Source organism: Streptomyces sp. NPDC046759, from assembly GCF_040645475.1.
GTDB lineage: Bacteria > Actinomycetota > Actinomycetes > Streptomycetales > Streptomycetaceae > Streptomyces.
On the sequence record NZ_JBEYYJ010000005.1, the window covers coordinates 1 to 229,436 of the forward strand.

The following is a 229,436-nucleotide window of genomic DNA, read 5'->3' on the forward strand; positions in this document are numbered from 1 at the left end:
ACCACGTACTGGATCGCGGGCTTGTCCACGACCGGCAGCATCTCCTTGGGAGTGGCCTTCGTCGCCGGAAGGAACCGGGTCCCGAGGCCTGCCGCCGGGATGACGGCCTTGGAAATGGCGGGGCGGGAAACCATGCGGTGCTCGTCTCTCTCGTTCTGCACGTCAGGCGCCGATGAGGCCACGCTCACCGGTCGGCTGCAGCGGAATGTGCGCCTTGGTGAGGGCGGCCGGTGCGGGTGCCGGAGTCCGCTCGTCCAGGGGTACGACGGCGGGGGCGGCCTCCTGGCCGAGGAACAGCCGGCGCACCACGCGCTCCGCCGCCTTCCCGTCGTCGAACTGCACGAACCGCGCGCGGAACGCAGCCCGCAGCTCGGCGGACTTGCTGCTGTTCCAGGCGCCGGATCGGAACGCCTCGATCAGCTCGTCCTCCGTGGTCGCGGTCGCGCCGGGAGTCTCGCCCGGATTCCCGGAGAGGACGTCGAAGTAGACGCCGCGGGCCTTGCGGTAGACCTCCCAGTCGTCCGCGTAGGTGACGATCGGGCGGTCGAGGCACGCGTAGTCGAACATGATCGAGGAGTAGTCCGTGATCAGCGCGTCGGCGGCCAGGCAGAGGTCCTCCACCACCGGGTACCTCGACACGTCCTTGATCAGGCCGCGCTCCTGCAGTGCCTCCAGGCGGGGGTCGCCGCCGTAGAAGTAGTGCGTACGCACGAGGACGACGTAGTCGGGGCCCAGCTCGCGGCAGAACCGCTCCAGGTCGATGCGGGGCACGTAGCCCTTCTGGTAGTCGCGCACCGTCGGGCAGTAGAGGATGGCGGTCTTGCCCGGCTCGATGCCGAGTTCACGGCGGATCCGCAGGACGTCGTCGCCGGTGGCCCGGAAGTAGACGTCGTTGCGCGGGTATCCGTACTCGACCGCCTCGAACGCGCAGGGGTAGACCCGCTCCCAGATCTCCGTGGAGTGCTGGTTGGAGGTGAGGCTGAGGTCCCACTTGTCGGCCCGCTCCAGCATCTTGGCGAAGCTCATGTTCTTGGCGGCCGCCGGGAACTTCTGCTGGTCGATCCCCATCTGCTTGAGAGGGGTGCCGTGGTGGGTCTGCAGGTGGACCTGCTCCGGGCGCTTCACGAAGTTGTTCGGGAAGTTGACGTTGTTGACGAGGTACTTGGCGCGTGCCATGACCTCCCAGTAGCGGGGCGAGTTCGCCACCACGTAGTCCACGCCCGCGGGCACGCTGTCCACCGCATCGCGCTTCACGATCCAGACGCCGTGGACGTTCGGGGCGAGTTCCTTCGCCTTCTGGTAGATGGCGGCCGGGTTGCAGGCGACGCCGCGGTTCCAGTAGGCCGCGTAGACCGCGAGGTTCTCGTCGACGGGGCGGCGCAGGTGCAGCTGGTACAGCCGGTTGTAGGCGGTCTTGCCGAGCTTGGTCTTGACCTTGACGGCCCGCTGGATCACCTGGCGGCGGGTGTTGCCGGCGGCCGTCACCGCCGCGTACGCCGTGTACGAACCCCGCTCCAGCAGCTGGAACCGGACGCCCTGCGAGCCCTCCGGCACGACGAAGCCCTTGGGCTTGAAGCGCTTGTAGTTGGCGGCCGAGAGCTTGAAGAACTCCGCGCGGTCCTTGGGGACGATGCGGTCCTCACGGGCCAGGGTGAACAGGTAGTGGCTGGCCGCGCGCTCGAACAGCAGCGCCCGGACCGGCTCCAGGTGGGGGCGCTCGTCGAGGAACTCGAAGAGGCGCGCGTACTGCTCGAAGATCCCGAAGTGCTTGCGGCCGGGCGTGCGCATGGAGTTGCCCTGGCGGCGCTGCCGGTACTCGACGCAGACGTGGTCGGTGGCGGCGATGCGCTCCGCGGTCAGCATGGTCTTGTAGACCATGAGGGCATCCTCGTAGATGCCGTCGGTGAAGGTGAAGTTGTGGTCGTCGACGTAGAACTGGCGGCGGTAGGCGCGGTTCCACACCACGGCGAACATGTTGAGGTACTCGGGCCGCTCCAGCGCCGTGAACACGTCCGTGCCGGCCTCGGCGAGCATCTCGCCGGCCGCGCTCGCCTGCACCCGGTTGTTCCAGTAGGTGCGGACGTGATTGAGGAGCAGAATGTCTGGATTGCCCGTGACCTCGAGGCGGTCGGCTATCGCCTGCAGGGCGCCTTCGGCGAGGGTGTCGTCGCTGTCGAGGAACAGGATGTACTCGCCGCGGGCCTTCAGCGCACCGGCGTCCCGCGCCTTTCCGATGCCCCGGTTCTCCTCGAAATGCACCGGTATCACGCGGTCGTCGAGGGCGGCGTACTCATCGAGTATGCGGCCGCAGGAGTCCGGCGAGTGGTCGTCGATGGCGACGATCTCGAAGTCCTCGAAGGACTGGGACAGAATGGAGTCCAAGCACGCGCGAAGATATCCCTGAACTTTATAAACGGGGACGACCACGCTTATTTTCGGCGAAGCGCTTCCATTCGCGAGGGGCATGCTTGGAGCTCCTGGGCTGTCGGTCAGAGTCAAGCGCCTCCCGCTGCTGACCTGCGGCGGGAGGCGAGAGGCACAAGGGGTGCTAGGTTAAGGCTCGTTTAAGCCTACCCTAACGCGACTCCGGAGCCGTTCTTACTGCGGCTGCTCCGCCCCTGGTCAACCGGGTTGTGGCAAGACTCACCCAAGTCTCAACTGTCCTTTTCAGGCCAGAACGTCCTTGTAGTAGATACTCGCCCTCTTGCTCTGGTCCGTGTCGGACGTGTAGGAGGCGAAGCCGCTGCAGAGGCGGACCGCTTGGGGGTTGCCCGGGTCGGGGATCTGGATGGCCATGCCCTCGGGCTCCCGGTAGAGCAGGGTGTAGGCGGCCTTGGTGAGCTTCTGCTCCACGAGGGAGCCCGTGTTCCAGTCCACAGTCGTGATGTAAGTGTTGCCGTTCGGCGACACCGAGCCGTCGCTGCCGTACGCCGAGCCGGCCAGGAGGTAGAGGTAACTGCCGTAGCTCGCGAAGCCCTGGAAGGTGTCGGTGTAGCCGGGCTGAAGGTCGGCGGGCTGGGCCACGTCGGCGAGGGTGGTGCGGCCTCCTGCCTTGAAGGCGGCGAGGTCGTACAGACGGAAACGGAAGGCGCCGCCGACACGGCAGCGGACCGCGAGCCGGTTGTTGACCGGGTCGACGGTGCAGGTGGTGCGGTCGACGCCGCTTTCCAGGGTGTACTGGGTGAGCGCGGGGGAGCCCGCGGTGAGCACGGTTCCGTTGGCGAATTCGAACCGGGCGATCCGGTCGCCCCATCCGGTGTAGGTGCCGTCGGAGTTCGCGGTGCGAACGTTGTGCGTCTCGGTCCACAGGTAAGTGCCGGAAGTGGTGGATTCGACACCGATCTGCACGCCGTGCCCGAATCCACGGAGATACATGGTGCCGAGAATGCGCCCGGAGGTGTCCAGGCGCGTCAGGCACAGGTCGCCGTTGGCCTCACGGTCGGCGCCCGAGTAGGTCTGCGTCTCTCCCGGGAGCTGGAGCCCGCCGTCGACCAGCTGCACGGTGAAGAGGTGCCCGCGGGTGTTGTCGAAGGCGAAGGACTGCAGGACGCGGGTGCCGGTCAGGTCCACCTCGCGCAGGAGCGAGGTGGAGGCGGCGGTCAGATCGAACCGCTTGCTCGCGGTGACCGAGCCGGGAGTGGTGTCGTTCTGCGGCGTACGGCGGGAGCGCGTGACGCCCTCCGCCACGCCGACGGCCACGGCCGGAACGGCTGCAGCGCCGATGACGGCGCCTCCGGCACGCAGAAAGCGTCTGCGGTCGAGCATGGTGATGGAGCCCCCCAAGAGCCGAAAAGAGAAAAGGCCAATGTCCGCGCCTTTGGCGCGCAAATGGGACATGCGGGGCCAAGGGGGAGCTGGCTGGATTGCTGGCCGGTAATTAAAGCAGGTGTTAATCGATCACGGTAGCGAGGTGGGAATCATCCATTCCGTTGGTCATGGCACCGCAAAGCTTCCCCCAAGGCGATGATGATCTTTGGTGGGGCGTAAGCCGGTTTGGTGAGTTATGACCTAGTTAAGCAACTGGTTAATCTCCGGCCTGCGTGTGTTCGCCATGTGTTGGCCTTGTGCTGCCTCCGTACCGCGGACCCGCTCTTTTTGACCGTTTGTGGTCGATATTCGGCCAGAGGGGTGGGGGTTCGTGATGCGTGCGTCGTACAGACGCGGCTTCGTCGTAACGGTCTCCGGTGCGTTGTTGTCGGCTCTCCTGTCGGCCCCGGCGTTCGCCGCGTCCGTCGCCGTGGCCAAACCGAAGGACAGGACCGTCAGCGTGCCGGCGCGCAAGGGCGAGAAGGTGCCCGCGCAGCAGGCGGAGCCGACCATGAGCAAGGCGCCGAAGGTCGCCTGGCCGAAGGGGGTGACCGCCAGGGTCGACCTCGCGAAGGCCAAGGCGGGGCATGCTCAGGCCGTGTCGCCGTCGGGCGCCGTCGTCGATGCTCAGGTCGGCACCGCCGCGGCCAAGTCGGCCGTGGTGTCGGTCCAGACCCCGACGGCGGTGCAGATCCGCACCGCCGGTCTGGCCCCGCAGTCCGCGTTCGCGCTCGGCCAGAAGGCCGCCAAGGACGCCGTAACCGCGGGCAAGGGCCTCGGTTTCACCCCGTCCGGGGCCGCTCCCGGCGACGTCGACGTGCAGGTTCTGGACCGCACGAAGATCAAGTCGATCGGCGGCGTGGGCATGGCCGTGCGCCTGACCCGCAAGGACAAGAAGCCCGCTCCCGGGCCGGTCGGTGTCACCATCGACTACAACGCCTTCAAGAACGCCTACGGCGGTGACTTCGCCTCCCGGCTGCGCCTGGTGCAGATGCCGGCGTGCGCGCTCACCACACCGAAGAAGCGCGGCTGTTCCCCGGACACCCGCCGCTACCTCCCGGTCCACAACGACGTGAAGTCGGGCAAGCTGACGGCGACGGTGTACGCCGACGCGGACCCCACCGCGACGGCCGCCGCCCCGAAGACCGGCATGGCGATGATGTCGGCGGCCACCACGTCGACGGTGACGGCGGTCACGACGAGCTCCTCGTCGGACGACGGTGACTACCGGGCCTCGACATTGAGCCCGAGCGGCAAGTGGGACGTGTCGACCGGTTCCGGGGCGTTCACCTATGACCTGCCGGTCACCCTGCCCAAGGCGCCCTTCGGCGCGACGCCCGACCTGGCCCTGTCCTACAACTCCCAGTCTGTCGACGGTCGCACCTCCGCGACCAACAACCAGGCGTCCTGGGCAGGCATGGGCTGGGACCTGAACGTTGGCTACATCGAGCGCAAATACAAGAACTGCTCGCAGGACGTCAACAACACCGTGGGCGACATGTGCTGGCAGTCGCCGAACCACAGCCTGGAGCCGGACGGCGCCGAGTACACCATCAGTCTCAACGGCGTCGACTCGGCGCTCGTCCAGGACGGCAACGGCACCGGCTCCTACCACGTGCAGGACGACCCGGGCTGGCGCGTGCAGCACCTCACCGGCGGTCACGGCGCGGACGACGAGTACTGGGTGATCTCCTCCCAGGACGGCATGCGCTACTACTTCGGCTGGGGCCGCGCCGAGCGCACCGGCGACGCCACCCACTCCGTGCTCACCGTCCCGGTGGCCGGTGACGACACCGGCGAGCCGTGCCACTCCCAGTTCCCGGAACCCTGCACGCAGGCCTGGCGCTGGAACCTGGACCGCGTGGTCGACCCCAACGAGGTCGAGAACGCCTACTTCTACGACAAGCAGACGAACTACTACCGCTCGGTCATCAACACCGACAAGGCGCGCCAGTACGACGCAGCCGGCTACCTGACCCGCATCGAGTACGGCTGGGCCTCCCAGATCCCCGGCGCGAAGCTCCCCGCCAAGGTCGAGCTGTCGCACGTGGGCCGGTGTGTGGAGCGGATGAGCTACGACGACCCGCTGGGCAAGGAGCCGCCGGCCTGCCCGGGCATCTCCTCCAACGCCAGCTCCTACCCCGACGTGCCCACCGACCTGATGTGCGACGGCACCTCGGCGGACAACTACTGCGCGGGCAAGACGTACTACCCCACGTTCTTCACCACCGACATGCTGTGGGACATCAAGACCTACGTCAGCGACGACGGCGGCACGACGTGGGACCCGGCCATGCAGTACCAGATGAAGTACGGCCTGCCCGATCCATCCGGCTCCGTGGGCAAGACCCTCTGGCTCGACTACGTCCAGCGCAAGGGCTACGGCGACGGCCTCGACCAGCGTCTGCCGGTCATCAACTTCAACGGTGAGTGGCTGGACAACCAGGTCGGCAAGTCCACCCTCAACTTCCGCCGTGTCACCAAGGTCTACGGTGACCTCGGTTCGGTCACCAGCGTCACCTACGGCCAGCCGGACGCCTGCGACATCAACAACCTGCCGAGCGAGTCGTCCAACACGGAGGACTGCTTCTGGCAGAAGTGGACGCCTGAGGGCGCCTCGAGCCCCTCGTCCGGCTGGTTCAAGAAGTACCTGGTCACCCAGGTCGACGAGGACCCTGGTGTCGGCAAGGGTGCGAACAGCGACGGCGACCCTGTCATGACCACCCGGTACGAGTACCACGGCGGCGGAGGCTGGCGGTTCACCAACGACCCGCTGACGCCGGACTCCGATGAGACCTGGTCCGACTGGCGCGGTTACCAGCAGGTCGAGGTCTTCACCGGTACCAAGAGCAACGCGGCCTCCACCTACCACTGGCTCTACCGGGGCCTGGACGGCGACCGCACCGACAAGAACGACTCCTCCAAGACCCGCAGCGTCTCGGTCACGGACGGATTCGGCGACTCCTGGACCGACTCCGCCTGGCTGGCCGGCAACACCCTGGAGACCTCCCAGAGGGACGGCGACGGCAACTCGCACGAACGCGTCCGCAAGGAGTACTGGGTCCACGACACCGCCCACTACGACGGCCTGCCCGACGCGCGCTTCGTCCGCGACAGCAAGACCACGACGGACACGCTGACCTCCCAGGGCTGGCGCGAGAGCGTGGTCAACGACGAATACGACGACACGTCGTCCACCAGCACCACCTACGGCCTGCCCCTGCGCACCAACGACTGGGGCCAGGTCAACACCGACGACAACCGTTGCACCACCTATGGCCGCGCGTACAACACGTCGAACTTCCCCAACTCCGACGTCAAGCGCTGGATGGTCTTCCAGGACGAGGAGCGCCACTACGCGGCCGACTGCGCTGACCGTTCCTCGGCCAACCAGGACTCGTACAAGGTGACCCTGTACGACGGGTCGGCCTCGGTCGCGGACAATGACACCGCGCTGGTCGACGGGAACGCCACCGAGCAGGACGTCTACACCGACGCCGACCCGGCGAACGCCCGCAAGACCTGGACGGACTACGACGGCGCCGGTCGCGTCGTCGCCACCTACGACGGCAAGCGACAGAAGATCACCACGACCTACTCGCCGACCACGACCTGGCCGACCGACGGCGTCACGGTGACCACACCCGACCCGGACGACAACAGTCCGGCGGCCAACGGCCCGGCCACGCCGCAGACCACCACCACCTGGTACTCGCGGCTTTGGGGAACGCCGTACCGCATCCTCGACCCCAACGGCCACACCACGCGGATCGTCCTCGACTCCGTGGGCCGCACCAGTCAGGTCTTCAAGGCCACGGAGATCGGCAACTACCCCAGCGGCCACCCGTCGATCCAGTTCAGCTACGACGTCCCGACCGGCCCCAACAGCGACGGCGTGCCCGACACGGTGACCGGTCCCGCCAAGGTGACCACCGGCGTCCTGCAGTCCGGCTCGACCTACGTCAATTCCTACGAGTACCTCGACGGGCTCGGCCGCACGCGCGAGACCCAGACGACGGCGCCGGGCGGCACCGGCCGTGACGTGGTCTCCACCCGCTACGACACGTCGGGCAACGTCACGGGCACCTCCGCGATGTTCTACAACTCCGGCAAGGCCGGCGTGGACGGCATGGTCCTGCCTACGGTGGCGGACCTGCCTTCCTACACCGACCCGGTCATCGACTGGGACGGCCGGACTACGGAGACCCGGACCCTGGTCCACGGCGTCCTCCAGGCGGCGGGCCACACCCGCACGTACTACTTCGGCGACTACACCACCACGGTCCCGCCCACCGGTGAGCGCACCGACACGTACACGGACGTCTTCGGACAGACCACGAAGATCGTCCAGCACGGTCCGATCGGAGGGATCACCACGTCGTACACATACACGCGCAGCGGCCAGCTGAAGACGATCACCGACACCAAGGGCAACGTCACCACGTACGGCTACAACTGGGCCGGTGACCGGACCTCGGTGGTCGACCCTGACGCCGGATCCTCCTCGACCAAGTACGACGAGAACGGCAAGGTGAGCAGCACCACCAGCAACGGCACGACGCTGACGTACGGTTACGACCACCTCCAGCGGCAGAAGACGGTCTCCGAGACGACCTCGGCGGGCAGCACCCTCCTGTCGGAGTGGAACTACGACTCCGCCACCGGCGGTGTGGGTCGACTGGCCGCGTCGACGGCATATGTGAAGGGCAAGGCCTACACCGAAGCCGTGACCAGCTACGACGCGCGTGGTCGTGCGGAGAACAAGACGTACACCATCCCCGACGACGGGTCCGGCCTCGCCGGCACCTATACGTTCGGCTACGGCTACGACCTCGCCGACCACGTGACGTCGGTCACCTATCCCAAGGTCGGTGACCTCGCGGTCGGGCAGCTCCCCCAGGAGACGGTCACCACCTCCTACACCGACCAGGGACAGCCGTCCAAGGTCTCCTCCGCACTGGCCACCTACCAGGCGAACATCGGCTTCGACCTCCTGGGCCGCCTCAACGGCCGCGCGTACGGCACGAGCGGCGGCACCGACACCACGGCGAACCGCGCCTACACCTACGACGACAGCAACGGCAGCGGCGCGCTGTCCAACATCAAGACCACCGAGACGACCGGCACCACGACCAAGACGGCGCAGGACGACACCTACACGCGCGATCTCGGCGGCCAGGTCACCGGCGTCACGGACGCCGTGGCCAAGCAGAGCGAGTGCTACACGTATGACGAGCTGAACCGGCTCACCCATGCGTGGACCACCGAGGCCACCGACGGTTGTTCGGGCGCGGCCACGCCGGACCTGAGCAGCAGCCTCGACCCCTACGACCAGTCGTACACGTACGACGACCTCGGCAACCTGATGTCCGTCAAGGACACCACGGCCGGCGGGTCGACGACCAAGTCGTACACCTACCCCGGCTACGGCTCCACGTACACTCCGGGCAAGGCCCATCCACACGCGGTGACCCAGGCGGGCTCCGACAGCTACACCTACAACGCGTCGGGTCAGATGGACACGCGCACGGTGAACGGCGTCAGTTCGAGCATCGACTGGAATCCGCAGAACCGGGTCAGCCAGATCACCCAGCACAAGTCGGGCGGCGACGAGGTGTCGACCTACGTGTACGACACGGACGGCAACGTGTTGCTGCGCACCTCGCACGACGAGAACGTCCTGTACCTGGACGGCCAGGAACTGCACAAGGCCAACGGCATCGGCGAAGGGGTCAAGGCGACGCGTCTGTACAGCGCCGCCGGCACCACCGTCGCCATGCGCGAGGGCGACGGCTCCGATCACGGCAAGCTGACCTGGCTCATGGACGACACACAGGCGTCCACGGTTCTGCTGATCGGCATGGGCGGGGCGATCACCCGACGGCGATACACCCCGTTCGGCAAGGAGCGCAACGTGGGCAGCGGAGACCTGCCGGCCGACCTCGACCGGGGCTTCCTCGGCAAGCCGGAGGACGACAGCACGTCCCTGTCCATCGTCGGTGCCCGCATGTACGACCCGTCTCTGGGCCGGTTCATCAGTCCCGACGAACTGAACGACCAGACCGATCCGCAGAACCTGTCGGCCTACAGCTACGCCGACAACAACCCGGTCCGCTACATGGACCCCTCGGGCCTGGGCCTGGCCTGCGGCGGCTCGGACCCGGCGTGCCCGAAGCACAACCATGACGGCACGATCAAGACGACCAAGAAGCACGGCTCGAAGGCCAGTCACGGCAGTCACAAGATCGGCGGGCTCGGAACGGTCGACAAGAAGACGTACCACTGGCTGACCGACTCCAAGAACGGGCTGGGCTACAAGCCGTCGTACGGCAGCTGGGACCACTTCCTGGCCGAGAAGATCGACCCTGCCAAGCTCCAGATGGCCCGGACCTTCAAGCGCTGCCTGGCAAAGGGAAGTTCCGACGCCTCCTGTGTCTCCAAGGCGCAGAGCTCCGGCGATGACGGAGGCGACGAAGGAACGATGAGCGACACGACCACCCAGTGGGTCCAGGGAACGGCCGCTGTCGCCGGCACCCTGTTCTTCGTCTGTGAGGCGACCACTCTGGGGGCGGGTACCCCGTTCTGCGGGGCCGGCGCCGTCGGCCTCTACGCGGGCGTGGTCCTGGCAGCAGGAGTTGCCACCACGGTGGACAGCTGTGCACAGAAGGACTGGGGTGACTGCGCGGCCGGAGTCGTGGGGCTGGTGGCCGGAGGAAAGGAATGGGTCTCGGCCGGGCAGGCCCGAGAAGCCTGGGGCACCGTCCAGCGAGGGGGAACGGCCGCCTGGAACCAGGTGAGTTCGGGCGCACGCTCTGCATGGAGTTCCGTCTCATCGCTATGGCAATGACGGTCGGCACGTAAGATGACCGGGGGCTTCTCGTTTACGGGAAGCCCCCGGTCATTGTGTGAAAAGGTTTTCCCTGTTCGAGGAGGTGTGGCAGGTTTGAAGGCGAATGCGACATTGCTGCCGGTGGTCGCGGCCGGTGTACGTGAGAATCTCGTCGGTGTTGCGGTGGGAGTTCTGATGGAGGCATTGATCCTCTCCACCTCGGACAGTCTCCGGCTCAGCGGGAATTCCGGGCGGGTGCAGCTCGTCGGTCTGGTTGCCGCGGCCGCCCTGTGGAGCTGCAACGTTCTGGCGGGACGCCGCAGCGAGGTGAAAGCACATGCTGCTGCCGTGGAAATAGAGGACGTCCATGTCCTCGTGGGTCAGGAGGCGGCCAGGCGTCGGACCATGCGGCGCAGTCAGGGGCGGGTGGCCGTCTTTGTCGCGCTGTTCTCCGTCGTCTGCGGATATCTCTTCCGCCTCCCCCTCCTGTCCCTGCTCGTCCCGGTCGTCCTGTTTATTTCCCTCGTGCATGCCTGGCGAATTTCCGTATGGGAGCGCCGCCATCGCGTGGTGCTGTGGAAGCCCTCACTGGCAGAGGTGGGGCGCGAAGAATGGCGGCGTTCGCCTTTTTATTCGACGCCGAAGTGACGCGCACCGGTCCGACCACCGCAGTCCGCGCCGGGAGCCACCGTCCACGTCGTGAGCGGACTGCGCGGGCGTCGTCGGTTCTCGCGTAGATTGGCCGCATGGACCAGCCCAAAAAGCGCGCTGGTCAGGCGGCCTGAGGTATGTGGGGAAGCGCGTGTCAGCGGCAGCGGAGTACGAAGCAGAGGCGGCCCAGGGCGCTCGGCCGGGGACTGCGGGGCCACAGGGGCGACAGCGTCGGGCCGTACATGAAGCCCGCAGGATCGTCGTCAAGGTCGGCTCCTCCTCCCTGACCACCGCCGCCGGAGGCCTCGACGCCGACCGTGTCGACGCACTCGTCGACGTGCTCGCCAAGAGCCGCAGCGGCGGGGAGAAGGAGATCGTCCTCGTCTCCTCCGGTGCCATCGCCGCCGGACTCGCCCCGCTGGGCCTGCGCCGCCGCCCGAAGGACCTCGCCCGGCAGCAGGCCGCCGCCAGCGTCGGCCAGGGGCTGCTCGTCGCCCGCTACACCGCCTCCTTCGCCCGCTACGGCGTCCGTGTCGGCCAGGTGCTGCTGACCAGCGACGACATGAGCCGCCGCGCCCATCACCGCAACGCCTCCCGCACCCTCGACAAGCTGCTCGCGATGGGCGCGTTCCCGATCGTCAACGAGAACGACACCGTCGCCACCGACGAGATCCGCTTCGGCGACAACGACCGCCTCGCCGCGCTCGTCGCCCACCTCGTCCACGCCGATCTCCTCGTCCTCCTCTCCGACGTCGACGGCGTCTACGACGGCGACCCCGGCAAGCCCGGTACGTCCCGGATAGCGGAGGTGAAGGGGCCGGAGGATCTCGCGGGCGTCGAGATCGGCAGCGCGGGCAAGGCCGGCGTCGGCACCGGCGGGATGGTGACCAAGGTCGAGGCCGCCCGGATCGCGGCCGCCGCCGGCATCCCCGTGGTCCTCACCAGCGCCGTGCACGCGGCGGAGGCGCTGAGCGGCGGCGACACCGGCACCTACTTCCACCCCGCCGGCAAACGCTCCGCCGACCGACTGCTGTGGCTCCAGCACGCCTCCACCCCCCAGGGCGCGCTGACCCTGGACGACGGCGCGGTGGACGCCGTCGTCACGCGGCGAAAGTCGCTGCTGCCCGCCGGAATCGCCGCCGTGGAGGGCGACTTCAGCGCCGGCGATCCCGTCGAGCTGCGCGACACGGCGGGCCGCGCGGTGGCCCGGGGACTCGTCAACTTCGACGCCAAGGAGATTCCCCGGCTGATCGGGCGCTCGACCCGTGAGCTGGCCCGGGAACTGGGCCCCGCGTACGAACGCGAGGTCGTACACAGGGACGACCTGGTGCTTCTGCACGCGTAACACTCGCAAAACCGCTCGTAAAACGGGGCGTAAGGACCGCCCCCGGTGGGGGACGTTCCGTAAAACCGCCCCGCGGTGCCGTAGGGCCTGCTCAACTTTGTGTCAGGACACGTTTCCGAGTGCTGGGTGAAGGAGGCCGTCGTGAGACGAGTGCGCCCTGGGGTGACAACCCGCGGTGCTCTGACGAGCGTCGCGGCCGGGGACGCCTACGAGGAGCCCAAGGACCTGCCCCGGCTGTGGCACGTCACGCTCAGCGTCTCCGGGGAGAACGTCCCCCTGCCGGACCTGCGCCGTGCCCTGGAGCAGCTGGCCCACGACCACCCCTTCCTCCTGACCAGCAGGTATGCCACCGACCACGCCGAGATCAGGTACTGGGAAGAGGCCCGCGACCTGCACGACGCCGCCGCCGTCGCCCTGCGCCTGTGGGGCGAGCACCGGCAGAGCGCCGGGCTGCCCGCCTGGGAGATCGTCGGCCTGGAGGTCATCGACCGTGAGACCTACCACCAGCGCATCGCCGAGGGCTACGGCCCCGCCCCCGCGACTCCCGTCGGTGTCCACCCCTTCTGAACCGCGCGCCTCGGAACCGCGCGCCTCGGAACCGCGCGCCTCGGAACCGCGCGCCTCGGAACCGCGCGCCTCGGAACCGCGCGCCTCGGAACCGCGCCCCGCGGTACCGCTGAACCGCGCCCTTCCGATTCCCGCCCCCCGGCTCCCGGTGCCGGTGCCGGGCCGCGCCCCGGCGCCCCGGGCCAGCCCGGTAGGTTCGGCGGGACGCATGTGGATCATGCGTCTCTGCTCACCAACCGCTACACAAGGGGGACCATGGGACAGCACACCATCGGCCGGCGAGGGATCCTGCGGGCCGCGGGCGGTCTGGGGATCGCCGCGTCGGGCATGGGGGCCGGGTCGGGCACGGCGTCCGCCGCGATCGCCGCCTCGCCGCGCTTCGACCTCACCGCGCCGTCGTACGACCTGTTCCGCGGCCGGCAACTGCACGACGACACCGTGCAGCAGGGCTTCGCCTTCGACAGCGTCAACAAGCGCCTCTTCGTCGCGCAGCGACGCAACGGCAGCGGTGAGACGTCCGGTGACCTCTGCATCACCGAGCTGGACTTCGCCGGCAACCGCGTCTCTGCCATGCACCTGACGGGCTTCGGCCACGGCGTCGCCTTCGGCGTCGAGCCGCGGGGCCGCGACAGCTGGCTGTGGACGGAGGTGGACGCCAACAACAACGGCTACGGCACCCGGCTCGGCCGCTTCAGGTTCGTGCGGGGCGGCTCCCTGTCCCACACCTCTTCCGCGATCCAGAAGTACCGGCCGGTGGCGAGCGGCGTGGAGTTCACCTGCTCCGTCGACCAGGTACACGGCATCATGGTCGTCCGCCACCAGAAGAACGGCGCGAAGTACATCGCCGCCTACCGGATGAGCCAGGCCTCCGCGGGCGACTTCCGCAGCCCGGTGGCGTACTTCAAGCAGCCCTCGATCCCGGGCACCGCGCAGGGGTACACCTCCTACGGGCGCTACCTGTACTACCTCACGGGCAACGCCTACTCCGCGAGCAACCCGCGGCCCGGGAACACCCGCATCACCTGCGTCGACCTCGATTCGGGGGCCGTCAAGCAGGGGCCGGTCCTCACCAAGGCGGGCGAGAGCCTCTCCTACCGCGAGCCGGAGGGGCTGGCCGTCCACCGCACCGACTCGGGTCAGGCCCGCCTCTTCCTGGGCTTCGCCTCCGGCACCGCGGGCGACCGCCGCTCGAACCTCTTCTACAAGAAGGCGCTGATCTGAGCCCTGTGACCGGGCCCCGTGCCGCCGGGCCCCGTGCCCCCGGGATGCCGGTGGCACGGAGCTCGCACGACCCTCGGTGACTCGCCGGCTCGGCCCGTCTCGGCCTCCGGGACGGTTGCCGTCCCCGTCTGCAGGCGCACTACCCTGCGTGTATGACCACGCTCTCGCCGTACGACTCGATGTCCCCGGTCACCCAGGCCGCCTACCGGGCCAAGGCCGCCGCCGCCGACCTCGCGCCGCTGCCGCGAGCCGTGAAGGACGACGCGCTGCTCGCCATCGCCGACGCCCTCGAGGTCCGGACGAGCGAGATCGTCGAGGCCAATGCCAAGGACGTCGCCAAGGCCCGGGAGAACGGCACCAGCGAGGCCATCGTCGACCGGCTCACCCTCACCCCGGAGCGGGTCCGCGCCATCGCCTCCGACGTCCGTGACGTGGCGAAGCTGCCCGACCCGGTCGGCGAGGTCGTCCGCGGCTCCACCCTTCCCAACGGCATCGACCTGCGTCAGGTCCGGGTCCCGCTGGGCGTCGTCGGCATCATCTACGAGGCCCGTCCGAACGTGACCGTGGACGCCGCCGCCCTCTGCCTGAAGTCCGGCAACGCCGTCCTGCTGCGCGGCTCCGCCTCCGCCTACGAGTCCAACACCGCCCTCGTCCGGGTCGTCCGGGACGCCGTCGGCGGCGCCGGGCTGCCCGCCGACGCCGTCCAGCTGGTGCCCGGCGAGAGCCGCGAGTCCGTCCGCGAGCTGATGCGCGCCCGCGGCCTGGTCGACGTCCTCATCCCGCGCGGCGGCGCCTCCCTGATCCAGACGGTCGTCAGCGAGTCGACCGTCCCGGTCATCGAGACCGGCACCGGCAACTGCCACGTCTACGTCGACGCGCACGCCGACATCGACATGGCCATCGACATCCTGATCAACTCCAAGGCCCAGCGGGTCAGCGTCTGCAACGCGGCCGAGACCCTGCTCGTCCACCAGAACATCGCCCCCGAGTTCCTGCCGCGCGCCCTCGACGCCCTCGCCGAGGCCGGCGTCACCGTGCACGCCGACGAACGCGTGATGGCCTACGCCGAGGACTCCAAGGCGACGGTCGTGGAGGCGACGGCCGAGGACTGGGAGACCGAGTTCCTCTCGTACGACATCGCCGCCGCGGTGGTGGATTCGCTCGACAAGGCCGTGGAGCACATCCGGCTGTGGACCTCCGGTCACACCGAGGCGATCGTCACCACCTCCCAGCAGGCCGCCCGCCGCTTCACCCAGCTGGTCGACTCCACCACCGTCGCCGTGAACGCCTCCACCCGTTTCACCGACGGCGGTCAGTTCGGTTTCGGCGCCGAGATCGGCATCTCCACCCAGAAGCTGCACGCCCGCGGCCCGATGGGTCTGCCGGAGCTGACCAGCACCAAGTACATCGTCACCGGTGACGGCCACGTGCGGCCCTGAGGTCCACGCGTCCGGCCGTACAGCGGGAAGCCGGCGGGTGGCCGGAACGGCGTCTCACCAGTCAGACGAATTTCCATACTGTCTGCCCAAATTGACCCCCCGGGACTACTCTGGACCCGTGCCGGAGGACGTGGGGGGCACGCCGTTCCCTGACGGCTGGGAGCCCGACGACGACCACGACCACGGGGTATCGGACGAAGAGTTCGCCTCCGTGGTCTTCGACGAGGCCTTCGTACGGGCGGCCACGGTCCACGAGCCGACCGCCGTCGAACGCCTCCTTGCCGCCGCCCAGGCCAGAGCCGAGGCGGCCTCCGAAGCGGAGGCCCGCCGCGCCCACGCCCGAGGTGAGCACTACGACGACGCCTACGGGCCCGAGGGCACCGATTTCGGCCAAGATCTGGACGAGGACGAGCTGGAGGACACCTACGTCCTCGGCGACCGGCACCTCCGGGGATACGGCAAGCAGGTCCGCTGGCACCGGCCGGTGGCCTGGGTGCTGGCCGTCGTGATGGGCATCGGCATGGTCGCGCTGGCCTTCGCCGCCGTCTACCGGGGCGGCTCCGCCGGCACCCGTGACGGGGTTCCCCCGCCCGCCCCTACGGGCCTGGAACAGGGCAGCGCCGCCGCGCCCTCCGTCTCCGCCGACACCTCCCAGCCGGCGGCCTCGGCCATCCCGCGCTCGCCCTGAACACCCGCTCCCATTCTTGGTGAGCACCTGTCAGAAGTTGTCGTGTAGCAGGGCGTTTACCTGAGGCCCACGCGACCTACTCTGAAAGTATGGGCGGGCCTGGAGACCCACCGGAGGGCACACCCGAGGGCGGCCCCGGAGGTGGAGAGGACGAGTACCGATCCGTCGTGTTCGACGAGTCGTTCGTTCGTGCTGCCCGCCTCCAGGAGTACTCCGCCGAGGAGCGGATGGCCGACCACGCGCCCGCCGTGCGCCGCCGCCCGCCCCTGCACCGCGGACTCACCCGGCAGGCCCTGATCCTCGTCGTGCTGATCGCCGTCGCCTTCGGCACGGCGGTCTACATGGGCGTCCGCCATCCCTACAGCTCCCTGCAGGCCCGGCGCCCCGTCGAGCCCCTGCGGATGACGGTCATCCCGCTCGCCCCGACCGGCAAGGTGCCCGGCACCACCGGCGCCACCGGTGCCACCCCGACCACCGCCGCCGAGAGCCTGTACGCGCACAGCCCCGCCGCACAGTACGAGGTCGGCGCGGAGGGCATACCGCTGCCGGCCGCCCGCAGCACCCCCCACTTCTCCGACAGCCAGGTCGTCGCCGCGCTCACCACCGCCAAGGACTACCTCGTCCGCTCCTCGCTCGACCCCGAGGTGCTCACCGGCCGCCAGGCCGGCCCCGCCCGGTCCCTCATCGACGCCGACCAGCTCGACCAGTTCGACCAGAGCTTCGACCATCCGGCGACGGACGGGCGGCACGCCCCCACCGGCTGGCTGGTGCGTCTCGACCCGTCCCGCGCCCAGCTCGCCGACGACCGGATCCGTGTCCAGGGCGACCTGCAGGCCACCGAGACCGACGCGGACACACTGGAGGTCGCGGCCGACCACACCTTCGTCTACGCCCTGCGCCCCACCGGTGCCGCGGCGAACGCGCAGGTGTCACTCTTCACGGTCCGCCGCGAGCTGACCTTCCGCTTCACCCGCGACGACCTGCGCACCCACCAGGTCCAGATGGTCACGTCCTACGTCCAGGCGGGCCCCCTCGCCTGCGCCGAGGACTCCGCCTCCTACTTCCGCCCCCTCCTGGCAGGCCAGACGGCCCGCTCAGGCGGGCCCGCGGGCACCAACCCCTACGAGACGGACAGCCCCACGGCCCTGTGCGGAACGCTGGCCACTGGGGCTGAGCCGAACGTGTGAGCGGGCGTCTTCAGCGCCCGCGGGGGTGAACGGGGGCCACGGCGGGCGTGCGGGGCCGTTTCGGGCGGCTGAGGTCACGGCGAGTGGGTTTCGGGTGGCCGGGGGAGTGGGTGGTGGTCTCCGGGCGGCCGGGGTGAGCACGGCCGGGCGGCCGGGCATCGCCACTACCGGAAGAACCGGCAACCCGCTCGCTACCGGAAGAACCGGCAACCCGCTCGCTACCGGAAGAACCGGCAACCCGCTCGCTGCCGGAAGAACCGGCAACCCGCTCCGCCGCAGGCACTCCGGTTCCCCGGACAGGACACCGGCCCGGCTTGTCCGAACACCGGCCCGTGCCCCCTCCGGCCACTCCGACGGCTCCGACTCCGCCCTTCGCCGTCCGCCCCGCTCCGGGTCCGTTACGACGAGAGGTGACGAGGCCGCCGTAGGCCGTGCCCTACCCCTCGCTCGCGGTGCCCGCCGGGCCCTCCTGCGCCGGGGGCGGGCTCCGGAAGCCGTCGAAGCCGCGGCGGACCCGGCCGCCCAGGTCGCCCGCACCGTCCGCCAGGTCCGTGACCAGCTTCATCAGCGGGTCCTTCGAGGTCTTCACATCGCTCGCGTAGCTGGCAGCCGACTCGCGGAAGGAGTCGCTGACCGACGCGTCCTTGTCCTCGTCGCGACGCGGGTAGTGGCCGTCCATGATCCGCTGGTAGTCCCGGGACTCGGCCCACTTCTTCAGCTCGGCGGCCCGCACGGTGGTGAACGGATGCGAGCGGGGCAGCACGTTCAGGATCTTCAGCACGGAGTCGCGCAGATCGCCCCCGGAGTCGTACTCCTCGGCCTGCTCCAGGAACGCGTCCACGTTCATCTCGTGCAGGTGGTTGCCGCCCGCGATCTTCATCAGTCCGCGCATCGAGGCCTGGAGGTCCTGACCCACGAGCAGCCCCGCCCGGTCCGCGGACAGCTCCGACTTGCGGAACCACTCCCTGAGCGCCGTGACGATCGCCATGATCGCGAGGCTGCCCAGCGGGATCCAGGCCACCTTCACCGCGAGGGTGGTCAGGAACAGCAGGATCGTGCGGTACACCGAGTGACCGGACAGCGCGTGGCCCACCTCGTGCCCGACGACGGCCCGCATCTCCTCCTCGTCGAGGAGCTCCACGAGCCCCGTGGTGACGACGATGATCGGCTCGTCCAGGCCGATGCACATCGCGTTCGGCTGCGGGTCCTGCGTGACGTACATCGGCGGGACCTTCTTCAGGTCCAGGATGTAACAGGCGTCCAGCAGCATGTCGTGCAGATGCTGGAACTGCCGCTCGGAGACGCGCACCGAATCGGACAGGAACAGCAGCCTCAGGCTCCGCTCGGGCAGCAGCCCGCTGAGCGCCTTGAAAACGGTGTCGAAGCCGCTCAGCTTGCGCAGCGCGACCAGGGCCGAGCGGTCGGCCGGATGTTCGTAGGCACGCGAGGAGATCCCCGGGAAGCGCCTGCGCTGCCTGCTCGGCACGCGCTCGTGCCCCGTCTGCTGCTGGCCGTCGTCGGACATGTCTTCCCCCAAGTGCGTGTGAGTGCCCACTGTGCCCCCGAGGCGGGACCCAGCCTAGGCGGAGATACCGTGGACGGGCAGTACAGCCGAAGGAGTCCATTCATGGAGCACCATCCCGCAGCCGCCCGGCTGACCGAGGCCGCCGCGAACGCCGTCCACCAGCACGGGTCGGGCAATCTGCTCCGCATCGTCCTCGTCGTGATGGTCCTGGGCTGTGCACTGACCGCCTGGTTCCTGATGAGCGGCTACAAGCGGAAGGACGACTGACAGCCGGCGAAAGTTCCGCGGAGGTCCCAACGGCGGAGTCGCCGTGATCGCCGTCGGGGCGCCCGCATACGATGAGCCGACATCTTTATCCCGCCCACACGCGTTAGGTCCTGCCGAAGATGAGCCTTCACAGCGCCGCAACCCAGCTGGTCACCCTCGCCGAAGCCGAAGGCGGCCACCACGACAGCCTCAACCCCGCGGTCACCGGCGGCAGCGCCCTCGCCATCCTGCTGCTCCTGCTGTGGATCACCACCCGCTTCAACCGCGACCGCTGAGCGGGGACGCCGTCCCCGGCCGGACGCCGGAAGCCGGGCCGGTAGGGTCTGCACGCATGGGAGAGCAGGACATGCCTACCGGCCCGGCGTACGAGAGCGCCGACGACACGGTGAAGCACCCGCAGTACCGGCAGCACCAGCCGGGCCACGGCCCTGCCCGCACGGGCAAGCGGCGCCTGGGCGTCATGGGCGGAACCTTCGACCCGATCCACCACGGGCACCTCGTGGCGGCCAGCGAGGTCGCCGCCCAGTTCCAGCTGAACGAGGTGGTGTTCGTGCCCACCGGCGAGCCGTGGCAGAAGTCCCACCGCAAGGTCTCCCCGGCCGAGGACCGCTATCTGATGACCGTCATCGCGACCGCCGAGAACCCGCAGTTCTCCGTGAGCCGCATCGACATCGACCGCGGCGGGCCCACCTACACCGTGGACACCCTGCGCGACCTGCGTGCCCTCAACCCCGACACCGACCTGTTCTTCATCACCGGCGCCGACGCCCTCGCCCAGTTGCTGACCTGGCGCGACAGCGAGGAGCTGTTCTCCCTCGCGCACTTCATCGGTGTCACCCGGCCCGGCCACCATCTGACCAACCCCGGCCTGCCGGAAGGCGGCGTCTCGCTCGTCGAGGTGCCGGCGCTCGCCATCTCCTCCACAGACTGCCGTGCGAGAGTCGCCAAGGGCGAACCCATCTGGTACATGGTGCCCGACGGAGTCGTGCGCTACATCGACAAGCGCGAGCTGTACCGCGGCGAGTGAGCCGAGAGGGGCACCGGTGAACGACCGATACGACGCGGGTGACGCCGGCCACGGCGCAGGCCCGTACGAACTCGTCGGCTACGACGAGTACGGCCAGCCCGTGTACCGGCAGATCCCGGCACAGCAGGCACCGCAGGCGCGGCAGGCCACCTACGACCCGTACGCACAGCGGCAGGGCTACGGCTACGACCCGTACGCCACCGGCCAGCAGCCGTCGGTGCCCTCCTACGACCCGGGCAGCCCCGCAGCGGGGTACGACCCCTACGGATCCCAGGCCCCGTACCACCCCTACGACACCGGCACGCAGTACACCGGGGGCTACGACCCCTACGGGCAGGCCGCGAGCACCGGGCAGCAGCCGCGGGCCGCCGAGCAGACCGCCCACATCCCGCAGCAGGCCGGCCCGTCGACGGGCCCGCACGCCCCGGCGGACACCGGGGAGGCGGACGACGAGGGTGAACAGGACCACCGCACGGGGCAGTTCGCGTTCGCCGAGGAGCCGGACGGCGACTCCGAGGACGTCATCGACTGGCTCAAGTTCACCGAGAACCGCACCGAGCGCCGCGAGGAGGCCCGCCGCCGCGCCCGCAGCCGGATCATCGCCCTCCTGGTCGTCCTCGCCCTCGTCGCCGTCGGCGGCGTCGGCTACCTGTGGTACGCCGGAAAACTCCCCGGCCTGTCCTCCCCGGGTCCCAAGCCCGGAGCGGCCACGCCGGTCAGCGCCCAGAAACGTGACGTGATCGTCGTCCACCTGCACAACACCGCCAAGGGCGGCACCTCCACGGCGCTGCTGGTCGACAACACCACCACCAAGCAGGGCAGCACCGTGCTGCTGCCCAACTCCCTCGCCCTCAGCGGCGACGACGGCTCCACCACGACCCTCGCCAAGTCGGTGGCGGACGACGGCTCCTCCGGCACCGTCGACCAGATCGACACCGTCCTCGGCACCGACATCCAGGGCACCTGGCGGCTCGACACCCCCTACCTGCAGAACCTCGTCGACCTGGTCGGCAACATCGACCTCGACACCAACACCGACGTGCCCGACCCGGACTCCAAGAAGAAGGGCGCCGAACCGATCGTCCACAAGGGCAGCGACCAGACCCTCAGCGGGAAGATGGCCGTCGCGTACGCCACCTACCGCGCCGCCGGTGAGCCCCAGAACGCCCAGCTGGAGCGGTTCGGCCAGGTCATACAGGGTGTGCTGCGCAAGATGTCCTCCGACCCGTCGTCGGCCACGACCACGGTGCAGACCCTCGCGCAGATCCTCGACCCGCCGCTCACCGACAAGGACCTCGGCACCTTCCTCGCCAAGCTCGCCGAACTCGCCAAGGGCGGCGCCTACAAGACCGCCCTGCTGCCCGTGCAGGCCGACGGCACCCTGAGCGCCCGGACCAGCGGCAGTGTGGTGAGGGACATCCTCGGTGGCACCGCCAAGAGCCCCGACGCCGGCTCCGCGCTACGGGTCTCCGTGCAGAACGCCACCGGCGTGAAGGACGACAGCGAGAAGGCCCGCGTGGTGCTGCTCAACGGCGGCTTCACCTTCCTGGAAGGCGGTACCGCCTCCGGTACCCGGGCCGCCTCCCAGGTGGTCTACTCGGACGCGTCCCACAAGTCGGACGCGGTCGAGGTCGCCAAGACGCTCGGCCTGCCCGCCGGCTCCGTGGCCAAGGGGACCGTCTCCTCCGGCGCCGACGTCTCGGTCGTCCTCGGCCAGGACTACAAGCCCGCCGGCTCCTGACCGGGCCCGCGCACCCCACGTGGCACCGTAATCACGTGGGGTGCGCCCGGCGGTCCGTGAGACCCTTGAGGTCCAGTGACCGCCGACGGAAAGCTTCGTAGTGACCGCCACCGACCGTTCCCTCGAGCTCATCAGCACCGCCGCCCAGGCGGCGGCCGACAAGCTCGCCCACGATGTCATCGCCTACGACGTCAGCGACGTGCTGTCGATCACCGATGCCTTCCTGCTGGCCTCCGCGCCGAACGACCGCCAGGTCAGGGCCATCGTCGACGAGATCGAGGAGCGCCTGCTGAAGGAACGCGGCGCCAAGCCGGTGCGCCGCGAGGGCGACCGCGAGTCCCGCTGGATCCTGCTCGACTACGTCGACATCGTCGTCCACGTCCAGCACAGCGAGGAGCGGGTCTTCTACGCCCTGGAGCGGCTGTGGAAGGACTGCCCCGAGCTGGAGCTGCCCGCCGACGCCAAGGCCACCCGCGGGAAGGCGGAGGAGCACACCAAGCTGCAGGCCGCCGAGGCCGAGCAGGAGCCGGGCGGGGAGTGGTGATGAGCGCCACAGGCGAGGTGACCGACCGCAGGAGCCGCGGCCGCCGCATCATCCTGTGGCGGCACGGCCAGACCGCCTGGAACGTGGAGCGCCGCTTCCAGGGCAGCACGGACGTCGCGCTGACCGAGACCGGCCTCGGCCAGGCCCGCCGCGCCGCCCGGCTGCTCGCCTCCCTGGGTCCGGACGCGATCGTCTCCTCGGACCTGCAGCGGGCAGCGGACACGGCCGCCGAGCTGGCCGCCCTCACCGGCCTCGACGTCATCCGCGAGGAGGGCCTGCGCGAGACCTACGCGGGCGTCTGGCAGGGGCTGACGCACGAGGAGATCATCGTCCGCCACGGCGAGGAGTACGCCGCCTGGAAGCGCGGCGAGGCGGTCCGCCGCGGCGGCGGCGAACTGGAGACCGAGGTCGCCGACCGTGCCGCCCCCGTCGTGCTGCGGCACGTCGAGAAGCTGCCCGAGGACGGCACGCTGGTCGTCGTCAGCCACGGTGGCACCATCCGCACCACCATCGGCCGGCTCCTCGGCCTGGAGGCCTGGCACTGGGAGAGCCTCGGCGGCCTCTCCAACTGCTGCTGGTCCGTGCTCGGTGAGGGCGCCCGTGGCTGGCGCCTGCTGGAGCACAACGCCGGGACCCTCCCGGAGCCCGTCCTGGGCGACGACGACTGAGCCGCGGACGGCTCGCGGACCCCGGATTTCACTTTCTGGCAGGTCACAGGCTAAAGTTCTTCTTGTTCGCCCCGCCGAGCGGGGCGGACAAGACATGCGGCTCCGCCGCGTGGCACGAGGGGCTATAGCTCAGTTGGTAGAGCGCCTGCATGGCATGCAGGAGGTCAGGAGTTCAATTCTCCTTAGCTCCACTGATCGACACTCTGTCGAGTGTCAAGGATCGGTGATGAAGGTCCCGCCCCCCAGGGGGCGGGATTTTCTGTTGTTGCAGGCCGACCGGCCACAGCTGCTCTCTCCGTTCTTCGTGGCCCTCTGGGACCGGCCCACGGCGGAGGCGGTGACGGTGGCACCTGCCGGCGAGGGGCGCCCGGCTCGGTCAGCTGATCGGTGTCGCGTCTTTCGGCACACTGTTCCTGGACCGGCTTGAGTCTCTCGGCGCCGTGCGCGCGTATACCTCTGCGGAGGCGTTCTCGGTGTGTGCGGGCGCAGGTCGCGACGGCGGCGGCGGACGCCGTGTCCGGACTGGTACTGAGGCGTCGCTGACCGTATTGCTCCGGCCGTGGCAGAATCAAACGGCCGGAAGGGGGCGCGGCCCGACGGGAGGGAGTAGCGATGCCTGCGAGCATCCTTGGGGAGGGCGGCCACCTCCTCGGTGCGGCGTTGATACGGGACACGACCACCCGGCTCAGCTGCCCTTCCTGCGGTTCCGCGCATGTGGCCCAGGTTCTCGGCGACAACGGCGGAATCTCCTACGTGTGCACGGCCTGCGGCCACAGCTGGAGCTGATCGATGGGTGCACACAGGCGAAAGTGCGACTGGTGTGGCAGCGGTACGCCGATCGTCCGTGACATGGAGCCGATCAATCCCGACTACCAGTACTGGTGCGAGGAATGCGCGCGGGCGCTGATCATAAAAGGCGACCCGATCGAGACGTACCGGGAACTGGAGGGCGAGCCGATCTACGGCCGCCTTCTGGAAGAGCACTGCACGCTCAAGCGGTTCTACTCCTTCGTGACGGCCTGACGCCGCTCGGACCCCCGTGGCGCCCCGGCAACGATGTCCGGGGCGGCACCAGGAGCGGCACGCCGGCTGCAGCGCGGAGTGCCGAAAGCGTCAATCCCGGGGCACTTCGGTGCAATTCGGGCCACCCTGCCCGATGTGGCGTCCACCACTGAGGGCCGCCGCGCAGGGCCTGCTCGGCAGTGCCCTCGGTGCGCCTTCCCGCCAGGTCCGCGGGCCGTGGACCTCGCGAGCACCGTCGCGGAAACGGACATCGGCCCCATACCGTGTCGAGCCTGAAACCGATTTGGTGCTGTGCCCCCGGGCCTGTAATGTTTACGTCGTCGCCGGGGGAACCGGGCGGGACAACAAAACAAGGGGCTATAGCTCAGTTGGTAGAGCGCCTGCATGGCATGCAGGAGGTCAGGAGTTCAATTCTCCTTAGCTCCACAGAAGTCGAAGGCGGACCATCCGATGGATGGTCCGCCTTCGGCGTGTTGCGGGAAAGCCGCAGCCGAACGGAGAGGGGGCGGGCCACCCGGCGTGGGTGACCCGCCCCCTTCGTGCTTCAGCGGCCGAGAGCGCGCCGGCCGCGGCCCTGCGAGACGACGGGCAGATTGCGAGACGGCGCCTGCCCGCGGGTGTCCTCCTCGAGGCGCAGGGCCAGCGCCGGGCAGCGGCGCACCGCGCGCAGCGCCTTCGCCTCCGCGTACCGCGGCACGTTCGCCTGGGCCACGGTCGGGAAACCGTCGGCACCGAGTTCGAACACCTCCGGGAGGATGTCGGCGCACAGCCCGTGGCCCCGGCACAGCGTCCAGTCGACGTAGATCTTCTGACGGCTGCCGCCCGTCTCCTCGGGCTCTGTACCGCCCGGGATGCCCGTAGGGGCCCTGCCCCCCTCGAAGAGCGGCAGAACGCCCTCCACGGGCCGTCCGCAGCCGTTTCCGAGGACGTGCGCGGCCAGGTCGTCGGTGAACGCCTTGATGGTCGACTCGAGGAACATCGCCGAGCCGTCCGGATGCGAACACGCCCCGCGCCGCTTGACGTTCTTCGCGACCTGCTTCAGGGCCTCCAGGGCCGCCGGACCGCCGCCGTTGAGGATGTCCTCCATGCCGCGCGCGGCAGCGGGCAGTCCGAGGTAGCAGGGGCCGCACTGGCCGGCGCTCTCCTCCGCCAGCCACTGCGCCACCCGCAGCGACTCGCCCAGCGGGCAGGTGTCCTGGCTGATCGGCAGGATCGCGCCCGCACCCAGCGAACCGCCCACCGCGTCGAGCGAGTTGCGGGAGACGATCGCCTCGTCGACGGTCGCCGCGTCGATCCACTTGCCGTGGTAACCGCCGGTCAGCACGCCCTGCGGCACCGGCGGGGCGCCCGCCAGCTGGAGCACGTAGCGCAGAGGCACGCCGGTGGGGACCTCGATCACCATCGGGCGGGCGACCGCGCCGGACACGGTGAGCATCACGGTGCCCGGCTCGTCGTACAGGCCGGTGTTGCCGTAGCGCTCGGGGCCGATGCGGGCGGCGATGGCCAGCTGCGCGAACGTCTCCGCGTTCGACAGCAGCGTGGGCGCGCCGCCGACGCCGCTCTGCGAGGCGCTGATCTTGCGGCCGGGCGGGATCGCCGGGCCGCCGTCGACCGAGCGGATCAGCGAGGCGGCGGCGCCGGTGACCATGCGGACCGGATTGCGCTGCACCCACGCGCGCAGCGCCGATCTGCGGCTGTTGCTCAGCCCGCGTTCGGCGAGTGCGGCCTCCATCGAGCGCTGCGTGGACTCGCGTGTGACCCCGATCACGAGCGTCCGCGCGCCGAGCGCCTCGGCGCACAACAGTGCGCCGTCCAGGATCAGATGCGGGGCGCGGTTGATCAGGACCGTGTCCTTGCGGCAGGCCGGTTCGTCCTCGCTGCCGTTGACCACGACGACCGGCCGCACGCCACGCTTGATGGCCGACTCGGCGACCGAGCGCAGCTTCTTGTGGAAGGGGAAGCCCGCGCCGCCGCGGCCCTTGAGGTTGATGCGTTCGGCCAGCTGCGCGAGCTGCTCGCCGCCGAGCGGGTCGAGCGGCCCGTGCACCTTCAGGTGCATGGGCAGATCCAGCCGCTCCACAAGGTCGAAGCCCGACGTGAGCTGAGGAAGACCGACCACGCGGACTTCGGGGACGTCGGGCAGGGCCTCGTTCACTTAAAGCCTCCGGACGGCGTGTTCCAGGGTTCGCCCGAACCCGGTGTGTCGTAGGACGCGCCGGGCAGCGTTTCGGTGGCGGGACCGCTGTCGTACGTGTCACCTGCGTTGTACGTGCCGTAGAAGCCGTTTGTCTCACGGGTGTCGTACATGTCACTGCCGCCGTAGCCGCCGATGCCTGAATTGCCATAGACCGGGATGGCCTGTCCGGTGTCCTGCAGCGGGTCGTACGCGGACGGCGGTGCCTCGCCGACCGGCGGCGGGGACGGGATCGGCCAGCTGCCCGAGGTGCCGGCCAGGCCGTCCACGCGGGGCATCGCCTCCGTGGCCTGCATGTCCAGCGGCAGGTCCATGCGGGACGTCTGCCCGGCCGCGTACGACTGCCGGGGACCGCCCGGCGTGGAGACGGCGCGGTAGGCGGCCGCGAAGCCGGACGCGGCCTCGGCGGCGGGAGCCGCGGGGGACTGGTACAGCGGTGCGGAGGGCGCGGCCGCCGCCCTGGGCTCGCGCCGGCCCTCGAAGCCCGTCGGCGCCGACTCGGCCACCCGGGAACGGCTCGCGTCCAGCTCCTCGAGACCCGGCCGCTCCGAACTGCCGAACAGGGTCACCAGCCGGTCGGCGATCCTGCGCTTGACCGGGCGCGGCGCGGCGCGCAGCGCGAGGGCGCCCATCACACCCAGCAGGGACAGGCTGTAGAGGATCACGAAGATCGGCTTGGCCGAGCGGCCCGCGTACAGGCCGTGGACCAGGGCCGCGCACCAGGCCGGGTAGGCCAGCATGTGCATGGCCCGCCACCGGGCGGCCACCGGGGCCGGGGTGGCGAAATTGCTGCGCAGCGCCCCGGTGACACCCACGAAGATCATCAACAGGCCCGCCAGTGAGCCCAGGCCGATCAGGCCGCCGAGTCCGGTGACGCCGAGCGAGAACGGAATGATCGCGGCGATCAGCTGCGTGTGGCCGAGCGCGACCTTGGTGGTGATGTGCAGCAGCAGGAACGCGATCGAGGCGACCGCGGTGGTCCGGTGCACCGCCTGGCCGACGATCCGCTGCCGGGTGTTCAGGAAGATCCGGTCCTGCGCGAACAGGCCCCAGATCACCGAGCAGCTGAGCGAGACCAGCGACAACACGCCCGCACCGAAGTTCAGGAAGTCGCGGAACTGGTTGCCTCCGACCAGTACCACCACGGGTATGAGCAGCAGGACGACAGCTGATGCCACCCCGTAGGCCGAGCGGCCCGGTTTGGGGAGGGAGCTGGTACTACGACGAGGGTTCATGGGGGCAACTCCGAGCAGTTTCGGGAAAGCGGTCCCGCTGCCGAACTCTAAGTGGCGCCATACCGATCAGTACGGGGTTTGAGTTATTGCGTTGTTATCTTCGGACAATGCGACTGTGGCGATGTCCCTTAGCGGACGGTACGCGAAGTAATCGTTGAACTTCGTTCAGCTCCCCCCCTCGGCTCCTGGCATGTCCACAAGGGATACGGAAGCGCGCCGCCGCTTGCTCAAGCGCGTCGCAGCTTGCTCGAGGCCTGCGGTACCCTAACGCCATGCGTGCTGTACGCCTTCTGCTTAGCGGGCCGCGCTGATCAGTACCGACCTCCGGTCGAGCCGTGAGGCCGGCATCGGCGCGGCGTCCCCTCCTGTGCGAGGGGTTTTTTCATTTCCGCAGGCAGAGACGATCGATGGAGCTTTGAGGATCATGAGCGAGACGAACCCCGCTGCCGCCGCTGCTACGTCGGCGGAGGCTGCGCCGCACCGCTACACGGCCGCCATGGCAGCCGAGATCGAGGCACGCTGGCAGGACTTCTGGGACGCGGACGGCACCTACGCGGCGCCGAACCCGAAGGGCGACCTGGCGGGCGACGCCGGGCTGGTCGCCAGGCCCAAGAAGTTCATCATGGACATGTTCCCGTACCCCTCCGGTGCGGGCCTGCACGTCGGCCACCCGCTGGGCTACATCGCCACCGACGTCTACGCCCGGTTCCAGCGCATGACCGGCCACAACGTCCTGCACACCCTGGGCTTCGACGCCTTCGGCCTGCCCGCCGAGCAGTACGCCGTGCAGACCGGCACGCACCCGCGCGTGTCCACCGAGGCCAACATCGAGAACATGAAGGCCCAGCTGCGCCGGCTGGGCCTGGGTCACGACAAGCGCCGGTCCTTCGCCACGATCGACCCGGACTACTACAAGTGGACCCAGTGGATCTTCCTGCAGATCTTCAACTCCTGGTACGACGAGGAAGCGGGCAAGGCCCGCCCGGTCTCCGAGCTGATCGCGCAGTTCGAGTCCGGTGAGCGCGCGATTGCGGGCACCACGCGCGCGTGGAGCGAACTGAGCGGCCCCGAGCGCGCCGACGTGCTGGGCGAGTACCGCCTGGCCTACGCCTCCGACGCGCCGGTCAACTGGTGCCCGGGCCTGGGCACCGTGCTGGCCAACGAGGAGGTCACCGCCGACGGCCGCTCCGAGCGCGGCAACTACCCTGTCTTCAAGGCCAAGCTGCGCCAGTGGAACATGCGCATCACCGCCTACGCCGACCGGCTGCTGGAGGACCTGGAGGAGCTGGACTGGCCCGAGGCCATCAAGCTGCAGCAGCGCAACTGGATCGGCCGCAGCGAGGGCGCCCGCGTCGACTTCCCGATCGCCGGCGAGCACATCACGATCTTCACCACCCGCCAGGACACCCTGTTCGGCGCGACCTACATGGTGCTGGCGCCCGAGCACCCGCTGGTGGAGAAGTTCACCCCGGAGGCCTGGCCCGAGGGCACGCACGAGGTGTGGACCGGCGGACACGCCACCCCGGCCGACGCCGTAGCCGCCTACCGCGCGCAGGCCGCCTCGAAGTCCGACGTGGAGCGCCAGGCCGAGGCCAAGGACAAGACCGGCGTCTTCACCGGCGCGTTCGCGACCAATCCGGTCAACGGCGAGCAGATCCCCGTCTTCATCGCCGACTACGTCCTGATGGGCTACGGCACCGGCGCGATCATGGCCGTCCCCGCGCACGACACGCGCGACTTCGCCTTCGCACGCGCCTTCGAGCTGCCGATCCGCTGCGTGGTCGAGCCGACCGACGGCCGCGGCACCGACACCGCGACGTGGGACGACGCGTTCGTGTCGTACGACGCGAAGATCGTCAACTCGCACGGCGAGGGCATCTCCCTGGACGGCCTGGGCGTCGTCGAGGCCAAGGCCCGCATCACGGAGTGGCTGCAGGACGGGGGCATCGGCGAGGGCACCGTCAACTTCCGCCTGCGCGACTGGCTGTTCAGCCGTCAGCGTTACTGGGGCGAGCCCTTCCCGATCGTCTACGACGAGGACGGCGTCGCCCACTCGCTGCCCGAGTCGATGCTGCCGCTGGAGCTGCCCGAGGTCGAGGACTACAGCCCGCGCACCTTCGACCCGGACGACGCCGACACCCAGCCCGAAACCCCGCTGTCGCGCAACGAGGAGTGGGTCAACGTCACCCTGGACCTGGGCGACGGGCCGAAGAAGTACCGCCGCGAGACCAACACCATGCCCAACTGGGCGGGTTCCTGCTGGTACGAGTTCCGCTACCTGGACCCGCACAACGAGGGGCAGCTGGTCGACCCCGAGATCGAGCAGTACTGGATGGGCCCGCGCGAGGGCCTGCCGCACGGCGGCGTCGACCTGTACGTCGGCGGCGCCGAGCACGCCGTGCTGCACCTGCTGTACGCGCGCTTCTGGTCCAAGGTCCTGTACGACCTGGGCCACGTGTCCTCGGCCGAACCGTTCCACAAGCTGTTCAACCAGGGCATGATCCAGGCCTACGTCTACCGCGACAGCCGGGGCATCGCGGTGCCCGCCGCCGAGGTGGAGGAGCGCGACGGCGCCTACTACTACCAGGGCGAGAAGGTCAGCCGCCTGCTGGGCAAGATGGGCAAGTCCCTGAAGAACGCGGTGACCCCGGACGAGATCTGCGCGGAGTACGGCGCCGACACCCTGCGCCTGTACGAGATGGCCATGGGTCCGCTGGACGTCTCCCGGCCGTGGGACACGCGCGCGGTGGTCGGCCAGTTCCGGCTGCTGCAGCGGCTGTGGCGCAACATCGTCGACGAGAGCACCGGCGAGGTCACCGTCACCGACGCCGAGCCCGACGAGGAGACCCTGCGCGCCCTGCACAAGGCGATCGACGGCGTCCGCCAGGACCTGGAGGGCCTGCGCTTCAACACCGCCATCGCCAAGGTCACCGAGCTGAACAACCACCTGACCAAGGCGGGCGGCGCGGTGCCGCGTCAGGTCGCCGAGCCGCTGGTGCTGATGGTGGCCCCGCTGGCCCCGCACATCGCCGAGGAGCTGTGGCACAAGCTGGGCCACACCGGCTCGGTCGTCCACCGGGACTTCCCGGTCGCCGACCCGAGTTACGTCGTCGACGAGACCGTGACCTGCGTCGTGCAGATCAAGGGCAAGGTCAAGGCCCGTCTGGAGGTACCGCCGGCCATCTCCGAGGAGGAGCTGGAGAAGGTGGCGCTGGCCGACGAGAAGGTCGTCGCGGCGCTGGACGGCGCGGGCATCCGCAAGGTGATCGTCCGGGCGCCGAAGCTGGTGAACATCGTTCCGGCGTGATGACCGGAGGCCGGATGCGACCGGCATCGGGGTAGTCCCCTACGGGCAGGTTCGGGGTTTTTCTGGAACTCCGGGCCTGCCCGCTGCGTTTACCGTGGAGAGCGCAGCGGCATGTGTCGCACCAGCCGGAGGAGGAGCGCCGTGGAAGCAGTGATCGCAGTATTCGCCCTGCTCTTCCTGCTCTGCATCGGCCTGGGCGCGTACGCCACGGTCAGGGCGGTCGGCGCGGCCAAGCGCGGGGTGGACCGCACGATCGAGCAGGCCCGCCGCACGGTCGAGGACCACACCCTGCGCGCGAAGTCCTTCGTCCAGATCGGGCCGGCCGCCGAGATCGCACACCTGCGGCTCGCGCTGCGCACCTCCATGCGCGCCACCCAGGACGCACTGCACGTGGGCGTGGCCGAGGACGAGTCGCTGAAGGAGTCCCTCGGCCTGTTCGAGCGGCTCAGCGCGCACGGGCGTGAGCTGGACGCCGACCTCAGGCGCCTGGAGTCGGAGCCGGACCGGGCCGAGCTCACCGCACGGCTGCCCGACCTGCGCAGCCGGACCGAGCGCATCACCAAGTCCGCCGACTCACTGCGCTGGGCCGTCCGCGACCGCGCGCGCCGCTTCGTCGACGACGACCTGGGTGCGCTCAGCGACCAGATAGACATCGAGGCCGACGCCCTGCGTCACTGGACTCCGGCGGGGCCCGCACCCGCGCCGGGGCATCCCGACGAGGAGCTGACGCGACAGGCGATCACCCCGCCTTCGCCGCGCCCGGCATACCCCTGGCAGAAGAAGCCGCGCCCCGAGAGCACCACCTGACCTGCTCGCCGAAGGCCGCCGCACGGGGGCCGGGCTGCCGCGCGAGCGCTACGCCAGGTAACCTCCAGCTCATGTCCCGCCATGTCGCGATCGTCACCGATTCAACGGCCTACCTGCCGCCACGGACGATGGAGCGTCACGGCATCACAGCGGTGCCCCTGACCGTGGTCCTCGGCGACCGGGCACTCGAAGAGGGATCCGAGATCTCCACCCGCTCCCTGGCCCAGGCGCTGCAGAAGCGGCGTTCCGTCACGACGTCGCGCCCGAGCCCCGAGGTGTTCGCGGAGACCTACCGCAGGGTCGCCGAATCCGGCGCGAGCGGCATCGTCTCCCTGCACCTGTCCGCGGAACTGTCCGGAACCTACGACGCCGCGGTTCTCGCGGCACGCGAGGCGCCGGTACCGGTACGGGTGGTGGACACGGGCATGGTCGCGATGGCCCTCGGCTTCTGCGCGCTGGCCGCAGCCGAGACCGCCGAAGGCGGCGGCACCGTGGACGAGGCCGTCACGTCCGCCGAGAAACGGGCCGCGGGCACCTCCGCCTACTTCTACGTCGACACCCTCGACTATCTGCGCCGCGGCGGCCGCATCGGTGCCGCACAGGCCCTGCTCGGCTCCGCCCTCGCCGTCAAACCCCTGCTGCAGCTGGACGGTGGCCGCATCGAACTGCTGGAGAAGGTGCGTACGGCCTCCAAGGCCATCGCGCGTCTGGAGGAGATCGCCACCGAGCGGGCCGGCGGCGCCGACGTCGACATCGCCGTCCATCACCTCGCAGCTCCCGACCGCGCCGCCGCGCTCGCCGACCGGCTGCGGGAACGGGTGCCGGGACTGGCCGACCTCCATGTCAGCGAGGTCGGGGCGGTGATCGGTGCACACACCGGCCCCGGTCTGCTGGGAGCGGTGGTCTCACCCCGCTGAGCCCTCACTCGTACGGGTGGCGGAGTTGTCCACAACGGGGCGGTCGTCCACGGGAATTGACCAAGATCATCGCGAATCGGCGGGATGCCCCACCCTCGTCGCATGGCTCTTCGATCACATTCACGCACCGCCAGTCCGACCAGCGGCCCCGGCCGTGGCCCCACCTCCGACGGCCGCATCCGCCATCGTCGCCGCCTCGGCGACGGCCGAGTCCGCCACCGCCCACCGGCACCGGCCGAGGAGCTGCGCCGCCGGGCGGAACTCCTCTTCGGGGAACGAGCGGCTCGAAGGAGGGAGTCGGGGAACGGACCGCCGGAGGCGGAACGCCCTGAGAGTGCGGCGAGCGTGACGGCGGCGGGGACGGCGAGCGTGACGGCGGCTGCGACACCGACGACTTCGGCAACGACTTCTGTGACGACTTCGTCCACGGGCCGGGCACCCGGACTGAGTCCGGCGAGGCGGGCGAAGACGACGGCCGCGCTTGCCCCCACCGGGCCACGGCACCCCCCGCGACCGCACTCCTCGCGACCGCGTTCCCTGCCCGACGAGCGGCCGTCGCCGATGCCGGCCTCGGCGCCCAGCACGGCCGAAGGCTGCGAAGCAGCCGAACCGGTGGAGCCCTTGGAGCTGTCCGGACCCCTCGGCCCCGGCCGGCGGGAGCGGGCCGCACTGGCCCTGCGGGAGCGGATGCCGGTGTGGTTGCAGACGCGCTGCGGGATGGAGCGGCGGGGCGTGGTGGCGCTCGCCGTGGTCCTCGTGGCCGCCGCCGTGTTCGCCGTGCACCACTTCTGGGCAGGGCGGACCGAGGCCCTGAGCGCCCCTCAAGTGGTGCGCGCGCAGGCGCCGTACCCGAAGAAGGAGGACGACGTGAAGCCCGGCGCGGGTGCGGCTGCCCCGTCGTCGCCCGGTGGGCAGATCGTCGTGGACGTCGGCGGCAAGGTCCGCCATCCGGGGGTCCGGCGGTTGCCGGCCGGTTCCCGGGTGGCCGACGCGTTGCGCGCGGCCGGCGGGGTCCGTCCGGGCGTCAGCACCGAGGGGCTCAACCGGGCGCGTTTCCTGGTCGACGGCGAACAGGTCGTCGTCGGTGCGCCCGCCGGAGCGGCGGCTCCGGCCGGCTCACCGGCGGGCGCACCGCCCGGGCCCGCCTCCGGACCGGCCGGGGCCGGGCCCGCGGCGCCCGTCTCCCTCAACACGGCCACGGCGGACCAGCTCGACACGCTGCCCGGAGTCGGCCCGGTACTCGCGCGGCACATCATCGACTACCGCACTCAGCACGGCGGTTTCCGCTCGGTGGACGAACTGCGTGAGGTCAACGGAATCGGCGATCGCCGCTTCGGCGACCTGCGGAACCTGGTACGGCCATGAACCGTGTGATCGACGAAAGGCGTCCGGACGGTCCGGGGCCCGGCGGCGCCGGCAGCCGTGCCCCCGACCCCGAGCAGGACGTGACCGCGCCGGATGACCGGGCGCGGCCCCTGGACCTGCGTATGGTGCCGCCCGCGTTCGCGGCCTGGGCCACGGCGGCCCTGACGCTGGACGTACCGGCGCCCTGGACGGCCGGCATCGCGGCCGTCTGTCTGGTGAGCGGGCTCGCTCTGTTGCCGGTGCGGAGCTCCGGACGGCCCGGACGCCCCGAACGGGCCGGGCGGGCCACCCGGAGGGTGCGGGCCGGATGGGCACGTGCCTCGGCCGCCGCGGTGCTGCTCTGCGTCGCCGCGGCGGCCGCCTCGGCCGGGCTGCACGGGGCGGACGTACGGCACGGGCCCGTACCGGAGCTGGCCCGTCGGTACGCGACCGTGACCGCAGAAGTGGAGGTGGACGGCGACCCCTGGCTGAGCCGGCCGCGGGTGCGCGGCGATCACGCCGCGCCGGTGGCGGTACTGGCCCGGGCGGAGGTGCGGCGGGTCGAACGGAGCGACGGTACGAGCCTGCGGACTCGGGCTCCGGTGCTGCTGGTCGTCGACGCGGACGTGCCGGCCCCGGAGAAGGGCACCGAGCGGTACGGCGGCCCGGTGGACGGGAGCGGCGGCCCTGGCGGCCGAACCGCGGCGCGGATCCAGGGCATGCCGGAAGGCGATGCGGCCCGCAGTGACGGCGCCGCACAACGGCGGGACGCTGGGCGGCGAGGCTCCGAGTCGGCGTCGGCGGGCATGGCCGAGCAGACGCGGCGTGCACGTGCCGCCTGGCTCGGACTGTTGCCGTCCACGCGGCTGCGGGTGGGTGCGCGGCTGGCGCCCGCGCTGACGGGTGGGGACCGGACCGCGGCCGTGCTGCGGGTGCGCGGCCGGCCGCGTCCGCGGATCGTGGCGGGGCCCAGCGGGTCGCAGCGGCTGGCGGGACGGCTCAGGGCCGGGTTGCGGGAGGCGACCGACGGTCTGCCGGGGGACGCGCGGGCGCTCCTTCCCGGGCTGGTCGTCGGCGACACCGCACGGATCACGCCCGAGCTGGACGACGCGTTCAAGGAGACGGATCTCGCGCACACGCTCGCCGTGTCCGGGAGCAACCTCACCATCCTGCTCGCGCTGCTCATCGGGCCGCCCGGACTGGCCCAACTCGTCGAGCGCCGCGGCCTGGCACCGCGCCTGGGGCTCTCGCTGCGCGGCACCGCACTGCTCGCCGGAGCGCTCACGCTGGGATTCGTGGTCGTGTGCCGACCCGACCCCAGTGTGCTGCGAGCCGCCGTCTGCGGCGCCGTCGCGCTGCTCGCCCTGGCCACCGGACGCCGCAGATCCCTGGTCCCCGCACTGGCCACGGCCGTCCTGCTGCTGGTGCTCTACGACCCGTGGCTGGCGCGCAGTTACGGCTTCCTGCTCTCCGTGCTGGCCACGGGCGCGCTGCTCGTACTGGCACCGGGCTGGAGCGAGGCGTTGCGCCGCCGACGTGTGCCGCCGAGGCTCGCGGAGGCACTGGCGGCGGCCGCGGCGGCGCAGGCGGTGTGCGCGCCGGTCACGGCGGTGCTGTCGGCGCGGGTGAGTCTGGTGGCGGTGCCGTGCAACCTGCTCGCGGAGATGGCGGTGGCACCGGCCACCGTGCTGGGCTTCGCGGCGCTGGTGACGGCTCCGCTGGCGATGGCGCCGGCCAAGGTGCTCGCCTGGTGCGCCAGTTGGCCCGCCCTGTGGATCGCCGGTGTGGCCAGGACGGGGGCGGCACTGCCCGGCGCGGGGCTGGCCTGGCCGGGGAGCTGGCTGGGAGCCCTGGCGCTCGCGGCGGTCACCCTGGCCGTCGTCCTGGCCGGCCGGCGGCTCACGCGGCATCCGTGGTGGTGCGCGCTGCTCGGCGCGCTGCTCCTGCTGGCGGTGGTGCGGCCGGTGCCGTTGACTCGGGTGATCACGGGCTGGCCGCCGCCGGGCTGGCGGTTCGCCATGTGCGACGTGGGGCAGGGCGACGCGACCGTACTGGCGACGGGCGAGGGGGCCGGAGTGGTCGTGGACGCCGGACCCGATCCGGCGTCGGTCGACCACTGTCTGCGGCAGCTGGGCATCACCCGCGTCCCGCTGCTCGTCCTGACCCACTTCCACGCCGACCACGTGGCGGGACTGCCCGGGGTGCTGCGTGGCCGCACGGTGGCCGCGATCGAGACCACGGGATTCGAGGAACCCGCAGACGAGGCCGAGTCCGTCAGAAGGGAGGCGGCGGCGCGGCACATCCCCGTCACCCGGGCCGCGGCCGGGGAGGAACGGCGCATCGGGCCGCTCTCCTGGCGGGTCCTGTGGCCTCCACCGGGCACCCCTTCGCCTTCGGATCCCCGCACCCCGGTCTGGCCGGGCCCGGTGCCCGGGCCGGACGGCCCGAACGATGCCAGCGTCGCGATGCTGGTGCGCTCGGGCGGGATGCGGCTGCTGTTGCTGGGCGACCTCGAACCGCCGGCCCAGCAGGCGCTGGCGCGGTCACCGGACGCGGCCGAGCTGGCCGGGGTGGACGTACTGAAGGTGGCCCACCACGGCTCGGCCTACCAGGATCCGGAGCTGATGCGGCTCGCCGCTCCCCGGCTGGCGCTCATCTCCTGTGGTGCCGGCAACCCCTATGGGCACCCGGCGCCGGCGACCGTGGCCGCGCTGCGGGCGGGCGGCGCGCTGGTGCTGCGCACCGACCGGGACGGGGAGCTCGCGGTCGGCGGGACGGGAGGGACGGGCGGGGAGATGCGGGTGGCGAGAGACTGAGCACCGGGTGTTCGCCCAGACTGGGTCCATGAACTCGAGCCAGGTCGACGCCTATCTGCACCGGATCGGGGCCGGCCGCCCGGAGGAACCCACCAGCCGGGTGCTGCGCGAGCTGCATCTGTGCCATCTGCGCACCGTTCCCTTCGAGAACCTGTCGATCCACCTCGGCGAGGAGATCGTGCTGGAGGAGGACCGGCTGCTGGACAAGTTGGTCGAACGCGGGAGGGGTGGTTTCTGCTACGAACTGAACGGCGCCTTCGGCACGTTGCTCGCCGCCCTCGGCTATGAGGTCGAGCTGCTGGCGGCACGCGTGTACGGCGACGAGGGGCGGCTGGGCATCCCGTACGACCATCTCGCCCTTCGCGTGCGGACGGTGGAGGGGGACGACTGGCTCGCGGACGTCGGGTTCGGCGCGCACAGTCACTACCCGCTGAGCTACGGCGAGCGCGCCGAGCAGGTGGACCCGGGCGGGGTGTACCGGGTGATGGAGGCGGGGCCGGACGCGGCGGGGATGGGCGGTGGCGGGCCGGCGGCGGCCGGGGACCTGGACGTCCTGCAGGACGGCAGGCCGCAGTACCGGCTGGAGCCCCGGCCCCGGGTGCTCGGGGACTTCGCGGCCGGTGCCTGGTGGCACAGCACCTCACCGTTGTCGCACTTCACCGCGTCGCTGGTCTGCTCACGGGTCACCGAGGACGGAGGGAGGATCACGCTCAGCGGGCGCGAGCTGAAGACGACGGCCGGCGACGGTACGCGCGGGACGCGGGAGTTGGGGACCGACGCGGAGGTGCTGACGGCGTACCGGGAGCGGTTCGGGATCGAGCTGGGCCGTGTGCCTGCTGTGCGCAACCGGAACGCGAACCCCTGACGCGTCCCGCTTCCGGCGCAGGCGGCTGGATTCCCGACGGTCTGACGATGCCCGCTCGCCCACCCGCTCGCCGCTCGGTCGCCGCCGCTCGCCCGCCCACCCGCTCGCCGCTCGCCCGCTCGGCCGCCGTCGCTCGCTGCCCGCCGGCCCCTCCGCTCGCGCGTTGCGCGGTGCCGGAGAATGGCCACGTGAGCGATGTGAGACACGTGCTGGTGCTGCCCGACCGGGATGCCGCCGAGGAGGCGGCCGAGGCCCTCGGGGAGCGGTTCGGCCTGGCCGAGGAGCCCCAACTGGTCCGGGACGCGCTGGCCGGTGAGGACGACGCCGAGGACGCGCAGTGGCTGGTGGTCCTCCGGGACGAGGAGAGGCGGCTGGATCCGGCGGAGCTGGACGAGTTCGCCGCGGAGTGGGAGGGCTGGCGCGAGGAACCGTGACCCCGAGGCCCGCTCGGGGTCCGTTCCGGGACCGCTCGGGGTACGCGGGCCGACTCGTTGTCAGTGCCGCGTGGGATGCTGTGAGCGATGGCCAGGAAGACTGCGAATGACGACCCTCTCGCCCCCGTGACGCTCGCCGTGGGCCAGGAGGACCTCCTGCTCGACCGTGCCGTGCAGGAGGTGGTGGCCGCTTGCAAGGCCGCCGACGCCGACACGGACGTACGCGACCTCACCCCGGACCAGTTGCAGCCCGGCACGCTCGCCGAGCTCACCAGTCCTTCGCTCTTCGCCGAGCGGAAAGTCGTGGTCGTACGCAATGCGCAGGACCTGTCCGCCGACACGGTCAAGGACGTGAAGGCGTATCTCGGCACACCCGCCGAGGAGATCACCCTCGTGCTGCTGCACGCGGGCGGGGCCAAGGGCAAGGGGCTGCTGGACGCCGCGCGCAAGGCGGGTGCCCGGGAGGTGGCCTGCCCGAAGATGACCAAGCCGGCGGACCGGCTGGCCTTCGTGCGGGGTGAGTTCCGCTCGTTCGGGCGCTCGGCGACGCCCGAAGCGTGCCAGACGCTCTGCGATGCCATCGGCAGTGATCTGCGGGAGCTGGCCTCGGCGGTCTCCCAGCTGGTCGCCGACGTGGAGGGGACGATCGACGAGGCGGTGGTCGGGCGGTACTACACCGGCCGGGCCGAGGCCTCCAGCTTCACGGTCGCCGACCGGGCCGTGGAGGGACGTACGGCGGAGGCGTTGGAGGCGCTCAGATGGTCGCTGGCGACGGGCGTGGCCCCGGTGATGATCACCAGTGCGCTGGCCCAGGGCGTGCGGGCGATCGGGAAGCTGTCCTCGGCGCGCGGGGGGCGGCCGGCCGATCTGGCGCGGGAGCTGGGGATGCCGCCGTGGAAGATCGACCGGGTGCGGCAGCAGATGCGGGGGTGGACGCCGGACGGGGTCGCGACGGCGATGCGGGCCGTCGCGGAGGCCGACGCGGGCGTGAAGGGCGGAGGGGACGATCCCGAGTACGCCCTGGAGAAGGCCGTTGTGGTGATCGCCCGGGCCGCCCGATCGCGCGGACGCGGGTAGGCGCCACCGGGGGCTCCGCCCCAGACCCCACCAAGGGCTCCGCCCGGGCTCGGCCGAGGGGAGGGTTCCAAGCCCCGTCAGAGCCCCAGCATCCGGGCTCCGTCAGAGCCTCAGCTCCCAGGCTCCGTCGGAGCCTCAGCCTCCGGGCTCCGTCAGAGCCTCAGCCCAGGCCAATCAGAGGCCCCATCAGAGGCTCCGCCAGGGGCCCCGCCAGGGGCCTTCGCCCCGGTCTCGGCCAGGGGGCCTGCGCCGCCGGGCCACTGCGCCGTGGGCTGCGCCGCCGGCCCACTGCACCGTGCCGCCCCATGACAACCGTGCCGCCCCATGACAAAAGCCCCGGTGCTCACCCTGGGGAAGGGGGAGCGCCGAGGCCCTTGGCTCAGGCTTGTGGACTCGCACCCGCGTGGCGAACGCAGGCCGCGTGCGAATCCGGGGGTGCCGGACGGGAGCGGATGAGAGAGGGCCCGCTCTGGGTCCTTCCGGCGGTCAGATCAGAAAGGGGTTCAGCCCTGGAGGGACGCGACCTTGGAAGCAAGCGCCGACTTCTTGTTGGCGGCCTGGTTCTTGTGGATGACGCCCTTCGAGACGGCCTTGTCGAGCGCACGCGCGGCAACGCGCTGCAGCTCGGTGGCCTTCTCGACGTCACCCGCGGCAGCGGCCTCACGGGCCTTGCGGATCGCGGTCTTCAGGGAGGACTTGACGGCCTTGTTGCGCAGCCGAGCCTTCTCGTTGGTCTTGATCCGCTTGATCTGGGACTTGATGTTCGCCACGAAGGAGCCTTTTCAGGTTCTGGTGCGGGGCCGCACGGGTCCCGTACCGATGATCCAAAATTTCTCTGACGTGCCTCGCGCTGAGAGGGCATGAGGCACAGCCATCTACAGTACCAGTGGCCCTGCGAGCGGCCCAAAACGGTGCCCGGTCCCTCCGCGTGGGACCATGGAGACTACGTATCGATCCGACCCGAGGCATAAGGCGCCTCAAGAGACAGGACCCTGCGTGCCCGCGACCCCTAACCATGTGCCCGAGCCGAGCCGTACCGCCCCGGCGCTGATCCGCAATTTCTGCATCATCGCGCACATCGACCACGGCAAGTCCACGCTCGCCGACCGGATGCTCCAGCTGACCGGTGTGGTCGAGCAGCGGCAGATGCGTGCTCAGTACCTCGACCGGATGGACATCGAGCGCGAGCGCGGCATCACGATCAAGTCCCAGGCGGTGCGTCTGCCCTGGGCCCCGACCGAGGGCCCCGACCAGGGCACGACCCACATCCTCAACATGATCGACACCCCGGGGCACGTCGACTTCACCTACGAGGTCTCGCGGTCGCTCGCCGCCTGTGAGGGGACCATCCTCCTCGTCGACGCCGCCCAGGGCATCGAGGCGCAGACCCTCGCCAACCTCTACCTGGCGATGGAGAACGACCTCACGATCATCCCCGTGCTCAACAAGATCGACCTGCCGGCGGCTCAGCCGGAGAAGTTCGCCGAGGAGCTGGCGAACCTGGTCGGCTGTGACCCGGACGACGTCCTCAAGGTCTCCGCGAAGACCGGTCTCGGCGTGGACGCGCTGCTGAACAAGGTCGTCAAGGAGATCCCGGCGCCGGTCGGGGTCGCCGACGCGCCCGCCCGCGCGATGATCTTCGACTCGGTCTACGACTCCTACCGCGGTGTCGTGACGTACGTCCGTGTCATCGACGGCCAGCTCAACAAGCGCGAGCGCATCCGGATGATGTCGACCGGCGCCACGCACGAGCTGCTGGAGATCGGCGTCAGCTCGCCCGAGATGCTCCCGGCCGACGGCCTCGGCGTAGGCGAGGTGGGCTATCTCATCACCGGTGTGAAGGACGTCCGGCAGTCCAAGGTCGGTGACACCGTCACCAGCCAGAGCAAGGGCGCCACGGAGGCCCTCGGCGGCTACAAGGACCCGAAGCCGATGGTCTTCTCCGGTCTGTATCCGCTGGACGGCTCCGACTACCCCGAGCTGCGCGAGGCCCTGGATAAGCTGCAGCTCAACGACGCCGCGCTGGTCTACGAGCCGGAGACCTCCGCCGCCCTCGGCTTCGGCTTCCGCGTCGGCTTCCTCGGCCTGCTGCACCTGGACGTGATCCGGGAGCGGCTGGAGCGCGAGTTCGGCCTCGACCTGATCGCCACCGCCCCCAACGTGGTCTACCGCGTGGTCATGGAGGACGGCAGCGAGCACACGGTCACCAACCCGAGCGAGTTCCCCGAGGGCAAGATCAACGAGGTCTACGAGCCGGTCGTGCGGGCCACCATCCTCGCGCCCACCGAGTTCATCGGCTCGATCATGGAGCTGTGCCAGACCCGGCGCGGCACCCTGCTCGGCATGGACTACCTCTCGGAGGACCGCGTCGAGATCCGCTACACGCTGCCGCTCGCGGAGATCGTCTTCGACTTCTTCGACCAGCTGAAGTCCAAGACCCGCGGCTACGCCTCGCTGGACTACGAGCCCACCGGCGAGCAGACCAGCTCCCTGGTCAAGGTCGACATCCTGCTGCACGGCGACAAGGTGGACGCGTTCTCCGCGATCACCCACAAGGACCAGGCGTACGCCTACGGCGTGCGGCTCGTCGCCAAGCTCAAGGAGCTGATCCCGCGGCAGGCCTTCGAGGTGCCGGTACAGGCCGCCATCGGCTCGAGGGTGATCGCCCGCGAGACCATCCGCGCCATCCGCAAGGACGTCCTCGCCAAGTGCTACGGCGGTGACATCTCCCGTAAGCGCAAGCTGCTGGAGAAGCAGAAGGAAGGCAAGAAGCGGATGAAGATGGTGGGTTCCGTGGAGGTTCCGCAGGAAGCCTTCATCGCCGTTCTGTCCAGCGATGACAGCGCGGGGTCGGCCAAGGGCAAGAAGTAACCGGCGGTAACAACGGGTTACGTCTTCAAACGGGACACAAGGGGGTCCGTCGTGTGAAAGCGCGGCGGGCCCCTACGCGTGCGTAACGTCGCTCAGCGTGGAAAGTGACAGGCCGAAGCCCCTTACGCAGCGGCCGGTCGCGGCTTACTCTGATCCCTGCTCGATAGTTACTCGCGAGTTAAACAAGTGCTCGAACCCCCACCGTGAGTTAACCCCAGCCGCACCGAGTCAGCCGCACCGTCGCGGGCCCCCGGAGGATGTCGTGAGCGACACACAGACCCTGATCGAGAACCGTCCGCCGTCCGTGGCGGCCCTCTTCCTGGAGCGCGTGGCGGCCACACCGGACGCCGAGGCCTACCGCTACCCGGTGGCTTCCGCGTCCGGCCAGGGCCCCGACGACTGGAAGTCGCTCAGCTGGGCGCAGGCGGCGGAGCGGGTGTACGCGATCGCGGCCGGCCTCATCGAGCTCGGCGTGCAGCCCGAGCAGCGGGTGGCGCTCGCCTCCTCCACGCGGGTCGAGTGGCTCCTCGCCGACCTCGGCATCATGTGCGCCGGCGGCGCGACGACCACGATCTACCCGCAGACCAACGCCGACGAGTCGGCCTTCATCCTCTCCGACTCCGAGAGCCGGGTGCTGATCGCCGAGGACGCCGCCCAGGTCGCCAAGGCGGTCGAGAAGCGCGCCGAGCTGCCCGACCTGACCAAGGTCGTCGCCATTGACCCCGCCGGGGTCGAGACGAGCGACTGGGTGATTACGCTCGCCGAGCTGGAGCTGCGGGGCGCCGCCTATCTGGAGAAGCACCCGCAGCTGATCAAGGAGCGGGTCGGCGCCATCACCAAGGAGCAGCTCGCCACCCTCATCTACACCTCCGGCACCACCGGCCGCCCCAAGGGGGTCAGGCTCCCGCACGACAACTGGTCGTACATGGCGAAGGCCATCGCCGCGACCGGCCTGGTCACCATGGACGACGTCCAGTACCTGTGGCTGCCCCTCGCGCACGTCTTCGGCAAGGTGCTCACCTCCGGCCAGATCGAGGTCGGGCACGTCACCGCCGTCGACGGCCGGGTCGACAAGATCATCGAGAACCTTCCGGTGGTGCAGCCGACGTACATGGCGGCCGTGCCGCGCATCTTCGAGAAGGTCTACAACGGCGTCGCGGCCAAGGCCCGCGAGGGCGGCCCGGCCAAGTACAAGATCTTCCAGTGGGCCGCCGAGGTCGCCCGCGAGTACGCCAAGGTGAGCCAGGACAACTTCCGGCGCACCGGCACCGCCGCGGTGCCCTTCAGCCTCGGCGCCAAGCACAAGGTCGCCGACACCCTCGTCTACGGCAAGCTCCGCGAGGCCTTCGGCGGCCGGCTGCGGGCCTGTGTCTCCGGCGCCTCCGCGCTCGCGCCCGAGATCGGCTACTTCTTCGCCGGCGCCGGCATCCACATCCTGGAGGGCTACGGCCTGACCGAGTCCTCCGCGGCCTCCTTCGTCAACCCCGGCGAGGCCTACCGCACCGGCACGGTGGGCAAGCCGCTGCCCGGCACGGAGGTCCGCATCGCCGACGACGGCGAGATCCTGCTGCGTGGCCCCGGCATCATGGAGGGCTACCACGGGCTGCCCGAGAAGACCGCCGAGGTGCTGGAGTCCGACGGCTGGTTCCACACCGGGGACATCGGTGAGCTGTCGCCCGACGGCTATCTGCGCATCACCGACCGCAAGAAGGACCTCATCAAGACCTCCGGCGGCAAGTACGTCGCCCCGGCCGAGGTCGAGGGTCAGTTCAAGGGGGTGTGTCCGTACGTCTCCAACATCCTGGTGCACGGCGCCGACCGGAACTACTGCACGGCGCTGATCGCTCTGGACGAGATCGCGATCCAGGAGTGGGCCAAGGAGAACGGGCTGGCGGGCAGGCCGTACGCCGAGATCGTCGCCGCGCCGCAGACCGTGGAGATGGTCGACGGGTACGTCCGGCAGCTCAACACCGGGCTGCAGAAGTGGCAGACCATCAAGAAGTTCCGGCTGCTGCCCAGGGATCTCGACGTGGAGCACGGCGAGATCACGCCGAGCCTGAAGCTGAAGCGGCCCGTCGTGGAGCGGGAGTACAAGCACCTCATCGACGAGATGTACGCAGGTACTCGCGAGGCGTAGCGCGCAGTGCGAGGGTGGCGGGGGGACTGACGGCGACCGCGGACCGTCCGGGGTGGCTCGCGCAGTTCCCCGCGCGCCTTGGGGAGTTTGTGCTCGCCGGCGCTCGAAAGGTGCCGTCTTCTGGCCACTTCGATGACTCACCGCTTATGCATGCCCCCGGTCTGTCACCCTGGCCGCATGGACATGGCGGCCATACCGACGCAGCGGGAGGGTGAGCCCCGGGCCAGGGAGGTGCGGGGGCGGACGACGCTGCCCGGAAGCCCTCTGGCGCCGGCCTCGGCCCGTGCGCTGGTGCGGGCCGCGCTGGCCGAGGCGCCCGGGGTCTCGGCGCGCCTGGCCGACGACGCCATGGCGGTCGTCAGCGAGCTGGTCACCAACGCCGTCGTGCACGCCGGCACGGACGTCGAGGTGGACTGGTGTCTGGAGGAGACCGGCGCGTTCGTGGTGGAGGTGAGTGACCGGCACCCCTCCCGCGCCCCGCGCGACGCGCTCGGCGGCCCGGGGGCGTACGACACCCCCGAGTACGGGCGCGGCCTCCGGCTGGTCACCACACTCGCCGAGTCCTGGGGCGTCACCTACCGCGCCGACGCGAAGACGGTGTGGGCGCGGCTGCCTCCGGGCGGCGTCGAGGACCCGGGCGCCCCCGCACCGGACGCAGCCCTGGAGGTCGCCGAGGATCTGGCGCCGCAGCCGCACCGCGCCGACGGCGACCGGGACTGGCTCGGCCGGGGCGCGCTCTCCTTCCTCGCCGAGGCCTCCGACCTGCTCGCAGGACAACTGGACGAGAACCTGGTAACCGCCCTGACCGGCCAGCTCATCGTGCCCCGGCTCGCCGACTGGTGCGCGGTGTGGCTGGAGGACGAGGCGACCGTGCGCGCCCGCGCCGGCGGCGGCCCCGACCGGGTCTGGCACGCCAGCGAGACCCACATCGAGGAACTGCGCTGCGCCCTGGAGAAGGAGCCGCCCTGCCCGCATGAGGGGCTGCGCTCCGGCCCCGAGCCCTACCCGTGGCCCGGACACGCGCTCGGCCTCCAGGGCGCCGACGGCACGGCGCTGGCGTACCGGCTGATCGCGGGAGGGCGGCCGCTCGGCACCCTGGTCATCGGCCGGTGCGGCCTCGCGCGCTTCCCCGACGAGGTCACCGGGCTGGTCGAGGACCTCGGCCGCCGGGTGGCCCTCGCCATCGGCGCGGCCCGTCAGTACGCCCGCCAGGCCACCATCAGCGCCGTCCTGCAGCGCGGGCTGCTGCCCGGCGCCGTCGCCCAGATCCCCGGTGTGAGCAGCGCGCTCGTCTACGAGCCCTGCGACAAGGGCGGCCCCAGCGGCGACTTCTACGACCTGTTCCCGGCGGGTGACGGCCGCTGGTGCTTCGCCGTCGGCGACGTCCAGGGCAAGGGCCCCGAGGCGGCCGTCGTGATCGGCCTCGCCCGGCCCTGGCTCCGCCTCCTCGCCCGCGAGGGCTACCGCGTCGCCGACGTCCTCGACCGGCTCAACCAGCTCCTCCTGGACGACGCCACGGAGGCCGCCGACGCCGCCGCCCGCGCACTCGTCGCCGCCGGAGGCCGGCCGGTGGCGGCCGGCGACGGCCCGCAGACCCGCTTCCTGTCCCTCCTCTACGGCGAGCTGACCCCCCACCCCGGCGGAGTCCGCTGCACGCTCGCCTCCGCCGGTCACCCCCTGCCGCTCGTCCTGAGCCCCGACGGCACCGTACGCACCGCCGCCCGACCGCAGACCCTGCTGGGCGTGGTCGAGGACGAGACGTACACCAGCGAGACCCTCGACCTGCGGCCCGGCGACAGTCTGCTGTGCGTCACCGACGGGGTGACCGAGCGGCGCTCCGGCTCCCGCCAGTTCGACGACGGCGACGGGCTCGCCCGCGCCCTGTCCGGCTGCGCCGGGCTCGGCGCCGAGCTGATCGCGGAAAGGATCCGCCGCCTGGTGCACGACTTCGGCGGCGGCCTGCCCGAGGACGATCTCGCGCTGCTGGTGCTCCAGGCGGAGTGAGCGCGGTCGTACGGGACAATGGAGTACATGCCTTCCGCACTCCCCGACGGCGTGCCCGTCCCCGACGACGGCGCGCTGCCCGCGCACGCGCTCGCCGGCGCCGCCGAGCGGCCCCTCGGGTTCTATCTCCACGTCCCGTACTGCGCGACCCGCTGCGGCTACTGCGACTTCAACACCTACACCGCGACCGAGCTGCGCGGCACGGGGGGCGTGCTGGCGTCCCGCGACAACTACGCGGACACGCTGACGGACGAGATCCGGCTCGGCCGCAAGGTGCTCGGCGACGACCCCCGTCAGGTCCGTACGGTGTTCGTCGGCGGCGGCACGCCCACGCTGCTGGCCGCCGGCGACCTCGTACGGATGCTGGGTGCCCTCCGGGACGAGTTCGGGCTGGCGCCGGACGCCGAGGTCACGACGGAGGCGAACCCCGAGTCGGTGGACCCGGCGTATCTCGCCACGCTCCGGGAGGGCGGCTTCAACCGCATCTCCTTCGGCATGCAGAGCGCCAGGCAGCACGTGCTGCGCGTGCTCGACCGGACCCACACCCCGGGCCGCCCCGAGGCGTGCGTGGCGGAGGCGAAGGCGGCCGGCTTCGAGCACGTCAACCTCGACCTGATCTACGGCACCCCGGGGGAGAGCGACGACGACTGGCGGGCCTCGCTGGACGCGGCGATCGGGGCGGGGCCGGACCATGTCAGCGCGTACGCGTTGATCGTGGAGGAGGGCACGCAGCTGGCCCGCCGGATCCGCCGGGGCGAGGTCCCGATGACCGACGACGACGTCCACGCCGACCGTTATCTGATCGCCGAGGAGACCCTGTCCGCGGCGGGCTTCGACTGGTACGAGGTCTCCAACTGGGCCACCTCCGAGGCGGGCCGCTGCCTGCACAACGAGCTGTACTGGCGCGGCGCCGACTGGTGGGGCGCGGGTCCCGGGGCGCACTCGCACGTGGGCGGGGTGCGCTGGTGGAACGTCAAGCATCCGGGGGCGTACGCGGCGGCGCTGGCGTCGGGGAAGTCGCCGGGGGCCGGGCGTGAGCTGCTGTCCGACGAGGACCGGCGCGTGGAGCGGATCCTGCTGGAACTGCGGCTGCGGGAGGGAGTGCCGCTGTCCTTGCTGAAGGAGGAGGGGCTGGCGGCGGCGCGGCGGGCGCTGGGAGACGGGCTGCTGGAGGCGGGGCCGTACGAGGAGGGGCGGGCCGTCCTGACGTTGCGGGGGCGGTTGCTGGCGGATGCGGTGGTGCGGGACCTGGTGGACTGATCAGTCCCGCGGGTGAATCCCTCCGGAACGCCGGTTCGGTCCCTAACCTGGTTCGTAGGCTGCCGCCAAAAGGTGAGCCCCCGGAGGGCGTCAAGGCCGAGCTTCTCCGGGGGGAAATCGTGATGATGGCCGCTCCGGATCTGGTGCAGCGTGATGTCGCCCCGGACTCGGGCCGTCTGCTGCCGTCGCAGTTGATCACGCTGGTGGTCGAGGTGGTCTCCAAGACAAGTGTCGACCGGGACTACGGCGTCAAGCGCTCCATCTGTGCAGCAGGTGAGATCCCCGCCTGAATTCGGCACCGACAAGGGTGTCAGGTCCCACCGCTACCCGTGACGAAGTCGATCAGCTCCTCCACCCGCCCCAGCAACTCCGGCTCCAGGTCCTTGTAGGACCCCACCCGCTTCAGGATCGCCTGCCACACCGCCCCGGTGTTCTCCGAGGGCCAGCCCAGCGCCCGGCACACCCCCGTCTTCCAGTCCTGCCCGCGCGGCACCTTCGGCCAGGCCTCGATCCCCAGCGACGACGGCTTCACGGCCTCCCAGATGTCGATGTACGGGTGTCCGACCACCAGCGCGTGCTCGCTGGTCACCGACTCCGCGATCCGCCACTCCTTCGTGCCCGGCACCAAGTGGTCCACCAGGACGCCCAGCCGCGCGTCCGGACCCGGTGCGAAGGACGACACGATCGACGGCAGGTCGTCGACGCCCTCCAGGTACTCCACCACCACGCCCTCGATGCGCAGGTCGTCGCCCCACACCTTCTCGACCAGCTCGGCGTCGTGCCGGCCCTCGACGTAGATGCGGCCGGCGCGGGCCACGCGGGCGCGGGCGCCGGGGACGGCGACCGAACCGGAGGCCGTACGGGTGGGCCGTACCGGGACCGAGGCCGAGGACGGCCGTACGAGCGTCACCACACGCCCCTCCAGCAGGAAGCCTCGCGGCTCCAGCGGGAACACCCGGTGCTTGCCGAAGCGGTCCTCCAGCGTCACCGTGCCGGCCTCGCAGCGGATCACCGCGCCGCAGAACCCGGTGCCGGGCTCCTCCACCACCAGGCCCGGCTCCGCCGGTACCTCCGGCGCGGGCTTGGGCTTCTTCCACGGTGGGGTCAGGTCGGGGGTGTACTGGCGCATTCGAGTGACGATAGGAGAAGCCGTACGGCCGTGCCTACGACACGCCGAAACGGACCGCCAGCTCGTCGCGTTGCCGTCGTACGAACGCCGCGTCCACCACCGCTCCGTGACCGGGCACGTACGCCGCGTCCTCACCGCCCAACGCGAGCAGCCGGTCGAGCGCGTCCGGCCAGCGGGCCCGGACCGCGTCCGGACCCGCCTGGGGTTCGCCGGACTCCTCGACCAGGTCGCCGCAGAAGACCACCTCCGGATCCCCCGGCACCAGCACGGCCAGATCGTGCGCGGTGTGGCCGGGGCCCACGTTCGCCAGCAACGCCTGCCGGCCGCCTCCGAGGTCCAGCGTCCACTCGCCGGACACCAGATGCCGGGGCGGGGCGAGCGTGTCCACCGCCTCGTCGGCGTCGGCCACCGGCAACCCGTTTCTGACCGCGTCCAGGCGCAGCTCCTCCCGCTCGTACGCGAAGACCGCGTCCAGGCCCACCGCCCCGTACACCTCCGCGCCCGCCATCGCCGCCGCCCCGAAGACGTGGTCGAAATGGGGGTGGGTCAGCGCGAGATGGGTCACACGGCCGCCGGCCAGCCGCTCGGCCTGCGTGCGCAGCCGCCCGCCCTCCGCCAGGCTGGAGCCGGCGTCCACCATCAGTGCCGTACCCTCCCCGAGGACCAGTCCTGCCGTGCAGTCCCAGCCGGGCAGCCGGCACCGGCCGACCCCGGCGGTCAGCCGCTCCCAGCCGAGCTCTTCCCAAGTCACCGTCATACCGCGACGCTAGCCGCAGGAGCCGCTGCGACCGCACCGACCTTGCCCCGGGTGTACCCGACAGCCGTACACTGGGCCGGGGAATCCTGGCACTCACATGCGAAGAGTGCCAGGCGGACGAACCGCAGGACCGAGCGGAACCGAGGGGACGACGTGCTGGAGGTGCGCGCGAATGCTGAGTGAACGCAGGCTTCAGGTACTGCGCGCCATCGTTCAGGACTACGTCGGCACCGAGGAACCCGTCGGGTCGAAGGCTCTGACCGAGCGGCACAGTCTCGGCGTGTCCCCGGCGACGGTCCGCAACGACATGGCGGCCCTGGAGGACGAGGGGTTCATCGCGCAGCCGCACACCAGCGCGGGGCGCATCCCCACCGACAAGGGCTACCGGCTCTTCGTGGACAAGCTGGCGGGCGTCAAGCCGATGACGGCGCCCGAGCGGCGGGCCATCCAGAACTTCCTGGAGGGCGCCGTCGACCTCGACGACGTCGTGGCGCGGACGGTGCGGCTGCTCGCGCAGCTGACCCGGCAGGTCGCCGTCGTGCAGTATCCGTCCCTGACCCGGTCCACCGTCCGGCACGTGGAACTGCTCTCGCTCGCCCCCGCGCGCGTGATGCTCGTGCTGATCACGGACACCGGCCGGGTCGAGCAGCGGATGGTCGACTGCCCGGCGCCGTTCGGCGAGGCCTCGCTGGCGGATCTGCGGGCCCGGCTGAACAGCCGGGTCGCGGGCCGCCGGTTCGCCGATGTGCCGAAGCTGGTCGAGGACCTGCCGGAGGCCTTCGACCTCGAGGACCGCGGTACGGTCTCCACGGTGCTCTCCACCCTGCTGGAGACACTGGTCGAGGAGAACGAGGAGCGGCTGATGATCGGCGGCACCGCCAATCTCACCCGCTTCGGACATGACTTTCCCCTCACGATCCGGCCCGTCCTGGAAGCCCTCGAGGAGCAGGTCGTGCTCCTCAAGCTCCTCGGCGAGGCGAAGGATCCGGGCGTGACGGTGCGCATCGGGCACGAGAACGCCCACGAGGGACTCAACTCCACCTCCGTGGTGTCGGTCGGCTACGGTTCGGGCGGCGAGGCAGTTGCCAAGCTCGGCGTGGTCGGACCGACCCGCATGGACTACCCGGGAACGATGGGAGCGGTACGCGCAGTGGCACGGTACGTCGGACAGATCCTGGCGGAGTCGTAAGTGGCCACGGACTACTACGCCGTTCTCGGCGTGCGCCGCGACGCGTCGCAGGATGAGATCAAGAAGGCGTTCCGTCGGCTCGCTCGCGAGCTGCACCCGGACGTCAACCCGGATCCGAAGACCCAGGAGCGGTTCAAGGAGATCAACGCCGCTTACGAGGTGCTGTCGGACCCGCAGAAGAAGCAGGTCTACGACCTCGGCGGCGACCCGCTCTCGCAGAGCGGCGGCGCCGGTGCGGGCGGCTTCGGGGCCGGTGGCTTCGGCAACTTCTCCGACATCATGGACGCGTTCTTCGGCACGGCGTCGCAGCGCGGCCCGCGCTCGCGCACCCGGCGCGGCCAGGACGCGATGATCCGCATCGAGGTCGAGCTGGACGAGGCGGCCTTCGGGACCACCAAGGACATCCAGGTCGACACCGCGGTCGTGTGCAACACCTGCAACGGTGAGGGCGCGGCGCCCGGCACCACCGCCCAGACGTGTGACATGTGCCGGGGCCGCGGTGAGGTATCCCAGGTCACCCGGTCCTTCCTGGGCCAGGTCATGACCTCGCGGCCGTGTCCGCAGTGCCAGGGCTTCGGGACCGTCGTGCCGACGCCCTGCCCGGAGTGCGCCGGTGACGGCCGCGTCCGCTCCCGCCGCACGCTGACGGTGAAGATCCCGGCCGGCGTCGACAACGGCACCCGCATCCAGCTCGCCGGCGAGGGCGAGGTCGGCCCCGGCGGCGGTCCGGCCGGCGACCTGTACGTCGAGATCCACGAGCTGCCGCACCCCACCTTCCAGCGGCGCGGTGACGACCTGCACTGCACGGTGACCATTCCGATGACGGCGGCGTCGCTCGGCACCAAGGTGCCGCTGGAGACCCTGGACGGCATGGAGGAGGTCGACATCCGGCCCGGCACCCAGTCCGGCCAGTCGATCCCGCTGCACAACCGGGGCGTCACGCATCTGCGCGGCGGCGGCCGGGGCGACCTGATCGTCCACGTCGAGGTGCAGACCCCGACCAAGCTCGACCCCGAGCAGGAACGCCTGCTGCGCGAGCTGGCCAAGCTGCGCGGCGAGGAGCGCCCGCAGGGCCAGTTCCAGCCGGGGCAGCAGGGGCTGTTCTCGCGGCTGAAGGACGCGTTCAACGGGCGCTGAGCATCACCCGGTGCAGGGGGCGCCGCCCCTTGCACCGGGCCCTTATGCCATCGGGTTATGCCATCGCACGCCCCGATTCGGCCATGTTCACAGGACGTGACAACATGCGGTCATGTCCTCCCCGCTGACCGATCTGTTCCCCCACCCGATCGTGCAGGCCCCCATGGCGGGCGGTGTCTCCGTCCCGCAGCTCGTCGCCGCCGTCTCCGAGGCCGGTGGCCTCGGGTTCCTCGCCGCCGGCTACAAGACCGCCGACGGCATGTACCAGGAGATCAAGCAGCTGCGGGGGCTCACGAGCCGTCCGTTCGGTGTGAACGTGTTCATGCCGCAGCCGGAGTACCCCGGTGCGGGCACCGGCTCCACCGCAGCGGCTGCCGCCGCGCCCCCCGATGCGGGCTCCGTCGAGGTCTACGCCCACCAGCTGGCCGGCGAGGCCGCCTGGTACGAGACCGAGCTGGGCGACCCGGACAGCGGCCGGGACGACGGCTACGACGCCAAGCTCGCCGTGCTCCTCGACAACCCGGTGCCGGTGGTCTCCTTCCACTTCGGTGTGCCGAGCCGGGAGGTGCTCGACGCCCTGCGCCGGGCCGGCACCTACACCCTGGTCACCGCCACCGGCCCCGAGGAGGCACGGGCGGTCGAGCGGGCGGGGGCGGACGCGGTGATCGCCCAGGGAGTGGAGGCCGGCGGGCATCAGGGCACCCATCGCGACCTCCCCGAGAACGACGGTGCCGGCATCGGGCTGCTGTCGCTGGTCGCACAGGTCCGCGAGGCCGTCGGCATCCCGGTCGTCGCCGCCGGGGGCATCATGCGGGGCAGCCAGATCGCCGCCGTCCTCGCGGCCGGGGCGAGCGCGGCCCAGCTCGGCACCGCCTTCCTCGCCACCCCGGAGTCCGGCGCCCAGGCCGTGCACAAGCAGGCGCTGACCAACCCCCTGTTCGCGCGCACCGAGTTGACCCGGGCCTTCACCGGCAGACCGGGCCGCAGCCTGGTCAACCGCTTCCTGCGCGAGCACGGCCCCTACGCCCCCGCCGCCTACCCGGAGGTCCACCACCTCACCTCGCCGCTGCGCAAGGCCGCCGCCAAGGCCGGGGACGCGCAGGGCATGGCGCTGTGGGCGGGCCAGGGCCACCGGATGGCCCGCGAACTGCCGGCCGGGCGGCTGGTGGAGGTGCTGGCCGAGGAACTGGACGCCGCTCGGGCAGCGTTGTCGGCCGAGGGAGGCCCGCGATGACCGCGCCGGTGTTCGTCGTCGACTCACTCGAGGGCGTGGGCCCGGGCTCACGCGTCGACGTCCAGGGCCCGGAAGGGCGGCACGCGGTCTCCGTACGGAGGCTGCAGCCCGGTGAGAACGTGGTGCTCACCGACGGCAGGGGCCGGGGCGCGGCCGGGGTCGTCGTCAGCGTGTCCGGCAAGGACCACCTGGTCGTCGAGCCGTTCGAGTTCCCGGTGGAGGCGGAGCCCAGCCCCCGGATCACCGTCGTCCAGGCCCTCCCGAAGGGCGACCGCGGCGAGCTGGCCGTGGAGACGATGACGGAGACCGGCGTGGACGCGATCGTGCCCTGGCAGGCCGCCCGGTGCATCACCCAGTGGAAGGGCGACCGGGGCCAGAAGGCGCTCGCCAAGTGGCGGGCCACCGCGCGCGAGGCCGGCAAGCAGTCCCGCCGGCTGCGCTTCCCCGACGTCGCGGACGCGGCGAGTACCAAGCAGGTCGCCGCACTTCTCGCCGGAGCCGACTTCGCCGCCGTGCTGCACTCCGACTTCGAGCATGTGCGTGAGTCGCTGGCGGCCGCCGAACTGCCCGGCGACGGCGAGATCGTGCTGGTCGTCGGCCCCGAGGGTGGCGTCGCCCGGGACGAGTTGGCGCTCTTCGAGGAGGCGGGGGCGAAGCCGTACGTGCTGGGTCCTACCGTGTTGCGTACGTCAACCGCCGGTACCGCCGCCGTGGCCCTGCTGCTGGGCCGCACCGGCCGCTGGTCCTGACATCTGGGGGGACACCGTGGAACTCGCCCAAGTCCGGCTCCTGGTCACCGACTTCGCCGCCTGCTACCGCTTCTACGCCGACGTGCTCGGCCTCAAGCCGCAGTCCGGGGCGAGCGAGGGGCCGTACGAGAAGTTCAGCCCGCACGCCGGCTCCGCCGGCATCGCGCTGCAGGACCGGGCGATGATGGCCCAGGTCCTGGGCGAGCTGGCAGACACCGCCACCGGTCACCGCTCCCTGGTCGTCCTGCGCGTCGACGACCTGGACGCCTACTGTGCGCAGATCACCTCCCGCGGCGCCACCCTGCTGCACGGCCCCGCCCCCATGACCGACCGCATGCGCGTGGCCCACCTCAAGGACCCGGAGGGCAACCTGGTGGAACTCCAGCAGTGGTTGCTGCTGCGCGGTTGACGGCGTCGCCGCGGCAGAGTGAGCCGCCCAACGGGTGAGTGACCGTATGCGGTCTTCCCCGGCGACCGTGGTGGTGGCAGTCTGCCCCGCATGGGGGTTTCGACACGGATGCGGTGGCGGCCGCGCGGGACGCGGGTCCTGGGCCTGGCGGGGCTGGTCCTCGTGGCCGGTACGGCGGCGGTGGCGTGCCGGCCCGACGATCTCAGCTCCGCCTCCGCCGCCTACACCACCGACGCCACCGCCACGGCGAGACTCGAGCGGCAGCACATCGACGTCAGTTGGCTCACCTGCACCGGGCAGTACGGCAACGCCGGCCGGGTGGCGGGCAGGACGCCCTCGCCGGGCCCGACCACCGTCGTCTCCGTCGACTGCCGGGGCGAGACCAAGGACGGCCGGAAGATCACCGTCACCGGCAGGGTGACCAGAGCCGTCGACGGCGCCTGTGTGCGCGGTGACCTGACGGCGAAGGTCGGCGGCAGACAGGTGTTCCACGTCTCCGGGCTCGGCGACTGCGACGCCACGCCCGGACCGACGTACCGGCCGCCCACCTATCGGCCGGGCGGTGGCAGGCCGACCGTGACGGTCACCATCACCCGGACCCTCTGGTGCAAGGGCGACCCCACCTGCTGGCCCGTCGAGGGAAAGTGACCGTCGGGACCGGGTGAGCCGGGCCAAGTGATCGGAAGGGGGAGCGGGGTGCGCCGGTCGCTGCGTACAGTGACGGAGTGACTCAGGGTGCTTCGACGGTGACCGCGACCTCCTCCGCCTATCTTCGATTCCCCCACGTACATGGCGATCTGGTGGCCTTCGTCGCCGAGGACGACGTATGGCTCGCGCCCCTCGACGGCGGCCGGGCCTGGCGGGTCAGCGCCGACAACGTGCCGGTGACCATGCCCCGGATATCGCCCGACGGACGCTTCCTCGCCTGGACCTCCACCCGCGACGGCGCGCCCGAGGTGCACGTCGCCCCGGCCGACGGCGGCCCCGCCGACCGGCTGACGTACTGGGGCAACCGCCGTACGGAGGTGCGCGGCTGGACGTCCGACGGGCGGGTGCTCGCGCTCGGTGCGCACGGCCGCCACAGCTTCCGGCACAGCTGGGCGCACGCCGTCCCGCTGGACGGCGGGCCCGCCGAGACCCTGCCGTACGGACCGGTCGGCGATGTGGCCCTCGGCCCGGCCACCGTGCTGCTGTCCGCGACGATGGGCCGCGAGGCCGCCCACTGGAAGCGCTACCGGGGCGGTACGGCGGGCAGGCTGTGGATCGACCGGGACGGCAGCGGGGAGTTCGTACGGCTGCACGAGGACGTCGACGGCAACATCGAGTGCCCGGTGTGGGCCGGGGACCGCATCGCCTTCCTCTCCGACCACGAGGGCACCGGGGCGCTGTACTCCTCCCTCGCCGACGGATCCGACCTGCGCCGCCACACCCCTTGCGACGGTTTCTACGCCCGCCACGCCTCCGGCGACGGCACCCGGGTCGTCTACGCCTCCGGCGGTGAGCTGTGGCTGCTGGACGACCTGGAGGGCGCCGAGCCGCGCCGGCTGGACGTACGGCTCGGCGGGCCACGGATCGATCTGCGCCCCCGCCCGGTGAACGCCGCCCGCTGGTTCGGCGAGGCGTCCCCCGACCACACCGCGCGCGGCAGCGCCGTCTGCGTGCGCGGCGGCATCCACTGGGTCACCCACCGCGCCGGACCCGCCCGCGCCCTCGCCGCCACGCCGGGCGTCCGCGCCCGGATGCCGCGCGCCTTCCGCGCCGAGGGCGAGGAGTGGGTGGTGTGGGTGACGGACGCGGAGGGCGACGACGCCCTGGAGTTCGCCCCGGCCACCGGCACCGTGCCCGGCGCGACCCCCCGCCGGCTCGCGGCCGGACAGCTCGGCCGGGTCCTGGAGCTGGCCGTGGCCCCCGACGGCGGCCGCGCCGCCGTCGCCGCGCACGACGGACGCCTGCTGCTGGTCGAGCGGGAGACCGGCGAGGTCCGCGAGGTCGACCGCAGCGACGACGGCGAGGTCTCCGGACTCGCCTTCTCGCCCGACTCCGCGTGGCTCGCCTGGGCCCACCCCGGCCCCCGCCCGCTCTCGCAACTGCGCATCGCCCACACCACCGACCTGTCGGTCACCGAGGCGACCCCGCTCCGCTTCCAGGACTACGCCCCGGCCTTCACCCTCGACGGCAAACACCTCGCCTTCCTCTCCAACCGCGCCTTCGACCCGGTCTACGACGAGCACGTCTTCGACCTCGCCTTCGTGGTCGGCGCCCGCCCGCACCTGATCACCCTGGCCGCCACCACGCCCTCGCCCTTCGGCCCGCAACGCCACGGCCGCCCCTCCGAGAGCACGGACAAGGACGAGACCCCGGACAGCGAGGGCACCCCCACCACCCGCATCGATCTCGAAGGCCTCGCCGACCGGATCGTCCCCTTCCCGGTGGAAGCCGGCCGCTACTCCGCCCTGCGCGCAGCCAAGGACGGCGTGCTCTGGCTGCGCCACCCCGTGCACGGCGTCCTCGGCGCCGCCCGCGCCCATCCCGAGGACCCCGACCCGCACACCGAGCTGGAGCGTTACGACCTCGCCCAGCGCCGCCTGGAGCACCTCGCCTCCGACGCCGATCACTACGAGGTCAGCGGCGACGGCAAACGGGTGCTGCTGTGGACCGACGGCCGGCTCCGGGTCGTGCCCAGCGACCGCCGTACCGGCAGCGACGACGACGGCGACACCAGCGTCACCGTCGACCTGGCCCGGATCCGGCAGACCCTCGACCCGGCCGCCGAGTGGCGGCAGATGTACGACGAGACCGGCCGCCTGATGCGCGACCACTTCTGGCGGCCCGATCTCGGCGGCGTCGACTGGCCCGGCGTCCTGGGCCGTTACCGTCCGCTGCTGTCCCGCCTCGCCACCCACAGCGACCTCGTCGACCTGCTGTGGGAGGTGCACGGCGAACTCGGCACCTCGCACGCCTATGTCATCCCCTCCGGCGGACGCCGCGGCGGCCCCCGGCACGGTCTGCTCGGGGCCGACATCTCCCGCCACCGGGACGGCAGTTGGCGCATCGACCGCATCCTGCCCGCGGAGACCTCCGACCCGGACGCCCGCTCCCCGCTCGCCGCGCCCGGCGTCGCCGTCCGCCCCGGAGACGCGATCATCGCCGTGGCCGGCCACACCGTCGACCCGGTCACCGGGCCCGGCCCCCTCCTCGTCGGCACGGCCGGCCACCCCGTCGAGCTGACCGTCTCCCCGGCGGGCGGCGGCGAACCCCGCCACACCGTCGTCATCCCCGTCGCCGACGAGGAACCCCTCCGCTACCACGCCTGGGTCGCGGACCGCCGCGCCCATGTGCACGCCGCCTCGGACGGCCGTCTCGGCTACCTCCACATCCCGGACATGCAGGCCCCCGGCTGGGCACAGATCCACCGGGACCTGCGCGTCGAGGTGGCCCGCGAGGGGCTCGTGGTCGACGTCCGCGAGAACCGCGGCGGCCACACCTCCCAGCTCGTCGTCGAGAAGCTGGCCCGCCGCATCATCGGCTGGGACCTCCCGCGCGGCATGCGCCCCACCAGCTACCCGCTGGACGCCCCGCGCGGCCCGGTCGTCGCCGTGGCCAACGAGTTCTCCGGTTCCGACGGCGACATCGTCAACGCGGCGATCAAGGCCCTCGGTATCGGCCCGGTCGTCGGCACCCGCACCTGGGGCGGCGTCATCGGCATCGACAGCCGCTACCACCTGGTCGACGGCACCCTGGTCACCCAGCCGAAGTACGCGATGTGGCTGGAGGGGGTGGGCTGGGACGTGGAGAACCACGGGGTGGACCCGGACGTGGAGGTCGTCCAGCGGCCGCAGGACTGGGCGGAGGGCAGGGACAGCCAGCTGGACGAGGCGGTGCGGCTGGCACTCGAGGCCCTGGAGACGGCCCCGGCCAAGACGCCTCCGGGGATGCCGACCTGAAGCCGGCCACGAACGACCCGCACCCCGACCGACTACGATGCCCACGGCATTGATCACAGGAGGCACACGCATGGCCGGAGAGCCGCAGGACGACTGCCTGTTCTGCAAGATCGTCGCGGGCGCGATCCCTGCGACGATCGTCCGTGAGACAGAGACGACCGTCGCCTTCCGGGACATAAACCCCCAGGCCCCGACCCACATCCTGGTGATCCCCAAGGCCCACTACGAGAACGCGGCGGCGCTCGGCGCGGGCGCACCGCAACTGGCCGCCGATGTCCTGGCCGAGACCCAGGCCGTCGCCGACGAGGAGAAGCTCGACAGCTACCGCGTCGTCTTCAACACCGGCAGCGGCGCCGGCCAGACCGTCTGGCACGCCCACGCCCACGTCCTCGGCGGTCGTGGCATGCAGTGGCCCCCCGGCTAAATCGCCGTGTCCGTACGTGAATTGGTGGTCCTCGGCACCGCCAGCCAGGTCCCGACCCGGCACCGCAACCACAACGGCTACCTGCTGAGGTGGGACGGCGAGGGCATCCTGTTCGACCCCGGCGAGGGCACGCAGCGGCAGATGGTGCGCGCCGGGGTCGCCGCCCACGACCTGAACCGGATCTGCGTCACGCACTTCCACGGCGACCACTCCCTCGGCCTCGCCGGTGTCGTCCAGCGGATCAACCTCGACCAGGTGCCGCACGAGGTCACCGCGCACTACCCGCGCTCCGGGCAGCGCTTCTTCGACCGCCTGAGGTATGCGACGGCGTACCGGGAGACGGTGGGCATCACCGAGGCACCCGTCGCCGCCGACGGCATCATCGCGGTGACCTCGTCGTACACCCTGGAGGCCCGCGGCCTGTCGCACCCGGTCGAGTCCTACGGCTACCGTCTGATCGAACCCGACGGCCGCCGCATGCTGCCCGGCCGGCTCGCCGCGCACGGGATCAAGGGCCCGGACGTCGGCCGGCTGCAGCGCGAGGGCAGGCTCGGGGACGTCAGGCTGGAGGACGTCAGCGAGGTGCGGCGCGGGCAGCGGTTCGCGTTCGTCATGGACACCAGGCTCTGCGACGGCGTGCACGCGCTCGCCGAGGACTGCGACCTGCTCGTGATCGAGTCCACCTTCCTGGACGAGGACGCCGAACTGGCCGTGGAACACGGCCACCTGACCGCCGGGCAGGCCGCCGCCGTCGCCCGGGACGCGGGCGTACGGCACCTCGTTCTCACCCACTTCAGCCAGCGCTACCCCGAACCGGAGGAGTTCGAGCGGCAGGCACGGGCGGCCGGCTTCGAGGGCGAGCTGACCGTGGCGCACGATCTGCAGCGGGTGGCGGTTCCGAAACGGCACCAGAAGATCCGTACCATGCTCTGATGCCCCTCCCGAAAGCAGAACTGCACCTCCACATCGAAGGCACCCTGGAGCCGGAGCTAGCGTTCGAGCTGGCCGCCCGCAACGGCGTCGAGCTGCCGTACCCGGACACGGACGCCCTCCGCAAGGCCTACCAGTTCGAGGACCTGCAGTCCTTCCTGGACCTGTACTACGAGCTGATGGCCGTCCTGCGCACCGAGCAGGACTTCGCCGACCTGGCGAACGCCTACCTGGCCCGGGCCGCCGCGCAGGGCGTCCGGCACGCGGAGATCTTCTTCGACCCGCAGGCCCACCTCGCGCGGGGCGTGCCCATGGGCACGGTCGTGGAGGGGCTGTGGCGGGCGCTGGGCAGCAGCGAGCACAACCACGGCATCTCCACCCGGCTGATCCTGTGCTTCCTGCGGGACGAGTCCGCCCAGTCGGCCCTCGAGACCCTCGAGGCGGCCCGGCCGTACCTGGACCGGATCACCGGGGTCGGCCTGGACTCCGCCGAGGTCGGGCACCCGCCGGTGAAGTTCCGGGAGGTGTTCGAGGCCGCCGCCGCGCTCGGGCTGCGCCGGGTCGCGCATGCCGGCGAGGAGGGGCCGCCGGCGTACATCACCGAGGCCCTGGACGTGCTCGGCGTCGAGCGCGTCGACCACGGGCTGCGCTGCGTGGAGGACCCGGCGCTGGTCGAGCGGCTGGTGCGGGAGCGGATCCCGCTCACCCTGTGCCCGCTGTCCAACGTCCGCCTGCGCACCGTCGACACGCTGGCCGACCACCCGCTGCCGGCGATGCTCGACGCCGGTCTGCTGTGCACGGTCAACTCCGACGACCCGGCGTACTTCGGCGGGTACGTGGGCGACAACTTCGCGGCCGTGCGGCAGACCCTGGGGCTGACCGAGGACCGGCTGCGCGAGCTGGCCCGCAACTCCTTCCTCGCCTCCTTCCTGGAGGACGACGAGGAGCGGCGGGCCCGCTACCTCGCCGAGGCCGACGCGTACGAGTTCGGCGACGCGGTGTCGTAGGCCGGCCGGGCGGGCACGGCGGGCGATTCCAGCGGCACTTCCACGACCGGCAGGGGGCGCCTGCCGGCCCGCAGCGCCACCGCCGTCATCGGCAGGGCGATCAGCAGCATCCCGGCGCCGAGCACCTTCCCCATCACCGGGAAGCCCGTCCCCGCCGCCAGCATGCTCCCCGTCAGCGGTCCCGCCGCCGTCCCCAGCGAGGACGCCGCACCGACCAGGACCGCCCAGCGGCCGCGCGGGTCGAGGGAGGCGGCGAGGCCGATGACGTACGACAGGACGACCGGGTAGACCAGGTTCCAGGAGATCTCGCCCGCGGCGAAGGCCGGCAGGTCGGTCGCCGACGCGCTGAGCGCGATGCAGCCCGCGATCAGGGCGGTGCCGGCGCCGATGGGCACGGCCCGGCCCAGCCGGGGGCCGAGCGCGCCCGCGCCGACGACTCCGACGAGTCCGGCGCCGAGCGCGATCGCGAACACCGCGCCGACGGTGACCTCGGTGAGGTGCGCCTGGTCGAGGCCGATTTGGCCGCTGACACCCCACAGGGCGTTCTGGGCGAGGGACCAGCAGGGCATGGCGGCGGCCAGCAGCAGCCCGGCCCGCAGGTGGGGGAGCCGGCGGCCGTGCGTGAGGGGTCTGCGGGCCGGAGCCGTACGTCCGGACAGGCGGTCGGTGAGCGGCCAGACGGCGAGGGCCGTGAGCGCGATGGCGGCCAGGGGCAGGCCGTGGCCGGGGCCGAGGTGGGGGATCGTCAGGTACAGGGCGCCGGCGAGGGCGGAGACCCCGAGCAGGCCGAGGGTGGTGGCCCGGTGCGGGTCCCGGTGTGCGGCGATGCCGCTCGCGGCGACCGCCGTGACCGTGCCGGATCCGAATCCCCCGACGACCGCGCCCACGACGACGGCCGGTACGAAGCCGGTGAGGGCGGCACCGCCGTAGCCGAGGACGGCGAGCGTGAGACCGGCGCGGGCGAGCGTACGGGGGCCGATCCGGTCGACCCGCGCGGCCAGCAGGAAGCCCGCCGTCGCCGAACTCAGCAGCAGGGCAGTGCCGACGGCCCCGGCCTGTGTGGCGGTGAGCGGCAGCCCGGAACCGAGCCGGCCGACGACGGTCGGCAGCAGGTAGGGCGCGAGGTACCCGGCCGTGAAAAGGGCGACGAGGGGCCAGGGCAGGGGGCGGGGGGCGGACACGGGCGTTCCCAGGGCAGGCGGAAGGAAGGGCTGGAGGGGGAGGGGCGACGACCGTCGACGGACAGGAACGCGCGAGGAAGTTGTATCAAGCACGCGGTTCCGGAAGAAGGACGGGGGGTGCGATCTGTGTCACTTTTCGGTTTGCCCACTGTGCGTCCGGGTAAGGATCGCTAGGCTGCGTTCTCATATGTGGACGGTATTCACAAGAGGAGATGATCAGGTGGGCGGCGACCCGAGTCCCGAGGGTGTGGCGCGGCGGCTGCGGGACGGGATGGCGCGCGGGGTGCTGTCCTTCCCGCTGACCGCGTTCCACGACGACGGCTCACTCGATCCGGACGGCTTCCGCGCCCATGTCGCCGCCCGGCTCGCCGCCGGACCCGGCGCCGTCTTCCCGGCCTGCGGCACCGGCGAGTTCTTCTCGCTGGACGAGGAGGAGTACCGGACGGTCGTCCGCATCACCGTCGAGGAGGCCGCGACGCAGGTTCCCCCGCGCGCGGGTGGTCCAGCGCGCGAGGGTGGTCCGGCGCGGGACGGCGTGCCGGTCGTGGCCGGGACCGGGTACGGCTGGGCGCAGGCCACCCGGTTCGCGCGCATCGCAGAGGAGGCCGGCGCCGACGCGCTGCTCGTGCTGCCGCACTATCTGGTCGACGCCCCCCAGGAGGGCCTGGCCGCCCAGCTGGAGCGGCTCGCCGAACGCACCCGGCTGCCGCTGATCGCCTACCAGCGCGGCCAAGTCGCCTACGGCGTCGAGACGTTGCGGCGCATCGCGCGCATCCCGAACGTCATCGGCCTCAAGGACGGCCACAGTGACCTCGACCGCCTCCAGCGCCTCACCCTCGCCGCCCCGGACGGCTTCCTCTTCTTCAACGGCGCCGCCACCGCCGAGATCCAGGCCCGCGCCTACGCCGCCGTCGGCGTCCCCGCCTACTCCTCCGCCGTGCACGCCTTCGCCCCCGAGATCGCCGGCGCCTTCTTCGCCGCGCTCCGGGACGGGCGGGAGGACACGGCCGACAAGCTGCTGCGGGAGTTCTACGTCCCGTTCGTCGAACTCCGCGACCGCGCGCCCGGGTACGCCGTGTCCCTGGTGAAGGCGGCGGCCCGGCTGCGGGGGCAGCGCGTCGGGCCCGTGCGCGCCCCGCTCGCCGACCCGGCGCCCGCCGACCTCGCCGAACTCAAGACGCTGCTCGCCGCCGGACTCGACCTCGTAGGAGCCTTGCTGTGACCCCCGACCCGACCATCGCCGAGGTGCGGCTGACCCCGATCCTGGTCGCCGACCCGCCGCTGCTCAACACCCAGGGCGTGCACCAGCCGTACACCCCGCGGCTGATCGTGGAGCTCGTCACCGCCGACGGGGTCACCGGGCTGGGCGAGACCTACGGCGACACCAAGTACCTCGAACTGGCCCGCCCGCTGGCCGAACACCTCACCGGACGCTCGGTCATGGACGTGAACGCCCTGTTCGCGATCGATCTCGGCGTCGACGCGTCGCGGGTGCGGGAAGAGGTCGACGCCGGCGGGCTGCGCGGCGTGCAGAGCGCCGACAAGCTGCGGCTGTCGGTGCTGTCCGCCTTCGAGGTCGCCTGCCTGGACGCCCAGGGCAAGGCGCTCGGGCTGCCGGTGCACGCGCTGCTCGGCGGCAGGCTCCGGGACGCCGTCGAGTACAGCGCCTACCTCTTCTACAAGTGGGCCGGCCACCCGGCAGGCGTCCCCGCCGAGCCGGACGACTGGGGCGCCGCGCTCGACCCGGCCGGGATCGTGGCACAGGCCCGGACGTTCAAGGAGCGGTACGGCTTCACGTCCTTCAAGCTCAAGGGCGGTGTCTTCCCGCCCGAGGAGGAGATCGCGGCCGTGCGGGCGCTCGCCGAGGCCTTCCCCGGGCACCCGCTGCGGCTCGACCCCAACGGCGCCTGGTCGGTCGAGACCTCGCTCAAGGTGGCGGAGGAACTCGGGGACGTCCTGGAGTACCTGGAGGACCCGACGCTGGGCACGCCCGCGATGGCCGAGGTGGCCGCCGGGACCGACGTGCCCCTTGCCACCAACATGTGCGTGACCACCTTCGGGGAGATCAAGGAGGCGTTCACGCGCGACGCCGTGCAGGTCGTGCTCTGCGACCACCACTACTGGGGCGGGCTGCGCAACACCCAGCAGCTCGCCGCGGTCTGCGCCGCGTTCGGGGTGGGGGTCTCGATGCACTCCAACACGCACCTGGGGATCAGCCTCGCCGCGATGACGCAGGTCGCGGCCACGGTTCCCGGGCTGCACCACGCGTGCGACTCCCACTACCCCTGGCAGTCCGAGGACGTCCTCACCGAGCGGCTCGCGTTCACCGGCGGACGGGTCGCCGTGTCGGACGCGCCCGGCCTCGGTGTCGGGCTCGACCGGGACGAACTGGCCCGGCTGCACCGGCGGTGGCTCGAGGACGACGGCTCGCTGCGCGACCGCGACGACGCGGCGGCGATGCGAGCGGGCGAACCGGGCTGGCGGCAACCGGTGGTGCCCCGCTGGTAACCCTGGCGCGGCGCGCGACGTGGTGCACACTGGCCAGATCCGCACCACGCCAGGGAGCGCACCGTGACCGCGTCGCACACGATCACCGGAGAGGAACCGGAACACCTCACCCAGGCCGCGCGCCGTCAGGCCCAGGTCGACCCGCTCGCCGCGCTGCGCGGGCCCGGCGACCCGCCCTGGGACGTCTATCTGACGGGCACGGTCTTCCTCGACATCATTTTCACCGGCCTGGACTCGGCGCCCGTGCGCGGCACCGAGTCCTGGGCCCGGGGCATGGGCTCCAGCCCCGGCGGCGTCGCCAACATGGCCACGGCCCTGGCCCGGCTCGGTCTGCGGACCTCCCTCGCGGCGGCATTCGGGGACGACCACTACGGCGAGTACTGCTGGGACGCGCTCGAACAGGGCGAGGGCATCGATCTGGCGGCGTCACGGACCGTGCCCGGCTGGCACTCGCCGGTGACGGTGTCCATGGCGTACGAGGGCGAGCGGACCATGGTGTCGCACGGGCACGAGCCGCCGCCGGACGCCGTGTTCCTGGACGAGGGGGCCGCCGGCCGGCCGTCCCGCGCCCGTGCGGCCGTGGCCTCGCTGACGCCCGGTGCGCGCGCGCCCTGGATCGCCCGGGCCGCGCGGGAGGGCACCCGTATCTTCGCCGACGTCGGCTGGGACGACACCGGGGCGTGGGATCTCGCCGGGCTCCCCGATCTGGAGCACTGCGAGGCGTTCCTGCCGAACGCGGAGGAGGCGAAGCGGTACACCGGGACCGACTGCCCGCGCGTGGCCGCGCACGCCCTGACCGAGTACGTGCCGGTGGCGGTGGTGACCCTGGGGCCGGAGGGGGCGTACGCGGTGGACCGGCGGACCGGTGAGGCGGCGGAGGTGCCGGCGATCGCCGTGGAGGCACTGGATCCGACGGGGGCCGGGGACGTGTTCGTCGCCGGGTTCGTGACGGGGTCCCTGGCGGGGTGGCCGCTGGCGGACCGGCTGGCGTTCGCCGGGCTCACCGCGGCCCTGTCGGTGCAGGAGTTCGGGGGATCGCTGTCGGCGCCGGGGTGGTCGGAGATCGGGGCGTGGTGGCGGCGGGTCCAGTCCGTGCCGGGGCAGTCGCCCGCGGCGCTGCGGCGGTACGAGTTCCTGGATCGGCTCGTCCCGGAGGAACTGGACCGGCCGTGGCCGTTGCGGCGGGCCGTGCCGACCATCGGGTTCCGTCGGTCCAGCTGACGTACCAGGGGGCTCCGCCGCCGGCCCCCGCCCCCGCCCCGCCCCCGTGCCCGCCCCCGCCTCCGAAAAGTCCTACGGCGTTGTCGGTGCCCCGTCGTACCCTGGAGACGCGAGGCCGCCCTCAGCTACGCGGCCGTGACGAGGAGGAAGCGCAGGCCTTCAGCGCCGGCCCATGACACAGACACCCACAGCTCACACCCCCGCGCAGGAGCAGGCGAGAGCGCAGTTCACCGTCCCCGCCCAGCACCCCATGGTGACCGTGCTGGGTTCCGGCGACTCCCTCCTGCGTGTGATCGAGAAGGCCTTCCCGGCGGCCGACATCCACGTCCGGGGCAATGAGATCAGCGCGGTCGGCGACCCGGCCGACGTCGCCCTGATCTCACGCGTGTTCGACGAGATGATGCTGGTGCTCCGCACCGGGCAACCGATGACGGAGGACGCAGTGGAACGCTCGATCGCCATGCTCAAGGCGAGTGAGAACGGGACGAGCGACGGCCCGGAGACCCCGGCACAGGTGCTGACGCAGAACATCCTGTCCTCGCGCGGGCGCACCATCCGCCCGAAGACCCTCAACCAGAAGCGGTACGTCGACGCGATCGACAAGCACACGATCGTCTTCGGCATAGGCCCCGCCGGTACCGGCAAGACCTACCTGGCCATGGCCAAGGCCGTACAGGCCCTGCAGTCCAAGCAGGTCAACCGGATCATCCTCACCCGCCCCGCCGTGGAGGCAGGCGAGCGGCTGGGTTTCCTGCCCGGCACGCTCTACGAGAAGATCGACCCCTACCTGCGGCCGCTGTACGACGCGCTGCACGACATGCTCGACCCCGACTCGATCCCCCGTCTGATGGCGGCCGGGACGATCGAGGTCGCGCCGCTCGCGTACATGCGTGGCCGCACGCTCAACGACGCCTTCATCATCCTGGACGAGGCCCAGAACACGAGCCCCGAGCAGATGAAGATGTTCCTGACCCGCCTCGGCTTCGACTCGAAGATCGTGATCACCGGTGACGTGACGCAGGTCGACCTGCCGAACGGCACGAAGAGCGGTCTGCGGCAGGTGCAGGAGATCCTGGAGGGCGTCGAGGACGTCCACTTCTCCCGGCTGTCGTCCCACGATGTCGTACGGCACAAGCTGGTGGGCCGTATCGTCGACGCGTACGAGCAGTACGACACCAAGCACGGCACCGAGAACGGCACCCACAAGGGCGGCCGGGGCAGGTCCGGGCACAAGGGGAAGTAGAGACACGGCACCACCATGTCGATCGACGTCAACAACGAGTCCGGCACCGAGGTCGACGAGCAGGCGATCCTCGACATCGCCCGCTACGCACTCGCGCGGATGCGCATCCACCCGCTCTCCGAGCTCTCGGTGATCGTCGTGGACGCCGACGCCATGGAGCAGCTGCACATCCAGTGGATGGACCTGCCCGGGCCGACCGATGTCATGTCGTTCCCGATGGACGAGCTGCGGCCGCCCACGAAGGACGACGACGAGCCCCCGCAGGGACTGCTCGGTGACATCGTGCTGTGCCCGGAGGTCGCCGCCAAGCAGGGGGCCGAGGCGCCCACGCAGCACTCCATGGACGAGGAGCTCCAGCTGCTCACCGTCCATGGGGTGCTGCACCTGCTCGGGTACGACCACGAGGAGCCCGACGAGAAGGCGGAGATGTTCGGGCTCCAGGCCGCCATCGTCGACGGATGGCGGGCCGAGCACGGGCTGACCGGGCCGTCCCCGGCGCCGACCGTCTCGTAAGCGGGCCGTATGTCTCCACAGATCGTGGTCGGCGCGATCGCGCTGGTCGTCGTCGCCTGGCTCGCCGCCTGCGCGGAGGCGGGCCTGGCCCGCATCTCCAGCTTCCGCGCCGAGGAGGCCGTCAAGTCCGGCCGGCGCGGCAGTGCCAGGCTCGCCCAGGTCGCCGCCGACCCCACCCGCTATCTGAACGTGGCCCTGCTGGTCCGCGTCGCCTGCGAGATGGCGGCCGCGGCCCTGGTGACGTACGCCTGCCTTCAGGAGTTCGCCGCCACCTGGCAGGCCCTGCTGGTCGCCATCGGGGTCATGGTGCTGGTGTCGTACGTCGCCGTCGGCGTCTCCCCGCGCACCATCGGCCGCCAGCACCCGCTGAACACGGCGACCGCGGCGGCGTACGTACTGCTGCCGCTGGCCCGGGTGATGGGCCCGATCCCGTCCCTGCTCATCCTCATCGGCAACGCGCTGACCCCCGGCAAGGGCTTCCGGCGCGGACCCTTCGCGTCCGAGGCCGAGCTGCGTGCGCTGGTCGACCTCGCCGAGAAGGAGTCGCTGATCGAGGACGAGGAGCGCCGCATGGTGCACTCGGTGTTCGAGCTGGGCGACACCCTGGTGCGCGAGGTGATGGTGCCGCGCACCGACCTGGTCACCATCGAGCGGTTCAAGACCATCCGCCAGGCCCTCACCCTCGCCCTGCGCTCGGGCTTCTCCCGGATCCCGGTGACCGGCGAGAGCGAGGACGACATCGTCGGGATCGTCTACCTGAAGGACCTGGTCCGCAAGACGCACATCAGCCGGGAGGCGGAGGGCGACCTGGTGTCGACCGCCATGCGGCCCGCCGTCTTCGTGCCGGACACCAAGAACGCCGGCGACCTGCTGCGCGAGATGCAGAAGGAACGCAACCACGTCGCCGTCGTCATCGACGAGTACGGCGGCACCGCCGGGATCGTCACCATCGAGGACATCCTGGAGGAGATCGTCGGCGAGATCACCGACGAGTACGACCGGGAACTCCCGCCCGTCGAGGACCTCGGCGACGACCGCTTCCGGGTCACCGCCCGCCTCGACATCACCGACCTCGGCGAGTTGTACGGCCTGGAAGAGTACGACGACGAGGACGTGGAGACCGTCGGCGGGCTGCTCGCGAAGGCCCTCGGCCGCGTGCCCATCGCGGGCGCGTCAGCGGAGGTGGAGCTGCCCGACGAGCGCCGGCTGAGACTGACCGCGGAGGCCGCGTCCGGACGCCGGAACAAGATCGTCACGGTCCTGGTGGAACCTGTCCCGGTGCCGGCCGCCGAGGAGGCGAGACCCGAGTGAGCCCCGAGGAGCTGCGCGCCCTCTGCCTGTCCTTCGACGCCGCCGAGGAGGACTTCCCGTTCGATCCGCAGACCTCGGTCTTCAAGGTGCTGGGCAAGATGTTCGCCCTGACGAACCTGGGCGCGCGGCCCCTGACGGTCAACCTCAAGTGCGATCCCGAGGACGCGGTCCGGCTGCGCGGGGAGCACGAGGGGCTGATCGTCCCCGGCTGGCACATGAACAAGCGGCACTGGAACACCGTGACCGTGGCCGGCGGGCTGCCGGACCGGCTGGTGAGAGAGCTGGTCGAGGACTCCTACGACCTCGTCGTCGCGGGGCTGCCGAGGGCGGAGCGGCTGCGGCTGGACCGGCCGTGAACCCGGCTGACGGGCTGACGGGCTGACTGTCCGGCAGGGGCGGCCGGTGGCGGCCCCTGCCGGTCCCGCGCTTCCTTCCCGCCGGGCAACGGCGCGCGCGGCCGTGTGGTGCACACGGCCGCGCGGCGCGGGCTCGTTCAGCTTCCCGACCGGCCCCGGCGCAGGCCCAGCCCGACCAGGACGGCGGCGGCCAGGACGATCGCCGCGTCCAGGGCGAGGACCGTGCGGACGCCTGCCAGCAGGTCGTGCGACGTGGTGGCCAGCACGCCCAGCAGCGGGATGCCGATCGTGATGCCGACCTGCTGGGTGGAGGTCACCAGACCGGTGGCCAGGCCCTGCTCCTCGTCCGGGACGCCCGAGGTGACGGTCAGGCCGTAGGAGATGATCGCGCCCAGGTGGCACATGCTGGCCAGGGACACCGCCGCCGTGGCCGGCCAGACCGACCAGGCGTGGGAGTCCAGCAGGACCAGCGTGGCGATCAGGGCGCCCTGGCCGGTCAGCGAGCCGACCAGGGTGCGGCGGGCGCCGAAGCGGCCGATCACCCTCGGGGCGAGGGTGCCGGCGAAGGCCGACAGCACGCCCTGGACGCCGAAGACCAGACCCGTCTCGAAGGCCGACAGGTGCAGGATCTCCTGGAGGTACAGGGTCAGCACGAAGATCACCGTCGACATCATCGAGAAGGTGACCAGACCGCCCACGTTGCCCCAGGCCACCGTGCGGCGGCGCAGCATCGGCAGGGAGACGAGCGGCGCTGCCGCACGGGCCTCGACGACCGTGAACGCGGCCAGCAGGAGCAGACCGGCGACCAGTGTGGTGAGGACGTCCACGCGGCCGAAGCCGTGGCCGGCGGCCGTGGACAGGGCGTAGATCAGCGACAGCAGACCGGCGGTGACGGTGACGGCGCCGGGCACGTCCAGGCGCGGACGCTCCGGAGTGCGCGACTCCGGCAGCAGGCCCGGGGCCAGGGGCAGCACGATCAGCGCGAACACCGACAGCAGGGCCATCGTGGAGCGCCAGCCGAGCGCGTCCGTCAGCCCACCGCCCGCGATCATGCCGACGGTGAAGCCCAGCGACAGCAGCGTGCCGGAGATGCCGAGAGCACGGTCGCGGGCCGGGCCCTCCGGGAAGGTGGTGGTCAGCAGGGACATGCCCGTCGGGACGATCGCCGCCGCGCCCAGGCCCTGCAGCGCGCGTCCGGTGAGGAAGGACGCCGGGTCCCAGGCCAGGGTCGCCAGCAGCGAGGCCGCGCCGAACAGGGCCAGGCCGGTCAGGAACAGCTTCCGGCGGCCGTACAGGTCGCCGATGCGGCCGAAGAGCAGCAGGAACCCGCCGGAGGGCAGCGCGAACGCGGTGACCGCCCACTGCAGCGCCGAGCGGCTCATGCCGAGGTCGGAGCCGAGTTCGGGCAGCGCCACGTTCAGGACGGAGAAGTCCAGCGCGACCATGAACTGGGCCGCGCACAGGACGAACAGGACGAGCTTGTCACGCGTCGACAACCGGGGCGGCCGGGGAGTGTCGAGCGGTGTACCCGTGGAGGTGGGGGACTGGGTGGTGGTGTCGATCGCCATGGCAAGAGCATCGGGCGAGCGAAATACTGGTGGGGAGTGGCAACTTATGGTGGTGGTGGCACCACCAGACACGACGGGGGAGGAGCGGTACGTGCCTGCTGCTGAGGCGACGAGGAGTCATCGGCGCGAAGAACTACGGGAGTTCCTGATGAGCCGGCGGGCCCGGGTCAGCCCCGAGGAGGCCGGACTGCCCGTCGGCGGCGGCCGGCGCCGTACGCCCGGACTGCGCCGGGAGGAGGTCGCCGTACTCGCCGGGGTGGGCGCCTCCTGGTACCAGTGGCTGGAGCAGGGGCGGGAGATCTCCGTCTCCCCGCAGGTGCTCGACGCCGTCGCCCGGGTGCTGCGGCTGAGCGACGCCGAGCGCCGGCATCTGTACCTGCTCGCCGGAATGAACCCGCCGGCGCCCCAGGTGGCCCCGGACAAGCGGGACATGTGCGACGGGCTGCGGCGGCTGATCGACACCTGGATGCCGTATCCGGCGCACATCATGGACCTGTACTACAACTGCGTGATGTACAACGACGCGGCCGCGATCGTGCTCGGCATGCGTCCCGACATCACGCAGAACTGTCTCGTCGACTTCTTCGTCGACCCGCTCTACCGCTCGCGCAGCCACAGCTGGGACCAGAACGCCCGGACGGTCGTGGCGCAGTTCCGGGCGGCGTGTGCGGCGCGGCCGGAGGACGAGGGGTTCCGGGCCGTGCTCGCCGCGGTGAGCGAGGCCAGCGCCGAGTTCCGGCAGATGTGGGCCGAGCGGGACATCGAGGAGCAGGGGCAGATCCGCAAGGAGCTGGAGCATCCGCTGGTCGGGCTGCTGGTGGTGGAGTCCACGGTGATGAAGGTGCCGGCCCGGCCCGATCTGATGATCGTGCTGCACACTCCGCTGGACGAGGCGAGCACCGCGGCGAAGCTGGAGTGGCTGGCCTCCCCGAAGGGGCGGCGGGGCGCGATGTACCCCGTGGCGGGATGACCGGGCCCGGGCTTCGTATGCTCTGGGCATGACCGAGAGCAGCGCGCTTGACTCCGAGGACCGCAAGATCGTGACCCTGGCCCGTTCCGTGCGGGCCCGCAACGGTGTGCCGGAGGGGGCGGCCGTACGGGACGGGACGGGGCGTACGTATGCCGCCGGGACGGTGTCGCTGCCGTCGCTGAAGCTGAGCGCGTTGCGGACCGCCGTCGCCATGGCGGTGGCCTCGGGGGCCACGGCGCTGGAGGCGGCGGCGGTGGTGTCGGAGACGGAGTCCGTGGGGGCCGAGGACCTGGCCGCGGTCGCCGACCTGGGAGGTGCGGGGACGCCGGTGCTGCTCGCCGGTCCTGACGGAGTCGTGCGGGTCACCGTCTGCGCCGGCTGACGGGACCTTGCGGGGAAGGTGCCGCATCGGCCGAACGAGAGGTCGGCCGGAATTCAACCTTGTCGGGCTCTTCCGCTCGCGCATCAATGGAGCCGTACGTTTCCGACGGCCCGTCAGATCCGCACCGCCGCACGCAGTGTGCCCGCACCCGCCTGCCCGGCCTCGCGCCCGTCGGTGTCCCCCCACACGGCACTCCCCACAGGGAAGGGAAGCGGATCCCCATGAGAGGCAAGCGCACGGCAATGGGTGCGGCGCTGGCCGCCGGGGCCCTCGCGGTCACCGGACTGGCCCTCGCACCCTCCGCGGCCGCCGTCACCCCACAGTCGGCGACCATCACCGCGAGCTGCGGCATCTTCGGCGGCGGTACGGCCACGCTCACCGCCACCCAGAGCGGCACCTCGGCCACCGTCACCCTCACCTCCTCGGCGATCACCGCGCCGGTCGCGGTCGCCCAGGACTCCATCTCCTCCACCCTCGCCCTGGCCAGGGCCGGCGGTGGCTCCGTGGTGTTCAGCGGGACGAAGAACCCCGCCATGAACCCCGGTGATCCCGTCAGCGTCGGCCCGCTCCCCGGCACCGTCGCCTCCGGCGACAGCCTGGACGCATACGGCGGCTCGCTGAAGATGGTGATCTTCGGGGTCACCGTGACCTGTACGGCGAGCGGTCCGCAGTCGCCCGGCCCCTTCGTCTTCGACTGACCCGTCCGTCCGGGCGGACCGCCCCGTCCGTCCGGGCGGACCGCCCCGTCCGTCCGGGCGGACCGCCCCGTCCGTCCGGACGGACCGAACTGAGCGATCTGTTCCGGTTCCGGCCGTAACCCCCCTGGATGCCGCAGAAACTGATAGTCCGTCAGATTTCTGCGGCATCTCCATTGACTTCTCACCCCCGCTCCACATCAATGCCCCCTGTCGGCGCAGATGAGCCGCTGCGCCCGCGACCCTCAGGAGGGGGCCCATGGGTTCGACACCCCCAAGTCCACGAAGATCCCGACGGTGGCGCTGGGCGTCACTGCTCGGGGTGACCGCGCTCGCGGTCACCGCGGGCGGCGCGCTGGCCTGTCCGGCCGGTGCCGCCGGTACGAACGTGGACTTCGCCACGCACTGCATCCCGCCCGCCGTCGCGGGCATCCCGCCCATCGACGGCACCACGACGGCCGGTGTCTCGGTGGACAACACCAGCCCGAAGGTCGGCGACACGGTCACCGTGACCTACACCGTGGTCACCGCCGCCGCGTCCAACCCCACGGACCTGGCCCTGCCCGCCGACATCATGACCCCGACCGGGAAGGTGACCCTCGGGGGCGCCCAGACCGGCGACGTCACCGTCGCCGGTCCGAAGAAGAACCCGCCGGTGCCGGGAAAGGCCGCCTTCCCGTCCTTCTCCATGACCGGCACGTTCACCGTCACCAAGGCCGGGCGGATCACCCTCTCGCCCGGCGACTACAACATCCACACCAGCTACATCCTGGAGCTGGACACCCCCTGCACGGTCACCAGCCCGCCCGCCCCGGCCTCGGAGACCATCACGGCCACCTCCGGGACACCGGCCAACACCCGCGCCATCACGCTCGGTTCGGCCTCCGGCGACCCCGGCGCCAGGGTCACGGTCAACGGTACGAACTTCACTCCGGGCGCCACCGTCACGCTGGCGGGGCGGGCCGGGGGCACCCAGACCGCGGACACCGCCACCGCGACCGCGAACGCGCAGGGCTCCTTCAGCGGTTCGCTGGTCGTCAACGACAAGTCGACGACCGGGATCGTGGCCTACGAGGGCGGCTCCTGGAGCGCGGACACGGGCGCGGGCCCCGCGGCCTACGTCGTCAACGACAACACGCCCGTCCCGGACGGCAGCCAGAAGCTGACGACCACAGTCAGGGCGGGCACGCTGTCCATGTCCCAGGCCGGGGACTCCGTCGCGCTGTCGGCTGTCGACTTCGGCAAGGGCGGGGCATCGACGGGCAAACTGCAGACGGTGACGGTCCAGGACTTCCGCGGCGGCCCCGCGGGCTGGTCCCTGACCGGCAAGGTCACCGACTTCACCGGCCCCGGCGCCAAGATCGACGCAGGCAGGCTCAGCTGGACCCCCGCCTGCGCGACCAAGCCCGGCAGCCCCAGCAGCTGCAAGGCCGGTTCGGCGGGCGCCCTGGGCTCCGCGGGAGCGACCCTCGCGTCGACCCCGGACGGCACGCTCACCGGCGGCGAGTTCACCGTCGACGCCGGACTCTCCCTGGACGTTCCGGCGTTCACGCCTCCGGGCTCGTACTCCGGTGTGCTCACGCTGACGCTCAGCTGAGCGTACGGGCGTCCGCACCCGCCCGTTCCCCTGTCCCTCGTCCGTGGGGGTCCGCACCCATGCGCAAGCTGTACGTCCTCCTCCTGGGCCTTGTGCTGGCATGGCAGGCCGCACCCGCCCGCGCCGCCGACAACGGCAGCTGGTCCGTCTACCCGGTCGCCTCGAAGATCGCCGCGCGGCCCTACTTCTACCTCTCCGCCGACCCCGGCCAGACCCTCACCGACGAGGTCGCCGTCCAGAACAAGACCGGCAAGCCGCTCACCTTCCGGCTCTACGCGGCCGACGCCTACAACACGCCACGGGACGGCGGGTTCGCCGTACGCACGATGGAGGAGCGCATGCTCGGGGTGGGCGCCTGGGCCGAGCCCGCGACATCCCGGATCACGGTGCCCGGGCACAGGACCGTCACCGTCCCGTTCACGCTGCACGTCCCCGAGGGCGCCGAGCCCGGCGACCACCCCGGCGCGATCGTCGCCCTGGACGAGCACGTCGACCCCGGCAGCGGCCGGCTCGCGCTCGGTGTGCAGCGGGCCGTCGGCGCCCGCGTCTACCTCAGGGTCAGCGGCCCCACCCTGCCCGCGCTCTCCGTCGGGCAGCTGCACATCAGCCACCACCAGCCCCTGATCCCGGGGACCGGCGCCGCCACCGCCACCGTCTCCTACACCCTGCGCAACACCGGGAACGTCACCCTCGACCCGAAGGTGGAGCTGAAGGCACGCGGGCTGTTCGGCCGTACGCTGCTCGACCGCGAGCTGACCCGGGTGCCGTCCCAGCTGCTGCCCGGACAGCGGGTCCGGCTCACCGAGACCTGGCGCGGGGCACCTCAACTCGACCGCGCGGACGTGACGTTGACCGCGAGCGCGCCCGGCACCCGGCAGTCGGCGAGCGCAGCCTTCCTCGCGCTGCCCTGGCTGGTCGCGGCGCTGGTGTCCGCCACGGGCGTGGTGAGCGGTGTGCTGCTGGTCAGAGCGCGTCGGGGCCGCGCTCGCCGGTCCGCACACGTACGACCGTCTCCACGGGCACGGCCCACACCTTCCCGTCCCCGATCTTCCCCGTCTGCGCGGCCCTGACGATCGCGTCGATCACGGGGTCGGCGTCCGCGTCCTCCACCACGACCTCGATGCGCACCTTCGGCACCAGGTCGACCCGGTACTCGGCGCCCCGGTACACCTCGGTGTGGCCGCGCTGCCGGCCGTAGCCGCTCGCCTCGGTCACGGTCAGACCGTGCACGCCCAGCTCCTGCAGGGCGGTCTTGACCTCGTCCAGACGATAGGGCTTGACGATCGCGGTGATGAGCTTCATGCCTGGGTCTTGACCTTCTGAGCGGAGGGGAGGACGGAGTGGGAGACCGGGGCGCCATGGCCCAGCACGCCGTGATCGTATGCCGTCTCCGCGTGCACCGTAAGGTCCAGGCCGGTGTGCTCCTGCTCCTCGCTCGCCCGGAAGCCCATCGCCTTGTCGAGCAGCTTGCCGAGGCCGTACGTCACCCCGAAGGTGTATCCGGCCACGACCACCACCGCCAGCAGCTGCTTGCCGAACGGCGCGAGCCCGCCGCCGTAGAACAGGCCCTCGGTGCCGCCGGTCATCGCCTTCTCGGCGAACAGGCCGATCAGCAGGGTGCCGATGACGCCGCCGACCAGGTGCACGCCGACGACGTCCAGGGAGTCGTCGTAGTTCAGCTTGAACTTCCAGCTCACCGCGTACGAGCAGACGACACCGGCGGCGAGGCCGACGATCAGCGCGCCGAGCAGCGAGACCGTGCCGCAGGACGGGGTGATCGCGACCAGGCCGGCCACCGCGCCGGACGCGGCGCCGAGGGTCGTGGGGTGTCCGTCCCGCTTCTGCTCGACGAAGAGCCAGCCGAGCAGACCGGTGCAGCCGGCGGCGAGGGTGTTGAGGAAGGCCGCCGCGGCGAGGCCGTTCGCGCCGAGCGCGGAGCCCGCGTTGAAACCGAACCAGCCGAACCAGAGCAGACCGGCGCCGAGGATCACCATGGGCAGGTTGTGCGGGCGCATGGCGTCCTTCTTGAAGCCCAGACGCGGGCCGAGGACCAGGCACAGGGCCAGACCGGAGGCGCCGGAGGTGATCTCGACGGGCAGGCCGCCCGCGAAGTCGAGCGCGCCGAGGCCGTGGGAGATCCAGCCGCCCGGGCCCCATACCCAGTGGGCGACGGGAACGTATACCAGGAGGGCCCAGACCGGCACGAAGACCAGCCACGCGGAGAAGTTCGCCCGGTCCGCCACCGCGCCGCTGATCAGCGCGGCCGTGATGATCGCGAAGGTGAGCTGGAAGGTGGCGAAGAGGAGGGTGGGGACGGTTCCGTGGACGCTGCCGGGGGTGAGGTGGGCCATGCCGGCGTGGTGGAGGCCGCCGATGAGCCCCGCGAACGCGTCGTCGCCGAAGGCGAGGGAGTAGCCGGCCGCCAGCCAGACCACGGTGACCAGGGCGATCGAGACGAAGCTCATCATCAGCATGTTGAGGACGCTCTTCGTGCGGACCATGCCGCCGTAGAACAGGGCCAGGCCGGGCGTCATCAGCAGCACGAGGGCGGTGGCGGCGAGCAGCCAGGCGGTGTCGCCGGTGTTCACATGAGCGGCGGCGAGGGTCACGGGCGTCTCCAACGGTGTGGGGGCTCGTCAGAGGGTCACCGGTGTCGGTTTCCGGTTGCCTACGGGTGTGTTTCCGTGACGTTTCGTTGCCTGCGGGTTACCGAAACCTCACGGTACGGGCGGGGGGTCCGGGGCCGGCGGCCGTACGGTACGGCGGGGTCCGTGGATCAGGGACAATGAACGGCATGAGCGTTCGTACCCAGTCACCCGAGCAGCCGGCCGAGACCGCCCACCGCGCCGGCTTCGCCTGCTTCGTGGGCCGCCCCAACGCGGGCAAGTCCACCCTCACGAACGCTCTGGTCGGGCAGAAGGTCGCGATCACCGCGAACCAGCCGCAGACCACGCGGCACACGGTACGGGGCATCGTGCACCGCCCCGACGCCCAGCTGATCCTGGTCGACACCCCTGGCCTGCACAAGCCGCGCACCCTGCTCGGCGAGCGCCTCAACGACGTCGTGCGCACCACCTGGGCCGAGGTCGACGTGATCGGCTTCTGCCTGCCGGCGAACGAGAAGATCGGTCCCGGTGACCGCTTCATCGCCAAGGAGCTGGCCGGGATCCGGAAGACCCCGAAGGTCGCCATCGTCACGAAGACCGACCTGGTCGACTCGAAGACCCTGGCCGAGCAGCTGATCGCCATCGACCAGCTGGGCAAGGACCTGGGCATCGAGTGGGCGGAGATCGTGCCCGTGTCGGCGGTCGGCTCCAAGCAGGTCGACCTCCTGGCCGACCTCCTGATCCCGCTGCTGCCCGAGGGTCCCGCGCTCTACCCCGAGGGCGACCTGACGGACGAACCCGAGCAAGTCATGATCGCGGAACTCATCCGCGAGGCCGCACTGGAGGGCGTCCGGGACGAGCTGCCGCACTCCATCGCGGTGGTCGTCGAGGAGATGCTCCCGCGCGAGGACCGGCCCGCCGACCGTCCGCTCCTCGACATCCACGCCAACGTCTACATCGAGCGCCCCAGCCAGAAGGGCATCATCATCGGCCCCAAGGGCAAGCGCCTGAAGGAGGTCGGCATCAAGTCCCGCAAGCAGATCGAAGCACTGCTGGGGACCCCGGTCTTCCTGGACCTGCACGTCAAGGTGGCCAAGGACTGGCAACGCGACCCGAAGCAGCTGCGCCGGCTGGGGTTCTAGTGCTGTGACCGGAAAGGTGTGCGAGCCGGTGAACCTTTCCGGTCGCAGCACTAGCCGACGGCGCCCTCTGGGGTCATGTCCTGCAACCCCACCACCCTGAGCAGCCGCAGCCGGTCGTACGACTCGGTGCCCGGGCGGGCCGTGTGCAGGACGAGCCGGTGGTGGTCGTCGCTCAGCAGGACCTCGCAGTCCAGTTCCAGCAGGCCCACCACCGGATGCCGGAAGCGTTTCGTCGAGCTGCGCCGCACGGCCACCTCGTGCTCGTCCCAGAGGCGGGCGAACTCCTCGCTGGCGGCGCGGAGTTCGGCCACCAGGGCGGCCGGCTGCGGGTCGTCGGGCCGGGCGGCGGCGACCGCGCGCAGGTTCGCCACGTGCCGGCGCGCGTGTTCCGGTACGTCCTCCGGCGGGAAGAGCGCGCGTCCCGCCGGGTCGAGGAAGAAGCGGCGGACGAGGTTGCGTTCGCTCGGCGGCCGGCTCAGCACGTCCCCGGACAGCGCCCGCGACATCGCGTTCTGCGCCAGCACCTCCCCGCAGTCCGACACCACGAGGGCCGGCGCGTCGTGCAGCCGGTCCAGGACCAGCAGCAGCCCGGGCCGGACATGCGCGCAGGAGGCCTCCCGGCGGGGCGGCTCCTCGCCCGTCAGATGGAAGAGGTGGTCGCGTTCGTCGTCGGTCAGACGCAGCGCACGGGCCAGTGCCGTGAGCATCTGACGGGACGGGCGCGGGCCACGGCACTGTTCCAGTCGCGTGTAGTAGTCCACCGACATGCCGGCCAGCGACGCCACCTCCTCCCGCCGCAGGCCGGGGGTACGGCGGCGGGCGCCGGGCGTGAGACCCACGTCCGAGGGGTCCAGCCGGGCGCGGCCCCGGCGCAGGAAATCGGCGAGTTCGGCTCGGTCCACCCCTTCAGGGTGAAGCACTTGCCGGGCCTTATCCAGGGACTGCCGGTCCCCTGATCGGAAGGTCTCTCCCGGCCCGCACGGCACCGTCCCAGAGTGGGGTCACCAGGTCGAGAGGAGCAGGACATGCTGACAGTGGTGACGGGCACGACGGGACAGGTCGGCCGGCGCTTCGTGCCGAGGCTGCTGGCCCAGCGGCGGCCGGGCGAGGAGGTACGGGTCCTGGTGCGGGACTTGGGGCGGGCCGAGACGTTCGCGGAACTCGGCGCCCAGGTCGTGGTCGGTGACCTGCGGGACGCGGAGGTGCTCGGCAAGGCGGTGGCCGGGGCGGACGCGGTGGTGAACGTCGCGGCGTCCTTCCGCGGGGTGCCGGACGAGGAGGCGTGGGCCGTCAACCGGGACGCGGCCGTCGCCCTCGGCCGGGCCGCGCTGGCCTCCGGCGTGCGGCGATTCGTGCAGGTCAGCACTGGCCTGGTGTACGGCGTCGGGCGGGGCCGTCCGCTGGACGAGGACGACGAGACCCGGCCCGGCGGCGCGATGTGGGGTGCCTACCCCGAGTCCAAGGCCGCGGCCGAGCGGGAACTGCTCGCGCTGGAGGGCATGGACGTACGCGTGGGCCGGCTGCCCTTCGTCTACGGCGAGGGCGACCCGCACCTGGCCCAGTCCCTGCGCTGGGCCGCCCACTGGGCGTCCACGCAGCGGCTGCACATGGGCCACCACGCCGACGTGGCCCAGGGGCTGCTGCGCCTGCTGTACGCACCGGCGGTCAGCGGCCCGGTCCACAACATCGCCGACGACGCACCCGTCACGGCGGTCGAGCTGCACGAACTCAACGGGGTCCAGGTGTCCGCCGACATGCACACGCGGACCGATCCCGACCCGTGGCTGGGGATCATGTCCACCCGGAAGATCCGCCGGGACCTGGGCTTCCGGCCCCTCTACCCGAGCGTCTGGGCCGCCCGCGACGCCGGCGCCCTCTGAGGACCCCGGCCAGGACCCGGGACCCGAAAGGGCATCACTCCACCCCCCGGATCCGGCCCACCAGCACCGCCCCGGCCAGCCCGATCACCGCCGCCACCAGGTACAGCACCCGGTAACCGCCCAGGTACGTCACGATCGGCGCGGCGAGCGCCGGGGCGGCCACCTGCGGCAGCGCGTTGGCCACGTTGATCACGCCGAGGTCCTTGCCCCGGTCCAGCGCCTTCGGCAGGACGTCCGTCATGAGCGCGAAGTCGACGGAGGTGAACACGCCGAAGCCGACGCCGAGGACGGCCGCCGCCACGATCGCGCCGGGCCAGGTCTGCCAGCCGGCCAGAGCCGCCGTGGCCACCGCCATCAAGACCCCGGACCAGACGACGAACGGCTTGCGCCGGCCGGCCCGGTCCGACCAGACGCCGCCCGCCACGACGGTCGCCACCAGCGTCAGGCTGTTGACGGCCGTCAGGATCAGCACGCCCTGGCCGGGGTCGGGGCGGTGCAGGCGGTCGCGGAGGTAGTACAGCAGGTACAACAGCACCAACGCGTTGCTGAGATTGATCAGGAAGCGCGTCAGCCACGCCCACCCGAGATCGGGGTGGCGGCGCGGGCTCAGCCAGAACCCTGCCAGGAAACCCCGCCAGGACCACTGCGGACGGTCCTCCACGGCGAGCCGCGGATCCTCCTGGCGCAGGACGTACGGGAGCACGCCCGCGGCCGTGCACACCGCGCACGCCGCGTACCCGGCGCCGGTCCCGCCCGACACGGTCGCCAGGCCGGTGCCGCCGACCACGCCCAGGATCTGCGCGGCTCCCAGCCAGCCGCCCACCGCGCCGCGCTGAAGCCTCGGCACCCGGTCCGGCACGGCCGCCGTCACCGCCGCGAACGCCGCGTTCAGCGTGAGCTGCACCAGGCACCAGCCCAGCGCCATGGACCACATCCCGCCCGCCCGGGCGAGCAGCAGCAGGGCGAGCGAGCCGCCCGCCGACCCGGCCACGATCCACGGCGTACGGCGGCCGGCGCGGGCCGTCGTACGGTCGGACAGGGCGCCGAAGAGCGGGTTGGCGAGCAGGGAGACCACGGCACCGGCGCCGGTCACCCAGGCCAGCACGGTCTCCTTGGACATCCCGGAGCCGGGCGCGAAGTCCTTGGCCTGGGAGGCGAGGAGGATCTGCAGCGGGCCGAACCAGCCGACCCAGATCGCCCCGTTGGCCAGCGAGAGGGCGGCCGTCCAGCCCCGGCCGACCGGTTCGAGGGGTTCGGCCAGGGCGCCCGAGGCGCGGACGGTGGTCATCCGCGTGCCGTCAGCCCTGCGCCCGGAGCACGTCCCGGAACCAGTGGTAGGAGGCCTTCGGGGTGCGTTTCAGCGTGTCGTAGTCCACGTGCACCAGACCGAAGCGGCGCTGGTAGCCCTCGGCCCACTCGAAGTTGTCCATCAGGGACCACACGAAGTACCCGCGTACGTCCACGCCGGCCTCCAGCGCGGTGTGCAGGGCGCGGATGTGGGCGTCCAGGTAGGCGATGCGGTCCTGGTCGTCGAGCCCCTCGTAGGAGCAGCCGTTCTCGGTGATGACGACCGGCGGCAGCTGGTCGCCGTAGGTCTCGCGGAAGCCGCACAGCAACTCGGTCAGGCCTTCCGGGACGATCGGCCAGCCGAAGTCGGTCACCGGGCGGCCCTCGATCTCCCGTACCGAGAAGGGGAGTTCGGCGGGCAGGGTCAGACCGCCGAACTCGGTGGCGGTGCCCTGCGGGGCGCCGACGAGCGTCGGCGCGTAGTAGTTGACGCCGTACCAGTCGACGGGCCCGGCGATGACCTCCAGGTCGGCGGCCACGTCCCCCGGCATCAACTCGCCCATGCCCTCGGGGTACCGGCCGAGGACGACCGGCTCGGCGAAGAGGCGGTTGAGCAGGAGGTCGTAGAAGCCGGCCGCCTCCACGTCCGCCGGTTCGGCGGAGGCGGCCCAGGTGGGGCCGTGGGAGTTGGCGATGCCGATGTCCGTCGCCCCGGCGGCGCGCAGGGCCCGTACCGCGAGACCGTGGGCGAGGAGCTGGTGGTGGGCGACCGGGAGGGCGTCGAAGAGGAGCTGTCTGCCGGGGGCGTGGGCGCCGACGGCGTGGCCCAGGAGGGTGTGCTCGGCGGGCTCGTTGAGGGTGATCCACTTGGTCACGCGGTCGCCCAGCCGGTCGGCCACCACACTCACGTGGTCGGCGAACCGGGCCGCCGTGTCCCGCTCCAGCCAGTCCAGACGGGCGGGCAGGTCCCAGTGGAAGAGCGTGGGGACGGGCCGTACGCCGGCCGCGCACAGCTCGTCCACCAGGCGGTCGTAGAAGTCCAGGCCGCCCGGGGAGCCGACGCGGGGCCAGGAGACGGAGAAGCGGTAGGCGTCGACGCCGAGGCCGGCGAGCAGGTCCACGTCCTCGCGGTGGCGGTGGTAGTGGTCGCAGGCCACCGCCGCCGTCGAACCGTCCTTCACCCGCCCCGGTTCGGCCGTGAACACGTCCCACACGGACGGCCCGCGTTCCTCGGCCGCGCCCTCGATCTGATGGGCCGAGGTCGACACGCCCCACAGGAAGCCGTCCGGGAAGCGGGGTATCGGGGGTTTCCGGTCGCCTGAGTCAGTCGCCATGGCCGGATCATCCTTACCCCCGGTAACCCACGTCAATGCCCGGGTGGGGGAAGGTTCGTCCGGCGACCGGGCCGCCGCTTCCAGAGCGACCGCGGCCCGGCCCCCGGTATGTCCCGGCCGGTCGCCCCTGCCGTCGCTACGCCCCCTCCTTCAGCACGCGCGACACCAGATCCCGCTGTTCCTCGGTGAGCCGGGGATCCGCCGCGTACACCGTGCGGCCGTCCACGGTGATCTCGTACCGGAAGCCGTCCGGGACGCCTGGGGGCGGGGTGTCCTGGCCGGACGCGAGGACGCGTTCGGCCAGGGCGTGCCACTCGGGGGCGTCGGGCCGGGCCGAGGTGTCCACCTCGGCCCGGCGCTCGATTCCGGCGAACCCGCCCGTGCGCCTCACCTGAATACGCATGGGCCCAGTGTCGCAGGACTACAGCGTCCGCACCCCGACCTGTTCCCACGCCTTCTGCACGGCCTGGAGTTCGTCCCCGGCGCCGTACCGCTCGCGCGCCGCCTTCACCGTCAGCGTGGCGAAGTCGGCGAACAGGGCGGACTTCTTCAAGTGGCCGCCGGTGAGCACGTCGTACCAGATCTGCCCGGCCTTCTCCCAGGCGTGGCCGCCGATGGCGGTGGCGACCAGGTAGAAGGCGTGGTTCGGGATGCCCGAGTTGATGTGCACGCCGCCGTTGTCCTGGCCGGTGCGGACGTAGTGCTCCATGGTCGCCGGCTGCGGGTCCTTTCCGAGGTCCGGGTCGTCGTACGCCGTGCCCGGGGCCCTCATCGAGCGCAGCGCGGTGCCGTGGACGCCCGGCGCGAGCAGTCCGGCGCCGATCAGCCAGTCGGCCTCGGCCGCCGTCTGGCCGAGTGTGTACTGCTTGATCAGCGAGCCGAAGACGTCCGAGACCGATTCGTTGAGCGCGCCGGACTGCGCGAAGTACTCCAGGTTCGCGGTGTGCTGGGTGACGCCGTGGGTGAGCTCGTGGCCGATGACGTCGACCGGGATGGTGAAGTCGAGGAAGACCCGGCCGTCGCCGTCGCCGAAGACCATCTGCTCGCCGTTCCAGAAGGCGTTGTCGTAGTCCTCGCCGAAGTGCACGGTGGCGTCCAGCGGCAGCCCGTCGCCGTCGATCGAGTGCCGGCCGTACGCCTTCAGGTACAGCTCGAAGGTGGCGCCGAGGCCCGCGTAGGCGCGGTTGACCGTGGCGTCCGGGCCCGGGTCGGAACCCTCCGCGCGGACCTCGGTGCCGGGCAGGTCCTGGGTGTGGTGGGCGTCGTAGATCGTGCGGTGCGGCTGGTCGGCGGCGGCTCCCGCGGGCGCGGCGACGGAGGGCGCGCCGATCACCGTGGTCAGGCGGCGCTTGGTGCGCTGGTAGGCGTCGTGCTCCAGGGAGCGGCGGGCCGGGCCGGAGAGCGCGGGATCCTCGGCCCGCGCGAGCTTGTCGAGGAGGTGCGGCGGCACGATCGTGCAGAAGACGGGCTCGAAGCCCCCGTTGGTCGTCATGCTGCGCACCATTGCACTGTGTGATGTCGATGTCACTACTGGCCACCATGATTGGTGAAATACCGGGACAGGGAGGGCCACGCTCCGTGACGATGTGGTACGGCGCACTTTTTGTCCCATTTGCTACCCCGGTCCCGCATACTGGAACACGCGCCCACGACCGGGGCGGCTCGGCTACGCTTCGGGGCATCATGCGTTTCGGGCTGCTTCTTCTTAGCTGCCGCGGCGAGGGCCTGTAGACAAGGCCGACTCCCTCCCCGCGGAGCTTGGTGTTGCGTTCGTCGGCCGTCCACCGGACCCGCGCTTGCGCGGAACCCTCGAGGAGCCCACGCGATCATGGCCAACCGCCAGCAGCCCAGTTCCATGCCGACCCACAAGTACGGCCGCTACGAGCAGGTGGACATCCCGGACCGCACCTGGCCGGACAGGCGGATCACCGTCGCCCCGCGGTGGCTCTCCACCGACCTGCGCGACGGCAACCAGGCCCTGATCGACCCGATGTCGCCCGAGCGCAAGCGCCGGATGTTCGACCAGCTGGTGAAGATGGGCTACAAGGAGATCGAGGTCGGCTTCCCCGCCTCCGGCCAGACCGACTTCGACTTCGTGCGCTCCATCATCGAGGAAGAGGGCGCGATCCCGGACGACGTCACGATCTCCGTGCTGACCCAGGCCCGCGAGGACCTGATCGAGCGGACCGTGGAGTCCCTGAAGGGCGCCAAGCGGGCCACGGTCCACCTGTACAACGCCACCGCGCCCGTCTTCCGCCGCGTGGTCTTCCGCGGCTCCAGGGACGACATCAAGCAGATCGCCGTCGACGGCACCCGCCTGGTGATGGAGTACGCCGAGAAACTGCTGGGCCCGGAGACCGAGTTCGGCTACCAGTACAGCCCCGAGATCTTCACCGACACCGAGCTGGACTTCGCCCTGGAGGTCTGCGAGGCGGTGATGGACGTCTACCAGCCGGGTCCGGGCCGCGAGATCATCCTCAACCTGCCCGCCACCGTGGAGCGTTCGACGCCGTCCACGCACGCCGACCGCTTCGAGTGGATGCACCGCAACCTCTCCCGCCGCGAGTACGTCTGCCTGTCCGTCCACCCGCACAACGACCGCGGTACGGCCGTGGCGGCGGCCGAGCTGGCCCTGATGGCCGGCGCCGACCGAGTGGAGGGCTGCCTGTTCGGGCAGGGCGAGCGCACCGGCAACGTCGACCTGGTCACCCTGGGCATGAACCTGTTCTCGCAGGGCGTCGACCCGCAGATCGACTTCTCCGACATCGACGAGATCCGTCGTACGTGGGAGTACTGCAACCAGATGGAGGTCCACCCGCGCCACCCGTACGTGGGCGACCTGGTCTACACGTCCTTCTCCGGCTCCCACCAGGACGCCATCAAGAAGGGCTTCGACGCCATGGAGGCCGATGCCAAGGCCAAGGGTGTCACCGTCGACGACATCGAGTGGGCGGTGCCGTACCTGCCGATCGACCCCAAGGACGTCGGCCGCTCCTACGAGGCCGTCATCCGCGTCAACTCGCAGTCCGGCAAGGGCGGTGTCTCCTACGTCCTGAAGAACGACCACAAGCTGGACCTGCCGCGCCGGATGCAGATCGAGTTCTCCAAGCTCATCCAGGCCAAGACCGACGCCGAGGGCGGCGAGATCACGCCGAAGGAGATCTGGGCGGTCTTCCAGGACGAGTACCTGCCGAACCCGGACAACCCCTGGGGCCGCATCCAGGTCAGGACAGGCCAGTCGACCACCGACACCGACGGCGTGGACACGCTGACGGTCGAGGCGACGGTGGACGGCGAGGACACCGTCCTGACCGGCTCCGGCAACGGTCCGATCTCGGCCTTCTTCGACGCTCTGGAGTCCATCGGCATCGACGTACGCCTGCTGGACTACCAGGAGCACACGATGAGCGAGGGCGCCTCCGCGCAGGCCGCCTCCTACATCGAATGCGCGATCGACGGCAAGGTTCTGTGGGGCATCGGCATCGACGCGAACACGACGCGTGCGTCGCTGAAGGCGGTCGTCTCGGCCGTCAACCGCGCCGCCCGCTGACCGCTCTGACCGGGAGTTTCGGCGCCCCGACCGCTGTGCACGGCGGTCGGGGCGCCGTCGTTTCCCGGCCAGCCGGCCCCCGAGGTCACGGAAAGGTCTCCTACGGGGTACTGACTCAGCCTCGGTGATGTGGCTAACATCACGCCAGCGCGGCGATGTTGCCGTGCGGTTACGGAGGTGCGACGTGCTGCCAGTACGGGGACGAGACGGCCGTGCCGACAAGGCTGTGCACATCCTGCGCATCCGCACCGCGTGGACACCCGTCGGAGACGGCGAGTTCTACTGCCCCGGCTGCGGAGGCGACCGCAACTACCAGCGGCTGACCGGGCGCCGCCGGCTCACGCTCCTGGGCGTGCCCCTGCTGCCGCGCGGCACGGCCGGACCGGTCGTGGAGTGCGCCGCCTGCCGGCACCACTACGGCACCGACGTCCTCGACCACCCCACCACCCGCCGCTTCTCCGCGATGCTCCGCGACGCCGTGCACACCGTCGCCCTCGCCGTGCTCGCCGCGGGCGGCACCTCCTCCCGCACGGTCCTGGAGACGGCCGCCGGTGCCGTGCGCGCCGCCGGCTTCGACGGCTGCACCGAGGAACAGCTGGCCGCGCTGGTCGACGCCCTCGCCGCCGACACCGGCCGGGTCCTCGGCGCGGAGTGCGGCACCAGCCTGACCATAGAGCTGCACGAGGCCCTGGACCCGCTCGCCCCGCACCTCGCCCCCGCCGGCCGCGAGTCCCTCCTCCTCCAGGCCGCCCGCATCGCCCTCGCCGACGGCCCGTACACCCCCGCCGAACGCGACGCCCTCACCACGGTGGGCGCGGCCCTCACCATCTGCGCCGACGACGTGACCCGCCTGCTGGCAGCGGCCCGTACGCCCTCGTGACCCGCGGGGCAGCGCCGATTCACCCGCGGCGTACTGACGGCACACGCCCGCGTCGCGTGCCCCACCGCGTCCCCTGATCGCGGGCCCGGACATCCCTGGTACGTCTGGCCCGTTACTCCCCGGGGAGTAACGGCGCCCCGCGGCCACCCCCGGCAGTACCCCCGAACTCGCCCCCGCGTCCGACGAATGCAGGCTCTCTCGCCGGAAGTCTGGAAGCCGTATCCAGACGTCCGCAGCGGAGGGGAGGCCCGATTCCATGGGGGCCGCGAAGAAGCGCAGGACCAGGGGGCTGCCCTGGCTGGTGGTCGGACTGTGGGCGGTGCTGCTGGCCGTGGCCGGGCCGTTCGCCGCGAAGCTGGGCGACGTCCAGCACGACCGGGCCACCGACTATCTGCCGGCGTCCGCCGACTCCACCCAGGTCGCCGAACTGCAGGACCGGCTGCCCGGCGGCGAGACCACCGAGCTGGTCCTCGTCTACCACCGGGCGACCGGTCTCACCGCGGCCGACCGGGTCACGGCACAAACCCAGGTCACCGGGATCGCCCACCGGCACCGGCTGGCCGGGGGCGCCCCGCACGGCATCCCGTCCGCCGACGGCACCACCCTGATGTACCCGGTCGTCAGCGACGAGCCCGGCACGGACGAGAAGAAGCAGCAGACCTTCGTCGAGGACATCCGGCACGTCGCCCGCAGCCAGGGGGAGTTGAACGTGCGGGTCGGCGGACCCGGCGCCCTCGCCACCGATGCCCAAGCGGTGTACTCCTCGCTCGGCGGCCCCCTGCTCTACACCACGGTGGCCGTCGTCGCGATCCTGCTCATCCTGATCTACCGCAGCCCCCTGCTCTGGATGGTCCCGCTGGTCGTCGCCGGCCTCGCCGACTTCCTCGCCCGCGCCGCGGCCTACGGCCTCAACCAGGCCTTCGGCACCACCATCTCCGGCCAGAGCGCCGGCATCATGACCATCCTCGTCTTCGGCGCCGGCACCGACTACGCCCTGCTCCTCGTCTCCCGCTACCGCGAGGAGCTGCGGCGCCAGGAGCGCCCGTACGACGCGATGCGCGCCGCCCTGCGCGGCTGCGGGCCCGCCGTCCTCGCCTCCTCGGGCACGGTCTCCGCCGGACTGCTCTGCCTGCTCGCCGCCGGCCTCAACTCCAGCCGGGGCATGGGCCCGCTCGGCACGGTCGGCGTGCTGTGCGCGCTCGCCGCGATGCTGACCCTGCTCCCGGCCGTTCTCGTCCTGCTCGGCCGCCGCGTCTTCTGGCCGCTCGTACCCGCCCACGGCAGCGAACCCAGGGTCCGCCGGTCCCTGTTCGCGGCGATGGGCTCCTCGGCCGGGCGCCGTCCGCTCACCGTCCTCGCCTGCGGTGCCGCACTGCTCGGTGCGCTCGCGCTGGGCGCCCTGAACCTGCCCGGCGCACTCGAGCAGCTGGACAGCTTCGTGGACCCGCCCGAGTCCGTGACCGCCATGGAGACCGTGGCCAGGGCCTACCCGGATCAGTCCGCGCAGCCCATCGAGATCATGACCCCGTCCCGGCGGTCCGACGCCGCCCTCGCCACCGCCGAGGCCACCAGGGGAGTGGCGGACGCCCGCGAGGGCCGTACCGGCGCGGGCTGGACCGAGATCACGGTGACCGCGTCCGCCCCGCCCCAGTCCGCCGCCGAGACCGCCACCATCGAGGCGCTCCGGCACCGGCTGCCCGGCTCCCACGTCGGCGGGCCCAGCGCCCAGCAGCTGGACCTGGAGGACACGAACGCCCGCGACCGCCTGGTCGTCGTCCCGATCGTCCTCGTCTCCGTGCTGCTGATCCTCGTCGTCCTGCTGCGCTCCCTGGTCGCCCCGCTGCTGCTGGTGGCCGCCGTGGTCACCGTGTGGGGCGCCGCCCTGGGCATCGGCGGGCTCGTCTTCGGGCCGCTGTTCGGCTTTCACGGCACCGACCCCGGCCTCGCCCTGCTGTCCTTCGTCTTCCTGGTCGCCCTCGGGGTCGACTACGGCATCTTCCTGGTGCACCGGATGCGCGAGGAGGCACTCCACGGCGCCGAGCCCGTCGAAGCCGCCCTCACCGCCCTGCGCACCACCGGTGGGGTCATCGCCTCCGCCGGACTGGTGCTCGCGGCCACCTTCGCGGTGCTGACGAACATGGGCCTGGTGCCGCTGGTCGAGCTGGGCCTCGTCATCGCCGTCGGCGTGCTGCTGGACACCTTCCTCGTCCGCACCTACCTCGTGACCAGCGCGAGCGTGGCGCTCGGGCGCAGGGTGTGGTGGCCGGGGCCGCTGTCCCGCCCGGTGCCGGGCGCCGACCGCACGCCGGAGCCGGTGAGCGCGTAGCGGAGGATGAACCCGTGCAGGCAACCATCACCGCTTCCCGGCCCGGCCGCCGACTCGCGTCCCTGGATCCGCTGCGGCAGGACGCGTGCCTGGCCGCCGCGCTCGCCGCGCTCGCCTCCGTCATCGCCGTCACCGTCGGCAGCGGCCGGCAGCCGGACGCCCTCGGCTGGGCCCTGCTGGTCGGCCTGCACGTGCCGCTGGTGTGGCGCCGGCGGGCCCCGCTCGCCGTCCTGGCGGTCATGATCACACTGATCGCGACCTACCACCAGCAGGACTACAACCACTCGGCGCCCACGGCCGCCTCCATGGTCGTCCTCTACACCGTGGCGGTGACCAGCGGCCCCGGCCGCACGGCTGTGATCGGCGGTGCCGTCGTCCTGCTGATGCTGCTGCTGAAGATCGGCGACGGCATGGCCGGGCTCACGGTGAGCTTCCAGATCACCGGCTGGGTGGTGTCCATGCTGGTCCTCGGCGGCTACATCCGCGTCCACCGGGAGAACGCCGCCGCGGCCGTGGAACGCGCCGAACGCGCCGAGCGCACCCGCGAGGAGGAGGCCCGCCGCCGGGTCGCCGAGGAACGCCTGCGCATCGCCCGTGACCTGCACGACCTGCTCGCCCACAGCATCACCCTGATCGGCGTGCAGACCTCGGTCGCCGCGCACGTCCTGGAGGCCGACCCCGGGCGCCTGGACCGCACGGCCGTCTCGAAGGCCCTCGGCGACATCGCCGAGACCTGCCGCACCGCGCGCGGCGAACTCCGTACGACCCTGGAGGTGCTGCGCGACCCCGGCACCCCGGACGCCCGCGGCCCGCTGCCGGGCCTCGAGGGCCTCGCCGAGCTGGCGCAGTCGGCGGGAAACCGGGTGGAGCTGACGGTGCGGGCCGGGGCGGTGCCGCCGGCCGTCGGGGCCGCCGCCTACCGGATCGTGCAGGAGGCGCTCACCAACGCGGTACGGCACGGCGGCCGGGCCGACCTGACCGTGCGGGTGGGCGTGTACGAGGAGGACGGCGGCCTGCGCGTCCACGTCACCGACGACGGCGTCGGCGGCGCCGGTGACGGCCCGCCCGGCTTCGGGCTCGTCGGGATGCGGGAGCGGGCCCGCAGCGTCGGCGGCACGGCCGACGCCGGTCCGCGCGCCGGCGGCCGGGGCTTCCAGGTCAGTGCCGTACTGCCGTTGGGGGAGAGATGACGATCAGAGTGCTGCTCGCCGACGACCAGACCCTGGTGCGGGCCGCGTTCGCGATGCTCGTGGAGTCGGCGCCGGACATGGAGGTCGTCGGGCAGGCCGGCACCGGCCGCGAGGCCGCCGACCTGGCCCGGGCCGAGCGCGCCGACGTGGTGCTGATGGACATCCGCATGCCCGGCCTGGACGGTATCGAGGCGACCCGGCTCATCGCCGCCGACGAGGACCTCGCCGGGGTCAGGGTCCTGGTGCTCACCACCTACGACACCGACGAGCACGTGGTGGAGGCGCTGCGGGCCGGCGCCTCCGGCTTCCTGGTCAAGGACACCCGTCCGGCCGACCTCCTCGACGCGATCCGTACCGTAGCCGGGGGCGAGGCACTGCTCTCGCCAGGCCCCACGGCACGCCTGATCGAGCGGTTCCTGCGCAGCCCCTCGGCGCCCGTGACGGGCGGCCCCGAGTGCCTGTCGGACCGTGAGCGGGAAGTGCTGACGCTGGTCGGGCGCGGCCTCAACAACGCAGAGATCGCCGAGGTGTTGGGCCTGAGCCCGCTCACCGCCAAGACCCACGTCAGCCGGATCATGGGCAAGCTCGGCGCCCGGGACCGGGCCCAGCTGGTGATCGTGGCCTACGAGTCCGGGCTCGTGATTCCGGGGACCATGGGCGGGTGACACCGAAGAGCCGCACCCTGCTCACCGCCCTCGCGCTGCTCACCTCGCTCACCACCTGTCTGCCCGCCCACGCCGCATCGGCACCGGTGCGGGGGAAGCCCGGCTGCTCCTCCTCCCTCCCGTACGTCTCCGGGCAGGGCGGCTACGCCACCTACCGCATCCCCGCCGTGGTGAGGACCCGGCGCGGCACCGTCCTGGCGTTCGCCGAGGGCCGGCGCGACGGCGCGGGTGACACCGGTGACATCGACGTGGTGCTGCGCCGCTCCACCGACGGCGGCTGCACCTGGGGCCCGCTGACGGTGGTGGCCGCCGGAGACGGGGACACCCGGGGCAACCCGGCGCCGGTCGTGGACCCGCGCACCGGTGACGTCGTCCTGGTGACCTGCGGCAACGCCGGCACGGTGACGGAGGCGCAGATCATGCGCGGTGAGGTCCCGGCCGGGCGGGGCCGCCGGGTGTTCGTGCAGCGCAGCCGGGACGACGGCCGCCGCTTCACGCCACCCGTGGACATCACGGCCCAGGTGAAGCGGCCCGGCTGGCGCTGGTACGCGACCGGCCCCGGCCACGCCGTCGCACTCACCCGTGGCCCGCACTCCCCCAAAGGGGGCGCCCCCAGCCGCCTGCTCGTGCCCGCCGACCACTCCTCAGCCCCGCCCGCCAATTCCTCCGACAGCGGCCAGGAACCGAAGTACTACGCCGGTCACGCCCTCTACAGCGACGACGGCGGCGCCACCTGGCACCTCGGCTCCATCGACGCCGGCCACGACGGCCGGACCAACACCAACGAGACGAGCGCCGCCCAACTCCCGGACGGCCGCGTCTACTTCAGTGCCCGTGACCAGAAGGGCACCGCCCCCGGCAACCGCCTCGACACCTACTCCTCCGACGGCGGCACCACCCTGGACCGCCCCTACGCGGTCCAGCCCACCCTGAACGACGTCCCCGTGGTCCAGGGCAGCGTCCTCCAGGTCCACTGTCCCGGAGCCCCGTTGCTGTTCTCCGCCCCCTCCGTGCCGACCGCCCGCCGCGCCCTGGCGATCTGGTCCAGTACGGACGCCGGCCGCACCTTCAGCAAGCTGTTCACCCTCTCCGACCGGCCGGCCGCCTACTCCGACCTCGTCCAGCTCGGACACGACACGATCGGCGTCCTGTACGAGACCGGCACCACCGGCAGCTACGACACCCTGGAGTTCCACAGGCTGCGCCTGCCCGGTGCGCCGGTCAGCGCACGGGCGCCGCGGGTCCGCGGTCGCTGACGTCGAACACCAGCCCCTCGCGCTCCAGGACGGTGCGTGTGCCGAACACCGGCGTGCGGTCCGGCTCGGGAGCAAGCCGGTAGCGGGAGACGGCCGTCGCGGTGGCGAGGACCATCGCGACCGTCCCGAAGTGCGCGCCCAGGCACATGCGCGGCCCCCTGCCGAACGGGACGGCCTCCAGCTCCTGCCCCGCCCGCCGCAGGCGCCGCCTGCGCAGGACCGACTCCCGTCCGGCCCATGGAACGGCCGCGGGCGCCCGTGCGTCCTGCAGCCGTGCCACCAGTTCGGGCACCCGGCCGCAGTCCGGCCCCAGACAGAACCCGGCGATCGGACGGGCGGTGAGTTCCTCCAGAGCCCCGATCGCCTCGAAATGTCGTGGCCTGACGGACTGCGGCCCATGGTGCAAGGGGTGGGTGTGCCCCCGGCAGGAAGTCGGCCTAGAGCAGTCCGGCCGCCGCGAGGAACTTGGCGACCTTCTCGGTCTCCTCGCCCGCCAGCGGCACCTGCGGCTCCGCCGTCACCGGGCAGTCGATGATCCCGCGCAGATGCAGCGCGGCCTTGAACGCGCCCAGCGCCGATGAACTGCCGCCCATCCGCGCCGGATCCCCCGCCGCGACCATCCCGAACAGTGCGCACAGCCGCTCCTGCTCGGTCCGCGCACCCTCCCAGTCCCCGGCGCGGCCCATCCGGTAGAGCCGGACGTACCCGTGCGGGTCGACGTTGGCCAGCCCGGGCACGGCCCCGTCGGCGCCCAGCGCCAGCGCGGCGTCCACGACCAGCTCGGAGCCGGTCAGCACGCTGAACCCGGGGTGCGCGCGGGCCCCGGTGACGATCTCCCGGAAGGCGCCCAGGTCCCCGCTGGAGTCCTTGATCCCGGCCAGCACCTCGTCGGCGGCCAGTCCCAGCACCACGTCGGCGGGAAGCTTGGTGTGCACCGCGACGGGGATGTCGTAGGCGATCACCGGCACCGGGGACGCGGCGGCGATCCGGCGGTAGTGGTGGACGATCTCGGAGCGGTGGGTGCGGGCGTAGAACGGGGCGGTGACGACGACGGCCTGCGCGCCGGCCGCCGCCACGGCCGCCACCTGGTCCAGGACGCGCGGCGTGGTCATGTCGATGGCACCGGCGAGGACCGGCAACTGGCCGCCCACATGGCCGACGACCGCCTCCACGACCTGCCTGCGCTGCCGGTCCGTCAGGAACGCGGCCTCCGAGGTGGACCCGAGCAGGAACAGCCCGTGCACCCCGCCCTCCGCCAGGTGGTCGACCAGCCTGAGCAGCGAGCGGACGTCCACCTCCCGTTCCGGTGTCAGGGGCGTGCAGACGGGCGGGACGACACCGGTGAGGGGGGTGGGGAAGGGCATGTCAGGGCTCCTGGCGCGCTAGGTCTCGGGTCGATTCCTCCTCCTGCACAGGATGGTGGCACCGGTAGCGGTGTCCGGGCCGTGACGCGGCCGAGAAGTCCGGCATCGTCTCGGCGCACAGGTGATCCGCCTTCCAGCAGCGGGTGCGGAACGGGCAGCCGCTCGGCGGCCGGGTAGCCGAGGGCACCGGCCCGGTCAGCGGGATCGGGTCGATGGGGTCCAGCAGCCCGGGCGTGGCGGAGAACAGGGCGCGGGTGTACGGGTGCCGGGCGGCGTCGGTGACCCGGTCGGCCGGGGTCTCCTCCACGATCCGTCCCAGGTACATGGTGATCACCCGGTCGCTCATCCGCCGTACCGTCTGGATGTCGTGCGAGACGAACACCAGGGCCAGGCCCAGGCGTTCCCTCAGGTCCAGCAGCAGGTTGAGGATCTGCGCGCGGACCGACACGTCCAGGGCGCTGGTCGGCTCGTCGGCGACGACGAGCGCCGGGTCCAGGGCGAGCGCGCGGGCGATGGCGACGCGCTGCCGCTGGCCGCCGGAGAGCTGTCCGGGCAGCGCGTCGGCCAGGGCCCGGGGCAGGCCGACCAGGGTCATCAACTCCCGTACCCGGTCCTCCCGTTCGGCTCGGGTGCCGCGGCCGTGGACGTCCAGCGGGTCGCGCAGGACCCGGCGTACGGTCAGCCTCCGGTTCAGCGCGGTCGACGGGTCCTGGAAGACCATCCCGACGCCCGCGCCGACCGTGGCCCGGCGCTCGGCGGACGGCATCGCCCACAGGTCACGGCCCCGGAACGTCACCGACCCCGACACCGGCCGCTGGATGCCCACCAGCACCCGGGCCAGCGTCGACTTCCCGCACCCCGACTCGCCGACCACGCCCACCGTCTCCCCGGCGGCCACGGTGAGATCGGCGCCGGTCAGGGCGTACACCCGGTCACGGCTCAGCAGTCCGCCGCTGCGGGCCCGGTGCACCACATGAGCGTCCCGTACCTCGACGACAGCGGTCACTGCAGCGCCTCCTCGCTCTCGGCCGACGCGAGCCGCACCGCCGGGTGATGGCAGGCGGCCGTGTGCGTGGCCGTACCGGCGAGGACGGGCGCGCTGTCGTGGCACACCTCGGTCGCCAGCGGGCAGCGGTCGGCGAAACGGCAGCCGGCCGGGAAGCCGGCGGGGGACGGTACGACCCCCTCGATCTGCGTCATGCGGTCCTCGGCGGACTCCAGCGACAGCACGCTGCCGAGCAGCCCACGCGTGTAGTGGTGGGCCGGTGCCGCCACCAGGTCGGCCGTCACCCCGCTCTCCACGATCTGCCCGCCGTACATCACCACCACCCGGTCGGTGACGTCGGCGACCAGCGCGAGATCGTGCGAGACCAGGATCAGTGCGAAGCCCAGCTCCGCACGCAGCCGCAGCAGCAGTTCCATCACCTGGGCCTGCACGGTGACGTCCAGGGCGGTCGTCGGCTCGTCGGCGACGATCAGCAGCGGGTCGCGGGAGAGCGCCATGGCGATGAGCACGCGCTGGCGCTGGCCGCCGGAGAGTTCGTGCGGATAACTGCGCAGGGTGCGCTCCGGGTCGAGCCCCACCAGCGCCAGCAACTCCTGCGGGCTGCGCCGCCCGCCGCGCCGGACGAGCTGTTTCAGCTGGGCGCGGATGGTCATCGCCGGGTTCAGCGAGGACAGGGCGTCCTGGTAGACCATCGCCATCTCGTGCCCGAGCAGCTTTCGCCGGGCCCGCACCGGCTCGGCGAGCAGCTCCCGCTGCCGGAAGCGCACCTGGCCGCCGACGCGCGCGTCCCTCGGCTGGAGCCCCATGACGGTGAGCGCCGTCAGCGACTTCCCGCAGCCCGACTCGCCCACCAGGCCGAGGACTTCACCCGGGTACACCTCGAAGCCGACCCCGGCGACGATGTCCACGCCCCGGTGCCGGTCCGGGAAGCCGATGGTGAGGTTCTCCACGGCGAGCACCGGCTGCCCGCTCCGGTCGGGCAGCGGACGGGCCCGGGACCGCAGCCGCCGGGCGGCGTCCGCCAGCCCGGGCAGCGGCAGCACCTCACCACTGCCGGGCTGCGGCGCCTGAAGCCGGTCCTCGGGCGCGTCGACCTCCCGCGCGGCCGGTGCCGCCCACGCGTCGGACACGCCCTCGGAGAGGATGTTCAGCGACAGCACGGTCAGCAGGATCAGCAGCCCGGGGCAGACGGTCGCCCACCAGCCGCCGGTCAGCACCATGTTCTTGCCGTCGGCGATGACACTGCCCCAGGACGGGTCCGGCGGCCGTACACCGGCGCCGATGAAGGACAGCGACGCCTCGAACACGATCGCCTCGGCCACCTGCACCGTGCAGAACACGAGCACCGGGGCGGCGCAGTTGACGGCCACGTGCCGCGCCACGATGTGCGCCGTGCGGGCGCCGATCACCCGTTCCGCGGTGACGTAGTCCTCGCCGTACTGGTCGAGGACGTTGGCCCGCACCACCCGCGCCACCGGAGGAGTGAACAGGAAGGCGATGGCGCAGATCAGCACCCCGATGCCACCGCCGAACACGGCGACCAGCACGGCCGCGAGCGCGATCCCGGGGAACGCCATCACCACGTCCAGGCAGCGCATCAGCGTCTCGTCGGCCGCCTTGCGGGAGGTGGCCGCGAGGGCGCCGAGCAGCGCGCCGGCCACCAGGGCGAGCGCGGTCGCCCCCAGCCCGATGGCCAGCGACCACCGGGCGCCGTACATCAGCCGGCTCAGGACGTCCCGGCCGAGGCTGTCCTGTCCGAGCCAGTGCGCGGCGGACGGATGCCCGCTGCCGCCGGCCGGGTCCTGCTGGTCGAGCGGATCGTCGGGGGCGAGGAGGGGGGCGAGTACGGCGACGAGGATGACCAGGGCCAGGAAGCAGAAGGCGGCCTTCGACAGCGGGGGCAGCCGGCGCCGGCCGCGCAGCCGGACGCCGCCGGGCCGGGTGAGCCGCTCGGTGAGCCTCGCGCGCGTGACCATCAGCCCGTCCTCAGACGTGGGTTGACCAGCAGGTACAGGATGTCGATGACGAGGTTGACCACGACGAACCCGGTGGCGGTGGTGAGCACCACTCCCTGCACCACCGCCGGATCCCCGTTCTGCACGGCGTCGATCATCAGCTTGCCCATCCCGGGCAGTGAGAAGATCGTCTCGATGACGACGGCGCCGCCCAGCAGATAGCCGACCCGCAGTCCCAGCACGGTCAGCGGATTGACCAGGGCGTTCCTCAGCACGTTCCGCCCGACGACCACCCGCGGCGGCAGCCCGCTGCCGATCGCGGTCCGCACGTAGTCCTTGTCCAGCTCCTCCACCACCGAGGTCCGCACGATCCGGGTGAGCTGGGCGGCGACCGGCAGGGACAGGGCGAGGGCGGGCAGCGCCATGGTCTTCAGCCAGCCGGTGACGGAGTCGGCCGGGTTGATGTAGCCGCCCGTCGGGAACCAGCCCCGGTCCACCGCCAGGTACTGGATCATCAGCAGCGCCAGCCAGAAGCCGGGGGCGGCCACCCCGACGAGCGAGAGCACCCGGATGATCTGATCGGGCGGCCGGTCCCGGTACACGGCCGCCGTGACGCCGCCCGCCAGCGCCAGCACCACCGCGAGGGCGAGTCCGAGGAAGGTCAGCTGGAGGGTGAGCGGCAGCGCGGTGGTGACCTGGTCGACGACCGGGGCCCGGGTCAGCGCGCTGGTGCCGAGGTCGCCGTGGAGCAGATCGCCGACGAAGTGGACGTAGCGCACCGGGAGCGGGTCGAGCAGCCCGTTGCGCTCCCGGAAGTCGTGCAGCTGCTGCGGGGTCGGGTTGGCGCCCTGGAAGAACGCGGACGCCGGGTCGACGTCGGAGAACCGCATCACCAGGAACACGAACAGCACGATCCCGAGCAGCAGCGGCACGAGCAGCGCGATACGGCGGAGCAGGATCCGTACGACGGCTGTCATGCGGTCAGACCCACTTCGCCTGCAGCAGGTTGATGCCCGGGTACGGCTGTGCCCTTATCCCGGTGAGCCTGCGCGGGTCCCAGGCGGTCATCAGCTCGTTGTGCACCACCGGATACAGCACGGCCTGCTCGGCGACGACGTCGATGTAGTCCTGGATCATCGCCTTCTTCTTCCCCGGGTCCGGCTCCCGGGTCGCCCGGTCCATGTCCTTGAAGAGCTGCTCGGCGACGGGGTTGCCGGCCCACCGGGTGTAGCCCATCCACAGGTTCTGCGGGCCGTAGTTGTAATGCATGATCAGATCGGCGTCGAGCCCGAACTGGTTGGGGTTCGAGGCGGCGGCGACGACCTGGTAGTCCTGCTTCTGGTCCATCTTGGTGAACACGGCCGTGGTCTCCTGCGGCGCCAGGGTCGTCTGCACGCCGATCGCGTCCCAGGAGGACTTGATGGTCGGCAGACAGTCCACGATCCAACTGACGTTGACGGCGAGGATGTCGACCTTGAGGTTCTGTACGCCGGCCGCCCTCAGCAGTGCCTTCGCCTTGGCGGGGTCGTAGTCGTAGACGGTCTTGGCCCGCCGGTGACTGGGGTTGTCCTCGTTCAGGAACGAGGAGGCGGGCTTCCCGTGTCCCTTGAGGGCGACCTGCACCATCTTCTCGGTGTCGATGGCGTAGTGCAGCGCCTGCCGCACCCGCACGTCGTCGAACGGCCTGTGCTGGGTGTTGAACATCAGGAACAGGTTGTTCATCCCGGCCCCGCCCGCGACCTTCAGGCCGCCCTGCTCCAGCCGCGGGATGTTGGCGTAGGGGATGTTGTCGGCGATCTGCGCCCCCGCGTCCCTCCCGGAGATCTTCGCGACACGCGGAGCGGCATCCACGATGGTCAGCCAGTTCATCCGCTTGAAGGCGGGCGGGCGGGGGCCGTTGTAGGCGGCGTAGGCCTCGAACGTGGTGTTGGACTTCGGATGGTGCGCGGTCTGCCGGTACGGCCCCGAGCCCATGGCCAGCCCCTTGACGGCGTCGTCCCAGGCGCCCGGCCTGGAGAAGACGTGCTTCGGCATGATCTTGGCCAGGGTCAGCCGGGACAGCCCGTCCGGGAAGGGGAACTTGAGCACCAGCTGGACGGTGCGGGCGTCGACCTTCTCGACGCCGTCCAGCCAGCTCGCGAAGAATCCTTTGGCGAGCGTCTGGGTCTTCGGGTCGAGGATGCGGTCGAAGACGAACACCACGTCGTCGGCGGTGACGGGCTTGCCGTCGTGGAAGGTCGCCCCCGGGCGCAGGGTGAACCGCCAGGTGGTGGCGCTCGCGTCCTCGGGCACCGCGGTGGCGAGCGCCGGATACGGCACCCGGGTGATCGGGTCGGTGTCCAGCAGCCCCTCGTAGACGTGGTTGTTGGCGGCCATGCAGAACGCCGACGCCGTCTGCGTCGGATCCCAGCTGCCGTCGTTGCCGTAGCCGATCACGGCGGTCAGCGTCCGGTCCTTGCCGGTGCCGCCGCTCCCGGTGTCGTTCGTGGACTCCGGTCCCGCGGAGCAGCCGGCCAGCGCGGGCGGCAGGACGGCGGCCGCGCCCCATGCGCCCGTGTACTTCAGGAGCGACCGGCGCCGCAGTGCCGGTACGTCGGGGGTCACGTCGTCGCGCACGGGTCCTCCAGCAAGTAGGTGGGGGGAGGGGGTGGGAGATACGACGTCCTACGTCCTACGTCCGGTCGGTAGCGCGACCATAGGAGGGGGCGTGGGGGTGGTCAAGACGGCGCACACGAATGGGTTAGCCGCCGGAGGCCACACCTTTGGCGGCCGGGCCGCGGCCCGGAATGCGCGGGCGCGACCGACGCGCACGGACGCGCGAGCCCCCGCCTGCCCCGGGCCTGCGGCCATGGGCAATGCCCCTGCCCTGCCCGGCACTTGCGGGGCGCAGACACCTGCGGAGTGTAGAGGCGGAGCGTGACGTCGGCTGCACGAAGAGTGAAACCCGGGAAGAACGGGGAGCGAGATGGCGGAGCGGAAGAGGCGGAGGAGACGTTGAGGGAAGTGGTGGCGCGGTGAAGCCTCCCATCGGCACCTGTGCCGTGGACACCCGTACCGGGCGGATCGGCATCGTCATGGGGCACGTGGGCCCGTACCTGCAGCTGAGACCGTACGGAGGAGGCAGGGAGTGGGACGCGGACCCGGCAGCCGTGCGGCCGGCGACGTCCGCCGAGCGGCTGAGCGCGGCGACCGCCCACGCCAACGCCCGCAGCCGTGGGGAGGTGCCCTGACCGTCCTGGACGCGGCCTTCCACGACGAGGTTGCCCTCCGGCGTCAGCCGGGCGAGGTTGCCGGTGCGCCAGAAGCCGTCGGGGGTGAAGCGGGCGTCACCGACGTGACCGTCACCCCGTGCCGCGCGATCGCCCGGAGGGCGGCTTCCGGCGCCGGGTCGTCGAGCAGCACGACGGTCCCGCCCGTGGCCAGGGTGCCGAGGACGCCGGGAGAACCGAGGGCGAGATCGCACTGCGCGGGCAGTGCGGCGAGACGGACGTCGTCGGGGGCGAGGCCGAGCGTCCCGGCGGCGGCATGCAGCTGGTGCGCGTAGTCGTCGTGGGTGCGGCCGATGAGCCTCGGCGGTGCCGCCGTGCCGCCCGACGGCAGGAAGAACGCCGCGTCGCAGGCGTCCGGACGGCTCTCCGGTACGGGCGCCTCGTCCACGGTGTGCAGCGGGAAGGCCAGACAGCCTCCGGGCAGCAGCGAGAAGCCGCCCGTCCGTTCGCCGGGCGCGGCGAGGGTGAAGATCCGCCGCAGCGACGTCGAGCCGGCGGCGATCCGGGCGGCCATCTCCGTGTGGTCGAAACCGCGGTGCACCGCCGGGCCGATGTAGCCGACGTCCTCGGTCGCGGCGACGAGGCGGGCGATCTCCGTCGCCCGGTGGGCCGGTCGGCGCGACCACGGGGATCGCCCCGGCCCGCATCAGCGCGAACAGCGCGACGACGAACTCCGGGGTGCCGGGCAGCTGCAGCACGACCCGCCTGCCGGGCTCGGTGCCGCGCAGCCGCAGCCCCGCCGCCGTCCGGCTCACCCGCCGGTCCAGCTGGAAGTACGTCAGGCCGGTCGTGCCGTGCACGAGCGCGGTGCGCGGGCCGTGCTCCCGCACCCAGTCGTGCAGCAGCCCGGGCAGAGGGAGGCCCCGCCAGTGGCCGGCGCGGCGGTAGGCGAGGGCGGTGTCCCCGGGCCAGGGGGTGAAGCCGTCGAGCGGCACGAGCTGTACCTTCTTCCCGCATCGCGACCGCTACCCGCCTTCAACATATTGTTTAACGCACGAGCAGGGGAGCGCTTGGGCGAGAATGGTGCCCATGAGTCTGTTCCGCGACGACGGCATCGTGCTGCGCACCCAGAAGCTGGGTGAGGCGGACCGGATCATCACGCTGCTCACCCGCGGTCACGGGCGGGTGCGGGCGGTGGCCCGGGGCGTGCGGCGCACGAAGTCGAAGTTCGGGGCCCGGCTGGAACCCTTCTCCCATGTCGACGTGCAGTTCTTCGCGCGCGGCAGCGAACTGGTCGGGCGTGGGCTCCCGCTGTGCACGCAGAGCGAGACCATCGCGCCGTACGGCGGCGGAATCGTCACGGACTACGCCCGTTACACCGCCGGGACGGCGATGCTGGAGACGGCCGAGCGGTTCACCGACCACGAGGGCGAGCCGGCCGTCCAGCAGTACCTGCTGCTGGTGGGCGCGCTGCGGACGCTCGCCCGGGGCGAGCACGCGCCGCATCTCGTCCTCGACGCGTTCCTGCTCCGCTCCCTCGCCGTCAACGGGTACGCGCCCAGTTTCAGCGACTGCGCGAAGTGCGGCATGTCCGGCCCGAACCGGTTCTTCTCCGTGGGCTCCGGCGGATCGGTGTGCGCCGACTGCCGGGTGCCGGGGAGCGTCGTACCCTCGCCGCAGACCCTGGTACTCCTCGGCGCGCTGCTTACGGGAGACTGGGAGACGGCGGACGCGTGCGAGGCGCGGTACGTCCGCGAGGGCAGCGGGCTGGTCTCGGCCTACCTGCACTGGCATCTGGAGCGCGGGCTGCGCTCCCTTCGGTACGTAGAGAAGTAGTCACGGTCGAGGAGACGAGAAGCACATGGTCGTACGCGGGATCCTGGGGCGTCAGCGGCGCGAGTACAAGGCGCCGGAGCCGCACCCGTCGGGCGCCCGTGCGCCGAAGCTGCCCGGTGAACTCGTCCCCAGCCATGTGGCGATCGTCATGGACGGCAACGGGCGGTGGGCCAAGGAGCGCGGGCTGCCGCGCACCGAGGGGCACAAGGTCGGCGCGGAACGCGTGCTCGACGTGCTGCAGGGCTCGATCGAGATCGGCGTCCGCAACATCTCCCTCTACGCCTTCTCCACCGAGAACTGGAAGCGGTCGCCCGACGAGGTCCGCTTCCTGATGAACTTCAACCGCGACTTCATCCGCAAGACCCGCGACCAGCTCGACGAACTCGGGATCCGGGTGCGCTGGGTGGGCCGTATGCCCAGGCTGTGGAAGTCGGTCGCCAAGGAGCTGCAGGTGGCCCAGGAGCAGACCAAGGGCAACGACCTGCTCACCCTGTACTTCTGCATGAACTACGGCGGCCGGGCCGAGCTCGCCGACGCGGCGAAGGCCATGGCCGAGGACGTGGCGGCGGGCCGCCTCGACCCGTCGAAGGTCAGCGAGAAGACCATCCAGAAGTACCTGTACTACCCGGACATGCCGGACGTGGACCTCTTCCTGCGGCCCAGCGGCGAGCAGCGCACCTCCAACTACCTGCTCTGGCAGAGCGCGTACGCCGAGATGGTCTTCCAGGACGTCCTGTGGCCCGACTTCGACCGGCGTGACCTGTGGCGGGCCTGCGTCGAATTCGCCTCCCGCGACCGGCGGTTCGGCGGTGCCGTCCCGAACGAGGAGCTCCTCGCCATGGAGGCGGCCATGAAGGGCGAGTCCACCTCGTAGCCACCGGCGGTTCATCGGGGCCGCCGAGGATGCGGGACCCATGAGACGTCTCACGCCTGTCCTCGCCCTCGGCGCCCTGCTGCTCACCGCGCTGCCCGCGCAAGCCGCCGACGGCCCCGCGCACCGCGAGAGCTACGGGACCAAGGCCCCGTACCAGCCCCGGCAGAACGCGCAGACCTATGAGCGGCCGCCGGCCGGCTTCGCACCCGTCCTCACCGAGAACGTCTCCCGGCACGGCTCCCGCGCGGCGACCGACGGCGAGGACGGCGACCTGGTCCTGGCGCTGTGGGACAAGGCGCAGGCGGCAGGCCGACTCACCGCAGAGGGTGAGGAGTTCGGGCCCACCGTGCGGGCGCTGACGGCCGCCATGGAGAAGACCGGATACGGGAACCTCAGCGGGCGTGGCCGACAGGAGATGCGGGACACGGCCACGCGGCTGGAGCGGCGGCTGCCCACGCTGTTCGCGCAGATCGCCGACCGGGGCGAGAGGATCGACGTGGTCAGCTCCGGACAGGGGCGGGCCGTCGACAGCGCGGGCGAGTTCACCGGTGCCCTCGCCGCCGCCGACCCGGCGCTGAAGCCGCTGATCGGGCCGACCCGCACCGACAAGGACCTGCTCTACTTCCACAAGGCGGCGGGCGGCGCGGCGTACCGCGACTACATCGCGAACGACCAGCGCCTGAAGGACACCCTGAACTCGATCGAGGACCAGCCCCGCACGCACGAGGCCGCGCACGGCGTCCTGCGGCGGATCTTCAGGGAACCGTTCGTCGACACGATCACCGACCAGGTCGGCGCCGCGCAGGCCGTCTACGACCTGTACGCCATCGCGCCCGCGATGATCCAGGAGAGCCCGGACGGCAGGGGCTGGGGCATGGACCGCTACATCTCCCGCACCGACGCCGCCTGGTTCGGCTACCTCGGCGACGCGGAGGACTTCTACGAGAAGGGCCCCGGCTTCTCCGACAGCGACATCACGTACAAGATGGCGGACGTCCTTCTCGACGACTTCTTCAAGCAGGTCGAGGCCAAGCGCGCCGGCACCAGCGACCTCGGCGCGGAGCTGCGCTTCACCCACGCCGAGGAGATCATCCCGCTGGCCGCGCTGATGGGCCTGCCGGGCAGCACCGAGCCGGCGACCCCGGGGGTGCCGTACACGTACGGCGACGACTCCTGGCGGGGCGCGTCGGTGGCGCCGCTCGGCGCGAACATCCAGTGGGACGTGTACGAGAGGGACGGCCGCTACCTCGTCCGCATGCTCTACAACGAGAAGGAGACGCCGTTCAGGGCGGGCTGCCACCCGATCGCCAAGGGCAGCACCTTCTACGACTTCGACGAACTGGAGCGCTGCTTCAACAGAGGCTGAGGTCCGGCGACGGTCCGCACCCCCTGGGGAGGCTGGTGCTGCGACCGGAAAGGTTCACCGGCTCGCGACGCCCGGCACGGCAGCACTAGCCCTCGGCGCAGTCCGCGCACGTGCCGAAGATCTCCACGGTGTGCGCCACGTTGACGTAACCGTGCTCCGCCGCGATCGCCTCGGCCCACTTCTCCACTGCCGGTCCCTCCACCTCCACCGCCTTGCCGCAGGTGCGGCAGACCAGGTGGTGGTGGTGTTCGCCGGTGGAGCAGCGGCGGTAGACGGATTCGCCGTCGGACGTGCGCAGGACGTCGACCTCACCGGCCTCGGCGAGGGACTGGAGGGTGCGATAGACCGTGGTCAGGCCGACCGAGTCGCCCTTGTGCTTGAGCATGTCGTGCAGTTCCTGCGCGCTGCGGAACTCCTCGACCTCGTCCAGGGCCGCCGCCACGGCTGCACGCTGGCGGGTCGCGCGGCCCTTCACCGGCGGTCCAGCGGTCGTCACCGTTGTCTCCTCACGTCACGCTTCTGCCCGGGCGGCCATTGTGCCAGCCCGGGCTGTCAGAGGTCAGACGCCGGCCTCGTCGCGGGCCCCTCTCGTGGCCGGAATCGCGCACTGCGCCGGTTCCCCGGCGGGCCGGCCGGCGGCCGCCGCGCGGGCGCGCCGGCGGGCCAGCGGTGTGGCCAGGGCCGTCAGCGCGACGAACGCGGCGATGGTCAGCAGGACGATCGTCGCGCCGGGCGGAACGTCCTGGTAGAAGGACGTGACGGTGCCGGTGACCGTCACGGTCACGCCGATGGCGACGGCGATCGCGAAGGTCATGGCGAAGCTGCGGGTGAGCTGCTGCGCGGCCGCCACCGGTACGACCATGAGCGCGGACACCAGGATCAGGCCGACCACCCGCATGGCCACGGTGACCGTGACGGCAGCGGTGACCGCGACGAGCAGGTTCAGCGCCCGCACGGGCAGCCCGGTGACCCGGGCGAACTCCTCGTCCTGACTGACGGCGAACAGCTGGCGGCGCAGGCCGAGGGTCACCGCCACGACGAACGCGGCGAGCACCATGATCGCGGTCACGTCCGAGGGGGCCACCGTCGACAGCGAACCGAACAGGTACGACATCAGGTTCGCGTTGGAGCCGCCCGGCGCGATGTTGACGAACATCACGCCCCCCGCCATACCGCCGTAGAAGAGCATCGCGAGGGCGATGTCGCCGCGCGTCCTGCCGTACCAGCGGATCAGCTCCATGAGGACCGAGCCCAGCGCGGAGACGGCCGTGGCCATCCACACCGGTGAGGCGTGCAGCAGGAAGCCCAGGCCCACGCCGGTCATCGCCACATGGCCGATGCCGTCGCCCATCAGGGGCTGCCGGCGCTGGACGAGATAGATGCCGATCGCGGGCGCGGTGACGCCGACCAGGACGGCGGCGAGCAGCGCCCGCTGCATGAAGGCGTAGTTCAGGAAGTCCATCAGCTCAGCAGTCCCGTCCGCAGGGGTTCGGATCCCGCCGGTGCGTGCGGGTGTACGTGGTCGTGGCCGGGCTGGGGGTACCGCGCCTGCGGGGGCGGGCCATCGTGGAGCACGCGGCCCTCGCGCAGGACGACCGCCCGGTCGATCAGGGGCTCCAGGGGACCCAGCTCGTGCAGGACGAGCAGGACCGTCGCACCGGCCTCGACCTGCCGGCTCAGTGTGCGGGCGAGCACCTCCTGGCTGGCCAGGTCGACGCCCGCCATCGGCTCGTCCATGATGAGCAGTTCGGGTTCGGCGACGAGCGCGCGGGCGATCAGGACGCGCTGGTGCTGGCCGCCGGAGAGGGCGTTCACGGAGTCCTTGGCCCGGTCGGCCATGCCGACGAGCTCCAGGGCGCGGTGCACGGCAGCCCGGTCGGCCTTGCGGAAGACGCCGAAGCGGGTGCGGGAGAGCCGCCCGGACGCGACGATCTCGGTCACCGTCGCGGGGACTCCGCCCGCAGCCGTCGTCCGCTGGGGTACGTACCCCACCCGCGCCCAGTCGCGGAAGGCGGGGCGCGGGGTGCCGAACAGCCCGATCGTGCCGCCGCTGAGCGGCACCTGGCCGATGATCGTACGGATCGCCGTGGACTTGCCGGAGCCGTTGGCGCCGAGCAGCGCGACGACCTCGCCGCGCCCGACGGTGAGGTCGATGCCGCGCAGCACGGGACGCGCGCCGAGTTCGGCGCTCACCGCGCGCAGCGCTATGACGGGTTCGCTGGTCATCTGGTCTCCCGTACCGGTCATTTGGCACCCAGCGCCTGGCGGAGCGCCTCGAGGTTGGCCTCCTGGACGGAGAAGTAGTCCTTGCCGCGGGACTTGGCGGTGATGCCCTCGACCGGGTCGAGGACGTCCGTCTTCAGCCCGGCGTCGCTCGCGATGGTCTTCGCGGTCTTGTCGCTGACGAGCGTCTCGTAGAAGACGGTGGAGACACCGTCGGCCGCGGCCATCTTCTCCAGGTCCCTGACCCGGGCGGCGCTCGGCTCGGACTCGGGGTCGAGGCCGTTGACGGCCTCCTCGGTCAGGCCGTAGCGCTCGGCGAGGTAGCCGAAGGCGGCGTGGGTGGTGATGAAGACCTTGGTCCTGGTGCGGGCCAGGCCGTCCCTGAACCGCTTGTCCAGCTCGTTCAGCCGCTCGACCAGGGCCGCGGTGTTCTTCCTGTAGTCGGCGGCGTGCTTCGGGTCGGCCTTCTCGAAGGCCTTGCCGACGCCCTCGGCGACCTGGGCGTAGCGCACCGGGTCGACCCAGAGGTGCGGGTCCTTGCCCGCCGGCTCCTCCCCCTTGTGGCCGTCGTGCGCGGCGGCGTGGCCGCCGACCTCGTTGCCGTGCGCCTCCAGAGTGGTCAGGGAAGCCGCGTCGATCTTCGTCCGCACCGGGGACTGGGCCACCGCGTCGTCCACCGAGGGCTGGAGGTTCTTCAGGTACAGGACCGCGTCGGAGTCCTGCAGCATCGCGATCTGCCGGGGGCTGATCTCCAGGTCGTGCGGCTCCTGGCCGGGGGAGGTGAGACTGGTGACGTGGACGTGGTCCCCGCCGATCCGCTCGGCGAGGAAAGCCATCGGATAGAAGGAGGCGACGACGTCGAACTTGTCTGTGCCGGCCACGGCCGCCGTGGCGCCGGAACAGGCGGTGAGGGTGCCGAGGCCGAGGGCGGTCGCGGCGGAGATCGCCGCGACGGGTACGAGGCGTCGTCCTATGTTCATGACAGTCATTTTCAACAGAAATGGAAACCGTTGTCAACAAAGCCTCGTGAGGTGCCGATGAAGCGCCGGTGAGGGACCGGTGGGGGGCCGTCGTAGCGGGGGGCCGATTTGGCCGTGGGGGAGCCTGCGCCGGTAACCTGAATCATTCGCTCGAAGCATCTCGCTTCAACGCCCGTCGTCGTAATGAAGAGAGCACCGTGGCCGCCGACAAGATCGACACCATCGTCAGCCTGAGCAAGCGCCGTGGCTTCGTTTTCCCCTGCAGTGAGATCTACGGCGGACAGCGTGCCGCCTGGGACTACGGACCGCTGGGTGTCGAGCTCAAGGAGAACATCAAGCGCCAGTGGTGGCGCTACATGGTGACGTCGCGCGAGGACGTGGTCGGTATCGACTCGTCCGTCATCCTGGCCTCCGAGGTCTGGGTCGCGTCCGGCCACGTCGCCACCTTCACGGACCCGCTGACCGAGTGCACCGCGTGCCACAAGCGGTTCCGCGCCGACCACCTGGAAGAGGCGTACGAGGAGAAGAAGGGCCACGCCCCGGCGAACGGCCTCGCCGACATCAACTGCCCGAACTGCGGCAACAAGGGCCAGTTCACCGAGCCCAAGCAGTTCTCCGGTCTGCTGTCGACGCACCTCGGCCCGACGCAGGACTCCGGCTCGGTCGCCTACCTGCGCCCCGAGACCGCCCAGGGCATCTTCACCAACTTCGCCCAGGTGCAGACCACCTCGCGCCGCAAGCCGCCGTTCGGCATCGCCCAGATGGGCAAGTCGTTCCGCAACGAGATCACGCCGGGCAACTTCATCTTCCGCACCCGCGAGTTCGAGCAGATGGAGATGGAGTTCTTCGTCAAGCCGGGCGAGGACGAGAAGTGGCAGGAGTACTGGATGGAGCAGCGCTGGAACTGGTACACGGGCCTCGGCCTGCGTACCGAGAACATGCGCTGGTACGAGCACCCGAAGGAGAAGCTCTCCCACTACTCCAAGCGCACCGCCGACATCGAGTACCGCTTCCAGTTCGGCGGCAGCGAGTGGGGCGAGCTGGAGGGTGTCGCCAACCGCACCGACTACGACCTCGGCGCCCACTCCAAGGCCTCCGGCCAGGACCTGTCCTACTTCGACCAGGAGGCCGGCGAGCGCTGGACGCCGTACGTCATCGAGCCCGCGGCGGGTGTCGGCCGGACCATGCTGGCCTTCCTCCTCGACGCCTACGTCGAGGACGAGGCGCCGAACGCCAAGGGCAAGATGGAGAAGCGCACGGTGCTGCGCCTGGACCACCGCCTCGCCCCGGTGAAGGTGGCCGTCCTGCCGCTGTCCCGCAACCCCGAGTTGTCCCCGAAGGCCAAGGGCCTCGCCCAGGCGCTGCGGCAGAACTGGAATATCGAGTTCGACGACGCGGGTGCCATCGGCCGCCGCTACCGCCGCCAGGACGAGATCGGTACGCCGTACTGCGTGACCGTCGACTTCGACACGCTCGAGGACAACGCGGTGACCGTGCGTGAGCGTGACTCGATGAAGCAGGAGCGGGTGTCCCTCGACCAGATCGAGGGGTACCTGGCCGGCCGCCTCCTGGGCTGCTGACCTCCGCTTCGGTCCTCTCGCCCACCCACCGGCCCGGCTCGCCCGGCCGGTGGGTGGGCCTTTTCACGCCGTGCGCGGCCCCGCGCCCGCGCCCCGCGCTCACGGTCTGGCCGCCGCCACTCCCGCGCTGTCCATGCAGTCGCGGACCCGCGTGAGCGGTCCGTCCCGGACGTGGAGTCTCAGCAGGCCAGGGACGCCGAAGGTGGTGTCACCGCCCGGCACCGCTCCCACCACCACCTGCTCGGCGACGATCACTCCCGGCTCGGTGGTCTCGTAGGCGGCGACCCTCCTGATCTCCGCCGCCCGCGCCGGACTCGCATCCCAGGCGGCCCGGTGTCCCGCGCGCACCGCCTCGCGCCCCTCGAAGCGCACGGGAAAGCCGGGGGAGGTGAACGGAAACTCGTGCACCGCGTCGAGCGCGTACAGATCGGCGAGGTCGTCCGCGGACTTGTCCAGCATGGCCTGGTAGTAGCGGTCCAGCACGTCGCGCGGCGTGCGCGCAGCGGGTGACCGAAGGTCCGGCACGGCGAGTCCCTTCCATTCGCTCAACAGTTGTTGAGTGGAACGTCGGACGCGCGGCGAGGTTCGGTCAACGGCTGTAGAGTGAACGGGTGTCCGCCTCCTCCGGGTCCCGTGCCGACCGCCGCCGAGCCACCGAGGCGCGCATCCTCGACCGGGCCCGGGAGCTGTTCGCCGAGAAGGGGTTCGACCGCACCACCATCCGGGCCGTGGCCACCGCGGCGGGCGTCGACCCGGCCCTGGTCATGCAGTACTTCGGCTCCAAGCGGGAGCTGTTCACCCGGGCCGTGCAGGTGGCACCCGCGCCGCCGACGGCCGTCGACTCCGGTGCGGTCGTCGATCAGCTGCTCGCCTCGCTCGGCCTCGAGCTCGGCAGCCTTCCCGAGGGCACTGTGGCGATGCTGCGCTCCATGCTCACCGACCCGGCGGCCGCCGAGCGCGTCCGCGACCTCCTGGGCCGGCAGATCGAGGGTGTCTGCGCCGCACTGCCCGCGGACGAGGACCGCGAGCTGCGCGCCGCGTTGATGGTCACCGCCCTGCTGGGCGTCACCGTCGGCCACCACCTGCTCGGCCTGGCCCCGCTGCGTGACGCCCCGGCCGACCGGGTCGCCGCCCTGCTCCGGCCGGCGATCAGGGCCCTGGCGGAGGAACCGCAGAGCTGAACCCGGCCGGGCTCAACGGCCCTGCAACGCCTTGACGTTGTCGCCGAACGTCCAGTTCTTCGCGCCGTCCCAGTTGATCGACCAGGTCATCAGGCCCTTGAGCGAGCCGCTGTAGTGCTTCCACGCCTGGGAGACCAGGGACGGCGGCATGTAGCCGCCGCCCGCGCCGGGCTGGGCCGGCAGGCCGGGGACCTGCTTGTCGTAGGGGACCCTGATCGTCGTGCCCTGGACGACCAGGCCCTTGTTCAGGCAGTCGGTCTGGGCGGTGAAGCCCGCGACGGTGCCGGCCTGGTAGGAGTCGCCGGAGCAGCCGTACATGCTGCCGTTGTAGTACTGCATGTTCAGCCACCACAGCCGGCCGTTGTCGGCGTACTTCTTGATGATGGGCAGGTAGGCGCCCCAGATCGAGCCGTAGGTGATGCTGCCGCCGGTGACGTACGCGGTCTCGGGCGCCATCGTCAGGCCGAAGTTCGGCGGCATCTGCGCCAGGACACCGTCGATGATGCGGACCAGGTTGGCCTGGGAGACGGAGAGCCGGCTGATGCTGCCGCTGCCGACCAGGCCGGTCTCGATGTCGATGTCGATGCCGTCGAAGTTGTACTTCTTCAGGATCGGGACGACGGTCGCCACGAAACGGTCGGCCACGGCGGAGGAATCGAGGTCGATGCCGGCCGCCGCGCCGCCGATGGAGAGCAGGACCGTCCGGCCGGACGCCTTCGCCGCGCACATCTCCGCGGGCGTCGCCACCTTCACGCCCGTGTCCATGCCGTCCTCCCACAGCGCCGTGCCGTCGGAGCGGATGACCGGGAAGGCGGCGTCGATCACGTCGTAGCCGTGCGCGGGGATACGGGAGTCGGTGATCGGGGTCCAGCCGAAGGGCGGGTGGACGCCGTTGGCGGAGCCGTCCCAGTTCTCCCAGTAGCCCTGGAGCACTTTGCCGGCGGGCCGGGACTTCACCGCGCAGCTGTCGGCGGCATGGGCGGTGGGGGCGGCCGGGAGCTGGGTGAGGCCGGCGGTCGCGAGGGCGGCGGCGAGCAGGGACAGCGAGCGGCGGAGCATACGGGCCTCCCGGTGGGGGTGCGGTGAGGTGTCGTAGGCATGACAGTGAAGTGGTCCAGACCGGTCGTCAATAGGTCTGGACCTATCTGACATCTATGGAATGACAGATATTGAAATCTGTCATTCGTCATGCCATCCTGAGGGCATGACGATGCGAACCCGAACCCTCGGAACCACCGGCCCCCAGGTCTCCGCCCTCGGCCTCGGCTGCATGGGCATGTCCGCGCTCTACGGCGACGCCGACCGCGCGGAGTCCATCGCGACCGTCCATGCCGCCCTGGAGGCGGGCGTGACCTTGCTGGACACCGGCGACTTCTACGCCATGGGGCACAACGAGATGCTGATCGGCGAGGCCCTGCGCACCGCCCCGGCCGCCCTGCGTGAACAGGCCCTGACCAGCGTGAAGTTCGGCGCCCTGCGCGACCCGGAGGGCAACTGGAGCGGTTACGACGGCCGCCCCGCCGCCGTGAAGAACTTCGCCGCCTACTCCCTGCAGCGCCTCGGCGTCGACCACATCGACGTCTACCGGATCGCCCGGCTCGACCCCGACGTGCCGATCGAGGAGACCGTCGGCGCGATCGCCGACCTCATCGAGAAGGGGTACGTCCGGCACATCGGCCTGAGCGAGGTCGGCGCCGAGACCATCCGCCGGGCCGCCGCCACCGCCCCGGTCGCCGACCTGCAGATCGAGTACTCACTGATCAGCCGGGGCATCGAGCAGGACATCCTGCCGGCCACCCGCGAGCTGGGCATCGGCGTCACCGCGTACGGCGTGCTCTCCCGCGGACTGATCTCCGGTCACTTCTCCCGCGACCGGCAGCTGGCCGCGACCGACTTCCGCGCCCACTCGCCCCGCTTCCAGGGCGAGAACCTCCAGCACAACCTGAACCTGGTCGAGGCCCTGCGCAAGATCGCCGAGCAGAAGGGCGCCACGGTCGCGCAGACCGCCATCGCCTGGGTGCTCTCCCGCGGGGACGACATCGTTCCGCTGGTGGGCGCCCGCACCCGGGAGCGGCTCGCCGAGTCGCTGGGTGCCCTGGACGTCACCCTGGACGCGGCCGACCTCGCGGCGATCGAGGAGGCCGTACCGGCGGACGCGGCGGCCGGCGACCGCTACCCGACCGCGCAGATGGCACACCTCGACAGCGAACGCTGACCAGGGCTCCGGGTACGGTCTAAGGCATGGCACCGCCCACCGAGACCCTGACCGCCGAGCGCATCCTCGAAGCGACCGAGGAGGTGCTGCGCCGCCACGGCCCGGCGAAGGCCACCGTGGTGGACGTCGCCCGTGCGCTCGGCGTCAGTCACGGGAGCGTCTACCGGCACTTCCGTACCAAGGCGGCCCTGCGCGAGGCGGTCACCAAGCGCTGGCTGGACCGGACGGCGGAGAAACTGGCCGTCATCGTCGCGGAGGACGGCGCGCCCGAGGAGCGGCTGCGAGCCTGGCTGGCCGCCCTGTTCGAGGCCAAGCGGCACAAGGCGGGCGACGATCCCGAACTCTTCGCCACCTACACCGTTCTGGCCGACGAGAACGGCACGGCGGTCGGCGAGCACATCGCCGACCTGACCGCACAGCTGGCCCGGATCATCACGGCAGGAGCCGGGTCGGGCACCTTCGCGGTGCCCGACCCGGCTGCCGCGGCCAGGGCCGTCTTCCAGGCCACCGGCCGCTTCCACGACCCCTGTTACGCCCGGGAGTGGACCGCCCCCGGCGTCGACCAGGAGTTCAGGGCCGTCGTGGACCTGCTGATCCGAGGGCTCAGCTCACCCGCACGGTGACCGGCGAGGAGTACAGCGTCCCGGACCTGGTCGCCACCCGCACCTGCTCGGTGCCCTTGGTGGTGAAGGTCCGCTTGATCGTGTAGGTGCCGTTCCTGTGGACGACCGCCGTCGTCCTGAGCGACGTCCAGGCGCCGTTGTGCCGGTGCTGGAGCACCAGCATGGAGCCGGACTTGACGCCCCTGACCCGGCCGGTGAACACCACGGTCTCGCCGACCTTGACGGCCTTCGTGCCGGTCCCGAGGGTGATCGAGCCCATGCCGTCGGGCATCCGCGTCCGCGTCGGCATCATGGTGGGCATGCCGGTGCGGGTCATCGAGGGCCTGGAGGTCGGTGTCCGCGTCGGCATCATGGTGGGCATGCCGGTGCGGGTCATCGAGGGTCTGGCCGTCGGTGTGCCGGTCGGCATGCTGGTCGGGGTGCTCGTCGACGCAGGGCTCGACGCGGGGGTCGACGCAGGGGTCGGGGTGCTGGTCGCGGCGAAGGCTCCGGCCGTACCGCCGGAGAGCAGCGCCACGGAGAGGACGCCGGCGCCCAGCGCGTGGCCGTAGCGGTGGTGGCGGTCAACGGAGGTCATGGTTCATCTCCTGTCGCTCGATCGGACGTCTCCCAGGCTGGCCCCACTTCGCTCCGTCGGCCACTCGAGACGCTGCGTAACCGGAGATCCGATCAAGCAACTCCGCAGGTCAGTGCGCGATATGCGGGTTTCGTCGGCAGCCGTGTGCTCAACGGGACGGCTGCCGGGCCGCCGACGGATCCACCGTCGCCTGATGGACCTCGGCCAGATGCTCCTCCGCCTTCAGCCACGGCAGGAACTGGGCGCCTCTGCGCCAGCCGCACGTATCGCATCTGATCGTGCGCTGCACCCCCGTGCGCTGGACCCGGACCACGTGCTCCCGGCCGTGCCCGTCCCAGCGGCTGACCTTGCTCGTGCTGTTGCCCTGCGGCATGAACCCCACGCCTCCTCGACGAGTCCTCAAAGCCCGGCCGGGACAGGAGTGTGCAGCAAGACGAACATCAACAGGGGGAGCTTCACATGGAGTTGTCCGAGCCGTGGCCCGGCTCAGCCGATCTCACGTGGCAGCCGCAGGCTGAGCAGGCCGGTCAGCACGACTCCGGCCAACTGCACCAGCAGCGTGGTGACCAGTGCGTCCCGCATGCCCAGGCGCGGCACCAGGGTGAGGAACAGGGTGCCGAGCGTGGCCACGCCCAGGGCGAGCGCGGACTGCTGGGTCGTGACCATCACACCGCTGCCCACACCGGCCCGGGCGGGCGGCACCTCGGACATCACGATCCGGAAGACATTGGGCAGTTGGAGCGCCTGCCCGGCACCTGCCACGGCGGCACCCGGCAGCAGCGCGCCGAAGTCCAGGTGCGGCCAGTCCCGCCACGCCGCCAGCACGATCAGCAGCACGCCGACGCCCTGGACCACCGATCCGGCGGCGACGACCCGGGTGCCGTACCGGGCAGTCAGCCGGGGGCCGGCGAGGGAGGTGAACAGGAACACCACGGCCATCGGGGCGAGCGCGAGCCCGGCCGGCACCGGGCCGAGTCCCGCGCCCTTCTGCAGCGCCAGCGCGATGACGAACATGAACCCGCTGAAGCCGATGGAGAACGGCAGGATCAGCGCCAGACCGCGCCGCAGCGAGGCGAGCGCCAGCAGGCTCGGCGGCACCAGCGGGGTCCGCCCCGCCCGGTCGGCCCGCCGCTCCACGGCCCAGAACGCCCCGGCGGCGAACGGGAACGCGGCCAGCGACAGCCACGTCCACAGCGGCCAGCCCGCGGCCCGGCCCTCGGTGAGCGGGGCGAGCAGCGTCAGCAGGGACACCGCGAGCAGGACGGTGCCCGGCCCGTCGGCGGGCTCGGGGTGCTGCGACCGGGTCTCCGGCACGACGCGCACGGCGAGGACCAGGCCCAGGGCGACCACGGGCACGTTGACGAGGAACACCGCCCGCCATCCGGTACCCGCCACATCGGCGGCGACGAGAACCCCACCGAGGATCTGCCCGGCCACCATGGACAGCCCGGCGGTGGCGCCGTACAGGCTCATGGCCTTCGCGCGGCGCGCGCCGCGGGTCGTGGCCTGGATGGTGGCGAGCACCTGCGGAAGCATCGCGGCGGCCGCGGCGCCCTGCGCGACCCGCGCCGCGACCAGGGTCCAGGCGCCCGGCGCCAGCCCGCAGGCCAGCGAGGTCAGCCCGAACGCGGCCATGCCGCCGAGGAACAGCCGGCGCCGCCCGAACAGGTCCCCGAGCCGCCCGCCGAGCACCAGCAGCACGGCGTACGCGACCCCGTACCCGGCCACGACCAGTTCCAGCACGGCCTCGCTCGCGGCGAGATCGGCGCCGATGGCCGGCAGGGCGACGTTGACGATGAAGAAGTCGATCAGCGGCAGCGCCGCGGCCAGCAGGACGGTGAACAGCCCGAGCCCGCCGAGCGCGGGCGGCGCGGCCGTCGTACGGACGACCGGTTCGGTGGTGACGGTTTCCCTCATGCCCCCGAGCCTGCGCCACCCTTCAGAGGGGTACCAGAGTGTCCTGATCCTGGTACAAGAACCACCTGGCAACAGGATGGCGGACGGGGCACGCTGGGACCATGACGACCATGGCCACGGACCGGGGGACCGCCGCGCAGCCGGCCCGGGGGTCGGAGATCCGGCGGAACGAGCTGGCCGCGTTCCTGCGCAGCCGCCGCGAGCGCATCAGCCCCGAGCAGGTGGGGCTGCCGCGCGGCGTCCGCCGCCGTACGCCGGGACTGCGCCGGGAGGAGGTGGCGCAGCTCTCCGCGGTCGGCGTCACCTGGTACACGTGGCTCGAACAGGCCCGCAACATCCAGGTCTCCGTCCAGGTCCTGGACGCCCTGGCCCGCACCCTGATGCTGGACGCCGGCGAACGCGCCCACCTCTTCCAGCTGGCCGGCGCGACCGATCCGACCCCCGCCGCGAGCTGCCCGAGCGTCACCCCGGCCCTGCGCGAGATGCTGCGCCAGCTGGAACCGATCCCGGCCTGCATCCAGAACAGCCGGTACGACATCCTCGCCTACAACCGCACCTACGGCCGCCTCCTGTGCGACCTGGACGCGATCCCGCCCGAGGACCGCAACTGCATGATCCTCGTGTACACGAACCAGGAGTGGCAGGAGTCGGTCGTGCACCTGGAGGAGACCCAGCGCCTGATGGCCGCCCGTCTGCGGGCGTCCATGGCCGGCCACCTCGGCGAGCCCGCCTGGAAGATGCTGCTGAAGCGACTGGAGACGGAGTCCCCCACGTTCCGCGAGAACTGGGAGCGCTACGAGGTCGTCGGCAACCGCAACAAAACCAAGGAGTTCCTCCACCCCCGCGTCGGACACCTCAAGCTGGAGCACACGGACCTGTGGCTGGGCCCCGAGGCGGGCGCCCGCATGGTGACGTACACCCCGTTCGACGAGCAGTCCCGCGAGCGGCTGCAGAAGCTGTACGACTTCGCCCTCGGCCGGGCCTGACACCGTCCCGTCCGCTACGCCCGCCCCGAGGCCCCCACCGGCTGGCGGATCTCCGCCGTGCGCAGCTTCTCGGCCGTCCGTTCCGCGGTCCCGCGGGCCCAGCGGCCGCTGGTGAGGAGGCCGAGGACAAGGACGGCCAGGCCACAGGCGGTGAGGATCCACCAGCCGGGACGAGCCGCCGAGACGAACGCGTCCGTGTACGGCGACGAGCCGATTCCGGAGACCAGGACCGCGCCGACCACCGCGACGCCGAGCGTCTGCCCCAGCTGCCGGCTCGTGGAGGCGACCGCCGCGGCGACCCCGGCCTGGGCGCGCGGCATGCCGGAGACGGCCGTGTTGGTGATCGGCGCGTTCACGAAGCCGAAGCCGATGCCGAAGAGGACGTAGCCGACGAGAAGGGTGGCGTTCGACGTCTCCGCCTCGAAGGCCGCGAAGAGGACGCCGCTCGCCGTCATCGCCGTACCGGCGACCACGAGCGGGAGGCGGGGGCCGCGGCTGCCCACCAGCCGGCCGGACAGGGGCGCGCAGAGAAAGGTCGGCGCGGCCATCGGCAGCATCCACAGACCCGCGTGCAGGGCGTTCAGGCCACGGACGTTCTGCAGGTAGAGCGTGGACAGGAAGAGGAATCCGCCCAGTGCCGCGAAGGCGCTGACCGCGATCACCGTGGCGCCGCTGAACGGGGCCGAGTGGAAGAAGCGCAGGTCGATGAGGGGTTCGGTGCGCCGGGGCTCGTACCAGAGCAGGCAGAGGAGGGCCACGAGGGCGATCGCGGCGAACGGGGCCACCGCGCCCGGGCCCGCGTCCGGGGCCTCGATGATCGCGTAGGTCAGCGAGCCGAACAGGGCGATGACCAGGAGCTGGCCGACCGGATCGGGCCGGCGGGCCTTCGGCGCGCGGGACTCGGGGACGAAGCGGAGGGTGAGCAGGAGCGCGGCGAGGCCGACCGGGAGGTTGATCCAGAAGATGGAGCGCCAGCTCACCGACTGCACGAGCAGGCCGCCGACCAGCGGGCCGGCCGCCATGGATATGCCGACCACCGCGCCCCAGACGCCGATCGCGCGGGCCCGCTCCCGGGCGTCGGTGAAGGTGTTGGTGATGATCGACATGGCGACCGGGTTGAGCATCGAGCCGCCGATCGCCTGCACCATGCGGAAGATCACCAGCAGGGTCAGGTTCGGGGCGAGCGAGCACAGCAGGGAGCCGATGGAGAACACCACCAGGCCGGCCATGAAGACGCGCTTGCGGCCGATCCGGTCGGCCGTCGAGCCGGCGAGCATCAGGAGCGAGGCGAGCACCAGCGTGTAGGCGTCGATCGTCCATTGCAGGCCGGAGGTGGAGGCGTGCAGGTCGCGCTGCATGGACGGCAGCGCCACATTGAGGACGGTGTTGTCCAGGCTCACGATGAGCAGGCTCATGCAGCAGATCGCGAGCACGAGCAGGCGGCGGCGATGGCTCAACTCGGGCATGGTTGCATCGTACGCGGATTTCAATAGTGCGTCTAACTAATGACCGTTACATGATCTTGGTGATCACCTGACTCCCGTCGGCCCCGGCTCACTCCAGTACCCGGCGCGGCCGGAAGCCAGGCCCTCCCGGCCGGCGGAACCGCCGCACGAGCGACCGGCGGGTTGAGGGACAATGGGTGCTTGTCCCGAGTCCGGTCCCCTCGTGTGGCCGCCTCCTCCGCCGTACGCCCGTCCCGGAGCCGTCTGATGTCCCACCCGCTCTCCATCGGCCCGCACGCCGTCGCGCCGCCCGTCGTGCTCGCACCCATGGCGGGGATCACCAACGCCCCCTTCCGGACCCTGTGCCGGGGGTTCAGCGGCGGCAAGGGACTGTTCGTCAGCGAGATGATCACGACCCGGGCGCTGGTCGAGCGCAACGAGAAGACCATGCAGCTGATCAGGTTCGACGCGAGCGAAAAGCCGCGTTCGATCCAGCTGTACGGCGTCGACCCGGCGACCGTCGGCAAGGCCGTGCGCATGATCGCCGAGGAGGACCTCGCCGACCACATCGACCTGAACTTCGGCTGCCCGGTCCCGAAGGTGACCAGGAAGGGCGGCGGATCGGCCCTGCCCTACAAGCGGAACCTGCTGCGGGCGATCCTGCGCGAAGCCGTCTCCGGCGCCGGTGACCTCCCCGTCACCATGAAGATGCGCAAGGGCATCGACGACGACCACATCACCTACCTCGACGCCGGCCGCATCGCCGTCGAGGAGGGCGTCACGGCCATCGCCCTGCACGGCCGCACGGCCGCCCAGCACTACGGCGGCACCGCCGACTGGGAGGCCATCGCCCGGCTGAAGGAGCACGTCCCGGAGATTCCCGTGCTCGGCAACGGTGACATCTGGTCCGCCGAGGACGCGCTGCGGATGGTGCGGGAGACGGGGTGCGACGGGGTGGTCGTGGGACGCGGTTGCCTGGGGCGGCCGTGGCTGTTCGCGGACCTGGTCGCGGCGTTCGAGGGGCGCCTGGAGGACCTGGCCCGTCCGGCACTCCGCGAGGTGGCCGACGTCATGGTCCGGCACGCCACCCTGCTCGGCGAGTGGACCGGCGACGAGTCCAAGGGCGTGGTGGACTTCCGCAAGCACGTCGCCTGGTACCTGAAGGGCTTCGCGGTCGGCTCCGAGATGCGCAAGCGCCTGGCGATCACGTCGTCCCTGGAAGCGCTGCGGGCCGGTCTCGACGAGCTGGACCTCGACCAGCCGTGGCCGGCCGGGGCGGACGGCCCTCGCGGCCGCACGTCCGGCAACAACCGGGTGGTGCTGCCGGACGGCTGGCTGAAGGACCCCTACGACTGCGCCGGCGTGACCGAGGACGCGGAACTGGACACTTCGGGCGGCTGAGCCGCTCTCGCCGCGCGGGCCGTGCCGGACGCGGCACGCGGGGCGGGAGCGGTGGTGGCCGGGATCCCCCCGCGGCGATCCGGAGGCACGCGCACACCCTGAACGGCGGCCGGTCACCCCTTCTTCGGATGCGGCGTCGAGCCGTACGCCGTGAGGAAGCGGTCCCGGAACGCGCTCATCTTCCACACCGGCGCGTTGTGCGCGGGCCGCAGCCCGTCCGTCCAGCCCCACCCGGCGATCTTGTCCAGGACCTTCGGGTCCTTGGCGACGATCGAGACCGGAACGTCACGGCTGGCGTGGTTGCCGCTGACCCGGGCGATCGGCTGGTGGTCGCCCAGGAAGACCAGGACGGTGTCCTCGCTGCCGTAGCGCTCCAGCCACTGGGTCAGCGCGGTCACCGAGTACTGGATCGACTTGCCGTACTCCTGGCGGGACTTGGTGGTGTCGGCGATGACGTCGGCCGGCTTGTTGCCCGCCGCCTGGATGCCCTTGAAGACCGAGCCGTCGCCCAGCTGGTCCCAGCCGACCATCTTCGGGATCGGCGCCCAGGGCTGGTGGCTGGAGGTGAGGATCAGCAGCGACATCCGCGCCTTGCCGTCGGCGGGCCTCTTGCTGTGCACCCGGTCCTGGTACTGCTGCAGCGCGTACTGGTCCGGCATGGTCGACCAGCTGAACTTCGGGCCCCTGTAGCCGAGTTCGAAGGCGTTGTAGACCTTGTCCAGGCCGTACCACTTCTGCTCCGGCCAGGCCTTCTGCACGCCTGGCATGACCCCGACCGTGTCGAAGGCGCCGGTCTTCTTGAACGCGTCCGTCAGGCTGAGGTGGTCACTCGCCATCACCGTCCGGTAGCGCTGCTGGTTGCTGATCCACAGACCCGACATGGTGGTCGAGTGGCCGAGCCAGCTGCTGCCGCCGTAGGTCGCCGAGGTCAGCCAGCCGCTCTTGGCGTGGAAACCGGCCTTGGCCAGGGCCTTGGTGCGGGCGTCGAGGGTCGCGTCGACACCGGGTGCCATGATCGGGTCCTCGATCGCGCTGCGGCCGTAGCTCTCGATGAACGTGAAGACCATGTCCTTGCCGCGCAGATCCGGGACCAGCTGGCTGCCCGGCGTGTTCCCGAAGGCGTCGACCCTGGCGACCTTCTCGAACTCCGCCTCGTCCTTGAGCGTGGCCGAGATCAGGTGGGCCTGGGCCTTCAGCGCGGTGGCCGTGTTGTCGGAGGCGAGCGGCACACCGAACATCTGCAGGCCGAGGGAGGAGCAGGTGATCCAGGCGACGCCGGCGACCAGCGTGCCCCGGGTCGCGATGCCGCTGTGGCGGGCGAGCAGATTGCTCAGCCGGACCATGGACAGCGCCAGCAGCACGAACAGCAGCAGCACGAGGACGATCAGACCCGCCACGGCGGCCAGGGTCTCCGTGCGGCCGAGAGAGTCCTCCAGATACGACTCCGCGTCGCCGAACAGGCTCCAGTCGAGAACGACGTTGAAGCCGCGTCCGAGGTACTGATTGAAGCCCATGTCGAGCGCGTTCAGCACGGTCATCGCGGCCAGCGCTGCCCCGGACACGGCGGCCAGCGCCACCCGCGGCCGGCGCGGCAGCGCGATCATCACGGCCGCCCCGATCACGGCTTCCGCCGGTATCCGCAGGAACTTCGAAGGCCCCAGCCCCACCACGGAGTTCGGCATCACCAGCGCGGCGACCACGAGGGCGGCGGCGAGCACGGTGACGGTGACGGACAGCGCCCGGGCGCCGGCCGGATGCCCCTCGCGCCACCTTCCCGTCCACATGGACCACGCGGTCCAGGGACGCCGCAGCCAGGCGGCCCACGGCCGCCGGGAGGGCCGCGGGCCGGGTCGGGGCTCCGGGGACTCCTCCGGCTCGACCGCTTCGGCTTGCGCTGCGGCTGATTCGCGCGTGCTCATGTCCTGGGACAACCCGGCGTCCTTCCATGCGAGACCCGATCTGCCGTCCCGTACGGTCATCGGCCGGACCCTGTTCAGGGGCACCGAGCAAACACCGGGCAAATACAGCGCCCTGAAGGGGCGCGGGGGTGCGCCGGTATGCGGCTTTGCCGCATGGGCGCGACCAGCCACGACGACGCGCGGTCGACGACGGCGCTGGTGCGGCGACCGGAAAGGTTCACCGGCAAACCTTTCCGGTCACAGCACTAGGCACCCCCAACCGCTGTCAGCAGCGCGAGCGGCACCGCCGCCGACCGGGACTCCCGGACACACGCGTGCGGACAGGGAACCGGCTCCGGATGCGTGTCCCGCCCGTACCCCGCCAGCACCTCCGGCAGCCGGTGCCCGGCCGCCGTCGCCGCGTCCACCAGCGCATGCGCCACCGCACGGGCCTCGTCATGCAGCCCGTACCGGGCCAGCCCCAGCGTGATCAGCGCGTTGTCGTGCGGCCACACGGAACCGCGGTGGTACGACAGCGGGTGGTACGCCGCCTGCCCCGCGGCCAGCGTCCGCACCCCCCAGCCGGAGAAGAAGTCCGGCTCCAGCAGCCGTCGGCCCACCACCGCGCCGTACTCCTTGTCCAGCAGGCCGGACCACAGCAGATGCCCGGCGTCGGAGGCCAGCGCGTCGATCCGGCGGCCCCGGCCGTCCAGTGCGAGCGCCGGGAAGTGCTGCTCCGGCATCCAGAAGTCCCGCTGGAAACGGTCCCGGAGATCGGCGGCGGCCTGTTCCAGCAGCGCCGCGTACGTCTCGTCGTCCCACACCGCGCGCGCCAGCGACGCCGTGCGGCGCAGCGCGTCGTACGCGTAGCCCTGCGCGCCCGCCGCCATCACCGCGCCGGTGGGCCGGGTGCCGTCGGCGCAGCAGATCGCGCCGGGGGAGTCCTTCCAGTTCTGGTTGGCGAGGCCGCCCTCGTCGGCGCGGTAGACGAGGTAGCCGCGCGAGGTCAGCCCGCCGTGGTCCAGCATCCAGCCGATGGCGGCGCGCGCGTGCTGCTCCAGGCGCCGGGCCGGGCCGGTGTCCCCGGTCCGCTCGACGTACGCGCCGAGCAGGATCAGGAACAGCGGGGTCGCGTCGACCGAGCCGTAGTACCGCCCGAACGGCACCTGCCCGAAGTGCGCCAGCTCGCCGTGCCGTACCTCGTGCACGATCTTGCCGGGCTGGGCGACCGGGAACGGGCCGGTGCCGGTCGCCTGGGTGGCGGCGAGCGCGGGGAGCGTGGCGGCGGCCAGCTCCGGGCGGTACGGCAGCGCGAACAGGGAGGTGAGCAGGGCGTCCCGGCCCAGGAGGGTGAGGAACCAGGGCGCGCCGCCGGCCGGGACGCGCAGTTCCTCGCCGTCGGGCCCACACGCCGGCACCTGGAGCGCGGCCAGGTCGGCGAGACCGCGCGCGCAGGCCGCCGCCAGTTCCGGCCAGCCGGTCGGGAAGGCCACGCCCTCCACGAACTCGCCCTCCTGCGCCCGGAGTTGCTCGCACACGGCCGCCGGATCGCGGGGCACGCGCAGCGCGCGCGTCTCGCCGTGCGGGCGGGCGATCACGCGCAGCAGCAGTTCGGTCGTGCCGTGCGGTGCCAGGTCGAGGGTCCACACCAGGCGGCGGGCGCCCGTGCCGGTCTCCTCCACCGCGTCGGGGGCGGGGTCGGCCGTGATCGTCGTACGGGACCGCCATTCGGCGCGCCGGTAGGTGAACTCGATGCCGTCGTCGAGGACCTCGCGGGAGCGTACGGCGCCCGGCTTGGCGTAGGTGCGGTGGTCGCAGCGGAGTTCGAACTGGTCGGTGAAGTCGGCGTCGGCGGTGATGGCGAGGCGGACGGTGGTGGGCACCGGGCGGTTGCTGGTCACCCGGAGCGATTCGACGAACGAGCTGTCGCCGACGGCCTGCCGGCGGAAGAGGGTGTGCGCCGGCGGCTCCTGCCTCCCGCCGCGCGGGACCAGCACACAGCGGGCCGCGTCGCCGTCGGCGACCGGGGTGAGCACCTCGGGCACGGCGCCGTCGACGGTGAGCTGCCAGCGGCTGAGGTGCCGGGCGTCCCGTACGAACAACCCGTCCGGGGAGCCGCTGCCCCGGACCCCGCTGATGTCGCCCCGGTCGCCCACGGCGGCGAACGTCGCCCCGCGCACGAGCAGATGATGCCGGTCGGTCATCCCCGGTCGCCTCCTTCGTCACTTCTGTCGAACGTGCCGGTGGCCGCCTCGGACACGCCCTCGCGGGCGCCCTTGAGAAGGTCTTGGTGCAGCTCGTGGTGGAGGTCGAGGGCGAGCGCGGCGGTCCAGCCGAAGCCGGCCGCGCCGCAGCCCTCGCCGGTGTACGGGTCGACGTACTCCGCGAAACCGGTGGCTTCGGCGAGGTGCAGCACGGCGGCGCGCAGCGCGTCGGCCCGCTCCCGCTCGCCGTGCACCCGCAGGCCGCGCTCCAGCAGCCAGCCGGTGTTGAACCAGGCCGGCCCCCGCCAGTACCGGTGGGGGTCGAAGGCCTCACCGAGGAGGTCGTAACTGGGCACGAGCCGGGTCCTTGCGCCGAGCCCGAAATGCGGCCCGCACAGGGTGCCGACGAGCGCGGTGACGACCGGTCGCGGCAGCCCGGGAAGCAGGAGCGGCACCAGACCCGAGACTCCCCGCTCCCGGATCCACCCGCCGCCGTGCAGGTCCCGGCACAGGAACGACCCGGCCGCCGGATCCCACAGCCGCTCCACCAGCGCCGCCGTCAGGCGTTCGGCACGCGCCTGCCGGGCGGTGCCGGCCGCGCCCAGCTCCTCGGCGATCCGGGCCAGCGCGTACTCGGAGGCGATGAGCAGGGCGTTGAAGGCGGGATCCTCGACGGCGAACTCCCCGCCCGTGCCGTCCCGCTGTCCGCCGTCCCGGTATCCGCCGTCCCGGTAGTCGACGGCCAGCCGTACGTACCGGCCGTAGTCCAGATCCGTGGGCCGGTCCTCGGGCGCGCCGTGGTCGAGGTCGGCGCGGCGGAAGGAGCGGGCCGGGGCCGGGGTGATCCGGGCGAGCGGGGCGTCCCAGCAGGGGCTGTTGTCCATGCCCTGCTCCCAGGGGTGCACGACCGACACCAGCCCGGCGCCGCCGAGGTCCCGGCGGTGCAGCAGATAGCGGTGCCAGGCGGCCAGCCGCGGGTGGACCCGGGCCAGGAAGCCGCGCGCCCGGGACAGTCCGGGGTCGGCACGGTGCACCAGCCACGCCGCCAGCGCGTGCACCGGTGGCTGCACGATGCCCGACGTCTGTACGGTGCGCGGAGCGCCCGCCGCGCGACCCGCGGTGGAGGAGCGCCAGAAGTCGGGGCTGGGGAAGTAGGCGTCGAGCGGTACGGAGGGGTTGAAGACGATGTGCGGCACGCGCCCGTCGGCCCACTGGGCGGCCAGCAGCGTCTCCAGCTCGGTCTGCGCCCGCAGCGGCGAGACGTGCCTCAGGCCGATCGCGATGAACGCCGAGTCCCAGGACCACTGGTGGGGGTACAGCTGCCGGGAGGGGACCGTCGAGCCGCCCGTCCAGTTGGCGTCGAGCACGCGGGCCGCCTTGCTGCGCAGGGACATGCCGGAAGCCGCGGGGTCGTATGCGGTCCGGTGCTGCGCGGGACGGGCGGTGAGCTGCGCGCTGCGTTCCACTCGGGGCTCCCCGAAGACGAAGACGCCCGGTCGGGCCGACCGGGTTTGGCGGTAACCGTCATAGAGTTACGTCTATTTAACACGCAAAACCCACTATGTAATGCAGACTTGGGAAACACAAGGGGGTGCGCATGACCGGACGTCCGGTACGGGCCGTCAGGAGCGGCGGCCAGGCGAGCGCCGGCGAGCTGCTCGAACTGGTCCGCAGCGGACGGGCGGTGACGCGCGGCGCGCTCCAGCAGGCGACCGGACTGTCCCGCGCGACCGTCGGTCAGCGCCTGGACCGGCTGTTCCGGGCCGGCTGGCTGCGCGAGGGCGCCGGCGGTCCGGTCGGCTCGCCGCTCGGCGGACGCCCCTCCATCACCCTGGAGTTCGACGACTCCCACGCGGTCGTCCTCGCCGCCGACCTCGACACCCGGCACGCCCGCGCGGCCGTCCTCTCCCTGACCGGCGACATCCTCGCCGAGCACGCGGGGACCCTGGTGGTCGAGGACGGACCGGATGCCGTACTGGGTGAACTCGGCCACTGGTTCGACCGGTTGCTGGAGAAGGCAGGACGCCCGGCGGCCGACGTCTGCGGCATCGGGCTCGCCGTGCCCGGCCCCGTGGACACCGAGACCGGCCGGGTGGTGCAGCCGCCGATGATGCCGGGCTGGGACGGCTACGACGTGACGGGCCGTCTCTCCCGTGCCTTCACCGAGCGCACCGGCGCCGGCGCGGTCCCGGTCCTGGTGGACAACGACGCCAACCTGATGGCCTACGGCGAACAGCGCGCCGGGCATCCCGACTGCGCGGCCTTCGTCCTGGTCAAGGTGTCCACGGGCATCGGCGCCGGGGTGGTCGTGGACGGCTCGGTCTACCGGGGGACAGACGGCGGGGCGGGCGACATCGGGCACATCCGGGTCGGTGCGGACGCGCTGTGCCGCTGCGGTTCGTACGGCTGTCTCGCCGCCGTCGCGAGCGGGGGTGCCGTGGCCCGGCGGCTGGCCGAGACAGGGGTGCCGGCCGCCTCCGGCTCCGACGTGCGGGACCTGCTGGCCGCAGGGCATCCCGGGGCGGCGTCGCTGGCCCGGGAGGCGGGGCGCCGGGTCGGGGACGTCCTGGCGACCGTCGTCACCCTGCTCAACCCGGGGGTGCTGATGATCGCGGGCGACCTGGCCGGAACGCCGTTCCTGACCGGCGTGCGGGAACTGCTCTACCAGCGGGCGCTGCCCCGCTCCACGGCCCACCTGGACGTCGTCACCTCGCGGCTGGGGGACCGGGCCGCGCTCATAGGAGCGGGAGCGCTGGTCGTGGAACACCTCTACGGGCCGGAGCACGCGGAGGAGCGGCTGCGGGCGCTGGGTGTGTGACGAGGTGTTTCCCCGTCCTGCCGGGGTCCGGCGGCGGTCCGCATGGTGAAATCCGGCGGGCTGTGAGAGCGTGATTCTCGCCACCCTTGATAAGGGTTGCGCTCAGATGAGCGGATCTTGGGCGACTGCACTTCTCCAAGGGGTGGCACTCGGTGCCACCTCTTGATCGTTCATCGATCGAAATCAGACGTGCAGGAACCGCGCTCATCTGAGCGAAAAGCCCGCCCTTGGGCGTGCTTGCATTCAAGAAGTGAAGACATCTGACCGCGTTGGCTTGCCAAGCTTTGACTTTCGATCCGCTGGCGGACGAGTGGTTACAGGCGCATGACGCGCAAGTGGACGTACCCATGCGCCTTCGATCTGGGTATGTTCCTGGCCGTCAGGGCAGCCACCGCGGCCTCAAGGAGTCGAGACCCGTGTCGGAAAACAAAGATCCTCAGGTAGCCGAGCAGGGCCAGAACGTTGAGGGCGTGAAGTTCGTTTACGACTTCACCGAGGGCAACAAGGACCTCAAGGACCTCCTGGGCGGCAAGGGCGCCAACCTCGCCGAGATGACCAACCTCGGTCTGCCGGTCCCGCCCGGCTTCACCATCACCACCGAGGCCTGCAAGGTCTACCTGGACAGCGGCGAGGAGCCGGCGGCACTGCGTGACGAGGTGAGTGCGCACCTCGACGCCCTCGAGTCCCGCATGGGCAAGAAGCTCGGCCAGCCCGACAACCCTCTGCTGGTCTCCGTCCGCTCCGGCGCCAAGTTCTCCATGCCCGGCATGATGGACACCGTCCTGAACATCGGCCTCTCCGACAAGTCGGTGCAGGGCCTGGCCAAGCAGTCCGGCGACGACCGGTTCGCCTGGGACTCCTACCGCCGCCTCATCCAGATGTTCGGCAAGACCGTCCTCGGCGTCGACGGCGACCTCTTCGAGGAGGCCCTCGAGGCGGCCAAGGAGGCCAAGAAGGTCACGGTCGACACCGACCTGCAGGCCGCCGACCTGAAGAAGCTCGTCACCACCTTCAAGAAGATCGTCAAGAAGGAGGCCGGCCGGGACTTCCCCCAGGACCCGCGCGAGCAGATGGACCTCGCCGTCAAGGCGGTCTTCGACTCGTGGAACGGCGACCGGGCGAAGCTGTACCGCCGGCAGGAGCGCATCCCGCACGACCTCGGCACGGCCGTCAACGTCTGCTCGATGGTCTTCGGCAACCTGGGCCCCGACTCCGGCACCGGCGTCGCCTTCACCCGCGACCCCGCCTCCGGCCACCAGGGCGTCTACGGCGACTACCTGCAGAACGCCCAGGGTGAGGACGTCGTCGCCGGCATCCGCAACACTGTCGCCCTCGCCGAGCTGGAACAGATCGACAAGAAGTCGTACGACCAGCTCATGCAGATCATGGAGACCCTGGAGAACCACTACAAGGACCTCTGCGACATCGAGTTCACGATCGAGCGCGGTCAGCTGTGGATGCTCCAGACGCGGGTGGGCAAGCGCACCGCGGGCGCCGCCTTCCGCATCGCCACGCAGCTCGTCGACCAGGGCCTGATCGACGAGACCGAAGCGCTCCAGCGCGTCACCGGCGCCCAGCTGGCCCAGCTGATGTTCCCGCGCTTCGACGAGCACGCGAAGGTCGAGCAGGTCGGGCGCGGCATCGCCGCGTCCCCCGGTGCGGCGGTGGGCAAGGCGGTCTTCGACTCCTACACGGCCGTCAAGTGGTCCCGCTCGGGCGAGAAGGTCATCCTGGTCCGCCGTGAGACCAACCCCGACGACCTGGACGGCATGATCGCGGCCGAGGGCATCCTCACGTCGCGGGGCGGCAAGACCTCCCACGCGGCCGTCGTCGCCCGCGGCATGGGCAAGACCTGTGTGTGCGGCGCGGAGGAGCTGGAGGTCGACACCAAGCGCCGCCGTATGACGGTGCCGGGCGGTCACGTCGTCGAGGAGGGCGACGTCATCTCCATCGACGGCTCCTCCGGCAAGGTCTACCTGGGCGAGGTCCCGGTCGTGCCGTCCCCCGTGGTCGAGTACTTCGAGGGCCGCATGCACCCCGGCGCCGACGACGCCGACGAACTGGTCGAGGCGGTCCACCGCATGATGGCCTTCGCCGACCGCAAGCGCCGCCTGCGGGTGCGCGCCAACGCCGACAACGCGGAAGACGCGCTGCGCGCCCGGCGCTTCGGCGCCCAGGGCATCGGCCTGTGCCGCACGGAGCACATGTTCCTCGGTGAGCGCCGCGAGATGGTCGAGAAGCTGATCCTCGCCGACACCGAGGGAGAGCGCGAGACCGCGCTGTCCCAGCTGCTGCCCCTCCAGAAGTCGGACTTCGTGGAGCTGTTCGAGGCGATGGACGGCCTCCCGGTCACCATCCGCCTCCTCGACCCCCCGCTGCACGAGTTCCTCCCCGACATCACGGAGCTGTCGGTCCGCGTGGCCCTGGCGGAGTCCCGTCAGGAGCCCCACGAGAACGAACTCCGCCTCCTGCAGGCCGTACACCGTCTGCACGAGCAGAACCCGATGCTGGGCCTGCGCGGTGTCCGCCTCGGCCTGGTCATCCCCGGTCTCTTCACCATGCAGGTCCGCGCGATCGCGGAAGCCGCGGCGGAGCGCAAGTCCGCGAAGGGCGACCCGCGCGCCGAGATCATGATCCCGCTGGTCGGCACGGTCCAGGAGCTGGAGATCGTCCGCGAGGAGGCCGACAAGGTCATCGCGGAGGTCGAGGCCGCGACCGGTACGCAGCTGAAGCTGGCGATCGGCACGATGATCGAGCTGCCGCGGGCCGCGCTGACCGCCGGTCAGATCGCCGAGGCCGCGCAGTTCTTCTCCTTCGGCACGAACGACCTGACGCAGACGGTGTGGGGCTTCAGCCGCGACGACGTCGAGGCCAGCTTCTTCACCGCGTACCTGGAGAAGGGCATCTTCGGCGTCTCCCCGTTCGAGACGATCGACAAGGACGGCGTCGGCTCCCTGGTGAAGTCGGCGGCGGAGGCGGGCCGGCGCACCCGCCCCGACCTGAAGCTCGGCGTCTGCGGCGAGCACGGCGGTGACCCCGAGTCCGTCCACTTCTTCCACGAGGTGGGTCTGGACTACGTCTCCTGCTCCCCCTTCCGCATCCCGGTGGCCCGCCTCGAGGCGGGACGCGCGGCGACCCAGTCGGCGGGCAGCGACCACCGCTAGGCCCGCGCGGGCCACATGACCCCGGAGCCGCCGCCGGTCCCCGACCCTCACCGATCGGCGACGGCTCCGGCGCACGAAGAAGAGAGGCGGCATCCTGTGCGGGGGTGCCGCCTCTCTGTGCATCACCTGGGGAGGCTGTCAAGCTGCGTCGGCGACCAGGCAAAATGGCGATTGCTGGCATGGGGTGCCGTGGAACCCTCTCGAAGCTGTTGTGCCCTCAGTGCGCCCTCCCACGTGAGGCTGTTCCGGCCACCTGCCGTCACCAAGAGACCCTGCCCTCATTCGGCACCATCCAGGGCGTTCCCTTCGTGTGCTCAGCTTGCCGAACTGACGCGGGCTCAGCCTGGTGAACGGGGCTGTCCAGGACGGCTCGGACGCCGTGATCACACCAGCCACCACGAGATCGTCTCAAAGATCGGAGGCACGGCGCGGGGAACGGCTGGCGCTGCTGGAGCGGTTCATCGACGTGTCGACAGAGGCCGAACGCTGCGCCTGCGCCCGGCCGTCCGAGCGGGATGACACCCATACTTGGTACCTCACGACCCGGGAAATCATGGCCAGGTTCTGGGTCGCGGATCGGCTCATCCGCATCCAATTCCCCCTCCCCGTGCACGACGCCGCACATGCGCACTTCCTCGACCTCGACCGAACGGTGGGGGAAGGCTTGCCCGACGGCGAGAGCGTGCGGGACTACCTGGAGGACAACCGGCCGGCGTCTCTGGACGCGGCTCGCGCGTCATGGGGTAGCGCACCCGGAGATCTTTTGCGGGACAGCCCTTGCGAGGTGGTGCGCGATTGAGGGCTGGGCGTGCCGGCCTGGCGGTTCGGCTGATGGGTGATCACCTCTCGGCGGCGCGGTCGGAGACCAGGCCGGCCACTCCCGAAGAACACCGAAGGCATCCGGTGCAAGCTGAAACGCCTGGTCACACGGTGCATCCTCACCGAACCCGAACCAGGCCTGTTCACTCAGCCCCGCACCTGACCATCAGCCCACCCCGCCGACCAGGGCCCCTTACCCAACCCCAAGACCGAAGCAGGCATTACGTCACGTGCCGCACTCTCAGAGGCGACCGAACCGGATCAACGCTGTTGCCGCATTGCTTCCTCGACCCTTGCCCTGGTCCGCCTTATCGCCCATGGGCCGGCTATCAGGACCGTAAGAGCAACCACACCCGAACTGACCAACGTTTCGGTCCACGGTGTTCCGCTTTGCCTCCACACCACGATCGCCGACGCAGTAGTCACAGCGTCGACCCCGAGCAGGACTGCCCATAGGCGGCCCGTAGACATCGATCTATCAGACATAGGCCGTACCTTACGACGTGGTGCGTGGTAGTGATCGAGGCACTGCCCAGGCATGAAGCAGGCCGTGCGGCTTGAGTGTTGTTGTGATGCAACACCTGGGCCGCACGGCCTTGTCCAAGCGCATCTTCACCGGCCTCCAGCCGCGGCGGCTCGGCAAACTCGTCCCGGCACTCCGCCTCACCGCCTCACCACCCGGCCCACCCCACTGCCCTCTTTCGTAATCGCCGTGCATGGTTGATCGTTGGGCCGTGCATCGATGACGAACGTCAGGGGGCACGGACGATGACGATGAGCCGTAGGGGACTGCTGGCCGCGGGAGCCGGGGCAGGGGTGGGGCTGCTCGCCGCCTGTGGGTCCGACACCGGGCGCGGCGGCGGGGGTTCCGGGGCGGAGTTGTCCCAGTGGTATCACCAGTACGGCGAGGCGGGTACCGAGCAGGCCGTCGAGCGGTATGCCGCCGCCTACAAGAAGGCGCGAGTCGCAGTGCAGTGGCGGCCCGGGAACTACGACCAGCAGACCGCCGCCGCCCTGCTCACCGACTCCGGTCCGGACGTCTTCGAGGTCAACGGCCCCACACTGGACCAGATCCAGGGCGGTCAGGTCGTCGACCTCACGGAGCTGGTCAAGGACGTCGAGGGCGACTTCGACCCGGCCGTGCTCGAGCCGAAGACGTACGACAGCAGGGTCTGGGGCATCCCGCAGGCCATCGACATGCAGATGCTCTACTACCGGAAGAGCCTGCTGAAGGACGCCGGGGTCGAGCCGCCTGCCACCCTCGACGCCCTCGTGGACGCGGCCCGGAAGCTCACCGGCAGCAAGGTCAAGGGACTGTTCCTGGGAAACGACGGGGGAGCCGGTGTGCTCGGTGGTACGCCCCTGTACGCCGCCGGGCTCCAGCTCGTCACCGGGGACGGCAAGGTCGGCTTCGACGACCCCGCCGCCGCCCGCACCCTCGGCAAGCTGCACCGGCTGTACGCCGACAAGTCCCTCCTGCTCGGCGCGCCCGCCGACTGGTCGGACCCCTCCGCCTTCGTCCAGGGGCTGACCGCGATGCAGTGGTGCGGGCTGTGGGCACTGCCGCAGGTGCAGAAGGAGCTGGGGGACGACTTCGGCGTCCTTCCGTTCCCGAAGGACGGCGGCGGCCGGCCGTCCGTGCCCGTCGGGGCGTACGGCGCCGCCGTGAGCGCGCGCAGCAGGCACAAGGAGGCCGCCAAGGAGTTCGTGCGCTGGTTGTGGGTCGAACGCGCCGACCTCCAGGAGGACTTCGCGCTGTCCTACGGCTTCCACATCCCGGCCCGCGTCTCCCTCGCGAAGAAGGCCGCCAAGTTGCGGTCCGGCCCCGCCGCGGACGCCGTCCGCTTCACCACCGAGCACGGGTACGCCCAGCCGCTGCTGTGGACGCCGGCCGGCCAGACCGCCTACCAGGACGCGCTCAGCCGGATCATCAGAGGCGGGGCGAGTCCGGAGAGCGAACTGCGGGCCGTCGTACGGAAGGTGGCCGGTGAGCTCGACCGGGTGAAGAAGGCGAAGAAGACGTCGTGAGGCGCCGCGGGACCCTCTGGTTCTGGGTGTTCGTCGGGCCGTTCGCGCTCGGCCTCGCGCTGTTCACCTATGTTCCGCTGCTGTGGAGCGTGGGTCTGAGCTTCTTCGACGCCCACAACACCGTCACGCCCACGCACTTCGTCGGGCTGGACAACTACGCGGCGATGCTGGGCGACGACGCGTTCGTCGACAGCCTGAGGACCTTTGCCGTCTTCACCGCCTTCATCGTGCCGGTCACGTACGCGTGCTCGCTCTCCCTCGCCCTGATGGTGAACCGTCTGAAGCGCGCTCGGGCGTTCTTCCGGTCGGTCTTCTTCCTTCCGGCCGCGTGCAGTTACGTCGTGGCCGCGCTGGTGTGGAAGATGTCGCTGTTCAACGGGGTGCGGTTCGGGCTCGCCAACACCGTGCTGGGGTGGTTCGGCGGCGATCCGGTCGCCTGGCTGTCCACGACGGATCCGCCCTGGTACTGGCTGGTCATCGTGACCGTACGGCTGTGGCTGCAGGCCGGGTTCTACATGATCCTCTTCCTGGCCGGGCTGCAGCGGATCGACCCGGTGCTGTACGAGGCGGCCGCCGTGGACGGTGCCCGGCCCGGCTGGACGGTGCTGCGGCACATCACCCTGCCGCAGCTGCGGACCACCTCGGTCGCGGTTCTGCTGCTGCTCGTCGTCAACGCCTTCCAGGCCTTCGACGAGTTCTACAACCTGCTGTCGGACGCGCGCGGGTATCCGCCGTACGCCCGGCCGCCGCTGGTCTACCTGTACTACACCGCCCTGGGGCAGGGGCAGGACCTCGGGCTGGGCAGTGCGGGCGCGGTGATCCTCGCGCTGGTCATCGTCGTCGTCACCGTGGGGCAGGCGCGGTGGCTGCGGCTGGGGAGGACGGACGCCGATGGATGACGCGCTGGTACGGGCCGGGCGGGCGCTGCGGGTGGTGCTGCTCGTCGTGCTGGCCCTGCTCTTCCTCGTCCCCTTCTATCTGCTGGTGCGCAACGGGCTGTCGAGCGAGCGGGACATCACCTCTCCGGAATGGACCTTCTTCCCCGCGGAGCTGCGGTGGGGCAACGTCCGGGAACTGTTCGACGATCCCTCCGTCCCCTTCGCCCGTTCACTGCTCAACTCCGCGCTGATCGCCGTCGCGACCACGCTGGGCACCCTCCTGCTCGCCTCCCTCGCCGGTTACGGCCTCGCCCGTGTTCCGTACCGGCACGCGAACAAGGTCTTCTACGGCATTCTCGGCACCCTGCTGGTCCCGGCCGCCGTCACCTTCGTACCGAGCTTCGTGCTGGTGTCGTCGCTGGGCTGGATCTCGACCCTGCGCGGGCTGATCGTCCCGACGCTGTTCTCCGCCTTCGCCTGCTTCGTCTTCCGCCAGTACTTCCTGGGCTTCCCCAGGGAGCTGGAGGACGCGGCGCAGGTCGACGGGCTCGGGTACTGGCGGACGTACTGGCTGGTCGTGGTGCCGAACGCGCGGCCGGTGTTCGCCGCCGTCGGGACGATCGTGTTCCTCGGCGCGTGGAACTCCTTCCTGTGGCCGCTGGTCATCGGGCAGGACCGGAGCGCCTGGACGGTGCAGGTGGCGCTGTCGTCCTTCACCACGTCCCAGGTCGTGCGGCTGCACGAGCTGTTCGTCGCCGCGGCTGTGTCGATCCTGCCGCTGCTGCTGGTGTTCCTCTGCTTCCAGCGGTGGATCGTGGCGGGGGTGGAGCGGTCCGGGATCGACTGAGCGTGGTCAGGCCGTGGAGCCGCCGTCCACCACCAGGTCGGTGCCGACCACCGAGGCCGCGTCGTCCGAGGCCAGGTAGAGCACGGCGGCGGCGACCTCCTCGACGGTGCAGACCCGGCCGAGCGGAACCTCGGCGCGCATCCGGGCGGCCCGGCCGGCCTCGGTCTCGCCGGGCTTGTAGGACATGTCCGTGGCGGTGGGGCCGGGGCTGACGGCGTTGATGCGCACACCGTCGGCGATGTGGTCCAGGGCGGCGCTGCGGCTGAGCACCGACACGGCCGCCTTGGTGACGGCGTAGCCGGTGGTGCCGGGCAGCCGGCTGTGCACGCCGATCCGGGAGGCGATGTTCACGACGGCGCCGCCGTCCGGCTGCGTCCGCATCTGGGCGACCTCGGCCTGGAGGGCGAGCAGGACGCCGGTGACGTTGATGTCCAGCATGCGGCGCCAGTCCTCCTCGGCCAGGTCGGCCGCGGCCTGCCCACGGCCCTCCAGGACGCCGGCGTTGTTCACCGCCACGTCGAGGGAGCCGAACCGGTCCACCGCGGCGGCCACCAGGGCCCGCAGGTCGTCGGCGCTGGTCACGTCCGCGGTGACGGCGAGCACCTTGCCGCCCGCCCGCTCGATGAACGCCGCCGTCTCCTCCAGCGGCTCCCTGCGGCGCCCGGCGACGACGACGTCGGCGCCTTCGCGGGCGAAGGCGAGCGCGATGCCGCGGCCGATGCCGGTGCCGGCCCCGGTGACGAGGGCCGTGCGGCCGGTGAAGCGATGCGTCATGGTGATCCCCCTTTTCCTCGACCGATCTTTCTTGACTGATCGGTTCAGTATGCGGTGCCAAAAAAGGCGCTGCCGACCGTGTGTCTCAGTCGAGCAGCGCCAGGGCCTGCTCCGCCGCGTCCCGCACCCTGGCCGGGTCCGCGGCGGCCTTGCCGACCACCCGCAGGCCCTGCATCAGGACGAGCAGCATACGGGCGAGGGCGAGCGGATCGCGGTCCCGGGACAGCTCGCCCTGCGCCTGGGCGCGGACCAGTGCGGAGTGCAGCAGGGTCTCCAGGCCGTCCCAGCTCTGCCGCACCCGGCCGGCCGAGGCGGCGTCGTGCGGGGCCAGTTCGACGGCCGTGTTGGTGACCAGGCAGCCCTGCTCCCGGGAGGCGTCCGCCGCGGCCTCGGCGGCGAACCGCCGGACCAGTCGGCGGACGGCCGGCAGCACCGGACCCGGCGGGGACAGCTCCCGGGTCAGCAGCGGGTTCTGGGCCTGCCCGTACCGGTCCAGCGCCTTCAGGTACAGCTCGTGCTTGCTGCCGAAGGTCGCGTACAGGCTCGCCCGGCCGATTCCCAGGTGCTCGACCAGATCGGCCACCGAGGTCGCCTCGTAGCCGCGCCGCCAGAACAGCTCGAGGGCGGACTGCAGCGCGGCGTCCGGATCGAACTCCCTGCTCCTGGCCACGTGCCGCAGACTAGATTTTCCGGAACGATCGGTCAAGTGAATCGGGGAGAATTCAGGCCGCGCGCACCTCGTACGCCGTCACCCGTACCTCCCCGTCGTCCAGGCACTCCCCGCTGACCAGGTCGAAGCGCTGCTTCAGCAGGGGCGAGGCGACGAACGGGCGGCCGACGTGGGTGCCGGTCAGGCCGCGGGAGAGGACGGCCGCGCCGGTGAACGGGTCGCGGTTGTCGATGGCGTACAGGCGGTCGGCGCGGTCCCGGAAGAGGGCCACCTGGCGGCCGTCCGGCAGCAGGGCGGCCACCCCGCGGCCCGGGGTGAGCACGCTGAGGTCGCAGGCGGTGAACCAGTCGTCCTCCAGCCGGAGCTGGACCTTCAGATCGGTGGTCTCCAGAGCCAGGGTCATCGCTGGGCGCTTCCTTCCAGGACGTCGTCGGCGGGCCGCAGGCCGATGGACAGCAGCGGCAGGTCGGGCTTGATCTGGTCGCGCTCGGGGACGAAGGCGACCACGGGGTCCGGGGTGTCCGGGGCGTTCACGAAGGACACGAACCGGGCGAGCTTCTCCGGGTCGTCGATGGTCTGCGCCCACTCGTCGCGGTAGTGGGCGACATGTGCCCGCATCAGCCGTTCCAGCTCGTCGCAGATGCCGAGCGAGTCGTGCACCACCACGTCCCGTACGTGGTCCAGGCCGCCGGGGATGCGCTCCAGCCACACGCTGGTGCGCTCCAGGCGGTCGGCGGTGCGGATGTAGAACATCAGGAACCGGTCGATCAGGCGGACCAGTTCCGCGTCGGACAGGTCCTGGGCGAGCAGGTCCGCGTGGCGTGGGGTGGCGCCGCCGTTGCCCCCGACGTACAGGTTCCAGCCGCCGGCCGTGGCGATCACGCCGAAGTCCTTCGACTGGGCCTCGGCGCACTCGCGCTGACAGCCGGACACCGCCGACTTCAGCTTGTGCGGCGACCTCAGGCCCCGGTAGCGCAGCTCCAGGTCGATCGCCATGCGGACCGAGTCCTGCACGCCGTAGCGGCACCAGGTGGAGCCGACGCAGGACTTCACCGTGCGCAGCGCCTTGCCGTAGGCGTGCCCGGACTCGAAGCCGGCGTCCACCAGCCGGGTCCAGATCAACGGCAGTTGCTCGACCCGGGCGCCGAACATGTCGATCCGCTGGCCGCCGGTGATCTTCGTGTAGAGGCCGAAGTCCCGCGCGATCTCACCGATCACGATCAGTTTCTCGGGCGCGATCTCGCCGCCGGGGATGCGCGGCACGACCGAGTACGAGCCGTTCTTCTGCAGGTTGGCCAGGAAGTGGTCGTTGGTGTCCTGAAGGGCCGCCTGCTCGCCGTCCAGGACATGGCCGCTCGCGCCGATCGCCGGGGCGAGGGAGGCGATGATCGAGCCGACCGCGGGCTTGCAGACCTCGCAGCCGTCCCCGCCCCGGGCGCCGTCACGGCCGTAGCGGTCCAGCAGGTCCTGGTACGACGTGATGCGCAGGGCGAGGACGATCTCGTACAGCTCCTCGCGGGTGCGGGCGAAACAGCCGCACAGGCCCTTGTCGACCTCGATGCCGGACGCCTCCAGCTCGGCGTCGACGAGCTGGCCGAGCACCTTGACGCAGGAGCCGCAGCCGGTGCCGGCCTTGGTGCACTTCTTCACCTCGGGCACGGTGGAGCACTTGTGCGCGGTCACCGCCGCGCGGATCGTGCCCTTGCTGACGTTGTGGCAGGAGCAGATGATCGCCTCGTCCGGCAGCGCGGACGGGCCGAGCCGGGCCCCCGAGTCGGCTCCGGCGGGCAGGACGAGCGACTCGGGGGAGACGGGGGGCACCGAGCCGGTCAGTGCGCGCAGGGTGCCGTAGGCCTCCGCGTCGCCGACCAGGATGCCGCCGAGGAGCGTGCCGTCCGGGCCGATGACCAGCTTCTTGTACAGGCCGGCGCGGGAGTCGGAGTAGACGACGTCGAGGCAGTCCTCGGTGGTGCCGTGCGCGTCACCGAAGGAGGCCACGTCCACGCCGAGCAGCTTCAGCTTGGTGGACAGGTCGGCGCCGGTGAAGGACGCCTCGTCGGCGGCGATGGTGGCCGCGGCCGTCTCCGCCTGCTCGTAGCCGGGCGCCACCAGGCCGTACACCCGGCCGTCCGCGGCCAGCGCGCACTCGCCGATCGCGAAGACGTGCGGGTCGCCGACCGTACGGCACTGCTCGTCGACCGTGATGCCGCCGCGCTCGCCGACCGCCAGGCCGCAGTCGCGGGCCAGCTGGTCGCGGGGGCGGACGCCGGCGCTGAACACCACCATGTCCGTGGCGAGTTCGGAACCGTCGGACAGTTTCATGCCGGTGACCGCGCCCGCCGCGTCCGTCACGATCTCCTGTGTGCCCACACCGGTGTGCACGGTCAGGCCCATGCCCTCGATGGTCCGCAGCAGCGTCGCGCCGCCGCCCTCGTCGACCTGCACCGGCATCAGGCGCGGCGCGAACTCCACGATGTGCGCGGCCAGTCCGAGGCCGTTCAGCGCCCCGGCCGCCTCCAGGCCGAGCAGTCCGCCGCCGACCACCGCGCCGGTCGTCGCCCGCGTCTTCGCGTACTCCTCGATGGCGAGCAGGTCCTCGATGGTGCGGTAGACGAAACAGCCGGTCGCGTCCTTGTTCGGCACCGGCGGCACGAACGGGTAGGAGCCGGTGGCCAGCACGAGCGTGTCGTACCCGAAGACCTGGCCGGACCTGGCCGTGACCGTCCTCGCCTCGCGGTCGATCGTCTCCGCCGGGTCGCCGACGTGGAGCTCGATGCCGTGGTCCTTGATGAACCCCATGTCGGTCAGGGAGAGTTCCTCGGCGGTCCTGCCCGAGAAGTACGAGGTGAGGGCGACGCGGTCGTAGGCCGGTCGCGGTTCCTCGCACAGCACGACCACGCGGTGCGTGGCGGTCAGGCCGCGCTCGGCCAGCGCTTCGAGGAAGCGCTGGCCGACCATGCCGTGGCCGACGAGCACGATCGTGGGGGTCGCCCCCGGGGCGGTGGTCATCAGGAGCCTCCGTCATTGGTGAGCAGGTGGAGCAGGGGGCCGCCGTCGGAGGGGAGCGGCTCCGCTCCCTCCCAGGCGCGGGCGAGCGCGCCGACGGTGCCGAGTTCGCCGACGAGGACCCCGCCGACCAGGCGGTCGTCGCGGACGACGACCTTGCGGTAGGTGCCGCGGGTGGCGTCGGCGAGCCGTACGACGTCGTCGCCGGGGCGCGCCTCGGTCTCGCCGAACGCGGCCAGGTCGAAGGGGGAGCCCGGGCCGGTGAGGGTCAGCCGGGTCAGGGAACGGGTGCCGCAGTAGCGGGCACCGGGGTTGCCCGCGAGCAGCTCGGCGAGTGCGTCGGCCTGTTCGACGGCGGGCGCGGCCAGGCCGTAGACCGTGCCGTCGTGCTGGACGCAGTCGCCCACGGCGTGGATGTGCGGGTCGGAGGTGCGCAGTGCGTCGTCGACGAGGATGCCCCGGTGGACGCCGAGTCCGGCCTGTTCGGCGAGTCCGGTGCGCGGGTGCACCCCGCAGGCGAGTACGACGAGGTCGGCGTCCAGGGCGTATCCGTCGGCCATCTCCACCGAGCGCACCGCGCCCGCGACGCAGCGCACGTCCCGCACCCGGCACTCGGTGTGCACCTCGACGCCCAGGTCGGTGAGGTGCCGCAGCACCAGCCGGGAGGCGTCCGGGTCGAGCTGGCGTTCCATGATCCGCTCGGCCTGCTGGGCGAGGACCACCTGGGCGCCGCGCACGGCGAGCGCGCGGGCGGCCGAGACGCCGAGCAGCCCGCCCCCGACGACGACCGCGCGCACACCCGGCCGGACCGCCTCGGCCAGTCCCAGGCAGTCGTCCATCGTGCGGAAGGCGTGGACGCCCTCGGGGAGTTGGTGGTCGGCGGTGAACAGGCCGCGCAGCGGCGGCAGCACCGGATTGGACCCGGTGGCCAGCACCAGCGTGTCGTACGCGATCGACGAGCCGTCGGCGCACCCGACGGTCCGGGCGGCCCGGTCGATGCCGGTGACCCGGGCCCGCAGCAGGCCCTCGGGGGCGGGCAGAGCGATCACCTCGGGGGCGTACCGGCCGGCCAGCACCTCGGCGAGCAGTACGCGGTTGTACGGCGGGTGCTCCTCCTCGCCGACGAGCAGCGCGGGCGTGCCCAGCTCGCCGAGCCGCCGGGCGAGCCGTACGCCCGCCAGGCCGGCGCCGATCACCACCACACGCGTATTCGAGGTCATGCCCTTGAGCGTGCGGTCCCGGCGTTACCCGGCCGCATCACGCCTGTTTCCCGTGGGGAACGCTGCCCTCAGCGGGGACGCACGCAGGGTGTGAGGGGTCCGTGCGGGCGCCGGGAGGGGCTGTGAGGGGCGCGGGGTGTCACCGGCCCCCGGTCAGGTGCGCGAACACCACGACGTTGCCCAGATAGCCCGCGGTCTTCGAGTAGCCGCCGCCGCAGGTGATGACGCGGAGTTCGGGGCGGGGTGCCGCGCCGTACACCTTGTGGTCGGGGAAGTTGTTCGCCGCGTACACCTCCACCGCGTCCACGGTGAACACGGCCACGCTGCCGTCCTTGCGGTCCACCTCGATGCGGGCGCCCCGCTTGAGTGCGCCGAGGTCGTAGAAGACGGCGGGACCCTCGGCGTTGTCGACATGGCCGGCGACGATCGCGGTGCCCGTCTCGCCGGGAATGGTGCCGGCCTCGTACCAGCCGGCCAGGTTCTTGTTCCGGGCGGGCGGCACGTCCAGGCTGCCGGAACGGGTGAGGGCCAGGCCCATCAGCGGTGCGTCGACGTGGATCGCGGGTATGCGGATGCGGGTCGGCAGGGACGGGGCGAGGGCGGGCGCCGCGAGCCGCTCGTCACCCGGATCCGGCCGGCCCTCGACGGCGGCCGGCTGCGGCGGCGCGTGCGTCCCGGCGCCGCAGCCGAGGAGCCACACCCCGGAGCCCAGGGCCACGACGGTGACCGCGGCTATCGCCGTGTCGCCGAGCCTGTCCCGGCTGGTTCTGCTGTGCATACGCACCCTCTCCCGGAGGCGGGCCCCCGACGACCGCGGGCGGCCCCTTTTCGGCCCCCGTCCCCCTCCGGGCCACGAGGGGCATCGGGCCCGGAGGGGGCGGGACGTGCGGTACCGGCGGACGGACAGCGGAGGGTGTCCGTCAGATCCCGTCGCCTCTCGCCCGGCGATGCAGGAGCCAGGTACCGCCCGCGGCGGCGACGGCCAGCGCCGCCACACCCGCCGCGGTCTGCACGGGGTCGGGACCGAGCGCGCCGCCGACCCCCGTCTTCATGCTTCCTCGCGGCTGCACTTCGTGCGTCGCGCTCAACGCCGTCGCGCTCAACGCCACCACCAGGTCGCCCGTCACCTGCCGGTCGCCCTCGGCGCACTTGGCGACGATCTCGTACGTCCCCGGCTGTGCGCTCTCCGGCACCTGGAACTGGCCGATCGCCTCGCCCTTGTGCGCGCTGGGCGCCAGGGTGAAGGTGCCGGCGCCGACCGCGGTCGCGTCCCCGGCCGCCGAGCCCTTGTCGCCGCACGCGGCGGTGTTCACCGTGACCTGGCCGCCGGGCGCCACGGTGGAGGGGTACACGTCGAGCCTGCCGGTGCCGGCCCAGGCGGGTGCCGCGGCCACCACGACGAGCGCGGTACCGGTCAGCAGACGGGCTGTGCGTCGCATGGTGCTCCCCAGGGCCTCACGTCTCTCGGTGCGTTCGTTACCGAGGAAAGCCGCAGTCCGGACGATCCGCTTGCCGAGAGCTCGTCAGGAATGCGGTGAACGGGTGGCGGCCCCTGGCCCCACACGGCCCAGCCTTCGGCGCATCGGGGCAGGTCAGCGGGTGGGCGCGGTACTCCGGAAGGGAACAGTATGAAAAGAACACGAATGGAGCGGCGCTCGGCGTCGCACGGGTGAGGGCACCTCGGTGCCCGCCGGGGCCGACGGTGTTCCTGCGCCGGTCCCTCGCCGCTGGGGGGCGAGGGACCGGCCGGGCCCCGGGACCGTCAGTTCACGTTGACGGCGCTCCAGGCCGCCGCCACCGCGTTGTACTCCGTGCTGCCCGCGCCGTAGAGGTCCTTGGCGGCGTTCAGGGTCGCCGTCCGGGCCCCCGCGTAGTTCGTCGAGGAGGTCATGTAGACCGTCAGTGCCCGGTACCAGATCTTGCCGACCTTGTCCCGGCCGATGCCGGTGACCGTGGAGCCGTTGTACGTGGGCGAGTCGTAGCTGACGCCGTTGATGGTCTTCGCGCCGCTGCCCTCCGCCAGCAGATAGGCGAAGTGGTTGGCGACGCCGGAGGAGTAGTGGACGTCCAGATTGCCGACCGAACTGCTCCAGTAGTCCGCCGAGTTGCCGTCCTTGGACGGCTTGTCCATGTAGCGCAGGGCGGTGTGGCCGAAGCCGGACTTCACGATCTTCTCGCCGATGAGGTAGTCACCGGGGTCGGACGGGTTGTTCGCGTACCACTCCACCATCGTGCCGAGGATGTCCGAGGTGGCCTCGTTGAGGCCCCCGGACTCGCCGGAGTAGGTCAGCGCGGCCGTCTTGGAGGTGACCCCGTGGGTCATCTCGTGCCCGGCGACATCGAGGGCGACCAGCGGCCCGAAGGTGGTGCCGTCACCGTCGCCGTAGGTCATGCAGAAGCAACTGTCGTCCCAGAAGGCGTTGTTGTAGTTGCTGCCGTAGTGGACGCGGTTGTACGAGCCCTTGCCGTCGCCCGCGATGCCGCTGCGCCCCTGGACGTTCTTGTAGTAGTCCCAGGTCATGTTGGTGCCGTACTGGGCGTCGACGGCGGCCGAGGCGCGGTCGGAGGTGGTGCCGGTGCCCCAGTGGTTGTCGGCGTCCGTGAACAGGTCCGCGGGGGCCCGGCTGAAGCAGATGCCGAAGAAGCACAGGTCGGTCTTGCCCTCGGCGTCACCGGTGTAGGTGTTCCCGCGCGTCGGGTCCTTGAGCTGGTACGACGAGCCCGACTGGGTCGTCTCCAGCGGCACCGTCCCGCTGTACAGGGACTTGCCGTCACCGGCGGCGGTCTCGATGCTGTCCCAGGCGTCGATCTGCCGGCCGGTCCGGGCGTCGGTCAGCACGGTGCGGGCGACCGGGTTGCCGAGCGAGTCCAGGCCGACCGCGTTGGTGCGCCAGGCGAGCTTCGGGGTGCCGTGCAGGGCGTCGACGATCAGCTCGGGCCTGGCCTTGACCTGCTTCAGCGCGTTGCCGAGGTTGACCGCGCGCAGGGCGTTCACGGCCAGGTCGGCGGCCTTGGCGGCCGGGACGTCCGGCAGGACCGCGCCGAGGGATATCGTCCCGCGGGTGGCCCGGTTGGCGCTGCGGTAGGCGCCGTCCGGGGCCAGGTGGACCACGAAGTCGCCGCCCAGCACGGGCAGGCCGTGGTAGGTGCGGTCGTAGCGGACGTGCTGGGTGCCGTTCCCGTCCACGATCACGTCGCGGACGCTGGTCTTCTCGGCGGAGGTGAGGCCCAGGCTCGCCGCGTGGGCCAGGAGCGCCGACGCGGCGTTCTGGACCGCGGTGGACCGGGTCGGTCTCGGGTCGGCGTGGGCGGCGGGGGAGAGGGCCACGGTCAGCAGGGTCGCGGTGGTCAGGGCGACGCCGGTGGTGGTGGTGAGACGACGGGATCCTCGGACGTGCTGGCGTATCCGGCTCATCGGTCTCCTCGGGGAAGCGCCCGTCTGGGTGTGGGGGCGGCGCTGATGTCCTCAGAGATTTAAGGGGCCATGACATGTCATGTCCATAGTCCCTTCATGGAGATGTGTGAGGAGCCGAAGGGGGTACAGAATCGTTTCCGTGATCGCTTCCGAGCCCGGGACCGCGCTGCCCTTCTTCGTCTACGGCACTCTCCGCCCCGGCGAGGTCAACCACGACCTGTTCCTGCGCGGGCGCACCGCGTCGGAGGAACCGGCCCGGCTGCCCGGCGCGGCGCTCTACGACGGCCCCGGCTACCCCTACGCCGTGGAGCGGCCGGGCGGCGGGATCCGCGGCGAACTGATCACCGCCCGGTCGGAGACGTACGCCGGGCTGCTCGCCACCCTGGACCGGCTGGAGGAGTACGCGCCGGGCGACCCCGGCAACCTCTACGAACGCGTCGTCCGCGACGTCGTACGCACCGCCGACGGCACCCCCGTGCGGGCCTGGGTCTATCTGGCCGCCCCACGGGTCGCCGCCGGCCTGCGGACGCGCGGGAACCCGATCGCGGACGGCGACTGGCTCTCCCGCCGCTGAGTCAGCCCAGCAGCGCCGGCCCCTCCGGCACGTCGATCCCGAACTCCTCCGTCACCACGCGCCGCGCCTCCGCCTCGTCCGTCAGCTCGCGCTCGGTCACCGTGCCGTCGGCGCGGGTCTCGGTCAACCGGGCACCGTCCAGGCCGAGATGACGCTCCGTGGTGGTGCGCTGCAGCAGGGGGCGGCGGGTGAACGGAGAACGCGGGCTGGTGCCGACGTACCAGTTGAACACCTCCAGGTCCGAGGCGGCGAACGGCTCCAGCGTGAAGGCGTACTGACCGGCCCACTCCCGCGCCCGGCGGTCGTACGCCTGCAACTCCCACAAGGGCAGCGGGCCTTCGTGCGGCAGCACCACCAGCCGGTGCCGCCGGCCGCCGCCCTCGAACCTGGTGCCGGTCACCAGCGGCACCGGCAGCAGCAGCGCGCCCGGCGCACCGAACCCGACGTCCGCGAGATACGGCTCCGGCTCGCCCGGCACCGCGACCCGCAGCATCGCATGGGTGCGCGGCCGGCTCTCGGGCGTCCGCGCACCCACCACCACCCGCCCGGCCAGCTGTGTCACCTCGAACCCCAGCGCCCCGAGCGCCAGGCCGAGCAGGGAGTTGTGCTCGTAGCAGTAACCGCCGCGCCGGCCGTGCACCATCTTGGCCACCAGATCCGCCGGGGCGAGCGACGGGACCCGGCCGGAGAGGGCGTCCAGATTCTCGAAGGGCAGGGACAGGGAGTGCGCCAGATGCACACCCCGCAGCGTCTCCAGGCCGGCCCGCCGGCCGCCCTGCCATCCGATGCGGTCCAGATAGGCGTCGAGGCCGATGTCCGCGAAGTCTGCCATTCCCCGAACCTACGCCCGCCTGCCGCTGCCCGCCGCGGTCCACGGACCGGTCCCCGCTACGGCCGTGGTCCTACGACCTCCACCCGCACCGCGCACGACTTGAACTCCGGCATCCGGGACGTCGGGTCGAGGGCCGGGTTGGTGAGGGTGTTGGCGCGGCCCTCGCCCGGCCAGTGGAACGGCATGAAGACGGTGTCGGGGCGGATGGCCGGGGTGATGCGGGCCGGCGCCACCGCGCGGCCGCGCCGGGAGACCACGCTGACCGGGTCGCCCTCGGCCGCGCCGATGCGGGCCGCGAGCCGTGGGTGCAGCTCCACGAACGGACCGGGTGCGGCGGCGTTCAGCTCGGCGACCCGTCGTGTCTGCGCCCCCGACTGGTACTGGGACACGACCCGGCCGGTGGTCAGCAGCAACGGGTACTCGGCGTCGGGCTCCTCCGCCGTCGGCCGGTGGGTCACGGCGACGAACCGGGCCCGCCCGTCCGGGGTGGCGAAACGGTCCAGGAAGAGGCGGGGGGTGCCGGGGTGCACGGGGGGTTTTGCGGCGGAGCGGGTGACCGCGTCCGCCTGGGGGTGTGCGGCGGTCATGGTCCCGGGAGTCTCGGTGGCCCCCGCCGCCGGGCGCGGGGCGGACCCGGCGCCGGGGCGTGGCGCCGCCTCCGCGTCGCGCGGCGCGGCAGGGCCGGTGCCGCCGGGCGAGCCGCCCGGGCCGGAGCCGGTCCCCCGGGAGCGGTCGGTGTCCGGGCACGGCCAGAACACCCCGTCCTCCTCCGCCAGCCGCCGGTACGTGATGCCGGAGTAGTCCGCCGGACCGCCGGCGCTCGCCCGGCGCAGTTCCTCGAAGACCTCCTCCGGGTCGGCCGGAAAGCCCTTCTCCACGCCGAGCCGCGCCGCCAGTTCGCGCAGCACGTACAGGTCGCTGCGGACACCGGGCGGCGGGGCGATCGCCCGGCGGCGCAGCAGGACCCTGCCCTCCAGGCTGGTCGTCGTACCCGTCTCCTCCGCCCACTGGGTGACCGGCAGCACGACGTCCGCCAGCTCCGCCGTCTCGGAGAGGACGACGTCGGCCACGGCCAGGAAGTCCAGCGAGCGCAGCCGTTCCTCGACGTGCGCCGCGCGCGGCGCCGACACCACCGGGTTGGAGCCCATCAGCAGCAGCGCCCGGACGTCCGTGCCGAGCGCGTCGAGGAGTTCGTACGCGCTGCGTCCGGGGCCGGGCAGGCTGTCCGGGTCCACGCCCCACACCGCGGCCACGTGCCGCCGCGCCTCGGGGTCGTCGAGCTTGCGGTAGCCGGGCAGCTGGTCCGCCTTCTGGCCGTGTTCGCGTCCACCCTGTCCGTTGCCCTGCCCGGTCAGACAGCCGTACCCCGACAGCGGGCGGCCCGCGCGGCCGGTCGCCAGGCACAGGTTGATCCATGCGCCCACCGTGTCCGTCCCCTTGGACTGCTGCTCCGGACCGCGCGCGGTGAGCACCATCGCCGCCTCCGGCTCGCAGAACAGCCGTACCGCCTCCCGGAGTCGGGGAACGGGCACCCCCGTGATCCGTTCCACCTGCTCCGGCCAGTGCGCCATCACCGCGGCCCGGGCCTCCTCCCAGCCCGTCGTGCGCTCCCGGATGTACTCCTCGTCCGTCCGCCCCTCGGCCACCACCAGGTGCAACAGGCCCAGCGCCAGCGCCAGATCGGTGCCCGGGCGCGGCGCCAGATGCAGGTCGGCCTGCTCGGCCGTCCGGGTCCGGCGCGGGTCCACCACGATCAATGTGCCGCCGTTCTCCCGCAGTTCGGTGAAGAAACGCAAGGACGGCGGCATGGTCTCGGCGAGGTTGGAGCCCACGAGGATCACACACCCGGTCCGCGGGATGTCCTGAAGCGGGAAAGGCAGGCCCCGGTCGAGACCGAACGCCTTCGTGCCGGCCGCCGCGGCCGACGACATGCAGAACCGGCCGTTGTAGTCGATCTGCGAGGTGCCGAGCGCCACCCGCGCGAACTTCCCCAGCGCGTACGCCTTCTCGTTGGTGAGCCCGCCCCCGCCGAACACACCTGTCGCGTCGGCGCCGTACTCCTGACGGGTGCGCCCGAGCCGCTCGGCGATCCGGTCCAGCGCCTCGGCCCAGCCCGCCTCGACCAGCCGGCCACCGGAGCGCACCAGCGGCGAGGACAGCCGCACCCCGGGCGCCAGCACCTGGGCGGCCGTACGGCCCTTGCCGCACAGCGCACCCCGGTTCACCGGGAAGTCCGCCCGTTCGGACACCTCGACGCCCCCCTCCGGCAGGGGCGTGATGTTCATCCCGCACTGCAGGGCGCAGTACGGGCAGTGGGTGGGCGTCGAGGTGTCCGTTTCCATGCCGCCAGCGTGCGGCGAGCGTGTTACGGCCCCGACCGCCTCCGGTTACGCGCCCGGCACGGCGACCTCCCCGCCGGACCGGAGGCGGCGTGAGGTGCCGGTCGCCCTTCCTACTGCCGGCTCAGCGAGCGGCTGACGCCCGCCGCGATCGTCGTCGCCAGCACCCAGCCGGTGACGATCAGCACGTACGACAGCCACTGGTACCACCCGTCCGGCGCGTACGCCCCCTCCTGGCCGAAGTCGATGATCGGCAGCAGCAGGTCGAGGGTGTAGAAGAGCGGGTTGAACGCGGGCGCCTCGGAGGGCTTGAGAGCGGGCGGACGGTGCAGGGCGAAGGCCAGCGTGCCGGTGCACAGCAGGAGCAGCAACCAGCCCGCGGCCCGCATCGGACGGAAGCCGTAGCCGACGGCCGCGTCCTGCAGGCAGCCCCACACCCGGGCGTAGGCGGGCAGGGTGCGGCGGTGCCGGCGGAGCTTGGCCAGCTGCACGGTGCGCGCGGCGGCGTCGTCGCCCACCGTGCGGTATGCCGTGGTCAACTGCTCGTACGGATAGGGGAGATAACTCTCCTGCTCGCGTTCCAGCAGCGCAAGACGCTGCTCGGCCGGCAGGTGCGGGGCCAGGACGCGGTAGCTGAGCCCGTCGATCTGCACCTGCTCGGGCCACACCTCGGGCGGCACGTGCAGCAGGTCGAGCTGGGCGCGGCGCAGATTCACGGAACCCTCGATCGGCGCGGCCTCCCGCAGCCACAGCTCGCCGATCACACTGCTGCTGGCACGCAGGGCCTGGCCGCCCGGGTTCGACAGACGGGCGTGGGCGAGGTTGAGCTGGCGGGGAATCCGGGCACCGCCCAGATTGACCCGGCCACGGGTGCGCAGCCGCATGGCGTGCAGGTCGGTGCCGACCGTCAGGACCTCTGCGTGCAGAGCCGTCTCTCCGGGGGCGTTCAGTTCCGCGTCGTTGAGGTTCACCTGGTTGCGGACGACCGCTCCGTTCAGGTGCACCTTGCCGTGCGCGACCAGCCCGGGGGCCCACACGTCCGTGGCCACCTCGGCGTGGTTGAGCTGGAGCACCGGCTCCTCGGGGACCTCGCCGGGCCTTCCGAGCCGCGCACCGTTCACGAAGAGCGCTCCGGACAGCCTCGCCCCCTGGAGCCGTACCGGACCCGTGATCCGGCAGCAGGTGAGCCGCACCACCCCTTCGGCGCGCAGATTCCCGGCCGTCAGGCCCGGCAGCACCGAGTCGCTCAGGACCAGGGCGACGACCTGTGCCGCGTACAGCCGGGGCGCCTGATCGAAGTGGCAGGAACGCAGCCGGACCGGATGGCCGACCGTGCCGTGATCGAGGTCCAGCCGCCCGGTGATCCGCGCGCCCGTCACCTTCAGACCGGCGATCCGGCCCTCCCCGACCGGGCCGTCCAGCAGCAGTTCCCGCAGCACCTGCGCCCGTAGCGTCCGCCGCGGACCCCATGAGGCGCCCTGCGCGGTGTCCTCGTCGTCGCTCTCCCGGAAGTCGACGCCCTCGCCGAGCGGGAAGGCCTCCCGGACGCGGCGCTCGGCGGGCGTCAGATCTGTGACGTCCATGCTCAGTCCCGCGCCTGAGCCAGGGCCTCGCTGACCCCGTGCTCCTTCGGCCCGAGGAACATCGGATCGGGGCGGAACACCGCGTCCAGCACCGCCTTGCCCGCCGCGAACACCTCGCGCGTCCCGCCGTAGTACCAGGTCGCGTCGTGCTCGGCGTCCACCCCGACGCCGTACGAGTCCACCCCCGCCGCCTCGCACAGCGCCACCGCCCGCCGGATGTGGAAGCCCTGGCTGATCAGCACGGCCCGGTCCACGCCGAAGATCTTCTTGGCCCGTACACAGGAGTCCCAGGTGTCGAACCCCGCGTAGTCGCTGACGATCCGCTTGCCCGGCACGCCGTGCCTGCTGAGATAGGCGCGCATGGCGTCGGGCTCGTCGTAGTCCTTGCGGCTGTTGTCCCCGGTGACCAGGACGACGTCGACCCGGCCCGCCCGGTACAGCTTCGCCGCCGCGTCCAGCCGGTGCGCGAGGTACGGCGACGGCTCCCCGTTCCACAGCCCCGCCCCGAACACCACGGCGACCTGCGCCCGCGGAGCGTTCGCCGTCGTGCGCAGCCGCTCCGCCGTGGACACGTACAGCCAGGTCATCGGCAGCAGCGCCAGCACACATCCGGCCATCACGGCCTGCACCAGCCGCCGCCGGCCCCTACGGGTGCGCGGCAGCCGCGGTCGACGGATCTTCATAAGGCCCCCCAGGGATCTGCTGTCGACCTTGGAGGACGCCACCGGCACCGATCCGGTTCGCCTCACATCGCGCATCCGTACGACGTGAAGCGGCGGAAAACGCTCGTGACGGACCGGCAACGGCCGCGCAACGTGACGCCGTCAGGATCCTTTCATGACGGCGTCGCACCTTCCCCCCTCCGAGTTCCCCGTCCACCTCGACAGCACGGCGCACCTCATGGACAGCATCAGCAGCCGGCTCGCCGGGCAGCTCCGGCTCGTCTCCCCGCTCCGGCACCGCCGCGCGGTACCGCCGGCCCTCGTCCTGGTCGCCCACGGCAGCCGCGACCCGCGCGCCCTGGAGACCGTACGGGCCCTGGCGGACCGGGTACGCGAACTGCGCCCCGCCGTCCCCGTCCGCCTGGGCCACATCGAGCTGAACGAGCCCCTGCTGCCGGACGCCCTCGCCGCCCTCGGCGGCGGTCCCGCCGTGCTGGTCCCGCTGCTCCTCTCCCGCGGCTACCACGTCCGGCAGGACATCCCCGGTGCGGCCGCCGCCGCACCGGCCCGCACCCGCGTGGCCGCCCCGCTCGGCCCGCACCCCCTGCTCGTGGAGACCCTGTACGACCGCCTGCTGGAGGCCGGCTGGCCGCCGGTCATGGACGGGTCGACGCGCCGCTCGAGCGCGGTCGTCCTGGCCGCGGCCGGCTCCCGCGACCCCGACTCGGCCACCGACACCCGCCGCACGGCCCGCCTCCTGGCGGACCGGCTCGGCGTGCCGGTCGTACCGGCCTATGCCTCCGCGGCGAACCCGACCGTCCCGACGGCGGTACGGGCTCTTGCCGCGAGGGGCCGGCACCGGGTGGCGATCGCGTCGTACTTCACGGCGCCGGGACGCTTCGCGGCCCAGTGCGCACAGGCGGCACCGTGGGTGGCAGCGGCACCCTTGGGGGCCCACCCGGCGATGGCCCGCCTGATCCTCCACCGGTACGACCAGGCACGGGTGACGGCGGGTGCGGAACTGGCGTCGGCCTGAGGTGAGGGGCGGCGAGAACTCCCCCAGGGGCGCACGGCTGTGCCGACGTGCGGCTCCGCCGCGTGGGCGCGACGAACCACGATGCACGCGCACCCGCCCGAAAGCCGATCTCGGCGGACGAGCGGGCATACTGTCGAAGAATGGAAGGCACCGCACTCAGCTATGACCCGGCTGCGATGGAGCGCTGGGCCGCGGAACCGGACAAACGTCCCGGCCGCACTGCCTTCCAGCGCGACCGCGCCCGCATCCTGCACTCCGCCGCCCTGCGACGCCTCGCCGGCAAGACACAGGTGGTCACCCCGGGCGCCCGCAGCCAGGCATGGGACGCCAGCCCCCGCACCCGGCTCACCCACTCCCTCGAATGCGCCCAGGTCGGCCGTGAACTCGGCGCGGCTCTGGGCTGTGACCCCGACCTGGTGGAAGCCGCCTGCCTCGCCCACGACCTCGGCCACCCGCCCTTCGGACACAACGGCGAACAGGCCCTGAACGCCTTCGCGGACGACTGCGGCGGCTTCGAGGGCAACGCCCAGTCCCTCAGGCTCCTCACCCGCATCGAGCCCAAACGGTTCACCGAGAAGGGTTCCGTCGGCCTCAACCTCACCCGGGCCACCCTCGACGCGGCGACCAAGTACCCCTGGCCGCGCGGCGCCCACCCCACCGACCCCGCGTCCCGTAAGTTCGGCGTCTACGACGACGACCGCCCGGTGTTCGACTGGGTCCGGGCGCACGCCCCCGGCACCCGCACCTGCTTCGAGGCGCAGGTCATGGACTGGTCGGACGACGTGGCGTACTCGGTGCACGACGTCGAGGACGGTCTGCACGCCGGGCACATCGACCCCAACTGCCTGCACGCGGAGCCCGAGCGGCAGGCGGTGTTCGAGGTCGCCGTCGGCCGGTACGTCCCGGCCGGCACCGACCCGGCCGAACTCTCCGCCGCCCTCGACCGCCTCCAGGACGAGGAGTGGTGGCCGCACGGCTACGACGGCACGGCGGTCGCCCAGGGCCGCCTGAAGGACGCCACCAGCCAGCTCATCGGCCGGTTCTGCCTGGCCGCCGAGGGCGCCACGCGCGCCGCGTACGGCGCCGGCCGGCTCACCCGCTACGGCGCCGAACTCGCCGTACCCCGCGAGACCCGTATGGAGTGCGCGGTGCTCAAGGCGGTCGCGGACCGGTATGTGATGCAGCGCGCGGAGCAGGAGCGGCTGCGCGCCGATCAGCGGGTCGTCGTGGCGGAGCTGGCGGAGGCGCTCACCTCCCGCGCGCCGGACGGGCTGGATCCGCAGTTTCGGGCACTGTTCGACGGGGCAGGCGACGACCACGCACGCAAGCGGGTGATCGTCGACCAGATCGCCTCCCTCACCGACGCCTCCGCGCGCTCCCTGCACGCGAGACTTACGGGGCATATGTGAGGGGAACATGACCGGCCGTGGCCTGATCGGGTCACTCCCTCTTCCCGCATCACGCCGCGTGCGGGACGCTCGCATGTGGCGGCACCCTTACGAGGAGGCATCAAGTGGTCGACGCGGATCAGACATTCGTCATCGTGGGGGGCGGTCTCGCCGGCGCGAAGGCGGCCGAGACGCTCCGGGCGGAGGGCTTCACCGGCCGGGTGATACTGATCAGTGACGAGCGCGACCACCCCTACGAGCGCCCGCCGCTGTCCAAGGGCTTCCTGCTCGGCAAGAAGGAGCGCGACAGCGTCTTCGTGCACGAGCCGGCCTGGTACGCGCAGAACGACATCGAGCTGCACCTCGGCCAGTTCGTCGACCGCATCGACCGTACGGCGAAGACCGTCCGCTTCGGCGACGACGGCACCCTCGTCCGCTACGACAAGCTGCTGCTCGTCACCGGCGCCGAACCCCGCCGCCTGGACGTCCCGGGCACCGATCTGGCGGGCGTGCACCATCTGCGCCGGCTCGCCCACGCCGAACGGCTCAAGGGCGTGCTGAGCTCGCTCGGCCGGGACAACGGGCACATCGTGATCGCGGGCGCCGGCTGGATCGGCCTGGAGGTCGCGGCCGCGGCCCGCGAGTACGGCGCCGAGGTCACGGTGGTCGAACCGGCGCCGACCCCGCTGCACGGCGTGCTCGGACCGGAGCTGGGCGGCGTCTTCGCGGAGCTGCACCGCGAGCACGGCGTCCGCTTCCACTTCGGGCGGCGGCTCACCGAGATCGTCGGCCAGGACGGTGTGGTCCTCGCGGCCCGCACCGACGACGGCGAGGAGCATCCGGCGCACGACGTCCTCGCGGCGATCGGCGCGGCACCCCGCGTCGGCCTCGCGGAGGCGGCGGGCCTGGAGATCGCGGACCGGGCGCAGGGCGGCGGCATCGTCGTCGACGAGCGGCTGCGCACCTCCGACCCGGACATCTACGCGGCCGGTGACGTGGCGAACCTCCCGCTCGGCCTGTTCGGGACCAGGCTCCGGATCGAGCACTGGGCCAACGCCCTGAACGGCGGACCCGCCGCCGCGCGGTCCATGCTGGGCCAGGAGGTCGTCCACGACCGCGTGCCCTACTTCTTCACCGACCAGTACGACCTGGGCATGGAGTACAGCGGCTGGGCGCCGGCCGGGTCGTACGACGAGGTGGTGATCCGGGGCGACGCCGGGAAGCGGGAGTTCATCGCGTTCTGGGTGAGGGAGCAGCGCGTGCTGGCCGGGATGAACGTGAACGTGTGGGATGTCACAGAGAAGATCCAGAAACTGATCCGTTCCCGGGCGCAGGTCGACACGGAGGCCCTGGCGAACCCGCACGTCCCCCTGGACGGCTTCGCCTCCTGACCACCGCGAGCCCCGGAGCTGTCGCACCACCCCCGTAGAATTCACGCGTGGCAGGACGGATCAACGACGAGGACGTGAAGGCGGTACGGGACGCGGTCCCGATCGACGCCGTGGTCTCCGAGTACCTCCAGCTGCGCAACGCGGGCGGCGGCAACCTCAAGGGCCTGTGCCCGTTCCACGACGAGAAGTCGCCGTCCTTCCAGGTCAGCCCGAGCAAGGGACTCTTCCACTGCTTCGGCTGCCAGGAGGGCGGCGACACCCTCACCTTCGTGATGAAGGTGGACCACCTGTCCTTCTCCGAGGCGGTCGAGCGCCTGGCCGCCCAGGCCGGCATCACGCTGCGCTACGAGGAGGGCGGGTACAACCCGGCCCACCAGCGCGGCGAGCGCATCCGCCTGGTCGAGGCGCACAAGATCGCCGCGCAGTGGTACGCCGAGCAGCTCGCCACCGGTCCCGAGGCCGAGACCGGCCGGGTCTTCCTCGCCGAGCGCGGCTTCGACCAGGCCGCCGCCGTGCACTTCGGCGTCGGCTACAGCCCCCAGGGCTGGGACCACCTCACCCGCTACCTGCGCGGCAAGGGCTTCACCGACAAGGAACTGATCCTCTCCGGCCTCTCCCAGGAGGGCCGCCGCGGCCCCATCGACCGCTTCCGCGGCCGCCTGATGTGGCCCATCCGGGACATCGGCGGCGAGGTCGTCGGCTTCGGCGCCCGCAAGCTGTACGAGGCGGACAACGGTCCCAAGTACCTGAACACGCCCGACACGGCGATCTACCGGAAGAGCCAGGTGCTGTACGGCATCGACCTGGCGAAGAAGGAGATCGCCAAGACCAGCCGGGCGGTCGTGGTCGAGGGCTACACCGACGTCATGGCCTGCCACCTCGCCGGGGTGACGACAGCCATCGCGACCTGCGGTACGGCCTTCGGCGGCGAGCACATCAAGATCCTGCGCCGGCTGCTGATGGACAACGGCTCGGCCCGTGTGATCTTCACCTTCGACGGCGACGCGGCTGGGCAGAAGGCCGCCCTGCGCGCCTTCGAGGACGACCAGAAGTTCGCCGCCGAGACGTACATCGCGATCGCGCCCGACGGGATGGACCCCTGCGAGCTGCGCCTGGCCAAGGGCGACGAGGCGGTCGCCGACCTGGCCGAACCGCGCACCCCGCTGTTCGAGTTCGCCCTCCGTCAGATCGTGAGCCGGTACGACCTGGACACCCCGGCCGGCCGCGCCGCCGCGCTGGACGAGGCGGCGCCCGTCGTGGCCCGCATCAAGAACAGCGGCGCCCAGCACGAGGTCGCCGTCGAACTCGCCGGCATGCTCGGCATCCTGGACACCCAGTTCGTGGTCCGGCGCGTGGCCCAGCTGGCCCGCTGGGCGCGGGACCGCGGCGGACGGGCCCCGCAGCAGGACCGGCCGCGCGGCGCGGACCAGCAGTGGGCCGCCGCCCCGCCTCGCCCCGCCTCCTCCGGCCCCGCGCTGACCCTGCGCAACCCGGTCCACGCCGCCGAACGCGAGCTGCTCAAACTCGCCCTGCAGCGCCCAGAGCTGGTCTCCCCGGCCTTCGACGCCTACGGCCTGGACGAGTTCACCGCGCCGCCGTACACGGCCGTGCGCCAGGCGATCGCGGAGGCGGGCGGCGCCGAGTACGGCGTTTCGGATCCGCAGGAGTACCTGGTCCGGGTCCGCGAGGCCGCGCCCGACGACACGGTGCGCGCGATGGTCACCGAGCTGGCCGTCGAGCCGATCCTGCGCCGCACGGTGGACGAGACCTACGCGGGCACGGTCCTGGTGCAGATCCGCCGCCGCGCCGTCGAGCGCCGCATCCGCGACATCCAGTCCCAGCTCACCCGTCTGACCACCGGCGGCGACCCCGCCCGGCTGGCCTCGGTGCAGAACGAGATGTGGGTCCTCCAGCAGTACGACCAGGGGCTTCGGGAGCGGGGCGCCGAAGCGCTCTAGTGCTGTGACCGGAAAGGTCTGCCGCGAGCCGGTGAACCTTTCCGGTCGCAGCACCAGGCGGCCTCGGAAGGGAAGACCGGGGTCACCGCGCGTATCAGACGGTCCGCGAACTCCTGCTCCCGCTCGGCGGGTTGCGGGTACTGGGCACGGCGGACCGTCACATGGATTTCGTACAGGAGTCCGGACGCCCGGGGATCCTCCCAGATCAAGGCGGAGTACGGCGCCCGGTTTTCCTGCGCCGATCACCGTCCGGTCACGGACCGGATGCAAAAAGTCACCGCAAGCCCCTCGTGGCGGGGATGTGTCTTACTCCACACTGGGGGCGTTGCCCGAGTCCCTGGGGCCCGTCCCAGGAGCGCAGGCCGTCGACTCTCCGCTCCCGAAGCACCGCTGCGCACACCTTCAGCAGCGATCATCCTGGAGGTCGCCCCCGTGCAGACCCAGACCCTCACTGAGACCGACAGCGCCACCAGTACCACCGCGGACGAGCCGGACGCGGAGTCGGACGTCCTCGTGGCCGTGCCCCCGCAGAGCCGTGCCGTCCTGCACTCGGAGGCGGCGCCGGCCGAGCCGGCCGAGCCGGCCGAGCCGCCGGCGGAAGCACTCGTGGACGAGCCCGAGGAGACCGGCGAAGCGCCCGAGCCCGCCGGGACCCCGGTCTCGGCCCGCGCCGAGACCGGCGGCCCCTCCGCCGACCTGTTCCGCCAGTACCTGCGCGAGATCGGCCGTATCCCGCTGCTCACCGCGGCCGAGGAGGTGGAACTCGCCCGCCGGGTCGAGGCCGGCCTGTTCGCCGAGGAGAAGCTGAGCAACACCCCGGACCTGGACAGCCAGTTGGCGCTCGACCTGGACCGGCTGGTGGTCATGGGCCGGATGGCCAAGCGCCGGCTGATCGAGGCCAACCTGCGGCTCGTCGTGTCGGTCGCCAAACGCTACGTCGGCCGTGGCCTGACCATGCTCGACCTGGTCCAGGAGGGCAATCTCGGGCTGATCCGGGCGGTGGAGAAGTTCGACTACGCCCGCGGCTACAAGTTCTCGACGTACGCCACCTGGTGGATCCGCCAGGCCATGTCCCGGGCCCTGGCCGACCAGGCCCGCACCATCCGCGTCCCGGTCCACGTGGTGGAGCTGATCAACCGGGTCGTCCGGGTGCAGCGCCGCATGCTGCAGGAGCGGGGCTACGAGCCGATCCCCGAAGAGGTCGCCGCCTACCTCGACCTGCCGCCCGAGCGGGTCTCCGAGGTGCTGCGCCTCGCCCAGGAACCGGTGTCCCTGCACGCCCCGGTCGGCGAGGAGGACGACGTCGCCCTCGGCGACCTGATCGAGGACGGGGATGCGGCCTCGCCGGTCGAGTCGGCGGCGTTCCTGCTGCTGCGGGAGCACCTGGAGGCCGTCCTGTCCACGCTGGGCGAACGCGAGCGCAAGGTGGTCCAGCTCCGCTACGGCCTCATCGACGGCCGCCCGCGGACCCTGGAGGAGATAGGCCGCCTGTTCGGGGTCACCCGGGAGCGGATACGGCAGATCGAGTCCAAGACCCTCAACAAGCTCCGGGACCACGCGTTCGCGGATCAGCTGAGGGGATACCTGGACTGAAAGGGGGCCGCCCGCAGGCGGCCCCCCTGCGCCTAGTCGACCTCGGCCACAGCCTGCGCGAACTGGGCCTTGTAGAGGCGGGCGTACGCCCCGTCCGCGGCCAACAGCTCCGCATGCGCGCCCTGTTCCACGATCGACCCGTTCTCCATCACCAGAATCGTGTCGGCGTCCCGGATCGTCGACAGCCGGTGCGCGATCACGAACGACGTCCGCCCCGCCGCGAGCTTCGCCATCGCCTTCTGGATCAGCACCTCGGTCCGGGTGTCCACCGAACTCGTCGCCTCGTCCAGGACCAGGATCGTCGGCTCGGACAGGAACGCCCGCGCGATGGTGATGAGCTGCTTCTCACCCGCGCTGACGCCCGTGCCCTCGTCGTCGATCACGGTGTCGTAGCCGTCGGGCAGCGTACGGATGAACCGGTCCGCGTGGGCCGCCCGTGCCGCCTCCTCGATCTCGCCGCGGGTCACCTCGCGCGCGGCGCCGTACGCGATGTTCTCCGCGATCGTGCCGCCGAACAGCCAGGTGTCCTGCAGCACCATGCCGATCGCGGACCGCAGTTCGTTGCGGGACATCCTGCGGATGTCCACACCGTCGAGCGTGATCCGGCCCCCCGACACGTCGTAGAACCGCATCAGCAGGTTGACCAGCGTGGTCTTGCCCGCACCCGTCGGGCCGACGATCGCGACCGTGTGACCGGGCTCGACCGTGAGGGACAGGTCCTCGATCAGCGGCTTGTCCGGGTCGTACCGGAAGGACACGTGCTCCAGCCGCACCCGCCCGCGCAGCTCCGCCGGCCGCTCGCCCGGCACCGGGTCCGCCTCCTGCTCCTCCGCGTCCAGGAGTTCGAAGATCCGCTCGGCCGAGGCGACACCGGACTGCACCAGGTTCGCCATCGACGCGACCTGGGTCAGCGGCATCGAGAACTGCCGCGAGTACTGGATGAAAGCCTGGACGTCACCGATGGACAGCGCACCGGACGCCACCCGGAGGCCGCCCACCACGGCCACCAGGACGTAGTTCAGGTTCGACACGAACATCATCAGCGGCTGCATGACGCCGCTGTTGAACTGCGCCCGGAACGCGGCCTGGTACAGCGCCTCGTTCTGCTCGGCGAACTGCTGCGCCGACTCCTGCTGCCGGCCGAACACCTTCACCAGGGTGTGCCCGGTGTACATCTCCTCGACGTGCGCGTTCAGCTTGCCGGTGGAGCGCCACTGCTGCACGAAGTGCGGCTGCGAGCGCTTGCCGACCCGGGTGGCCACCACGAACGACAGCGGCACGGTGACCAGCGCGACCAGCGCGAGGATCCAGGAGACGTAGAACATCATCGCGAGCACGCCGATGATGGTCAGCAGCGAGTTGATGAGCTGGCCCATCGACTGCTGGAGCGTCTGCCCGATGTTGTCGATGTCGTTGGTCGCCCGGGAGAGCACCTCGCCGCGCTGGCGCTTGTCGAAGTACGACAGCGGCAGCCGGGACAGCTTCGTCTGCACCTGCTCGCGCATGCGGTACATCGTGCGGTTCACGGCCCGGTTGACCAGCCTGGTCGCCACCGCCATCAGCAGGCCGGCGACGAGGAACGTGCCGAGCGCGAGCAGCAGGACGTTCCCGACGGCACCGAAGTCGATGCCCTTGCCGGGCGTGAAGTCGGTGCTCTTGAGCATGTCCGCGATGGAGCCCCGGCCGTGCGCACGCATCTGCGCCAGTACCTGCTCCTTGGTGGCACCGGCCGGCATCTGCCGTCCGATAATGCCGGAGAAGACCAGGTCGGTGGCCCTGCCGAGGATCTTCGGGCCGATGACGTTCAGGGCCACGCTGACGACCACGCACAGCAGCAGGCCGTAGATGGTGACCCGTTCGGGCCTGAACTGGGAGACGAGTCGCTTGCCCGATCCCTTGAAGTCCATCGAGCGCTGGTCGGGGCCGCCCCCGGTCATCATGCGTCCCATGGGCCCGGCCATCAGGCTGCCTCCGCTTCCGTCAGCTGGGAGAGCACGATCTCCCGGTAGGTCTCGTTGCCCGCCATCAGCTCGTGGTGCCGGCCGGAGCCGACGACCCGGCCCTCGTCCAGCACGACGATCCGGTCGGCGTCCCGGATGGTCGCCACCCGCTGGGCGACGATGACGACGGTGGCCTCGCCCGTCTCGCGGGCGAGCGCGGCGCGCAGGGCCGCGTCGGTGGCGTAGTCGAGCGCGGAGAAGGAGTCGTCGAAGAGGTAGATCTCCGGGCGCTGGACGAGGGTGCGGGCGATGGCCAGGCGCTGGCGCTGGCCGCCGGAGACGTTGGTGCCGCCCTGCGCGATCGGCGCGTCGAGCCCGCCCTCCAGCTTGCTCACGAAGTCCTTGGCCTGCGCCACCTCCAGCGCGTGCCACAGCTCCTCGTCGGTGGCGTCCGGACTGCCGTAGCGCAGGTTGGTGGCGACCGTGCCCGCGAACAGGTACGGCTTCTGCGGCACCAGTCCGACCGTCTTCGCGAGCAGCACCGGGTCGACCTGCTGGACGTCCACGCCGTCGACGAGGACTTCGCCCTCGGTGGCGTCGAACAGCCGGGGGACCAGCCCGAGCAGGGTCGACTTGCCGCTGCCGGTCGAGCCGATCACGGCGGTCGTCTCACCCGGCCGGGCCACCAGGTCGATGGACCTCAGCACCGGCTCCTCGGCACCCGGATAGCGGAACCCGGCACCCCGGATCTCCAGATGGCCGTGCCGGCGCAGCTCGGTGACGGGCGCCGCCGGCGGCACCACGCTGGAGTCGGTGCCGAGGACCTCCTGGATGCGTTCGGCGCACACCTCCGCGCGCGGCACCATCATGAACATGAAGGTGGCCATCATCACGGACATGACGATCTGCATCAGGTAGGCGAGGAACGCGGTCAGGTCGCCGATCTGCATCCCGCCGCTGTCGATGCGGTGCGCGCCGAACCACACCACCGCGATGGAGGACAGGTTCACCACCGTCATCACCATCGGGAACATCAGCGCGAGCATCCGACCGGTGGCCAGCTGCATCTCCGTCAGGTCGCCGTTGGCCTTGCCGAACCGGCCCTGCTCGTACTCGTCGCGGACGAAGGCACGGATCACCCGGTTGCCGGTGATCTGCTCGCGCAGCACCCGGTTCACCGTGTCCAGGCGGACCTGCATCGAGCGGAACAGCGGCCGCAGCCGGCGCACGATCAGCGTGACGCAGATCGCCAGCACGGGCACGACGGCGACCAGCACGCCGGACAGCGGCACGTCCAGCCCGAGCGCCAGCACGATGCCGCCCACGCACATGATGGGCGCCGACACCATCAGCGTGAACGACATCAGGACCAGCATCTGGACCTGCTGTACGTCGTTCGTCGTACGGGTGATGAGAGAGGGTGCACCGAAGTGACCCACTTCACGCGCGGAGAAGGACTGCACCCGGTCGAAGACGGAACCGCGGAGGTCCCGGCCGAGCGCGGAGGCGGTCCGGGCGCCGTAGTACACGGCGCCGATGTTGCACACGACCTGCGCCAGCGAGATGGCGATCATCAGGGCGCCGAAGGACAGGATGTAACCCGTGTCGCCCTTCACGACACCGTTGTCGATGATGTGCGCGTTCAGCGTGGGCAGGTAGAGGGTGGCGCAGGTCTGCAGGAACTGCAGCAGCACCAGCAGGGCGATGGGTTTCTTGTAGGGCCTGAGACAGGTCCGCAGGAGTCGTATGAGCACGCTAGGTCTCTCGGGGTCGGCGACGGGGCTGGTCCTGTGCCCTTGGCCCCTATCGTCGGACACTCCACCCGCGTTACCTCAACCGATTAACCCGAGGGCGAAGCCCGTACGGCCCCATGAGCCCAGGGTGTTGTGCTCCCTTATCGCCAGTCATGGGCGAAATGCCCCTGGGTGAGTCTGTTCCCGCACCGCCACGAACTGCTGCCGCACCGCCTGGCCCACGGCCAGCTCGTCGCCCGGCTCCAGCACCTGCGCCGCCGCGCCCTGCCAGGCCGGCGGGGTGCGCGGATCGAGTGCGCCCTGCGACACGCCGAGCGCCCAGGCCGCCTGCCGGGCCGCTCCGATCGCCGCGTAGTCCGCGGGCTGCGGCACGACGACCTGCGCGCCGAACAGCGAGGGTGCCGAGGCCTGCACGGCGGGCAGCTCGGCGGCCGGCCCGAGCAGGAAGATCCGCCGCACGTCCACGCCCCGCCCGCGCAGCACGTCCAGTGCGTCGGCGAGCCCGCACAGCATCCCCTCGAACGCGGCCCGGGCCAGATGCTCCGGCTTCATCGACTCGCGCCTGAGACCGGCGATCGTCCCGGCGGTGTGCGGCAGGTTCGGCGTCCGCTCACCCTCCAGGTAGGGGAGGAGGACGAGCCCGTGCGCGCCCGGCGTGGACTTCACCGCCAGCTCGGACAGGCTCTCCAGGTCCGGCAGGCCGAGGAGTTCGGCGGTCCCGCGCAGGGCCCGTACGGCGTTGAGCGTGGTGACGACCGGCAGGTGCATGCCGGTCGCGTCGGCGAGGGAGGTGATCATCCCGGACTGGTCGGTGAGGGCTTCCGGATGCACGGCCATCACGGACCCGGAGGCGCCGAGCGACACGACCGCGTCCCCCAGCCCGATCCCGAGCCCGAAAGCGGCGGCCATGGTCTCCCCGGTCCCGGCGGAGATCAGCAGCCCCTCCGGGGTGGTGCCGGCCGCGTCCGACGGGCCGATCACCTCGGGCAGCATCGCCTGGTGGCCGAGTGCCAGCTCGACCAGGTCGGGCCGGTAGCCGCCGGTCGCGGCCGACCAGTACCCCGTGCCGGAGGCGCCACCGCGGTCGGTGGTCCTGCGCACCGGCCGCCCGAGCAGCTGCCAGACCAGCCAGTCGTGCGCCTGGAGCAGTACGGCCGTCCGGCGGGCGTTCTCCGGTTCGTTCTTGGTGAGCCAGCGCAGCTTGGTGACGGGCTGCGCGGCCGACGGTACGCACCCCACGGCCTGCGCCCAGGCCTCACGGCCGCCGAGCGCGTCGATGAGGTCGGCCGCCGCGACCTGGGCGCGCTTGTCGCCGCCGACGAGTGCCGGGCGGACGGTGTTGCCCTGGGCGTCGAGCGGGATCAGCGCGTTCTGCTGCGCGGACACGCCGATGGCCTGGACGCCCTCGAGGAGGCCGCCGCCGGCCGCCTCGCCCAGGGAGAGCAGCCAGGCCTGCGGGTCCACGTCACTGGGGCGGGCGCCGTCCGGCGTCTCGACCGGATGCGGCGCGTACCCCTGCCGTAGTACGGCACCGGTGTCCGTGTCGCAGACCACGATGCGTGTGAAGTCCGGTGAGCTGTCCAAGCCGGCGACTATCCCCATGCGGAGAATTTTGCAGCATCGGCGGGGTGCCCGTTGCCCTGCGGTGCCGGACCGCCCTGGCGAGTCCCCCTACGTGTCGCTCGTGCCCCAGTCGTCCTCGGGCGTGCCGTTCAGGTTCCGCTCCCGGAGGGACCGGACCCGCTGGGCCACGGTCTCGGGCACCCGGTCCCCGACCTTGTGGCTGACCGTGTGGAAGGCCTTGCCGGCGTACTGGCGGCCCTGCTGGGCGGCGGTCTCGGCCGTGTTGCGCACGGTGGGGTTCTGCGCGAGCCGCCGAGCGGACTTCTTCAGCTGCTCGTAGCGCTCGCGACCGGCCCTCGTGCCGAGTACGTAACCGAGGGCCAGTCCGGCGACGAATGTGAGCCGGTAGCGCATGGCTGCCACCCTTCCCTTGCCTAGGTCTGCGGTGCGACGTGGGCGCCGGGGGGAACCGATTGGCGGAGCACCCCCCTGCTTGCGCTAATGTATGTGTCGCAGCGAGCGCCCGCCCCCTGGCGAATACCCAGGTAGGTACGTTCGATGCAATCGAGGCGATCCTCCGTAGCTCAATTGGCAGAGCAGCCGGCTGTTAACCGGCAGGTTACTGGTTCGAGTCCAGTCGGGGGAGCTTCGGTCCTCCGTAGCTCAATTGGCAGAGCAGCCGGCTGTTAACCGGCAGGTTACTGGTTCGAGTCCAGTCGGGGGAGCGCAGTGAACGAGGACCCCTTGGGGGTCCTTTTTCATGCCCGCGGGAACCGCCGTGCCTGCGCCGAGGTCCTCAAGGTCATGAGCAGCGCAGAAGCCGACCATCCGAAGCAGGAGATCGTATGAGCGGCTATGCTGCGGCAGACGGCGCGCACACGTGTACGCGACACGCCGCTATGGGGCGGTAGCTCAGCCGGTTAGAGCAGCGGACTCATAATCCGTCGGCCGTGGGTTCGAGTCCCACCCGCCCCACCAAGCGCAGGTCAGAGAAACGTTCTGACCTGCGGAAATGCATTTTGATGCTGCTGGATTCGGGACTCTGACCCGACGGGGTGACCCCGTTGGGTGTTACTTCGGCGTGCGTCTGGGTCAGCAGTTGTTGCCGGGGCTGTGACCTGGTGATGCAGTGGCTGCGGAGGCAGCAGGTCGCCGCGGAAGCGCGGCCGGGGGACGCGCAGGGGACGCGGGGTTTCAGAGCCGGAGTGCGCCGCGCCCGCGTGTCGGGGTCGACGGGGCGGGAGAGCGTCGCCGAGGCAAGTCGGCGACGGTGGTGTCCCGCCGATCCGGGTCGACCGAGTGGGCTCCCTGATGTGCCGCTCCGCGCTTGAACAGCCGGTGTGGCACGGAACGTTGTGGGGTTCGGCGAGGACGATCTGCGGGCGCCGGCCGGGGCTCGGTCGTTCGAGCGGGGGCTGGGTTGCCTGGACGCGGTGAACGGTCTTGAGGTGGGGGAGAGTTCGGTCACCGCCGTGGTGCACGCGGTACGGATGTCTACGAGGTGGGGCTCGACTTCGGCGGGGACGAGGGGATCTCTGGGTGGTGCGACTCCGCCGGCCGCGCCGACGACCGGCAGTGGGAGCAGCTCGCCGGCCTGTCGCGCCAGACACGTCCGGCCGAGGCGCTCGGCGTGTACCTGCGGCTGGTCGATCGAGCGAAGGAGCCGACCGGGGACCGCGCCTACGAGCACCTGGCACGGCTGCTGCTGGGCGCACGTGAGTGCCATCGTGCCCTGGGGACCGAGGAAGCGTTCACCGCACATCTCGCCGGCCTGCGGGCGGAACTGAAACGCAGACGCAGGCTGATGAGCATCCTCGACCGGCATGGGCTGTGAAGGCGGGCGGCCCCGGCGCCTGCTCACTGCGTGCTGGACGGCCCCTGCCAGTCCTTGAGATCGATCAGTCCTTGAGATCGATCGTCCTTACCGGCTGTCCGGTCGTACGGGCGATCGTCTCGAAGTCGCGGTCGTAGTGGAGCAGTGTCAGCCCCGCCTCTTCCGCGGCAGCAGCGACCAGCAGGTCGACGGGGCCGGCACTGCGGTGCTCGCCCTTGGCGGTGAGCAGTTCCTGGACGACGCGTGCGCGCCGGTAGATGCCGTCGGGCACGGGGCACCAGGTGTAGTGGGCGTTCAGGGCGCGCCTCACGTGCTCCCGGTCCGCTGCCGAACGGGCTGAGTAGAGGACTTCCAGTTCGGTGATGTCGCACAGGGCGACGAGTCCCGCGCCGATCCTGTCGTCCCACTCGGCCGTGGTCCGGCCGAGCAGGACGCGGGCGAGGGCGGAGGTGTCGATCAGGTAGTCGGCGACGGTCACGCATCTGCTCCTGCGTCACGGACACCGTCGCCACCGGTCGGCCGGTATGTGCTCTTGTCGAGGAGGACGTTCACGTCCAGTGCGCCCTCGGCGACCAGCTCGCGGGCTTCTGCCAGCGCGCGCAGTCGCCGGTAGCGAGCCGTAACCTCCCGCAGGGCGGTGTTGATGGTGTCGCGCTTGGTCGTGGTGCCGAGTTCCTTGGCCGCGGCCTCCAGCGCCTCGTCGTCGAGATCGATCACGGTGCGGCTCATGGCGCTCCCTGTGTATACGTAGTCGTATATCAATATACATGATCCTTGATATCTGAGCGATGGGTGGGGACGGGGGCCGCGATAGCTGTCGCAGGCACCGATGGGGAAGAATCCCGGGACGACGGCGTCACGCCGAGGCTTCCGGAGCGCCAGGGAGGCTGGGCGGGGCCGGGCGGTGATCACCCAGGACCGGGGCCGGCTGTCGTCCGCAGGATGTGCCGGGCGGCAGCACGCCGCCCAAGCTGCCCGAGCCGCCCACTGCCGGCAGCCCGAACTCGCACCGCGCGGGGTGCGGCCGGGCGGGCGCCAGGTGCCGGAGGACGTCCTCGACGGACCGGGGTGTGCTGCCGAGCGGGGGGCCTCGCGGTCATCCGTCCGAGCGACGTGCCGGCCGACGTCAGGCCGTTGCCGCATGGCCCCACAGCAGACTGCCGTGACGGCCAGGTGCGTTCGAGCCACCCGCACCGTGGGGGCCTGCTCCGCCCCGCCCGCGACCCGTCCGCCGTTCGGGCGCGGCCCCTCCTCGTGGAACCACAGCATGAGCGAGAGCGCGACCGAGGGCTGAGGCGATGTCATCTCTCGGAAGACGCCGGGCTCACGGCCGGGCACGTACCCGGTGATCGCGGCGGTCGACAGCGTCGTCGAGCGGCCCGGCACAGCGCCTCCCCGAGGGTGCCGACGGCGTCACCTGTCCGCGCGATCGGCGCGCTGAACGCCAGCGGCATCTTCCTCGAAGTGGCGGGCGCCGCAGCCCGCTTCGTACCGCACGGGCTCGACGACGCCTTCCGCCGGTACGCCACCCGGCAGCGCCCCGGCCACCGTGTTCACCGACAGCGGTACCCGACCGCTTGCTTGACCCGTACATGCTTGAACGGCCTCCGTCCTGGGCACCCACCCCCTACCGGCGTCCACCGCCGGGCCGTTCCGGCAGAGGGAGGGCGTCATGGACCGCCGCATCCGGGTACGCGTCATCCGGCGCCCCACCGCCCCGCGCGGGCAGGAGATCGACCGCAGGACCCCGTCGGGGCGCATCCTGCCGTACTGACCGCCGCGTTCACGCTCGCCGCACGGGGGCCCCCGGTGTCACGGTGCCGTGCCGAGTGCCGTCCGCAGGGTGGTGCGCAGCCGTCCGGGCGGGCTGGGTCGTCCGGGGCCGTGCTCGCCGGAACCGCCGGGGCGCGGTGCCGGGCCCGCCGGGGGTGTTCAGGCGGCCGGCGGGTTCAGGACCAGTGGCTCGATCCGGCCCTCCAGCATGGCGCCGAGGCCCTGCGCCGCGCAGATGTCGGGGCGCTCAGGGATGTGCACCGGCGTGCCGGTGGCCTGCCGCAGCATCTGGCCGGGGCCGTGCTCGCCGGAACCGCCGGGGCGCGGTGCCGGGCCCGCCGGGGGTGTTCAGGCGGCCAGCGGGTTCAGGACCAGTGGCTCGATCCGGCCCTCCAGCATGGCGCCGAGGCCCTGCGCCGCGCAGATGTCGGGGCGCTCCGCGATGTGCACCGGCATGCCGGTGGCCTGCCGCAGCATCTGGTCGAAGCCGGGCAGCAGTGCCGAGCCGCCGACCATCGTGATCCCGCTGTCGGCGAGGTCGGCGACCAGGTCGGGCGGGCACTCGCGCAGCACCTTGCCGATGCCGTCGAGGACGCCGGTCAGCGGGGTCTGGATCGCGAGGCGTACGGCTGCGGTGTCGACGCGCACGCTGCGGGCCAGACCCGTGGCGACGTCCCGGCCGTGGATCTCCGTAGTGGTCGGTCCGTGGGAGGTCAGCCCGTTGCCCGACAGGGCCAGTTGCAGCGGACGTACCGACTGGCTGGGCAGCATCAGATGGTGCTCGTGCCGCAGGAGCTGCACGATCGCGTGGTCCACGGCCTCACCCCCGACCGGTATCCGCTCGGCGGTGACGATGGACCCGAGCGAGAGCACCGCGACCTGGGTGGCCGCCGCCCCGCACACCATGATCATGGTCGCCTCGGGCCGCTCCACGGGCAGCCCGCACCCCACGGCGGCCGCGATCAGCGTGTCCACCAGCTCCACCCTTCGCGCCCCCAGCCCCACCAGCGTCTCGATGGTCGCCCGCTGCGCCAGCGGATCGGCGTCGTGCGGGGTGCAGGCCGCGGCGCGCAGCCGGAGATTGCGGCGCAGGGCACGGCGCATCTTGTCGCCGAGCAGCTGCCGCAGCATGCGCTGGGCCATCTCGATGTCGACGACCGTGCCACCGGAGATGGGCCGGGCGACCCGGATGTAGCCCGGCGTCCGTCCCGTCATCTTCTCGGCGAACTCGCCCACCGCGATGAGCGCCCCCGTCCGGGTGTTCACGGCGGCGACCGAGGGCTGGTCGACGACCAGGCCGGCACCCTTCACATAGATCCGGGTGCGGGCCGCACCCATGTCGACGGCGAAGTGGCAGCGGCGCAACTGCTCCAGACTGACGGTCACGGCGATCCTCCCAGGGGCGCGGGCCTCGGTGCGCCCGGCCGGTTGGCGGGCCTCTCACACTGCATCCTGTGCGGGACGCGGGGACGGTCGCCTGCTGGAGGGGGCCGGGCGGGGTGCCGCTGAATGGGGGTTCTTCGCCGCCCACGGCGCGTCACAGGCTCTGTGCGGCCCGCAGGAGAGGTAGAAGGCCGGAACTCGTCAGCTCCGGATCCTGGTGGCCGCGGAAGGACGAGGCGTCCACATAGACGAAGGTGACTCGGGCGGCCCGGGCCGCCTCCCACTCGGTGTCGCCGGTGCCGATCATCAGGCACCGGTCCGGCCGGGCGCCGAGCCGGGCGACGGCCTGGCGGATACGGTGGGGGTCGGGCATCAGCGGGCTGTCGCGGCGTTCGCGTCCGTGCACCCCGCCGGTCAGCTCCCCCACGAGCCGGCGCCGCGTCAGGCACGTGGTCGCCGCTTCCGTCGAGCAGTCGGTGACCACGTGCCCAGCTGCGGGCCGGTACGGCGACGCCGGGCGTGGAACGGGACCTCGAGGTGCGCTCAGCGGGGCTCGGTTTCGACGATGCCCCGGATCACGCCCAGCTCCAGCAGATCCTGCGGCCTGATACGGAGCTGGTCTGCGGTCAGCTCGACCTCCTCCGGTGAGCGCTTCAGGATCGCCGCCGCCGGTTCCGGGGCGATCACCGAGAAGTAACTGTCCGGCGTGGCCCAGGTGTTGCCGGGCGCGGCCAGCGCGAGCGCCCCGCCGGAGCCGCCCTCGCCCATGACGAGGGTGGTGATCGGCACCCGGGCGTCGGCCACCGCCGCGAACGCCTCGGCGATCGCCGCCCCGGCCCCCTGCCGTTCGGCCTCCGCGTCGTTCGCGGCACCCGGTGTGTCCACCAGGGTCAGCACCGGGATGCCGAGCCGGTCCGCGAGCCGGATCAGCCGGGCCGCGGTGCGGTACCCGGCGGGCCGGGTCGCCGCCCCGGTCTGCGCCGCGTAGGCCACGGTACGGCCCTCCCGCTCTCCGAACCCGCACAGGATGCCGCCGGGATCCCTACCGCCGCACCGGTCACCGCCGATGGCGCGGCGGTGGGTGAAGTAGGCGTCCAAGTAGGCCCCTGCGCGCGGGCGTTCGGGGGCACGGGCCTGTCGGACGGCGTCCCGGCCGGTGGCCGGGACGGCGCCCCCGCCCAGCGCCGGCGGCGGGGGAGCCCCGGTGGCGGGAGACGTGAGCAGGCGCAGCCAGGAGCCCAGTGCCCCCTTCAGCTCCGCCGGGTCCACCACCGCGTCCGCCGAGCCCGCCGCCACCTGGGACTCCGCCGTGTAGGCGGACGGGTCGGCGCCGGAGGGACGCACGCGCGAGCCGGCGAAGCCGACCTGGGCGCCGGGGAGGGCCAGGACGACGTCGGCTCCGGCGCCGAGCGTGGCCCAGCCACCGCCGGTCGTCGGGTCCCGCAGCACCGCGATCTGCGGCAGTCCCGCCCGGCGGGTGAGCGCGGACTCGCGTGCCACGCGCTGGAGTTGGCGCAGCGCGACCATCCCCTCCTGCATCCGGCTGCCGCCGGTCGCGATCAACGGCACGACCGGCAGCCGGTGCGCGCGGGCGTGCACGTACGCCGCCTCCAGCAGGTCTCCGGTGCGCTCGCCCAGGGAGCCGCCGAGGAAACCGAACTCGAAGGCGATCAGCACGGCCCGGGTGCCCTCGACGCTCGCGCTGCCGCAGACGACCGACTCCTCCTCGCCGGTGCGTGCGGCGGCACGGGCGCGCGAGCGGTCGTAACCCCGCCAGCCGAGGGGGCCGTCCGGCCGCCGCTGCCCGGCAGGCGAAGGGAGTTCGGTGAAGCTGTCCGGGTCCGTGACCAGGGCCAGTATCTCGCGGGCCGAGCGGCGCTCAGACATCGGCCAGCGCCCGCTTCATGATCTTCCCCATGTCGTTGCGGGGCAGGGCGTCCAGGTGGCGGACGACGCGCGGACGCTTGTGCGGGGCGAGGCGGCGGGCCACATGGTCCGCCAGCTCCTCGGCGGACGGCGGTGCCTGCGGGTCGGCCGGGACGATCCAGGCCACGATCCGCTCGCCCAGGTCCTCGTCCGGCTCCCCGGTGACCGCCGCCTCCCGCACCCCCGGATGCTCCAGCAGCGCGTTCTCGATCTCACCGGCCCCGATCTTGTACCCGCCGCTCTTGATGAGGTCGGTGGCCTTGCGCCCGACGATCCGCACATACCCGTCCCGCTCCCGCACCGCCATGTCACCGGTGCGGAACCAGCCGTCGGCGGTGAACGCGGCGGCCGTGGCGTCGGGCCGGTTCAGATACCCGGTGAACAGGTTCGGGCCGCGCACCTGGATCTCGCCGACGCTCTCCCCGTCGTACGCGGTGAGCGGGGTGCCGTCCTCCTCCACGAGCCGCAGTTCGACGCCGGGCAGCGGCACGCCCACGGTCCCGGCGCGCGGCTCCCCGTCGGCCCGGACGCTGGTGTTCATCAGCGTCTCCGTCATGCCGTACCGCTCGATCACCCGCCGCCCGGTCGCCGCCCGGATCCGCTCGTGGTCGTGCACGGGCAGCGCCGCCGAGCCCGACACCAGCAGCCGGGCCCGCCCCAGCGCCTCGGCCAGCTCCGGGTCCGCCGGAAGGGCCTCGGCGATCCGGTGGTACATCGTCGGGACCCCGAACAGCATGGTCGCGCCGGCGTTCAGCTCCCGTGCCACGCCCTCGGCGGTGAACCGGCCCAGATGCCGGACGCTGCCGCCGCGCCGCAGCGGTCCGAGGGTGCCCAGCACGAGCCCGTGCACATGGAACAGGGGCAGCCCGTGCACCAGGACGTCGTCCTGCGTCCACTGCCAGGCGTCGGCGAGCGCGTCCAGGGTGGTGGCGACGGCCCGGCGGGGCAGCACGGCGCCCTTGGGCGGGCCGGTGGTGCCGGAGGTGTAGACGATCAGCGCCGGGTCCTCGTCCGGGGCCGTGTCGTCGGGTACCGCGCCGGTCGCGGAGGCGTCGACGTCGATGCGCGCCAACTCGCCCAGCACACCCGGGAGATCGGCGCCCGGTGCGGCCAGCACCAGCTCCGGTGCGCTGTCGGAGACGATGTGCGCGAGTTCCTTCCCGCCCGACTTCGGGTTCAGCGGCACCGCGGCCGCCCCGGCGAGCAGCACGCCCGTCACGGCGACGGCGGTCTCCAGCTCCGGTGTGGCCCACACGGCCACCCGTCCGGCTCCGCGCAGCCGGGCGGCGAGCGCGCCGGCGGCCCCGGCCAGCTCGCCGTACGTCAACGACCGTGCGCCGAACCGCAGGGCGATCCGGTCGCCCGGACCGTCCGTCAGGGCGGGGAAGAGGGAGGACACGCGCCGCACTCCTAACTGTCAGCACTGCCGGTGGACCGTCGCACCCTTCCTACACCAGGAGCCCGGCCGCGACGACCGCCGCTTCGTCCCGGACGGCAGCGGTTGTTAGCCTCGCCGTGTTCACACCGTCGTACGACAGGGAGTCCGCCGTGCCCCGCATCGCCCTCGCCACCTACGACCCCGGCGCCGAACCCGGCGTGGACGCCGATCTGCCGGAGCTGGTGCGGGCGCTGGGCGACGCCGGGGCCGAGGCGCAGGCCCGGTACTGGGACGACCCGGACGCCGACTGGGGCGGCTACGACCTCGTCGTCATCCGGTCCACCTGGGACTACAGCTGGCGGGCCGCGGAGTTCCGGGGCTGGGTGGAGCGGGTCGGCGCGCTGACCCGGCTGGCCAACCCGGCGCCGGTGGTCCGCTGGAACACCGACAAGCGCTACCTCGGCGAGCTGGCCGCGGCCGGTGTGCCCACCGTCCCCACGCGCTACATAGCCCCGGGTGAGCCGGCCGCTCTGCCCGGCGACCACGAGTACGTGATCAAGCCGACCTCGGGCGCGGGCGCCCGCTTCGCCGCCCGCTACACGCCCGACGGGCACGAGCAGGCCGTACGTCAGCTCGCCCGGATGCACGCCGAGGGCCTCACCGCGATGGTGCAGCCGTATGTGCGCGGCATCGACGTCAGCGGGGAGCGGGCGCTGCAGTTCTTCGGCGGACGGCTGCTGCACGCCAGCCGCAAGGGAGCCGTCCTCGTGCCCGGCACGCCGTACGACGCCGACAAGGTGGCCCACCCCGGCCTGGAGCGCTGGCGGCCCACCGACGCCGAACTCGCCGTGGCAGACAAGGCGTTGGCGGCCGTACCCGGCGGCGCTCCCGGACTGCTGTACGCGCGCGTGGACCTCGTGGACGGGGAGGACGGCGAGCCCCGGCTGATGGAACTGGAGCTGGTCGAGCCGAACCTGTTCCTGGGACTGCATCCCGGTTCGCTGGAGCGCGTCACCGAGGCGATTCTGGCGGCGGCGGAACAGTCCTGAGAGGGCGGTTCGCGAGTCTGTCCGGTTCGCCGTTCGCCGGGGCACGGGCCCGTGCCGCTTCGGGGTTCAGCCCACGACCGCCGTCCGCTGCAGCAGCCCCCAGGTGAACTCGGCGACCACCTCGTGCCGTACGCCGTCCCGGCCCGGCGCGGTGAGGGTCAGCCCCCAGCGCGTGGGGGCCGTGCCCTCCAGCGGGCGGGCCGGGGGGAAGGCGCGGGCGGCCTCGTCCACCGTGCAGGACCAGGGGGTGAGGTCGTCCAGGGTCTCCAGCCTCGGCGCGGGGGCGCCGGGGGCGCGCACCAGCCACTCGTTCCACACCGTCCCGTCCGGCCCGACCAGCACCTCGAAGCGCAGGTCGGGCCAGAGGGGCAGGGCCCAGCGCCGGGCCTCGCAGCCGGCATCGCCGAGCCGGAGCGGCACGACCGACTCCGGTTCGCCGAGGACCGAGCGGTACCGGGCGGCGGCGGACCGGGCGCGCGGTGAACGGACCATCGCCTGCCAGCGCTTGTTGGCCTCCCGCATCCCGGCGACGGAGACCCCGAGCCGCCGCCGGGCGTCCTCGACCAGGTCCGGGTTGTGGTCGGCCATGCGGCGCAGCAGCACCAGCTGGAAGTCGAGATCCATGGCACCCATGGTGCCCGGCGCGGCTCGGATGCCGTCCGCCGACCCATTGCCCCGTGCGACGCTCCATGACTAGCCTGTGTTCGCCATGCCGATCGCCTGTTGATATCTCGAACATCCCGGTGCCGAGGTGTCCGGACGGGCGCTTAGACCCAAGGGAGGAGGCCGGACGTGGGACGCCTCGTGCCTGCCGTGACCCGGGCTCTGGACATTCTCGAGCTGTTCCTCGACGGGGACGGGACGCTCTCCGCACCCGACATCGTGCGCAAGCTCCAGCTGCCGCGCACCACCGTGCACGAGCTGGTCACCACGCTCGCCGCACGCTCGTACATCGTGCCCGTGCCGGGCCAGCCCGGACGCTACCGGCTCGGCGTGCGCCCGTACCAGCTCGGCAGCCGCTACGCCGAGCAGCTCGACCTCGCCGCCGAGGGCCAGCACGTGGCCCGCTCGGTCGCCGAGACCTGCGACGAGACCGTGCACGTCGCGATCCTCGAGGGCACCGACGTCATCTACATCGCGAAGGTCGACTCCACGCACGCCGTCCGCATGGTCTCCGCGGCCGGCCGCCGGCTGCCCGCCCACTGCACCTCGGTCGGCAAGATGCTGCTGGCCTCGCTGCCGGAGCAGGAGCTCGCGGCACGGATCCCGGACGACGCCGAGCTGACCGCGATGACCCCCAACAGCATCACCGAGCCGACCGTCCTGCGCGCGGCCCTCGCCGAGATCCGGCAACGGGGCATCGCGGTGGAGAGCCGCGAGTCCAACCCGGACGTGAGCTGTGTGGCCGCCCCGGTCCTCGACCGCACCGGCCAGGTCGTCGCCGCCCTGTCCATCTCGGTGCCGATGATCCGCTGGAGCGACGAGCGCCGGGCCGAGCTGGAGCAGCTGGCGGTCAAGGGCGCGGCGGAGCTGTCGGAGCTGCTCGGCCACCGGAGCGCGGCGTGAGCGGCCGGTACGAGGTCGCCGTACGGGCTCATGCGCAGCTGGGCGAGGGCCCCACCTGGGACCCGGCCACGGACCGGCTCATCTGGCTCGACATTCTGGGCATGCGCGTCCACACCTACGAGCCCGCCACCGGCCGCCGTACCGTCCGCACGACGGAGCAGCACGTGGGCGCGGCCAAGCCGCGCGCGGGCGGCGGCCTGGTGCTCAACCTGCGGGACGGCGTGGGCCTGCTGGACCCCGACGACACGTTCCGCTGGCTGCGCCGCGAGCCCGTCGCGGGCCGCCGCGCGAACGACGCCGCGGTGGCGCCGGACGGCTCGCTGTGGGCGGGCACCATGCGGTACGACGAGGCGCCGGGCGGTGGCACGCTGACCCGGCTGACCGGCGACGGCACGGCAAGCACGGTCCTGCCCGACGTCACGGTCAGCAACGGCACCGGCTGGAGCCCCGACGGGCGCCTCATGTACTACGTGGACTCCCCGACCCGCCGGGTGGACGTCTTCGACCACGACGGCGAGCGCGTCCACGGTTGGCGGCCGCTCGTGGAGATCGAGGAGGGCGCGGGCTTCCCGGACGGCCTGACGGTCGATGCGGACGGCTGTGTGTGGGTGGCGCTGTGGGACGGGGGAGCGGTGCGGCGCTACACGCCCGGCGGCGCGCTGGACCGGGTGATCAGCTTGCCCACGCCCCGTACGACGGCCTGCGCGTTCGGCGGGGCCGGGCTGACCGACCTGTACGTGACGACGGCTCGGACCGGCGTGCCGGCCCCGCATCCCCTGTCGGGCTCGCTGCTGGTGATCCCGGCGGCCGGACACGGCCTGCCGCAGCCGGCGTTCCAGGGCTGACAGCGCCTCGTGGGGGCGCGGAGCCGCAGCCGGCCGACGGCCTAGAGGACCCCCGCCGCCTTCCGCTCCTCCGCGGTCAACGGCGGCCCCGGCAGCGGGGGGTGCAGCGGCCCCACGGCCGCCGCGAGCAGTACGCCGGGCGTCAGCAGGACCTGCGCTCCCCGCTCCAGCGACGTCACGTCGGTGACCCGGCGGGCGATGCGCCCGTTCCCCGTCGCGGTGTACATCAGGCGGCCGACGTAGGCGGAGAGCAGCCGGTCCCGCAGAGTGGGGCCGGCCTCCGTCGCGCCCGGGTAGAACACGTCCTGGCCGAGGGCCAGGTCCCATGCCGCGCGGACCGGCCGGGCGACCGCCCGCTGCACGCGCCGCGCCAGCCCCGGCCTGCCCCAGCCGTGCCGCCGTATCACCCGGCGGAGCAGCACCGCGCTCTGAGCGGCGGCGGACAGCCCGTGGCCGTAGACCGGGTTGAACACGGCCAGCGCGTCGCCGAGGACGCTGAAGTTCTCCGGCCAGACCGGCATCCGCTCGTAGAAGTGCCGGCGGTTGACCGTGGAGCGGGTGACGGACACGTCGGACAGCGGCTCGGCGCGCTCCAGCAGCTGGCCCATCAGCGGATGCCGCAGCTTCTGGCGGGCGAAGGGGACGAAGTCCTCGTTCGCGGCGGAGGGTTCGCCGCCCCGGGTGCCCTGCAGGGTGACGATCCACCGGCCGTGCTCGATGGGCAGGAGGAATCCCGAGCGGCCCGGCCCCTCGCCCCGCGGATCCAGCTGCAGGTTGACCACCGGGAAGCCGTCCCTGGCCCCTTCCGGGGCGAGGAAGAGCCGGCTGGCGTAGACCAGGCCCGGGTCGACCTCGCGGATCTGCGGGGCGGGCAGTCCCAGATCCGCGAGCCAGCGCGGGGCCCGCGACCCGCGCCCGGTCGCGTCCACCACGAGATCGGCCGGCAGCGTGCTTTCGGCGCCCTCGCGCGTCCGGATCCGTACGCCGGTGACCGCCGTGCCGGTGCCGGTGAGGCCGAGGACCTCGGTCCCATCGAGGAGGTCGATCCGCCCGTCGGCGAGGACCCGTGCGCGGATCGTGGCGTCCAGCAGGTCCCGGCCGGCCAGGATCACATGGTGGGACTCGGGCCAGCGGCGGAACCAGCCCTGCGCGGAGAGGGCGACCACGCCGGTGGTGACCGGATGCCGGCGCCCCCCGGCGGCCTCGAGCGCCTCGGTGATGCCCGGCAGCAGTTCCTCCACGGCCCGCACCCCGCCCGACCACAGCATGTGGGCGTGCCGAGCCTGCGGCAGCCCCTTGCGGGGTTCGGGTCCCTCGGGCAGGGCGTCCCGCTCGACGACGACGACCCGGTCGGCGGACTCGGCGAGGGCGCGCGCCGCGAGCATGCCGGTGTGGGATCCCCCCAGCACCACGGCGGTTCTGGCGGGGGAGGAGGGTTCACTCATGCGCGGGCACGCTCTCTGCGGGGGCGGTCGCGCGGGCGCGTACCGCAGTGATCTCGTCGTGGTGGCGGAGGGCTTGGGACACGGCCTGGATCTCCTGGAGCAGGTACGCCGTGTCGGGGCCGGACTCGGAGCCGGTGCCGTCGGCCCGCGGCGGCCGCTCGCCGCCGGCCGCGTCCAGTAGCGTGACGGCGGCTGCGAGGGCTCGGGCCCGGTCCGGTGCGAAGCCGAGGGCGAGGGCGGCGTCGTACGAGCGGGCGCACACGTCCTCGTCCAGGCGCCGCGAGAGTTGCAGCAGGGCGTCGCGGATGAAGGTCTCGCGGCGGATGAGCCGCAGTTCGGCCGGGGCGTGCGGGGCGAAGGGCTCACGTTCGCCGGTGACGTTCCGCGTGAGCTGGTAGAGGGGGCGCAGAGCGCGGTGGCGCAACCGGACGTGCCAGCGCTCGTGCAGATACTGGCCGACGTGCGGGACGATGAAGCCCACCGCGACCAGGGTGGCGGAGACGCAGGCGCCCGCGGGGGCCACATTGGTGCTCAGCCAGTCCAGGTCGTGGCCGGTCCACCGGGCCACGACGGCCGTGAGCTTGGCCGCGTCGAAGAACAGGTTGGTGGCGTAGCCGACGCCCAGCAGTCCCAGTCCCCAGCGCAGCCAGGCGTCGAGACCGTCGGTGCGGATCCAGTTCCAGATCAGCCGGGCCGTGATGGAGCAGGCCACGGTGTGCGCGACGAGGTAGAGCAGGATCTCCTCGCGCATGAAAGGGGTGTTGGCGTAGTACGTGTCCAGGTCCCGTAGCCGCTCCTCGGGCACGTCCGCGAGCGCGAACAGCGTCCACAGGGCGACCACCACGCCCGCGTACACGGACACCACCCAGCGGGTCACCCGGCGGGTCTGGGCCGAGCGGTCGGAGCGGCCGTTGCGCCAGGCGATGATCAGCAGCAGCCAGGACGCGCAGAGTGCGGTGAGCAGGGAGTACACCCAGGGCGCCGAGATGTTCGGCACGCCGGTGACCCGGTTGGTCCAGGCGATGGTCCTGGGGGCCGCGAAGACGAACACCGCGCAGGCGAACAGCAGCAGACCGCCGACGGCGCGCAGCATCGGGTCCCGCCACATCCTGATGATGCTGGGCAGCTTGATCAGCAGGGCGGCGGTCAGGACCGCCGTGGGGATCCAGAAGGAGACGGAGACCTCGCCGAGGAATCCCGGGGAATCGAGCGCCAGGGTCACCGCGTGGCTCCTCTTGTTCCGGACGTCCGGTTCGCCACCGGGTTGCGGCCCCTCGGCTCACCCGCGCGCTCGCGTCCTCGATAGCCGAGGGTCCGCTGCACCGGGCTGAGGGACCGGCCCGCCGGGGCGGGGGAAGCGCCGGCGCCGGAGCCGGCGAGGTGGGGGCGGAACAGGGCGGCCAGGCGGTGCCCGAAGTCGTCCGCCTCGGCCTCGTCGGCCTGCCGCGAGCCGTTGCGGGCGGCCACCGTGAGGGGTGTGCCCCGCCAGTCGGGGGTGTCGGCGAGCGCGCGGGCCGCCGCGTCGCCGGCCAGGCGCGGGTGGCGGTGGCCGGTGTGCACATGCCACAACTCATGGCCCAGGATGACCAGTTGCTGCACCGCCTCGGCCCGCTCCTCCACGATCACCAGGTCGAAGTCGGCGAATTCCAGCCACAGCCCGGTGACTTCGATCTCGTCCGGGAAGCGCTCGAAGCGCAGGTGGACGGGCCGCCCGTCGCGCAGTCCGGCCATCGCCTCGCACAGGGCCCGGCACAGCTCCCGTACGTCGGCGGGCGCCTCGGGCCGGCTGTGGACGGCGGCGGCGAGGTCGTCGGCCAGGGAGCGTTTCGCCGAGCCCGGACGGGAGCGCCGCAGCCGTGCGGTCAGGCGTGCCAGCCGCCCCCGCGCGCCCGCCATGCCCATCGACTCCCCCTTCTGCCGGTCCGAGCCTACGCGTCTGGGCGTGTCCCCGTCATGAGATCCCGGGACCGTCGTCAAAGAGAAAACCATCCATGAGCCGGTGTCCCCTCCCATGTCCCCCGTTCCCCCCGTGAGACGGAAGCGCTTCGAACCTGCGGTCCCGTTCGGTGGGCTCGCCCGGTCACACCGGTGTGACCGGCAGCCCGCCGCTCGCCCTGCCGAGCAGCGTCAGGCTCACCTTTCCCGGTCCCGACAGCGTGGTGAACTCCGACAGGACCGCCAGCGCGAGGGTGTTGGCGCCCCGGGTGCGCAGGACGCCGTTCGGCAGGACGAAGGTGTGCTGCGGTCCGACGTCGTTGATGTACTGGCCCATGTTCCAGCCGTTGAGGAAGATCTGCGCCCGGTAGGCCCGGTACGGATCGTCCTCGAGGGTCAGCCCGACCGAGGCGTCGATGTCGGCCGGCACCGACAGCCGGAACGTGGTCCGGTACCAGGTCACGCCCTGGCGGCGGGCGGCGCGCGGGAAGGTCACCGCCTCCCAGTCGTGGTCCCTGAAGCCCGGCAGATGCCAGCCCTCCCGCTCGCCGTACAGGCCGCCGTTGTTCATCGGGCCGCGCACGGGGTCGGGGGCCGCCGCGCCCTGGATCCGCCACCGCACCTTCGGCGAGGCGCCCTTGAAGGCGGCCGCCGTCAGCCCGCGGGCCGCCTTGTGCGTGTCGAGCCCCTTGCCGTCCTGGTCGTGCTGCATGCGCCGCACCAGCACGGACAGCACATGCCGGCCGGGGGACCGCAGGGCGGCGCGCACCGGGAAGGCGGCCGTCGCCGACCAGGTCCCCTGCCGGACGGTCGTGTCCTTGTCCGGCACCGGCATCCGGTGGGTGCCCAGCGGATCGCCGTCCAGCCAGGCCATCAACAGGCCCTGCGTGCCGGTGCTGTAGGCGAGCGAGACCTCCTCCAGGCCGGTCGCGTCGGTGAAGGTGCCGCGGTACCAGACGTCCCCGTAGTGGAAGCCGTAGTCGTCGGCGAAGAGGACCGGCCGGCCGCCGGGAACGGGCGTGCTGCTGAACGACGTCCTCCTGTCCGCGACCGTCCAGCCGGAGTCGTCGAAGCCGGGTCCGGCCTCGGGGTTCTCCGTGCGCATCCGCCAGCCGCCCAGCTCCGGCAGCCTCACCTCCGGGACGGCCGGCAGCAGTCCGGTGGTCATCAGGCTGCCGGACAGGGTGACCCGGGTGGGCAGGGTGCGGCCGTTCCACACCAGGGTGTCGATCCCGCGCGGGCCCCACACCTCCATGCTCGTCGTGTCGGTGACGTCACCCGTCAGGTGGACCTGGGAACCGCGCACCTCGGCGTGGCGCAGCAGCGCCGGACCGTACACCAGCAGGGTTCCGGACGGGGTGTCGTACGGGAAGAGGCGTACGGCGGTGGCGTCGTCGGCGAAGAGCAGCACCAGCGGGGTCTCGCTCTCGCCCTTCTGCACCAGCACCCGGGTCAGTCCGTCCTCGCCGAGCGGGCTGCTCACATGCAGCTCGTCGCCGTTCAGGACCCAGGCGGCCTCGGGGTCCAGCCGCATGACGCTCGGCTCGACCGGGCACTTCAGCACGAGCTCGGCCATGTCGCCGCGGCGCCCCGAGAACAGCGCGATGTCCTGCCGGCCCGCCGTCATGGCCAGCACGGGCTCGGCGGTGGAGTACTTCAGCGTCCTCTCGCCGAGCTTCAGGCCGGTCGTCAGCAGCCGGGCGTCCTTGCCGGGCACGGTGATCCGCAGCCGGCCGGCGTCGGTCGGCAGATCGGTGGTGACCGTGTCCGTACCGTCGTTGCGGGCGACGTAGACGTGCGCGCCGGTGTCCGGGTTGGTCAGGTGGTAGACCTTCAGGCCCTCGGCCTTCACGTCCCCCGCCCGGTCCAGCTTGGCGAAGTCGGGCACGCGCTGGAGCAGGTGCCCGAGCTGGTGCATCGGCGCGATCTTCCCGGTGACGTTCCTGGCCTCGTCGATGGCGGCGCCGTAGTCGTACGACGTGTAGACCACCGGCGCGGGCAGCCAGCCCCACGATGTCCCGCCGAAGGTCATGTAGACGTTGTGCAGGGTCAGGCCGTTGGCGAGGTTGGTGAGGTAGAAGCGGCGTTCGTAGGCCGCGTCCCGGGTGCGGCGCGACTCCGCGTACCCCTTGCCGTCGAACCAGGCCCCGCCCCACGGGTCGAACCAGCCGCCGCCGAACTCCGGGACGAACCCGGGCGTCGACGGCGACGCACTGGCCCCGCCCTTGGCCCCGCCGGGCCCGAACCTCCCCCAGTCGGGAGGGGTCTGCGACGGCGAGGGGTAGCCGTCGAAGCCGTACAGCCAGCCGCCCTTCTCGCCGCCGGTGTCGAACGACCCGGGCACCCAGTAGCCGTTGCGTCCCTTGTCGTTGTGGAACAGCGGCACGTCGATGCCGTCCGCCCGCACCTTCTTGTACAGGTGCGCCATGTACGCCCGGCCGGTCTCGTCGACGTGGGCGTCGTACTCGTTCTCGATCTGGTAGAGCAGGATCGTGCCGCTGCCCTGGGTGAACAGGTGCCGGCGCGCGATCCGGTTCACCTGGGTCAGCCACTCGTCGACGTGCCCCAGATACGTCGGGTCGTCGGTCCGGGCCGTGCCCCCGGTCGCCGTCAGCCAGCCGGGGAAGCCGCCGCCGTCCACTTCGGCGTTGATGTACGGACCGGGCCGCAGGATGACGTACAGGCCCGTCTCGGCGGCCATGCGCAGGAACAGGCCGAGGTCCCGGACGCCGGTGAAGTCGTAGTGGCCGGCGGCGGGGGAGTGGTAGTTCCAGGCCACGTAGATGCTCACGGCGTTGTACCCGTGGGCCCGCATCTTCTGCAGGACGTCCCGCCACAGGGAGGGGCTCGGCAGCCGGAAGGGGTGCATCTCACCGGACCACACGACCAGCCGTCTGCCGTCCACCAGCAGCGAGTACTGGTCGTAGCCGATGGTGTGCGGCCGGCCGTCCGCGCTCGGTGGAGCGGGCGCCGGGCCGGTCGGCACGCTGCGTGCCGCGTACGCCGAAGGCGCCCCGGTGCCGCCGCTGCCGCCCAGGGCGAGCCCGAGCGCGGTCGAGCCGGCCAGGGCACTGAAACTACGTCTGCTGAGCGCCAAGGTGGATCCTCCCGGGCGATCTTACGGGGCGCGGGTTGCGGGCCATTCTCCCTGCGGCGACGCCCCACAATGGACTCATGAGGATCTCGGCACGGGCGGATTACGCGGTACGGGCGGTACTGGAGGTGGCCGTACGGCAGGGTAACGGCCCGGTGAAGGCAGAGGAAATCGCCGCCGTGCAGGGCATCCCGCACAAGTTCCTGGAGGGGATCCTGGGCGACCTCAGGCGGGGCGGCATCGTCGACAGCCGGCGTGGCGGAGGCGGCGGTTACCGGCTGGCCCGCGACGCGGCCGACGTGACGGTCGCCGACGTGATCCGCGCGGTGGACGGACCGATCGTCTCGGTGCGCGGCGAACGCCCCACGGACCTCGCCTACACCGGAACCGCACAGCCCCTGCTGCCGCTGTGGATCGCGCTGCGCGCGAACGTCCGCCGGATCCTGGAGGGCGTCACCGTCGCCGACCTCGCGGCGGACGCGCTGCCCGAGCCGGTGCGGGCCCTGGCGGCGGAGCCGGCGGCCTGGGAGAACCCCTAGGCCCCGGATGTGAACGACCGGTTGTGAATGGCCGGAGTTGAACCTCCCGGGCGTGACTGGGGCTTCCTACGATGCGGAGCGCTTCACAGGCTCCACACAGACCCCCCACACTCGACCCCTGGAGAAATCATGGCTGGTGGGCTCCTCCTGAGCGGTGCCGTGGCGGCACTGCTCACCACCGCGCTACCCGCTCACGCGCCCGCCTCGGGCGTGTTCGACAACCCGCCCCCGGACAAGATCGTCATCGACGTGGCCACGGTGAACGGCTCGGGCTGCCCTGCGGGCACGGCCGCGGTGGCCGTCTCGCCGGACAACACCGCCTTCACGGTGACCTACAGCAGCTACCTGGCCCAGGCCGGCGGCGCCTCCGACCCCACGGCCTTCCGCAAGAACTGCCAGCTCAACCTGGTGGTCCACGTCCCCCAGGGCTTCACCTACGCGATAGCCAGCGCCGACTACCGCGGCTTCCTGTCCCTGCAACCCGGCGCCAGCGCCACCCAGAAGGCCTCGTACTACTTCCAGGGCTCCCCGCAGACGGTGCCCAAGACCCACCCCTTCAGCGGCTCCTACAACGACGACTGGGAGGCCACCGACAGCACCGACTGGGCCCAGCTGGTCTGGGCGCCCTGCGGGGTGCTGCGCAACTTCAACATCAACACCGAGCTGCGGGTGAACGCGGGCACCACCTCACCCGGCAAGGTCAGCTTCATGACGATGGACTCGACGGACGGGGACATCAGCACCGTGTACCACCTGGCCTGGAAGGAGTGCCCGGCCGGCTAGCCCGGTCGCCGTGGGGCCGTCCGCCGCTCCGGAGGGCCCCACGGCCGGCCGCCCGCCCGTCACGGAAGGAATCTCACCTCCGGGAAGGCGGCGGACGGCCCGTCGAGCAGGCGGCTGCGGCGGTGCCGCAGGTGCAGGTCGAAGAAGGCGAGCGGGTACGCCTGCTGGATCCGCAGTGCCCGGACCGGATCCAGCGTTCCGATCCAGCCGCGCAGCTCCTCGTCGCTCATCCCGACCGCCTTCGCCAGCTGCGGGACCAGCACCTGGTTGTCGCAGTACGACGAGTGGACCGCGCCGTCGGCCTGGACGTCGAGCCGCCATCCCCGCAGGTGCGACCAGAACTCGGCGACGCTCGGCTCCTCGGCCCGGGTGAACACGGCGGTCATCATCATGAACGGCCGGTCCAGATCGTCGCCGGTCACCGGCTCCATCGGGCCGTCGAAGCTCAGCCCGGCCCGCACGCGTGGGTCCTCGAGCATGACCAGGGCGGTCGCCGTCCCGCCCTTCGACCAGCCGAACATGCCCACGCGGCGCAGATCGAGAGCACCGCACAGGCCGGCCGGCAGCGGCCGGTGGCCGGCGTCGGGGTTGCGGCCGGCGTCGAGATCCTCGACGCGGTCGAGGACGAAACGGATGTCCCTGGCGAAGTCCGCCGGTCCCAGCAAGTACCGGGGGTCGTGCAGCGGGACGACGACCCGGCCGTCGGGGAACTGACTGAACGCGTCGTCGGTGTGATCCACCGTGACCACGACGTATCCGTGGCTGGCGAGTTCCTGCACCACCACGGTGGTGTCGGAGCGGTGGTCGTGCGCGCCGTGCGAGAACAGGACGACGGGCAGACGTCCGCCCGCCCGCCGCACCGGGGCGTTCTCGTGGCCGGCCGTGCGGGGCGCGAGCGCGGCGTCGGCGTCGAATCCCGCGGTGGCGAGGAGCGCCCGCAGCGGGGCGGCGGGCATCCAGGGCACCCGCGGGTACCGCTCCACGTCCAGGGCGGGGTACCACACGCCTGCCATCAGCTCGCGGTGACGTCCCCGCCCCGCCGCGGGATCGGTCCGCGAGTCGTCCACGAGGTGCAGCGACACCGTGCCCACCGGGAACGGTCCGGTGGGCGCGGGCAGGGTGAGCCGCGCCGGGCCCCCCGCGGTCGCGGCGCCCCACGCGCGAGGTGCGGCGCCGAGCGGCACGGCGGCGCCGGCCGCGAGTGCGGCTCCCAGCAGATGACGGCGTGTGAGTCCTTCACGACTGCTCATGTCCATGACGGAAGGTTGTCAGCCGGGCACCTCCGGCCACATCAGCCCACCGGATGCACGGGCCGGTGGGCGTCGGCCCACGGTCCTCCGCCCACGGGTTGAGCGCAGCGCCTCACGGGGGTGCGGGGAACGGCCCGACGAGCCACAACGCCTCCGCAGCCGCCGGACCCCGGTCGCGGCACCACCCACGGCGATGCGGCCTCAGGCCCCCGCGGCATTCGGCCAGCTCTGCGCATTCGGCCACCCCGTCGCCGGCGCCGGCGTCAGCCCCGCGGCCGCCCCCGGTGCGGGCGGCGCCGTCATCCCCCGCACCTGGGCCGCGGTGAGACCGCCGCGCGCCGGGACCCCGGGCGGAGTGGGCGCGACGACGGCCGCGGGCGCCGGTACCGGAGTGGGGGCCGGTACCGGCGCGGGCGCAGGGAGCGGCGCGGGTACCGGTGCGGGCACAGGTACCGGTGTGGGCGCAGGCAGTGGGGTCGGCTGCGGCACCGGCGCCATGGGCTGCTGGGCCGGAGCCGCCATCGGCTGAGGCGCCACGGGCACGGGCTGCGGCACGGCAGGCACGGGCTGCGGCACGGGTGTCGGCTGCGGCGCGGCGGGCACGGGCTGCGGTACGGGCGCCGGCTGCGGCGCGGCGGGCAGGGGCGCCGCCGACATCGGCATCCCGCCGGGCTGTACGGCGGCGGGGAGCGGCATGCCGGTGCCGGCGGCCGGGGCGGGAGCGGCACCCATGGCCTGGGCCTGCGCGGCCAGACCCGGTACGCCGCCTCCGTTGGTCTCGTTCACCAGCCGGTCCACCGCCGCCGTACCCGAGCTGTAGCTGGTCCCGGTGCCCAGCTCGGGTACGGCGGCTCCCCTCCTGGACCCGTAGAGCACCTGCTCCAGGCCGGACACCAGGCGACGCACGTCGACCTGGGGGCGCACCACGAGTCTCAGGAAGCGGCTGGAGGAGCCGATCTTGTTGCCGCACTCGCGGACCAGGATCCGGTGCTCGGTGAGCATCCGGTCCCGGACCACCGTGCCCTCGGCGCCCACGGGAAGGCGTACGAAGAGGAAGTTCCCCTGCGAGGGGTAGACCGTCAGGCCGGGCAGTGCCGACAGGTGGCTGGCCATCTCCAGGCGGTCGCGGCGGACCTGCTGCAGGCTCTGCGCATACTCCGCGCCGTGCTCCTTCAGCATGAACACCATGTGCTCGGCGAAGGAGTTGAGGTTCCACTTGGGGAGCATGGAGCGGACCTTGCCCGCGAGGGCCGGGTTCGCCACGAGGTAGCCGAAGCGCACGCCGTGCAGGCCGAAGTTCTTGCCCAGGCTGCGCAGCACGATCACGTTGGGGCGCAGCATGGCCTCCTGGACGACGCTCGGCTCGGACTCGGCGTCGGCGAACTCCAGGAAGGACTCGTCGACGATCACCAGGTCCAGGTCGGCCATCGCGTCCATGAACTGCACCACCGACTGCTTGCGCAGATAGCCGCCGTCGGGGTTGTTGGGGTTGCAGATCACCGCCACCCGGGTGCCGCGCTTGCGGATGAACTCGGCGTACTGGGCGAGGTCCAGCGCGAAGCCGCTCGCCTCCTGGAGCGGGAACATGTCGACCCGCTTGCCGGTCTCCATCGGCTGGTCGGTCCAGCGGCCGAAGGTCGGGACGGGAACCGCCAGCGACTCGCGGACCAGCAGGTGGTCGATCCAGGTGATCAGCTCCGTGGAGCCGTTGCCCATGGCCACGCACTGCGGCGGGAGCTGGAGCAGCGAGCACAGCTCGCCGGTGATGGTGTCGGCGCCGCTCGGGTAGTACGTGACGATCTCACGGAGCCGGGCCGACAGCTCCTCGAACATGGCCGGGGTCGGGAAGTACGGGTTGCACGGGATGCAGAAGTCCACCGGCCCGGTGCCGTCCCCGCCCTCTCGCGTCAGCGCCGCCATCGAGGGGCTGTGCGCGGTGCTGCCGCGGAACAGCGAGGTGACGTTGCCGGTCAAGGAGACCTCCGTTTCGGGTGGCCCGTGCGGGGGAGCACGGGCCACCCTTGAGTACGGAGGGGGCGGCAGTGGCGTTCAGCTCACCGCTCGTGTGAGCCGGTTCACGCCCGGCCGGTCGCCTTCACCGGTCGCCTTCACACGCCGAACGTGTGGATCGTCGTCGTCCGGTACGTCTGCCCCGGCCGCAGCACGGTCGAGGGGAACGACGGCTCGTTCGGCGAGTCCGGGAAGTGCTGGGTCTCCAGGGCCAGACCGTCGCCCTGCCGGTAGGTGTGGCCGGACTGGCCGACGAGGGTGCCGTCCAGGAAGTTGCCCGAGTAGAACTGCACACCGGGCTGGTCGGTGAGGATCTTCAGGCTGCGGCCGGAGCCGGGGTCGCGCAGGGTCACCACGTGCTCGGGCCTGGCGGTGACGCCTTTGTCGAGCACGAAGTTGTGGTCGTAGCCCTTGGCGGTGACCAGCTGCTGGTGGCCGGTGCGGATGTCCCGGCCGATCGGCTTGGCACGGGTGAAGTCGAAGGGGGTGCCCTTCACCTTCGCCAGCTCGCCGGTGGGGATCAGGCCCGGGTCCGTGGGGGTGAACCGGCCGGCCGCCAGCCAGAGTTCGTGGTCGTAGATGCTGCCGCTGCCCTCACCGGCGAGGTTGTAGTAGGTGTGGTTGGTGAGGTTGACGACGGTCGGCCTGTCGGTGGTGGCCTCGTAGTCGATCCGCCAGTCGCCGTGCCGGTTCAGCGTGAAGGTGACCTTCGTCCTCAGCGTGCCCGGGTAGCCCATCTCGCCGTCGACGCTCGTGTAGTGCAGATGCAGCCCGACGTCGGAGCCGGCGGTGAACGGCTCGATGTCCCACACCTTGGTGTTGAAGCCCTTGGCGCCGCCGTGCAGGCTGTTCACGCCGTCGTTGACGGACAGCTGGTAGTTCTCGCCGTCCAGGGTGAACCGGCCCTTGGCGATGCGGTTGCCGTAGCGGCCGATGGTGGCGCCGAAGTAGGTGGTGCCCTTGACGTAGGCGTCGAGGTTGTCGTAGCCGAGGGAGACGTTGGCGTACCGGCCGTGCCGGTCGGGGATCTCCAGGGACTGGATGATGCCGCCGTAGGAGAGGACCTTCAGGCGGGTGCCACCGTTCTCCAGCGACCAGCGGTGGACCCTGGTGCCGTCGGCGAGCGTGCCGAACAGCTCCTTCACCGGCTTGCGGCCCCCTGGCGAAGCGGACGCGGCCTGGGCCGTGCCCGCGCCCGTGCCGAGGGTGGTGGCGGCGATGCCCGCCGCGGCTGCTCCTGCGATGACCGTGCGTCTGTTCAGTTCCATCGGATGCGGCTCCCGGAAGAGGAGGGGCCCCGCCTCGCGGCGGGGCCCGATCTGGTTTACGAACCGGACTTGCGCTTGTTCCACACGTCGAAGCCGACCGCCGCCAACAGGGCCAGGCCCTTGATGACCTGCTGCCAGTCGGTGCCGACGCTGAGGAGGTTCATGCCGTTGTTCAGCACGCCGAGGACGAGACCGCCGATGATGGCACCGAGCACGGTGCCGACACCGCCGCTCATGGAGGCGCCGCCGATGAACGAGGAGGCGATCGCCTCCAGTTCGAAGCCGTCGCCCGCCTTCGGCGAGGCCGCGTTCAGGCGGGCGGCCACCACCAGACCCGCCAGGGCCGCGAGCACGCCCATGTTCAGGAACACCTGGAAGGTGATGCGCTTGTCCTTCACGCCGGACAGCTTGGCCGCCGGCAGATTGCCGCCGATGGCGTAGATGTGGCGGCCGAAGACCGAGTTGCGCATGACGTAGCCGTAGCCGCCCACCAGGACACCGAGGATGATCAGCACGATCGGCGCGCCGTCGTAGCTGGCGAGGAGCATCGTGAGGGCGCAGATCGCGGCGACCAGCGCGACGAGCTTGAGCAGGAACAGCTTGACGGGCACCACGTCCAGGGAGAACTCCTGCTGGCGGCGCCGGTCGCGCACCTCCTGCCACACCACGGCGGCGATCAGGACGATGCCGAGGAGCAGGGTGAGGTTGTGGTAGTTGGTGTTCGGGCCGACCTCGGGCAGGAAGCCGTTGCCGATCTTCTGCAGGCCGTCCGGGAACGGGCCGAGGGTCTGCCCCTTGAGCAGGATCTCGGTGAGGCCGCGGAAGAGCAGCATGCCCGCCAGGGTGACGATGAACGACGGTATGCCGAAATACGCGATGAGGAAGCCCTGCACGGCGCCCGCCACCGCGCCCACCAGCAGGCACAGCACCAGCGCGACGGGCCACGCCACATGGTGCTGCACCGTCAGCACGGCCGCGAAGGCACCCACGAACGCGGTGATCGAGCCGACCGACAGGTCGATGTGCCCGGCGATGATGACCAGCATCATGCCGATCGCGAGGATCAGGATGTAGCTGTTCTGCAGCACCAGGTTGGAGACGTTGCGCGGCAGCAGCAGGTCGCCGCCGGTCCAGATCTGGAAGAGGACGACGATCAGACCGAGCGCGATCAGCATGCCGTACTGGCGCATGTTGCGGCGCAGGCCGCCGAGCACCAGCCGCAACAGACCCTCGCCGGCGGCCGGTCCGCCCTTGCCCGGCGGCGCGGCGGCCGGGCTCTTGTCGGTGACGTCCGTGCTCATCGCGTTACCTCTTTGTCCTTCGTCATCTGGCGCATCAGCACTTCCTGCGTGGCCTCGGCGCGTGGCACCTCACCGGTCAGCCGCCCGGCGGCCATCGTGTAGATGCGGTCGCACATGCCGAGCAGTTCGGGCAGCTCGGAGGAGATGAAGACGACCGCCTTGCCCTGGGCGGCCAGCCGGTCGATGACCGTGTAGATCTCGTACTTGGCGCCCACGTCGATGCCGCGCGTGGGCTCGTCCAGGATCAGCACGTCCGGACCCGCGAAGATCCACTTGCTGAGGACGACCTTCTGCTGGTTGCCGCCGGACAGCTTGCCCACCGGCTCGAACACCGTCGGCGCCTTGATGTTCATCGACGTGCGGAAGCCCTCGGAGACCTGCCGCTCGGCCTGCTCGTCCACCACGCCCCGCTTGGCGACCTTCCGCAGCGCGGTCAGCGAGATGTTCCGGTTGATGGTGTCGATGAGGTTGAGGCCGTAGTGCTTGCGGTCCTCGGTGACGTACGCGATGCCGTGCTCCACCGCCTCCGCGACGGACTTCGTACGGATCTCCACGCCGTCCTTGAGGACCGTGCCGCCCGCGTACCGGCCGTAGGTGCGCCCGAAGACGCTCATCGCGAGTTCGGTGCGGCCGGCGCCCATCAGGCCCGCGATGCCGACGATCTCGCCCCGGCGGACGCTGATCGACACGTCGTCCACCACCTTGCGCTGCTGGTCGATGGGGTGGTGGACGGTCCAGTTGCGGATCTCCAGCGCGGGGGCCGCGCCCTCCTGCGGCTCGTGCGGGGTGCGCTCGGGGAAGCGGTGGTCGAGGTCGCGGCCCACCATGCCGCTGATGATCCGGTCCTCGGTCGTCTGCTCGGCCTTCACGTCGAGCGTCTCGACGGACCGCCCGTCGCGGATGATCGTCACCGAGTCGGCGACCCGGCGGATCTCGCCCAGTTTGTGGGAGATGATGATCGAGGTGATGCCCTGGTTCTTCAGCTCCAGGATCAGGTCGAGGAGTTTGCCGCTGTCCTCGTCGTTCAGCGCCGCCGTCGGCTCGTCGAGGATGAGCAGCTTCACCTCCTTCGACAACGCCTTGGCGATCTCCACGAGCTGCTGCTTGCCCACGCCGATGTCGGCGACGCGGGTCTCCGGATGCTCGTCGAGGCCGACCCGGCGCAGCAGTTCGGTGGCGTGGCGCAGGGTCTCGCGCCAGTCGATGAACCCGCGCCTGGCGTGCTCGTTGCCGAGGAAGATGTTCTCCGCGACGGAGAGGTACGGCACCAGCGCCAGCTCCTGGTGGATGATGACGATGCCGTGCTGCTCGCTCGCCCGGATGTCCTTGAACCGGCAGGTCTCCCCCTCGAAGAGGATCTCGCCCTCGTAGCTGCCGTGCGGATGGACGCCGGAGAGGACCTTCATCAGGGTCGACTTGCCGGCGCCGTTCTCCCCGCAGATGGCGTGGACCTCGCCCTGCCGGACGGTCAGGGTGACGTCCGACAGCGCCTTGACACCGGGAAAGGTCTTGACGATCGAGCGCATTTCCAGGACGGGTCCCGCCATGGTCGTGCCTTCCAATCAGTGTGGGTCGGGCAGGGGGGCGGGCTTACTTGAGCTGGGACTCGGTGTAGTAGCCGCCCTTGACCAGGACGTCCTCGTAGTTGGTCTTGTCCACGCTCACCGGCTGGAGCAGGTAGGAGGGCACGACCTTGGCGCCGTTGGTGTAGGTCTTGGTGTCGTTGACCTGGGGCTTCTTGTCGTGCAGGACGTCGTCGACCATGGTCACCGCGACCGCGGTCTCCTTGCGGCTGTCCTTGAAGACGGTCTGGGACTGCTGGCCCGCGATGATCGACTTCACCGAGGCCAGCTCGGCGTCCTGCCCGGTGATGACCGGCAAGGGGTTGCTGCCCGAGCCGTAGCCGTCCGACTTCAGCGCGGAGATGATGCCGATGGAGATGCCGTCGTAGGGCGAGAGCACCGCGTCGACCTTGCCGCTCTTGTAGGAGGAGGTGAGGATGTCCTCCATGCGCTTCTGCGCGGTGGTGCCGTCCCAGCGCAGGGTGGTGACCTGGCTGAGCTTGGTCTGCCCGGACTTGACGACCAGTTCCTTCTTGTCGATGTACGGCTGGAGCACCTTCATGGCGCCGTCGAAGAAGTACTGGGTGTTGTTGTCGTCGTTGGAGCCGGCGAACAGCTCGATGTTGAACGGGCCCTTCTTGCCGCCGTCCAGGCCGAGCTTGTGCACGATGTAGGTGCCCTGGAGGGTGCCGACCTTCTCGTTGTCGAACGAGGCGTAGTAGTCGACGTTCTTGGTGCCGAGGATGAGCCGGTCGTAGGCGATGACCGGGATGTGGGCCTGGGCGGCCTCCTGGAGCACGTTGTTCAGGGACTTGTTGTCGATGGCCGCGATGATCAGGCCCTTGACGCCCTGCGTGATCATGTTCTCGATCTGCGAGACCTGGGTGCTCGGGTCGTCCTCGCCGTAGACCAGCTTGGTCTTGTAGCCCTTGGCCTTGAGGTTCTTGACCATGTCGTTGCCGTCGTTGATCCACCGCTCGGAGGACTTCGTCGGCATCGCGATGCCGATCGTGGCGCCCTTGACGTCGCCCGTCTTCTCCTTGCTGCCGCCCGAGCCGCTCTGCCCGCACGCGGTCAGGGTGAGGGCGAGCGAGGCGGTCGCGGATATCGCGGCGAGTGCGGCTCTGCGGTTGCGCATGGTGATCATTCCTTGGTCGTCTCGGCGTTGAGGGGTCGTTGAGAGGTCGTTGAGGAGCCGTTGAGTGGTCATGCGTCGCCGGGGAAGCGGTGGAGCGTCCCGGGCAGCCGCGAGCCGAGCGGCGCCATGTCGCCGTCCGCGCCGTGCCGGGCGAGCAGGTCCAGGGCGAGCCGGCCGCGCCGCACCCGCTCCCGGGCGGTGTCCAGGGTCACGTCCCGCAGATGGGTGCCCCACGGGTAGATGCCGGGTGCCCTGGACAGGCCGAACTTCAGATAGAGCGGTGCGCCGCGCCGGATCAGCTCGGCGACCTCGTACATCCGCACATAGCCCCCCAGGTCGTCGGGTGCCTCGATGTACATGTCCATCGGGGCGCGGGAGACCCGGCGGATCTCGGTGAGGTGATGCAGCGTCAGGTCGCTGGGCACGTTGACGGAGTCGGCGCCGAGCCGCTCGAAGACGGCGTACGCGGCCGGGTTGACGGGGCCGATGAGCGCCGAGACCTTGAGCGTGGTGTCGGCCGGCAGGATGCCGCTCTCCCGCGCCCGGTGCAGCGTCCAGAGCACGCCCTCGTCGGCGACCAGCAGGCACTTGACACCCAACTCGGCCGCCCGTACGGCGTCTTCGACGCAGCCCGCGACGGCGTCGTGGCCCCGTGCGCGCAGCCCGGCCCCGCGCGAGTCGGAGCGCACCGAGCCGCCGATGTCCCAGGTGCCGCGCGGGCCGGTGAACAGGCAGAGTTCGATGTCGCGTTCGGCGGTGGACTCGACCATCTCGGTGATCTCGGCGTCGGTCAGCATCCACACGCCGCTGCCCTGGCTGATCCGGTGGATCGGCACATCGAGGCGCGCGGCCTCCTTCAGCACGACCGCCAGCGCTTCGGGACCCTCGCACGAGGGGATCTCGGTGCGCCAGCGGCCGCCGCCCGGGAAGCTGTGGGCTGAGGCGTCGGCGGGGTCGAGGGCGGGTGCGCCCAGACCGAGAGCGGCGAGCGCCTGCTCGCCGGGTCGGCGGACCGCCGTAGCGGAAGCGTCGGTCGTCACAAGCTGTCCTTTGTGTTCGATATATCGGACGTAGTTCGCGCCTCGGAGCGGAAAACGGCCTGGGCGGTGCCGCCGAAAAAAGAGCGGCCGTGGTGGTACGCCGGTCGGGGCGCCGTCAGGTCACGCCCCGACCGGCGTACGCCTTCAGGGGCGCAGCAGCACCTTCCCCACCTTCGGATCGCCCGCCCCGACCAGCTCGATGGCCTGCGGGAACCCGGTCAGCGGCAGCTGGTGCGTGACCAGCGGCAGCGGGTCGAGCAGCCCGGTGCCGAACACCCGCACGGTGTGCGCCCAGGCGTCCGGTGGGGCCCCGAAGACGGTCTGCACCTCCAGCTGCCGTACGACGAGATCGGTCGGGTCGAGCCCGTCCGCGCCCGGCCCCGGGATCCCGGTCAGGACCAGCCGTCCGCCGCGCCGGAGCAGCGAGGCGGCGGTGCGCGCGGCGGAAGCCGATCCCGCCGTCTCGATCACGACGTCGAAGTCGTCCGGCAGCCCCTGGTCCTCGAGCCGGAAGCCGGTCGCCCCGAACCGCCGCGACAGCGCCTCCCGGTCGTTCCCGGTCCCGACGACGAGCAGTTCGGCCGGTGAGACCGCCCTCAGGAACTGCACGGCGAACATCCCGAGCGTCCCGGTGCCGACCACCGCGACCCGCTCTCCCGGCCGGGCGCCCGCCTTCAGCGCCGCCGCGGCGACGCAGGCGGCCGGCTCCAGCAGGGCGGCGGCGGTGAGATCGGCGTCGTCCGGGAGCACGTGCAGCAGCCGGGCCGGCAGGGTCAGCGTGGCGGCCATCGCGCCCGGCCGGGTGAAGCCGGTCTCCTCGTAGCCGTCGGTGCACAACGTGGTCTCGCCCGCATGACAGCGCTCGCAGACCTGGCAGTTGCGGAAGCCCTCGCCCACGACCTTGCGGCCGACGAGTCCTTCCGGCACTCCGGCGCCCACCTGTGAGACCGTCCCGGACCACTCGTGACCGGGCGTGAGCGGATAACGGACGTACCCCTCGGGCCGGTTGCCCTGGTACACCTCGCGGTCGCTGCCGCAGATGCCCACCGCGTGCACGGCCACCAGCACCTCGCCGGGGCCGGGCTCGCGAGGCGTGTGCTCCGCCAGCCGGTACCGGCCCGGGGCCTCGACGACGACGGCGGTGCTCACTCGGTCCCCTTCGGCCTGCGCTGCTCCCAGCCTTCGGCCCACAGGTCGAACCGGGCCTGCTGCTGCGGGAACTCGGCGGCCGCGTCGACGTCCAGCTCGACGCCGAGTCCGGGGGCGTCGGAGAGGTGGAAGTAGCCGTCGACGACCTGCGGCGCGCCCTTGACCACCTTCTTGATCTCCGCGTCCGCGAAGTCATTGAAATGTTCGAGGATCTTGAAGTTCGGTGAGGTGAAGCCGACCTGGAGGGAGGCGGCGGTGAGCACGGATCCGCCGACGTTGTGCGGCGCGACCAGCATGTAGTGCGTCTCGGCGGTGGCGGCGAGCTTCCTGGTCTCCCAGATGCCGCCGATGTGGCCGACGTCGGGCTGGACGATGTCGACGGCCTGGCTGTCGAGCAGCTCGCGGAACTCGATCCGGTCGTGGATCCGCTCGCCCGTGGCGACCGGGACGTCGACCTTGGCCGCGACCTTCTCCAGCGCCTTCAGGTTCTCCGGCGGCACCGGCTCCTCCAGCCAGGCCGGCTCGAAGGGCGCCATCTCCCTGGCCAGCCGGACGGCGGTGGCGGGGGAGAAGCGGCCGTGCATCTCCAGCATCAGCTCGGCGTCCGGACCGATCGCGTCCCGCACGGCCTCGATGAGGGAGACGGCGTACAGGGTCTCCTGGTGGTCCAGTTCGAAGTGCCCGGTGCCGAACGGATCGATCTTCAGCGCCTGGTAGCCGCGCTCGATGACCCCCTGGGCGGCCTTGTGGTAGGCCTCCGGGGTTCGCTCGGTCGTGTACCACCCGTTGGCGTACGCCTTGACCCTGTCCGTCACCTTGCCGCCGAGCAGCTGCCACACCGGTACGCCCAGCGCCTTGCCCTTGATGTCCCAGCAGGCCATCTCGACGACGGCGATGCCGGACATGACGATCTCGCCCGCACGGCCGTAGTCGCCGTACTTCATCCGGCGTACCAGATCCTCGACCGCGAACGGGTCCGAGCCGAGAATGTGATTGGCCTGGGCCTCCCGCAGATAGCCGATCAGCGCGTCGGTGTGACCGAGCATCCGGGTCTCGCCGACGCCCGTGACCCCCTCGTCCGTGTGCACCTGGACGTAGGTCAGATTGCGCCACGGCGTGCCGACCACGTGGGTGCTGATTCCGGTGATGCGCACGGCAGTTGCCCCTCAGCTGTTCGATATTTCGTCACACGTTCGAAATGCTGGCGTGACAGTAAGGATGGGGTGGTGGGGGTGTCAATGGGGCGCACAGGTAACGGTTTCGGCAAGCCTTTCGAGAATTGTTTCGTTTTCTACGAAACCTTCACAGGGGTGCCTAGGAACGGGACCGGCGGGGAATCTAGTCTTCCGGCGTCATGGACTACTGCCACCCGTGCCAACGGCACCTCAACGGCGCCCTGGCCTGTCCCGGGTGCGGAACACCGGCACGCCCCGCCGCCGGGGCGACGGTCGCGTACGCACGCGCGGGCACGGGTGGAACACCGGGTCACGGCGGGCACGTGCCCGCCGGCGACCGTCATCCCCCTGCCGAGACCTACGACGCGCGCGTGCCCGCCCAGGCGCACGGCGCGCCCGAGGAGTACGCGCCGCCGGCCTACGACTCCCAGGCCTACGGCACTTCGCCGTACGGCTCGCACGGGTACGACGCCGGTCAGGGGCACGAGTCCCAGGGGTACGGCGTCCCGCGCCAGTACGAGCCGGCGGAGACGGAGGCCCCGGAGCCGCACGGGGAGCCGGAATCCGGGGCCGAGGCCGAGGCCGGGGGCGCCGATCCCGAGCGGGGTGGCCGGTCCGCCCGGCGCGGGGCGCGCGGCACCGCCACCGTGGGTCCCGCCGGCGCCGACACGAGCCGGCGTGACCGCAAGGCCGCCGCGCACCGCCGCCGGCGCCGGCGTACGGTGCTGATCACCGCGGGCTTCGTGCTGGCCGCGGGCGGCCTCAGCCTCGCCGAACTCGGCACGGACGCGCCCTTCTCGCCCTTCGCCAGCGGACAGCCGGACGCGGCCGGGGACACCGCGGCCGACGGCGGCACGTCCTCCGCCTCGCGCGGCGCCACGGCCGACCCGGCCGCCGACGCCTCCGGCGCGGCCCGGGGCGCGACCGCCTCCGCCTCCCCGGGCGCCTCGGCCTCCGCCTCCGCCTCCGAGTCCCCCAAGGACAAGGCCTCCAAGTCCCCCGGCGCCAAGGACACCGGCACGGCGCAGCAGACCGCCGCCGCGGGCTCCGGCGCCACCGCCGCCCCGGCGCCTCCCGCCACCACCCGGCCGGCCTCCACCCCGTCCAGCGCCCCGACGGCCTCGCATCCGTCCCCCACACCCTCACCCACCCATACCTGCAAACGTTTCCTCTGGTGGTGCACCTGACCCCGCCACACGCCCCCGTCCCGTCCCGTCCGCCGTGCGCGGTGGCGCTGACGCGCCGGAGGCGGTCGAAGCGGTCGGGCCGGGCCGAGTCCCCGCACACGTGTGCCGGGGTGGCGTGACTGAGCCGCCGCCCCGCACCGGCGCGCCACCCCGGCCCGCACCGGCGCGCCACCCCGCGCCGTACGCCGTCCGGGGCAGCCGTGACACCCATGGGCGCTTGCGGTGGTTGAGTCGAACGGGTGCATTGCGCCGTACCGGTCTCGGGAACGCCCGCAGCGGGAACGGGCGTTGTGCTGAGGGGGAGCAGCGAGCAGCGGCTCACTTGAGGAGAGCGGATGACGCAGCAGATCACCGTCCACGGCGCGGTCGCCGAGGGCTTCGAGGCGGTGCGTGAGGAGTTCGCCGCCTTCGTCGCCGCGGAACGGGACGACTACGAGGGCCAGTTGTGCGCGTACGTGCACGGGCGGCAGGTCGTCGACCTGTGGGCGGGCGCGGAGGCGGACTCGCTGTACGGCGTGTTCTCGTCCACCAAGGGCGCCGCCCACCTGGTGGTCGCGCTCCTGGTCCAGGACGGCACGCTGGAGCTGGACCGAAAGGTGACCTACTACTGGCCCGAGTTCGGCGCCGAGGGCAAGGGCGGAGTGACCCTGCGGGACCTGCTGGCGCACCGGGCCGGACTGGTCGGGATCGACGCCGGGTTCTCCGCGGAGGAGATCGCCGACGACCGGGCGATGGCCGAGCGGCTCGCCGACCAGAAGCCGTTCTGGCGACCGGGGACGGCCTTCGGCTACCACGCGCTGGTGATCGGCGCGCTCACCGGCGAGGTGGTCCGCCGGGCCACCGGCCGTACGCTCCAGGAGGTCTACGAGGAGCGGGTGCGGGCCCCGTACGGCACGGACTTCTTCCTGGGGCTGCCCGAGTCCGAGGAGACCCGCTTCCGCCCGGTGCAGCCGATGCTCCCGACGCCCGAGCAGCAGGTCATGCTCGCGGCCCAGCCGACCGGACCGCACACGCTGGCCTCCATCGCCTTCAACACCCACGTCCCGGAGCCGGGCACCCCGGACGAGTACGCCAACTCCCGCCGCGTGCGGGCCAAGGGACCCGCGTCGGCGGGCGGCGTCGCCTCCGCGCGGGGACTCGCGAAGATGTACGCGGCGGCGATCAGCGAGCTGGACGACCGGCCACCGCTGCTGAAGCCGGACACGATCGCCGAGGTGGGCCAGATCCACTCCGTCGGCTATGACCTTGTGGCCCGCGCCCACAAGTCGTACGGCCTGGGCTTCCAGGCCACCGCGGACATGTGGCACCCGGTGCTGGGCGCCGGCACCTTCGGCCACAGCGGCGTCGGCGGCTCCCAGGCCTTCGCCGACCCGCGCAGCGGCCTCGCCTACGGCTACACCCGCCGGCGGATGACCTTTCCGGGTGGAGCGGCACCGGAGAACGACCGGTTGGTGAGAGCGCTCCACAAGGCGGCGTTGCCGAGGTGAGTCGAGCCGGGGGGCCGTAGCGATGTGCGGCTCCGCCGCGTGGGCGCGGGCGGCCACGACGGACCCGCAGCCAAGATCGCCTCGCAGCCGGCACACGCCCTTTGCCGAAAAGAAGACCGCACCCCACGTCCAAGGGTGCGGTCTCCGCACTGCGCAACGACGGTCGTCACACCAGCGTCACGGTGATGTCGCCCCGGGTCGCCTTCGAGTACGGGCACACCTGGTGAGCCTTTTCGACCAGGTTCCGGCCCACCTCGGCGGAAACGCCGGGAATGCTCGCCGAGATCTCCACGATGATCCCGAAACCGTCGTCGTTCTTGCCGATCCCGACCTTCGCGGTGACGGTGGACCCGGAGACATCGGCACCCTCGGCCCGGGCGACCACGCCCAGCGCCCCCTGGAAGCAAGCGGAGTATCCCGCGGCGAACAGCTGCTCCGGGTTGGTCCCGGCGCCGCTGCCGCCCATCTCCTTGGGCGGGTTGACGACGACGTCGAGCCGGCCGTCATCGGTGGCGACGCGGCCGTCGCGGCCGTTCTCCGCGGTGGCGACGGCGGTGTACAGGACGTCGGACTGCGTGATGGGCATGCGGTTGTCTTCCTCCTCGGTCCGCCGCGACTCGCGCCCACGATCGACGGCGGATTCGGAAAGAAGTTACCGCATGCCGGAAAGCTTGGGCCAGGCCTCAGAGCTTGACGATCATCTTGCCGATGTTGTCGCCGCGCAGCACCCCGAGGAACGCCTCCAGGGTGTTCTCGACGCCCTCGACGACGGTCTCGCGGTACTTCAGCTCGCCCGAGGCGACCCACGGCCCGACCTTCTGCACGAACTCCGGCTGCAGGTCGTAGTGGTCGCCGACCAGGAAGCCCTCGATGCGGGCCCGGGTCTGGATCAGCCGGGCGAGGTTCCTCGGGCCGGGGGCGGGCTCGGTGTTGTTGTAGACCGAGATCATGCCGCAGACGGCGACACGGCCGCCCTGGCGGAGCGAGCCGATGGCGGCCTCGAGGTGGTCACCGCCGACGTTGTCGAAGTAGACGTCGATGCCGTCGGGCGCGGCCTGGCGCAGCTGCTCGTCCACGGGGCCGTTCTTGTAGTTGAAGGCGGCGTCGAAGCCGTACTCCTCGACCAGCAGCTTGACCTTCTCGTCGGATCCGGCCGAGCCGATGACCCGGGAGGCGCCCAGGAGCTTGGCGAGCTGGCCGACCTCGCTGCCCACGGCACCCGCGGCGCCGGAGACGAAGACGATGTCGCCCTCCTTGAAGGAGGCGGTGCGCAGCAGCCCGGCGTAGGCGGTCAGGCCGGTCATGCCGAGGACGCCCAGGTAGGCCGACAGCGGCACCTCGTGGGCCTCGTCGTCGACCTTGACGGCCGGGGCGAGGGCGGGTCCGACCTTGACGGCGTTCTTCGCGTCCACGACCGCGTACTCGCGCCAGCCGAAGAAGTGCAGGACGTGGTCGCCGGCGGAGATGCCCTCGGCGTGGGACTCGACGACCTCGCCGACCGCACCGCCCTGCATGACCTTGCCCAGCTCGAACGGGGCGGCGTACGACTTCGCGGCACTCATCCGGCCGCGCATGTACGGGTCCACCGAGAGGAACTTGTTCCGTAGGAGCACCTGGCCCTCGCCGGCTGCCGGGACCGGGGTCTCGACGAGGGCGAAGTCCTCGGGCTTCGGCCAGCCGACCGGACGGCTGAGCAGGTGCCACTCGCGGTTGATCATGACAGCGCCTTTCCTGGATACTTCAGAACCTGAAACAACCATGCGCTTCAATATTTCAGGATGTCAAGTAAGCGGGTATCCTGGGGTGCATGGCCACACCACCGAAGCCCCACCGCCCCGACGCCCTCACGATGGAGGTCGTCGAACTCATCGGGGACGTCGTGGCCCGCTTCTACGCGGACTACGAGGAAGCGGCGGGCGAGCACGCGCTGACCGGACCGCAGGCCCGGCTGCTCAGCCTGCTCTCGGTGGAGCCGCTGCCGATGCGGAAGCTGGCGCACAAGCTGAAGTGCGAGCCGTCGAACGTCACCGGCATAGTGGACCGCCTGGAGTCCCGGGGACTGGTCGAGCGCCGCCCCGACCCCGACGACCGCCGGGTGAAGGTGGCCGCCGCCACCGACGCGGGCCTGGGCGTCGCCCGTGACCTGCGCGAAGGCCTCCACTTCGCCCGCGAACCGCTCGCCGGCCTGTCGGCGGAGGAGCGCGGCTCGCTGCGCGATCTGCTGCGCCGCATGCTGGACGGCTGAGGAGCCGCCCGCCGCCCGGACGGGAGTGGGTAAAGTTCCCGCCATGCGCGATCTTGGGGCGGGATTCGGTCATCTGCTGGCCGGTCAGCGCTGGATGACCCGGCACGGCCGGCAGTACGGCTTCGGGCTGCTGCCCGGCCTGATCACCCTGGTGCTCTACACGGCGGCACTGATCGCGCTCGCCGTGTGGGGCGAGGACGTGGTCGGCTGGGCGACGCCCTTCGCGGACCACTGGTCCAGCCCCTGGCAGGGCCTGTTCCGCGGCTTCCTCACGGCCGTCCTGTTCGCCCTCGGTCTGCTGCTGGCGGTCCTCACCTTCACGGCCGTCACCCTCCTCGTCGGGCAGCCCTTCTACGAGAACCTGTCGGAGAAGGTCGACGCCGACGCCTCGCCCGACGGCACCGCCCCGCGGTCGGACCTGCCGCTCTGGCGCGAACTGTGGATCTCGGCCCGCGACAGCCTGCGCATCCTGGTACGGGCCGCGGTGTGGGGCGTCCTGCTCTTCGCCCTCGGTCTGCTGCCCTTCGTCGGACAGACCGTCGTCCCCGTGCTCGGCTTCCTCGTCACCGGTTTCTTCCTCACCGAGGAACTGACCGCCGTGGCCCTCCAGCGCCGGGGCGTCGAACTGCGCGCCCGGCTCGCCCTGCTCCGCTCCCGCAAGACCCTGGTCTGGGGCTTCGGCGCGCCTCTCGGCCTGGCCTTCCTGGTCCCGCTCGTCGCGGTGTTCCTCATGCCGGGCGCGGTCGCGGGCGCCACGCTGCTCGCCCGCGACCTGCTGGGTGAGGAGAGCGGCGACGACGTCCCCGCTCCCGGCGCTCCCCACGGGGAGCCCGACTCCGAGGACGCCGCCCGGTGACCCGGATCCTCGCCGTCGCCGTCGTCACGGACCCCCGACGACCGCCGCGAGCCGGCCTCGTTCCCCGTGCTGCGCACCGGCTCCCTCACCAACGTTCCACGTTCTTCTCGCAGACGCGGACGCGGTCCCTGATGCCGCGCGGCCGGAAGATCCTCGACGAGCTCATCGGCTCGGTCCCGGCAGGCCTCGGCGCCGGCCTGGCGCCGGCGCCCTCGCGTTGAGCGCCGCGGCCCGGTGCCCCGCTCGGGCCCGGACCCGAAGCACCGCTCTCAGTCCACCGGCTCTCCCAGCAGCCGCAGGAAGTCCCGGAACGCCCCCGGCATGTCCACCGAGTCCGGGTCCAGCAGCCACTGGTACTGCAGCCCGTCCATCACGGCCACCAGCAGGGGAGCGGTGCGTTCGGGGGTGAGGCCGTTCGGCAGCCGGTCGCCGTACTCGGCCCGCAGCACCCCGGCCATGGACTCCCGCACCCGTGCGTACCGCTCGGTGAAGTACCCCCGCGCCGGATGCCCCTCCGTCACGCTCTCCCCGAGCAGCGCCGAGAAGGTCTGGATGATCGCCGGCCGCATCGCGTTGTACTCGACCAGCGAGGTCAGCAGGTCCACCCGCCACCGCGTGTCCGGCACCGCGTCCCACCGGTCCCGCTCCTGGAGCACGGCCACCAGCAGGGCGTCCTTGGTGGGGAAGTGGTGCAGCAGCCCCTGCTGGGTGAGGCCGACGCGCTCGGCGACCGCGGCGAGGCTGGCCCCCCGGTACCCGCGCTCGGCGATCACCTCCAGCGCCGCCCCGACGATCTCCGCGCGCCGCTCCTCGCTCCTGACCCTGGCGTTCATGACGTCACGGTACGGCATGCACGTCCACCAAAAATAACGACAAGGTAACGCAACCTACCGTTCTACAGGTGGTCCGCGCACGATGGAGGCACGCTGCAGGGACGTCCACACGAGGAGGCACCCGATGGCGGGATCCCAGCCCACCCCGGCCGGCACGGCGCGCGAGGCGGTCGTCGAGGCCGCTCTCGGCAAGCTCGGTCTCGACGCCAAGGCGCGGCTGCTGGCGGGCCAGGACATGTGGACCCTGCCCGCGCTGCCGGAGATCGGCCTGAAGCCCCTGGTGATGTCCGACGGCCCGATCGGCGTCCGGGGCGTGCGCTGGAGTGCCGACGACCCCTCCGTCGCCCTGCCCTCGCCGACCGCGCTCGCCGCCGCCTGGGACCCCGAACTCGCCCGCCGCGCAGGCGTCCTGCTCGCCCAGGAGGCCCGCCGCAAGGGCGTCCACGTGCTCCTCGCGCCGACCGTGAACCTGCACCGTTCACCGCTCGGCGGCCGGCACTTCGAGGCCTACAGCGAGGACCCGTACCTGACGGGCGTGATCGGCAGCGGATACGTCATTGGCGTCCAGTCCGGCGGCGTCGGCACCACCGTCAAGCACTTCGTCGCCAACGACGCCGAGACCGACCGCTTCACCGTGAACAACCTGGTTTCCGAACGCGCCCTGCGCGAGGTGTACCTGGCCCCCTTCGAGGCGATCGTCGAGAACGCCCGCCCCTGGGGCGTCATGACCGCCTACAACACGGTCAACGGCACGACCCTGACCGAGCACCACCACCTCGTCAACGAGGTCCTGCGCGGTGAATGGGGCTTCGACGGCTTCAACGTCTCCGACTGGACGGCCGCCCGGGACACGGTCGGCGCCATCGACGGCGGTCTGGACGTGGCCATGCCCGGGCCGCGGACCGTGTACGGCGACGCCCTCGCGCAGGCCGTCCGGGACGGCGAGGTCGCCGAGGCCACCGTCGACGCGGCCGTGCGCCGGGTGCTGCGGCTCGCCGCCCGCGTCGGTGCCCTCCAGGGCGCCGAACCCGTCGTACCCGAACCGCCCGCCCCGGTCGACGGCGAGGCCCTGGCCCGCGAGATCGCCCGCCGGTCCTTCGTCCTGGTCCGCAACGAGAACGCCGCCCTCCCGCTGCGACCCGGCGCCACGGTGGCCCTGATCGGCGCCCCCGCCCGCGACGCCCGCGTCCTCGGCGGCGGTTCCGCCACCGTCTTCCCGGCCCGGGTCGTCTCCCCGCTCGACGGCCTCACCGCCGCCCTCCCCGAGGGCACCCTCAGCTACGCCGTCGGCGCCGACCCGGCCACCGAACTCGCGGTGGCCGGACAGGGGTTCCGCCTCAGGGCCGTCTGCCGCGACACCGGCGGAAACGTGATCGGCACCCGCAGCGCACCCAGCGGACTGATCCAGTGGATGGGTTCGGACCTCCCGGACGGGGTCACCCACGACACCCTGCACACCGTGGAGCTGACCGGCACCTTCACCCCGCGCGCGACCGGCCCCCACACCTTCGGCGTCAAGGGCATGGGCCTCTTCACCCTCACCGTCGACGGCACCACGTACTACGACGACGTCCAGCGCCCGGAGGAGGACGACCCCTTCGAAGCCTTCTTCGGCGCCCCCGTACCCCGCGCCCGGGCCGAACTCACCGCCGGCGAAACGGTCGAGGTCTCCCTCATCCACGTCGTCCGGCTCCCCGACGACATCCCCATGAAGGCCGTCACCTTCGCGCTCGCGCACCGCGAGCCGCAGCGCGCTGCCGACGAGCTGATCGCCGAGGCCGTCGAGGCGGCGCGGCACGCCGACACGGCCGTCGTCATGGTGGCCACCACCGACCGCGTGGAGTCCGAGGGCTTCGACCGCAGGGACCTCGCGCTGCCCGGCCGTCAGGACGACCTGGTCCGCGCGGTCGCCGCCGTCAACCCGAACACGGTGGTGGTCGTCAACTCCGGTTCCCCGGTGGAGCTTCCCTGGCGCGAGGAGGCGGCCGCCGTCCTGCTCGGCTGGTTCCCCGGCCAGGAGGGCGGTGCCGCCCTCGCCGACGTCCTCACCGGTGCCCACGAGCCCGGTGGCCGGCTCCCCACCACCTGGGGCTCCCTCGCCGACGCCCCGGTGACCCGGGTGACCCCCACCGACGGCGAACTGCACTACACCGAGGGCGTGTTCATCGGCTATCGCGCCTGGGAAAGGGCCGGCCGCACTCCGTCGTACCCGTTCGGCCACGGCCTCGGCTACACCGACTGGGCGTACGAGTCCCTGGACGTCGACGGCACCACCGTGCGCGTCCGCGTGCGCAACACCGGCGAGCGGCCCGGCCGCGAGGTCGTCCAGCTCTACCTCTCCCCGGCCGAGCCCGACCCCGGGCGCCCGGCGCGGCAGCTGGCCGGCTTCGCCGCAGCCGAGGCAGGCCCCGGCGAGAGCGTAGAGGTCACCGTGGTCCTGCCGCGGCGCGCCTTCGAGATCTGGGACGAGAAGGCGAACGCGTGGGCGTTTGTGAAGGGTTCGTACGAGATCGCCGCCGGACGCTCGATCGCGGACCGCCGGCTCGCCGCGCCGATTAACGTCTGATCCGGGACAAGTCCCCACGAGCAGCCCCGGTCCGGGACCTGACCCCTGGGCCGGGGCTCGTCGCCCCCGGGGGCGTGTGGCAGACTCCCGGCCCGCGACCACCGGACGACACCGGGCACGGGGGAGAGACATCGTGAATCCAGGCCGGCAGCCACACCCAGGACCGTACGGGCAGCAGCAGCCGGGCCCCTACGGCCCACAGCAGCCGCCCGCGGCACCGTACGGGCAGCAGCCGTATCCGCCGCAGCAGCCGTACCGGCCCCAGCAGCCGTACCCGCAGCAGCCGTGCCCGCCCCCACAGGCGTACCCGCCCCAGCAGCCGTACCCGCCCCGACAGGCGTACCCGCAACCGCCGGTCCAGCACCTCGGCGAGGGCCGCATGCGGCTGGACCCCGGCCTCACCCCGGCCCAGCGCGATCTGGTCCTGAAGATCCAGGCGAAGTCCAAGCCCATGGCCTACGGCATGGTGCTCGGCATCCCGGTCACCTTCGGCGGTGTGCACTACGGCATCACGCGGCAGCCCCTCGGATTCGCCGCGGCGCTCGCCGGGCTGGCCCTGCTCGCCTTCGGTGTCGTCTCGCTGCTGCAGATGCAGGCCCTCAAGCGGCAGCTGCGGCTCGTCACGGCGGACGCCTGGCGCTCCCCGGCCGCGCATCTGCCCGGCGCCCGCAAGGCCGCCACGCAGGCCGCCTATCTCAACGGACTGCTGGTCCTGCTCTCCCTCGGCGCGACCGGCTATCTGCTCTGCAAGGGCGCCGGCTGGGGCGCCTACGGCAACTCCTTCGGCTTCGGAGCCCTGATGCTCGGCGCCGCCCTGCCCTTCGGCATGGCACTGGCCGCCGCGACCACCGTCCCGCAGCTGCTCCAGGTGATCCCGGCCGGCGCGAAGGTCGGCCGGAGCCTGTACTCGATCATCTTCGTGCTGGCGACGACGGTGACGGGGGAGGGCATCAAGGGCCACGCCGTCGGACCGACCGTCGCCGGCGCCGCCACCCTGCTCGTCTGCTGGGGCGCGATGTCCCTGCTGGGCAAGGCTGCCCGGCGGATGCGGGGCGAGACCGCCTAGCGCACACCGAACCCGTACACCGTCTCCGAGCGGAAGACCTCGCCCGGCCGCAGCACCGTGCCCGGGAACTCAGGCCGGTTCGGCGAGTCCGGGAAGTGCTGGGTCTCCAGGGCGACGCCGTCGCCCGGGGCGAAGGGTTCGCCGAGGTGGTCGGCGGTGTAGAGCTGGAGGCCCGGCTCGGTCGTCGACACGGTCAGGGTGCGGCCGGAGGCCGGGTCGTGCAGTTCGGCGACCTCCTCCGGGGCGGCGGTCACGCCCTTGTCCAGGACGAAGTTGTGGTCGTAGCCCGAACCGACCTTGCGGGGGCTGCGGAAGTCGAACCGGGAGCCGGCCACGTCCTGCAGGTCGCCCGTCGGGATCAGGCCGGCGTCGACCGGGGTGAAACGGGAGGCCGCCAGCCGCAGTTCGTGGCCGCCCGCATGCCCCGAGCCGGCCAGGTTGAAGTAGCTGTGGTTGGTGAGGTTGACCACGGTCGGCGCGTCCGTGACGGCCTCGTAGGCGATCCGCAACGCTCCGCCGGCATCCAGCGTGTATGTCGCCGACACCTCCAGCCGGCCCGGAAAGCCCTCCTCGCCGTGCGGGCTCACCCGGCTCAGCCGCACCCCGTGGGCCACGGGTTCGGCGTCCCAGACCCGCTTGTCGAAGCCGTGCGCGCCGCCGTGCAGGGAGTGGGGGCCGTCGTTCGGCTCCAGGGCGTAGACGGAGCCGTCCAGCGGGAAGCGGGCGCGGGCGATCCGGTTCGCGTACCGGCCGACCAGGGCGCCGAGGTACGGCTCCGGATGGGCGAGGTAGCCGTCCAGGCCGGCGAAGCCCAGGACCACGCTCGCCGTGCGGCCCTCCCGGTCCGGCACCTGGACCGACCGCACGATCCCGCCGTAGGTCAGGACCTCCACCCGGGTCCCGGCACGATCCAGCGTCCAGCGGTGGACCCCGGTGCCGTCGCGCAGTGTGCCGAAAGGTTCGCTCATATGGAAAACAGTAAGTGACCAGGGCCCTAGGCAACCGGATGGGGCGCCGTGATCGTCCGGTACGCGATCGCCGCGAGCCGCGCCTGGCCGTCCTTGCTGGGATGGAACCAGTCCCAGTGGCTGAGCTGGCCGGTGTCGAAGCGGTAGTCGTAGACCGCGTCGCCGTCGAAGCGGCAGCGGCGGTCCTTGGCGCAGACCTCCTTCAGCACCTTGTTGTACTCCACCACCCGCTGCTGCACCCGGTCCCGGCGCAGCATGGCCGCGCCGGTCAGATCGTCCGCGTCGGACAGCATCGACGGGCAGATGCCGAGCTTCCACACCTCCTTGCCCAGCGGATTGGTCCGCCCCTCGGACCACAGCCGCTTCAGGTTCGGCACGCTCGCCACGTACACCTGCGCCTTCGGCGACGCCGCGCGCAGGGTGCTCAGTGCCTCCTCGAAGTCCGCCCGGAAGCCGGCCACCGAGGTCATCGCCCGCGCCGAGGACCTGCAGGCGTCGTTCGCGCCCACCATCACCGTCACCAGCTGCGGGTCGCGCGCCGCCGCCTGGGACATCTGCTCCGGCAGATCCGCCATGCGGGCGCCGGTCACCGCGTAGTTCCAGCTGCGCTCCGCCGCGCCCGCCGTCCCCAGCAGCCGCACCGCCAGGCTGTCCACCTGCGCGTCGCTGCCCGTCGCCCAGGACACCTCGGGACAGTCCGACAGCACCGTGCACGCGTCGAAACCGCGGGTGATGGAGTCGCCGACCGCGGCGATCGAGGCGGGGCTGCGGTTCCACTCCGGCACGGTCGTACGCGCCCTGGTGCCACCCGGTGCGGGCGCGTTCCCGCCCCCGGCGTCGCATCCGGCGACGCCCAGCACGGCGGCCGCCAGGAAGGCGAGAGCGGCTCGGCCACGGCTGCTTCGCTTCCGCATCCCCTGGTGATCCCCTCGTCGTCGAATCCGATGGTTCCGGTGCTTCCTCCCATAACAACGTGCGAGGGTTCCCGACCCGGCGCCTTGGAACGGCGCACCCCCGTACAAGCGTCCCCCTGGGTGAATGGGGAGGGTTTCCTGGCACCGGGACCGACGGTACGTCACACTCCTTGCGCCGCCGCAGGGTAGCCTCGCCATCAACGCGGCCGTCGTGCCACTGCCGCCAGCCAGTCCGCAAGATGTCCCGCTCTGCCCGGAGGTTCCGGTGACGACACGTGGAGTTCTGTACGTGCACTCCGCGCCGCGCGCGCTGTGCCCGCATGTCGAGTGGGCCGTCGCCGGGGTGCTCGGCACGCGCGTCAGCCTGGACTGGATCCGGCAGCCCGCGGCCCCCGGCACCTGGCGGTCGGAGTTCTCCTGGCAGGGCGAGGCCGGTACGGCCTCCAAGCTGGCCTCCGCGCTGCGCGGCTGGCACCTGCTCCGCTTCGAGGTCACCGCCGAGCCCTGCCCGACCGCCGAGGGCGAGCGCTACAGCTGCACCCCCGACCTCGGCATCTTCCACGCCGTCACCGGCATCCACGGCGACATCCTCATCCCGGAGGACCGTCTGCGGGCGGCGCTGACGCGGTCTCAGCGGGGGGAGAGCGACCTGGAGGCGGAGATCGCCAAGCTGCTGGGCAAGCCGTGGGACGACGAACTGGAGCCGTTCAGGTACGCGGGCGAGGGAGCGCCGGTGCGCTGGCTGCACCAGGTCGTGTGAGTCCTCCCGCCCGGGCACCTGTCCCGGCACGCGTCCGGGCACGAGAAAGGGCCCCCGCCGACCGGCAGGGGCCCTTCATTTCGTTCTCAGACGGACTCAGACGGAGCGGAACGCCAGCACCACGTTGTGCCCGCCGAAGCCGAAGGAGTCGTTCAGCGCGGCGACACGGCCCTCGGCCGGCAGCTTGCGGGCCTCGCCCCGGACGACGTCGGCGTTGGCCTCCGCCTCCGGGTCGATGTTGTCCACGTTGATCGTCGGCGGTGCCACCCGGTTGTACAGCGCGAGCACGGTCGCGACCGACTCCACGCCGCCCGCACCACCGAGCAGGTGACCGGTCATCGACTTGGTGGCGGAGACCGCCATGTGGTCGGCGTCGTCGCCGAACACCTTGCGCAGCGCCTTCAGCTCGGCGATGTCACCGGCCGGCGTCGACGTGGCGTGCGCGTTGACGTGCACGATCTCCGCCGGGTTCAGGCCGGTGTTGTCGAGCAGGTTCTGCAGCGCGTGCGAGATGCCGCGGCCCTCGGGCTCCGGCTGCACGATGTCGTGGCTGTCGGCGGAGATGCCCTGCCCGACGGCCTCGGCGTAGACCCGCGCGCCGCGCTTCGCGGCGTGCTCGGCGGACTCCAGGACGAGCACACCGGCGCCCTCGCCGAGGACGAATCCGTCCCGGTCGACGTCGTAGGGACGCGAGGCACCCTGCGGGTTCTCGTTGTTCTTGGACATCGCCATCATGTTGCCGAACGCGGCGATCGGCAGCGGATGGATGGCCGCCTCCGTACCGCCGGCGACGACGACGTCGGCGCGGCCGGTGCGGATCATCTCGATGGCGTAGCCGATGGCCTCGGCGCCCGAGGCGCACGCGGAGACCGGCGTGTGCACGCCCGCGCGGGCGCCCACGAGCAGGCCCACGTTGGCCGAGGGGCTGTTCGGCATCAGCATGGGGACGGTGTGCGGGGAGACGCGGCGGACGCCCTTCTCCTTGAGCACGTCGTACTGGTCGAGCAGAGTCGTCACGCCACCGATGCCGGAGGCGATGACGGCGCCCAGCCGGTCCGGGTCGATGCTGCCGTCTTCCCCGGCCTTGCCGACGAAGCCTGCGTCCTTCCAGGCCTCCTGAGCGGCGATCAGGGCGAACTGCGCCGAACGGTCCAGCTTGCGGGCCTGCGGCCGCGGGATGACCTCGGTCGGCTCGACGGCGACCGGGGCCGCGATACGGACGGCCTGCTCGGCCGCCCAGTCCTGCTCCAGGGGCTTGATGCCGGACTTGCCGGCGATCAGGCCCTCCCAGGTCGAGGCTGCGTCGCCACCCAGCGGTGTGGTTGCGCCGATACCGGTGACGACCACGGTGCGATTGGTCGGGCTCACGGGAATTCTTTCTCCAACGGATACGGGATTCTACGGCGCCACCGCCGGGTGGCGGGGCCTTGCAGCCTGTGCCCTAGGGGGTTGCTCAGGCCTGGTGCTTGAGGATGTAGTCGGTCGCGTCACCGACGGTCTTGAGGTTCTTGACGTCCTCGTCCGGGATCTTCACGTCGAAGCGCTCTTCGGCGGCGACGACGACCTCGACCATGGACAGCGAGTCGACGTCCAGGTCGTCGGTGAAGGACTTGTCCAACTGGACGTCCTCAACCGGGATGCCAGCGATCTCGTTAACGATGTCGGCGAGACCCTTGACGATCTCTTCCTGAGTGGCGGCCATGTCGGCGCTCCTTCTTGATGTTCAGACGGTTTGTGGCAATTGCTGCCGTGCCCGATCCCAAGATCCGGCACGGAGTGCCTAGGGGAGGGTAACGACCGTGGCGGCGAAGACGAGACCCGCCCCGAATCCGATGACGAGCGCGGTGTCGCCGCTCTTCGCCTCCCCGGTCGCCAGGAGCCGCTCCATCGCGAGCGGAATCGAGGCGGCCGAGGTGTTGCCGGTGGTGCGGATGTCACGGGCGACCGTGACATGCTCCGGCAGCTTGAGAGTCTTCACCATCGAGTCGATGATCCGCACATTGGCCTGGTGCGGGATGAAGACGTCCAGTTCTTCGGGACTGATCCCGGCCGCGTCCAGCGCCTGCTGGGCGACCTTGGCCATCTCGAACACGGCCCAGCGGAAGACCGCCTGGCCCTCCTGCGTGATCGCGGGGAACTTGACGTTGCCCTCGCTGTCCACGGGCAGCGCGCCGAGGTCACCGATGCGGAAACGGTCCCACGGGACGGTCTGCTTGATCGTCTCGGCCTTGTCGCCCTCGGAGCCCCACACGGTCGGGCCGATCGCCGGCTCCTGCGAGGGGCCGACGACGACTGCGCCGGCGCCGTCGCCGAACAGGAAGGCCGTGGCCCGGTCCTCCAGGTCGGTCAGGTCGCTGAGCCGCTCCACGCCGATGACGAGCACGTACTCGGCGGAACCTTCCACCACCATGCCCTTGGCGAGGGTCAGGCCGTAGCCGAAGCCCGCGCAGCCGGCCGAGATGTCGAAGGCGGCGGCCTTGTTCGTGCCCAGCTTGTCGGCGATCTCGGTGGCGACGGCCGGGGTCTGGCTGAAGTGGGAGACGGTCGAGACGACCACGGCACCGATCTGCTCGGCATCGATGCCGGCGTCCGCGATCGCCTTGCCGGAGGCCTCGATCGACATCGCGGCCACGGTCTCCTCGGGACTCGCCCAGTGCCGGGTCTCGATGCCGGAACGCGAGCGGATCCACTCGTCGGACGAGTCGATCTTCTCGAGGATCACCTCGTTGGGCACCACCCGCGTCGGCCGGTAGCCGCCGACGCCGAGGATGCGCGCATACGGGGCGCCCTTGCTGGGCTTGATCTTCGCCATGTACGGCTCTCCTTAGGCGCCTGCGTGCTCGGAGACGAGCTCACGGGCCGCGTCGAGGTCGTCGGGGGTCTTCAGGGCCAGCGTCTTCACGCCGGGCAGCGCGCGCTTGGCCAGGCCGGTCAGCGTGCCGCCCGGGCACACCTCGATGAGCGCGGTGACGCCCAGTTCCTTGAACGTCTCCATGCACAGGTCCCAGCGCACGGGGCTGGCGACCTGGCCGACCAGCCGCTGCAGCACCTCGGTGCCGCTGGCGACGGTCCGGCCGTCCTTGTTGGAGACGTAGGTGACCTTCGGGTCGGCGGGCGTCAGCTCCGCGGCGGCCTTGGCCAGCGTCTCGACGGCGGGCGCCATGTGGTGGGTGTGGAAGGCGCCGGCCACCTTCAGCGCGACGACCTTGCGGACGCCCTCGGGCTTGTCCTCGGCCAGCGCGGCCAGCTGCTCCAGCGTGCCCGCGGCGACGATCTGGCCCGCGCCGTTGATGTTCGCCGGGGTCAGCCCCAGCTTCTCCAGGTGTGCCACCGAGGTCTCCGGGTCGCCGCCGAGCAGCGCCGACATGCCCGTCTCGGTGATCGCGGCGGCGTCGGCCATGGCCAGACCCCGCTTGCGCACGAGACCCAGCGCGGCGGTGTCGTCCAGGACCCCGGCGAAGGTGGCGGCGGTGATCTCACCGACGCTGTGGCCGGCGACCGCACCCGGGGCGATCTCGGAGATGTCACCGAGTGCCGCGGCAGACAGGATCCCGGCGGCGACCAGCAACGGCTGGGCCACCGCGGTGTCGCGGATGGCGTCGGCGTCGGCCTGGGTACCGCAGTGGGCCAGGTCCAGTCCGATGGCGTCCGACCAGGCGGCGACACGGTCGGCGGCGCCGGGCAGTTCGAGCCAGGGAGTCAGGAAGCCGGGCGTCTGGGCGCCCTGGCCGGGAGCGACGAGTACGAGCACTCTCACACTCTCTCTTGGGGACGGCCGAAGCCGCCCGTGAGGACAGGGACGAAGAACACGAGGGGCTTTTGTGGAGCCCCGACAAAACCCTATGCCGGGGCTTCACCGTCGACCAGACGCCCCAGGATGAGCGCGATCCGTAGCGTGAACGCGGATCGTACATCCGATGGCGACCAACCGGTGACGTCAGTCACACGTCGGAGCCGGTAGCGCACGGTGTTCGGGTGAACGAAGAGCATCCGGGCCGCGCCTTCCAGGCTGCTCGCCTGCTCCAGATAGACACTCAGGGTCTCCAGCAGTGCCGACCCCGCCTCTTCGAGAGGTCTGTAGATCTCCTCCACCAACTGCTCGCGGGCGCCCGGATCGCCCGCGATCGCGCGCTCCGGCAGGAGATCGTCCGCCAGCACCGGCCGCGGGGCGTCCTGCCAGGCGGAACACGCCTTCAGACCCGCGGCGGCGGCCTGCGCGGACCGGGTGGCGGCCAGCAGGTCGGGTACGACGGGTCCGGCGACCACCGGACCGGCGGCGAAGGGGCCGATCAGCGACTTGGCGACGGCGAGCGGGTTGGGGCTGCCCCCCGCGATCACGACCAGCCGGTCCCCGAGCACCCCGGTGAGCACCTGCAGCTTGGCATGCCGGGCGGCCCGCCGGATCGCCTCGACGGTCAGCTCGCTGTCCCCGTCCGGCGCGGTTCCGAGGACGACGCACACGTGCTCGGGCGAGTTCCAGCCGAGCGCGGCGGCCCGGCTGACGGCTCCTTCGTCCGCCTCCCCGCTGAGCACGGCGTTGACGACCAGCGATTCCAGCCGCGCGTCCCAGGCACCGCGTGCCTCGGCGGCCTGGGCGTACACCTGCGCGGTCGCGAAGGCGATCTCCCGGGCGTAGACGAGCAGCGCTTCCCGCAGCACGCCTTCGTCCCCGGGCGCCGCCACCTCGTCGATGGCGCTCTCCATGACCTCGATGGTCGTCCGCACCATCTCCACGGTCTGCCGCAGCGTGATGGCCCGCGTCAGCTCGCGCGGCGCGGTCCCGAACACGTCCGTGGAGATCGCCTGGGGGGCGTCGGGGTGCCGGAACCACTCGGTGAAGGCGGCGATGCCGGCCTGGGCCACCAACCCGATCCAGGAACGGTTCTCCGGGGGCATGGCCCGGTACCACGGCAGGGTCTCGTCCATCCGCGCGATGGCCTGCGCGGCGAGAGAGCCGGACGACTTCTCCAGCCGCTTCAGGGTCGCGGCGTGCGGGTGGACGTCGAATGCGTGGCGATCGCTGCTGTGGGATTCGGGTTCGGGCACGGGGACAAGACTGCCTTATCCGGACGTCGGCGTGCGTCGCCGGGTCGGGGGTGAGGGGCCGGCGCCGCTTCCCGCGGGGCTACGGTGGGGGTCGTGATGGACGTACGGCGCGCCGCTGAGCGCTACCCCGGGGGCGATCCGGAGGCCGGCATCGAGTCCTGGCACGCCTTCTCCTTCGGGCCGCACTACGACCCCGGCAACCTCCGGTTCGGCGCGGTGATCGCCTGCAACGAGGAGCGGCTCGCCGCGGGCGCCGGCTTCGACGAACACCCGCACAGCCACACCGAGATCGTCACCTGGGTCGTGGAGGGCGAGCTGACCCACCGCGACTCCACCGGCCACGAGACCCGGGTGCGCCCGGGGGACGTGCAGCGGCTCAGCTCGGCCGCGGGGGTCCGGCACGTCGAGCGCAACGACGGGGCGTCGCCGCTCACCTTCGTCCAGATGTGGCTGGCGCCCCTGGAACCGGGCGGCGACCCGTCGTACGAGATCGTCCCCGGCATCGCCGACTCCACCCCGTACGCCGTCCCCGAGGCGGGCGCCATGCTGCACGTGCGGCGCCTGACGCAGGGGGAACGGACGGCGGTGCCGGACGGGGCGTACGTGTACGTCCACGTGGTCCGGGGCGAGGTCCGGCTGGGCGAGGAGCACTTGGCGACGGGCGACTCGGCCCGGATCACCGGGGCGGAGTCGCTGGAGGCGACGGGGCTGACGGCGGCGGAACTGCTCGTGTGGGAGATGGGCGCGTAGGGGCCGCCCCTCGCCCGCCGGCCTCAGCCGCGCAGCTCCGCCAGCACCCCGTCCGTGAACACCGGCCACGCCTCGATCGCCCACGGCCCGAACGGCCGGTCCGCCAGCGCGGCGCACGCCACGCCCGCGGCGGGGTCGACCCACAGGAACGTACCCGACTGCCCGAAGTGACCGAAGGTGCGCGGTGACGACGAACTCCCCGTCCAGTGCGGCGACTTGGAGTTCCGGATCTCGAAGCCCAGTCCCCAGTCGTTCGGGCTCTGGTGCCCGTACCCCGGCAGTACCCCCTTCGTCCCCGGGTACTGCACGCTCATCGCCTCCGCGACCGTCCGCGGATCCAGCAGCCGCGGCGCCTGTACCTCGGCCGCGAACCGCAGCAGGTCCGAGACCGTGGACACACCGTCCTTGGCCGGCGAGCCCTCCAGCGAGGTCGACGTCATTCCCAGTGGCTGCAGTACCGCCTGCCGCAGATACTCGGCGAACGGAATGTCCGTGGCCTTGGCGATGTGATCGCCGAGCTGCTCGAACCCGGCGTTGGAGTACAGCCGCCGCTCCCCGGGCGGAGCCGTCACCCGGTGTTCGTCGAAGGCCAGTCCGGAGGTGTGGGCCAGGAGGTGACGGACGGTGGAACCGGGCGGTCCGGCAGGCTCGTCCAGCTCGATCGCGCCCTCCTCGTACGCGACCAGCGCCGCGTACGCGGCCAGCGGCTTGGTGACGGACGCGAGCGGAAAGCGGTGGCCGACGGGGCCGTGCGTGCCGAGGACGGTTCCGTCGGCTCGTACGACACCCGCCGCCGCGGTGGGGACGGGCCAGTTCTCGATCGACGCCAAGCTGTTCAACGACATGGTGCCGAGCCTATGCGGCTCACAGCAGCAGACGCATCGACGGGTCCGGGTCCCGGGTGAAGCCGAGCGACGCGTACAGCGGCTCGGCCTCGGCGGAGGCGTTCAGCAGCACGTGCACGGCGCCCCGCTCCCGGAACCAGGCCAGCAGCTCCTCCATGCAGGCGCGCGCGTAGCCCCGGCGCCGGGCGTCCGGGTCGGTCGCGACACTGAAGACGTACCCGACCCGCCCGTGCGGGTTGCCGGCCTTCCCGATGCGGTACTCCAGCGTCCCGGCCACCGCCGCGGCCAGCGTCCCCGGCCGGTCCGGACGGTCCGCGACGAAGGCGACGAAGTCGCCGTCCGGCTCGGCCAGCCGCTCCCGCAGCGTCGGCAGCGATTCGGCGTGCCAGTCGGCCGGCCCGGAACCGCCACCGCTCCACAGGGCGTCGATCATCACCTGCCGCAGGCGCAGCAGTTCACCGGCATCCTCGGGCCGTGCCCGGCGTGCAAGACTCATGTCCCGCACGCTAGTCAAAGGCCCGAGCCCGCGTCCGGGGGTTTTCTTACCGAACCCGCTTGCTTGGAGTGCACTCCAAGGTCATAGCGTGGAGGCCATGACGGTGATGCAGACCACGCCAGCGGACACCGCACCCACGGCCCCCGCAGACATCTGCTCCGCCCCGCCCAGACCGCATCCGCGCCCCGACGGCCAGGACCGCTACACGATCAGCGAGGTCGTCGCGTACACCGGCCTGTCCGCGCACACCCTGCGCTGGTACGAGCGCATCGGCCTGATGCCGGACGTCGACCGCTCGCACACCGGTCAGCGGCGCTACCGCAACCGCGACCTGGACTGGCTGGACTTCGTGACCAAGCTGCGGCTGACCGGCATGCCGGTGGCGGACATGGTCCGGTACGCGGAGCTGGTCCAGGAGGGCGAGAGCACCTACCGGGAACGGCACGCCCTGCTGGAGTCGACCCGCCGGGACGTCCTGAAAAGGATCGCCGAGCTGCGGGACACGCTCGCCGTACTCGACCGCAAGATCAGCTTCTACGCGATGGAGGGGACCACGCGATGACCGACGCCAGGATTCCGACGGTACGGCTCGGCGAGAGCGGACCGGAGGTGGGCGTACAGGGCCTGGGCTGCATGGGCATGAGCTTCGCGTACGGCCCCACCGACGCCGGCGAGGCGCGCGCGGCGCTGGAGCGGGCGCTCGAACTGGGCGTGACGCTCTACGACACGGCGGACGCCTACGGCGCGGGGGAGAACGAGCGCTTCCTCTCCCCCTTCTTCAAGGCCCACCGCGACGAGGTGGTCATCGCCACCAAGTTCGCCCTGTCGATCCCCGAGCACGACCCGACCGCGCGGGTCATCCGCAACGACGCGCCGTACATCCGCCAGGCCGTCGAGGCCAGCCTGAAGCGGCTCGACGTCGACGTGATCGACCTGTACTACATGCACCGCCGTGATGTGAACGTGCCCGTCGAGGAGACCGTCGGCACGATGGCGGAGCTGGTCCGCGAGGGCAAGGTCAAGCACCTCGGGCTGAGCGAGGTCACCTCCGGTGAACTGCGCGCCGCGCACGCCGTGCACCCGATCGCGGCCGTGCAGTCGGAGTGGTCCCTGTTCAGCCGGGACATCGAGGCGAAGGTCGTACCGGCCGCACGCGACCTGGGCGTCGCCCTGGTGCCGTACTCGCCGCTCGGCCGGGGCTTCCTCACCGGGTCCTTCACCCATGCCGAACAGGAGCTGACGGCCGACGACTTCCGCCGCCGGCAGCCCCGCTTCACCGGCGACAACGCGACCGCCAACGCCGCTCTGCTGGAGCCGGTCCGCGCGATCGCCGAGGCCCACGACGCCACCGTCGGCCAGGTCGCCCTCGCCTGGGTGCAGCAGCGCGCCACGGCCGACGCCCTCCCGGTCGTCCCGATCCCCGGCACCCGCAGGCCGGGCCGGGTGGAGGAGAACGTGGCGGCGACGGCGATCGTCCTCACGGACGAGGAACTGTCCAGGCTGGAGCCGATCGCGGGCCAGGTCGCGGGTGCCCGGTACGCGGACATGACCTTCGCTTCCGGCGGAAGGGAATAGGTCAGAGTTCCGCCAGCAGTTCCGCCTTCTTGGAGGAGAACTCCTCGTCGGTGACCAGCCCGGCCCGGTGCAACTCCCCGAGGTGGCGGATCCGTTCGGCGATCTCGGCGGGGTCGCGCCGGGACGCGGCCGGTGCCACGGGCACCGGCCCCCGCGTGCGGACGGCGGCGAGAACGGCCGCGGCGAACGGCAGTGACTCGTGCACCGGTCCGTACCCCAGCCCGAAGACGACGGCCGCCGGGTCCTGGTCGGGCTGTCCGGCCGCCGCCGGGTCGGCGGAGCGCCCCAGCAGCCTGAGGTACCCCTCGAACACCTCCGGCGACCGCCACTCCACCCCGCCCAGGTCGGCGACGGCGAAGCTCTGGTCGCCGGCCTTCCACTTCGCCGACGACGCGCCCGTCCACGACCAGCGGAACTGCACCGCCGTACCGTCGAAGGACGCCTTTGCGTCGTACGCCTTGAACTGCAGCGGCGCCTCGGGCGCGGGCACCAGGAACCGCTCGGCCGGACCGGAGCCGGACTCGGTCAACAGCCCCTTCAGCTCGTCGGCGTAGTACTCGGCGAGGGTCTCCCGCTCGGCCGGGAGCACCAGCCGGTACGGATCGGAGCCCTCCTTCAGCTGCCCGGCCGCCGCCTCCATCAGCGGATCGGCGCCGGGCCGCGGCAGCAGCCGCAGGACGACGGTGCCGCGCCTGCCCGGGGTGAGGGTCACGCCCTCGACCGCGGACAGCGGGACGCGTCTTTCCCCGAGTGCCTGGAACAGCTTCGGTGTTCGAATCCCCCGTTCGTAGCGGATGAGCACGGAGTCGGACTCGAACTCCCAGACGGCATGAAAACCCGCCAGTACGTCACCCATGCGGCTCATCGTATGCGGCACGTGCTCCTCCGTCGCCACCCGCGCAGACCGCACTTCCTGCTGTTTCTACGCGCGTCCGGCCGTCGTCGTGCGGGGCACGCCGGTCCGGCACGCGTCGTTCTCGCGTGCGCACGTCACCGCGTCGTACGCGCCGACCGCCACGTCGGCGAGGTTGCGCAGGCTGTCCGTGCCCGGCTGGAAATAGCCGGCGTGGCCCTGCGCGTCCCGCGCGGACAGCACCCGCGCGCCGAACGCCCCGGACACCGGATCGGCGCCGTGCCCGAGCCCGCCGAGCTCCAGGTACGGCACGTCCTGGATCCAGTCGGTGGCGTCCCGCATGGCCCACACCCGGGCCGTGGTGCCCAGGTGGGAGGCGCTGGAGACCCGCATGCCGGGGCTCGCGGCCACCGCTATGTCCGTCACCCGGCGTGGCATGGCGTGCGCGGCCACCCCGCAGACCACCGAGCCGTAGCTGTGGCAGACCATCGCCACGGGCGCCCTGCCGGGCAGGCCGCCCAGCAGGGCGTTCAGCCGTACGGAGCCCTCCTGGGCGCGCAGCCCGGTGGCAGCGTCCATGCCGAGGCCGTCGGGGGCGGTGTAGTCGGCCCAGGCGATCACGGCCCTGCGCGTCGTGGGGCTCTGGGCGCGCTCCGCCGCGTACAGCGCCTTGGCCATGCCGACCGGCGCGGTGTACGGGCGGTTGGTCTTCTGGAAGGTGAGCAGATCGGTGTCGACGCCGGGGACGACGACCGAGATCCGCTGGGCCTCGTCCAGGTTCCCGAACACCTCCGCGATGCGGCCCGAGCCCTCGGGGTCGAACGCCAGGATCTGCCGGCCGGGGGTCAGCAGGGACTCGTAGCGGTGCATGCGGCGACCCGCGTCCTGCTGTCCGGCCGTGCTGAGCCGGCTGTCGTGCATGCGGTTCTTCTCGACCTCGAGGGCCTGCTCCAGCGCGATGTGGTTGGCGCGGTAGCGCAGGGTCGCGGGGGCGCCGTTCATGTTGCCGACCGCGAGCGGATAGCGGTGGGCGAGACGGCTCCGGTCCTCGGGGGAGAGGGCGGTGAAGAAACGGCTGAGCCGGGCCGGCGCGGCCTGCGGGTCCGGCAGGTGCAGGCCGTGGATACTGCCGTGCTCCCACTGGGCGAGCGAGGCCTGCAGCGCGGTCGCCTCCCGATGACTGCGCAGTGCGGTCCAGCCGGTGGTGGCGAGCATCACGAACACCACGGCCAGCGCCAGCAGGGCGCGCCAGACGTTCAGTTGCGGGGAGGTGTCGAAGGAAGTCACTGGGAGGACACACTAGGAGAACGGGAGGGTCTCGGGGTAACCGAGTGACGGGTATCACGTTTCGTGAACCGTCGAACGGGTGGTCAACGATCACGCTCCGCACGCCAGTTGCCGGTGAGCGCCGAACCCACCAGATCGAGGTGCGACGCGGTGAGTTGACGGATGGCCTCCAGGCTGAAGTCGTCGCCCGTGCACCACTGCCGCTCGGTGACCCTTATCACCCCGCCGAACAGGGCCACGGCCAGCCGCGGCCGCGGGTCGGCGTCCACGTCCACGCCCTCGCGCCCGGCCAGCAGTCGCGCGATCGTCTCCTCCGTCGCCGCCGAGCGGCGCAGATGGGCGGCGAGCAGCGCGGGCGTCGACGAGATGGTGCGGTACATGCGCAGGTACAGCTCGACCGGGACGGCCGACTCGACCGTCTCGCGGATCCCGTCCCAGCCCTCCAGCACCGCCTGCCGCAGCGCCTCCAGCGGCGCCTCGTGCGGCGGACGCGCGCGTACGGCGTCGACGAAGCGCGCCTCCGTCATCTCCTGGACCGCGAAGGCCACGTCCTCCTTGCCGGCGAAGTAACGGAAGAAGGTGCGCTGCGAGACGTCGACCGCCTCGGCGATCTCGTCGACGGTCGTGTGCTCGTAGCCCTGGGTCGTGAACAGCTCCAGGGCGGCCCGCAGCAGCGCCTCCCGGGTGCGCTGTTTCTTGCGTTCGCGCAGCGTTTCCATATGTGTCAGTTACTGTCGGATGAAATCGTTTGTCAATTGTCAGAGGCTGTCACTACCCTCGGGCGCATGACTAGTCGGACCACCATCGACGCGGCGGGGCCGGGGGACGCGGCGCCCGGCGCTCCGCTGGAGTCGCCTCCGGCCGCGGGGCTGCGCGGCCACCCCTGGCTCACCCTCGTCACCGTCGCCGTGGGCGTCATGATGGTGGCCCTCGACGGCACCATCGTGGCGATCGCCAACCCGACCATCAAGGAAGACCTGGGCGCGACCTTCGCCGACGTCCAGTGGATCACCAACGGCTACTTCCTCGCCCTGGCGGTCACCTTGATCACCGCGGGCAAGCTCGGTGACCGCTTCGGCCACCGGCAGACCTTCCTCATCGGCGTGACCGGCTTCGCCGCGGCCTCCGGCGCCATCGGCCTGTCCCACAGCATCGCCGCGGTCGTCACCTTCCGTGTCTTCCAGGGGCTGTTCGGCGCGCTGCTGATGCCGGCCGCGCTGGGCCTGCTGCGGGCCACCTTCCCGGCCGAGAAGCTGAACATGGCCATCGGCATCTGGGGCATGGTGATCGGCGCGTCCACCGCGGGCGGCCCGATCCTCGGCGGCGTCCTCGTCGAGCACGTCAACTGGCAGTCGGTGTTCTTCATCAACGTGCCGGTCGGCGCGCTCGCCCTGATCCTGGGCGCGCTGATCCTCCTCGACCACCGGGCCGACAACGCCCCGCGGTCCTTCGACGTCCTCGGCATCGCGCTGCTCTCCGGCGCGATGTTCTGCCTCGTGTGGGCGCTCATCAAGGCGCCGACGTGGGGCTGGGGCGACGGCAGGACCTGGGCGTTCATCGTCGCGTCCGCGGTGGGCTTCGGCCTCTTCTCCCTCTGGGAGACGAGGGTCGGGGAGCCCCTGATCCCGCTGGGCCTGTTCCGCTCGGTACCGCTCTCGGCGGGCGTGGTCCTGATGGTCCTCATGGCCATCGCGTTCATGGGCGGCCTGTTCTTCGTGACGTTCTACCTGCAGAACGTCCACGGCATGACGCCGATCGGCGCGGGCCTGCACCTGCTGCCGCTCACCGGCATGATGATCGTCGGCTCGCCGCTGGCGGGCGCCGCGATCACCAGGCTCGGCCCGCGCATCCCGCTGGCCGGCGGCATGGCAGCGACCGCGATCGCCATGTATGGCATGTCGACGCTCGAGGCCGACACCGGCAGCGGTGTGATGTCCGTCTGGTTCGCGCTGCTCGGCCTGGGCCTCGCGCCGGTCATGGTCGGCGCCACGGAGGTCATCGTCGGCAACGCGCCCATGGAGCTCTCCGGTGTCGCCGGCGGCCTTCAGCAGGCTGCCATGCAGATCGGCGGCAGTCTCGGTACGGCCGTGCTGGGCGCCGTGATGGCCTCCAAGGTCGACAGCGACCTGCCGGGCAACTGGACCGGCGCCGGGCTGCCGCGGCTGACCCCGGGCCAGCTCGACCAGGCCTCGGAGGCGGTCCAGGTCGGCGTCGCCCCGGTGCCGAAGGGGGTGCCGGAGCAGGTCGCCGCGAAGATCACCGAGGTCGCCCACCACACCTTCGTCTCGGGCATGAGCCTCGCCTCACTGGTCGCGGCCGGCGTGGCGGCGGTCGCCGTCCTCGTCGCGCTGCTCACCAAGCGGGGCGCGCACGCCGAGGCGGGCGCGGGCGTGGGCCACATCTGAGCGCCGCCCGCGGTGGTTTCCGGCCGGAGTTCGCCTATCAGGGTGACTCCGCTCAAGATCGCTCGCATCGGGCGCGCGCCGCAGGTCACAGTGGGTCAAGTCCTCCGCAGGACATGGGAGGACCGCCGGGCCGCGGCGCGCGCTGCTGGAGGGGGGCAGCGCGCGCAGGTCTGGCGACGCGAAACCGGGGTACCCGCAAGCCGAAGCCGAACTGTCGACGGACCTCAGGGAGTTGATGATGGCGGGCTTCGGGCACGGAACGCGCGGATACCCCCGGTCACGTGGCCGGACGTGGCAACGGACCGGGCCGGACCGTGCGACGCTCGGGATCATCGGAGCGATCTGCGCGGTGGCCGGCTTCTTCGCACTGGGCATCGTCCTCGGCCCGGTGGCGATGTTCTGCGGCTGGCAGTCCATGGGGCGCAAGTGGTCGGGCGACCGCAACGTCCCGGCGCTGGTCGCGCTGATCCTGGGCGCGATCGACACACTGCTGGCCGTCATCGCCCTGGCGGGCGCGGCGACATGGGGGCACGGGCTGCTCTAGTGCGGCGACCGGAAAGGTCTGCCGGAACGCTCGCGGCGTCCGGTGCTGGGGGTACCTCCCACGCCCTTCAGGCAGTGGGGGAGCCTCGCAAGGCGGAGCATCGTCCGCGTACGGGATGTACTGGGGTGATGCGACAACGCGGCGAGGTACCCCGGGCGTCGCGAGCCGGTGAACCTTTCCGGCCGCAGCACCAGCCGACGGGTCCGCATCGTCGGGCTCGGGGCCGTCCGCCGTCTGCCGCCTGTGGGTGCGCGGGAGCTGATCGCTCGGTTTCCCGCGCCCCTTCGGGGCCCGTCAGCTCCGCTGACTCTCCCGCTCGTCGGCCAGCCGGGCGACCTCCGCCCGCAGCAGCCGCACTTCTTCGGCAAGAGAGGCGATCGCCTCCGTCTGCCGCCGCTCCTCCGCGTCGTCCTTCTCGAACCGCGCGATGAACCAGGCCGCGATGTTGGCGGTGACGACACCCAGCAGGGCGATCCCGGACAGCATCAGCCCGACGGCGATCATCCGCCCCAGCCCGGTCGTCGGCGCGTGGTCCCCGTATCCCACGGTCGTCATCGTCGTGAACGACCACCACACCGCGTCACCCAGCGTCCGGATGTTCCCGTGCGGCGAGTCCCGCTCCACGGACAGCACGGCGAGCGACCCGAACATCAGCAGCCCCACCACCGCCCCGGCGACGTACGTCGTGAGCCGGATCTGCGAGGCCATCCGCGCCCGCCGCCCCACCAGCAGCAGCGTCGAGACCATCCGCAGCAGCCGCAGCGGCTGCAGCAGCGGCAGCACCACCGCGCACAGGTCCATCCAGTGCGTCCGTACGAACTCCCGGCGCCGGGGGCTGAGCGCCAGCCGCATCAGGTAGTCCACCGCGAACGCCGCCCACACGACCCACTCCGTGACGGTGCAGGCGACCGTAAGGAGCGGGTACGCGGGGTTGTCCACGATCGGCACGGCGTAGGCGACGGCGAACACCACCGCCAGAGCCAGCAGCGGCCGTTGGGTATGCCCTTCCCAACGTGCCTGCGCGGACTCATCGTTCATGGACGCATCGTAGGTCGCGCCCGGAAGGGACGCGGGGCAGCGCCGGCGTGCGGGTCCGCCGCGTGGGCGCGACCGGTCGTGCACCCGTTCGCGCCCGGCGGTGAACCCGCAGGTCCTCCTCAGTCGCCGAGCCGCCGAAGCCCGGCGCAGCGGTTATGCGTCGCCGCCCGCCGCCCCCGGATGAGCCGCCGACACATCGAGCAGCTGGTACCGGTCGATGGCCTGCTTCAGCACCGACCGGTCGACCTTGCCCTCGCGTGCCAGCTCGGTCAGCACCGCGACCACGATCGACTGGGCGTCGATGTGGAAGAAGCGCCGCGCCGCGCCGCGGGTGTCGGCGAAGCCGAAGCCGTCCGCGCCGAGCGACTGGTAGGTGCCCGGCACCCACCGCGCGATCTGGTCGGGAACCGATCGCATCCAGTCGGACACGGCCACGAACGGACCCTCGGACCCGTTGAGCTTGCGGGTCACGAACGGCACCCGCTGCTCCTCCTCCGGGTGCAGCAGGTTGTGCTCCTCGCACTCCACCGCCTCGCGGCGCAGCTCGTTCCAGGAGGTCGCGGACCACACGTCCGCCCTGACGTTCCAGTCCTCGGCGAGGATCCGCTGCGCCTCGAGCGCCCACGGGACCGCCACGCCGGACGCCATGATCTGCGCCGGGACCGAGCCGCTCGTGCCGTCGCTCAGCTTGTGGATGCCCCGGAGGATGCCCTCGGCGTCCACGTTCTCCGGCTCGGCGGGGTGCTGGATGGGCTCGTTGTAGACGGTCAGGTAGTAGAAGACGTCCTCGCCGTGCGGGTGCTCGGCGTCGCCGCCGTACATGCGGCGCAGACCGTCCTGGACGATGTGCGCGATCTCGTAGGCGTACGCCGGGTCGTAGGCCACGCACGCCGGGTTGGTGGAGGCGAGGAGCTGCGAGTGGCCGTCCGCGTGCTGCAGGCCCTCACCGGTCAGGGTGGTACGGCCGGCGGTCGCGCCGAGTACGAATCCGCGGGCCAGCTGGTCGGCCATCTGCCAGAACTGGTCACCGGTGCGCTGGAAACCGAACATCGAGTAGAAGACGTAGACCGGGATCAGCGGCTCGCCGTGCGTGGCGTAGGCCGAGCCCGCCGCGATCAGGGACGCCGTGCAGCCCGCCTCGGAGATGCCGTCGTGCAGCATCTGCCCGGTCGGCGACTCCTTGTAGGCGAGCAGCAGCTCCCGGTCCACCGACTCGTACTGCTGGCCCAGCGGGTTGTAGATCTTCGCGCTCGGGAAGAACGAGTCCATGCCGAACGTGCGGTACTCGTCCGGCGCGATCAGCACGAACCGCCGGCCGATCTCCTTGTCCCGCATGAGGTCCTTCAGGAGCCGGACGAACGCCATGGTGGTGGCGATGGACTGCTGACCCGAGCCCTTCTTCACCGTCGCGTACGTCTTGTCGTCCGGCAGGGCCAGCGGCTTGGAGCGTACGACGCGCGTCGGGACGTACCCGCCGCACTGCTTGCGCATGTCGTGCATGTACTGGATCTCGTCGGTGTCCCGGCCCGGGTGGTAGTACGGCGGCGGGCCGGACTCCAGCTCCCTGTCGGTGATGGGCAGGTGGAGGCGGTCCCGGAAGCGCTTGAGGTCGTCGACTGTCAGCTTCTTCATCTGGTGCGTGGCGTTGCGGCCCTCGAAGTTGGGGCCCAGCGTCCAGCCCTTGACGGTCTTGGCGAGGATGACCGTCGGCTGGCCCTTGTGCTCCGTGGCCGCCTTGAACGCCGCGTAGATCTTGCGGTGGTCGTGACCGCCGCGGCCCAGGTGCAGGATCTGGTCGTCGGTCATGTTCTCGACCATCGCGCGCAGCCGGTGGTCGTCGCCGAAGAAGTGCTCGCGGATGTACGCCCCCGACTCCGTGGCGTACGTCTGGAACTGGCCGTCCGGGGTCGTGTTCATCTTGTTGACCAGGATGCCGTCCCGGTCCTGCGCGAGCAGCGGGTCCCAGGAGCGGTCCCAGATCAGCTTGATGACGTTCCAGCCGGCGCCCCGGAAGATGGACTCCAGCTCCTGGATGATCTTGCCGTTGCCGCGCACCGGGCCGTCGAGCCGCTGCAGGTTGCAGTTGACGACGAAGGTGAGGTTGTCCAGGCCCTCCCGGGCCGCGATGGACAGCTGGCCGAGCGACTCCGGCTCGTCCATCTCGCCGTCGCCGAGGAACGCCCACACGTGCGACTTGGAGGTGTCGGCGATGCCGCGCGCCTCCATGTAGCGGTTCATCCGCGCCTGGAAGATCGCGCCGAGCGGGCCGAGGCCCATGGAGACCGTCGGGAACTCCCAGAAGTCCGGCATCGAGCGCGGGTGGGGGTAGCTGGACAGGCCGTCGGGGTACTTCGACTTCTCCTGGCGGAAGCCGTCCAGCTGGTCCGCGGTGAGCCGGTCCAGCAGGTACGCGCGCGCATAGATGCCCGGTGAGGCGTGGCCCTGGAAGAAGACCTGGTCACCGCCGTCGCCCTCGTCCTTGCCGCGGAAGAAGTGGTTGAAGCCGACGTCGTACAGCGAGGCCGAGGAGGCGAAGGTGGCGATGTGGCCGCCGACGCCGATGCCGGGCCGCTGGGCGCGCGAGACCATCACGGCCGCGTTCCAGCGGGTCGCGTTCAGGATCCTGCGCTCGATCTCCTCGTTGCCCGGGAAGAACGGCTCGCTCTTGGTGGGGATCGTGTTGATGTAGTCCGTGCTGCGCATCTCGGGCACGGCCACGCGCCGCTCGCGGGCCCGCTCGATCAGCCGGAGCATGAGGTAGCGGGCCCTCTCCCGGCCCCGCTCGTCCACGGCGGCGTCCAGGGAGTCGAGCCACTCCTGGGTTTCCTCGGGATCGAAGTCAGGAACCTGACTCGGAAGGCCGCCAATGATGATCGGATTGCGATCGGATCCGGAAGCCACGCTGTTCCTTACCTGTCAGAGGGCCGATTTTTTACTCGTGCCTACACCGTTCCCCATCGTGTACCTCGGGAGGGCGTACGTCATCTCCTCGGTGTCCCATCGGTGTCCCGTCGGTCAAAACGCAACGATACGCCCGGGGTGTGACGTGCTTGGCAAAAGTGTTCGAGGGGCGTATCGCTGGATGATTCTGAGATGATGCCCATCAGTGCAAACCGGGCACATCGGTGTGATGTGGGTTGCGCGGGAACGGGGTACGGTGCCAGGAGTTGCGGCGACACGGCCGGGATCGTCACCGTTTCGGCGGTCCGAAGGGCCGGGTACTTGCGCGATCCGTCCCGCCCGTGTGGACTACGGCCAATGCTTCGCGCACGCGCGTGGCTGAGATATTCACCAAGACATGATCAGGAGGCAACCCGTGAGCGCGACCGCGGACCACGCGGAGGAGCGGACGAACCCTGCCGCCAGGCTGGGGTTCCAGCCCGGGCAGGTGGTCCAGGAGATCGGCTACGACGACGACGTCGATCAGGAGCTCCGCGAGGCCATCGAGGAAACCATCGAAGGCGACCTCATGGACGAGGAATACGACGACGTGGCCGACGCCGTTGTGCTGTGGTTCCGTGACGACGACGGCGACCTGACGGATGCGCTGGTGGATGCCACCACGTACATCGAAGAGGGCGGCGCGATCCTGCTCCTCACGCCGAAGACCGGCCGTACGGGGTACGTGGAGCCGAGCGACATCCAGGACGCCGCCACGACGGCCGGCCTGACGGCGTCGAAGAGCGTCAGTGTGGGCAAGGACTGGAGCGGAAGCCGCCTGGCGACGCCGAAGGCCGCCAAGTCCAAGAGGTGATCTCCTCTGCACCCCCGGGCGGGCTGGTTTCGTCCCAGCCCGTCCGGAGATCCCTGGTGATCGCTGCGTAGGGTGGACCCGAGCGACTGCTGTGCGCTCATCCGAACGGCCCACCGAAGGGATGCACGACGATGGCGATCCAGGTCGGCGACAAGGCGCCCGACTTCGAGCTCAAGGACAACCACGGCCGGACCGTGAAGCTCTCGGACTTCCGCGGCGACAGGAACGTGGTCCTGCTCTTCTACCCCTTCGCCTTCACCGGCGTGTGCACCGGCGAGCTGTGCGAGCTGCGCGACAACCTGCCGAAGTTCGAGGACCGCGACACCCAGCTCCTCGCCGTCTCCAACGACTCCATCCACACCCTGCGCGTCTTCGCCGAGCAGGAGGGCCTGGAGTACCCGCTGCTCAGCGACTTCTGGCCGCACGGCAACGTCTCGCGCGCGTACGGCGTCTTCGACGAGGACAAGGGATGCGCCGTCCGGGGCACCTTCGTCATCGACAAGGAGGGCGTCGTGCGGTGGACCGTGGTCAACGGCCTGCCGGACGCGCGCGACCTGAACGACTACGTGAAGGCGCTCGACACCCTGTAGGCCGACCGTGGCCGACACCTGTGATCCTCCGGTCCAGGGTCTGCGGGGGGCGGGAACCCGTCACTAGGATCGGCTCGTTGATCCCATATCCGAAGCACGACGGGGCGCCCCGCCCCTGAACACCACATGGAGGACCCGTGGGAGTCAGCCTCAGCAAGGGCGGCAACGTATCGCTGACGAAGGAGGCCCCGGGCCTGACCGCCGTCATCGTCGGTCTGGGGTGGGACGTGCGCACCACGACCGGCACCGACTTCGACCTCGACGCCAGCGCGCTGCTGCTGAACAACTCCGGCAAGGTCGCGAGCGACCAGCACTTCGTCTTCTTCAACAACCTCAAGAGCCCCGACGGCTCCGTCGAGCACACCGGTGACAACATCACCGGTGAGGGCGAGGGCGACGACGAACAGATCAAGATCAACCTGGCCGGCGTCCCGGCCGACATCGAGAAGATCGTCTTCCCGGTGTCGATCTACGACGCCGAGAACCGCCAGCAGTCCTTCGGCCAGGTCCGCAACGCGTTCATCCGCGTCGTGAACCAGGCGGGCGAGCAGGAGATCGCCCGCTACGACCTCAGCGAGGACGCCTCCACCGAGACCGCCATGGTCTTCGGCGAGCTGTACCGGCACGGGGCGGAGTGGAAGTTCCGCGCCATCGGCCAGGGCTACGCCTCCGGTCTGCGGGGCATCGCGCAGGACTTCGGCGTCAACGTCTGACGCACGACGCCCGCGCACACCGTCCGGCGCCGCACCGTTTACGGGCGGCGCCGGACGCGCAGGACAACCAAAGAAGCACCGCTAGGGGAGGACCAGCAACATGGGCGTCACGCTCGCCAAGGGAGGCAACGTCTCCCTTTCCAAGGCCGCACCGAATCTCACCAACGTCATGATCGGACTCGGCTGGGACGCGCGTTCCACCACCGGCGCCCCCTTCGACCTGGACGCCAGCGCCCTGCTGTGCGGTGCCGGCAACCGGGTGCTGGGCGACGAGTGGTTCGTCTTCTACAACCAGCTCAAGAGCCCCGACGGCTCGGTCGAGCACACGGGTGACAACCTCACCGGTGAGGGCGAGGGCGACGACGAGACGATCCTGGTGGACCTCACCAAGGTGCCGGCGCAGTGCGAGAAGATCATCTTCCCCGTCTCCATCCATATGGCGGACGAGCGCGGCCAGACCTTCGGGCAGGTCTCCAACGCCTTCATCCGGGTACTCAACCAGGCCGACGGCCAGGAGCTGGCTCGTTACGACCTCAGTGAGGACGCCTCCACCGAGACCGCCATGATCTTCGGCGAGCTGTACCGCTACCAGGGCGAGTGGAAGTTCCGCGCCGTGGGCCAGGGGTACGCCTCGGGGCTGCGCGGTATCGCCCTGGACTTCGGAGTGAACGTTTCGTAGCCGCGGGTACCGCCGGTAGGGTGCACCTCTAGACTCGGGGTCAACGTTTAGCAAAGCCGAGTACGGCGCGGGGGAGATCCTCCCCCAGACTTCGTCTGGGAGGTGCCCCCAACAGATGATTGGGTAGCCAGTGCTTCTGAAAACCTTCGGCTGGTCGTTCGCGGTCACCGCGCTCGGCCTGGTCGCCGCGGTCTTCTACGGGGGGTGGGAGGCCTTCGGTGTCGTGGCGATCCTGGCCGTCCTCGAGATCTCGCTGTCGTTCGACAACGCGGTGGTCAACGCCGGGATCCTGAAGAAGATGAACGCCTTCTGGCAGAAGATCTTCCTCACGGTCGGCGTCCTCATCGCGGTCTTCGGCATGCGGCTGGTCTTCCCGGTCGTCATCGTCGCCATCACCGCCAAGCTCAGCCCCGTCGACGCCGTCCACCTGGCCTTCGCCGACAAGGACCGCTACCAGCAGCTGGTCACCGACGCCCACCCGGCGATCGCCGCCTTCGGCGGAATGTTCCTGCTGATGATCTTCCTCGACTTCATCTTCGAGGACCGGGACATCCAGTGGCTGCGCTGGATCGAGCGGCCGCTGGCCAAGCTCGGCAAGGTCGACATGCTGGCGGTCTGCATCTCCCTGATCGTCCTGCTGATCACGTCCTTCACCTTCGCCACCCACGCCCACCAGCACGGCGGCGCCCACGCCGACAAGGCCCAGACGGTCCTGATCGCCGGCATCGCCGGCTTGATCACCTACATGATCGTCGGCGGTCTGTCCGGCTACTTCGAGGACCGGCTGGAGGAAGAGGAGGAGCGCGAGCACGAGGAGGAGGAAGAGGCCGCCCGCACCGGCAAGCAGAAATCGGCGGTGCTGCTGGCCGGCCAGGCCGCGTTCTTCATGTTCCTCTACCTGGAGGTCCTGGACGCGTCCTTCTCCTTCGACGGCGTGATCGGCGCCTTCGCCATCACCAACGACATCGTGATGATGGCCCTCGGCCTCGGCATCGGCGCGATGTACGTCCGGTCCCTCACCGTCTACCTGGTCCGCCAGGGCACCCTCGACGACTACGTCTACCTCGAGCACGGCGCCCACTACGCCATCGGCGCCCTGGCCGTGATCCTCATGGTCACCATCCAGTACGAGATCAACGAGGTCATCACCGGTCTCGTCGGCGTCGTCCTGATCGCCCTGTCCTTCTGGTCCTCCGTCCGCCGCAACCGCGCGCTGGCGGCCTCCGGAGAGGGCACGGACGAGAAGGCCGAGGTCTCCTCAGGGGTGTGACCCCCTACGGGACAGATCCGGGCCATGACGGGGTGTGACGCCCGGGCCCGTGAGGAACGCTCTGATCGGGGCGGCCGATGCGGTCGGCCGCCCCGATCGCGTTCACATCACCACCTGGGGGCGGGAATGGGTTTCTTCGACGGACTGCTGGGCGGACGCGCTGCCGACTTCGACTCGGGCAGCGCCTCCAGCAATGCCATCGAACTCACCAGGCGGCACCAGACGGTGTCCCTCACCAAGCAGGACGCGGCCACCGGCCACCTGCGCGTCAACCTCACCTGGCGGATGCGCACCTCCGACTTCGACGGCAACCAGCGCACCAGCCTGCTGAGGCACCCCTTCAAGGCGCTCAGGCCGCCGGAGGTCCTCGGCCACGGCCAGAGCATGGTCAACGTCGACCTCGACCTGGGCTGCCTGTACGAACTGACCGACGGCACCAAGGGGGTCGTACAGCCGCTGGGCAACTACCTCGGCGACGTCAACGCACCGCCGTACATCAAGCTCAGCGGCGACGACCGGTTCGGCTCGGCGTCCGGCGAGACGATGTACGTCAACCTCGACCACCGCGACGCCATCAAGCGCCTGCTGGTCTTCGTCTACATCTACGACCAGACCCCGGCCTTCGACCGCACCCACGCCGTCGTCACCCTGTACCCGAGCAACGGCCCCCGCATCGAGATAGGCCTGGACGAACGTCACCCCCAGGCCCGCTCCTGCGCGGTGGTGCTGATCGAGAACGTGAAGGGCGAACTTGTGGTCCGCCGGGAGGTCAAGTTCGTCTACGGCTTCCAGGGCGAGCTGGACCGGCTGTACGGCTGGGGACTGCAGTGGGGGCGTGGCTACAAGACCAAGGCGGACCGATGACGGGGCGCCGGGAACTCACCGCCCGATGAACTGCGGCCCCTGCGGAGGCAGCCGGAAGTTCGGGTCCACAGCGGCGGTCACCGGCACCGGCTGGGGCTGCGGGTACCCGTACGCCGGCGGGGCCGACGTCGGCTGCGGATAGCCGTACGCGGGCTCCTGCTGCGGCACCGCCGACGCCGGCTGCTCCGGCGGAAGCGGCAGCGACGGCTGGAGCACCTCCTCCACCTCGGACTCGTCCACGGAGATCCCGAAGTCCGTCGCGAGCCCCTTCAGCCCGTTGGAATAGCCCTCGCCCAGCGCCCGGAACTTCCAGACCTCCCCGCGCCGGTACAGCTCACCGCAGATCAGCGCCGTCTCCGCACCCGTCTCCGGCTTGATCTCGAACCGGGCCAGCGGCTCGGCGTCGGCGACCGCGGCGTCGTACAGCAGGATGCACAGCGCCGGCACCTGGTCGAAGGTGACGCCGTCCGCGGACGCGACCAGCAGGATCCGGCCGACCTCCGGCTCGACGCTGGCCAGGTCCGTCTGCATCGTGTCGGTCAGTCCCTCGGCGACGCGCTTCTTGCCCAGCCGCCAGACCTTCCCGGAGGGGTGCCGGGGCTGGTTGTAGAAGACGAAGTCCTCGTCGGAGCGCACACGGCCGTCGGGGCCCAGCAGCAGCGCCGAGGCGTCCACGTCCGGAACCCCCTGCCCGGGCGTCCAGCGCAGCACGGCGCGGACCGTGTGGGCTTCCAGCGGGAGGTTCGACCCCTTCAGCATCGCGTGCGTCATGCGGTCATCCTGCCTTCTCGGTCCTGCTCACGACAATGCGGGGGGTGGTCTCCGAGGGCGCCGCCGACACGGGCGAGTTACCGGAAATTCATACCCACAGGGAACCCCAGACATGGATCCCTACGTACTATTACCGGCCACCCTTTACCGAACACACAGACTCGGCTCGCGC

At 71.6% G+C, this 229,436-nt stretch carries 197 protein-coding genes, 5 tRNA genes and 5 pseudogenes; 112 read left to right on the forward strand and 95 right to left on the reverse strand.

The genetic code is table 11. The features are described from left to right. The 3 genes from ABZ919_RS08340 to ABZ919_RS08350 form a co-directional block, all read right to left on the reverse strand. On the reverse strand, positions 1 to 134 hold a 134-nt coding region (locus ABZ919_RS08340), incomplete at its 3' end, for a sugar phosphate nucleotidyltransferase (RefSeq protein ID WP_361244913.1). A 28-nt stretch (positions 135 to 162) separates the two neighbouring features. After that, on the reverse strand, positions 163 to 2,466 hold the full coding sequence (locus tag ABZ919_RS08345; RefSeq protein ID WP_361244112.1) for a CDP-glycerol:glycerophosphate glycerophosphotransferase: 2,304 nt from the start codon (positions 2,464 to 2,466) through the stop codon (positions 163 to 165). Between the two features lie 201 nt (positions 2,467 to 2,667). Further along, positions 2,668 to 3,765, reverse strand: coding sequence for a Tat pathway signal sequence domain protein (locus ABZ919_RS08350; RefSeq protein ID WP_361244113.1), 1,098 nt, complete (start codon positions 3,763 to 3,765; stop codon positions 2,668 to 2,670). 376 nt (positions 3,766 to 4,141) lie between these two features. Between ABZ919_RS08350 and ABZ919_RS08355 the strand changes: the two genes are divergently transcribed. From ABZ919_RS08355 to ABZ919_RS08390, 8 genes are all read left to right on the forward strand, one after another. Continuing rightward, on the forward strand, positions 4,142 to 10,654 hold the full coding sequence (locus ABZ919_RS08355; RefSeq protein ID WP_361244115.1) for an RHS repeat-associated core domain-containing protein: 6,513 nt from the start codon (positions 4,142 to 4,144) through the stop codon (positions 10,652 to 10,654). Positions 10,655 to 10,741: 87 nt separating this feature from the next. Beyond that, the gene (locus ABZ919_RS08360) at positions 10,742 to 11,284 is read left to right on the forward strand and encodes a hypothetical protein (protein ID WP_361244117.1); all 543 of its coding nucleotides are present in this window, start codon (positions 10,742 to 10,744) and stop codon (positions 11,282 to 11,284) included. Positions 11,285 to 11,543: 259 nt separating this feature from the next. Continuing rightward, on the forward strand, positions 11,544 to 12,632 hold the full coding sequence (proB, locus tag ABZ919_RS08365; protein WP_361244915.1) for a glutamate 5-kinase: 1,089 nt from the start codon (positions 11,544 to 11,546) through the stop codon (positions 12,630 to 12,632). A gap of 141 nt (positions 12,633 to 12,773) precedes the next feature. Beyond that, on the forward strand, positions 12,774 to 13,199 hold the full coding sequence (locus tag ABZ919_RS08370) for a hypothetical protein (RefSeq protein ID WP_361244119.1): 426 nt from the start codon (positions 12,774 to 12,776) through the stop codon (positions 13,197 to 13,199). A gap of 255 nt (positions 13,200 to 13,454) precedes the next feature. Next, a complete protein-coding gene (locus ABZ919_RS08375) occupies positions 13,455 to 14,420 on the forward strand; it encodes a teichoic acid biosynthesis protein C (protein WP_361244120.1) in 966 nt (321 codons plus the stop codon). A gap of 152 nt (positions 14,421 to 14,572) precedes the next feature. After that, positions 14,573 to 15,859: a glutamate-5-semialdehyde dehydrogenase gene (locus ABZ919_RS08380; RefSeq protein WP_361244122.1), complete on the forward strand. Its 1,287-nt coding sequence runs from the start codon at positions 14,573 to 14,575 to the stop codon at positions 15,857 to 15,859. 91 nt (positions 15,860 to 15,950) lie between these two features. Next, the gene (locus ABZ919_RS08385; RefSeq protein WP_361244124.1) at positions 15,951 to 16,547 is read left to right on the forward strand and encodes a hypothetical protein; all 597 of its coding nucleotides are present in this window, start codon (positions 15,951 to 15,953) and stop codon (positions 16,545 to 16,547) included. 89 nt (positions 16,548 to 16,636) lie between these two features. Then, a complete protein-coding gene (locus ABZ919_RS08390) occupies positions 16,637 to 17,734 on the forward strand; it encodes a hypothetical protein (RefSeq protein ID WP_361244126.1) in 1,098 nt (365 codons plus the stop codon). Between the two features lie 436 nt (positions 17,735 to 18,170). Here the strand turns inward: ABZ919_RS08390 and ABZ919_RS08395 are convergent, their stop codons facing one another. Next, a complete protein-coding gene (locus ABZ919_RS08395) occupies positions 18,171 to 19,259 on the reverse strand; it encodes a M48 family metallopeptidase (protein WP_361244128.1) in 1,089 nt (362 codons plus the stop codon). 102 nt (positions 19,260 to 19,361) lie between these two features. Between ABZ919_RS08395 and ABZ919_RS08400 the strand changes: the two genes are divergently transcribed. From ABZ919_RS08400 to ABZ919_RS08450, 11 genes and pseudogenes are all read left to right on the forward strand, one after another. Beyond that, positions 19,362 to 19,526 (forward strand): hypothetical protein, encoded by a 165-nt coding sequence (locus ABZ919_RS08400; RefSeq protein WP_361244130.1) that lies wholly within the window; start codon positions 19,362 to 19,364, stop codon positions 19,524 to 19,526. Positions 19,527 to 19,645: 119 nt separating this feature from the next. Then, the gene (locus tag ABZ919_RS08405; protein ID WP_361244133.1) at positions 19,646 to 19,801 is read left to right on the forward strand and encodes a hypothetical protein; all 156 of its coding nucleotides are present in this window, start codon (positions 19,646 to 19,648) and stop codon (positions 19,799 to 19,801) included. Positions 19,802 to 19,857: 56 nt separating this feature from the next. Next, a complete protein-coding gene (gene nadD / locus ABZ919_RS08410; RefSeq protein ID WP_361244135.1) occupies positions 19,858 to 20,553 on the forward strand; it encodes a nicotinate-nucleotide adenylyltransferase in 696 nt (231 codons plus the stop codon). 16 nt (positions 20,554 to 20,569) lie between these two features. Continuing rightward, positions 20,570 to 22,294, forward strand: a complete 1,725-nt coding sequence (locus tag ABZ919_RS08415) for an LCP family protein (protein ID WP_361244137.1) — start codon at positions 20,570 to 20,572, stop codon at positions 22,292 to 22,294. Between the two features lie 100 nt (positions 22,295 to 22,394). Beyond that, on the forward strand, positions 22,395 to 22,838 hold the full coding sequence (rsfS, locus tag ABZ919_RS08420; protein WP_361244139.1) for a ribosome silencing factor: 444 nt from the start codon (positions 22,395 to 22,397) through the stop codon (positions 22,836 to 22,838). Next, complete coding sequence (locus ABZ919_RS08425) at positions 22,838 to 23,506, forward strand: histidine phosphatase family protein (protein WP_361244141.1); 669 nt, start codon at positions 22,838 to 22,840, stop codon at positions 23,504 to 23,506. Before rsfS ends, ABZ919_RS08425 begins: the two co-directional genes overlap by 1 nt. Positions 23,507 to 23,624: 118 nt before the next feature. After that, a tRNA-Ala gene (locus tag ABZ919_RS08430) sits at positions 23,625 to 23,697 on the forward strand. A 174-nt stretch (positions 23,698 to 23,871) separates the two neighbouring features. Continuing rightward, positions 23,872 to 24,049: pseudogene (locus tag ABZ919_RS08435) on the forward strand (MFS transporter); the annotation flags it as partial. Between the two features lie 69 nt (positions 24,050 to 24,118). After that, positions 24,119 to 24,292: a hypothetical protein gene (locus ABZ919_RS08440; protein WP_158920519.1), complete on the forward strand. Its 174-nt coding sequence runs from the start codon at positions 24,119 to 24,121 to the stop codon at positions 24,290 to 24,292. Between the two features lie 3 nt (positions 24,293 to 24,295). Then, positions 24,296 to 24,529, forward strand: coding sequence for a hypothetical protein (locus ABZ919_RS08445; protein ID WP_006136074.1), 234 nt, complete (start codon positions 24,296 to 24,298; stop codon positions 24,527 to 24,529). A 353-nt stretch (positions 24,530 to 24,882) separates the two neighbouring features. Further along, a tRNA-Ala gene (locus ABZ919_RS08450) sits at positions 24,883 to 24,955 on the forward strand. 118 nt (positions 24,956 to 25,073) lie between these two features. On the opposite strand, the gene ABZ919_RS08455 is transcribed toward ABZ919_RS08450, so the two are convergent. Together ABZ919_RS08455 and ABZ919_RS08460 are read right to left on the reverse strand one after the other, a co-directional pair. Further along, the gene (locus ABZ919_RS08455) at positions 25,074 to 26,684 is read right to left on the reverse strand and encodes an NADH-ubiquinone oxidoreductase-F iron-sulfur binding region domain-containing protein (protein ID WP_361244144.1); all 1,611 of its coding nucleotides are present in this window, start codon (positions 26,682 to 26,684) and stop codon (positions 25,074 to 25,076) included. Continuing rightward, complete coding sequence (locus ABZ919_RS08460) at positions 26,681 to 27,958, reverse strand: cytochrome b/b6 domain-containing protein (RefSeq protein ID WP_361244146.1); 1,278 nt, start codon at positions 27,956 to 27,958, stop codon at positions 26,681 to 26,683. The genes ABZ919_RS08455 and ABZ919_RS08460 overlap by 4 nt, the downstream gene beginning before the upstream one ends. Positions 27,959 to 28,382: 424 nt before the next feature. Between ABZ919_RS08460 and leuS the strand changes: the two genes are divergently transcribed. The 8 genes from leuS (at position 28,383) to holA (ending at position 39,525) form a co-directional block, all read left to right on the forward strand. Further along, positions 28,383 to 31,265 carry a leucine--tRNA ligase gene (gene leuS / locus ABZ919_RS08465; protein ID WP_361244148.1) on the forward strand — a complete coding sequence of 961 codons (2,883 nt, stop codon included), beginning with the start codon at positions 28,383 to 28,385 and terminating at the stop codon, positions 31,263 to 31,265. A 141-nt stretch (positions 31,266 to 31,406) separates the two neighbouring features. After that, positions 31,407 to 32,072 carry a hypothetical protein gene (locus tag ABZ919_RS08470; protein ID WP_361244150.1) on the forward strand — a complete coding sequence of 222 codons (666 nt, stop codon included), beginning with the start codon at positions 31,407 to 31,409 and terminating at the stop codon, positions 32,070 to 32,072. A 71-nt stretch (positions 32,073 to 32,143) separates the two neighbouring features. Beyond that, positions 32,144 to 32,989 (forward strand): DegV family protein, encoded by an 846-nt coding sequence (locus ABZ919_RS08475; RefSeq protein ID WP_361244152.1) that lies wholly within the window; start codon positions 32,144 to 32,146, stop codon positions 32,987 to 32,989. 102 nt (positions 32,990 to 33,091) lie between these two features. Then, positions 33,092 to 34,354 carry a ComEA family DNA-binding protein gene (locus ABZ919_RS08480; protein ID WP_361244154.1) on the forward strand — a complete coding sequence of 421 codons (1,263 nt, stop codon included), beginning with the start codon at positions 33,092 to 33,094 and terminating at the stop codon, positions 34,352 to 34,354. A 122-nt stretch (positions 34,355 to 34,476) separates the two neighbouring features. Further along, positions 34,477 to 37,149 carry a ComEC/Rec2 family competence protein gene (locus ABZ919_RS08485; protein ID WP_361244918.1) on the forward strand — a complete coding sequence of 891 codons (2,673 nt, stop codon included), beginning with the start codon at positions 34,477 to 34,479 and terminating at the stop codon, positions 37,147 to 37,149. 28 nt (positions 37,150 to 37,177) lie between these two features. Then, positions 37,178 to 38,014, forward strand: a complete 837-nt coding sequence (locus ABZ919_RS08490) for an arylamine N-acetyltransferase (RefSeq protein WP_361244156.1) — start codon at positions 37,178 to 37,180, stop codon at positions 38,012 to 38,014. Positions 38,015 to 38,202: 188 nt separating this feature from the next. Next, positions 38,203 to 38,448, forward strand: a complete 246-nt coding sequence (locus ABZ919_RS08495) for a hypothetical protein (RefSeq protein ID WP_361244158.1) — start codon at positions 38,203 to 38,205, stop codon at positions 38,446 to 38,448. Positions 38,449 to 38,535: 87 nt separating this feature from the next. Next, positions 38,536 to 39,525: a DNA polymerase III subunit delta gene (holA, locus tag ABZ919_RS08500; RefSeq protein WP_361244160.1), complete on the forward strand. Its 990-nt coding sequence runs from the start codon at positions 38,536 to 38,538 to the stop codon at positions 39,523 to 39,525. Between the two features lie 503 nt (positions 39,526 to 40,028). Here the strand turns inward: holA and rpsT are convergent. After that, positions 40,029 to 40,295 (reverse strand): 30S ribosomal protein S20, encoded by a 267-nt coding sequence (gene rpsT / locus ABZ919_RS08505; RefSeq protein ID WP_361244162.1) that lies wholly within the window; start codon positions 40,293 to 40,295, stop codon positions 40,029 to 40,031. A gap of 226 nt (positions 40,296 to 40,521) precedes the next feature. Between rpsT and lepA the strand changes: the two genes are divergently transcribed. The 5 genes and pseudogenes from lepA to ABZ919_RS08530 form a co-directional block, all read left to right on the forward strand. Further along, positions 40,522 to 42,396, forward strand: coding sequence for a translation elongation factor 4 (lepA, locus tag ABZ919_RS08510; protein WP_361244164.1), 1,875 nt, complete (start codon positions 40,522 to 40,524; stop codon positions 42,394 to 42,396). A 262-nt stretch (positions 42,397 to 42,658) separates the two neighbouring features. Beyond that, entirely contained in the window at positions 42,659 to 44,533 is a 1,875-nt protein-coding gene (locus tag ABZ919_RS08515) for an AMP-dependent synthetase/ligase (protein ID WP_361244166.1), read from the forward strand. Positions 44,534 to 44,716: 183 nt separating this feature from the next. Further along, positions 44,717 to 46,537: a SpoIIE family protein phosphatase gene (locus ABZ919_RS08520; RefSeq protein ID WP_361244921.1), complete on the forward strand. Its 1,821-nt coding sequence runs from the start codon at positions 44,717 to 44,719 to the stop codon at positions 46,535 to 46,537. Between the two features lie 27 nt (positions 46,538 to 46,564). Further along, a complete protein-coding gene (hemW, locus tag ABZ919_RS08525; RefSeq protein ID WP_361244168.1) occupies positions 46,565 to 47,797 on the forward strand; it encodes a radical SAM family heme chaperone HemW in 1,233 nt (410 codons plus the stop codon). A gap of 47 nt (positions 47,798 to 47,844) precedes the next feature. Next, positions 47,845 to 48,084 (forward strand): annotated as a pseudogene (locus tag ABZ919_RS08530) (hypothetical protein); the annotation flags it as partial. Positions 48,085 to 48,107: 23 nt separating this feature from the next. On the opposite strand, the gene ABZ919_RS08535 reads toward ABZ919_RS08530, so the two are convergent. Together ABZ919_RS08535 and ABZ919_RS08540 are read right to left on the reverse strand one after the other, a co-directional pair. After that, the gene (locus tag ABZ919_RS08535) at positions 48,108 to 48,926 is read right to left on the reverse strand and encodes a DUF3097 domain-containing protein (protein ID WP_361244170.1); all 819 of its coding nucleotides are present in this window, start codon (positions 48,924 to 48,926) and stop codon (positions 48,108 to 48,110) included. 34 nt (positions 48,927 to 48,960) lie between these two features. After that, positions 48,961 to 49,683 (reverse strand): MBL fold metallo-hydrolase, encoded by a 723-nt coding sequence (locus tag ABZ919_RS08540; RefSeq protein ID WP_361244172.1) that lies wholly within the window; start codon positions 49,681 to 49,683, stop codon positions 48,961 to 48,963. A gap of 172 nt (positions 49,684 to 49,855) precedes the next feature. Here ABZ919_RS08540 and hrcA point away from each other — a divergent pair, with 172 nt between their 5' ends. The 10 genes from hrcA (at position 49,856) to ABZ919_RS08590 (ending at position 60,706) form a co-directional block, all read left to right on the forward strand. Continuing rightward, the gene (gene hrcA, locus ABZ919_RS08545) at positions 49,856 to 50,872 is read left to right on the forward strand and encodes a heat-inducible transcriptional repressor HrcA (RefSeq protein ID WP_361244174.1); all 1,017 of its coding nucleotides are present in this window, start codon (positions 49,856 to 49,858) and stop codon (positions 50,870 to 50,872) included. Next, on the forward strand, positions 50,873 to 52,009 hold the full coding sequence (gene dnaJ, locus ABZ919_RS08550; protein WP_361244176.1) for a molecular chaperone DnaJ: 1,137 nt from the start codon (positions 50,873 to 50,875) through the stop codon (positions 52,007 to 52,009). Between the two features lie 112 nt (positions 52,010 to 52,121). Beyond that, a complete protein-coding gene (locus ABZ919_RS08555; RefSeq protein ID WP_361244178.1) occupies positions 52,122 to 53,243 on the forward strand; it encodes a nitronate monooxygenase in 1,122 nt (373 codons plus the stop codon). Then, positions 53,240 to 53,992, forward strand: a complete 753-nt coding sequence (locus ABZ919_RS08560) for a 16S rRNA (uracil(1498)-N(3))-methyltransferase (RefSeq protein WP_361244179.1) — start codon at positions 53,240 to 53,242, stop codon at positions 53,990 to 53,992. The genes ABZ919_RS08555 and ABZ919_RS08560 overlap by 4 nt, the downstream gene beginning before the upstream one ends. 16 nt (positions 53,993 to 54,008) lie before the next feature. Beyond that, positions 54,009 to 54,401 carry a VOC family protein gene (locus tag ABZ919_RS08565; RefSeq protein WP_361244181.1) on the forward strand — a complete coding sequence of 131 codons (393 nt, stop codon included), beginning with the start codon at positions 54,009 to 54,011 and terminating at the stop codon, positions 54,399 to 54,401. Positions 54,402 to 54,491: 90 nt separating this feature from the next. After that, the gene (locus ABZ919_RS08570) at positions 54,492 to 55,049 is read left to right on the forward strand and encodes a hypothetical protein (protein ID WP_361244183.1); all 558 of its coding nucleotides are present in this window, start codon (positions 54,492 to 54,494) and stop codon (positions 55,047 to 55,049) included. A 77-nt stretch (positions 55,050 to 55,126) separates the two neighbouring features. After that, positions 55,127 to 58,345 carry a PDZ domain-containing protein gene (locus ABZ919_RS08575; protein WP_361244185.1) on the forward strand — a complete coding sequence of 1,073 codons (3,219 nt, stop codon included), beginning with the start codon at positions 55,127 to 55,129 and terminating at the stop codon, positions 58,343 to 58,345. Positions 58,346 to 58,415: 70 nt separating this feature from the next. After that, entirely contained in the window at positions 58,416 to 58,769 is a 354-nt protein-coding gene (locus ABZ919_RS08580) for a histidine triad nucleotide-binding protein (protein WP_361244186.1), read from the forward strand. Between the two features lie 6 nt (positions 58,770 to 58,775). Further along, a complete protein-coding gene (locus ABZ919_RS08585; RefSeq protein WP_361244188.1) occupies positions 58,776 to 59,702 on the forward strand; it encodes a ribonuclease Z in 927 nt (308 codons plus the stop codon). Beyond that, entirely contained in the window at positions 59,702 to 60,706 is a 1,005-nt protein-coding gene (locus ABZ919_RS08590; RefSeq protein WP_361244190.1) for an adenosine deaminase, read from the forward strand. Before ABZ919_RS08585 ends, ABZ919_RS08590 begins: the two co-directional genes overlap by 1 nt. Here the strand turns inward: ABZ919_RS08590 and ABZ919_RS08595 are convergent. Next, the gene (locus ABZ919_RS08595; protein ID WP_361244191.1) at positions 60,658 to 61,887 is read right to left on the reverse strand and encodes an MFS transporter; all 1,230 of its coding nucleotides are present in this window, start codon (positions 61,885 to 61,887) and stop codon (positions 60,658 to 60,660) included. The genes ABZ919_RS08590 and ABZ919_RS08595 overlap by 49 nt on opposite strands. Before the next feature lie 271 nt (positions 61,888 to 62,158). Here ABZ919_RS08595 and ABZ919_RS08600 point away from each other — a divergent pair, with 271 nt between their 5' ends. From ABZ919_RS08600 to ABZ919_RS08630, 7 genes are all read left to right on the forward strand, one after another. Further along, entirely contained in the window at positions 62,159 to 63,109 is a 951-nt protein-coding gene (locus ABZ919_RS08600; RefSeq protein WP_361244924.1) for a 5-dehydro-4-deoxyglucarate dehydratase, read from the forward strand. Then, complete coding sequence (locus tag ABZ919_RS08605) at positions 63,106 to 64,395, forward strand: glucarate dehydratase family protein (RefSeq protein WP_361244193.1); 1,290 nt, start codon at positions 63,106 to 63,108, stop codon at positions 64,393 to 64,395. The genes ABZ919_RS08600 and ABZ919_RS08605 overlap by 4 nt, the downstream gene beginning before the upstream one ends. A gap of 81 nt (positions 64,396 to 64,476) precedes the next feature. Beyond that, on the forward strand, positions 64,477 to 65,616 hold the full coding sequence (locus tag ABZ919_RS08610; RefSeq protein WP_361244927.1) for a PfkB family carbohydrate kinase: 1,140 nt from the start codon (positions 64,477 to 64,479) through the stop codon (positions 65,614 to 65,616). Positions 65,617 to 65,788: 172 nt separating this feature from the next. Then, on the forward strand, positions 65,789 to 66,859 hold the full coding sequence (locus ABZ919_RS08615) for a PhoH family protein (RefSeq protein ID WP_361244195.1): 1,071 nt from the start codon (positions 65,789 to 65,791) through the stop codon (positions 66,857 to 66,859). Between the two features lie 15 nt (positions 66,860 to 66,874). Continuing rightward, complete coding sequence (ybeY, locus tag ABZ919_RS08620; protein ID WP_361244197.1) at positions 66,875 to 67,372, forward strand: rRNA maturation RNase YbeY; 498 nt, start codon at positions 66,875 to 66,877, stop codon at positions 67,370 to 67,372. Positions 67,373 to 67,381: 9 nt separating this feature from the next. Then, positions 67,382 to 68,683, forward strand: a complete 1,302-nt coding sequence (locus tag ABZ919_RS08625; protein ID WP_361244199.1) for a hemolysin family protein — start codon at positions 67,382 to 67,384, stop codon at positions 68,681 to 68,683. Beyond that, a complete protein-coding gene (locus ABZ919_RS08630) occupies positions 68,680 to 69,039 on the forward strand; it encodes an MmcQ/YjbR family DNA-binding protein (protein ID WP_361244202.1) in 360 nt (119 codons plus the stop codon). The genes ABZ919_RS08625 and ABZ919_RS08630 overlap by 4 nt, the downstream gene beginning before the upstream one ends. A 137-nt stretch (positions 69,040 to 69,176) precedes the next feature. On the opposite strand, the gene ABZ919_RS08635 is transcribed toward ABZ919_RS08630, so the two are convergent. Continuing rightward, the gene (locus ABZ919_RS08635) at positions 69,177 to 70,607 is read right to left on the reverse strand and encodes an MFS transporter (RefSeq protein ID WP_361244205.1); all 1,431 of its coding nucleotides are present in this window, start codon (positions 70,605 to 70,607) and stop codon (positions 69,177 to 69,179) included. Between the two features lie 148 nt (positions 70,608 to 70,755). Between ABZ919_RS08635 and ABZ919_RS08640 the strand changes: the two genes are divergently transcribed. From ABZ919_RS08640 to ABZ919_RS08660, 5 genes are all read left to right on the forward strand, one after another. After that, positions 70,756 to 71,577 carry a helix-turn-helix transcriptional regulator gene (locus tag ABZ919_RS08640; RefSeq protein ID WP_361244930.1) on the forward strand — a complete coding sequence of 274 codons (822 nt, stop codon included), beginning with the start codon at positions 70,756 to 70,758 and terminating at the stop codon, positions 71,575 to 71,577. A 28-nt stretch (positions 71,578 to 71,605) separates the two neighbouring features. Further along, positions 71,606 to 71,959, forward strand: coding sequence for a cytidine deaminase (locus tag ABZ919_RS08645; RefSeq protein ID WP_361244206.1), 354 nt, complete (start codon positions 71,606 to 71,608; stop codon positions 71,957 to 71,959). 221 nt (positions 71,960 to 72,180) lie between these two features. Further along, a complete protein-coding gene (locus ABZ919_RS08650; protein ID WP_361244209.1) occupies positions 72,181 to 72,657 on the forward strand; it encodes a hypothetical protein in 477 nt (158 codons plus the stop codon). 256 nt (positions 72,658 to 72,913) lie between these two features. Further along, complete coding sequence (locus ABZ919_RS08655) at positions 72,914 to 74,251, forward strand: beta-xylosidase (protein ID WP_361244212.1); 1,338 nt, start codon at positions 72,914 to 72,916, stop codon at positions 74,249 to 74,251. A 59-nt stretch (positions 74,252 to 74,310) separates the two neighbouring features. Next, positions 74,311 to 75,321 (forward strand): DUF916 domain-containing protein, encoded by a 1,011-nt coding sequence (locus ABZ919_RS08660; protein WP_361244214.1) that lies wholly within the window; start codon positions 74,311 to 74,313, stop codon positions 75,319 to 75,321. On the opposite strand, the gene ABZ919_RS08665 is transcribed toward ABZ919_RS08660, so the two are convergent. Together ABZ919_RS08665 and ABZ919_RS08670 are read right to left on the reverse strand one after the other, a co-directional pair. Further along, positions 75,215 to 75,553 (reverse strand): P-II family nitrogen regulator, encoded by a 339-nt coding sequence (locus ABZ919_RS08665; RefSeq protein ID WP_361244217.1) that lies wholly within the window; start codon positions 75,551 to 75,553, stop codon positions 75,215 to 75,217. The two genes, ABZ919_RS08660 and ABZ919_RS08665, sit on opposite strands and share 107 nt — an antisense overlap. Then, positions 75,550 to 76,860: an ammonium transporter gene (locus ABZ919_RS08670; RefSeq protein ID WP_361244219.1), complete on the reverse strand. Its 1,311-nt coding sequence runs from the start codon at positions 76,858 to 76,860 to the stop codon at positions 75,550 to 75,552. Before ABZ919_RS08670 ends, ABZ919_RS08665 begins: the two co-directional genes overlap by 4 nt. A gap of 185 nt (positions 76,861 to 77,045) precedes the next feature. Here ABZ919_RS08670 and era point away from each other — a divergent pair, with 185 nt between their 5' ends. Next, positions 77,046 to 77,999: a GTPase Era gene (era, locus tag ABZ919_RS08675; protein ID WP_361244222.1), complete on the forward strand. Its 954-nt coding sequence runs from the start codon at positions 77,046 to 77,048 to the stop codon at positions 77,997 to 77,999. A gap of 50 nt (positions 78,000 to 78,049) precedes the next feature. Here the strand turns inward: era and ABZ919_RS08680 are convergent, their stop codons facing one another. Then, the gene (locus ABZ919_RS08680) at positions 78,050 to 78,901 is read right to left on the reverse strand and encodes a helix-turn-helix transcriptional regulator (RefSeq protein ID WP_361244225.1); all 852 of its coding nucleotides are present in this window, start codon (positions 78,899 to 78,901) and stop codon (positions 78,050 to 78,052) included. Positions 78,902 to 79,024: 123 nt separating this feature from the next. Between ABZ919_RS08680 and ABZ919_RS08685 the strand changes: the two genes are divergently transcribed. Continuing rightward, on the forward strand, positions 79,025 to 79,879 hold the full coding sequence (locus ABZ919_RS08685) for an NAD-dependent epimerase/dehydratase family protein (protein ID WP_361244227.1): 855 nt from the start codon (positions 79,025 to 79,027) through the stop codon (positions 79,877 to 79,879). Positions 79,880 to 79,913: 34 nt separating this feature from the next. On the opposite strand, the gene ABZ919_RS08690 is transcribed toward ABZ919_RS08685, so the two are convergent. The 4 genes from ABZ919_RS08690 to ABZ919_RS08705 form a co-directional block, all read right to left on the reverse strand. Then, the gene (locus ABZ919_RS08690) at positions 79,914 to 81,167 is read right to left on the reverse strand and encodes an MFS transporter (protein ID WP_361244230.1); all 1,254 of its coding nucleotides are present in this window, start codon (positions 81,165 to 81,167) and stop codon (positions 79,914 to 79,916) included. A 10-nt stretch (positions 81,168 to 81,177) separates the two neighbouring features. After that, a complete protein-coding gene (locus tag ABZ919_RS08695; protein ID WP_361244233.1) occupies positions 81,178 to 82,500 on the reverse strand; it encodes a GH1 family beta-glucosidase in 1,323 nt (440 codons plus the stop codon). Between the two features lie 136 nt (positions 82,501 to 82,636). Next, positions 82,637 to 82,903 carry a protealysin inhibitor emfourin gene (locus ABZ919_RS08700; RefSeq protein WP_361244235.1) on the reverse strand — a complete coding sequence of 89 codons (267 nt, stop codon included), beginning with the start codon at positions 82,901 to 82,903 and terminating at the stop codon, positions 82,637 to 82,639. Positions 82,904 to 82,921: 18 nt separating this feature from the next. Continuing rightward, positions 82,922 to 83,992 carry a M4 family metallopeptidase gene (locus ABZ919_RS08705; RefSeq protein WP_361244237.1) on the reverse strand — a complete coding sequence of 357 codons (1,071 nt, stop codon included), beginning with the start codon at positions 83,990 to 83,992 and terminating at the stop codon, positions 82,922 to 82,924. A 336-nt stretch (positions 83,993 to 84,328) separates the two neighbouring features. On the opposite strand from ABZ919_RS08705, the gene leuA reads away from it, so the two are divergent. From leuA to ABZ919_RS08735, 6 genes are all read left to right on the forward strand, one after another. Next, a complete protein-coding gene (gene leuA / locus ABZ919_RS08710) occupies positions 84,329 to 86,050 on the forward strand; it encodes a 2-isopropylmalate synthase (RefSeq protein ID WP_361244239.1) in 1,722 nt (573 codons plus the stop codon). Positions 86,051 to 86,234: 184 nt separating this feature from the next. Further along, positions 86,235 to 86,930, forward strand: a complete 696-nt coding sequence (locus tag ABZ919_RS08715; protein WP_361244241.1) for a TerB family tellurite resistance protein — start codon at positions 86,235 to 86,237, stop codon at positions 86,928 to 86,930. Between the two features lie 256 nt (positions 86,931 to 87,186). Beyond that, complete coding sequence (locus ABZ919_RS08720; RefSeq protein WP_361244244.1) at positions 87,187 to 89,256, forward strand: MMPL family transporter; 2,070 nt, start codon at positions 87,187 to 87,189, stop codon at positions 89,254 to 89,256. 14 nt (positions 89,257 to 89,270) lie between these two features. Next, positions 89,271 to 90,446, forward strand: a complete 1,176-nt coding sequence (locus tag ABZ919_RS08725; RefSeq protein ID WP_361244246.1) for a histidine kinase — start codon at positions 89,271 to 89,273, stop codon at positions 90,444 to 90,446. After that, positions 90,443 to 91,111, forward strand: coding sequence for a response regulator transcription factor (locus tag ABZ919_RS08730; protein ID WP_361244249.1), 669 nt, complete (start codon positions 90,443 to 90,445; stop codon positions 91,109 to 91,111). Before ABZ919_RS08725 ends, ABZ919_RS08730 begins: the two co-directional genes overlap by 4 nt. After that, positions 91,108 to 92,367 (forward strand): sialidase family protein, encoded by a 1,260-nt coding sequence (locus tag ABZ919_RS08735; RefSeq protein ID WP_361244252.1) that lies wholly within the window; start codon positions 91,108 to 91,110, stop codon positions 92,365 to 92,367. Before ABZ919_RS08730 ends, ABZ919_RS08735 begins: the two co-directional genes overlap by 4 nt. Here the strand turns inward: ABZ919_RS08735 and ABZ919_RS08740 are convergent. From ABZ919_RS08740 to ABZ919_RS08765, 6 genes are read right to left on the reverse strand one after another with little or no spacing between them, the layout of a single operon-like run. Then, positions 92,333 to 92,773 (reverse strand): cytochrome P450, encoded by a 441-nt coding sequence (locus ABZ919_RS08740; protein ID WP_361244255.1) that lies wholly within the window; start codon positions 92,771 to 92,773, stop codon positions 92,333 to 92,335. The two genes, ABZ919_RS08735 and ABZ919_RS08740, sit on opposite strands and share 35 nt — an antisense overlap. A gap of 31 nt (positions 92,774 to 92,804) precedes the next feature. After that, positions 92,805 to 93,731 (reverse strand): dihydrodipicolinate synthase family protein, encoded by a 927-nt coding sequence (locus ABZ919_RS08745; RefSeq protein WP_361244257.1) that lies wholly within the window; start codon positions 93,729 to 93,731, stop codon positions 92,805 to 92,807. 1 nt (position 93,732) lies between these two features. Beyond that, positions 93,733 to 94,737: an ABC transporter ATP-binding protein gene (locus ABZ919_RS08750; protein ID WP_361244260.1), complete on the reverse strand. Its 1,005-nt coding sequence runs from the start codon at positions 94,735 to 94,737 to the stop codon at positions 93,733 to 93,735. Beyond that, positions 94,734 to 96,713, reverse strand: coding sequence for a dipeptide/oligopeptide/nickel ABC transporter permease/ATP-binding protein (locus tag ABZ919_RS08755; RefSeq protein ID WP_361244263.1), 1,980 nt, complete (start codon positions 96,711 to 96,713; stop codon positions 94,734 to 94,736). The genes ABZ919_RS08750 and ABZ919_RS08755 overlap by 4 nt, the downstream gene beginning before the upstream one ends. Beyond that, the gene (locus ABZ919_RS08760) at positions 96,713 to 97,669 is read right to left on the reverse strand and encodes an ABC transporter permease (RefSeq protein ID WP_361244266.1); all 957 of its coding nucleotides are present in this window, start codon (positions 97,667 to 97,669) and stop codon (positions 96,713 to 96,715) included. Before ABZ919_RS08760 ends, ABZ919_RS08755 begins: the two co-directional genes overlap by 1 nt. Before the next feature lie 4 nt (positions 97,670 to 97,673). Next, complete coding sequence (locus ABZ919_RS08765) at positions 97,674 to 99,308, reverse strand: ABC transporter substrate-binding protein (protein ID WP_361244268.1); 1,635 nt, start codon at positions 99,306 to 99,308, stop codon at positions 97,674 to 97,676. A 398-nt stretch (positions 99,309 to 99,706) separates the two neighbouring features. Between ABZ919_RS08765 and ABZ919_RS08770 the strand changes: the two genes are divergently transcribed. Next, entirely contained in the window at positions 99,707 to 99,922 is a 216-nt protein-coding gene (locus ABZ919_RS08770) for a hypothetical protein (RefSeq protein WP_361244271.1), read from the forward strand. A 43-nt stretch (positions 99,923 to 99,965) separates the two neighbouring features. Here the strand turns inward: ABZ919_RS08770 and ABZ919_RS08775 are convergent, their stop codons facing one another. Further along, positions 99,966 to 100,502 (reverse strand): AMP-binding protein, encoded by a 537-nt coding sequence (locus ABZ919_RS08775; protein ID WP_361244273.1) that lies wholly within the window; start codon positions 100,500 to 100,502, stop codon positions 99,966 to 99,968. Between the two features lie 82 nt (positions 100,503 to 100,584). After that, positions 100,585 to 100,896: pseudogene (locus ABZ919_RS08780) on the reverse strand (AMP-binding protein); the annotation flags it as partial. A gap of 94 nt (positions 100,897 to 100,990) precedes the next feature. Here ABZ919_RS08780 and recO point away from each other — a divergent pair. Genes recO through ABZ919_RS08795 form a run of 3 tightly spaced genes read left to right on the forward strand, consistent with a single transcriptional unit; the run spans position 100,991 to position 103,977 of the window. Continuing rightward, the gene (gene recO, locus ABZ919_RS08785) at positions 100,991 to 101,737 is read left to right on the forward strand and encodes a DNA repair protein RecO (RefSeq protein ID WP_361244276.1); all 747 of its coding nucleotides are present in this window, start codon (positions 100,991 to 100,993) and stop codon (positions 101,735 to 101,737) included. 25 nt (positions 101,738 to 101,762) lie between these two features. After that, complete coding sequence (locus ABZ919_RS08790; RefSeq protein WP_361244279.1) at positions 101,763 to 102,611, forward strand: isoprenyl transferase; 849 nt, start codon at positions 101,763 to 101,765, stop codon at positions 102,609 to 102,611. 40 nt (positions 102,612 to 102,651) lie between these two features. Continuing rightward, complete coding sequence (locus ABZ919_RS08795) at positions 102,652 to 103,977, forward strand: histidine-type phosphatase (RefSeq protein ID WP_361244281.1); 1,326 nt, start codon at positions 102,652 to 102,654, stop codon at positions 103,975 to 103,977. Positions 103,978 to 104,062: 85 nt separating this feature from the next. Here ABZ919_RS08795 and ABZ919_RS08800 read toward each other — a convergent pair whose 3' ends face one another. From ABZ919_RS08800 to ABZ919_RS08815, 4 genes are all read right to left on the reverse strand, one after another. Beyond that, positions 104,063 to 104,473 carry a transcriptional repressor gene (locus tag ABZ919_RS08800; RefSeq protein WP_361244284.1) on the reverse strand — a complete coding sequence of 137 codons (411 nt, stop codon included), beginning with the start codon at positions 104,471 to 104,473 and terminating at the stop codon, positions 104,063 to 104,065. A gap of 63 nt (positions 104,474 to 104,536) precedes the next feature. Then, entirely contained in the window at positions 104,537 to 105,439 is a 903-nt protein-coding gene (locus ABZ919_RS08805) for a metal ABC transporter permease (RefSeq protein ID WP_361244286.1), read from the reverse strand. Beyond that, positions 105,439 to 106,203, reverse strand: a complete 765-nt coding sequence (locus ABZ919_RS08810; RefSeq protein WP_361244288.1) for a metal ABC transporter ATP-binding protein — start codon at positions 106,201 to 106,203, stop codon at positions 105,439 to 105,441. The genes ABZ919_RS08805 and ABZ919_RS08810 overlap by 1 nt, the downstream gene beginning before the upstream one ends. A 17-nt stretch (positions 106,204 to 106,220) precedes the next feature. Beyond that, on the reverse strand, positions 106,221 to 107,180 hold the full coding sequence (locus ABZ919_RS08815) for a metal ABC transporter substrate-binding protein (protein WP_361244291.1): 960 nt from the start codon (positions 107,178 to 107,180) through the stop codon (positions 106,221 to 106,223). 197 nt (positions 107,181 to 107,377) lie between these two features. Between ABZ919_RS08815 and ABZ919_RS08820 the strand changes: the two genes are divergently transcribed. After that, positions 107,378 to 108,760 (forward strand): glycine--tRNA ligase, encoded by a 1,383-nt coding sequence (locus tag ABZ919_RS08820; RefSeq protein WP_361244294.1) that lies wholly within the window; start codon positions 107,378 to 107,380, stop codon positions 108,758 to 108,760. A gap of 99 nt (positions 108,761 to 108,859) precedes the next feature. Here ABZ919_RS08820 and ABZ919_RS08825 read toward each other — a convergent pair whose 3' ends face one another. Then, positions 108,860 to 109,309 (reverse strand): nuclear transport factor 2 family protein, encoded by a 450-nt coding sequence (locus tag ABZ919_RS08825; RefSeq protein ID WP_361244297.1) that lies wholly within the window; start codon positions 109,307 to 109,309, stop codon positions 108,860 to 108,862. A gap of 62 nt (positions 109,310 to 109,371) precedes the next feature. Between ABZ919_RS08825 and ABZ919_RS08830 the strand changes: the two genes are divergently transcribed. Beyond that, entirely contained in the window at positions 109,372 to 109,941 is a 570-nt protein-coding gene (locus ABZ919_RS08830) for a TetR family transcriptional regulator (RefSeq protein WP_361244300.1), read from the forward strand. 12 nt (positions 109,942 to 109,953) lie between these two features. On the opposite strand, the gene ABZ919_RS08835 is transcribed toward ABZ919_RS08830, so the two are convergent. Continuing rightward, complete coding sequence (locus ABZ919_RS08835; protein WP_361244303.1) at positions 109,954 to 111,000, reverse strand: chitinase; 1,047 nt, start codon at positions 110,998 to 111,000, stop codon at positions 109,954 to 109,956. Between the two features lie 145 nt (positions 111,001 to 111,145). On the opposite strand from ABZ919_RS08835, the gene ABZ919_RS08840 reads away from it, so the two are divergent. Further along, on the forward strand, positions 111,146 to 112,156 hold the full coding sequence (locus ABZ919_RS08840; RefSeq protein ID WP_361244305.1) for an aldo/keto reductase: 1,011 nt from the start codon (positions 111,146 to 111,148) through the stop codon (positions 112,154 to 112,156). 26 nt (positions 112,157 to 112,182) lie between these two features. Further along, the gene (locus tag ABZ919_RS08845; RefSeq protein ID WP_361244308.1) at positions 112,183 to 112,779 is read left to right on the forward strand and encodes a TetR family transcriptional regulator; all 597 of its coding nucleotides are present in this window, start codon (positions 112,183 to 112,185) and stop codon (positions 112,777 to 112,779) included. On the opposite strand, the gene ABZ919_RS08850 is transcribed toward ABZ919_RS08845, so the two are convergent. Continuing rightward, a complete protein-coding gene (locus ABZ919_RS08850) occupies positions 112,760 to 113,038 on the reverse strand; it encodes a hypothetical protein (protein WP_361244311.1) in 279 nt (92 codons plus the stop codon). The two genes, ABZ919_RS08845 and ABZ919_RS08850, sit on opposite strands and share 20 nt — an antisense overlap. Between ABZ919_RS08850 and ABZ919_RS08855 the strand changes: the two genes are divergently transcribed. Continuing rightward, the gene (locus ABZ919_RS08855) at positions 113,037 to 113,330 is read left to right on the forward strand and encodes a hypothetical protein (protein ID WP_361244314.1); all 294 of its coding nucleotides are present in this window, start codon (positions 113,037 to 113,039) and stop codon (positions 113,328 to 113,330) included. The genes ABZ919_RS08850 and ABZ919_RS08855 overlap by 2 nt on opposite strands. A 174-nt stretch (positions 113,331 to 113,504) precedes the next feature. On the opposite strand, the gene ABZ919_RS08860 is transcribed toward ABZ919_RS08855, so the two are convergent. Then, positions 113,505 to 113,729 (reverse strand): hypothetical protein, encoded by a 225-nt coding sequence (locus ABZ919_RS08860; protein WP_361244317.1) that lies wholly within the window; start codon positions 113,727 to 113,729, stop codon positions 113,505 to 113,507. 113 nt (positions 113,730 to 113,842) lie between these two features. Then, complete coding sequence (locus ABZ919_RS08865) at positions 113,843 to 115,273, reverse strand: MFS transporter (protein WP_361244320.1); 1,431 nt, start codon at positions 115,271 to 115,273, stop codon at positions 113,843 to 113,845. A gap of 101 nt (positions 115,274 to 115,374) precedes the next feature. On the opposite strand from ABZ919_RS08865, the gene ABZ919_RS08870 reads away from it, so the two are divergent. Beyond that, positions 115,375 to 116,259 (forward strand): helix-turn-helix transcriptional regulator, encoded by an 885-nt coding sequence (locus tag ABZ919_RS08870; RefSeq protein ID WP_361244322.1) that lies wholly within the window; start codon positions 115,375 to 115,377, stop codon positions 116,257 to 116,259. Between the two features lie 14 nt (positions 116,260 to 116,273). On the opposite strand, the gene ABZ919_RS08875 is transcribed toward ABZ919_RS08870, so the two are convergent. After that, a complete protein-coding gene (locus ABZ919_RS08875) occupies positions 116,274 to 117,725 on the reverse strand; it encodes an MFS transporter (RefSeq protein WP_361244326.1) in 1,452 nt (483 codons plus the stop codon). A 246-nt stretch (positions 117,726 to 117,971) separates the two neighbouring features. Between ABZ919_RS08875 and dusB the strand changes: the two genes are divergently transcribed. Then, entirely contained in the window at positions 117,972 to 119,105 is a 1,134-nt protein-coding gene (gene dusB, locus ABZ919_RS08880; RefSeq protein WP_361244328.1) for a tRNA dihydrouridine synthase DusB, read from the forward strand. 113 nt (positions 119,106 to 119,218) lie between these two features. On the opposite strand, the gene ABZ919_RS08885 is transcribed toward dusB, so the two are convergent. The 3 genes from ABZ919_RS08885 to ABZ919_RS08895 form a co-directional block, all read right to left on the reverse strand. Continuing rightward, complete coding sequence (locus tag ABZ919_RS08885; protein WP_361244332.1) at positions 119,219 to 120,889, reverse strand: CDP-alcohol phosphatidyltransferase; 1,671 nt, start codon at positions 120,887 to 120,889, stop codon at positions 119,219 to 119,221. A 380-nt stretch (positions 120,890 to 121,269) separates the two neighbouring features. Beyond that, complete coding sequence (locus tag ABZ919_RS08890) at positions 121,270 to 123,207, reverse strand: glycogen debranching N-terminal domain-containing protein (protein WP_361244335.1); 1,938 nt, start codon at positions 123,205 to 123,207, stop codon at positions 121,270 to 121,272. After that, on the reverse strand, positions 123,204 to 124,673 hold the full coding sequence (locus ABZ919_RS08895) for a hypothetical protein (RefSeq protein ID WP_361244338.1): 1,470 nt from the start codon (positions 124,671 to 124,673) through the stop codon (positions 123,204 to 123,206). The genes ABZ919_RS08890 and ABZ919_RS08895 overlap by 4 nt, the downstream gene beginning before the upstream one ends. A gap of 131 nt (positions 124,674 to 124,804) precedes the next feature. Here ABZ919_RS08895 and ABZ919_RS08900 point away from each other — a divergent pair, with 131 nt between their 5' ends. After that, positions 124,805 to 126,025: an ROK family protein gene (locus tag ABZ919_RS08900; protein WP_361244341.1), complete on the forward strand. Its 1,221-nt coding sequence runs from the start codon at positions 124,805 to 124,807 to the stop codon at positions 126,023 to 126,025. Positions 126,026 to 126,441: 416 nt separating this feature from the next. Next, complete coding sequence (gene ppdK, locus ABZ919_RS08905; RefSeq protein ID WP_361244343.1) at positions 126,442 to 129,189, forward strand: pyruvate, phosphate dikinase; 2,748 nt, start codon at positions 126,442 to 126,444, stop codon at positions 129,187 to 129,189. Between the two features lie 309 nt (positions 129,190 to 129,498). On the opposite strand, the pseudogene ABZ919_RS08910 reads toward ppdK, so the two are convergent. After that, positions 129,499 to 129,585 (reverse strand): annotated as a pseudogene (locus tag ABZ919_RS08910) (IS5/IS1182 family transposase); the annotation flags it as partial. Here ABZ919_RS08910 and ABZ919_RS08915 point away from each other — a divergent pair. From ABZ919_RS08915 to ABZ919_RS08930, 4 genes are all read left to right on the forward strand, one after another. Beyond that, on the forward strand, positions 129,569 to 129,988 hold the full coding sequence (locus ABZ919_RS08915; protein WP_361244346.1) for a hypothetical protein: 420 nt from the start codon (positions 129,569 to 129,571) through the stop codon (positions 129,986 to 129,988). The pseudogene ABZ919_RS08910 and the gene ABZ919_RS08915 overlap by 17 nt on opposite strands. Positions 129,989 to 130,776: 788 nt before the next feature. Then, a complete protein-coding gene (locus ABZ919_RS08920; RefSeq protein ID WP_361244349.1) occupies positions 130,777 to 132,036 on the forward strand; it encodes a sugar ABC transporter substrate-binding protein in 1,260 nt (419 codons plus the stop codon). Beyond that, positions 132,033 to 132,935 (forward strand): sugar ABC transporter permease, encoded by a 903-nt coding sequence (locus ABZ919_RS08925; RefSeq protein ID WP_361244352.1) that lies wholly within the window; start codon positions 132,033 to 132,035, stop codon positions 132,933 to 132,935. Before ABZ919_RS08920 ends, ABZ919_RS08925 begins: the two co-directional genes overlap by 4 nt. Continuing rightward, a complete protein-coding gene (locus ABZ919_RS08930) occupies positions 132,928 to 133,761 on the forward strand; it encodes a carbohydrate ABC transporter permease (protein ID WP_361244355.1) in 834 nt (277 codons plus the stop codon). Before ABZ919_RS08925 ends, ABZ919_RS08930 begins: the two co-directional genes overlap by 8 nt. Before the next feature lie 6 nt (positions 133,762 to 133,767). Here the strand turns inward: ABZ919_RS08930 and ABZ919_RS08935 are convergent, their stop codons facing one another. The 8 genes from ABZ919_RS08935 to ABZ919_RS08970 all read right to left on the reverse strand — a co-directional run bounded on the left by ABZ919_RS08935 (position 133,768) and on the right by ABZ919_RS08970 (position 142,846). Continuing rightward, positions 133,768 to 134,535 (reverse strand): SDR family oxidoreductase, encoded by a 768-nt coding sequence (locus tag ABZ919_RS08935; RefSeq protein WP_361244357.1) that lies wholly within the window; start codon positions 134,533 to 134,535, stop codon positions 133,768 to 133,770. Positions 134,536 to 134,620: 85 nt separating this feature from the next. After that, positions 134,621 to 135,205 carry a TetR family transcriptional regulator gene (locus ABZ919_RS08940; protein ID WP_361244360.1) on the reverse strand — a complete coding sequence of 195 codons (585 nt, stop codon included), beginning with the start codon at positions 135,203 to 135,205 and terminating at the stop codon, positions 134,621 to 134,623. 52 nt (positions 135,206 to 135,257) lie between these two features. Then, positions 135,258 to 135,608, reverse strand: coding sequence for a nitrite reductase small subunit NirD (nirD, locus tag ABZ919_RS08945; protein ID WP_361244363.1), 351 nt, complete (start codon positions 135,606 to 135,608; stop codon positions 135,258 to 135,260). Continuing rightward, entirely contained in the window at positions 135,605 to 138,214 is a 2,610-nt protein-coding gene (gene nirB / locus ABZ919_RS08950; protein WP_361244366.1) for a nitrite reductase large subunit NirB, read from the reverse strand. The genes nirD and nirB overlap by 4 nt, the downstream gene beginning before the upstream one ends. Beyond that, positions 138,214 to 139,431, reverse strand: a complete 1,218-nt coding sequence (locus ABZ919_RS08955) for an FAD-dependent oxidoreductase (RefSeq protein WP_361244369.1) — start codon at positions 139,429 to 139,431, stop codon at positions 138,214 to 138,216. Before ABZ919_RS08955 ends, nirB begins: the two co-directional genes overlap by 1 nt. Positions 139,432 to 139,570: 139 nt before the next feature. Then, on the reverse strand, positions 139,571 to 140,209 hold the full coding sequence (locus ABZ919_RS08960; RefSeq protein ID WP_361244372.1) for a class F sortase: 639 nt from the start codon (positions 140,207 to 140,209) through the stop codon (positions 139,571 to 139,573). A 142-nt stretch (positions 140,210 to 140,351) separates the two neighbouring features. Beyond that, complete coding sequence (locus ABZ919_RS08965; protein WP_361244375.1) at positions 140,352 to 140,870, reverse strand: hypothetical protein; 519 nt, start codon at positions 140,868 to 140,870, stop codon at positions 140,352 to 140,354. A 323-nt stretch (positions 140,871 to 141,193) separates the two neighbouring features. Then, positions 141,194 to 142,846 (reverse strand): M4 family metallopeptidase, encoded by a 1,653-nt coding sequence (locus ABZ919_RS08970; protein WP_361244378.1) that lies wholly within the window; start codon positions 142,844 to 142,846, stop codon positions 141,194 to 141,196. Between the two features lie 139 nt (positions 142,847 to 142,985). Here ABZ919_RS08970 and ABZ919_RS08975 point away from each other — a divergent pair, with 139 nt between their 5' ends. Continuing rightward, complete coding sequence (locus ABZ919_RS08975) at positions 142,986 to 143,420, forward strand: gamma-glutamylcyclotransferase family protein (RefSeq protein ID WP_361244380.1); 435 nt, start codon at positions 142,986 to 142,988, stop codon at positions 143,418 to 143,420. Between the two features lies 1 nt (position 143,421). Here ABZ919_RS08975 and ABZ919_RS08980 read toward each other — a convergent pair whose 3' ends face one another. The 4 genes from ABZ919_RS08980 to ABZ919_RS08995 form a co-directional block, all read right to left on the reverse strand. Beyond that, positions 143,422 to 144,252, reverse strand: a complete 831-nt coding sequence (locus ABZ919_RS08980; RefSeq protein WP_361244382.1) for an arylamine N-acetyltransferase — start codon at positions 144,250 to 144,252, stop codon at positions 143,422 to 143,424. Between the two features lie 56 nt (positions 144,253 to 144,308). Continuing rightward, the gene (locus ABZ919_RS08985) at positions 144,309 to 146,594 is read right to left on the reverse strand and encodes a molybdopterin oxidoreductase family protein (RefSeq protein WP_361244385.1); all 2,286 of its coding nucleotides are present in this window, start codon (positions 146,592 to 146,594) and stop codon (positions 144,309 to 144,311) included. 110 nt (positions 146,595 to 146,704) lie between these two features. Beyond that, positions 146,705 to 148,174 carry a membrane-associated oxidoreductase gene (locus ABZ919_RS08990; protein ID WP_361244387.1) on the reverse strand — a complete coding sequence of 490 codons (1,470 nt, stop codon included), beginning with the start codon at positions 148,172 to 148,174 and terminating at the stop codon, positions 146,705 to 146,707. Between the two features lie 2 nt (positions 148,175 to 148,176). Beyond that, entirely contained in the window at positions 148,177 to 148,857 is a 681-nt protein-coding gene (locus ABZ919_RS08995; protein ID WP_361244390.1) for an ElyC/SanA/YdcF family protein, read from the reverse strand. Between the two features lie 154 nt (positions 148,858 to 149,011). Between ABZ919_RS08995 and ABZ919_RS09000 the strand changes: the two genes are divergently transcribed. The 5 genes from ABZ919_RS09000 to ABZ919_RS09020 all read left to right on the forward strand — a co-directional run bounded on the left by ABZ919_RS09000 (position 149,012) and on the right by ABZ919_RS09020 (position 156,202). After that, positions 149,012 to 149,872 carry a sirohydrochlorin chelatase gene (locus ABZ919_RS09000; RefSeq protein ID WP_361244392.1) on the forward strand — a complete coding sequence of 287 codons (861 nt, stop codon included), beginning with the start codon at positions 149,012 to 149,014 and terminating at the stop codon, positions 149,870 to 149,872. A gap of 140 nt (positions 149,873 to 150,012) precedes the next feature. Then, positions 150,013 to 151,281, forward strand: coding sequence for a deoxyguanosinetriphosphate triphosphohydrolase (locus ABZ919_RS09005; RefSeq protein WP_361244394.1), 1,269 nt, complete (start codon positions 150,013 to 150,015; stop codon positions 151,279 to 151,281). Positions 151,282 to 151,385: 104 nt separating this feature from the next. Then, positions 151,386 to 152,651, forward strand: coding sequence for an FAD-dependent oxidoreductase (locus ABZ919_RS09010; RefSeq protein ID WP_361244397.1), 1,266 nt, complete (start codon positions 151,386 to 151,388; stop codon positions 152,649 to 152,651). Positions 152,652 to 152,698: 47 nt separating this feature from the next. After that, positions 152,699 to 154,609 (forward strand): DNA primase, encoded by a 1,911-nt coding sequence (dnaG, locus tag ABZ919_RS09015; RefSeq protein WP_361244399.1) that lies wholly within the window; start codon positions 152,699 to 152,701, stop codon positions 154,607 to 154,609. A gap of 390 nt (positions 154,610 to 154,999) precedes the next feature. Then, positions 155,000 to 156,202 (forward strand): RNA polymerase sigma factor, encoded by a 1,203-nt coding sequence (locus ABZ919_RS09020; RefSeq protein WP_361244933.1) that lies wholly within the window; start codon positions 155,000 to 155,002, stop codon positions 156,200 to 156,202. 32 nt (positions 156,203 to 156,234) lie between these two features. Here ABZ919_RS09020 and ABZ919_RS09025 read toward each other — a convergent pair whose 3' ends face one another. From ABZ919_RS09025 to ABZ919_RS09040, 4 genes are all read right to left on the reverse strand, one after another. Beyond that, on the reverse strand, positions 156,235 to 158,163 hold the full coding sequence (locus ABZ919_RS09025) for an ABC transporter ATP-binding protein (protein ID WP_361244402.1): 1,929 nt from the start codon (positions 158,161 to 158,163) through the stop codon (positions 156,235 to 156,237). Next, positions 158,163 to 159,896 (reverse strand): ABC transporter ATP-binding protein, encoded by a 1,734-nt coding sequence (locus tag ABZ919_RS09030; protein ID WP_361244405.1) that lies wholly within the window; start codon positions 159,894 to 159,896, stop codon positions 158,163 to 158,165. Before ABZ919_RS09030 ends, ABZ919_RS09025 begins: the two co-directional genes overlap by 1 nt. 150 nt (positions 159,897 to 160,046) lie before the next feature. Beyond that, positions 160,047 to 161,498, reverse strand: a complete 1,452-nt coding sequence (locus ABZ919_RS09035; RefSeq protein WP_361244408.1) for an FGGY family carbohydrate kinase — start codon at positions 161,496 to 161,498, stop codon at positions 160,047 to 160,049. Between the two features lie 69 nt (positions 161,499 to 161,567). Further along, the gene (locus ABZ919_RS09040; protein ID WP_361244411.1) at positions 161,568 to 161,873 is read right to left on the reverse strand and encodes a YtxH domain-containing protein; all 306 of its coding nucleotides are present in this window, start codon (positions 161,871 to 161,873) and stop codon (positions 161,568 to 161,570) included. Positions 161,874 to 162,032: 159 nt separating this feature from the next. Here ABZ919_RS09040 and ABZ919_RS09045 point away from each other — a divergent pair. The 4 genes from ABZ919_RS09045 (at position 162,033) to ABZ919_RS09060 (ending at position 163,293) form a co-directional block, all read left to right on the forward strand. Then, positions 162,033 to 162,105: transfer RNA gene (locus ABZ919_RS09045), tRNA-Asn, on the forward strand. Between the two features lie 6 nt (positions 162,106 to 162,111). Beyond that, a tRNA-Asn gene (locus ABZ919_RS09050) sits at positions 162,112 to 162,184 on the forward strand. Positions 162,185 to 162,360: 176 nt separating this feature from the next. Then, a tRNA-Ile gene (locus ABZ919_RS09055) sits at positions 162,361 to 162,437 on the forward strand. A gap of 523 nt (positions 162,438 to 162,960) precedes the next feature. Continuing rightward, positions 162,961 to 163,293: a hypothetical protein gene (locus ABZ919_RS09060; RefSeq protein ID WP_361244414.1), complete on the forward strand. Its 333-nt coding sequence runs from the start codon at positions 162,961 to 162,963 to the stop codon at positions 163,291 to 163,293. 64 nt (positions 163,294 to 163,357) lie between these two features. Here the strand turns inward: ABZ919_RS09060 and ABZ919_RS09065 are convergent, their stop codons facing one another. The 7 genes and pseudogenes from ABZ919_RS09065 to ABZ919_RS09095 all read right to left on the reverse strand — a co-directional run bounded on the left by ABZ919_RS09065 (position 163,358) and on the right by ABZ919_RS09095 (position 169,774). After that, positions 163,358 to 163,771 (reverse strand): PIN domain nuclease, encoded by a 414-nt coding sequence (locus tag ABZ919_RS09065; RefSeq protein ID WP_361244416.1) that lies wholly within the window; start codon positions 163,769 to 163,771, stop codon positions 163,358 to 163,360. Next, on the reverse strand, positions 163,768 to 164,022 hold the full coding sequence (locus tag ABZ919_RS09070) for a type II toxin-antitoxin system VapB family antitoxin (RefSeq protein WP_361244419.1): 255 nt from the start codon (positions 164,020 to 164,022) through the stop codon (positions 163,768 to 163,770). Before ABZ919_RS09070 ends, ABZ919_RS09065 begins: the two co-directional genes overlap by 4 nt. A gap of 1,203 nt (positions 164,023 to 165,225) precedes the next feature. Then, positions 165,226 to 165,357 (reverse strand): annotated as a pseudogene (locus tag ABZ919_RS09075) (rod shape-determining protein); the annotation flags it as partial. A 57-nt stretch (positions 165,358 to 165,414) separates the two neighbouring features. Next, positions 165,415 to 166,452, reverse strand: a complete 1,038-nt coding sequence (locus ABZ919_RS09080; protein WP_361244422.1) for a rod shape-determining protein — start codon at positions 166,450 to 166,452, stop codon at positions 165,415 to 165,417. A gap of 151 nt (positions 166,453 to 166,603) precedes the next feature. Further along, complete coding sequence (locus tag ABZ919_RS09085; RefSeq protein ID WP_361244424.1) at positions 166,604 to 166,876, reverse strand: hypothetical protein; 273 nt, start codon at positions 166,874 to 166,876, stop codon at positions 166,604 to 166,606. Between the two features lie 116 nt (positions 166,877 to 166,992). Continuing rightward, entirely contained in the window at positions 166,993 to 168,336 is a 1,344-nt protein-coding gene (locus ABZ919_RS09090) for a carboxyl transferase domain-containing protein (RefSeq protein WP_361244427.1), read from the reverse strand. Beyond that, positions 168,329 to 169,774, reverse strand: coding sequence for an acyl-CoA synthetase (locus tag ABZ919_RS09095; protein WP_361244430.1), 1,446 nt, complete (start codon positions 169,772 to 169,774; stop codon positions 168,329 to 168,331). The genes ABZ919_RS09090 and ABZ919_RS09095 overlap by 8 nt, the downstream gene beginning before the upstream one ends. 149 nt (positions 169,775 to 169,923) lie before the next feature. On the opposite strand from ABZ919_RS09095, the gene ABZ919_RS09100 reads away from it, so the two are divergent. Next, on the forward strand, positions 169,924 to 170,802 hold the full coding sequence (locus tag ABZ919_RS09100; RefSeq protein ID WP_361244433.1) for a hypothetical protein: 879 nt from the start codon (positions 169,924 to 169,926) through the stop codon (positions 170,800 to 170,802). 66 nt (positions 170,803 to 170,868) lie between these two features. On the opposite strand, the gene ABZ919_RS09105 is transcribed toward ABZ919_RS09100, so the two are convergent. Then, positions 170,869 to 171,426: a hypothetical protein gene (locus ABZ919_RS09105; RefSeq protein ID WP_361244436.1), complete on the reverse strand. Its 558-nt coding sequence runs from the start codon at positions 171,424 to 171,426 to the stop codon at positions 170,869 to 170,871. 168 nt (positions 171,427 to 171,594) lie between these two features. Here ABZ919_RS09105 and ABZ919_RS09110 point away from each other — a divergent pair, with 168 nt between their 5' ends. Together ABZ919_RS09110 and ABZ919_RS09115 are read left to right on the forward strand one after the other, a co-directional pair. Beyond that, positions 171,595 to 172,368 (forward strand): IclR family transcriptional regulator, encoded by a 774-nt coding sequence (locus tag ABZ919_RS09110; protein ID WP_361244439.1) that lies wholly within the window; start codon positions 171,595 to 171,597, stop codon positions 172,366 to 172,368. Continuing rightward, positions 172,365 to 173,213 (forward strand): SMP-30/gluconolactonase/LRE family protein, encoded by an 849-nt coding sequence (locus tag ABZ919_RS09115; protein WP_361244442.1) that lies wholly within the window; start codon positions 172,365 to 172,367, stop codon positions 173,211 to 173,213. The genes ABZ919_RS09110 and ABZ919_RS09115 overlap by 4 nt, the downstream gene beginning before the upstream one ends. 41 nt (positions 173,214 to 173,254) lie before the next feature. On the opposite strand, the gene ABZ919_RS09120 is transcribed toward ABZ919_RS09115, so the two are convergent. From ABZ919_RS09120 to ABZ919_RS09135, 4 genes are all read right to left on the reverse strand, one after another. Next, positions 173,255 to 174,658, reverse strand: a complete 1,404-nt coding sequence (locus tag ABZ919_RS09120) for an FAD-dependent oxidoreductase (RefSeq protein ID WP_361244445.1) — start codon at positions 174,656 to 174,658, stop codon at positions 173,255 to 173,257. Further along, positions 174,651 to 175,880: an MAB_1171c family putative transporter gene (locus ABZ919_RS09125; protein ID WP_361244448.1), complete on the reverse strand. Its 1,230-nt coding sequence runs from the start codon at positions 175,878 to 175,880 to the stop codon at positions 174,651 to 174,653. Before ABZ919_RS09125 ends, ABZ919_RS09120 begins: the two co-directional genes overlap by 8 nt. Continuing rightward, a complete protein-coding gene (locus tag ABZ919_RS09130) occupies positions 175,877 to 176,560 on the reverse strand; it encodes a toxin-antitoxin system, toxin component family protein (RefSeq protein WP_361244451.1) in 684 nt (227 codons plus the stop codon). Before ABZ919_RS09130 ends, ABZ919_RS09125 begins: the two co-directional genes overlap by 4 nt. Positions 176,561 to 176,738: 178 nt before the next feature. Next, positions 176,739 to 179,690: a beta-galactosidase gene (locus ABZ919_RS09135; RefSeq protein ID WP_361244453.1), complete on the reverse strand. Its 2,952-nt coding sequence runs from the start codon at positions 179,688 to 179,690 to the stop codon at positions 176,739 to 176,741. Between the two features lie 77 nt (positions 179,691 to 179,767). Between ABZ919_RS09135 and ABZ919_RS09140 the strand changes: the two genes are divergently transcribed. Together ABZ919_RS09140 and ABZ919_RS09145 are read left to right on the forward strand one after the other, a co-directional pair. Further along, positions 179,768 to 180,226, forward strand: coding sequence for an Rrf2 family transcriptional regulator (locus tag ABZ919_RS09140; protein ID WP_361244456.1), 459 nt, complete (start codon positions 179,768 to 179,770; stop codon positions 180,224 to 180,226). Positions 180,227 to 180,355: 129 nt separating this feature from the next. After that, positions 180,356 to 181,009 carry a DUF4360 domain-containing protein gene (locus ABZ919_RS09145; protein ID WP_361244459.1) on the forward strand — a complete coding sequence of 218 codons (654 nt, stop codon included), beginning with the start codon at positions 180,356 to 180,358 and terminating at the stop codon, positions 181,007 to 181,009. A 59-nt stretch (positions 181,010 to 181,068) separates the two neighbouring features. Here the strand turns inward: ABZ919_RS09145 and ABZ919_RS09150 are convergent, their stop codons facing one another. From ABZ919_RS09150 to ABZ919_RS09190, 9 genes are all read right to left on the reverse strand, one after another. Beyond that, positions 181,069 to 182,259, reverse strand: coding sequence for an acetylhydrolase (locus ABZ919_RS09150; protein ID WP_361244462.1), 1,191 nt, complete (start codon positions 182,257 to 182,259; stop codon positions 181,069 to 181,071). A gap of 201 nt (positions 182,260 to 182,460) precedes the next feature. Then, positions 182,461 to 184,233 (reverse strand): histidinol-phosphate transaminase, encoded by a 1,773-nt coding sequence (locus ABZ919_RS09155; protein ID WP_361244464.1) that lies wholly within the window; start codon positions 184,231 to 184,233, stop codon positions 182,461 to 182,463. A gap of 134 nt (positions 184,234 to 184,367) precedes the next feature. Beyond that, positions 184,368 to 185,537: an aldose epimerase family protein gene (locus ABZ919_RS09160; RefSeq protein ID WP_361244467.1), complete on the reverse strand. Its 1,170-nt coding sequence runs from the start codon at positions 185,535 to 185,537 to the stop codon at positions 184,368 to 184,370. A 56-nt stretch (positions 185,538 to 185,593) separates the two neighbouring features. Further along, positions 185,594 to 186,838 carry a multiple monosaccharide ABC transporter permease gene (gene mmsB, locus ABZ919_RS09165; protein WP_361244470.1) on the reverse strand — a complete coding sequence of 415 codons (1,245 nt, stop codon included), beginning with the start codon at positions 186,836 to 186,838 and terminating at the stop codon, positions 185,594 to 185,596. After that, a complete protein-coding gene (gene mmsA, locus ABZ919_RS09170) occupies positions 186,835 to 188,385 on the reverse strand; it encodes a multiple monosaccharide ABC transporter ATP-binding protein (protein WP_361244473.1) in 1,551 nt (516 codons plus the stop codon). Before mmsA ends, mmsB begins: the two co-directional genes overlap by 4 nt. Positions 188,386 to 188,428: 43 nt before the next feature. Then, positions 188,429 to 189,538, reverse strand: coding sequence for a multiple monosaccharide ABC transporter substrate-binding protein (chvE, locus tag ABZ919_RS09175; protein ID WP_361244475.1), 1,110 nt, complete (start codon positions 189,536 to 189,538; stop codon positions 188,429 to 188,431). 68 nt (positions 189,539 to 189,606) lie between these two features. Then, positions 189,607 to 190,578: a hypothetical protein gene (locus tag ABZ919_RS09180; RefSeq protein ID WP_361244478.1), complete on the reverse strand. Its 972-nt coding sequence runs from the start codon at positions 190,576 to 190,578 to the stop codon at positions 189,607 to 189,609. 144 nt (positions 190,579 to 190,722) lie between these two features. After that, positions 190,723 to 191,727, reverse strand: coding sequence for an alcohol dehydrogenase catalytic domain-containing protein (locus tag ABZ919_RS09185; RefSeq protein ID WP_361244481.1), 1,005 nt, complete (start codon positions 191,725 to 191,727; stop codon positions 190,723 to 190,725). Further along, positions 191,724 to 192,881, reverse strand: a complete 1,158-nt coding sequence (locus tag ABZ919_RS09190; RefSeq protein ID WP_361244484.1) for a mandelate racemase/muconate lactonizing enzyme family protein — start codon at positions 192,879 to 192,881, stop codon at positions 191,724 to 191,726. The genes ABZ919_RS09185 and ABZ919_RS09190 overlap by 4 nt, the downstream gene beginning before the upstream one ends. Positions 192,882 to 193,225: 344 nt before the next feature. On the opposite strand from ABZ919_RS09190, the gene ABZ919_RS09195 reads away from it, so the two are divergent. Both ABZ919_RS09195 and ABZ919_RS09200 read left to right on the forward strand, forming a co-directional pair. Next, a complete protein-coding gene (locus tag ABZ919_RS09195; protein ID WP_361244486.1) occupies positions 193,226 to 194,089 on the forward strand; it encodes a hypothetical protein in 864 nt (287 codons plus the stop codon). A gap of 335 nt (positions 194,090 to 194,424) precedes the next feature. Further along, the gene (locus ABZ919_RS09200) at positions 194,425 to 195,576 is read left to right on the forward strand and encodes a serine hydrolase domain-containing protein (protein ID WP_361244489.1); all 1,152 of its coding nucleotides are present in this window, start codon (positions 194,425 to 194,427) and stop codon (positions 195,574 to 195,576) included. Between the two features lie 166 nt (positions 195,577 to 195,742). On the opposite strand, the gene ABZ919_RS09205 is transcribed toward ABZ919_RS09200, so the two are convergent. Next, the gene (locus tag ABZ919_RS09205; protein ID WP_361244492.1) at positions 195,743 to 196,162 is read right to left on the reverse strand and encodes an organic hydroperoxide resistance protein; all 420 of its coding nucleotides are present in this window, start codon (positions 196,160 to 196,162) and stop codon (positions 195,743 to 195,745) included. 97 nt (positions 196,163 to 196,259) lie between these two features. Continuing rightward, the gene (locus ABZ919_RS09210; protein WP_361244494.1) at positions 196,260 to 197,294 is read right to left on the reverse strand and encodes an NADP-dependent oxidoreductase; all 1,035 of its coding nucleotides are present in this window, start codon (positions 197,292 to 197,294) and stop codon (positions 196,260 to 196,262) included. Positions 197,295 to 197,383: 89 nt separating this feature from the next. On the opposite strand from ABZ919_RS09210, the gene ABZ919_RS09215 reads away from it, so the two are divergent. Both ABZ919_RS09215 and ABZ919_RS09220 read left to right on the forward strand, forming a co-directional pair. Beyond that, positions 197,384 to 197,821: a MarR family transcriptional regulator gene (locus tag ABZ919_RS09215; protein ID WP_361244497.1), complete on the forward strand. Its 438-nt coding sequence runs from the start codon at positions 197,384 to 197,386 to the stop codon at positions 197,819 to 197,821. Between the two features lie 43 nt (positions 197,822 to 197,864). After that, the gene (locus ABZ919_RS09220) at positions 197,865 to 198,677 is read left to right on the forward strand and encodes an EI24 domain-containing protein (RefSeq protein WP_361244500.1); all 813 of its coding nucleotides are present in this window, start codon (positions 197,865 to 197,867) and stop codon (positions 198,675 to 198,677) included. 269 nt (positions 198,678 to 198,946) lie between these two features. Here the strand turns inward: ABZ919_RS09220 and ABZ919_RS09225 are convergent, their stop codons facing one another. Continuing rightward, positions 198,947 to 199,528 (reverse strand): TetR/AcrR family transcriptional regulator, encoded by a 582-nt coding sequence (locus ABZ919_RS09225; protein ID WP_361244503.1) that lies wholly within the window; start codon positions 199,526 to 199,528, stop codon positions 198,947 to 198,949. Positions 199,529 to 199,634: 106 nt separating this feature from the next. Here ABZ919_RS09225 and ABZ919_RS09230 point away from each other — a divergent pair, with 106 nt between their 5' ends. Together ABZ919_RS09230 and ABZ919_RS09235 are read left to right on the forward strand one after the other, a co-directional pair. Then, the gene (locus tag ABZ919_RS09230) at positions 199,635 to 202,076 is read left to right on the forward strand and encodes a glycoside hydrolase family 3 C-terminal domain-containing protein (RefSeq protein WP_361244505.1); all 2,442 of its coding nucleotides are present in this window, start codon (positions 199,635 to 199,637) and stop codon (positions 202,074 to 202,076) included. A 133-nt stretch (positions 202,077 to 202,209) separates the two neighbouring features. Then, complete coding sequence (locus ABZ919_RS09235; protein WP_361244508.1) at positions 202,210 to 203,142, forward strand: hypothetical protein; 933 nt, start codon at positions 202,210 to 202,212, stop codon at positions 203,140 to 203,142. On the opposite strand, the gene ABZ919_RS09240 is transcribed toward ABZ919_RS09235, so the two are convergent. Both ABZ919_RS09240 and ABZ919_RS09245 read right to left on the reverse strand, forming a co-directional pair. Next, complete coding sequence (locus tag ABZ919_RS09240; RefSeq protein WP_361244511.1) at positions 203,139 to 204,110, reverse strand: aldose epimerase family protein; 972 nt, start codon at positions 204,108 to 204,110, stop codon at positions 203,139 to 203,141. The genes ABZ919_RS09235 and ABZ919_RS09240 overlap by 4 nt on opposite strands. 26 nt (positions 204,111 to 204,136) lie before the next feature. Continuing rightward, on the reverse strand, positions 204,137 to 205,024 hold the full coding sequence (locus tag ABZ919_RS09245) for an SGNH/GDSL hydrolase family protein (RefSeq protein WP_361244513.1): 888 nt from the start codon (positions 205,022 to 205,024) through the stop codon (positions 204,137 to 204,139). A 265-nt stretch (positions 205,025 to 205,289) separates the two neighbouring features. Here ABZ919_RS09245 and ABZ919_RS09250 point away from each other — a divergent pair, with 265 nt between their 5' ends. After that, positions 205,290 to 205,784 carry a DUF3145 domain-containing protein gene (locus tag ABZ919_RS09250; RefSeq protein ID WP_361244516.1) on the forward strand — a complete coding sequence of 165 codons (495 nt, stop codon included), beginning with the start codon at positions 205,290 to 205,292 and terminating at the stop codon, positions 205,782 to 205,784. 96 nt (positions 205,785 to 205,880) lie between these two features. Here the strand turns inward: ABZ919_RS09250 and fabF are convergent, their stop codons facing one another. From fabF to fasR, 5 genes are all read right to left on the reverse strand, one after another. Beyond that, positions 205,881 to 207,152, reverse strand: a complete 1,272-nt coding sequence (gene fabF, locus ABZ919_RS09255; RefSeq protein WP_361244519.1) for a beta-ketoacyl-ACP synthase II — start codon at positions 207,150 to 207,152, stop codon at positions 205,881 to 205,883. A gap of 85 nt (positions 207,153 to 207,237) precedes the next feature. Beyond that, positions 207,238 to 207,486 (reverse strand): acyl carrier protein, encoded by a 249-nt coding sequence (locus tag ABZ919_RS09260; RefSeq protein WP_361244522.1) that lies wholly within the window; start codon positions 207,484 to 207,486, stop codon positions 207,238 to 207,240. A gap of 78 nt (positions 207,487 to 207,564) precedes the next feature. Next, complete coding sequence (locus ABZ919_RS09265) at positions 207,565 to 208,596, reverse strand: ketoacyl-ACP synthase III (RefSeq protein WP_361244525.1); 1,032 nt, start codon at positions 208,594 to 208,596, stop codon at positions 207,565 to 207,567. A 12-nt stretch (positions 208,597 to 208,608) separates the two neighbouring features. After that, positions 208,609 to 209,535: an ACP S-malonyltransferase gene (locus ABZ919_RS09270; protein WP_361244528.1), complete on the reverse strand. Its 927-nt coding sequence runs from the start codon at positions 209,533 to 209,535 to the stop codon at positions 208,609 to 208,611. Positions 209,536 to 209,624: 89 nt separating this feature from the next. After that, the gene (gene fasR / locus ABZ919_RS09275) at positions 209,625 to 210,830 is read right to left on the reverse strand and encodes a fatty acid biosynthesis transcriptional regulator FasR (protein WP_361244531.1); all 1,206 of its coding nucleotides are present in this window, start codon (positions 210,828 to 210,830) and stop codon (positions 209,625 to 209,627) included. Positions 210,831 to 210,926: 96 nt separating this feature from the next. Between fasR and ABZ919_RS09280 the strand changes: the two genes are divergently transcribed. Beyond that, entirely contained in the window at positions 210,927 to 211,580 is a 654-nt protein-coding gene (locus ABZ919_RS09280; protein ID WP_361244936.1) for a pirin family protein, read from the forward strand. A gap of 23 nt (positions 211,581 to 211,603) precedes the next feature. Here the strand turns inward: ABZ919_RS09280 and ABZ919_RS09285 are convergent, their stop codons facing one another. Next, entirely contained in the window at positions 211,604 to 212,425 is an 822-nt protein-coding gene (locus ABZ919_RS09285; RefSeq protein ID WP_361244534.1) for a serine hydrolase domain-containing protein, read from the reverse strand. A 19-nt stretch (positions 212,426 to 212,444) separates the two neighbouring features. Continuing rightward, positions 212,445 to 212,921, reverse strand: a complete 477-nt coding sequence (locus ABZ919_RS09290) for a GNAT family N-acetyltransferase (RefSeq protein ID WP_361244537.1) — start codon at positions 212,919 to 212,921, stop codon at positions 212,445 to 212,447. Between the two features lie 97 nt (positions 212,922 to 213,018). Here ABZ919_RS09290 and ABZ919_RS09295 point away from each other — a divergent pair, with 97 nt between their 5' ends. After that, positions 213,019 to 213,483 (forward strand): MerR family transcriptional regulator, encoded by a 465-nt coding sequence (locus ABZ919_RS09295; RefSeq protein ID WP_361244540.1) that lies wholly within the window; start codon positions 213,019 to 213,021, stop codon positions 213,481 to 213,483. Next, positions 213,480 to 214,496, forward strand: a complete 1,017-nt coding sequence (locus tag ABZ919_RS09300; RefSeq protein WP_361244542.1) for an aldo/keto reductase — start codon at positions 213,480 to 213,482, stop codon at positions 214,494 to 214,496. Before ABZ919_RS09295 ends, ABZ919_RS09300 begins: the two co-directional genes overlap by 4 nt. Before the next feature lies 1 nt (position 214,497). Here ABZ919_RS09300 and ABZ919_RS09305 read toward each other — a convergent pair whose 3' ends face one another. The 3 genes from ABZ919_RS09305 to ABZ919_RS09315 form a co-directional block, all read right to left on the reverse strand. Then, positions 214,498 to 215,352, reverse strand: coding sequence for a DUF4429 domain-containing protein (locus tag ABZ919_RS09305; RefSeq protein WP_361244545.1), 855 nt, complete (start codon positions 215,350 to 215,352; stop codon positions 214,498 to 214,500). A gap of 66 nt (positions 215,353 to 215,418) precedes the next feature. Further along, entirely contained in the window at positions 215,419 to 216,636 is a 1,218-nt protein-coding gene (locus ABZ919_RS09310) for an alpha/beta hydrolase (RefSeq protein ID WP_361244548.1), read from the reverse strand. Between the two features lie 83 nt (positions 216,637 to 216,719). Further along, complete coding sequence (locus tag ABZ919_RS09315) at positions 216,720 to 217,355, reverse strand: TetR family transcriptional regulator (protein WP_361244551.1); 636 nt, start codon at positions 217,353 to 217,355, stop codon at positions 216,720 to 216,722. A 66-nt stretch (positions 217,356 to 217,421) separates the two neighbouring features. Here ABZ919_RS09315 and ABZ919_RS09320 point away from each other — a divergent pair, with 66 nt between their 5' ends. Then, complete coding sequence (locus ABZ919_RS09320; protein ID WP_361244553.1) at positions 217,422 to 219,041, forward strand: MFS transporter; 1,620 nt, start codon at positions 217,422 to 217,424, stop codon at positions 219,039 to 219,041. Positions 219,042 to 219,276: 235 nt separating this feature from the next. Then, a complete protein-coding gene (locus ABZ919_RS09325) occupies positions 219,277 to 219,585 on the forward strand; it encodes a small hydrophobic protein (protein WP_361244556.1) in 309 nt (102 codons plus the stop codon). 294 nt (positions 219,586 to 219,879) lie between these two features. On the opposite strand, the gene ABZ919_RS09330 is transcribed toward ABZ919_RS09325, so the two are convergent. Together ABZ919_RS09330 and aceE are read right to left on the reverse strand one after the other, a co-directional pair. Beyond that, positions 219,880 to 220,623: an ion channel gene (locus ABZ919_RS09330; protein ID WP_361244559.1), complete on the reverse strand. Its 744-nt coding sequence runs from the start codon at positions 220,621 to 220,623 to the stop codon at positions 219,880 to 219,882. A 153-nt stretch (positions 220,624 to 220,776) separates the two neighbouring features. Further along, on the reverse strand, positions 220,777 to 223,524 hold the full coding sequence (aceE, locus tag ABZ919_RS09335) for a pyruvate dehydrogenase (acetyl-transferring), homodimeric type (protein ID WP_361244562.1): 2,748 nt from the start codon (positions 223,522 to 223,524) through the stop codon (positions 220,777 to 220,779). A 415-nt stretch (positions 223,525 to 223,939) separates the two neighbouring features. On the opposite strand from aceE, the gene ABZ919_RS09340 reads away from it, so the two are divergent. The 6 genes from ABZ919_RS09340 (at position 223,940) to ABZ919_RS09365 (ending at position 228,493) form a co-directional block, all read left to right on the forward strand. After that, positions 223,940 to 224,377: a DUF3052 domain-containing protein gene (locus ABZ919_RS09340; RefSeq protein WP_361244565.1), complete on the forward strand. Its 438-nt coding sequence runs from the start codon at positions 223,940 to 223,942 to the stop codon at positions 224,375 to 224,377. A 131-nt stretch (positions 224,378 to 224,508) separates the two neighbouring features. Next, positions 224,509 to 224,967, forward strand: a complete 459-nt coding sequence (locus ABZ919_RS09345; protein ID WP_361244568.1) for a peroxiredoxin — start codon at positions 224,509 to 224,511, stop codon at positions 224,965 to 224,967. A gap of 137 nt (positions 224,968 to 225,104) precedes the next feature. Next, a complete protein-coding gene (locus tag ABZ919_RS09350) occupies positions 225,105 to 225,680 on the forward strand; it encodes a calcium homeostasis/redox stress adaptation protein (protein WP_061920108.1) in 576 nt (191 codons plus the stop codon). 100 nt (positions 225,681 to 225,780) lie between these two features. Continuing rightward, positions 225,781 to 226,359 carry a TerD family protein gene (locus ABZ919_RS09355; protein WP_361244572.1) on the forward strand — a complete coding sequence of 193 codons (579 nt, stop codon included), beginning with the start codon at positions 225,781 to 225,783 and terminating at the stop codon, positions 226,357 to 226,359. Between the two features lie 130 nt (positions 226,360 to 226,489). Then, positions 226,490 to 227,629 (forward strand): DUF475 domain-containing protein, encoded by a 1,140-nt coding sequence (locus ABZ919_RS09360; RefSeq protein WP_361244575.1) that lies wholly within the window; start codon positions 226,490 to 226,492, stop codon positions 227,627 to 227,629. Between the two features lie 126 nt (positions 227,630 to 227,755). Next, positions 227,756 to 228,493 carry a Tellurium resistance gene (locus tag ABZ919_RS09365; RefSeq protein ID WP_361244578.1) on the forward strand — a complete coding sequence of 246 codons (738 nt, stop codon included), beginning with the start codon at positions 227,756 to 227,758 and terminating at the stop codon, positions 228,491 to 228,493. A gap of 15 nt (positions 228,494 to 228,508) precedes the next feature. Here ABZ919_RS09365 and ABZ919_RS09370 read toward each other — a convergent pair whose 3' ends face one another. After that, a complete protein-coding gene (locus ABZ919_RS09370; protein ID WP_361244581.1) occupies positions 228,509 to 229,264 on the reverse strand; it encodes a TerD family protein in 756 nt (251 codons plus the stop codon). Positions 229,265 to 229,436: the final 172 nt, after the last annotated feature.

Coding starts and splice junctions, on each gene's coding strand:
- ABZ919_RS08345 (WP_361244112.1), bottom strand. CDS start 2,466: ATGCCCCTCGCGAATGGAAGCGCTTCGCCGAAAATAAGCGTGGTCGTC.
- ABZ919_RS08350 (WP_361244113.1), bottom strand. CDS start 3,765: ATGCTCGACCGCAGACGCTTTCTGCGTGCCGGAGGCGCCGTCATCGGC.
- ABZ919_RS08355 (WP_361244115.1), top strand. CDS start 4,142: ATGCGTGCGTCGTACAGACGCGGCTTCGTCGTAACGGTCTCCGGTGCG.
- ABZ919_RS08375 (WP_361244120.1), top strand. CDS start 13,455: ATGGGACAGCACACCATCGGCCGGCGAGGGATCCTGCGGGCCGCGGGC.
- ABZ919_RS08380 (WP_361244122.1), top strand. CDS start 14,573: ATGACCACGCTCTCGCCGTACGACTCGATGTCCCCGGTCACCCAGGCC.
- ABZ919_RS08390 (WP_361244126.1), top strand. CDS start 16,637: ATGGGCGGGCCTGGAGACCCACCGGAGGGCACACCCGAGGGCGGCCCC.
- ABZ919_RS08395 (WP_361244128.1), bottom strand. CDS start 19,259: ATGTCCGACGACGGCCAGCAGCAGACGGGGCACGAGCGCGTGCCGAGC.
- ABZ919_RS08400 (WP_361244130.1), top strand. CDS start 19,362: ATGGAGCACCATCCCGCAGCCGCCCGGCTGACCGAGGCCGCCGCGAAC.
- ABZ919_RS08405 (WP_361244133.1), top strand. CDS start 19,646: ATGAGCCTTCACAGCGCCGCAACCCAGCTGGTCACCCTCGCCGAAGCC.
- nadD (WP_361244135.1), top strand. CDS start 19,858: ATGGGAGAGCAGGACATGCCTACCGGCCCGGCGTACGAGAGCGCCGAC.
- ABZ919_RS08425 (WP_361244141.1), top strand. CDS start 22,838: ATGAGCGCCACAGGCGAGGTGACCGACCGCAGGAGCCGCGGCCGCCGC.
- ABZ919_RS08440 (WP_158920519.1), top strand. CDS start 24,119: ATGCCTGCGAGCATCCTTGGGGAGGGCGGCCACCTCCTCGGTGCGGCG.
- ABZ919_RS08445 (WP_006136074.1), top strand. CDS start 24,296: ATGGGTGCACACAGGCGAAAGTGCGACTGGTGTGGCAGCGGTACGCCG.
- ABZ919_RS08460 (WP_361244146.1), bottom strand. CDS start 27,958: ATGAACCCTCGTCGTAGTACCAGCTCCCTCCCCAAACCGGGCCGCTCG.
- leuS (WP_361244148.1), top strand. CDS start 28,383: ATGAGCGAGACGAACCCCGCTGCCGCCGCTGCTACGTCGGCGGAGGCT.
- ABZ919_RS08475 (WP_361244152.1), top strand. CDS start 32,144: ATGTCCCGCCATGTCGCGATCGTCACCGATTCAACGGCCTACCTGCCG.
- ABZ919_RS08480 (WP_361244154.1), top strand. CDS start 33,092: ATGGCTCTTCGATCACATTCACGCACCGCCAGTCCGACCAGCGGCCCC.
- ABZ919_RS08485 (WP_361244918.1), top strand. CDS start 34,477: ATGGTGCCGCCCGCGTTCGCGGCCTGGGCCACGGCGGCCCTGACGCTG.
- ABZ919_RS08490 (WP_361244156.1), top strand. CDS start 37,178: ATGAACTCGAGCCAGGTCGACGCCTATCTGCACCGGATCGGGGCCGGC.
- holA (WP_361244160.1), top strand. CDS start 38,536: ATGGCCAGGAAGACTGCGAATGACGACCCTCTCGCCCCCGTGACGCTC.
- ABZ919_RS08520 (WP_361244921.1), top strand. CDS start 44,717: ATGGCGGCCATACCGACGCAGCGGGAGGGTGAGCCCCGGGCCAGGGAG.
- hemW (WP_361244168.1), top strand. CDS start 46,565: ATGCCTTCCGCACTCCCCGACGGCGTGCCCGTCCCCGACGACGGCGCG.
- ABZ919_RS08535 (WP_361244170.1), bottom strand. CDS start 48,926: ATGCGCCAGTACACCCCCGACCTGACCCCACCGTGGAAGAAGCCCAAG.
- ABZ919_RS08540 (WP_361244172.1), bottom strand. CDS start 49,683: ATGACGGTGACTTGGGAAGAGCTCGGCTGGGAGCGGCTGACCGCCGGG.
- hrcA (WP_361244174.1), top strand. CDS start 49,856: ATGCTGAGTGAACGCAGGCTTCAGGTACTGCGCGCCATCGTTCAGGAC.
- ABZ919_RS08555 (WP_361244178.1), top strand. CDS start 52,122: ATGTCCTCCCCGCTGACCGATCTGTTCCCCCACCCGATCGTGCAGGCC.
- ABZ919_RS08560 (WP_361244179.1), top strand. CDS start 53,240: ATGACCGCGCCGGTGTTCGTCGTCGACTCACTCGAGGGCGTGGGCCCG.
- ABZ919_RS08570 (WP_361244183.1), top strand. CDS start 54,492: ATGGGGGTTTCGACACGGATGCGGTGGCGGCCGCGCGGGACGCGGGTC.
- ABZ919_RS08580 (WP_361244186.1), top strand. CDS start 58,416: ATGGCCGGAGAGCCGCAGGACGACTGCCTGTTCTGCAAGATCGTCGCG.
- ABZ919_RS08590 (WP_361244190.1), top strand. CDS start 59,702: ATGCCCCTCCCGAAAGCAGAACTGCACCTCCACATCGAAGGCACCCTG.
- ABZ919_RS08600 (WP_361244924.1), top strand. CDS start 62,159: ATGGCGCGCGGGGTGCTGTCCTTCCCGCTGACCGCGTTCCACGACGAC.
- ABZ919_RS08615 (WP_361244195.1), top strand. CDS start 65,789: ATGACACAGACACCCACAGCTCACACCCCCGCGCAGGAGCAGGCGAGA.
- ybeY (WP_361244197.1), top strand. CDS start 66,875: ATGTCGATCGACGTCAACAACGAGTCCGGCACCGAGGTCGACGAGCAG.
- ABZ919_RS08625 (WP_361244199.1), top strand. CDS start 67,382: ATGTCTCCACAGATCGTGGTCGGCGCGATCGCGCTGGTCGTCGTCGCC.
- ABZ919_RS08635 (WP_361244205.1), bottom strand. CDS start 70,607: ATGGCGATCGACACCACCACCCAGTCCCCCACCTCCACGGGTACACCG.
- ABZ919_RS08640 (WP_361244930.1), top strand. CDS start 70,756: ATGAGCCGGCGGGCCCGGGTCAGCCCCGAGGAGGCCGGACTGCCCGTC.
- ABZ919_RS08645 (WP_361244206.1), top strand. CDS start 71,606: ATGACCGAGAGCAGCGCGCTTGACTCCGAGGACCGCAAGATCGTGACC.
- ABZ919_RS08650 (WP_361244209.1), top strand. CDS start 72,181: ATGAGAGGCAAGCGCACGGCAATGGGTGCGGCGCTGGCCGCCGGGGCC.
- ABZ919_RS08655 (WP_361244212.1), top strand. CDS start 72,914: ATGGGTTCGACACCCCCAAGTCCACGAAGATCCCGACGGTGGCGCTGG.
- ABZ919_RS08660 (WP_361244214.1), top strand. CDS start 74,311: ATGCGCAAGCTGTACGTCCTCCTCCTGGGCCTTGTGCTGGCATGGCAG.
- ABZ919_RS08665 (WP_361244217.1), bottom strand. CDS start 75,553: ATGAAGCTCATCACCGCGATCGTCAAGCCCTATCGTCTGGACGAGGTC.
- era (WP_361244222.1), top strand. CDS start 77,046: ATGAGCGTTCGTACCCAGTCACCCGAGCAGCCGGCCGAGACCGCCCAC.
- ABZ919_RS08685 (WP_361244227.1), top strand. CDS start 79,025: ATGCTGACAGTGGTGACGGGCACGACGGGACAGGTCGGCCGGCGCTTC.
- ABZ919_RS08690 (WP_361244230.1), bottom strand. CDS start 81,167: ATGACCACCGTCCGCGCCTCGGGCGCCCTGGCCGAACCCCTCGAACCG.
- ABZ919_RS08695 (WP_361244233.1), bottom strand. CDS start 82,500: ATGGCGACTGACTCAGGCGACCGGAAACCCCCGATACCCCGCTTCCCG.
- ABZ919_RS08700 (WP_361244235.1), bottom strand. CDS start 82,903: ATGCGTATTCAGGTGAGGCGCACGGGCGGGTTCGCCGGAATCGAGCGC.
- ABZ919_RS08705 (WP_361244237.1), bottom strand. CDS start 83,992: ATGACGACCAACGGGGGCTTCGAGCCCGTCTTCTGCACGATCGTGCCG.
- leuA (WP_361244239.1), top strand. CDS start 84,329: ATGGCCAACCGCCAGCAGCCCAGTTCCATGCCGACCCACAAGTACGGC.
- ABZ919_RS08720 (WP_361244244.1), top strand. CDS start 87,187: ATGGGGGCCGCGAAGAAGCGCAGGACCAGGGGGCTGCCCTGGCTGGTG.
- ABZ919_RS08730 (WP_361244249.1), top strand. CDS start 90,443: ATGACGATCAGAGTGCTGCTCGCCGACGACCAGACCCTGGTGCGGGCC.
- ABZ919_RS08745 (WP_361244257.1), bottom strand. CDS start 93,731: ATGCCCTTCCCCACCCCCCTCACCGGTGTCGTCCCGCCCGTCTGCACG.
- ABZ919_RS08755 (WP_361244263.1), bottom strand. CDS start 96,713: ATGGTCACGCGCGCGAGGCTCACCGAGCGGCTCACCCGGCCCGGCGGC.
- ABZ919_RS08760 (WP_361244266.1), bottom strand. CDS start 97,669: ATGACAGCCGTCGTACGGATCCTGCTCCGCCGTATCGCGCTGCTCGTG.
- recO (WP_361244276.1), top strand. CDS start 100,991: ATGAGTCTGTTCCGCGACGACGGCATCGTGCTGCGCACCCAGAAGCTG.
- ABZ919_RS08790 (WP_361244279.1), top strand. CDS start 101,763: ATGGTCGTACGCGGGATCCTGGGGCGTCAGCGGCGCGAGTACAAGGCG.
- ABZ919_RS08795 (WP_361244281.1), top strand. CDS start 102,652: ATGAGACGTCTCACGCCTGTCCTCGCCCTCGGCGCCCTGCTGCTCACC.
- ABZ919_RS08805 (WP_361244286.1), bottom strand. CDS start 105,439: ATGGACTTCCTGAACTACGCCTTCATGCAGCGGGCGCTGCTCGCCGCC.
- ABZ919_RS08810 (WP_361244288.1), bottom strand. CDS start 106,203: ATGACCAGCGAACCCGTCATAGCGCTGCGCGCGGTGAGCGCCGAACTC.
- ABZ919_RS08815 (WP_361244291.1), bottom strand. CDS start 107,180: ATGAACATAGGACGACGCCTCGTACCCGTCGCGGCGATCTCCGCCGCG.
- ABZ919_RS08835 (WP_361244303.1), bottom strand. CDS start 111,000: ATGCTCCGCCGCTCGCTGTCCCTGCTCGCCGCCGCCCTCGCGACCGCC.
- ABZ919_RS08840 (WP_361244305.1), top strand. CDS start 111,146: ATGACGATGCGAACCCGAACCCTCGGAACCACCGGCCCCCAGGTCTCC.
- ABZ919_RS08845 (WP_361244308.1), top strand. CDS start 112,183: ATGGCACCGCCCACCGAGACCCTGACCGCCGAGCGCATCCTCGAAGCG.
- ABZ919_RS08855 (WP_361244314.1), top strand. CDS start 113,037: ATGCCGTCGGGCATCCGCGTCCGCGTCGGCATCATGGTGGGCATGCCG.
- ABZ919_RS08850 (WP_361244311.1), bottom strand. CDS start 113,038: ATGGGCTCGATCACCCTCGGGACCGGCACGAAGGCCGTCAAGGTCGGC.
- ABZ919_RS08860 (WP_361244317.1), bottom strand. CDS start 113,729: ATGCCGCAGGGCAACAGCACGAGCAAGGTCAGCCGCTGGGACGGGCAC.
- ABZ919_RS08865 (WP_361244320.1), bottom strand. CDS start 115,273: ATGAGGGAAACCGTCACCACCGAACCGGTCGTCCGTACGACGGCCGCG.
- ABZ919_RS08870 (WP_361244322.1), top strand. CDS start 115,375: ATGACGACCATGGCCACGGACCGGGGGACCGCCGCGCAGCCGGCCCGG.
- ABZ919_RS08875 (WP_361244326.1), bottom strand. CDS start 117,725: ATGCCCGAGTTGAGCCATCGCCGCCGCCTGCTCGTGCTCGCGATCTGC.
- dusB (WP_361244328.1), top strand. CDS start 117,972: ATGTCCCACCCGCTCTCCATCGGCCCGCACGCCGTCGCGCCGCCCGTC.
- ABZ919_RS08885 (WP_361244332.1), bottom strand. CDS start 120,889: ATGTGGACGGGAAGGTGGCGCGAGGGGCATCCGGCCGGCGCCCGGGCG.
- ABZ919_RS08890 (WP_361244335.1), bottom strand. CDS start 123,207: ATGACCGACCGGCATCATCTGCTCGTGCGCGGGGCGACGTTCGCCGCC.
- ABZ919_RS08900 (WP_361244341.1), top strand. CDS start 124,805: ATGACCGGACGTCCGGTACGGGCCGTCAGGAGCGGCGGCCAGGCGAGC.
- ABZ919_RS08920 (WP_361244349.1), top strand. CDS start 130,777: ATGACGATGAGCCGTAGGGGACTGCTGGCCGCGGGAGCCGGGGCAGGG.
- ABZ919_RS08930 (WP_361244355.1), top strand. CDS start 132,928: ATGGATGACGCGCTGGTACGGGCCGGGCGGGCGCTGCGGGTGGTGCTG.
- ABZ919_RS08935 (WP_361244357.1), bottom strand. CDS start 134,535: ATGACGCATCGCTTCACCGGCCGCACGGCCCTCGTCACCGGGGCCGGC.
- nirD (WP_361244363.1), bottom strand. CDS start 135,608: ATGACCCTGGCTCTGGAGACCACCGATCTGAAGGTCCAGCTCCGGCTG.
- nirB (WP_361244366.1), bottom strand. CDS start 138,214: ATGACCACCGCCCCGGGGGCGACCCCCACGATCGTGCTCGTCGGCCAC.
- ABZ919_RS08955 (WP_361244369.1), bottom strand. CDS start 139,431: ATGACCTCGAATACGCGTGTGGTGGTGATCGGCGCCGGCCTGGCGGGC.
- ABZ919_RS08960 (WP_361244372.1), bottom strand. CDS start 140,209: ATGCACAGCAGAACCAGCCGGGACAGGCTCGGCGACACGGCGATAGCC.
- ABZ919_RS08965 (WP_361244375.1), bottom strand. CDS start 140,870: ATGCGACGCACAGCCCGTCTGCTGACCGGTACCGCGCTCGTCGTGGTG.
- ABZ919_RS08970 (WP_361244378.1), bottom strand. CDS start 142,846: ATGAGCCGGATACGCCAGCACGTCCGAGGATCCCGTCGTCTCACCACC.
- ABZ919_RS08980 (WP_361244382.1), bottom strand. CDS start 144,252: ATGGCAGACTTCGCGGACATCGGCCTCGACGCCTATCTGGACCGCATC.
- ABZ919_RS08985 (WP_361244385.1), bottom strand. CDS start 146,594: ATGGAAACGGACACCTCGACGCCCACCCACTGCCCGTACTGCGCCCTG.
- ABZ919_RS08990 (WP_361244387.1), bottom strand. CDS start 148,174: ATGGACGTCACAGATCTGACGCCCGCCGAGCGCCGCGTCCGGGAGGCC.
- ABZ919_RS08995 (WP_361244390.1), bottom strand. CDS start 148,857: ATGAAGATCCGTCGACCGCGGCTGCCGCGCACCCGTAGGGGCCGGCGG.
- ABZ919_RS09000 (WP_361244392.1), top strand. CDS start 149,012: ATGACGGCGTCGCACCTTCCCCCCTCCGAGTTCCCCGTCCACCTCGAC.
- ABZ919_RS09005 (WP_361244394.1), top strand. CDS start 150,013: ATGGAAGGCACCGCACTCAGCTATGACCCGGCTGCGATGGAGCGCTGG.
- ABZ919_RS09025 (WP_361244402.1), bottom strand. CDS start 158,163: ATGGCCGGGCCCATGGGACGCATGATGACCGGGGGCGGCCCCGACCAG.
- ABZ919_RS09035 (WP_361244408.1), bottom strand. CDS start 161,498: ATGGGGATAGTCGCCGGCTTGGACAGCTCACCGGACTTCACACGCATC.
- ABZ919_RS09040 (WP_361244411.1), bottom strand. CDS start 161,873: ATGCGCTACCGGCTCACATTCGTCGCCGGACTGGCCCTCGGTTACGTA.
- ABZ919_RS09070 (WP_361244419.1), bottom strand. CDS start 164,022: ATGAGCCGCACCGTGATCGATCTCGACGACGAGGCGCTGGAGGCCGCG.
- ABZ919_RS09090 (WP_361244427.1), bottom strand. CDS start 168,336: ATGTCTGAGCGCCGCTCGGCCCGCGAGATACTGGCCCTGGTCACGGAC.
- ABZ919_RS09105 (WP_361244436.1), bottom strand. CDS start 171,426: ATGGATCTCGACTTCCAGCTGGTGCTGCTGCGCCGCATGGCCGACCAC.
- ABZ919_RS09120 (WP_361244445.1), bottom strand. CDS start 174,658: ATGAGTGAACCCTCCTCCCCCGCCAGAACCGCCGTGGTGCTGGGGGGA.
- ABZ919_RS09130 (WP_361244451.1), bottom strand. CDS start 176,560: ATGGGCATGGCGGGCGCGCGGGGGCGGCTGGCACGCCTGACCGCACGG.
- ABZ919_RS09140 (WP_361244456.1), top strand. CDS start 179,768: ATGAGGATCTCGGCACGGGCGGATTACGCGGTACGGGCGGTACTGGAG.
- ABZ919_RS09145 (WP_361244459.1), top strand. CDS start 180,356: ATGGCTGGTGGGCTCCTCCTGAGCGGTGCCGTGGCGGCACTGCTCACC.
- ABZ919_RS09150 (WP_361244462.1), bottom strand. CDS start 182,259: ATGAGCAGTCGTGAAGGACTCACACGCCGTCATCTGCTGGGAGCCGCA.
- ABZ919_RS09160 (WP_361244467.1), bottom strand. CDS start 185,537: ATGGAACTGAACAGACGCACGGTCATCGCAGGAGCAGCCGCGGCGGGC.
- mmsB (WP_361244470.1), bottom strand. CDS start 186,838: ATGAGCACGGACGTCACCGACAAGAGCCCGGCCGCCGCGCCGCCGGGC.
- mmsA (WP_361244473.1), bottom strand. CDS start 188,385: ATGGCGGGACCCGTCCTGGAAATGCGCTCGATCGTCAAGACCTTTCCC.
- chvE (WP_361244475.1), bottom strand. CDS start 189,538: ATGCGCAACCGCAGAGCCGCACTCGCCGCGATATCCGCGACCGCCTCG.
- ABZ919_RS09200 (WP_361244489.1), top strand. CDS start 194,425: ATGACGCAGCAGATCACCGTCCACGGCGCGGTCGCCGAGGGCTTCGAG.
- ABZ919_RS09205 (WP_361244492.1), bottom strand. CDS start 196,162: ATGCCCATCACGCAGTCCGACGTCCTGTACACCGCCGTCGCCACCGCG.
- ABZ919_RS09210 (WP_361244494.1), bottom strand. CDS start 197,294: ATGATCAACCGCGAGTGGCACCTGCTCAGCCGTCCGGTCGGCTGGCCG.
- ABZ919_RS09215 (WP_361244497.1), top strand. CDS start 197,384: ATGGCCACACCACCGAAGCCCCACCGCCCCGACGCCCTCACGATGGAG.
- ABZ919_RS09220 (WP_361244500.1), top strand. CDS start 197,865: ATGCGCGATCTTGGGGCGGGATTCGGTCATCTGCTGGCCGGTCAGCGC.
- ABZ919_RS09225 (WP_361244503.1), bottom strand. CDS start 199,528: ATGCCGTACCGTGACGTCATGAACGCCAGGGTCAGGAGCGAGGAGCGG.
- ABZ919_RS09230 (WP_361244505.1), top strand. CDS start 199,635: ATGGCGGGATCCCAGCCCACCCCGGCCGGCACGGCGCGCGAGGCGGTC.
- ABZ919_RS09240 (WP_361244511.1), bottom strand. CDS start 204,110: ATGAGCGAACCTTTCGGCACACTGCGCGACGGCACCGGGGTCCACCGC.
- ABZ919_RS09245 (WP_361244513.1), bottom strand. CDS start 205,024: ATGCGGAAGCGAAGCAGCCGTGGCCGAGCCGCTCTCGCCTTCCTGGCG.
- ABZ919_RS09260 (WP_361244522.1), bottom strand. CDS start 207,486: ATGGCCGCCACTCAGGAAGAGATCGTCAAGGGTCTCGCCGACATCGTT.
- ABZ919_RS09265 (WP_361244525.1), bottom strand. CDS start 208,596: ATGGCGAAGATCAAGCCCAGCAAGGGCGCCCCGTATGCGCGCATCCTC.
- ABZ919_RS09280 (WP_361244936.1), top strand. CDS start 210,927: ATGGACGTACGGCGCGCCGCTGAGCGCTACCCCGGGGGCGATCCGGAG.
- ABZ919_RS09285 (WP_361244534.1), bottom strand. CDS start 212,425: ATGTCGTTGAACAGCTTGGCGTCGATCGAGAACTGGCCCGTCCCCACC.
- ABZ919_RS09290 (WP_361244537.1), bottom strand. CDS start 212,921: ATGAGTCTTGCACGCCGGGCACGGCCCGAGGATGCCGGTGAACTGCTG.
- ABZ919_RS09295 (WP_361244540.1), top strand. CDS start 213,019: ATGACGGTGATGCAGACCACGCCAGCGGACACCGCACCCACGGCCCCC.
- ABZ919_RS09300 (WP_361244542.1), top strand. CDS start 213,480: ATGACCGACGCCAGGATTCCGACGGTACGGCTCGGCGAGAGCGGACCG.
- ABZ919_RS09305 (WP_361244545.1), bottom strand. CDS start 215,352: ATGGGTGACGTACTGGCGGGTTTTCATGCCGTCTGGGAGTTCGAGTCC.
- ABZ919_RS09315 (WP_361244551.1), bottom strand. CDS start 217,355: ATGGAAACGCTGCGCGAACGCAAGAAACAGCGCACCCGGGAGGCGCTG.
- ABZ919_RS09320 (WP_361244553.1), top strand. CDS start 217,422: ATGACTAGTCGGACCACCATCGACGCGGCGGGGCCGGGGGACGCGGCG.
- ABZ919_RS09325 (WP_361244556.1), top strand. CDS start 219,277: ATGATGGCGGGCTTCGGGCACGGAACGCGCGGATACCCCCGGTCACGT.
- ABZ919_RS09330 (WP_361244559.1), bottom strand. CDS start 220,623: ATGAACGATGAGTCCGCGCAGGCACGTTGGGAAGGGCATACCCAACGG.
- ABZ919_RS09345 (WP_361244568.1), top strand. CDS start 224,509: ATGGCGATCCAGGTCGGCGACAAGGCGCCCGACTTCGAGCTCAAGGAC.
- ABZ919_RS09355 (WP_361244572.1), top strand. CDS start 225,781: ATGGGCGTCACGCTCGCCAAGGGAGGCAACGTCTCCCTTTCCAAGGCC.
- ABZ919_RS09365 (WP_361244578.1), top strand. CDS start 227,756: ATGGGTTTCTTCGACGGACTGCTGGGCGGACGCGCTGCCGACTTCGAC.
- ABZ919_RS09370 (WP_361244581.1), bottom strand. CDS start 229,264: ATGACGCACGCGATGCTGAAGGGGTCGAACCTCCCGCTGGAAGCCCAC.